Below are 226,303 nucleotides of genomic sequence, written 5' to 3' on the forward strand. Positions count from 1 at the left end.
GGATCCCGCGACCCGGCCGCGTGGCCGGCCCGCGCATCGTCCCGCCCTACGCTTGTCCCCATGGCGACTGTCGGTGAGATGGGGGAGGACGCGCTCATCGCGGCCTTCGCCCCCAGGCTGCCCGTGTCCGACTCCGAGATCCTCGGCCCCGGCGACGACGCGGCGGTCCTGTCCGTCGACGGCGACCTCGTGGTCTCCTCGGACGTGCTCATGGAGGGTCACCACTTCCGGCTCGACTGGTCGAGCCCGGAGGACATCGGCTGGCGCGCCGCCATGCAGAACCTCGCCGACATCGACGCGATGGGCGCCGTCCCCACCGCCCTCCAGATCACGCTCGCCGTGCCGCCGTCGCTCGACGCGGACTGGGTGATGCGCTTCGCAGACGGGCTGCGCGAGGCGTGCGAGCCGCACGGCGTGGGCGTGGTCGGCGGCGACCTGTCCGCCTCGCGCGACATCGCCATCTCCGTCACCGTCCTGGGCGAGACGCACGGCACCGAGCCGATCACCAGGGACGATGCCCTTCCTGGGCAGGTCGTGGCCGTGTCGGGGCCGCTCGGGGCGGCCGCCGCGGGCTACGTGCAGCTCACCGAGGGCCGCCGCATCGACGAGGAGACCATCGGGCTGTTCCTGCGGCCCCGGCCGCGCATCGGCGCCGGCCTCGAGGCGGCGCTCTACGGCGCCACCGCCCTCATGGACATCTCCGACGGCCTGGTGCGCGACGCCGGTCGCATCGCGCGTCGCTCCGAGGTGGGGATCGACCTGCGGTCCGAGGACGTGCCCGTGCACGAGGGCGCACGCTTCGCCGCGACCGAGCTGCTGGTGGACGCCCGCATCTGGGCGCTCACCGGGGGCGAGGACCATCACATGCTCGCGGTGTTCCCGCGCGCGGAGGCCGTGCCCGAGGGCTGGACCGTGGTGGGGGAGACCACCGACGCGTTCGCCGGCGTCCGCGTCGACGGCGAGGTGCCGGACGCGCTGGGCTGGGACCACTTCGGGGGCTGACACCGCCGGCTCGCGGCGCGCCCGGGCACGCGAAAACGGACGCCCTCCGGGGAGGACGTCCGTCTCTGGGTGGGTCGGCGGTCAGCCGCGCCGGTGCGCGCTTGCGCGCGCATCCATCAGATGGCGCGCTGGACCTTGCCGGCCTTGAGGCACGAGGTGCACACGTTGACACGCTTGGGGGTACCCGCGACCACGGCACGCACGCGCTGGATGTTCGGGTTCCAGCGACGCTTGGTGCGGCGGTGCGAGTGCGAGATGCTGTGACCGAAGGACGGTCCCTTGGCGCAGACGTCGCAGGTGGCAGCCACGATAGTTCTCCTAGTTTCTGGCGCGGATCGACGTTCAGATCCGCAAAGCTTGGGGGCCCGGGTGCTCGGGCAACCGCACTAGGGTAACCGAGATCCACCCCGTACGGCAAACCCGCGGCGCGGGCGACCCCGGGAGGGGATGCGCTCGCTGTCGGCGGGCCGTGCCACGATAGTACGCGAGCGGCGACCCCGCGCCGTGTCCAGTGCCGGAGGTGACCCGTGAGCGAAGCGCATGCCCTGCGCCGCTGGCTCGGGTCCGGGATGGACGCCGTGCGCCACTCGCGCGGCCGGCTCGACGCCATCAACGTGTTCCCCGTCGCGGACGCGGACACCGGCACCAACGTGTACCTCACCCTGCAGGAGGGAAACCGCGCCGTCGCGCGCCTTCCCGCCGACGCCTCGCACCGCGACGTCGCCGCGGCGTTCGCCCGCGGCGCGCTCATGGGCGCCCGCGGCAACTCGGGGGTGATCCTCAGCCAGTACCTCAGCGCGCTGCTCCGCGTGATCGACGCCAAGGGCGGCCTCGAGAGCGTGGACGCGCGCGGGCTGTCGCTGGCGCTCGGCCGTGCGGCGGAGGCCGCGTACGCCGCCGTGGGCGCGCCGGTCGAGGGCACCATCCTCACGGTCGCCCGTGCGGCCGCACGCGCCGCGCAGCCGGCGGCCGCCGGAGGGGGGTCGCGTGAGCAGGTCATCGTCGCCGCGGTCGACGGCGCCCGCGACGGGCTCGGCCGGACCACCGAGCAGCTGCCCAGCGCGCGCGCCGCCGGAGTGGTCGACGCCGGCGCCGCCGCGCTGGTGCTCCAGCTCGAGATGCTCGCCGAGGCCATCGCGGGGGAGGGCGCGCTCGCCGACCATCCCGCCGTCGCGTGGGAGCTGCCGGGTCGCCGGCATCGGGTGGTGCAGCCGGGCCACGCGAGCCACGGCGACGAGGACGGCGGCGAGTATGAGGTGATGTTCGTCGCCGAGCGCGAGGAGGACACCCGCGCGGGCCTGCTCGAGCGCCTCAAGGCCATCGGCGACTCGGTCACCGTGACCGCGGCGCACGGCCTGGTCCAGGCTCACGTCCACACCGACCACCCCACGCGCGCCGTCGCGATCGCGGAGGAGCTCGACGCCCACCAGATCGTCGCCCGCTCCATCACGATGAGCACGGTGCAGGACCGCGCCGCGACCGGTGTGGTCGCGCTCACCACGTGCCCTGGCCTCGCCGAGCCGCTCGCGGACGCGGGCGCGGTCGTCCTGGTGGTCCCCGATCCCGGCGCGCTGCGCAAGCGGGACCTCAACCGTGCCGTGCGCGACGCCTCGGGTGCGGAGGCGATCGTCGTGGCGGGAGACCCCTCGCTCCTCGCGACCGCGCGCGCCCTGGCGGACAAGCGAGGCAAGCCGCGCCTGGTGGTGATCGAGGCGTCCCACGAGGCGCACGTCATCGCCGCCGTGGCCGCCTCCGCCCTCGCGACGCCGGGGGAGGACGTCGCGGCGCTCATGCGCGACGCCGTGTCCGCCACCGCCGTGGGGCAGAGCACGGGAGACGCGCTCGACGAGGATCTCGACACGCTCGTGGGCCCCGGCACCGAGGTGGTGACCCTGGTGCTCGCGCGCGGCATCGACGAATCCGTGGGGGACGAGGCCCGCGCGTCCGTGGAGGCGCGCTCCCCGGGGGCTGAGCTCGCCGTGTACCCGGGCGGCCAGGAGTGGCCTCCCATCCTCATCGGCGTGGAGTCGGCGCCCGCATGACGGCACGTCTCGAGGAGCCTCTCGCCACCGTGTTGGGTGCCCGCACGGCCGGGTCCCTGGAGAAGCTCGGCCTCGCCACGGTCGGCGACCTGCTGCGCCACTACGCTCGCCGCTACGGCGCGCCCGGCGAGCTCACGCCCCTCGCGCAGCTGCGCGAGGGCGAGCACGTCACCGTGATGGCCCAGGTGCGCACCGCGACGGTGCGCCAGATGCGCTCCCGGGGCGGCGCCATGCTCGAGGCGGTCGTCACCGACGGGCGCGACAGCCTCCAGCTGACGTTCTTCGCCAAGCGGGCGGGGGTGCTGCGCATGCACGAGGACAAGCTCCGCCCGGGCCGGCGCGGGCTCTTCACCGGCACCGTGGGCGACTACCGCGGGCGCCGCCAGCTCACCCACCCGGACTACGTCATCGTGGGCGTCGACGCCGCCGACGAGGACCAGGCCCTCACCGAGGCGTCCCGGCCCATCCCGCTGTACCCGGCCGCCGCAGCGGTCCCCACCTGGCGCATCGGGCGGGCGGTGCGCGCCGTCCTGGACCCGCTCACCGAGGCCGACGTCCCGGACCCGCTTCCGGAGGAGCTGCGCGAGCGTCGCGGCCTGCCGACGCTGCTCGAGGCGCTGCGGCTGGTCCATGTGCCCGAGTCGGAGCAGGACCACCGCCGCGGACGCGAACGGCTGCGCTTCGAGGAGGCGCTGGTGCTCCAGACCGCTCTCGCGCGACGGCGCGCGGATCACGAGGCGCTCGCGGCCGCGCCGCGGCCGGCGCGCTCCGGCGGACTGGTCGAGGCGCTCGATGCGCGCCTGCCCTACCGGCTGACCGATGGTCAGCGCGAGGTGGGCGCGACCATCGCGGCGGACCTCGCGCGCGACACCCCCATGCTGCGCCTTCTCCAGGGCGACGTGGGCGCGGGCAAGACGGTGGTCGCGCTGCGCGCGATGCTGCAGGTGGTCGACGCCGGGGGACAGGCCGCGCTGCTCGCCCCCACCGAGGTGCTCGCCGCGCAGCACGCGCGCTCGCTGCGGGCGCTGCTCGGACCGCTGGCGGACGGCGGGATGCTCACCGCGGCGGATGCCGCCACCCGCGTCACTCTCCTCACGGGCTCGCAGGGCTCGCGGGAGCGCCGCACCGCGCTCGCCGAGGCCGCCTCGGGTGCCGCCGGGATCGTGGTCGGGACGCACGCGTTGCTGAGCGAGACCGTGCAGTTCGCGGACCTCGGCCTCGTGGTGGTCGACGAGCAGCACCGCTTCGGGGTCGAGCAGCGCGACGCCCTGCGGGAGCGCGGGCGCCAGGTGCCTCACACGCTGGTGATGACCGCGACCCCCATCCCGCGCACCGTCGCGATGACGGTCTTCGGCGACCTCGAGACGTCGGTGCTGAGTGACCGGCCCGCAGGGCGGCAGGAGACCGTGACGCACCTGGTGCCCGCCGGCAACGCCGCCTGGATCGACCGCGTGTGGGCGCGGGTGCGCGAGGAGGTCGATCGCGGCGGTCGCGCCTACGTGGTGTGCCCTCGCATCGACGGCGACACCGAGGAGGAGGCCGAGGAGGTCCCGGTCGACGCGGCCGCGGGGGACGATGCCGCGGCCGGCTCGGACGGCCCGGCTCGCCCGCCGCTCGCGGCGGTCCTCGAGGTCGCCGAGCTGCTCGCCGGGCACCCCGGTCTCGCGGGAGTCGGGATCGGGATCATGCACGGCCGCCTCGCGGCCGACGAGAAGGACGCGGCCATGGCGAGGTTCGCGTCGGGTGCCGCGCCCGTGCTGGTCGCGACCACGGTGATCGAGGTGGGCGTCGACGTCCCGGAGGCGACCGCGATGGTGATCCTCGACGCGCAGCACTTCGGCATCTCCCAGCTCCACCAGCTGCGGGGCCGCGTGGGACGCGGCGACCGCGCGAGCATCTGCCTGCTGGTGTCCCACGCGGAGCCGGGCAGCGTCGCGCACGAGCGGCTGTCGGCGTTGGCGGCCACCACCGACGGCTTCGCTCTCGCCGAGAAGGACCTCGAGCTGCGCCGCGAGGGGGACGTCCTGGGTGCGGCGCAGTCGGGCGGGCGCAACTCGCTGCGCCTGCTGCGGGTGGTGCGCGATGCGCGGGTGATCGAGGAGGCGCGCGAGGAGGCCGCCGCACTGGTGGCGGCGGACCCGACCCTCGCGACGTGGCCGGCGCTCGCGGACGCGCTCACCGACTCGCTGGACCAGGACCGCGAGGACTTCCTCAGCCGGTCGTGAACCGCCTCGGCGTCATCACCAGCAGCGCCTCGGGCATCACCTCGGCAGAGAACGCCCGCGTGGTGCCCTCGGTGTCGCCGTCGATCTGGAACGGCACGTCGCGGTCGAGCTCGACCTCCACGCGCCTGCCCGCGGTCCGCCGCATAGGGGAGCGGCCGCCGCGGCGCGCGATCGATCCCACCAGGCGCATCACCATGCCCTCGAGACCGTCGCCGCTGGCGACCAGCACGTGGAGCCTGCCGTCCCCGGCCTCGGCGTCGGGAAGGAGGTTGATGCCGCCCTGCAACCGCCCGACGTTGCCCACCAGGGCCATGACGGCGCGCCCGTCGTGCACCTGGCGGCCATCCACGGTCACCTTCGCATGGAACGCCTCCGAGCCGACCTGGCGGATGCCGGCGACCACGTACGCGCCCCCCTTGACCAGCTTCTTGAGGCGCGGATCGGTGTCGCGCATGATCTGTGCGTCGAGTCCCACGCCCGCCATGACCGCGAACTCCGCGGAGTCCTCGCCCATGCTCCAGCGGATCATGTCGATCGCGCGCGGCGTGCCGTGCAGGGCGACGTCGAGCGCGTCGTCCTCGTCGAGGGGGATGCCCAGGTTCCGGCCGAGGAGGTTCCCTGTGCCGGCGGGGATGACGGCGACGGGCACGCCGGTGCCCGCGAGGGCGGCGCACACGGCGCGCACCGTGCCGTCGCCGCCGGCGACCAGCACCAGGTCCGCCCCCTTCGCCAGCGCCTCGCGCGCCATCCCGTCGCCCGGGTCGTCCTGCTCGGTCTCCAGCCACAGAGGCGACTGCCAGCCGTCGCGCGTCATCGCGAACGTCACTCGGCGGCGGAAGGACTCGATCTCGAGGATCTTGGTCGGGTTGTAGATGACCGCGGCGCGGCGACCCGGCTGCGCGGCGCGGCCGCGGCCTAGCGAACCGGAGATGGCCTCGACGCCGCTCCACCACAGCGCCGCCGTCGCGACCACCACGCCGAACAGCCACCCACCCACGGAGTCCGAGAGGTGGACGGTGCCCATCGCCCACTGGCTGACGACCGTGAGCAGCACGATCGCGCCTCCCCAGAGGCGCACCCGCACGCGGGCGCCGGTGGAGCGTCGTTGCGCGTTCGCGATGGTCACCAGCAGCCAGACCAGGATGGTGACCGCGAGGATGTGCCCCGACGGGTACGAGTACCCGACCGCGGAGATCGAGTCGTCGAACGCCGACTCGGGCCGAGGACGGTGCACCAGGACGCGGTTGAGCTGCCAGAGGGGGAATCCGAGCGCCGCGATCGCGAGCGCCGCCGCGAGGTGCCGCTGTCGCCGCCGCAGCGCGCGTCCCGCGAACGCGAGGGCGAGGATGAGCACGAAGACGGGGTTGGTGAAAAGGGCGATGCCCTCGACCAGCTGACCCGCGTACGAGCGCGGGTCGAGCAAGGTCGCGGGTTCCGGCAGCCACGTGTCGACCGTGCGGTCGGCCCACCCTGACACCACGCCCCACGTCCACAGCAGGTAGGCGCCGAGCGCCACCGCGAATGCGGTCGGCTCGAACGCGCGGCGCGGCGCCCAGGGCTCCTCGCGGGTCGTCACGACGTCGCCAGGTCGCGGTGCCGGAAGCCGCGGAACCCCACCCCGCACAGCAGCGCGCCCACGAGCGCGACCACCGCGAGTCCGCCCCAGCTGTAGGCCGACGTGGCGAGGTGGGGCACGTGGTAGTACGGGCTGATCCCCAGGACCCAGTCGTCGAGGCCGAACGTGGGACCGAGCAGCGTGAGCGCGAACGAGATCACCACGCCCGCCCACGCCGCGATCGCGAGCCGAGGGCGCGCGCCGACCACGGCGATCGACACGGCGACGACCGTCCACACCGCGGGGACGGTGACGAGCGCCTGCCCGAGCGCCTCGCCGAACGTCACGCCGATGTCGGCGCCGGACGCGAACGACGCGATGACGAGGCCCGCGATGGTGAGGAACACGGGCGCGGCGAGCAGCGCGACACCCACGTGCGCGGCGTAGTAGCGCGGCCGGGACACGGGCGTCGCGATGAGCGGTTCCACGCGGTCCTCCATCTCCTCCTTGCGGACGCGCAGGACCATCTGCACGCACGCGATGGAGGAGATGATGCCAACCAGGCTGATGATCGTCGCGAGGAACGCGCCGAACAGGTCCTCGGGAGTGGTGGCACCCGCCGCGAGGATCTGCGCGATGCCCTCGTCCGCGGACAGCAGGTCCGTGATCGCGGTGGTGAAGTAGCCGAACACCGTGCCGAGCACCCCGAACCCGACCGCCCACGCGATCAACGAGCCGCGGTTGAGGCGCAGCGCGAGCGCGAACGGCGACCGGGTGCGGCCGCGCGCGGGCCCGGGTGCCGGCGCGATCGCGCCCTGCCCGAAGTCGCGCCGCGACTGCAGGACGAACGCGACCGCAAGCGTGACCGCGGTCAGCGCGACCGCGAGCCCGAGGGGCGCCCAGCTGTTGTCGACCGACGGCTTGGTCTCGGTCATCCATGCCAGCGGGTTGATCCAGATCGCCCAGTCGGCGGCCTCGACCGAGTACGCGAACCCGCGCAGGATGAACAGCGTGCCGAACGTGGCGACCGCGAGGGAGCTCGACGCCCGCGCCTCCGCTCCCAGCTGCGACGTGACCGCCGCGATGCCCGTGCCCATCCAGCCTGTCGCCGTGAAGGTGGCGCTGAGCAGCGCGGTCGACTCGACACCGCCGCCGCACGCCCATGCCACCAGGAACGAGACGACGCCCACCACCACGGACATCACGAGCCCCATCGCGACGGCCGTGAGCAGGCGCGAGGACCTCCCGAGGACGCCCGAGGCGAGCAGCTCGGCCTGCCCCGAGTCCTCCTGACCGCGGGTGGCCCTCGTCACCACGAAGATCGCGCCGAGCGCCGTGAACAGCCCGCCGAGCGCGAGTGCGCGCCACGCGTTGAAGCCGTCCGCGGTGCTGAGGTCGAAGGCGGGCCCGAAGATCAGCCCGAGCGCCGGGTTGGAGCCGACGAGCGTCGCGAGGCCCTCGCGGTCGGCCTGGGTGGGGAACACCCACGGGTAGACCAGCACGGAGGAGGCGGACAGTGCCGTGACGATCGCGATCCACGGCGCGAAGCTGCGTGCCTCGTGGTGGAGCGAGGCGCGCAGGAGGCGTGGTGCTCCCGTCACGGCGGCCGGTGCGCTCATCGGGCGCCTGCCGCGTCGCCCTCGTCCTCGTAGAGGCGCAGGAACAGGCTCTCGAGCGACGGGGGAGCCACGGTGAGCGACTCGAGCCCGTAGGGCGCGAGGGCGGACATCGCCGGGCCGATGCCGTCGGCGTCCACCGTCGCGGTGAGACGGGCGCCGTCGAGGTGGACGTCGTGCAGGGCCGCGAGGTCCGCGGCGGCAGGGGTGCGGGTGAGGGTGGCGTGCACGCTCGTGCGCGCGTTCCCGCGGATCTGTGCGAGGGTCCCGGTCTCGACGATCCTGCCCGCGCGGATGATGCTGAGGCGGTCCGCGAGGGTCTCGACCTCCGAGAGGATATGGCTGCTCAGCAGCACCGTGGTGCCGCGCTCCTTCGCCTCGCCCAGCACCTCCTGGAACACGTTCTCCATGAGGGGATCGAGCCCTGACGTGGGCTCGTCGAGGATCAGCAGCTCGGCGTTGGACGCCAGCGCGGCGACGATCGCGACCTTCTGGCGGTTGCCCTTGGAGTACTGGCGGCCGCGCTTGGTGGGGTCGAGCTCGAACCGCTCGACCAGCTCGTCGCGGCGTGCGTCGTCGAGGCCGCCGCGCAGCGACCCCAGCAGGTCGATCGCCTCGCCTCCGCTCATCGACGGCCACAGCGCGACGTCTCCCGGCACGTACGCGAGGCGCTGGTGCAGCTCCACGACGTCGGACCACGGGTCCCCGCCCAGCAGCCGGGCGGTGCCGCCGTTCGCTCGCAGGAGGCCCAGGAGCACGCGGATGGTGGTGGACTTGCCGGCGCCGTTGGGGCCGAGGAAGCCGTGCACCTCGCCTCGCGCCACGGACAGGTCGAGCCCGTCGAGCGCCGTGAACCTGCCGAACCTCTTGACGAGCCCCTGGGTCTCGATCACCTGTGCCGTGTCGGGCATGGCGCCTCCATGGTCGCGCGGTCCGCGATCTGCGGGCCTCCTGCCATTCAACTCCACCCGTCAAGAATTCCACAAGTGAGGAATGAGGGCGTAGCCTGGCGCGATGGAGGCACGCGACCGCGGCACGACCCGCCGCTCGCCGGGGCGCCGTCCCGGGCCGAGCGAGACGCGGCAGGCGATCCTCGACGCCGCGCTGCGCGCGTTCTCCACACGCGGGTTCCGCGGTGCCTCGCTGCGCGCGATCGCGGCGGACGCGGGCGTCGACCCCGCGCTGATCCGGCACTTCTTCGGCGACAAGGCGTCGCTCTTCGCCGCCGCGGTCGCGGACGGCTCCGACGTGGTCGCCCGCCTCGTTGGCGCGTTCGAGGGCGGTGGGCCGGACCTCGGCCGCCGCGTGGCCGACGCCTACCTGCGTCTGTGGGAGGACCCCGAGACGCTCGCGGTGCTCCGTGCGATCCTGGGAACCGTGCTGACGTCCCCCGAGGCCATGCCCCCGCTGCGCGACATGATGCTCGCGTCCGTGGCTGTTCACGCGCCCGGGGGAGCCGGGTCCGCGGGCGTGATGCTCGCCGCGTCGCAGCTGCTCGGCCTCGCCGTCATGCGGCACATCCTCCAGGTGCCCGCATTGGCCACCCTCGACCGCGAGCATGTGGTCGCGATGGTCGCGCCCACCATCGACCGTTACCTGGCGACGGAAGCGGCCGCCGGGTGAGGCACCTCGATGTGTCGCGCGGGCTCCGCATCGTCTGCGGAGGCCAGAGCGGCGTGGACCGGGCCGCGCTCGAGGCGGCCGCCGTGCTCGGCCTCGACTACGGAGGCTGGTGCCCTGCCGGCGGGTGGGCCGAGGACCTGCCCGAACCGCCGGGCGTCCGCCGCCTGTACCCCCTGCTCAGGGAGACGCCCTCCGCGGATCCGGCGGAGCGCACCGCGCTCAACGTGCGCGAGGCGGGAGCCGTGCTCGTGATCGTCGCCGAGGGGGCATCGTCCCCGGGTACCGGGGTGACGCTCCGGGAGGCCGAGCGGCTCGGCCGCCCGCTCGCGATCCTGCCGATGTCCCTGTCGCGGCCGCTCGAGGGCGAGAAGGCGGCGCGCGACACGCTCGCGCGGCTTCTCGGGGAGGTCACGGGCACGCCGCCCACGCTCGACGTCGCGGGGCCCCGCGAGTCCGAGGCGCCGGGGATCCGCGGCGCCGCGCGCGAGCTGCTGGTCGCGCTGCTGGGCCCCTTCGCCCGCTGACGGGGGGACGATGCGACGGCTGGCACACCGTGCCGAGGTCCCGCGTGAGAGCGTTTACAGTTTTCTGCATGACGGAAGCCATCAGCGCCGATCGTCAGCTGTCCGCCCTCCGCGATCTCGCGGGGCGCGAGCTGTCCCAAGGGATCCTGCCGTTCTGGGAGGCGCACGCCTTCGCGCCGGACGGCACCCTGCGGGGCGGCGTCAGCGACGATCTCGACTATCTCGACGACCTGCCGCGCCACGCCGTGCTCGCCGCGCGGATCCTGTGGACCTTCTCCGCGTCCGCGCAGGCCCTGCCCGAGCAGCGCGAGCGGCACCTCGCCACCGCGCGTCGCGCCCTCGACCTGCTCACCGGCCCGATGTGGGACACCCAGCACGGCGGCGTGTACTGGTCGCTCGCAGCCGACGGCGTCGTGCTCGACGACCGCAAGCAGGTCTACGCGCAGGCCTTCACCGTGTACGGGCTGTCCGCCTGGGCCCGCGCGACCGGGGACGAGGACGCGCTCGACCGTGCCCTCTGGCTCGCCGGGGTGCTCGACGCGACCGCGCGCGACCTCGAGTACGGAGGCTACGTCGAGGCGCTCGCGCGCGACTGGTCGCCCACGGCCCGGCTCGCGCTGTCGGAGCTCGACCCCGACGTGCCCAAGTCGATGAACACCAACCTCCACGTGCTCGAGGGCCTCACGGAGCTGCTGCGCGCCTCCGCCGACCTCACCGTGCGGGAGTCCCTCGAGACGCTGCTGCGCACCACGCTCGAGTGCATCGTCCGCGAGGCGCCGTTCGCGCATTGTGCGCTGTACTTCGACGAGACCTGGGAGCCCAGCTCCGACGGCGTGTCCTACGGCCACGACATCGAGACCTCGTGGCTGCTGTGGGACGCGTGGGAGGCGCTCGCGGCCCACGGCGTCGAGGATGCCGACCTCGAGTGGCGCGCCCGCGAGGCGTCGCTGGCGCTGGCCGAGGCGGTCAGGCACGAGGGTGTGGATCCCGACGGCGCGGTCCTGTACGCGGGCACGCACGCCGGGCCCACGGACCGCGACCGGCACTGGTGGCCCCAGGCCGAGGGCGTGGTCGGCTGGCTCAACGCCTTCCAGCTGGGAGGGCGCGCCGAGGACCGCCGCGCCGCGATCCGTGCGTGGGACTTCATCGAGACCCACGTCAAGGACCACCGCAACGGCGAGTGGTTCGCGCGGCTCGACGCGAGCAACCGTCCCCTCACCGGCGGGACGGGGGACCTCAAGATGGGGCCGTGGAAGTGCCCGTACCACAACGCCCGCGCATGCCTCGAGGTGCTGCGCCGGATCGAGTCCTGACGCGCGCCGCGGCCGCCCTCGCCGGGGCGGCCGCGGGGCCCGCGCATCGTCCCCCTAGGCTGGGGATGTGACCAGGATCATCGCGGGCCGCTGGGGCGGCCGTCGCCTCGCGGTGCCGCCGCGCGGCACCCGCCCCACCACCGATCGCGTGCGCGAGGCGGTGTTCAGCCGGCTCGACCACGGCGACCACCTGCGCGGCGCGCGAGTCCTGGACCTGTTCGCCGGCTCCGGGGCGCTGGGCTTCGAGGCCGTGAGCAGGGGAGCGGCTCACGCGACGCTCGTCGAGGCCGACGCGCGTGCCACGGCGGTCCTGCGCTCCAACGCGCGTGACCTGGCGGCAGGGTCCAGCGTCACCGTGGTGAAGGAGCGTGTGCGCCCGTTCCTCGCCCGCGAGGGCGAGGCGTGGGATGTGATCCTGCTGGACCCGCCGTACGACATCCCGCGCGCCGAGCTCGCGCAGGTCCTCATGGCGGCCGCCGCGCGGCTGGTACCGGCAGGCCTCGTCGTGCTCGAGTGGTCGACGCGCGCGGGCGACGCGCCCTGGCCCGAGAGCCTCGACGCGGTCGCTTCGAAGGCCTACGGCGAGACCGCCATCCACTACGCGCGCGCCGCCGCACCCGAATTGGACGGCGGTACGGACGGCGGTAGCGTCGACGCATGACCACCGCAGTCTTCCCCGGAACCTTCGACCCGGTGACGTGGGGCCACGTCGACATCGCCACGCGCGCGCGGTCGATGTTCTCGAGGGTCGTCCTCGCCGTCGCCCACAACTCCACCAAGACGCCGCTCCTGGACCTCGAGACCCGGGTCGCGCTCGCCCGCCGGGCGGTCGAGCCGCTCGAGGGCGTCGAGGTGGTGCCGGTCGAGGGCCTGCTGGTCGACTTCTGCAAGGGGATCGGCGCGGGGGTGATCGTCAAGGGCCTGCGTGGCGGCGCAGACTACGACTACGAGCGGCCGATGGCGCTGATGAACCGTTCGCTCACCGGCATCGAGACGGTGTTCATCACGGGCGACAACGCCCTCAGCCATGTCGCATCGTCCCTGGTGAGGGACGTGGCGCGGCACGGCGGCGCCATCGGGCGATACGTACCGGACGGCGTGGTCGACGCGGTGTCGGCCGCGCTCGCGGCCGAGCGCGGCTGACCGGGCGCCGGGCGGGCTCCGGGCCGCCCGTCCCGCGCGCGTGAGAGGATGACACCCCGGCCCTCCCGATGAGTTGGCCGAAACCGCCCGCATCGCGTACAGTTGTGGGCTGGCCCTGCCGACAGGCGAGGCCGAGGTCCCCGCGGACCGGAACGACCAGGAGGCGCGTGTGGCTCACACTTCACGCCCTGCACCCTCGCCGTACACCTTCTCTGTTCGAGACATCGTGCGGCGCCCAGGCGCGCAGCGACTCGTCTCCGAGGTCTTCCCGGCCCCCGCGGTCCTCGGCACCGATCTGATCGCAGTGCCCGAAGGCGCGGAGGTGCGGCTCGACCTGAGCCTCGAATCCGTGCAGGAGGGCATCTGGGTCTCCGGAACCGTCAACGGGACGGCGATCGGGGAGTGCGGACGGTGTCTGGACGAGGTGCGACGGGAGATCGCCGCGCCGGTCCATGGACTGTTCGAGTACCCCGACTCGCGTACCGCCGGCGAGGACGAGACCTCGGAGGACGTGTTCGAGTTCGACGGTGAGAACCTGGAGCTCGAAGAGGTGGTGAGGGACGCGGTGGTGACAGACCTCCCGTTCACGCCGCTGTGCAGCCCGGACTGCCCGGGGCTGTGCGACCAGTGTGGCGCGCGGCTCGCGGACGACCCGGACCATGCGCACGAGGTGCTGGACCCGAGGTGGGCCGCACTGCAAAGTTTGACCGACGAGAAAGAGAGTTAGCCGTGGCTGTTCCCAAGCGCAAGATGTCGCGCAGCAACACGCGTGCACGTCGCTCGCAGTGGAAGACGACCGCTGCCGACCTTTCGACGTGCCCCCAGTGCAAGGCCGACAAGCTGCAGCACACCGCATGCCCGTCGTGCGGCGCCTACAACGGGCGTCAGTACGTCGAGGCGCTGCGCACCGAGCACGCTGGTTGAGGCACCACGCCTCCCGGCGTGACCGACGAGCATGAGCATCCCAGGGCAGCAGGCAGCTGACGCCCTGACCAGCAGGTTGGGTGTCCACGTGGACCCCGACCTGCTGGTGCTCGCGCTCACCCACCGTTCGTTCGCGTACGAGGCCGGCGGCCTCCCCACGAACGAGCGCCTGGAGTTCCTGGGCGACTCCGTGCTCGGCATCGTCGTCACGGACCGCCTCTACCACGCGCACCCCGACCTGCCCGAGGGCGAGCTCGCGAAGATGCGGGCCGCCTGCGTGTCGCAGCGGGCGCTCGCCGTGGTGGCCCGCGAGATCGGCCTGGGCCCGTGCATCCTGCTCGGCAAGGGCGAGCGCGCCACCGGCGGCAACGACAAGGACTCGATCCTGTGCGACGCCTTCGAGGCGATCCTCGGCGCCGTCTACCTCACGCACGGCATCGACACCGCGCGTGACGTGATCCTGCGGCTCGTGGGGCCCAGCCTCGCCGCCGCCGCCACGTCCGGCGTCGCTCTCGACTGGAAGACCTCGCTGCAGGAGGCCTGTGCGGAGCGCGGCCTCGGCAGCCCCGTCTACGAGGTCACGGGCGAGGGCCCCGACCACGCCCGCCTCTTCACCGCGACCGTGCTCATCGCCGGTGAGCCCAAGGGCTCCGGCACCGGCACCGCGAAGAAGCACGCCGAGCAGGACGCCGCCGCGGAGGCCTACGCCGCCGTGACCGCGGCCTGACGCGCCGCTCGCGGCCGCGAGAGCATCCCGGTGCCCGAGCTCCCCGAGGTCGAGACGGTCCGTCGCGGCCTCGCGTCCCTGGTGACGGGCGGGCGCATCGATTCCGTCGACATTCGCCGCGACTCGTGCGTGCGCCTGCTGCCGGGCGGCCCCGCGGAGTTCGCCGCCGAGGTCACCGGCCTCTCGCTGTCGCGTCTCGTGAGGCGCGGCAAGTTCCTCTGGGCGGAGCTCGCCCCTGCGCCGGGGGACGATGCCCCCCTCCTCGCGCTCTCGGCTCACCTGGGCATGTCGGGCCAGTTCCGCGTCCACGTCGACGCGCCCGAGCCGCACCGGCACTGCCGCGCGCGCCTCACCCTGTCCGAGCCCGCGCTCACCCTCGACTTCCTCGACCAGCGCACGTTCGGGTACCTGCACGTCGAGCCGCTCGTGCCCACGCGCGACGGCGGTCCCGGCGGGGAGGGCACCCCGCTCGCGCTGCTGCCGGCCTCGGTCGCCCACATCGGCAGGGACGCCCTCGATCCCGCGTTGGACGAGGCCGCGGCGGTGAGGGCGCTCCGGCGCGGGACGCGCGGCATCAAGCAGGTGCTGCTCGACCAGACCGTGGTGAGCGGCATCGGCAACATCTATGCGGACGAGGCGCTCTGGCGCGCACGCGTCCACCCGGAGCGTCCCGCCCGGGCCCTCAGCGCATCGTCCGCGCGCGCGCTGCTGGACGCGACGCGCGACGTGATGGGCCGCGCGCTCGACCAGGGCGGCACGTCATTCGACGCGCTGTACGTCAACGTGAACGGCGAGTCCGGCTACTTCTCCCGCTCCCTCGAGGCGTACGGCCGCGCGGGGGAGCCGTGCGCGCGCTGCGGCGCGCCCCTCTCGCGGGCCAGCGTGGGAGGGCGATCCACACACTGGTGCGCGCGCTGTCAGCGACGCTGGGCGCCGCGCGCGTCCTCCCCGGCGCGCTGACGCGGTGCGGGTCGCGCCGCCCGCGCGTCCCGCGGGTCCCGGGTCCTGGGACCGCGGTAGCATCACCCTTATGTCTGACATCACCGTGCTGGTCCTCGACGACCACGAGGTCGTCCGCCGTGGCATCTGCGACATCCTCGAGCGCGCGGACGGCATCGCCGTCGTCGCGGAGGCCTCGACGGTCGCGCAGGCCGTGCGTCGCGCGGAGGCGGTGCGGCCCCAGGTGATCCTGTCGGACCTGCGCCTGCCGGACGGCACCGGCCTCGACGTGATCAACCACGTGCGCGGCAAGCTGCCCGACACGCGCGTGGTGGTGCTCACCAGCTACGACGACGACGAGGCCCGCGCGGCCGCCCGCAACGCCGGCGCGGACGTGTTCCTCGCCAAGACGGCCGGCTCGACCGAGGTGCTCCAGGCCGTGCGCGACGCCGCATCCGGCCGCGAGCACGGCCAGCACATCTCGGTCCACGAGGACGACGTCATCGCGCGCCTCACCCCCATGGAGCGCCGCGTGCTCGACCACGTGGGCGCCGGGCTCGCGAACCGCGAGATCGCGGAGAAGCTGGGCATCGCGGAGAAGACGGTGAAGAACCACGTCACCAGCGTGCTCGCGAAGATGGGTCTCCAGCGCCGCACCCAGGTGGTCGCGTGGGCGACCGCCAAGCGCGCCCACAGCTTCCGCGGCTGAGCGGCTGGCTCGCGCGCGACCAGGTTCCACACGGGATCTGCAAGTGCGGCACTTCTACCCGCGGTTTGCAGCGCGAGTGGCACGGCGGGAGCGGTCCCAGCGCGGTCGTCGTGTGGGGACTGGTCGGGGACGGAGCGAGCCGGAGGTTAGCCCGCCGCCTCGACGTTCCACTCGGCGACGGTCCCGGGCCGGCTCGATCCGGGCCGTGACGGCGCGAGCGTGAAGGTGCCGTTGCGGCGCAGCGCCCGGTTGGCCAGGTTCGAGGTACCCGAGTGGCGGTTGGTGGCGCCGCCGGGGCCGATCCCATCGTCGACGACGGTGACGGCAAGCCGCCCGCCGGCGCCGGAGATCTCCATGTACACGCTCGTCGCCTGCGCGTGACGGGCGACGTTGGACAGCATCTCGCGCACCACCGCCACGAGGTCGTCGGACAACGACGGCTCCCCGCCGATCGCGTGCGACACCTCGCCCCAGTCGACCTGCGCGCGCGGGGCGAAACCCATCGAGTCGGTGGCCATCACCATCTCGCGCCGGATCCGCTCGGAGATGGGCTCGGCCGTGCGCTGCCCGGCGAGCGAGCTCATCACGCCACGCACCTCGTGCTGCGCGCGCTTGACGTGATCGAGGGTGCGCGTGAGGCGCGCGGCGAGGCGCGGCTCCACGTCGTGGGTGATCGCCTCGATCTGCATCGCGGTGGCGAACAGCTCCTGGGACACGAAGTCGTGGAGGTCGTCGGCGAGGCGCTGCCGTTCCTCGAGCAGCGTGGTCTTGCTCTTCACATGCGACAGCTCCGCGACGGACAGCGCCATCGCCGCCTGCGTCGCGAACCGCTGCGCGATCTCCAGATCCTCGGCGGTGAAGGACGCCATCCCGCGGTCGCGCCACAGCATGAGCAGTCCCACGGGACGGTGCTCGGCGCTGAGCGGCGCGTAGAGGGTGGGCCCGAAGCTGCGCACCACGTCGAGCACCGTGTTGCCCGGCGGCTCCGAGGAGATGACGCCCATGCCGGACTCGATGACCTCGATGGCGCGGCCCTCGGGCGGAAGCTCGAGACCCAGGAGCTCGCCCGACTGCGGGCCAGCCGTGATCTCCATGGTCCACGTGCCGTCGACGCCGGGCAGGACCAGCGCGACGTTGACGGCGCCGGCCAGGTCCTTCGCGGACGCGACGATGGTCTCGAACACCTCCTCGTCGCCCGGGTCCGCCAGCAGCGCCGTGGTGATGTCCTGCGACGCGGTGAGCCAGCGCTCGCGCGCCAGCGCCTTCTCGTACAGCTGCGCGTTGTCGATCGCCACGGATGCCGCGGCGGCGAGCACCTCGACGGCCGCCTCGTCCTCCGCCGTGAACTCGCCCGGCTTGCTCGCGAGGTACAGGTAGCCGAACACGCTGCCACGCACCTTGAGCGCGGTGCCGAGGAACGATCCCATGGGCGGGTGGTGCTTGGGCATGCCCTGGAACGCGGGGTGCTTGGTGAGGTTTGCGAGCACCAGGGTGCCCTCGTCGGGGATCTGCCCGAGCACGCCCACGGCGTTGGGTGCGCGCTTGATGTGCGCCCACACGCCCTCGGCCATCCCCTTGTAGTGGAAGTCGACGCTGATGCCCTCGTCGTCGAGCACGTTGATCGCGGCGTATTTCGCGCCGGTCTGCTCGATGAGCGCCGTGAGGAAGCGGTCCAACGTGTGCGCGAGGTCCAGCTCGAGGTTGAGCGAGACGATCGCGTCCGTCATGGCGTCGGACAAGCGCGCCTCCTTCCGGGGTTCAGTCATCGAGGCTCACCACCGCATCCGCCAGGTCGAGGAGGGTCAGATCGTGGGTGACGAGGACAACCGTACGGCCCTCCGCCCGCATCCGTGACACCAGGGCGCGGAGCGCGTCCGCCCCCGCGTCGTCCAGGTGCTCCGCCGGCTCGTCGATCAGTATCACCGGGGCGGGAGCCAGGCCGGCGCGGGCGAGCAGCAGGCGGCGCCGCTCGCCGCCCGAGACGGAGCGCCCGCCGGTCCCCAGCTCGGTATGCAGGCCTGCGGGCAGCCCTCGCACCCAGGCGTCGAGGCCGACCACGCCGAGCGCGTCCCACGCCTGCTCCTCGGTGACGTCGCCGCGCGCGACGCGGAGGTTCTCGAGGACGGTGGTGCCGAACACGTGCGCGTCCTCAGCCGTCATCGCGACCGTGGTGCCCGTGTGGGCCGGCGAGGCGGGCACGCCGTCGACCGTCACCGCGCCCGACGCCGGCGGCAGGGCGCCCGCGACGGTGGTGAGCAGCGTGGTCTTGCCCACGCCGGACCGGCCGACCACGGCGAGCACGTGACCAGGTCCCACAGCGGCCGTGACGGGCCGCGTGGGCTCCATCCCGGGCCACGCGACGCTGAGCGCGTCGAGCGCAAGGGACGATGCGGCGGGCACCTTGCGCACGGCCGGCGCCGGGTCGGCGGCCTCCCGGTCCGCGAGCTCGGCGAGGCGGCGCGCCGCGGCGGCGGACCGGAAGTACTGCATCACGGCGGCCGGGACGGCGCCGACGGCCTCGAACGCGGCGAGCGGCAGCAGCGCCACCACGGCGGCGCCGGGGCCGTCGAGGTCCCCGTTCCGCACCGCGAGCACGCCCAGCGCCACCAGCGCCACCAGCGCCACGCCCGAGAAGAGCGCCTGGAAGCCGGCCGCCCACGCGGCAGGGCGGGCGGCGAGCTCGTGCGCCTGCTCGGCATCGCGATCCGCGGTCCGCAGGGCGGCCGCCGCCTCTGCGCCCGTGCCCCACACGCGATGCTCGGTCGCGCCGTCCATCGCGGACAGCGACGCCGCCGTCACCTCGACGTGGGCGCGCGAGCCGGCATCGGCCGCGATGCGCGCGGACCGTGCGGTGAGGAGCGCGGGCACGACACCGGCCAGGATGAGGCACGCCGCCAGCGCGATCCCGGCGATCGGCAGGAGGGCGGCGACGATCGCGATCGAGATCGCGGACACGGTCGCCGCGACGCCGAGCGGCACGATCGCGCGCACCACCGCGTCGCCGATCGCGTCGAGGTCTGCTCCCATGCGGGCGACGATGTCGCCGCGCCGCAGCCCGAGGACGGTGCGCGCGCCCGAGCTCGCCAGCCGGTCGTAGGCCCGCTCGCGCAGGGTCACCACGCCGCGCAGCGCCGCGTCGTGCGACGCGAGCCGTTCGAGGTAGCGGAACAGCCCGCGCGAGACGCCGAAGAACCGCACGATGGTCGCGGCGAGCGCGACGTCCGCGGGGGAGGGCATCTGCGCGGCCTTCGCGATGAGCCACGCGGCGACCGCGGACAGCCCCACGGCGGACCCGAGCGCCATCGTGCCGGCGAGCACGGCCCGCACGATCGCCCAGCGGCTCACGCCCGTGTCGCGGATCGCCTCGCGCAGCAGCGCCGGGTCGGACCGGCGGCGCCCGCTCACGAGGCCACCTCGAGGCGCGTCGCGGTGACCTCGACCACGGCGTCGGCTGCGGCGAGCACCTCGTCCTCGTGGGTGGCGACCACCACGGTGGCGCCGGCGTCGGCGAGCGCGCGCATCCCTGCGATCACCTCGGCGCGGGACGCGCGGTCGAGGTGCGAGGTCGGCTCGTCGAGCAGCACCACGGGGCGGCCGGACTCGAACGCGCGCGCCAGCGCGCGTCGCTGACGCTGCCCGAGAGACAGCGTGCGCCCCTCGGGCCCGAGGTCCGGACGCTGAGGCACCCACGCGACCTGGGCGAGCCAGGAGGACTCCTCCGCCGTGGCATCGTCCCGCTGCACGGTGACGTCGCCCACGGCGACGGTGCCCGCGTCGGGCGCGAGCAGCCCGGTGAGGGCGAGCAGCGCGGTGGACTTGCCCTCGCCGTTGGGGCCGCGCAGCGCCGTGATCGCGCCGGGCGCGGCGGTGAAGGTGAGCGCGCCGGGTGCGAGACGGGTGCCGTCGGGGGTCGCGACGGCGAGAGCCTCGACGGTGAGGACGCGGCCGCGCGCGTCCGGCGCGGGGCCCAGCGACGCGCGCGAACGGGCCCGGTCCTCCTCATCCAGCAGCGAGAACGCAGCGTCCGCCGCGGCGAGGCCGTCCGCCGAGGCGTGGAAGTGGGTGCCGACGTTGCGGATCGGCAGGTACACCTCGGGCGCGAGCACCAGCACCGCGAGCGCGGTCTCGATGCCGATGTTCCCGTCGATGAGGCGGAAGCCCATGGTGACGGCGACGATCGCGACCGCGAGCGTGGTGAGCAGCTCGAGCACCATGCCCGACAGGAACGCGACGCGCAGGGAGCCCATGGTGGCGCGACGCTGCGCGTCGCCGAGCTCGCGCACGCGCGCGGCGGGACCGCGCTCGCGGCCCAGCGCCTTGAGGGTCGGCAGTCCCTCGATGAGGTCCAGCGTGCGGGCTCCCAGCCGCTGTATCGCCGCGAGGTGCGCCGCGGAGCGCTCCTGCGTGACCAGCCCGACGAGGACCATGAACACCGGCACGAGCGGCAGCGTCGCGACCACGATCACCGCGGACAGCCAGTCCAGCCCGAGCACCACCACGATCATCACGGGCGTCACGGTGACCGCGAGGGCGAGCTGGGGCAGGTAGCGCACGAAGTAGGGGAGCAGGTCGTCGAGGCCGCGCGTCACGAGCGTCGCGACCTCTGCGGTGCGGCCGCCGGCGGACCAGCGCGGGCCGCGGGTGGCGACGTGCTCGACCACCATCTCGCGCAGCTGGGAGATCACCTGGACGCCCGCGCGGTGCGCGAGCCGCTCCTGGAGCCAGGCGACGCCGGCGCGGGCGGCGACCACGGCGCCCAGGATGGCGAGGCCGGTCGCGAGGGTGCGGGCGCCTTCCGGGACGATGAGGCCCCACCAGTGCAGGCCGTCGTCGGCGAGCGGGACGGGGGACAGGATCGGCGCGAGGAGCCGGGCGATGACGAGGGCCTGCACCAGGATGAGCAGGGCCGTGACAAAGCCCAGGCCCGCCGTCACGAGGATGTGGCGGCGGGCCGGGCCGATCCGGCGGACGAGCCGCGGATCGAGGGGCTTCATCTAGGCGTTCGTCTTCCTCTTGGGGAAGAAGGTCAGCTCGCTGTGCTCGGGGATGTGCTCCATCGACAGGCGCTTGCGGAACACCCAGTAGGTCCACGCCTGGTAGAGCAGCACGATCGGCGTCATCACGACCGCCACCCAGGTCATCACCGTGAGCGTGTAGTCCGTCGAGGAGGCGTTGTCGACCGTGAGGGAGTTGGCCGGGTCGATCGCGGGCATCACGTTCGGGTACATCGAGCCGAAGATCAGCACCACCGCGCCGACGATCGCGACGGCGTTGGCGACGAACGCGAACCCGAAGCGGCCCTTGACGGTCGCGAGCCACGCGCCCACGAGCGCGACGGCGGCGAGCACCACGGCGCCCCAGGTCCAGGTGTTGCGCGAGTAGGCGAGCTGCGCCCACACGGCCCACACGCCGGCGACCACGATCGCCGCGACGGACGCCTTGCGGGCGAACGCCTCGGCGCGCTCGCGGATCTCGCCGTCGGTCTTGAGCGACAGGAAGATCGCGCCGTGCGACAGGAAGATCGCGAGGGTCACCAGGCCGCCCAGCAGGGCGAACGGGCTGAGCAGGTCGAAGAAGTTCCCCACGTACTGGTGGTCGGCGTCGAGGTTGACGCCGCGCACCAGGTTCGCGAATGCGACGCCCCACAGGATCGACGGCACCCAGGCGGAGCCGATGATCACGTAGTCCCAGCGCGTGCGCCAGGTCTGGTCGTTGATCTTGCCGCGGTACTCGATCGCGACCGCGCGGACGATCAGCGCGACCAGGATGAGCAGCAGCGGCAGGTAGAAGCCGGAGAACATGGTGGCGTACCACTCGGGGAACGCCGCGAACGTGGCGCCGCCGGCGGTCAGCAGCCACACCTCGTTGCCGTCCCACACGGGGCCGATCGTGTTGAGCACCACGCGACGGCCCTTGTTGGAGCGGCCGATGATGGGCATGAGCATGCCGACGCCGAAGTCGAAGCCCTCGAGCACCAGGTAGCCGGTCCACAGGACCGCGATGAGGATGAACCAGAAATCTGCGAGTTCCATGAGCGGGGACTCCTTAGTACGCGAAGGACAGCGGGGACTGGTCGTCGTCCTTGCGGACCACGGGCTCCTCGACCACGGGCGCGCCCTCGACGGCGTAGCGCTGCATGAGGCGGAACCAGAAGACGGCGAGCGTCGCGTAGACGAGCGTGAACGTGATCATGGAGGTGAGCACCTCGCCCGCGCTCACCGAGGTCGAGTAACCGAACAGGGTCATGAGCATCACCTGGTCGGAGCCCGTCGGGTTGGGCGCCACCACGAACGGCTGACGGCCCATCTCGGTGAAGATCCACCCGAAGCTGGCGGCGAGGAACGGCATGGGCAGCGACACGAGCGCCAGGGTCTTCATCCAGCCCTGGGTCACCACGCCCTTCTTGCGCGTGAACCACAGGATGGCGAGCGCGAGGGCGGCGGAGAACGCGGCGAGCCCGATCATCAGGCGGAAGGTCCAGTACGTGACCGCGAGGTTGGGGCGGTACTCGATCTCCTCGCCGTCGGGCGTGGTCGCACCGTAGCGCTCGGCGTACTGCTCCTGGAGGTCGTCGAGGCCGGTGACCTCCGCGTTCCAGTCGCCGGTGGCGAGGTACGAGGTGAGGCCGGGGATCTCGAGGATGTGCTTGACCGAGGACGGGTCGTCGCCCGCGAGGTTGCCGATCGCGAGCAGCGAGAACGGAGCCGGCTGCTCGGTGTCGACCAGGCCCTCCGCCGCGGCCATCTTGATGGGCTGCTGCTTGAACATGAGCTTCGCCTGGATGTCGCCGGTGATGATCACCGCGACGCCCGCGAGCAGCATGACGACGGCCCCGAACCGTGCCGCGGTGCGGTACATCGAGAGGTCCTGGTGCGCGGCGTCCTCGCGGTGGCGGCGGACCATCCAGTACACGGCGATGCCCGCGACGAACGTGCCGGCCACCAGGAACGCTGTCGCGATGACGTGCGGGAACGCGACCAGCGTCGTGTTGTTGGTGAGGACGGCCCCGATGTCGTTCATCTCGGCGCGGCCGGTCTCCGGGTTGTACTCGGCACCCACGGGGTGCTGCATCCACGAGTTCGCGGCGATGATGAAGTAGGCGGACAGCAGCGAGCCGATCGAGAACGCCCACACGGTCGCCAGGTGGACCTTCTTGGGCAGGCGGTCCCACCCGAAGATCCACAGACCCAGGAACGTCGACTCGAGGAAGAAGGCGAGCAGCGCCTCCATCGCGAGCGGGGCGCCGAACACGTCGCCCACGAACCGCGAGTACTCGGACCAGTTCATGCCGAACTGGAACTCCTGCACGATGCCGGTGGCGACGCCGAGCGCGAAGTTGATGAGCAGCAGCTTCCCGTAGAACTTGGTGAGGCGCAGCCACTTCTCGTTGCCGGTGCGCACCCAGGCGGTCTGCATGATCGCGACCAGCATCGACAGGCCGATCGTGAGGGGGACGAGCACGAAGTGGTAGACGGTGGTGATACCGAACTGCCAGCGCGCAAGCTCAAGCGCTTCCATGGGACGGGGACCTCCTAGGTTGTTAGGTGAAAAACTAGTCGTGAGCGTCTTTCCGCGCATCAGGACCTTGGTCCCGCCGGGCGCTTCGATGGCCCGCGGACCAGCGACGTCGATCACGCGTAGGCGGGAACCCCCTCCGGCGACACGGACCGCGGTTTCCCGCTTTCCCTGGCGCCTGTGACACAATGGCCCGTAGGTCAGGCGCCCAGCCACACCGGGTGCCCACCGCGCGACAGACGCAGCGAGGACGTAGCTGCCAGTCCCGCCAGATCCCGCTGGTCTACAGGCCGCAGGCGGAGAAAACGGGGATGGGCGCTCGAGATCGCCGCTGTCCGCCGCGACCAGCAGACTTCCGTGGCCACGGATCGTGAGCCGCGAACGACGATGAGGTCGGGACCCCGTGTGGGGGGTCCCGATTCGAGGTACCCGCGTTGAGCGAGGAAAGCACCACCGCACCCGAGAGCACCGTCTCCGCCCCGATCTTCCAGGCGCCCGAGCCCACCCGCTCGCGCCGCGCCTCGGCTCCCGCCGGTCCGCCGGCGGCCGCGGCACCGCCCGCCGTGTCGGCGCCGCCCGCGTCGCCCTTCGCCGCGCCGGCCGCACCCGCCCCTGCGGAGGAGCGTCCCGCGGACGAGGCCCCCAAGCGCAAGCGCTCGAGCGGCAAGAGCGGCGGCGCCAAGAAGAAGGCGAAGCCCGCCGAGGAGGCGCCCGCCGAGGCCGCCGAGTCGACCGAAGGTTCCGGAGCCGAGGAGGCGCCCGCCAAGCCGCGGCGCCGCCGCGCGACCTCCGGCGGCGGGCCCGCGCAGGCCAGCGAGCCCGTGACCGACGAGCCGGCGGACGGCGCCGAGCCCGCCGACGAGGGCGACGCCGCGGACGGCGACTCCGACGACGCGGAGGGCACCGGCCCCCGTCGTCGCCGCCGCCGTGGCGGCCGTGGCCGCGGCAAGAAGAAGCCGTCCGATGGTGCCGACGGCGCCGAGGACCAGGACGAGGCGACGGATGCGTCCGAGGACGCCTCCTCGGATGACGCCGACGCGTCCGCCGAGGGCGACGACTCGTCCGAGGACGGCGAGGGCGAGGGCGGCACCCGTCGCCGACGCCGCCGTTCGCGCGGCTCGCGCTCGGGCGGTGGCTCGACCCCCGCATCGTCCCCCGGCGACGACCAGCTCCAGGGCTCCACGCGTCTCCAGGCGAAGCGCCAGCGTCGCCGCGACTCGCGCGACGGCCAGCGCCGTCGCCCCGTGATCTCCGAGGCGGAGTTCCTCGCGCGCCGCGAGTCCGTCAAGCGCTCCATGGTGGTGCGTGAGAAGGACCACCGCGTCCAGATCGCCGTGCTCGAGGACGACGTCCTGGTCGAGCACTACGTCTCCCACCAGGTGCAGCAGTCCATGGCCGGCAACGTGTACCTGGGCCGGATCCAGAACGTCCTGCCCGGCATGGAGGCCGCGTTCGTCGACATCGGCCGCGGCCGCAACGCCGTCCTGTACGCCGGCGAGGTCAACTGGGACGCCGCCGGCCTCGAGGGCAAGGCGAAGCGCATCGAGCTCGCGCTCAAGCCCGGCGACACGGTCATGGTGCAGGTCACCAAGGACCCGATCGGCCACAAGGGTGCGCGCGTCACGTCGCAGATCTCGCTCGCGGGCCGCTTCCTGGTCTACGTGCCCGGCGGCGGCGTCACCGGCATCAGCCGCAAGCTCCCCGACACCGAGCGCAACCGCCTCAAGAAGCTCCTGCGCGAGGTCATCCCGTCCGACGCCGGAGTGATCGTGCGCACGGCCGCGGAGGGCGCCTCGGAGGAGGAGCTGCGCGCCGACGTCGAGCGCCTCAAGCGCCAGTGGCAGACCATCCTCGACGAGTCGAAGCCCGGCACCAAGGCGCCGAAGCTGCTGCGCGGCGAGCCCGACATGGCCATCCGCGTGGTGCGCGACATCTTCAACGAGGACTTCGACTCGCTCACCATCCAGGGCGACGACACGTGGAACTCGCTGTCCATGTACGTGGGCCAGGTCGCTCCGGACCTCATGCCGCGCCTGCACAAGTTCACCGGCGACCGCGACGTGTTCGCGGAGTCGCGCATCGACGAGCAGCTCGCGAAGGGCATGGACCGCAAGGTCTGGCTGCCGTCGGGCGGCTCGCTGGTCATCGACCGCACCGAGGCGATGACGGTCATCGACGTCAACACGGGCAAGTTCGTCGGCAAGGGCGGCACGCTCGAGGAGACGATGACGCTCAACAACCTCGAGGCCGCGGAGGAGATCGTCCGTCAGCTGCGCCTGCGCGACATCGGCGGCATCATCGTCATCGACTTCGTCGACATGCTGCTCGAGGCCAACCGCGACCGCGTGCTGCGTCGCCTCATCGAGTGCCTGGGCCGTGACCGCACCAAGCACCAGGTGGCCGAGGTCACCTCGCTGGGCCTGGTGCAGATGACGCGCAAGCGCGTGGGCCAGGGCCTGGTCGAGGCGTTCTCCGAGACCTGCGAGCACTGCAAGGGCCGCGGCTTCCTGGTGCACGGCGAGCCCGTGGCGGAGGCGAGCGAGAAGCAGCCCGAGACGCGCCGTTCGCGCGGCTCGCGCGGTGGTCAGCAGAACCAGCAGCCGCAGCAGAAGCAGCAGGGCGGGCAGCAGTCCGGCCAGCCTCAGCAGAAGCCGCAGGCGCAGGACAAGCCCCAGCCGGAGAAGGACGCGCACGCGCACGCACCGTCGCAGGGCGAGACCCACGCCCTCGACGACCGCGAGGAGGCGCGCGCCGCCGTCAAGGCGACGCTCGCGTCGATCGCGGCGGCCGCCGAGAAGGCGCACCACCACGAGGACCACGACGACGTCGTGACCGACGCGGGCGACGCCGAGAAGCACATCGAGGTCCCGATCGTGCTGCCCGAGCCCGGGGACGATGCGCCGGCCGCCGAGACCGCCGACGTCACCGAGGCCACGGAGGAGTCCGAAGAGCGGTGACCGTTCCCGACGGCTGGATCGTGATCGAGGCGCGCCACACGGCGCGCCTCGACGCGTCTCGCGACCAGCTGCTCGCTGCGGAGCTCGACCTCGCGTTCCAGGGCGAGGCGACCGGGGTCGACTTCACCGACGTGATCGAGTCCGCGCCTGGGGTCCCGCACACGTGGTCGCAGGTCGCGCGGTCCGGCCCGTTCCGTCAGCGCTTCGCGAGCACGCTCGAGTCCGCGGACCCCGTGGTGACGCGATCGGTGAGCAGCGACTACCTCGTGCAGACCGTGACCACGGCGGTCGACGACGCGCCGGGCGCCGACGGCAGGATCGAGGTCGCATGGACGGTGCGCACCGAGCTCACCGCACAGGACGGGCTGAGCCGGTGGATCCAGCGTGTCTCGCGGGCGCGCACGCAGCGCGCGCTTCAGCGGGCCTTCGATCGCACCATGACCCGCTGGGCCGCCGCCGTCGAGGCGCGCGCGGCGGGCGAGCGCGCCTGACCCCGCCGCCGCATCGTCCCCCTGCCAGGGGACCCCGCACCTAGGACACCTGCGACGGGATCCGTCCCGACACGCGGGGTAGAATCGTCCAGGTACCCCGATCCCTCGGGGTGTCGAGGCGAGATCCGTCCGGAGTGTCGGACGGGCCATCCCGACAGCGGCCGCGGGCGACACGCCCGGTTTGACCCCGGGCGGGTCGAGCGGGTACATTTGTACGTCGGCGCGCCAAGCGCTGAGGCCCTGCCTGCGCCCTCATCGGGAGCGGCTGCGGCAGGAATCTGACCCCCTCGCGGGGTACAACAACGAGTTTCACGAGGAAAAATCATGGTGTACGCGATTGTGAAGGCCGGTGGCCGCCAGGAGAAGGTCTCCGTTGGCGACATCGTCGTGGTCGACCGTCTGAAGGCAGACGCCGGTTCGACCGTCGAGCTCGCCCCGGTGCTGCTCGTCGACGGTGACAAGGTCACCTCCGACGCGAAGGCGCTCTCCAAGGTGAAGGTGACCGCCGAGGTCGTGCGCGACGAGCGCGGCCCGAAGATCACCATCCTCAAGTACAAGAACAAGACTGGTTACAAGAAGCGCATCGGTCACCGTCAGGACCTGACGCGCCTCAAGGTCACCGGCATCAAGTAAGCGAGGAGACACTCATGGCACACAAGAAGGGCGCGAGCTCCTCGCGCAACGGTCGCGACTCGAACCCCCAGTACCTGGGCGTGAAGCGCTTCGGCGGCGAGGTCGTCAACGCGGGCGAGATCATCGTCCGCCAGCGTGGCACCCACTTCCACCCCGGCAACAACGTCGGCCGTGGCAAGGACGACACCCTGTTCGCGCTGGCCGCCGGTTCGGTCCAGTTCGGTCAGCGTCGTGGCCGTCGCGTGATCGACATCGTCGAGGCGTAAGCACTCGCACACAAGCTTTTCCAGTCAGGGGCGGCGCCGCAAGGCGACGCCCCTGACTCATCTCTAGGCTGGGGACGATGCGGGGGAGACTCCCGCGCGCATCGTCCGTCCCGGCCGCCACCAGGAGGCACCCATGGCATCGTTCGTCGACCGCGTGACCCTGCACGTCACGGCGGGCAACGGTGGCCACGGCGTCGCCTCCGTGCACCGCGAGAAGTTCAAGCCACTCGGCGGCCCCGACGGCGGCAACGGCGGCCGTGGCGGCTCCGTGATCCTCGTGGTCGACCCACAGGTCACCACGCTGCTCGACTACCACCACGCGCCGCACCGCACCGCGGAGAACGGCAAGCAGGGCGCGGGCGACATGCGCCACGGCGCGAACGCCGCCGACCTCCGCCTCGGCGTGCCGAACGGCACCATCGTGAAGACGCGCGAGGGCGAGTTCCTCGCCGACCTGGTGGGCGAGGGTGCCGAGTACGTGATCGCGCAGGGGGGCCGCGGCGGCCTGGGCAACGCGGCCCTCGCGACCCAGAAGCGCAAGGCCCCGGGCTTCGCGCTGCTCGGCGAGCCCGGCGGCGAGGCCTCCGTGATCCTCGAGCTCAAGTCCATCGCGGACGTCGCGCTTGTCGGCTTCCCGTCCGCGGGCAAGTCGTCGATCATCGCGGCGATGAGCCGCGTGCGCCCCAAGATCGCCGACTACCCCTTCACCACGCTCGTCCCGAACCTGGGCGTGGTCGAGGCGGGCGGCACCAAGTTCACCATCGCGGACGTCCCCGGGCTCATCGAGGGCGCCTCCGAGGGCAGGGGCCTGGGCCACGACTTCCTGCGCCACATCGAGCGCTGCTCGGTGATCGCGCACGTGCTCGATACGGCGACCCTCGAGACCGACCGCGACCCGCTGCGCGACCTCGACATCATCGCCAACGAGCTGCGCGCGTACTCGGGCGACGAGGCGATCAGCGGCGTGCCGCTCGCCGAGCGCCCCCAGATCGTCATCCTCAACAAGATCGACGTGCCGGACGGCCGCGACCTCGCCGAGATCGTGCGCCCCGAGCTCGAGGAGCGGGGCATGCCGATCTTCGAGGTGAGCGCCGTCAGCCACGAGGGCCTGCGCGAGCTCGGCTTCGCGCTCGCCGCCATGGTGGACGCGGAGCGGGCCAAGGTGCCGGAGCTCGAGAAGGCGCCCGTGGTCATCCGGCCCAAGGCCGTCGACGACTCGGGCTTCACCGTCACCCACGTGCGCGACGGCGCCGAGGACTACTACCAGGTGCGCGGAGCCAAGGTCGAGCGCTGGGTCAAGCAGACCAACTTCGCCAACGACGAGGCAGTCGGCTATCTCGCCGACCGGCTTGCGAAGGCCGGCGTCGAGGAGGCGCTGTTCAAGGCCGGTGCGACGCCCGGCTGCGAGGTCGTGATCGGCCCGCGTCAGGGCGGCATCATGTTCGACTGGGAGCCCACCATGATGGCCGGCGCCGAGCTCCTGGGCCAGCGCGGCTCGGACCTGCGCATCGAGCAGCACGAGCGTCATCACCGCGCCACGCGCGCCGAGAAGCGCGAGCAGTTCAAGGAGCGCATGGACGCCCGCGCGGAGGCTCGCAAGGAGCTGTGGACCGAGCGCGACGCCGGGCACTGGACCGATCCCTCCCAGGACGACGAGTAGCCTTCACCCAGGTATCCATCCCCGGGGAGGTCACACGTGAGCGAGGCGCGCACGGCGGTGTCGCAGGCACGGCGCATCGTCGTCAAGGTCGGGTCGTCGTCGCTCACCGGCCCCGGCGGCCAGCTCGACGAGGCGCGGCTGGGCGCGCTGGTCGACGTGCTCGGCTCCGCGCGCACCGACGGTCGCGAGGTGCTCCTCGTGACGTCGGGCTCGATCGCCGCGGGCATCGGGCCGCTCGGCCTGGAGTCCCGCCCCACCAACCTCGAGCTGCAGCAGGCCGCCGCCTCGGTGGGCCAGGGCAAGCTCATCCACGCCTACACGGTCGCGTTCGCGCGCTACGGGCTCACCGTGGGCCAGGTGCTGCTCACGGCCGACGACATGGTCCGCCGCGCCCACTACGGCAACGCGCGCCGGGCGCTCGAGTCGCTGCTGACGCTCGGCGTGGTGCCCATCATCAACGAGAACGACACCGTCGCGACCGACGAGATCCGGTTCGGCGACAACGACCGCCTCGCGGCGCTGGTGGCGACCGCGGTGCGCGCCGACGCGCTCGTGCTGCTCACCGACGTCGACGCGCTCTACACCGCCGCCCCCGACACCCCGGGAGCGCGGCGCATCTCGGAGGTGGCGTCGCCGGAGGACCTCCACGGCATCGACATCTCTCGCCGCGGCTCCGCCGTGGGCACGGGAGGCATGATCACCAAGATCGAGGCGGCGTCGCTCGCGACCAACAGCGGCGTGCGGGTGGTCCTGGCGGCGGCGGACGATGCGGCGCGCGCCGTGGCGGGGGAGGACGTGGGCACGCTGTTCGTCCCCACGGGCAAGCCCGAGACCACGCGCCTGCAGTGGCTGGCCGACGCGGCGAGGACCCGCGGCGGGATCGTCCTCGACGACGGCGCGGTGCGGGCGCTTCGCGGCCGTCAGGCGTCGCTGCTCGCGGCGGGTGTGGTCGAGATCCGCGGCGACTTCGAGGCGGGGGAGCCCGTCGACCTGGTGGGTCGTGACGGCGCGCTGGTCGCGCGCGGTTTCGCGGGCTTCTCCTCGGAGGAGGCCGACCGCATGAAGGGGCTGTCGACGGAGGCGCTCGGCGAGGTGCTGGGCGAGGCGTACGCGCGCGAGCTCATCCACATCGACCACCTCGTGGTGCTGTAGCCAGTTCGCCCCGCACGGTCCGGCGCGCGACACGCGGGGCCGAACCCGCGCATCGTCCCCGGGCGGCGGCGCGTCGCAGCCCGGACCGTGCGCAGCGAACCGGGACGCGGGGAAGGTGCCAGCTCGCCCTGGGCAGGCACCCGCGAGGCTCCTAGACTCGAGTGTCATGACCGAGACCGCGATCCCCACCGACATCGAGCAGGCCGTCCTCGAGGCGTGCCGCCGCGCCAAGCTCGCCTCGCGCGCGCTCGCGACCGCCACCGCCACCGTGAAGAACGACGCGCTCCACGCGATGGCCGACGCGCTGGTCGCGCAGGGCGCGCGCATCGTCGAGGCCAACGCGAAGGACCTCGAGCGCGGCCGCGCGAACGACATGAGCCCCGGGCTGCTCGACCGCCTCGCGCTCGACCAGGACCGGATCGAGAAGATCGCCGAGGCGCTGCGCTACGTCGCGACCCTCCCGGACCCCGTGGGCGAGGTCAAGCGCGGCTCCACGCTTCCCAACGGCATCCGTCTCATCCAGAAGGCGGTCCCGATGGGCGTCGTGGGCATGATCTACGAGGCACGTCCCAACGTCACCGTCGATGCCGCGGGCCTGTCGCTCAAGTCGGGCAACGCGGCGGTGCTGCGCGGCGGGTCCGCCGCGGCGAGCTCGAACGAGGTGATCGTCGCCGTGCTGCAGGACGCGCTCGAGTCCGTGGGCCTGCCCCGCGACGCGGTCCAGTCGATCGACGCGTACGGCCGCGAGGGCGCCCGTGTGCTCATGAACGCCCGTGGGCTGGTCGACGTGCTCGTGCCGCGCGGCGGCCGCGACCTCATCCAGACCGTGGTGCGCGAGTCCACCGTGCCCGCGATCGAGACCGGCGAGGGCAACTGCCACGTCTACCTCGACGCGTCGGCGCCGCTCGACCGCTCGGTGGACATCGTGCTCAACTCCAAGACGCACCGCGTGGGCGTGTGCAACGCCGCGGAGACCCTGCTGGTCCACAAGGACGCGGCCGACAACCTCCCGGTGATCCTCGAGCAGCTGCATCAGGCGGGCGTCACCCTCCACGCGGACGATGCGGCGGCCGACCTCGCGCCGAACGACGTCCCCACCGTCCCCGCCACCGAGGAGGACTGGGCGACCGAGTACCTGTCCCTCGACCTCGCGGTCAAGGTCGTGGACAGCATCGACGAGGCCATCCAGCACATCGCGCGCTACAGCACCGGCCACACCGAGGCGATCGTCACCAACGACATCGACGCCGCCCAGCACTTCGTGGCCCACATCGACTCGGCGGCGGTCATGGTCAACGCCTCGACGCGCTTCACCGACGGCGGCGAGTTCGGGCTCGGCGCGGAGATCGGCATCTCCACGCAGAAGCTGCACGCGCGCGGCCCCATGGGCCTCGGCGAGCTCACCACCACCACCTGGGTCGCGTACGGCGAGGGCCACATCCGCGGCTGACCCGGCCGGCGCATCGTCCCTCGCCGCGAAGGTGCCATAATCGCGGGAGACAACAGGAGGAGTCCCCCCATGATCACCGAGGCCGTCGAGACCACGTCGCACGTCGTCAACGAGCTCCCCATCCCCGCCGCCGCGTTCGGGCTGCTCGCCTTCACGGGCCTGATGGCGCTGCTGTTCGTCACGTACGCGTTCCGGAGCGTCGGCACGCGCCACTGACGTGGGCAGCCTGGCCCGCGTAGGGGTGCTGGGAGGCACCTTCGACCCGATCCACCTCGGTCACCTCGCGGCGGCCTCGGAGGTCTGCGCGCGGCTGGGGCTCGACCAGGTGCTGCTGACCCCGGCGCACTCGCAGCCGTTCAAGCAGGGCATCGATACGGCGTCCCCCGAGCACAGGCTCGCGATGTGCGAGCTCGCGGCCGCGGAGGACGAGCGCTTCGGTGTGTCGCCCGTCGACATCGAGCGCGGGGGAGTGACCTTCACGGTCGACACCCTCACCGATCTGCGCGCGCAGCGACCCGACGCGGAGCTCTTCTTCATCACCGGCGCGGACGCCCTCGCGCGGCTCGACGAGTGGAAGGATGCGCACCGGCTCGCAGAACTGGCGACGTTCGTGGGAGTGACACGCCCCGGTCATTCGTTGGAGGAGTCGGAATGGCCACATATCCTGGTGGAGGCCCCCGCCCTGGCGATATCGTCGACCGACGTGCGACGCCGGACGAGGGTAGGACTCCCGATCCGGTACCTTGTACCCCGGTCCGTGGCCGACTACATCGCCGCGAACGGGCTCTACTACGGAGGACTTGATGACTGACCAGGGCAGGCCTTTGTCGCGCCGAGCGCGCCGCGAGGCCGAGGTCAGGCAGGCCGCCCCGGATGAGCCCACCACCCCGCTCCCGTCGCTCGTCGCCGGCCCTCCCACGCACCCGGACGGCACGCCGCTCACGCGCAAGGAGCGCCGCGAGCTCGAGCGCCGCGACAACCCGGTGGAGACGTGGACGCAGGAGGAGGAGCTCATCGCGACGGGCCAGCTGCCCGCGATGACCCCCGAGCTCCTCGACGCGCAGGAGATGGTCGCGCGCGCACGCGCCGAGCGCGCGGAGGCCGCGCAGGCGGCCGTACCGGTGGACGATGCGGTGGTCGAGGATCCCGCCCACGAGGCGCCGGTGGAGGCACCCGAGACGCCGGAGACGGCGCTCGCGGACGATGCGGCGGTCGTGGCGGTCGACGAGGCCGAGCCCGCCGAGGCCGAGCCTGAGGCGGGCGCCGAGCCCGACGTGGCGGTGGACGCGGCGCCCGAGGCGTACGACGACGAGCCGACCGAGGTCATCGCCGACGAGGTCGTCGAGGAGGTCGTCGAGGAGGCGGAGCCGACCACGGGCGCGATCGACGCGATCCCCGAGGAGTACCGCCACCTGTTCCCGCCCGGCTCGCTGCAGGCGCGGCGTCTCGAGGAGCGCGCGGCTCGCGGCGAGGCCGGCACGCCCGCCCCCGACGCTCCCTCCGCCCCCGTGGACCAGCAGCCGCAGCAGGCGGGTGACACGGATCCGGCCGCCGAGATCCGCCGGCTCACCGCCGAGGCGATGGCCGGGATCACCCGTGCGCAGCAGGCGCAGCGCGCCACGGCGGCTGTCGACGAGCCCGAGATCGCAGACGCGGCCATCGGCGAGGCCGACGACGAGCAGCCCGGCGACCACGCGGACTCCTCCGCCGAGCCCGCGGCCGACCCCGCCGAGGCGTCGGGGCTCACGCCCGTCGACCCCGCCGAGGCGTACGCACGCGCGGAGTCGTTCGAGGCGCCCGACGTCGATGACGTCACGCTCGTCGACGAGGTCGCGCTCGAGGAGACGGAGTACGCGCCTGCCGTCGCGGCCGAGTCCGCCGCGCACGGCCTGCCCCAGCGCGCCGGGACCGTGACCGAGACGGCGCCCGCGCCGACCGAGACGTCGACGGACACCACCCGGTCCGGCGACGCGCCGATCGTCCCCGCCGGGATGCGGCAGGTGGCGCCGGCGACGGCGTCGGCCCCGTCCGTGTGGGAGGCCCACCCGCTGGCGAGCGCGCAGCCGCGCGAGGTCGCCGACTACGTGCCGTCGGAGGACATCCCGATCCCCGACTTCACCAAGATCATGCACGGGTACGCGTCGACGTCGTCGTCGGCAGGCACCGCGCCCGCGGGCGAGGTGGGCGACGCCCCGACCGGGACGGACCTGCCGGACGTGCCCGCGAGCGAGTACCCGCGCCGGCCCCAGCCCGACGAGGCCCAGGAGGGTGCGCACCACTTCGCGTGGGCGCATCTCGCGGTGATCGGCGCCGTGGCCTTCCTGCTCGGCGTGCTGGTGTGGCACCTCACGGGGAACGCCTGATGAGCGCGACCGAGCGGGCCCTCGAGCTGGTGCGCGCGGCCGCGCGCGCGGCGGACGACAAGAAGGCGACGGACATCGTCGCGCTCGACGTGTCCGCGCACCTGCCGCTCGCCGACGCGTTCGTCATCGCGTCCGCGTCGAACGAGCGCCAGGTGGTCGCGATCGCCGAGGGCATCGAGGAGGAGCTCGCCGCGCTCGGCGCCAAGGCCGCGCGCCGCGAGGGCGTCCGCGAGGGTCGCTGGGCGCTGCTCGACTTCAACGACGTGATCGTCCACGTGATGCACGACGAGGAGCGCGGCTACTACGAGCTCGAGCGCCTGTGGAAGGACTGCCCGGTCATCGACCCGCAGCTCGACGCGTGACCCGGCTGTTCCTGGTCCGTCACGGCCAGACCGATTGGAACCGGGAAGGCCGCCTCCAGGGCTCGACCGACATCCCGCTCAACGCGACGGGCCGCGCGCAGGCTCACGCCGCGGCATCGTCCCTCGGGCCCGTCCTCGACGGCGACCCCGTCGTGGTGTCCTCCCCGCTCGATCGCGCCGCCGAGACGGCACGGATCATCGTGGGCGACCGCGTCGCGGCGGTCCACCAGGACGCCCGCCTGGTCGAGCGCCGCTACGGGCCGTGGGAGGGTCTGCTGGCGCACGAGCGGGCCGAGCGCTTCCCGGATGCCGATGCGGCGTGGCGCGCGGGTGAGGAGCCCGATTTCGACGGCTACGAGACGCACGCCGAGGTCGCGACGCGCATGAGCGCCGCGGCGGAGGAGTGGGTGGCGCGCGTGCCGGGCGATCTGATCGTGGTGGCGCACGGATCCTCCGGCCGGATGCTGCTGCTCGCCCTGCTGCGCCTGCCGTTCGAGGGACGCGTGATCGGGCACCTCCACAACGCCGCCTGGTCGCGCGTGGTGCCAGCCGCGGGCGGCGGCTGGTCGCTCGACGCGCACAACGTCGGCGCGCCCGCCCCGGGGAGGCGGCTGTGACGGTCCTGGTCCTCATGCGCCACGCGCGCACCGCCTACAACGCCGAGGGGCGCCTGCAGGGCTCCCTGGACGTCCCGCTCGGCGAGGAGGGGCGCCGCCAGGCGCGCGAGGCCGCGCGGGCCCTCACGGCCGAGTACGGCATCCCCGACCGGATCGTCTGCTCGCCGCTGCTGCGCGCCGCGGACACCGCGGCGGAGCTGTCCGCCGTGACCGGCGTGCCGGCCCGGCCGGACGCGCGGCTGACGCAGCGCTCGTACGGCGCATGGGAGGGGCTCACCACCGCCGAGGTGCGGGAGCGCTGGCCGCACGAGCTCGACCGGCGCGATCGCGGCCTCGACCCGCGGATCGAGGGATGGGGAGCGGCCGCCGACGTCGCCGCGCGGGTCTCCGAGGGTCTCGCCGAGGCCTGCGAGGGCGCCCGGCTGGTGGTGGCCGTCAGCCACGGGTCGGCGATCATGCTGGGCTCGCTCGCCCTGCTCGGTCTGGACGTCCACTCGACCGTGCTGGGCAAGCTCCCGCACGCGCACTGGAACGCCCTCGAGTCGACGGGTCGGCGCTGGTCGGTCGCGCGCTACGGACACTCGGCGGCATCGTCCCTGGCAGACCTCTCGCGAGATGCCGATTAACACCTCGATCCGAATCTGGGCTAGTATCTATCTCGCTCTCAGGAGCACGGAATCCGCAAGGATGACGGGGCTGTGGCGCAGCTGGTAGCGCACCTGCATGGCATGCAGGGGGTCAGGGGTTCGAGTCCCCTCAGCTCCACGAAGTGTTGAGACAGCACTTGATCGAAAGGCCGCCCTTCGGGGCGGCCTTTCGTGTTTCCCGGGCCGGTGGGCCCCCGCGGGTGTTATAGTTCATCTATAACAACTGCCGAGGAGGCGTGATGTCGACCGAGGACCGCGCCGTGAGCCGCGCCGTCGTAGCCGGGGTGGTCGCCCCCGTGCTCGTCTGCGTGGCGGCGATCGCGATCGAGCTCGCGGTCCTGGGCGACGTGCCGGATCCCGTCGCCACCCACTGGCGCGCCGACGGCCCCGATGGATTCTCCTCGCCGACGTTCGTGCCCGCGATGACGGCGCTGGTCGGCGGCGTGCTGCCCGTGGTCCTCGGCGCGTCCGGGCTTCGGTCCCTGCGCCGTGGCGAGCGGGGGTTCGTGCTGCGGCTCATGCCCGCGGTCGCGCTCGGCTTGGCGACGCTCATGGGCGTGCTCATGGCAGGCTCGCTGCTCATCCAGCGCGGTCTCGCGGACGCCGCCGACGCGCCATCGATCCTCCCGACCCTGCTGGCCGGGCTGGTCGCCGCCGTCGGTGCGGGCGCGCTGGGCTGGATGGTTCAGCCGCACCACGAGGAGCGACGGCCCGCCGCCGTGCTCGCGCGGCCGCTCAGCCGGGTGCCGGGGGAGCGGGCCGTGTGGCTCGGCCGCGCGGAGATGCGTCCCGCCGCCCTGGCCGCGGTCGTAGGCGGTGTGGCCGTCGCGGCCGTCGCCGCCATCGCCATGTGGGTCGCGGGCGATGCCGCCGTCGCGATCGTCGTGACGGGCGTCGCCGTGCTGTTGGCCGTGGTCGCCGCGTCCTTCAGCGTGTTCCACGTCCGCGTCGACGCGACGGGGCTCACGGTGCGGTCGGCCGCGCGGCTGATCCGCCTGCGCGTGCCGGCCAGCGACGTCGCGGCGGCCGCGGCCACGGAGGTCTCCGGCCTGGCGCAGTACGGCGGCTACGGCATCCGGCAGGTCCCCGGAGCGACCGCCGTGGTGCTGCGGTCGGGACCCGCGCTCGAGGTCACCCGACGCTCGGGGCGCCGCTTCGTCGTCACCCTCGACGACCCGGCCACCGCGGCAGCCGTGCTCGCCGCAGTGGCGGAGGACGCCCGTGCTGCTCAGGATTGACCCCGACTCGAGCGCCCCGCTCTACGACCAGATCGCGGGGTCGGTGCGCCGCGAGACGGCCGCGGGTCGACTGGTCCCCGGCGATCGCCTGCCGTCCGCGCGCGAGGTCGCCGCGGCGCTCGACGTCAATCTCCACACCGTGCTCAAGGCCTATCAGCTGCTCCGCGACGAGGGGCTGGTGGAGATGCGCCGCGGCCGCGGCGCGATCGTCTCCGCGCGGGCCGATGCGCTGGCCGAGCTACGCGCGGAGGCGGCGGCCCTCGCCGGCCGGGCGCGCGCGCTCGGGGTGGGCCCCGATGCGCTGGCGGCGCTCCTCAAGGCGGCGGACGACTCCTGACGGGGCCGGCCGCGCGGCGGCGTGTCAGCCGTCGAGCAATCCCAGATCCGCGAACGCCGCGGCCAGACCCGACCGTTCTGGGGACGCCGCAACGTGGTCGGCGAGCGCGAGCAGTGCGGGCGCCGAGCCCTCGATCGCCACGCTCACGCCCGCGTACTCGAGCATCTCGAGGTCGTTGGGTCCGTCGCCGAACGCGACCACCTGCTCGCGCGCGAGGCCCAGGCGCTCGACCACCGCGGCGATCCCCACCGCCTTGTGCACGTCGGCGAGGAACATCTCGCCGGCCCCCGGCCCGAGGTCGGGGATCGAGCTGGGGATCACGGCCACCTCCGGGCCGATCGTGCGCGCGATCTCGACCAGCGGCGCCTCCGCGTGGAAGCTGGTGATCTTGCCGAACGCGACGCCGGAGAGGTCCTCGGAGGGCCGCAGCGCCGACGTCACGGCCCGCCGTCCGCGCTCCTCCCCGTCCGAGCGTGCGTCGCGCCGCGGGAGGTAGGCGCTCATCGCATCGATGGTCGCGGGCCTCGCGTGCGTGGCGTCGGGCGCCTCGAGGAAGTACAGCGCGCCGTGCGCGTCGAGCGCCTCGATCGCCCTGGCGGCGAGCGCGGCGGGGAAGCGGGTGTCGACCAGCACCTCGTCGCCGAGCACCACGTAGGCGCCGGCGCCCGCGACGTAGCCGTCGAAGCCCGCGGCCGTGAGGTGGTCGGGCAGCAGGGACAACGGGCGCCCGGTGCACAGCAGCACCAGGTGACCCGCGCGGCGCGCCCGGCGCACGGCGTCGACGTGGGCGTCGGGAACGGCTCCGTGGTGTGCGTAGGTGCCGTCGACGTCGAGGAAGACGGCGCGGCGGGACGATGCTACGGCGGGGATGGTCACGCCGTCCAGCCTAGGTGGGTGGACGAGGCCCTCACGCGCGAGAGCGGGGACGCCTTCCGGCGCCCCCGCTCCCGCACTCTCGTGACTACGACGCGGCGAGCGTCGCCACGTCCTCGGGGCTGAGGACCGACGTCCACATCGCGAGCTCGTCGATGTCGCCGCGGAACGGCTGGTCCCACCAGTTGACGCCGAGCGCGAAGGCGGCGGTGGGGCTGGTGAGCACATCGGTGAACGCGGCGTTGGCGCCGACATCGACGCCGTTCACGTACAGCGTCACCTGGCCGGCGTCGACCGTGAAGGCGACGTGGGTCCATTCGCCGATCGGGATCAGCCGGCCGGTGATGCCGTCGTACCAGGTGCCGTTGTCGTTCGACCACAGCATGGTCTGCCCGTTCCAGCCCTGCGGCACCACGCTGAGGAACTCCGTGCCCGAGCTGGCGGCGAAGAACGCGGTGGTGAACTGGGTGAAGGCGTCGGGCCGCAGCCACAGCGACACGGAGTAGGTGTCGCCCTGCAGCAGGCCGTCCGGAAGCCGCACGCCCGACGTCCCGTCGAGGTGCAGCGCCCGGCCTGCGACGCCGTCCTCGACGTAGGAGACCGATCCGCCCGTGTTGTCGATGCGGTCGCCCGTCACCGTCGGCACGGCCAGCGCCCCGGCGTTGTCGCCGAGCGCGCCCTCGAACGACCATGCGCCCACCTGCTGCGCCGCGGGGCGAGCCTTCACGACCACCGTGAACGTCACCTGCCGGCTCACCGCGCCGTTGGCGACCGTCGCGGTGAGGGTGACCGTCGCATCGGCCTCGCCCGCGACGGGCCGCGTCACCTCGCCGGTGGCGGACACGATCGAGGGGTGCGAGGACGCCCACGCGATGGTGGTGGCGCCCGTGCCGTCGGTGGGCAGGTCGAGGTCGGCGACCACCGCGGAGGTGTCGCCCAGGTCGAGGTCGGCGACCACGGCCCTGACCGCTGCGCGGCCCTCGAGCACGTCCACCTGGCGGCCCCAGATCGACCGTCCGGTCGAGGACTGCACGCTGAGGCCCACGGTCCACTTCTCGGTCGCGGGGTCCCATACCGGCGCGAAGACGCCGGTGAAGGTGCCCTTGCCCGTGCGCAGCGTCGCGCGGTTCCGGCCCGACTTCTCCCACGTGCCCGTGAGGCTGCCCGTGATGCGGCCGTTCTCCTTGAGCCGGAGGCTCCGCGGCGTGGTGGTGTCCGCGGTGATCGCGTCGGTGAACGTCACGACCTCCCATGTGCCGACCGCCTCGCGCGCCTTGACCTTGCGGTCGGTCTCACCCGCGTAGCGCTGCGGCGCGACCACGGGCCAGCCGTTCGCGTTCATGTACATGCGCTGGACGCGCACCTCGTGCATCTCGCCCGTCTCGGGGAAGCGGGAGTGGAACACGATGTAGCTCGCGCCGGTCTCCGGGTCGTCGTACCAGGAGGTGTGGCCGGGGGAGACGTAGCCGGTGCCCGCGCCCTCGCCCGGGTCGCCGACCTCGCGCGGGAACAGGTATCCATCCATGATCTTCACGCCCGCGGACTGGATCGAGGCATCGTCGAACAGGGTGCCCTCGGCGCCCATCACGGTCGACATGTCGGTGCCCTTGGCGTCCACGTAGGGGCCGTCGGGGCTGGTCGAGCGCGCGACGCGGACCTCGTAGCCGCCGGTGGCGTCGAGCCCGCCGTAGGACAGGAACAGGTAGTAGTAGCCGGTCTTCTTGTCGTAGCGGATGGTGGGCGCCTCGATGCGCGCGTGGTTGCCGCCGACCAGGTGCTTCCCGTAGCCCTGATCAGGCAGCGGCAGGCCCGTCGCGGGATCCATCTGGAGGATGAAGATGCCGCCCGAGTACGAGCCGTAGACCATCCACAGGTTGCCCTCGGCATCGTAGAACGCGTCGGGGTCGACCGTGTTGGGGTGCACCGTCGCGTCGTAGATCTCGCCGGGGTTCTCGGACTCCTCGTCCCACATGCCGGACTTGAGGATGATGCCGAGGTCCTCGTAGGGGCCGTCGACCGCGTCCGCGACGGCGACGCCCAGCGCGGATCGCGGGGAGTCGCCCTTGCAGGCGTTGTAGTACATGTAGTACTTCCCATCGGCGAGCTGGATCACGTCCGCGGCCCACAGGGTGCGGGTCTGGGCCCACTCGAAGGTGTCCGCGAGCTCGCTGTAGACGTCCTCGAACAGCGGGTTGTCCGCGTCCTGGCTGAGGTCGATCGAGTGCTGCGTCCAGTTCATGAGGTCCCGCGTGTGCGCCGAGGCGCCGTGCGAGCCGAAGACCCAGACGTCGTCGCCCGAGGTGACGATCGACGGGTCGTGGACCGTCACGTCCGAGTACGCCGGCGCGGGCGTCACGGCGGTCGTCGCCCGCGGCGACGAGGCCGGGGCGGCGGGTGGTGCGGCCGCCGCGGTGGCGGCGGTGAGGCCGGTGAGCGCCACGAGGGCTCCGGCTCCGAGGGCGAGTCGCGTCGAGCGGCGTCGTGCCACGGTATCTCCTGTTCATCGTTGGACAGATGGGGGACGGGGTCCGCATCGACCTCGTCCCGGCGCGAGGTTACAACGTTGTAGAACCGAGCGCAAGCGCTCCGGCGAGGCGCGTCGCGGGGTCGCTCGAGCATCGTCCCTCCTGGTGATCGGCCTCCCTGGGCGGGGTGCCGAGCGCGGTGCTTCACTGGTGACGGAGGTGCGCATGGACGCCTGGAAGGTGCGCGACGGGGCACTCCGCCGCGAGAGCGTCCCCGACCCGATGCCTGCGCGCGACGAGCTGCTGGTGCGCGTCTTGGCGTGCGGCGTCTGCCGCACCGACCTGCACGTGGTCGACGGGGATCTCCCCGTGCACCGCCCGGCCGTGATCCCCGGTCATCAGGTGGTGGGCACGGTGGTCGGCGCGGGGGAGGACGTGCGCTCGATCGACGCGGGCGAGCGCGTCGGGATCGCGTGGCTGCACCGCACGTGCGGCACCTGCCGCTGGTGCCGCTCCGGTCGCGAGAACCTGTGTCCCGAGGCCACGTTCACGGGATGGGACCACGACGGCGGCTACGCCGAGCTGGTGACGGTGCCCGAGGCCTACGCCTACCGGCTGCCGCACGACGACGAGGCGCTCGCGCTCGCGCCGCTCCTGTGCGCCGGCATCATCGGGTATCGAGCGCTGCGCCGTGCGAACCTCCCCCCGGGCGGCGTGCTCGGCATCTACGGCTTCGGGTCGAGCGCCTCGATCACGGCGCAGCTCGCGAAGGCGTCCGGGGCGACGGTGGTCGCGATCACCCGTGGCGAGCGCAACCGCGCCCTCGCGCGCGAGCTCGAGGTCGACTTCGTGGGTGCGGAGGGCGCCGCGCCGCCGGAGCCGCTCGACGCGGCGATCGTGTTCGCGCCGGTGGGCGCGATCCTCACGCAGGCGCTCGACGCCACGGCGCGCGGCGGCACCGTGGTGTCCGCGGGGATCCACATGTCGCCGATCCCGGAGATCGACTACGACCGGTCCCTGTTCTACGAGCGTGACCTCCGCTCCGTCACCGCCAACACCAGGGCGGACGGCGCGGAGTTCCTGCGTGTGGCGAGGAACCTCCTGCTCGCGCCCGCCGTCACCACGTACGGGTTCGACGGGGTGGACGATGCGCTGGCGGACCTTCGCGCGGGCCGCGCCGGTGGCTCGCTGGTGGTGCGCATGGGGTGACGCTCGTCGCGGCTTCGGCGACGGTCGTCGCCGCACCCCTACGACCGGACAATCATGTCCGGTAGAGTCGACGGGAGCAACCGGACATCGGTGTCCGGTGCTGACTCGAAGGGGAGCAGCATGACGCAGTGGGACGAGGAGGTCGACCTCCTGGTGGTCGGCACCGGTGCGGCGGCGTTGTCCGCCGCGATCGCGGCGGCGGACGAGGGCCTCGAGGTCCTGGTGGTCGAGGGGTCCGACAAGTGGGGCGGATCGACCGGCATGAGCGGCGGCGGCTGCTGGCTGCCCACCCACCCGGGGATGAAGGAGATCGGCGTCGACGACTCCGAGGACAAGGTCCTCACCTATCTCGACGCCTGCGTGGGCACGCCGGCGGAGGTGGGTCCCGCATCGTCCCTCGAACGCCGCCAGGCGTTCGTGCGCACCGCGCCCGTGGTGCACCGCTGGCTCGCGGACCACGGCATGGTGTGGCAGACCGCGAAGAAGTACCCCGATTACTACCCGGACCTGCCCGGCGGCATCGCCGGCGGTCGCACCGTCGAGCCCGCGCCCTTCAACGCGAAGAGGTTCGGCGACTTCTACCAGCAGGCGCGCTTCTCGATGCCGGCGGGCGTGCCCCTGTTCGCGGGCGACACGTACCTGCTCGCCCGCGCCTGGTCGACGCCGTCCGGCATGGTCGGCGGCGCGAGGTTCGTGTTCCGCGCGCTCGGTGGCGCCGTCACGGGCCGCCGCCTCACCGGACTGGGTGCGTCTCTCACCGCGCGGCTCATGTGGATCGCGAAGGAGGAGCAGGGCACCGAGGTGCGGCTGAGCACGCCGCTGGTCGACCTCGTGGTCGAGGGCGGCGCGGTGGTGGGCGCCGTCGTCGACGGCCCCGAGGGTCGACGCGCCATCCGCACGCGCAACGGCGTGCACCTGGGCGCCGGCGGCTTCGACCACAACGCCGCGTGGCGCGAGGAGTACCAGGGCCTCGGCGTCGAGCACTCGTCCGGCAACCCGTACAACACCGGCTCCGTCATCGAGATCGGCATGCGGCACGGCGCCGAGGTCGCGCTCATGGACGACGCCTGGTGGGGTCCCTCCGTCGCTCCGACCAGCCACGGCGGGCCGGTTTTCATCGTGTCGGAGCGGTCGATGCCGTTCTCGATCGTGGTGGACCAGGAGGGCAGCCGCTACGTCAACGAGTCGACCAGCTATGTCGACTTCGGTCACGCGATGCAGGAGCGCGGGCTCGAGCGCACCAACCACTCGTGGATGGTCCTCGACGTCCGCCACCGCCGGCGCTACCTCAACAACGCGTTCCTCGCGAGCAGGAAGGCGATGTTCGAGGAGGGCGTGGCCGTCGAGGCCGACACCCTCGAGGCGCTCGCTGAGAAGATGGGCGTGGACAAGGCCACCTTCAAGGCCACGATCCAGCGCTTCAACTCGTTCGCGCGCTCCGGCAAGGACCTCGACTTCGGTCGCGGCAAGGACGCATACGACCACTACTACGGCGATCCCACGCACGGCCCGAACCCCAACCTCGGCGAGATCGCGAAGGGCCCGTTCGTGGCGATCAAGATCGTGCTCGGCGACCTCGGCACCAAGGGAGGCCTCCTCACGGACGAGCACGCGCGCGTGCTCTCCACCTCGGGAGAGGTCATCGAGGGCCTGTACGCGGCGGGCAACTGCTCAGCCGCGGTCGTGGGACGGACCTACCCCGGCGCGGGTTCGACGCTGGGCCCCGCGCTCGTGTTCGGGTACCTCGCGGGCACGCACGCGGCGAGGCGCGGTGGCGCGGTCCCGATGGACGATGCGGCGGTCGAGCCCGCCGCCGACGTCGCCGTCGAGGCGGGCTGACGGCGCGGGCCGACCGGGCGCGTCGTGACGCGGCGGTCGCCGGCGCCTCGGGCGTCCGGTGACCGCCGCATCGTCCCGACAGGTCTACGGTGGTTCTCCGTGAGATACGTGGCGATCGGAGACAGCTTCACCGAGGGCGTCGGCGACCCGCAGCCGGGCGGCGGGGTGCGTGGGTGGGCGGACCTGGTCGCGATCGGGCTCGCGGCCGCGCACGGCTCCGTCGACTACGCGAACCTCGCGATCCGCGGGCGGCTCATCGAGCCCATCGCGACGGTGCAGTGCGACGCGGCGCTCGCGCTCGACCCGCGGCCCGACGTGATGACGTTCAACGGCTCGGGCAACGACATGATGCGCCCGGGCTGGGACGCGGCGCGCATCTCCGCGCTCATGCAGCGTGTGGTCGACCGCACCGGCGAGGCGGGCGTGTCGCTGGTGATCCTGTCGGGCCCCGACCCGACCGAGCGGCTGCCGCGCGGGCGCACGTTCTCCGACCGCGCCGACGAGCTCATGGCCATCGTCGAGACGCTCGAGGCGGCGCACGACCACGTGACGTTCGTCGACAACTATCGCGACTCCGAGATGCGTCGTGCGGCCTACTGGGACACCGACCGGCTTCACCTCAACCCGCTCGGGCACTCCCGCGTCGCGGCGCGCGTGCTGGGGGCGATGGGGGTCGAGACGGATCTCCCGGTCGCTCCGGCCGGCGACCCGGGGCGTCCCGGCGTGCTGGCCGAGGCCGCCTACGTCGGGCGGTACGTGCTCCCGTGGATCGGCAGGCGGCTGACCGGACGCTCCTCGGGCGACGGGCGCGTGCCCAAGCATCCGGCGTGGACCACGATCGAGGCGCCCGTCGGGTGACCCCCGCGGGCCTCGGGGCGGTGCGCGGCACACGGTAGCGTGGCCGCATGGCGATCCCGGAGTTCATCCTCGACCTGCGTTCCAAGATCGGCACCGACCTCCTGTGGCTGCCCGCCGCGACCGCCGTGGTGCTGCGCCGGTCGCCCGAGCGTGACGGCTCGCGCCAGGTGCTGCTGGTCAAGCGCGCCGACAACGGCTGGTGGACGCCCGTGACCGGGATCGTGGATCCGGGGGAGGAGCCCGCGACGGCCGCGGTGCGCGAATGCCTCGAGGAGGCAGACGTGGTCGCCGAGGTCGAGGCGCTCATGTGGGTCCACGCGCTGCCGGAGATGCGGTACGAGAACGGCGACCGCGCGCAGTACCTCGACCTCACCTTCCGCTGCCGCTACGTGAGCGGCGACCCGTTCCCGGCGGACGGCGAGAACACCGAGGCTGCGTGGTTCGAGCTCGACGAGCTGCCGGAGATGCCGGACGAGATGGCCGCCCGCATCGATGCCTGCCTGGTCGAGGGCGACGTGTGCCGCTGGACGGTGTGACCGCATGGCGACGCCCGGCTTCATCGCGGATCTTCGGGCGAAGGTGGGCCATGCGCCGCTCTGGCTCATGAGCGCGACGGCCGTGGTGGTGCGGCCCTCCGCGGCGCGCTCGGGCATCCGCGAGGTGATGCTCGCGCACCGCGCCGACTTCCTCGTGTGGGCGCCCGTCGGCGGGATCATCGATCCCGGTGAGGAGCCGGCGTTCGCCGCGCGCCGCGAGTTGCTCGAGGAGGCGGGCGTGGTCGCGGAGCCCGAGGTGCTCGCGTGGGTGCACGTGCAGGATCCCGCGACGTACCCCAACGGCGACCGGGTGCAGTTCCTCGACCTGACGTTCCGGTTCCGCTGGGTGAGCGGCGAGCCGTTCCCCGCGGACGGGGAGAACCTCGAGGCGCGCTGGTTCGACGAGGACGCGCTCCCGCCGCTCAGCGCCGAGATGACGGTCCGCGTGGGCCGCGCTCTCGCCGCGGGCGAGGTCACCTCCTTCGGGCGGTGAGCGCCATCGACGGCTCCCACGGGGAGCTCATCGACGGTTTCGGGAAGTCTCGAAGCGCTGGGGGGAACTGGTCGACGTCCACGCCGCTCGGATGCGCGTGGGGACTCCCGATCTGCCCGGCGACGGTGACTTCCCCGCAGGAGCGCGAGACCTCGCGGAACCGTCGCTGGTTTCCCCGTACGAGCCCGCAGGTGGCGACGGGGAGCATGCGGGTGGTGAGGGGAGCACGCGGGCGCCCCTCGCCACCCCACGCTCAGTGCATCGCGTGGCCGGTTTCGGGGGCGTCGATGGGCCGCTCGATGAAGAACGCGGCCGCGATCGAGGTGGTCGCCAACGCCGCCGCGATCAGGTAGGCGGTGCGGATCCCGGTCGCGACCGCGGACACCTCGTCCGCGCCGCCGGACATCTGGTCGGCCGCGATGGCCGCCATGGTCGACACGAACAGCGCGGTGCCCGCCGCCGCGGCGACCTGCTGGATGGTCGACACCGTGGCGGAGCCGTGCGAGTAGAGGTGGCGAGGGAGGGCGCCGAGGCTGGCCGTGAACAGCGGCGTGAACATCAGCGCCAGGCCCGCGCTCAGCGCGACGTGGCACGCCAGGAGCACCTGCCACGGCGTGTCCGGGCTGAGCACGGTGGCGAGGGTCCACAGCACCCCGGCGACGATCGCGGACCCGGGGATCAGCAGGGGGCGCGGGCCGAACCGGTCGACCGCGCGCCCGACAGGTCGGGCGCACAGGCCCATGAGAACGCCGCCCGGAAGGAGGAGCAGCCCGCTCTGCAGCACCGTGAGACCCAGGACCTCCTGCATGAAGATCGGCAGCAGGATGATCATCCCGAACAGCGACATCATCATGATGACGAACATCGCGATCGACACCGAGAACGTCCGGGAGCGGAAGGTCCGCAGGTCGAGGAGCGCGTCGTCGACGCGCTGCAGCACGAGCTGCCGCCACACGAACAGCGCGATCGCGATCGCGCCGACGGCCAGCGAGGCCACGGTCGACAGCGGCAGATCCCCGCCGCTGGCCTCGCCGATCCGGCTGAGCCCGAACACGATCCCGCCGAATCCGAGCGCGGACAGCACGATCGACAGCGCGTCGATGGGGGCGTCGCGCGTCTCGGTGACGTCCTTCATCAACGCCCAGCCGAGCGCGAGCACCGCCGCCGCGATGGGCAGCACGAACACGAACATGAAGCGCCACGAGAACGTGCTGAGGATCAGCCCGGAGATGGTGGGTCCGATCGCGGGAGCCACCGCGATCACCACCGAGATCGATCCCATGCGGCGCCCGCGCGTGGCGGGCGGCTCCAGCTGCATCACCGTGGTCATGAGCAGCGGCAGCATGATCGCGGTGCCGCCCGCCTGGACCACCCGGCCGACCAGCAGCACCTCGAAGCCCGGCGCGAGCGCTGCGATGAGCGTGCCGGCGGTGAAGAGCGTCATCGCCGCGATGAAGATGGGTCGCGTGCGGAACCGCTGCAGCATGAAGCCGGTGGTGGGGATCACCACGGACATGGTGAGCAGGAACGCAGTGGTGAGCCACTGCGCCGCGACCGCGCTGATGTCGAGGTCCTCCATGAGGTGCGGCAGCGCGACGCCCATGACCGTCTCGTTGAGGATCACCACGAAAGCGCCGACGATCAGCACCCAGATCACCACGGTGTTGCGGCGCGCGGTCTCGGGGTCGAGGGGGGTGCTGGGTGAGGGGTGGGGGACGGGCGTGGGCCGCGCGTCGCCCCGGGTCACGAGGTCGTCGGTCATGGGCTCCATTGTGCGCCGTGGGTCCGACATCGCGTCAGCCCCCAGTTCTGACGGGTTCCTCGCCCGCGCGATGGCGCACGAAAGTCGGCATTGCCAGGCATGCAACTCCATGCATAACATCGGTATGCCAAGTCGGCGGTGCACCCCGCCGACGAAGCGTCCTGGGGGGACCGCCGGCCGGCGGAGGATGCGGAGGTTCTGATGGTGCACACGGCTGAGGGGGCCGCACGGCGCTTCATCGCGCGCGACGTGCGGGTAGTGGGAGCCGCGCTCGATCCGTCGGGGCTGAGGGTTCTGCGGCTTGCTGTCGGGGACGAGTCCGACGACTCGTCGCCGCCGAGTCCTGCCGAGCATCCTTCGCCGGTCTCGTCACCCGCGTTCGCGGAGTGGCAGGCCCGGCTCGGGACGCCGGCGGCGCTTCCCAACATCTACGTTCCGGGCGAGCCGCGCCTGTCGAGCGCCGCGGAGTCCGACCTGTTCGCCGGCGCGACGCTCGACGCGCCCACGCGCCACTACCTCACGGTCGCGATCGACGCGCGTGCGCTCCGGGTGCGGGCCCGCGTGCTGCAGTGGCTGGCCGTCCGTGCGGCGGTCGACGTGGGTCGCACCGTCCGCTGGACGTCGCTCACGTGCGGACCCGCGTACCCGATGGCGGGCGCGATGGTCGCGGCCGGCGAGGCGAACGTCTCGCTCGCGACCACCTTCGTCGACACCTGCGCGGATTCGCTCGATGTGAGCCGCCGGGTGGCGCTCGCGCATGGGATCGACCCGGCGGCGCACGCGTTCGTCGCCGCGGACGCACCATCGAGCGGGCTCACGGGCCTCGTCGAGCCCGAGTCGCAGGACCTGGTCGAAGGGCTGGGCATGCTCGCAGGTCTCGAACTCGCCCACGCGCCCGACGCGATCTCCGATGCGTTCTCCCTGGTCCGGCCCGGTGGATCGCTGGTGTTCTCGGTGATGCTCGCGGACCGCCCGTCGTGCGAGTGCTGCGCGGAGATCGGCTGGCCCGTGGGTCCCACGCTCCGCGTCGACCAGATCGCTCCGCTCCTCGCGGCGGCGGGGTTGCCGGTCGAGGACGCATCCGTCTTCGTCTCCGAGGACGGCGTGTACGGGGTGATCGAGGTCTGCCGGCTCTGACGCGGTAGCGTCCGACCCATGGACGATGCACGCGCCGGGCAGCCGGGAACGCCGCCTCGGTCGGTGGGGATCCTGGGGACCGGCCGCATCGGCGCGGCCCTCGCGCGCCTGTGCCGCGACGCCGGGTTCGAGGTGACCGCCGCATCGTCCACCGACGACCCGGCGGCGGCGTGCGCCGCCGACGTGGTCCTGCTCGCGATCCCCCTGGGCCGCTACCGGAGCCTGCCGCGCGAGCGGCTGCGGGGGCGACTGGTGGTCGACGCGATGAACTACTGGTGGGAGCTCGACGGCGCACGTCCCGACCTCGACGACCCGACCACGTCCACCTCCGAGACGGTGGCGGCCTTCCTCGAGGGCGCGCGCGTGGTGAAGGCCTTCGGGCATGCCAGCGCGTGGGAGCTCGAGAACCTGGGGCGCCCGGCGGGCGACCCCGGCCGGCGTGGGATCGCGATCGCCGGCGACCATGCGGGGGACAGGGCCACCGTCGCCGTGCTGGTGGACGCGATCGGCTTCGACCCCGTCGACGCGGGCCCGCTCGCGGCGGGGGTGGCGTTCGAGCCGCCGACCGAGATCTTCGGATCGGACGCGACTGCCGCGGAGCTGCGGGAGATGCTCGGCCGGTTCCCGCGCTCGCAGCGCGGGCGGGTGGTCGCGCGGGCGCGCGGGGACGTCTGACGATGCGCGTCGTGGTCGCGCCCGACACGTTCAAGGGCACCTGGCCCGCCGAGCGAGCGGCGGCGGACATCGCGCGCGGCTGGCGGTCCGTGCGGCCGCACGATGCCGTGGCCGAGATCCCCCAGGCGGACGGCGGCGAGGGCACGCTCCCCGGGGTCCTCGCCGCCGTCGCCGGCGCGGAGCTGCGGAGCGCGGGCCCCGTGACCGGTCCCGCGGGCCACCCCGTGGCAGGCGTGTGGCTCGACCTGGGCGACGGGACCGCGCTGTGCGAGCTCGCGGTGGTCGCGGGGATGCACCTCATGCCCACGCCCGACGCGCTGCGCGCCACGTCGCGCGGCCTGGGCGAGGTGATGGCGCACGCGCTCGACGCGGGCGCGACGCGCCTGGTGGTGGCGCTGGGTGGGTCGGCATCGACGGACGGCGGGCTGCCGGTGCTGGAGGCGCTCGGCGACCGGCGCCCGCCCGCGCGCGGCGTCGCGGTGCTGTGCGACGTGCGCGCACCGCTGCTGGGCCCCGACGGTGCCGCGGCGGTGTTCGGACCGCAGAAGGGGGCGACGCCGCTCGAGGTGGTCGCGCTCGAGGCGCGGCTCGAGCAGGTCGCGGCGCGCCTCGGGGCGGATCCGACGGTCCCCGGCGCGGGCGCGGCGGGCGGCGTGGGCTATGCGCTGCTCGCGTGGGGCGCGACGCTGGTCGAGGGGGCGCCCGAGGTGGCGCGCCTCACCGGGCTCGCGGCCGCTGGTGGTGACGCCGACCTGGTGATCACCGGCGAGGGCCGCTTCGACGCGCAGTCGCGCCTGGGCAAGGTGGCCGGGCATGCGCTCGCGAGCTTCCCGCGCGTCGCGGTGATCGCGGGCGAGGTCGCGGAGGATCCGGGGGTGTGGTCGGTCTCGCTGACCTCGCTCGCGGGCTCGCGCGAGGCGGCGATGGGGCAGCCGTCGCGGTGGCTCGAGGAGGCCGGCGCGGCGGCGGCACGCGCGTGGGAGGAGCGGGGACCACGCGCCTTTGTCCCGGCGGGGTAAACGATGTAAATTGCGAGTCCACCCCTCGACTCGAAGGAGAGCGCACGTGACCGACCCGCTGGAGCGCCGTGTCCGCGCCTATCACCGCACGCCCACCACGGCCGCGGAGGCGAACAACGAGGACGTCGCGCTGAGCATGCACCTCGCGCTCGAGGGCCCGGACGGGTTCGTGCCGCTGTTCGACGACTACGGGGTCTTCTTCGCGCGCGTCGCCGAGACGCCCGCCGCGTCCGGAACCTCCGAGGAGATCCTGCGGTCGCTGGTCGACCCCCACCTGTTCCGCCTGGCAGACGGTGGGTTCGGGGTGGTGGCGACGCGCGTCGCGCGCGGCGGCGCGCCCGACGGCACCGAGCGCTCGAGCGTGCTCGTCGCGACGTCACCCGACATGCTCGCCTACACCGAGATCGGGCTCCTCGACCTCGGCGTGACGGACGGCGTGCATCGTCCCGCCGCCCGGTACGACGAGGCCGACGGCGCCTACCTGCTGTCCTGGGTGGACGATGCGGGGGTCGAGCGCCGCACGAGCGTCGCCGACCTCGCGGACGCGGCCACGGTGGGGCCCGTCGAGGAGGGCGCGGTCGCGGGTCTCGAGCACGGCGCCCCCCTGTCCGTCCCGGCGGAGGTGGCGCGGGGTCTCGAGGTGCGGTTCGGGCCCATCGTCAACACGGGCGCGCGCCCGCTGCCGGCGGTCGAGGTGGCGGTAGGCGGGGCCCTCGGCGCGGGAGACCTGCCCGCGCGCCTGACGCTCGACTACAGCGATGGCTCCGCCGGCTCGCTCGCGATCGCGTGGGACGCGGATGCGATCGCCGCCGTCGACACGTCGGTTCCCGGCACCCACGAGGTCGCCGGCCGCGTGCGCCAGACGGTCTACCCGACTCCGTTCGCCGACGAGCGCGCGGACCCGAGCGTCTACCGGTTCGACTTCAACGGCACCCAGACGTTCCTCATGATCGCCACCAAGGACCTCCACATGGATCCGGTGAGCAACTCCGGGGAGCCCGTCGGGATGCCGATCAGGATGGCCGACCGCATCGAGGACCTCTCCGACGAGGCTCTCGAGGCCGGCCGCGTCACCGAGGTCGACCTGCTGGTCCACGGCTCGCTCGACGCCGACGGCAACCCCATGACGGGCTGCTTCTGGGCGCCCGAGATCCACCTCATCGACGGCACGCTGTCGATCCTCTTCATGCCGTCCTACGGCGAGCCCACGGACATGTGGTCGGGCCGCGCGAGCATCGTCCAGCTCCGCAAGGACGAGCACGGGAACCACCTCGACCCGACCGTCCCGGAGCACTGGACCGCCGCGCGCCACGTGGTGCGCGCGGACGGCTCCGCGCTCAACGGCATTCAGGGCATCTCGCTCGACATGACGTACCTCGAGGACTCCGGCACGCATTACTACGCCTGGCAGATGCTCGGGTCCGTGTTCATCGCGACCATGGACCCCGCCGACCCCACGCGCCTGACCTCCGAGCCCGTGCGGATCATCGCGCCGGAGTTCGCGTGGGACAACCTCATCGCCGAGGGCCCGAATGTGCTCGCCCGCGACGGCCGCCTGTACCTCTTGTACTCCGGCTCGACGGTGGGTGACAGCTACACCACGGGCCTCGCGACCGCGGCCGCCGGCGAGGGCGTCGACCTCACCGACCCTGCGGCCTGGACCCGGCTGACCCACCCCATCCAGAAGTCGGGCCCGTTCAACGGCGAGATGCAGCTGGGCACCGGCCACGGCATGTGGTCGGAGGACGAGGACGGGAACCTCCTGTACGTGTTCCACGCGCGCACCGACCACAAGGGGCTCACCGGCCGCGACATGTTCGTGCGCCGGGTCCACTTCGCATCCGACGGCATGCCCGTGCTCGACATGGAGACCGAGGAGGAGCTGCTGCCCGCGCTGCGCGACGTGACGGTGAGGGTGGTCGTCGCATGACGGACCAGCCGTACGGCTACCTCATGGTCCACTTCCTCGAGGACCCGGACGGCTACGCCGAGAAGATCTACCTCGACCTGTCCGACGGCGACGACCCCGAGCGCTGGATCCCCCTCAACGGCGGCGAGCCCGTGCTGGCCTCCCACCTCGGGACCACCGGCGCGCGCGACCCGCACCTCACGGTGAACCCGCAGACCGGCACGTACTACATCCTCGCGACCGACCTGAGGGTGTTCGGCGGGGACCAGGCCGGTTGGGGCGCGTGGTCACGCGGCTACTCGACGCGCATGAACGTGTGGGAGTCGCGCGACCTCGTCGCGTGGTCGCCGCTGCGGCAGCTCGACGTCGCGCTTGGACCCGACGGCGAGCCGACGGCGGGCGCCCCCGAGATGGGCATGATGTGGGCCGCCGAGACCACCTTCGTCGAGGACCTCCACGGCGACGGGAGCGGCGCCTTCGTCGTGTACTGGACCTCCACCGTCGGCGACCACCAGGTGATCCTGTGGGGCACCACCACCGACTTCACGCAGGACACGTTCCGGTACGGCGGCGTGCTGCTCGACCAGGGCGAGGACACCATCGACACCACGATGATCCGTCACGCCGGCCGCACCTACCGCGTCACCAAATCCAACGGCCCGAGCGGGCGCGGTCTGTTCATGGAGGTCACGGACGCCGAGCGCTGGTGGGTGCCCGAGGCCTCCTGGCGCGAGGTCCAGACCCGGATCGGGCAGGGCTACGCCGCCGGCCACGGCGTCGAGGGGCCCACGATGTTCAAGGCCCATGGCGAGGACCGCTGGTATCTCTACGTCGACGTCATCCCGTCGGTGGGCTACCGCCCGATGGTCTCCACCAACCTCGACGCGGAGACCCCGTGGGCGCCGCTCGCGAGCGAGCGCTTCTCGCTGCGCGCGTCGACCAAGCACGGCGGCGTCCTGGGGCTCACGCGGTCGCGGCACGATGCGCTGGTCGCCGCGGACGCGCAGGCACCGGTGGTCGCAGACCTGGGCGAGGTCGCCGACCTGCCCCGCGCCGTGGAGGCGACGCTGCGCGGCGGGGGCACCGCATCGTTCCCCGTGACCTGGGAGGTCGCCGAGGACTGCACGGCCGTGGGCACGCTGCGCGGGACGCTCGGGGCGAACCTCAACGCATGGGAGGGCCAGGACGGCTCGACCGCGTGGGACGCGCCCGGCAAGGTGCCGTTCAGCGCGACGGCGCTGCGCGTGACCGCACGGGTCGCGCCGCGCTGATCAGCCGCGCCGTCGGGGCTTGAGGCGCACCTCGGGCATCGGCGGCGCGGGGATGCGCATGGCATCGTGGCCGGGGACCGTGCCGAACCGGCCGTCGTCGCCGTTCCAGGCGTGCCACGCGGCGACGATCTCGTCGTGGTCGCGCGCGATGAAGTTCCACCACATGACGAGGTCGTCGGGGAAGGGCTCGCCGCCCAGGAGCACCACGGTGGCGCCGGCGTCGGAGGTCAGCGTGACCGCGTCGCGGTCGGTGCCCAGGTAGAGGATGCCGCCCTCGGGCGGTGTGGGGAGGGTGCCCGCGCCATCCGCGACCCCGAGGTCGCCAGCCACGGGCACCAGGCCGTGCTCCCACGCCCGGTCGAGCGGCAGCGTCGCCCGCGCGCCCGGCTCGAGGGTGAGCTGGGCTCCCACGATGGGCGTGTACGCGGTCGCGGGCGAGACGACGCCCGCGAGCTCGCCGAGGATGACGGTCGCGGTCGCCCGGTCGCCGAGCGGCACCGTGGGCAGCGTGGCGTGCGACTCGAAGCCGGCCGCGCCGTGGCGTGCCTCCTCGGGCAGCGCGACCCACAGCTGGAGCGCGTCGAGCGGGATCGGGGAGTCGCCCACCGAGTACTCGGAGTGCGCGACGCCGTGCCCCGCGGTCATGAGATTGAGCGCGCCGGGTCGCAGCACCACGTCGGAACCGAGCGAGTCGCGATGGCGAATCTCGCCCGCGAGCGGCCACGTCACCGTCTGCAGACCCATGTGCGGGTGCGGCTCGACGCGCATCACCGCGTCCTGCGGGCCGAACCGGTCGAGGAAGCACCACGCCCCGATGGTGGTGAGCCTGCGCTGCGGAAGCGAGCGACGCACCGTCATGGCGCGCAGTCCACCCAGCGGCACGTCGCGCGCCTCGAGGACGGTCGCGACCGGACCCGGACGCGCACCCGCGCCGGGGCAGAGCGTCTCCGTGGCCGGGCCCGCGTCGTGCCGGGTCATGCGGCGGGCCACTCCACCCGGGAGCCCGGCACGTCCGTGCGGCGCAGATAGTCGGCGATGAACGGGCACAGCGGCACGATGGTCTCGCCGCGCGCGACCGCGTCGGCGAGGGCCTCGCGTGCGAGCACCGTGCCCAGCCCGCGGCCCTCGAAGGCCTCCGCGACCTCGGTGTGGGTGAACACGATCCGCCCCGACCGCAGCCGGAACTCCGAGATCCCCGCGAGGACCCCGTCGACGGCGAGCTCGTACCGTCCGGCCTCCTCGACGCGCGTGACCGCGATCGCCGGATCGGCGCTCACGCCTCCCCGCCGCTCACCCACGCGATCGCGGCGCCCTCGTCGCGGCCGCGGAAGATCCGCAGCTGCCCGGGGAACATGAAGGACAGGAGGTGGACCGCCTCGCCCAGCACCTCGTGATCGGTGACGAGCGCCAGGCGGCCCCACGCGCCATGGGGGATCGCCTCGAGCCGGACGTCCTCCCAGATCGCGCCCAGGGAGTAGCGGTCGAAGTCGTCGCCCAGCACGTAGACGAGATTGACGGGGCGCCCCGCGTCGACCGCGTGGGCGATCGCAGGGTCGAGCACGGCGCGGTAGTCCTCCGCGCTCACGAGCCCGGTGGCGCGAAACCCGAGGGTGTCGGCCGGAAGGTCGGAGATCGAGTGAAGCGGCATGCCCTCATCCTGTCCCGCGCGCCGCGGCCGCGCCAGCGATCAGCCGTTGCGAGGGTCGAACGGGTCCTCGTCGGCGCTCGGCCGCAGCGACCCGCCCGTGGCGAGACGCATCATGTCGGAGTCGAGCTCGATGTCGAGCTCGGTGCCCCCTGCGGAGCCGTACGTGTGCTGGTAGGCGCCCCAGGCATCGTCCCTCACGGCTCGTGCGAAGCCGGACTCCATGAGGAGGACCAGCTCGCGCGCGGCACGGTCGATGCGGGTGCCGAGCGACGTGTCCGTCCAGTCCTCGGTGGAGGCGAACAGGCTCGTGGGCACCGGGAGGGCGCGGAGGTAGGCGAACAGGGCGCGCATCTCCTCGTCGACCACGAGCGCGTGGCGCGCGGTGCCGGCCGTCGCCGCCAGGATGACGGGCTTGCCGATCAGCAGGTCGTTGTCGAGCACCTGGAAGAAGCTGGTGAACAGGCCCGACGCGCCGGCTTTGTAGACGGGGGCCGCGGCCACGATCGCGTCGGCGGCGACCAGCGCGTCGACGGCGCGCGTGACGCGCGGGCCGAGGAGCTGGCTCGACAGCGCCGCGGGCAGCTCCTGGAGGAGCTCGCGCAGGTCGACGGTGGTGACGGTGACGGCGTGCCCGCGCTCGCGGGCGAGGGCGGTGACGCGCTGGGTGGCGCGGTCGGCGAGCAGGCGGGTGGACGAGGGATCGGACACGCCGGCGCTGACGACGACGAGGCGGAAGTCGGTCATGGGTGCTCCTCGGGGAGGGAGTCGGGATCGGAGACGAGCTTGAGGGAGAGGGCTTCGAGGAGCGCGAGCTCCTCGTCGGTCAGGCGGGCCGTCATCGCGGCGGCGACGGACGCGCCATGCGCGCGGCCGATGCGGCGCTGGAGGGCGCGACCCTCGTCGGTGAGCGTGAGGTTGGCGGCGCGCGCGTCCGTGGGGTCGACGCATCGCGCGACCAGCCCGCGCTCGACCAGGCGGTCGACCAGCCGCGAGAGGCCGGGCTGGCTGAGCAGCACGTGGCCGCTCAGGTCGCCCAGCCGCTGCGGGACACCGCTCTTGGACAGGGTGTAGAGGACGTCGTACTCGCGCATCGACAGCCCGGCCCACACGTCGTCCGCCGCGAACTGCTTCATCAACGTCGAGTGGGCGGTGAAGGCCGCCTCCCACGCGTTGTTCGCGAGGCGCGTGCGGCCCCTCGCCGCACCCCGGGACGATGCCTGGGGTGCGGGCGGTACGGCAGGTGACGGGCGCATCGTCCCTCCTAAAGGGTCGGGTAGGACTCGACCGAGGTCTCGGAGTCCTGGTACGGCGAGCCGCCGGTGACGTTGTCGCCGCGGTTGGCGTTGGGGCGCGGCTGGCGCGGCGTCTGGTCGCCGTACTTGGCCTTGATGAGGTCCGCGTGCGACGGCGGGTTCGCCGGCGCCTCGGGGTCGCGCCTCGCCTCGAGCTCCGCGCGCAGGACGGGCACCACGTGCTCGCCCAGCAGGTCGAGCTGCTTGAGGACGGTGTCGACGGGCAGGCCCGCGTGGTCGACCAGGAACAGCTGGCGCTGGTAGTCGCCGAACGCCTCGCGGAACGTGAGGGTCTTGTCGATGACCTCCTGCGGGCTGCCGACCGACAGGGGCGTCATCTCCTCGAAGTCCTCCATGGTCGGGCCATGGCCGTAGACGGGGGCCTCGTTGAAGTACGGGCGGAACTGGTCGTGCGCGTCCTGGCTGTTCTTCGCGATGAAGGCCTGGCCGCCGAGTCCCACGATCGCCTGCTTGCGGGTGCCGTGGCCGTAGTGCTCGAAGCGCTGGCGGTAGAACGTGATGAGCCGCTTGTAGTGCTCCTTGGGCCAGAAGATGTTGTTCGCGAAGTAGCCGTTGCCGTAGAACGCGGCCTGCTCGGCGATCTCGGGGGTGCGGATCGAGCCGTGCCACACGAACGGCGGGACGTCGTCGAGGGGGCGGGGCGTCGAGGTGAAGCCCTGCAGCGGGGTGCGGAACTGGCCCTCCCAATCGACCACGTCCTCGCGCCACAGCCGGTGGAGCAGGTTGTAGTTCTCGAGCGCGAGCGGTAGGCCCTGGCGGATGTCCTGGCCGAACCACGGGTAGACGGGCGCGGTGTTGCCGCGACCGAGCATGAGGTCCATGCGACCCTGCGTGAGGTGCTGGAGCATCGCGTACTCCTCGGCGAGCCGCACCGGGTCGTTGGTGGTGATGAGCGTGGTGCTCGTGGTCACGGTGAGCTTCTCCGTGAGGGCGCCGATGTGGGACAGCAGCGTCGTGGGGGAGGAGCTGAAGAACGGCGGGTTGTGGTGCTCGCCGATCGCGAAGACGTCGAGGCCCACCTCCTCGGCGTGGACGGCGATCCTCACGATGTTCTTGATGCGCTCCGCCTCGGAGGGCGTGTGGCCGCTGACGGGGTCGCGGGTGATGTCCGAGACGGACATGATGCCGAACTGCATGGTGTGCCTCCCTGTGGGGCTCTGGCCGCCGGTGTCCCGGGACGAGTGTCCCGGGCCTTGCCGCCAATTATATGCGTACGCATGTAACTAACGCGAGGGCCCTCGATCTATTCCATCGCCAGGCTGGCGATCTCGACCGGGACCTTGGGCGGCTATCGCGGGCCCGGTGGTGCCCGTGGTGAACTGGGGGGATGCGTCTCACCCTGCACGGACACGCCTGCGTCTCGGTCGGATCAGACAGCGATGCGATCCTGATCGACCCGGGCGTGTACACGCCGGACCCCGCCACGCTGCTGGCGCGCGCGGACGCGGTGCTGATCACCCACGAGCACGCCGACCACGTCGACGCGGAGGCGCTCGGCGCGGCGCTGGAGGCGCGTCCCGCGCTGCGCCTGTACGGTCCCGCGGCCGTGGTCGAGCAGTGGTCCGCGCTGGGGGCGCGGGTGACACCGGTCGCGCCGGGCGACACGTTCGCCGTGGGCTCGATCACGGTCGCCGTCCACGGCGGGCTCCACGCCGTGATCCACCCCGACGTGCCCCGCGCAGTCAACGTCGGTTACCTGATCGACGGGCGCGTCTACCACCCGGGCGACTCGCTCGAGCCGCCCGCGGCTGACGTCGAGCTGCTCCTCACGCCCGTGAGCGGGCCGTGGTTCCACCTCGACGCAGCTGTCGAGCTGGTGCGCGCGCTGCGTCCCGCGCGAGCGATCGCCATCCACGAGGCACACGCATCCGAGGTCGGGCTGGCGCTCGCGGCCCGCCTCATGGGTCAGCTCGCGGGGGTGCCGCTCGAGGCGCTCGCCCCTGGGGAGGCGGTCGAGCTGTAGGCGTGCCGGCGCCTAGGCGCCTAGGTGTGGCGAGGCTCCTTGCGCGGCGCCATCGCGCCCGCGAGCAGCACCACGAGCACGCCGAACACGGGCACCAGGGCGAGGCCGACCCGCAGGCTCGACTGGTCGGCGATCCAGCCCACCAGCGGGGGTGACACCAGGAACGCGACGCGCAGCAGCCAGGACAGGATGGTGAGGCCGGTGCCCGCGCGGAGCCCGGGCAGCTCGTCGGCGGCGTGCATCGCGCCGGGGATCAAGGTCGCGATGCCGAAGCCCGCCGCGCCGAAGCCCGCGATGGTGCCCCATGGGGTCGGGAAGGCGAGCGCGAGCCCCATGCCGACCGCCACCAGGACGCCGCCCCACCGGGCGACGGAGCGCTGACCCCAGCGGTCGACCATGCCGTCGCCGACGATGCGTCCGACGAACTGGAGGCCTTGGAGCGACACGAACGCGAGGGCGGCGAGCGTCGCGCCGGCGGAGAGCTCGTCGCGCATGTAGCTCGCGGACCAGGTCGATGCGGCGTCCTCGGCCCAGCCGCCCGCCATCGCGATGAGGGTGAGCGCCCCGAGGAGGCCCCAGGTCCGCAGCGGCACGTGGCGCAGCGGGAGGTGCTGGAGGTGGGGGATCGTGGATTCGTCGGAGCCCTCCTCGCCCGCGTGCTGAGGCTCCGGTCCCTTGAGCAGCATGGGGTAGGCGATCGCGTTGGCGGCGATCACGATCGCGAGGGTGACGGCGAACTGCCACGGCACCCCGATCCCGAGACCGGCCGCGAGGCCGCCCAGGAGGCCGCCCGCGACGGCGCCGATGGACCACAGCGCGTGGAAGCTGTTGAGGATCGAGCGCTTGTACAGGCGCTGCACGCGGAGGCCGTGCGCGTTCTGCGCGACGTCGACCCACGCGTCCGTCACGCCGACTAGGAACAGCACGGCGCCGAACACCCACACGCTCTGAGCCATGCCCGCGACGAGCATCGCCGCGGCGGACGCGACCATCGTGACCGTCGCGACCCGTGAGGACCGGAAGCGGCGGATCGCGGCGGCGGCGAGCAGGCCGAGCGCGAGCGCGCCGACGGGCCACATCGCCATCGCCACGCCGAGCTGGCCGTACGACACGCCGAGCTGATCGCGGATCTCCGGCACGCGCGGCGCGAAGCCGCCCAGGACGATGCCGTTGGTGAAGAAGATCATGGCGACGCCCACGCGGGCACGCCGCAGGTGCGGGGCGACCCGCGCGCGGCCGGGGGCGGGGACTGTCACGGGATCACGCTACCGAGAGGTCGGCGACGAGAAGGTCCGCGAGGCGGGAGGTGGGACCCACGAGCACCTGGAAGTCGCCGGGCTCGACCACGCGCTCGCCGCGCGCGTTCACGATGCTGCACTCCGCGACCGGGATGGCGATGGTCACGGACGCCGAGGCGCCCGGCTCGAGCGCGACCTGAGCGAACCCCTTGAGCTCGCGGTCCGCCCACGTCGCCGAGGTGTTGACGTCGCGCACGTAGGCCTGGACCGTCTCGAGGACGGGCCGGTCGCCGGTGTTGGTGACGGTGACGGTGGCCTCGATGGCGTCGCCCAGCCCGAGGGAGGACGAGGCGAGGGTCAGGTCCGCGTACGACACGCTCGAGAACGACAGCCCGTCGCCGAACACCCAGCGCGGCTCCTGCGTGAGGTCCGCGTACCGGTAGCCGTGCTGCGCGTCGATCTGGTTGTAGAACGTGGGCTGCTGGCCCACGTGGCGCGGCCAGGAGATCGGCAGGCGGCCGGACGGCTCGATCGCGCCGAGGATCAGCTCGGCGACCGCGGTGCCGCCCGCCATGCCGGGGTTCGCGGCCCAGATCACCGCGGCGGCGCGGTCCGCGGACGCGGGGAGCACGTGCGGCTTCGACGCGAGCACCACCAGGACGACAGGGGTGCCGGTCTCGACGAGCGCGTCGAGGAGTGCGACCTGGCCGCCAAGCAGCTCGAGGGTGGCCGTCGACTTGCCCTCGCCCACGAGCTCGATGCGGTCGCCGAGCACGGCGACCACGGCATCGGCCCCCTGCGCGGCCGCGACGGCCTCCGCGATCATGCCTGCGTCGGGTCCCACGGGGAACGCGATGTGCGGGCGCGGCTGGCCGTCGGGGAAGAACTCGCCCTTGGGGTCGGGCCCGGTCGTGATGATCTCCGCGCCCGTGGCGTGGGTCACCTCCGAGCCCTCGGGTGCGAGCGCGCGCAGACCGTCGAGCACGGTGGTGATCATGTCGCGCGGGTGGCCGTCCATCAGCCAGTCCGCCTGTCCGGACGCGCCGGCCCAGTCGCCGAGCGTCCAGTCGGCGTCGTCGGCGTTGGGGCCCACCACCGCGAGGCGGAGCGGGCGGTCGGCCTGCAGCGGGAGGGTGCCGTCGTTCTCGAGCAGCACCAGCGAGCGGCGGGCCACCTCGAGGTTGAGGGCACGATGCGCGGGCTGGGCGATCACGGCGAGCTGGCGCTCGCGGTCGGCGGGGCGGCGGTCCTCGAACAGGCCCAGGTCGAACTTCAGGGTGAGGATGCGCGCCACGGCCTCATCGATGCGGGACTCCTCGAGGAGTCCCTGCGCGACCGCGTCCTGCGCGCCCTGGAAGAACGCGGGGGTGGTCATGATCATGTCGTTGCCCGCGTTCACGGCGGCGGCCGATGCCTGCGCGTAGTCGGGGTACAGGCGCTGCTCGCGGACCAGGTTGCCCACGTTGTCCCAGTCCGTGATGAGCGTGCCGGTGTAGCCCCACTCTCCGCGCAGCACGTCGTTCAGCAGCCACTCGTTCACCGTGATCGGGACGCCGTCCGTGGACTGGTACCCGAGCATGAACGTCGCGCAGCCCGCGCGCGCCATCCGCTCGAAGGGCGGCAGGTACCAGGAACGGAGCTTGCGACGGGAGATGTCGGCCTCCGACGCGTCGCGCCCGCCCTGGGTCTCCGAGTAGCCGGCGAAGTGCTTGGCGGTGGCGAGGATCGCCGTGCGGTCCGCCAGCCCGTCGCCCTGGTAGCCGCGAACCATCGCGGCGCCGAACTCGCCCAGCAGGTACGGGTCCTCGCCGAACGTCTCGGACACGCGCCCCCAGCGCAGGTCGCGCGCGATGCACAGCACGGGGGAGAAGGTCCAGTGGATGCCGGTGGCGCTCACCTCGACGGCGGTCGCGCGGGCGACGCGCTCGAGCAGCTCGGGGCTGAACGTCGCGGCCATGCCCAGCTGGGTGGGGAAGATCTCCGCGCCCTCGAAGAACGAGTGGCCGTGGATGCAGTCCTCGCCGATGAGCAGCGGGATCCGCAGTCGGGTCTCCTCGACCAGCGCGTGCGCCTGCTCGAGCCGCTCGGGCGAGGCGTGGAGGATCGAGCCGACGTGCATCTCCTCGATCAGGTGAGGCACGCCCGCGTACGTGTGCATCTGCAACATCTGACCCACCTTCTCCGGCAGCGTCATGCGCGAGATGAGGTCCGCGACACGGGCGGGGGTGGGGAGGGAGGAGTCGAGGTAGGCGGCGGTCACGGCGGTTCCTTTCGCGCGGCGGTGGGCGAACCCTGAGATGAGATTTCTACCACATGGTAAGATCGAGGTCGAAACGTTGCAAGCGGGAGGGTTCATGCGCGATCGCGAGCTGTCGGAGCGGGGCGCGGAGACGCGCACGCTCATCCTTGACACGGCGCTCGCGGCGTTCGCGGAGTCCGGCTTCCGCGGCACCTCGGTGCGTGACATCGCGACGCGGTGCGGCCTGACCCATCCTGCGCTGCTCTACCACTTCCCCACCAAGGCCGACCTGCTCATGGCGGTGCTGACGCGCCGCGACGACTCCGAGGGCACCGCCGCCGGCTACGACGAGCTCCGCGGCCGTGCGCTTCTCGACCACCTCGTGGAGACGGCGCGACGCAACGCCGGTAGGCGCGGCGTGGTCGAGCTCTACGCCACCCTGTCGGGCGAGGCGACGGCCCCCGACCATCCCGCGCACGCGTACTTCGCCGCCCGATACGCGTCGCTGCGACACGACGTCACCCGCGCCTACCGCGAGGCGGCGGAGGCGGGAGAGCTGGCCCCGCGCATCGTCCCCTCGCTCGCCGCCGCCCAGCTGGTCGCGCTGATGGACGGCCTCCAGATCCAGTGGCTCCTGGATCCCGCCGTCGACATGGCCGAGACCCTCGAGGCTCACCTCGCGGCGCAATTTGCATGACTTCTCATGAAATCGGGACCCAGGTCCCTGAGAACGGCTCCGCGTCGCCCCTAGCGTTCTGAGCAGGCGCTATCCCCGGCGCAAGGGCTCACGAGGCCCGCGACAAAGGAGAATGACAATGGCAGTCAACTCGCAGGTCGCCGAGAGCGCGACCGCCACCCGCAGCAAGCTCGGCTGGAGCATGCTGAGCGTCACGCGCATCGCGCTGGGCTTCTACTTCCTGTGGGCGTTCATCGACAAGCTGCTCGGCCTGGGTGTCCAGACCTGCCGCAGCGTCCTCGAGGACGGCACCGTCTCCATCGACCGGTTCTGCGACAGCGCCTGGATCAACGGCGGCCACGTCACCGAGGGCTACCTGGTCTACGGCGGCAACGCCTCCAGCCCGTTCCACGACTTCTTCGTGAACCTCGGCTCGCAGCGCTGGACCGACGTGATCTTCATGCTCGGCCTCCTCGGCGTGGGCCTCGCCCTCATGCTGGGCATCGGCACCAAGGTGGGCGCCTGGTCCGCCACCGCCATGCTGGTCTTCATGTACATGACGCAGATGTGGCCGACCACCAACCCCATCCTGGACGAGCACCTCATCTACGCGTTCGCCGCCATCGGCATCGTGTACGTCGAGCTCTCGCACCAGTCGTTCGGTCTCGGCAAGTGGTGGAGGAGCCTCGAGCTCGTCAAGAAGAACACCTGGCTGGTCTAGCCGGCAGTTCTCACGGGGCCCCGCGCGTCGCGCGGGGCCCCGTTCCCGTGCGCGCGCGACACGGGTCTTTTGCTCCGCTTCCAGCGGTGATGGCCGAATCGGCGTAGCGTGGGTGACGCGGACAACGGCGTCCGTGGGGGCACCGTGCCTCGGACCGCAACGCATCGCATCCTCGGGAGGCAATGATGAGCAGCACCGAACCGACCACCGCAAGCCAGTCGAGTCGCAGCACGTTCGGCTGGGTCATGCTGAGCGTGACCCGCATCGCGCTCGGCTTCTACTTCCTCTGGGCCTTCCTCGACAAGCTTGTCGGGTTCGGCTACTCGACGTGTCGCACCACGGCGGAGGACGGGTCCTTCACCATCGACACGATGTGCGACAACGCCTGGGTCAGCGGGGGCCACGTGACCGAGGGCTACCTGGTCTACGGCGGCAACGTCAACAGCCCGTTCCACGACTTCTTCGTGGACCTGGGCGGTCAGCGATGGACCGACTGGCCGTTCATGCTGGGCCTCCTGGGCGTGGGTCTCGCGCTGATGCTCGGAATCGGCACCAAGGTGGGCGCCTGGGCGGCCACCGCGATGCTGCTCATGATGTACATGACGCAGATGTGGCCGTCCACCAACCCGTTCCTGGACGAGCACATCATCTACGCGCTCGCCGCGCTCGGCATCGTGTGGGTCGAGCTCGAGCACCAGTCGATCGGCCTGGGCCGATGGTGGCGAGGGCTCGTGGGCGAGAAGAGCTGGCTGGTCTGACGAGACGCTCCGCGCGGGTCAGGCCCGCGCGGAGCGACGCTCGTCCCGCAGCTCCCGCGCGACCACCATGGTCACCTGAGGGATGAGGTCGCGGCTGCGCTTGAGCGCCCACGGCACCCCGTTGACCGCGAGCCACGCGGCGACCGCCGCCGCGCTGGGAGGCGGGGGAGGGGCGGGGATCGCGGAACGACGCGGCCAGCGAGCCCCGAGCACCTCGACGGCCGCGCCCGCGAGGGCGCGATGGCCCTGCGGCGACGGATGGATGCGATCGATGTGCCAGGCACGACGCCCGAGGGAGCTCAGCAGCGTCGCCCCGTCGATCACGATCACGTCGGTGTCGGCGACGGCCCGCGCGATCGCGGCGTTCGCCTCGCCGATCCGCCGAGCCATCGCCTCCGCGACGCGCCGTGGTGCGAGGTCGAACAGCCCGATGCGGTCGAGCGACACCGTGACGATCGCACGGCCGGGGCGCGTGAGCCGGCCCACGGCAGACCCGAGCGCGTCCTCCACATCCGCGGGCGAGAAGTCGCCGCGGAGCACGTCGTTCCCGCCGACGGTGAGGAGCACCACGTCGGGCCGCGCCGCCACCGCCGCGCCCACCTGGCGTTGCAGCATCTCGCGTGCCCGCACGCCGTTCGCGGCGAGGTTGAGGAAGGACGATGCGCCGAGCCCCGCCGCCGCGTGCGCCGCCCAGCCCACGTGACCCCACGCGCGCTGCACGCCGTCGCCCACCCCGAGCGTGATCGAGTCGCCGAGCGCGACCACGCGGGGCCCGGTCATCGCGCGCCGGTCAGCGAGCGCTCGTGGACGGCCCTCATGCCCGCGACCGACGCGGACCAGGGGAACTGCACCGCCCGCCCCCGGGCCTCGAGACGCCGCGCCCGCCCGTCGCGGGCGAGCACCGCCTCGATCGCGTCGGCGAAGGCGCCTGGATCGCCCGCCGCCGCGACACCCGCGCCTCCCAGGACCTCCGGCAGCGCGGATGCGGCGTTCACCACCACGGGCGTGCCCGAGGCGAGGGCCTCGAGCGCCGCCAGCCCGAACGTCTCGATGGGACCCGGCGCGATCGCGACGTCCGCGGACGCGAGCAGCGAGGCGAACGCGTCGCGATCCGACACGAAGCCGAGAAGCTCGACCGGGAGCCCGGCGGCGGCGCGGCGCAGCGGACGCGAGAGCGGTCCCGACCCGGCGACCACCAGGCGCACGTCGCGGCCGCGCGTCGCCAGCTCTCTCACCGCCTCGATCGCGAGGCCGGGGCGCTTCTCCCGCGACAGGCGCGAGGCCATCACCACCAGCGGGACGTCGTCGGGGGCGTGGCGGCGACGTACGGCCGCGTCCGCGTGTCGCGGGTGGAACCGGTGCAGGTCGACCCCCAGCGGCACCGTGGTCACTGAAGCACCGACGGCGGCGAGCTCCGCGCCCGCGTACTCGGTGGTCGCGACGATCGTGTCGAAGCGACGGGCGATCCACGTGGCGTGGGCGCGCGCGAGCCCCTCGACCATGCGGGCGGCGGCCGGGGGCAACGTCGAGGCGAGGACGCCGTCGACGCGCTCGTGCGCGATGAAGGCGGCCGGGATGCCGCGCTCGCGAGACCAGGGTCCCAGGCCCGCGAGGGTGGTGCGGTCGGACACCTCGATGACGTCGGGCGCGAACCGCTCCAGCGCGTCGGTGACCGCGGCGAACCGGGTGATGACGCGGTAGCCGCCCGACCCCGGCACGGGCGGGCTGTGCAGCGTCAGCACGCGGCCGTGCGGGGCGAGCCTCTCGCCGTCGCCGTCGCCGGGCACCACCAGCAGCACGTCGTCACCGTGCTCGACGTAGCCGCGCCCGAGCGCATGCAGCGCGGTGCGCAGGCCGCCGGAGCGCGGCCCGTAGAAGTTCGCGACCTGGGCGATCCTCATGACGCCACCGCCCGTGCGGCGATCGCACGCTCGTAGTGATCGATCAGGGCGCCGCAGACGTGGGGCCAGGTGCGACCCTCGACCGAGACGCGCGCGTGCGCGCCCTGCAGCCAGCGCATGTCCTCGTGCGCGACCAGCGCGGCGACGGCGTCCTCGAGGTGGTCGAGGCGCCCGGGCTCGTACAGGAAGCCGTGGGAGCCGTGGTCGATGAGGTCGATGGGCCCGCCGCGCCGCGGCGCCACGACCGGAACCCCCGATGCGAGCGCCTCCTGGATGGACTGCCCGAACGTCTCGAGCTCGCCGGGGTGCACCATCACGTCGAGGCTCGCGACCGCCCGCGCGAGCTCGCCGCCGCCCAGGAAGCCCGCGAACTCCGCGTCGGGCAGCAACCGCCGCAGCCGGGACCCCTCGGGCCCCTCGCCGATCACCACGAGCCGCAGCCCGGGGATCCGCGCCAGCCGCTCGAGATCGCCCACCCGCTTCTCCGGCGCCAGCCGGCCCACGTACCCGACCACCACCTCACCGCGCGGCGCCCACCTGGCCCGCAGCGCATCGTCCCGATGCGCGGGGTTGAACCTGACCGTGTCGACGCCGCGCGGCCACAGCCTGAGCCGGTCGACGCCCAGCTCCTCGAGCTGGCGCATCGCCGCGGTCGAGGGTGCGAGCGTGAGGTCGGCGGCGCGGTGGATCTGGCGCACGCGAGCCCACAGCAGCGGCTCGCCCCACGGCGCCCGGTACGAGGCGGCGTAGGACGGCACGTCGGTCTGGTAGATCGCGACCGTCGGCAGGCCCAGGTCCTGCGCGGCACGGACCGCCGCCCAGCCGAGCATGAACGGCGAGGCGAGGTGGACCACGTCCGGCCGCACCTCCTCGAGGATGCGGGCGATGCCGCGCACGGTCGACAGCGCGACCCGCACGTCCTTGTAGCCGGGCCAGCCGACGGCGGGCACGTGGATGACGGGGGCCCCCGCGACGGAATCGGGGGCGCCGGGCGCCTCGGGGGCGATGACGACCGCCTCGTCGCCGCGGGCGGCGAGGTGGTCGAGCACCCGCAGCAGCGAGTGCGTGACGCCGTTCGTGTGCGGCAGGAACGATTCTGCGACCAGCGCGACCTTCACGCCCCCGAGTCTGGGAGGCCCGGGCGACGGACGGGTGTCCGCACGCTTGATGGCGCGTGACGGTCGCATGACTTCTGGGTGAACCCGCGCGTGCGACCATGAACGCATGCCCCGCATCCTCACCAGGTCCCTTGCCGCCCTCGCGGCGCTCGCCGCCGTCGCGTTCGCCGCGACCCCCGCGGCCGCCCACACGGCGCTCGTGGCCTCGACCCCCGAGGATGGTGCCACCGTGACGGAGCTTCCCGAGGTGTCGCTGGAGTTCACGGAGCAGCTGCTCGACATCGGCAACGAGCTCGCGATCGTGGCGGCCGACGGCACGCGCACGGAGCTCGAGATCGAGGAGCCGGTCACGGAGACGATCACCGCCGTGGTGCCGGACGATGCGCTGGTCCCGGGGGACACGACCCTCGCCTTCCGCGTGGTGTCGGCGGACGGGCACCCCATCGAGGGGACGGTCGCGTTCACCTACGCGCCGGTGGAGGGGATCCCGAGCGCGTCCCCGTCGGCATCGCCGAGCGCGAGCGCCTCGCCCAGCGTGTCGGCGAGCGACGCGGCCGCGGCGCTGCCCACCGGCTCTCCGACGCCGCACGTGACCGTGTACGAGGAGGTCGGGCCCAACCCCGCGGTGTACGCGATCATCGGCGCGCTCGCGGCCGGCGCGCTCGCGCTCACCATCGCGCTGCGCATGCGCCGCCGCGAGGACTGACGCCCGCTCGCTACCGTGTGTCCGGGGACACGGTCGCGCGATCGCGCGCCAGGGGAGGAATCGATGACCGAGCCGCAGCTCACCGCGACCGCGCAGGACTACGTGAAGATCGTGTGGAGCGCGACCGAGTGGTCGGACGCCCCCGTCACCACCAAGCGTCTCGCGGAGCGCCTCGGCGTGTCGGCGCCCACGGTCTCGGAGAACGTCCGCAAGCTCGTGGCGGCCGGGCTGCTGGACCACCGGCCCTACGGCGCGATCACGCTCACCGCGGAGGGGGAACGGCGCGCGCTCGAGATGGTGCGTCGCCACCGGCTGATCGAGACGTTCCTCGTCACGCATCTCGGATACGGCTGGGACGAGGTCCACGACGAGGCGGAGGTGCTCGAGCACGCCTGCTCGCCGCGCATGATCGACGCGATCGACACGCTGCTGGGCCACCCCACCCGCGACCCCCACGGCGACCCGATCCCGACCGCGGCGGGACGCATCGTCACCCTCGACGGCACCAACCTCGCCGAGGCCGCGACGGGACGCTGGACCGTCGCACGGCTGTCGGACTCCGACCCTGCAGTTCTGCGGGACCTCGCGGACCTAGGATTGACCGTGGACGCCTCGATCCGGGTGCTAGGCCCCGATCCGTCCGGCGGAATCCGTGTGGAGACCGATGAGGCGGCCGACATCGTCGTCCCGCCCGCCACCGCCTCCGCGGTGTGGCTCGTCACGCAAGGCCCCTGATGACCGCTCTGCCTCCGACCTCCGAAGCCGGAACCCCGCGCTGGCTGCTGCCGCGCACCGCCCACGCGCCCCATCCCGCGCTCGTGCTCGCCGGCTTCGTGGTCGCCGGCTTCGGCATCAGCCTGTCGCAGGGCGGCGCCTCCGGCGTGATCCAGGACCAGGTGAGCGACCTGGGCGCCTCGGTCGACATGATCGGCTGGACCATCGTCGCCTACGCGCTCGGCGTGGTGGTGGGGGCGCCGCTCATCATGGTCGGCCTCGCGGCGTGGAACCGCCGGCGCCTGCTGCTCGCCATGTCCGCGGTGTTCGTCGTGACGTCCGCCCTCACCGCGCTCGCGCCCACGGTGGAGACCTTGTTCGTCGCGCGGCTGCTCGCGGGCCTGCCTCATGGCGCGCTGCTGGGCAGCGCCGCGTACGTCGGGGTCCTCGCGCTCGGTGCGGAGAGGCGCGGCCAGGTGCTCGCCACCATCATGTACGGGCTCACCGCCGCGATCGTGGTCGGGGTGCCCGCGATGCAGTGGATCTCGATCCAGTCCGGCTGGCGGGTCGCGTACTGGGTGGTGGCAGGCGTGGGCCTCGCGGGATTCGCGCTCATGTGGGCGTTCGTGCCCTCGGTGCCCGGCACCCACGGCGCCGGCTTCCGTACCGAGCTCGCGGCCCTCCGGGGAAGGGTGCTGTGGACCGCGATCCTCACGGTCACGGTCGGCTTCGCGGGCCTGGGCGCCGTCCAGTCGTACATGGTGCCGCTGCTGGAGGACACCAACGGCTTCGCGCCATCCACCGTGACCCTGGTGCTCGCGCTGTTCGGGCTCGGCATGACCGCCGGTGCGTACGTGGGCGGACGCCTCACGGACCGCTCGGTGCTGCTCACGTCACGCGTGGGGATCATCGGGGTGGCGGCGACCCTGCTGCTCCTCGGTCTGGTGGGCGGGTCGGGCTGGCCCGTGGTGGTCGCGCTGGTGCTGCTCGGTGTCTTCATCCAGACGTTCTCACAGGCCGCACAGGCGCACCTCATGGACGCGACGCATACGTCGCCCTCGCTGGGTGCGGCGCTGTCGCACTCCGCCCTCAACGCCGCGACCGTGGTCGGCACGGGTCTGGGTGCCGTCGTCATCGCGGCCGGGCTCGGGTACGTCGCGCCCGCGTGGGTCGCGCTCGCGCTCGCGCTGGTCGCGATCGTGCTCGTCTTCGTGGGGCCCGGCTACCGCCGGTGATCGGTCCCAGGCTCCGACGACTACCCTGGACCGCATGAATCTTCGCCTCGGCACCCGTGGATCCGCGCTCGCGACGGCGCAGTCCGGGCAGTTCGCGGACGCCGTGGTCGCCGCGGCGGCGGACGGGGGCGTCGAGGCCGCCGTGGAGCTCGTGAAGGTCACCACGAAGGGCGACGTGGACCGCGGCTCCCTGGTGGGGCTGTCGCAGACCGGCGTGTTCGTCACGGCGCTGCGCGAGGCTCTGCTCGCGGATGAGTGCGACTTCATCGTCCACTCGCTCAAGGACGTCCCCACACAGCCGTACCCGGGCCTCGACGTGGTCGCGATCCCCGAGCGCGAGGACCCGCGCGACGTGCTGTGCACGGACGGCCGCGCCCTCGAGGACCTGCCGGCCGGCGCCCGCATCGGCACCGGCTCGCCGCGCCGGGGCTCGCAGCTGCTGGCGATGCGCCCCGACCTCGACGTCCGGCCGTTGCGCGGCAACGTCGACACCCGTCTGGGCCACATCGGACAGGACCTCGACGGCGTGCTGCTGGCCGCGGCCGGGCTCAACCGCCTGGGCCGCTCCCACGACGCGACGCAGCCGCTCGACGTCGCGGCCATGCTGCCCGCACCCGGCCAGGGCGCCCTCGCGATCGAGATCCGCGCGGACGCGCCCCTCGAGCTCCGCGACCTGTTGGCCCGTCTCGACCACGCGGAGACCCGCGCGTGCGTCACCGCCGAGCGGGAGGCGCTGCGCGTGCTCGACGCCGGCTGCGCCGCCCCGGTGGCCGCGCACGCGACGGTGACGCGCGGCCGCCTCACCCTGCACACGCGGGTGATCTCGACCGACGGCACGCTCGCGCTCAACGAGCGCAACTCCGGGGTGATCGCGGAGGCCGCGGCGATCGGGCGCTCGAGCGGCTTCTCGCTGCTGGGCCGCGGCGCCGAACGCCTCATGGGTCGCGCATGAGCCTCGCGGGCCGCCGCCTCCTGGTGCCCGTCACCGCGGAGCGCACCGCCTTCGCCGAGCAGCTCGCCGCCGAGGGTGCGGACGTGACCGCGGTCGCGTTCATCGCGATCGTGCCGCCCGCGGACCCGGCCGCGCTCGAGGCCGCGACGCTCGCGTGGCTCGACGGCGCCTACGACTGGATGGCGGTCACGAGCCGCAACGCGGTGCTCGCGATGGACCGCATCGCCCGCGCGCACGGGCGCACGCTCGCCGAGCCGCAGCCCGGCGCACGCGTCGCCACGGTGGGCGAGGCGACGCGCGCGGTCTGCGCGGAGGTGGGCCTCACCGTCGACCTGGTGCCCGCCTCCCGCGCCGACGCTCGCGGCATCGTCGCCGAGCTGCCCGTGGGAACCGGGCGCGTGCTCGCGCCGCTCGGCAACCTCGCGTCACCCGCGCTCGTTCGGGGCCTCGCGCGCCAGGGCTGGCGGGTCGACGGCGTCGAGGCGTATCGCACCGTCGACGGCCCGGGGATGGACGATGCCACGGTCGCCGCGGCAGCGGACGGTCGCCTGGACGCGGTCCTCCTGACGTCCGGCTCGGTCGCCGAGCGCTTCGCCGCCGCGTGCCCGTCGGTCGCCCCCGGAACGCGCATCGTCGCCATCGGGCGTACCACGGAGGCGGGGGCCCGCGCCGCGGGCCTCGCCGTGGACGCCGTCGCCACCGCGCCCACCTACGCTGGGATCCGGGCCGCGCTCGACGCGGCGCTCGCCACCCCCACCCAGGGAGACCCGTCATGACCTCGTACCGTCCGCGGCGCCTGCGCGCCACGCCCGCGATGCGCCGCCTCGTGCGCGAGGTGCGACCGCACGCGTCCGAGCTGGTGCTGCCGGTCTTCATCCACGAGGACCTCACCGAGCCGCGACCCATCGCGTCGTTGCCGGGTGTGTCCCAGCACCCGCTGAGCGCGGTGGCGGGTCTGGTCGAGGAGGCGATCGCGGCGGGCCTGGGCGGCCTCATGATCTTCGCGATCCCCTCCGTGCGCGACGCCGTCGGCTCCGGGGCCATCGACCCCGAGGGCATCCTCAACCGCGCGATCGCCGCGGCCGCGGGGGCCGCGGGGGACCGGCTGGTCGTCATGGCGGACCTCTGCCTCGACGAGTTCACCGACCACGGCCACTGCGGCGTGCTGTCCTCCGACGGCCGCGTCGACAACGACGCCACGCTCGAGGTCTATGCCGCGATGGGCCTCGCGCAGGCCCGCGCCGGCGCCCACGTGCTCGGCCTCAGCGGCATGATGGACCACCAGGTCGCCGTGGTGCGCGAGGCGCTCGAGGCGGAGGGCTTCACCGACGCCGCGATCCTCGCGTACGCCGCCAAGTACGCCTCTGCGTTCTACGGTCCCTTCCGCGAGGCCGTCGACAGCCAGCTCCAGGGCGACCGGCGCACCTACCAGATCGACCCCGCGAACGGCCGCCAGGGCCTGCACGAGGCCGAGCTCGACGAGCTCGAGGGCGCGGACATGGTGATGGTGAAGCCGGCGCTGCCGTACCTCGACGTGGTCGCCGAGGTCGCCGCGCAATCGCGCGTGCCCGTCGCGGCCTATCACGTGTCGGGCGAGTACGCCCAGATCGAGGCGGCCGCCGCGAACGGCTGGCTGGACCGCCGCGCCTCTCACCTCGAGGCCCTCACGTCGATGCGCCGGGCCGGCGCCGACATCGTCGTCACCTACGCGGCGCTCGAGCTCGCCGCCTGGCTCAAGGAGAACTAAGTGTCCTCGTACTCGGAGCGCGCCCGCGCGATCCTGCCCGGCGGCGTGAACTCGCCCGTGCGCGCCTGGAACGGCGTCGGGGGAGAGCCGGTGCCCATCGCCTCGGCGAGCGGGTCGCGGATCACCGACGCGGACGGCCGCGAGATGATCGACCTGGTCGCCTCGTGGGGCCCCGCGATCCTGGGGCACGCGAAGCCCGAGGTGGTCGCAGCGGTGCAGGCCGCCGCGGCTCGCGGGCTGTCGTTCGGGGCGACCACCGAGGCCGAGGTGGAGCTCGCGGAGATCATCCGCGACCGCTACGCGCCCGCCGAGCGGGTGCGCCTGGTCTCCACCGGCACCGAGGCCACCATGACCGCGATCCGCCTCGCGCGCGCCGCGACCGGACGCGACGTGATCGTGAAGTTCGCCGGCTGCTACCACGGCCACTCGGACGCGCTGCTGGTCGCCGCGGGCTCGGGCCTCGCGACCGCGGGAGTGCCCGACTCCGCGGGCGTCACGCCGGGCGCCGCGCGCGACACCCTGGTGCTGCCGTACGGCGACGAGGCCGCCCTCACCGACGCGTTCGCGGAGCGCGGCGCGGAGATCGCCGGCGTGATCGTCGAGGCCGCGCCCGCCAACATGGGCGTGATCCGCCCGCCCGAGGGCTTCAACCGCCTCATCTCGACGCTGTGCCGCCACGAGGGCGCCGTGATGATCCTCGACGAGGTCCTCACGGGCTTCCGCGCGGGCCCCGCCGGCTACTGGGGCGTCGAGCGCGACCACGACCTCGCCGCGGGTCTCGACCCGTGGACACCCGACCTCGTGACCTTCGGCAAGGTCATCGGCGGCGGCCTGCCCGTCGCCGCGCTGGGCGGCCGCCAGGACCTCATGGAGCAGCTTGCGCCGCTCGGCCCGGTCTATCAGGCAGGCACGCTGTCGGGGAACCCCGTCGCGGTCGCGGCGGGCCTCGCCACCATGCGCCTGCTCACCGACGACGTGCACGCGCGCGTCGCCGCGACCGCGCAGTCGCTGGTGGACGGCGTGTCCGCCGCGCTCACCGCGCACGGCATCGCGCACGCCGTGGGCCGCGCCGGCACGCTGTTCTCGTTCTTCCTGGGGCTGGACGAGGCTCCGGTCACCTTCGACGACGTGTCTCGCCAGGACACGGCCGCCTTCGGGCGCCTGTTCCACGCGCTGCGGCGCGAGGGGGTCGCGCTGCCGCCGAGCGCCTATGAGGCGTGGTTCGTCACCGCCGCCCACTCCGTCAACGACGTCCGGCACATCGTGTCGACGGTCGAGCAGTGGGCGTCCACCGAGAACGCCTGAAACGTCGTCGAAGCGGCGACTGCCGCATCGTCCCTGGTACATCACCTTCCTCACGGGCGCGTGAGGGTACGGTGAGCGCCCTCACAGCGGCACCGCGTGCCAGGTGAGGAAGAGTTCTCCCACGTTTCACACGACGTGACCTCGGGTGAAACCTCCCTTCCCTACCTTCGGGAGAGTCCGATTCCCCGCGGGGCGACCGCCCCGGTCGGACCTCAGTCCCCAGGGAGGGGCCATGACCGTTTCCGACAAGGCCGCCGTCGCGGCAGTCGAGCCAGGCATCATCGGCAAGGGCCGGTGGATCGAGCGCTGGGAGCCCGAGAACGAGCTGTTCTGGGAGGCCCGAGGCAAGTCCATCGCGTTCCGCAACCTCGTCTTCTCGATCGTCGCCGAGCACATCGGCTTCTCCGTGTGGCTGCTGTGGTCGATCGTGGTGGTCCGCATGTACGGCACGTTCGACGCCGCCACGGGCGAGCTCGTCGCCACCGGCGCGAACGGCTGGGCCCTCACCGCGAGCCAGGGCTTCACGCTCCTCGCGGTCGCGTCCGGCGTGGGCGCGTTCCTGCGCGTCCCCTACACGTTCGCGGTGCCGGTGTTCGGCGGCCGCAACTGGACCGTCATCTCCGCGGTCCTGCTGCTCATCCCGACGCTCGGGCTCGCGTGGGCGGTGCAGGACCCGTCGACGCCGTTCGGCGTGCTGGTCGCGATCGCCTCGACGGCCGGCTTCGGCGGCGGCAACTTCGCCTCGTCGATGTCGAACATCTCGTTCTTCTACCCGGACAAGGAGAAGGGCTGGGCGCTCGGGCTCAACGCCGCGGGCGGCAACATCGGCGTCGCGGTCGCGCAGAAGCTGGTGCCGCTCGTCATCGGCATCGGCGCGCTCGGCCTCTCGGCCGCCGGCCTGGTCTACGTCCCGCTCGCCCTGGCGGCCGCGGTTCTCGCGTTCCTCTTCATGGACAACCTGCGCGAGGCCAAGGCCGACCCCAAGCCCACGGCCGCCTCGCTGCGCCACGGCCACACCTGGCTCATGGCGTTCCTCTACATCGGCACCTTCGGTTCCTTCATCGGCTACTCGGCGGCGTTCCCCACGCTGCTCACCGTGGTGTTCGAGCGCGCGGACATCGCGCTCAGCTGGGGCTTCCTGGGGGCGCTGATCGGCTCGCTGTCGCGCCCGTACGGCGGCAAGCTCGCGGACCGCGTCGGAGGCGCGATCATCACCGTCGGCGCGTTCGTGGTGATGGCGATCGCGGGCATCACCGCGGTGGTGGGCGTGCAGCAGCACTCGCTCGGGCTGTTCTTCGTCAGCTTCATGGTGCTGTTCGCCGCCACCGGGATCGGGAACGGGTCGACGTATCGCATGATCCCGTCGATCTTCGGACGCATCCAGGCCCGCAAGGGATCCGACACCGAGGAGAGCCGCCTGGACTTCAAGCGTCAGGCCGCGGGCGCGGTGGGCATCATCTCCGCGGTGGGCGCCTTCGGCGGCTTCGCGATCCCGTTCATCTACAAGATCGCGAAGGAGCAGACGGGCACCATCGTCCCCGCGCTCCAGATCTACGTGGTCGTGTTCCTCGCGATGGCGGTCATCACGTGGGTGTTCTACCTGCGCAAGGGCGCCGAGATGCGGAACGTCTGACATGACGCGCCCCGTCCCCACCCACTGCCCCTACTGCGCGCTGCAGTGCGCGCAGACCCTCACCCCGGCCGCCGGACGCATCCCGGTGACGGTCGAGGGGCGCGAGTTCCCCACCAACCGCGGGGGACTGTGCCAGAAGGGCTGGACCTCCCCGGAGGTGCTTCGCGCCGCCGACCGTCTCACGGTGCCGCTGCTGCGGACCGCGGACGGCGGCTTCCGCGAGGCGGGTTGGGACGAGGCGCTCGACCTGGTGGCGTCGCGGGTCGCGACGCTCCAGGCCGAGTCGGGGGACGATGCGGTGGCCGTGTTCGGCGGCGGCGGCCTCACCAACGAGAAGGCGTACGCCCTGGGCAAGTTCGCCCGGCTCGCGCTGCACACCCGGCTCATCGACTACAACGGCCGGTTCTGCATGTCGTCCGCGGCCGCCGCGTCGAACCGCTCGCTCGGCATGGACCGCGGTCTCGCGTTCCCGCTCTCCGACCTCGGCGGCGCGGACGCCGTGCTGATCCTCGGCTCGAACATGGGCGTCACCATGCCGCCGTTCGTGCAGCACCTGGCAGGGGTGCGCTCGCGGGGAGGCCTGGTGGTGGTGGACCCGCGCCAGACCGTCACCGCGAAGCTCGCACGGGACGGCGCGGGGATCCACCTCGCCCCCGTCCCCGGCTCCGACATGGTGGTGCTCCTCGCGCTGCTCCACATCGTGCTCGCCGAGGGCCTGCACGACGTGGCCTACCTCGCGGACCGGGCGGAGGGCCTCGACGAGGTGCGCCGCTCGGTCGCCCAGTGGTGGCCCGAGCGCGCCGAGGCCGCCACCGGGATCCCCGCGGACACGCTCCGCGAGGTCGCACGCCTCCTGGCCGCCGCATCCCCCTCGCGCGGCGGCCGGGGGGCGTACATCCTCACCGGACGGGGCATCGAGCAGATGGCGCAGGGCACGGACTGCGTGAGCGCGGCGATCAACCTCGCGCTCGCGCTGGGGCTCATCGGGCGCCACGGCTCGGGCTTCGGCCCCGTCACGGGTCAGGGCAACGGCCAGGGCGGCCGCGAGCACGGCCAGAAGTCGGACCAGCTGCCCGGCTACCGGATGATCACGGACCCCGCTGCGCGGGCTCACGTGGCAGGCGTGTGGGGCGTCGACCCCGACACGATCCCCGGACCCGGCGTCCCGGCCGTGCAGCTGCTGACCTCGCTCGGCACCTCCGGCGGCCCGCGCGCGCTCCTGGTCCACGGCTCCAACGTCGTGGTGAGCGCCCCCAACGCGACGCGCGTCGAGGAGCGCCTGCGCGCGCTCGACCTGCTGGTGGTGTGCGACATCGTGCCGTCGGAGACCGCGATGCTCGCCGACGTCATCCTCCCGGTCACCCAGTGGGCCGAGGAGGAGGGCACCATGACCAACCTCGAGGGGCGGATCATCCGTCGCCGTCGCGCGGTGGACGCCCCCGGCGAGGCGCGTTCCGAGCTGTGGATCCTGCGCGAGCTCGCGGCCCGCCTGGGCTGCACGGCGCTGTTCAGCGAGGACCCCGAGGTGATGTTCGACGAGATGGCCCGCGCCTCCGCCGGCGGCAAGGCCGACTACAGCGGCGTCACGTACGCCCGCCTCGACGCGGGGGAGGAGCTGTTCTGGCCCGTCCCCGTCGCGACGCCGGGCACCGCCGCCCACCCCGGCACCCCGCGCCCCTTCCTCGAGACCTTCCCCACCCCGAGCGGGCGCGCCCGCATGATCGCCGTGTCGCACCGCGGTCCGGCCGACGACGTCCGTCCCGGCGCGACCACCTACCTCGTGACCGGTCGGGTGCTGCAGCACTACCAGTCGGGCGCCCAGACCCGTCGCGTCGAGGAGCTCGCGCAGGCGCAGCCCGAGGCCTTCGTCGAGATGCACCCGCTGCTCGCCGAGCGGCTGGGGATCGCCGCCGGCGAGGTCGCGATCCTCACCAGCGCGCGCGGCGAGGCGATGGCGCCCGTCCGCCTCACCGCGGACATCCGCCCCGACACGGTCTTCATGCCGTTCCACTGGGCGGGCGCCGGCAGCGCGAACCGCCTCACCAACGACGCCACCGACCCGACGTCGGCGATGCCCGAGTTCAAGGTCACGGCGGTCGAGATCCGCGCCACGCGTCTCGACGAGGCCGCCGTGAGGGAAGGAGCGCTCCGATGAGGATCGTCGTGATCGGCCACGGGATGGTGGGCTCGCGCTTCGCGCAGGACGCCGCCGCCCGCGTGCCCGGCGCGCACGTCACCGTGCTGGGCCGCGAGGACACCGCGCCCTACAACCGCGTGCTCCTGTCGAGCGTGGTCGCCGGCAAGCAGGACGCCGACGGCATCGCGCTCGTCGGCCCCGACGTCGAGGGCGTCGACGTGCACCAGGGCGTGTCCGCCGTCGAGATCGACCGTTCGCGCCGGCTCGTGACCGCCTCGGACGGCTCGGTCCACCGCTACGACCGCCTGGTCCTCGCCACCGGCTCCGCCGCGCGCATCCCCCAGATCCAGCACGTCGCCAACCCCGACGGGCTGGTGCACGGCGTGAGCGTCCTCAAGGACCTCGCCGACGCGCGCGGCATCCTCGAGGCGCTGCCCAAGGCACGCCGCGCGGTGGTGCTGGGCGCGGGCGTGCTGGGCCTCGAGGTCGCGACCGGCCTCGCGGCGCGCGGCCTCGCCGTCACCCTGGTCCACCACGCCGACCGCCTCATGGAGCGCCAGCTGGGCTCCTCCGCCTCGCAGGTCGCGGTCGACTCCCTCGCGCGGCTCGGCATGACGGTGGTGACGCAGTCCTCGGTGGTGCGGGTCATGGAGCGTCGCGGTCACGTGTCCGGCGTCGAGCTGGCGAACGGCTCCGAGATCCTCACGGACCTGCTGGTGATGTGCGCCGGCACCATCCCCGAGACGGCCCTCGCACGCCGTGCCGGCCTGCCGTGCGAGCGCGGCGTGGTGGTGGGGGAGGACCTCGCCTCGCCCGCCGACCCCGCGGTCTTCGCGATCGGCGACTGCGCGCAGCCGCCCGAGGGCGGCACCGGCCTGGTCGCCCAGGGCTGGGACCAGGCACGACGCCTGGTGGACGCGTGGGCGGGTGCGGGCGCCGCGCCGCGGGACGATGCGGCGGGCACCGACCGCACCAACGTGGTCCGGGTCAAGGCGTCCGGTCTCGAGGTGGTCACCATGGGCCTGTCCGGCAAGTTCGAGCACGGCGACCGCCTGCTGCGTGCCGTGCGCATCTCCGACCCCGCCGTGGGCCGGTTCGTGGAGGTGGTGGTGCACGAGGGCCGCCTGGTCGGCGCGACCGTGGTGGGCGACAAGATCACCGCGACCGAGCTCCAGGCGCTCTACACGCGGGGGCTGCCGGTCCCGACGGACCCGGCCCACCTGATCGTCCGGCCCATCGCGGGCGCCGCGCCGGCCGTCCGGTCGGCGAAGGACATGCAGGACGACGACACGGTCTGCCAGTGCAACACCGTGTCGAAGGGACGGATCAACGACGCCATCGCGGACGGCTGCGGATCCGTCGAGGACGTGTCGCGCGCCACCCGGGCGTGCACGGGTTGCGGCGACTGCAGGTCGCTGGTGAAGGAGATGCTCGCGACCGCCGCGAGCGGCACCAAGGTTCCCGCGCTCGCGGGCACAGGGGAGGCATGATGACCACCGAGCACATCGTCGTCGTGGGCGGCGGCATGGTCGCCCACCGGTTCACCGAGGCGCTGCGCGCCCGCGACACCGCGGGGCGCTACAGCGTCGAGGTCCTCGCGGAGGAGCCGCGTGCGCCGTACGACCGCGTGGCCCTCACCAGCTACTTCCAGCTCAAGAGCCCCGACGAGCTCCAGCTGGGTGACCCCGCCCTGTGGCACGACCCCCTGGTCACCCTCCACCGCGACACCCGTGCGACGGGTGTGGACCGGGACCGGCGCATCGTGCGCGTCGACGGCGGCCGGGAGGTCGCCTACGACCACCTGGTCCTCGCGACCGGGTCCTACGCGTGGGCGCCGCCTACGCCGGGCGCGGACCTGCCCGGCGTCTTCATGTACCGCACGGTCGACGACGTCGCGGCCCTGCGCGGCTGGGTCGAGGAGCGGCGTGCCGCGCTGGGCCGCCCGGTGCGCGGCGCGGTCATCGGCGGCGGCCTGCTGGGCCTCGAGGCCGCGGGAGCCCTGCAGAGCCTCGGCGCCGTCAGCACCGTGATCCAGTTCGCTGACCGCCTCATGAACCTCCAGGTCGACGAGGGCGGCGGCGAGGCGCTCAAGCGCCTCATCGAGCGGATGGGCGTGACGGTGCGCTGCAACACCGCGACCCAGGAGATCCGCGCGGGCAAGGACGGCCACGTGGGCAGCCTGCTGTTCGCGGACGGCGGCGAGCAGCTCGTCGACGTCGTGGTGTTCGCCACCGGCGTGCGGCCCCGCGACGAGCTGGGCGCGACGGCGGGCCTCGAGATCGGCGCCCGCGGCGGCGTGGTGGTGGACGACACGTGCCTCACCGCGGACCCCGCGGTGAGCGCGATCGGCGAGGTGGCGTGCATCCAGGGCGCCTGCCTGGGCCTCATCGCCCCCGGCAACACCATGGCGGAGATCGCGGTGGACCGGCTGCTGGGCGGGAGCTCGACCTTCCCGGGCGCGGACATGGCGACCAAGCTCAAGCTGCTCGGCGTGGACGTCGCGTCCTTCGGGGACGCGTTCGCCACCACCCCGGGCGCGCTCGAGATGGTCTACGCGGACCCGGTCAACGGCGTCTACAAGAAGCTGGTCCTCACCGACGACGCGACCACCCTCCTCGGCGGCGTCCTGGTCGGCGACGCGAGCGCCTATGCGTCGCTGCGGCCCATGGTGGGCGCCGCGCTTCCGGGCGACCCGGCCGCGTGGATCCTTCCCGAGGGCTCGGTCGAGAAGGGCGAGATCGAGCTGCCGGACTCGGCGGGCGTGTGCTCGTGCAACAACGTCTCCGCCGGCGCGATCCGCGATGCCGTCAACCACGACGGCTGCCACGACCTGGGCGCGGTCAAGGCGTGCACCAAGGCCGGCACCTCGTGCGGCTCCTGCCTGCCGCTGGTGAAGAAGATCATGGGCACCGAGCTCGAGAAGTCGGGCATCGAGGTGTCGAACGCGCTGTGCGAGCACTTCGCGCTGTCCCGGACGCAGCTGTTCAACGCGATCAAGGTCGCGGAGGTCACCACGTTCAGCGAGGTCATCGAGCGGTTCGGCACCGGACGCGGCTGCGACATCTGCAAGCCCACGGTCGGGTCGATCCTCGCGAGCCTCTACAACGCGCACGTCCTCGGCGACGACCGCGCCGCCCTCCAGGACACCAACGACCGCGTCATGGCGAACATGCAGAAGGACGGCACCTACTCGGTGGTGCCGCGCGTGCCGGGCGGCGAGATCCTCCCCGAGCACCTCATCCTGATCGGCCAGATCGCGCAGGACTACGGCCTCTACACCAAGATCACGGGCGGTCAGCGGATCGACCTGTTCGGCGCCCGGCTCGAGCAGCTGCCGTCGATCTGGAAGCGGCTGGTCGACGCCGGCATGGAGTCGGGCCACGCGTACGGCAAGTCGCTGCGCACCGTGAAGTCCTGCGTCGGGTCCACCTGGTGCCGGTACGGCGTCCAGGACTCGGTGGGCATGGCGATCGCGCTCGAGCTGCGCTACCGCGGCCTGCGCAGCCCCCACAAGCTCAAGCTGGGCGTGTCCGGGTGCGCGCGCGAGTGCGCCGAGGCGCGCGGCAAGGACGTGGGCGTCATCGCCACCGACAAGGGCTGGAACGTGTACGTGGGCGGCAACGGCGGCTTCACGCCGGTCCACGCGCAGCTGCTGGTCGAGGACGTCCCCGACGACCAGGTGTTCCAGGTGATCGACCGCTACCTCATGTACTACATCCGCACCGCGGACCGCCTGCAGCGCACGGCGCCCTGGCAACAGGAGCACGAGGGCGGCCTCGACCGCATCCGCGAGATCGTGGTGGAGGACTCGCTGGGCCTGGGAGCGGAGCTCGACGCGCACATGGCCCGCCACATCGACTCCTACGAGGATGAGTGGAAGGCGGTCCTCAACGACCCGGTGCGGCTCCAGCAGTTCACCAGCTTCGTCAACGCGCCCGACCAGGCCGACCCCACCCTCGCCTACGTCGAGCAGCGCGGACAGCGCCGCCCCGCCACCCCCGAGGAGCGCGCCGGCGGCGCGGTCCTCATCGCCCCCTCGACCCTGGAGGTCCGGTCATGACCGCCGTCCCCGCCACCGCATCGTCCACCGCCACCGTGGTGTGCGCCTACGACCGCCTCACCCCTGAGCTCGGCGTCGCCGCGCTGGTGGGCGGCGAGCAGGTCGCGATCTTCCGGCTCGCTGACGGCAGCGTCCACGCCGTGCAGAACCTGGACCCGTTCTCCGGCGCGTCCGTGATGTCGCGCGGCATCACGGGCTCGCGCGGCGACGTGCCGACCATCGCGTCGCCCATCTACAAGCAGGTGTTCTCGCTGCTCGACGGGACATGCCTGGTCACCATGGACAAGTCGCCGAAGGACGGTCAGGCGCCGGACTTGGTCGTGTACCCCGTGACCCTCGACAATGGCCAGGTGATCATCGACCTGGCAGGCAGCGAGTGACGGCGCTCTTCGGAATCGACCTCAAGGGACGGCGCGTGCTCGTCGCCGGCGCGGGCAACGTCGCGTCGCGGAGGGTGAAGCGGTTCCTCGCCGAGGGGGCGCGGGTGGCCGTGGTGGCGCCTGTCGCCTCGGACGACATCGTGCGGCTCGCGCAGCACGGCGACCTCACGTGGGAGGCGCGGGCGGTCACGCCCGCGGACCTCGACGACGCCTGGTTCGTGCTCGCCGCCACGTCCGACCCCGCGGTGAACGATGCGGTGGCCGGGTGGGCGGAGGAGCGCCGGGTGTTCTGCATCGATGCGTCCGACGCGTCGCGCGGCACCGCGCGGCAGGCGGCGGTCTCGCGGCACGGCGAGCTCGCGGTGGGTGTGATCTCCACGGACCGGCCCGACCCCAAGCGCATCCGCGCGGTGCGCGACGCGATCGCGGCGCACCTCGACACGGGCGGCGCGGACCTGCGCCGCCGCCGCACGGGCGCGGGCCGCGTCATCCTCGTGGGCGCGGGACCGGGAGACCCCGGGCTCATCACGGTGCGGGGGCGCCAGGCGCTCGCGGAGGCCGACGTGGTGGTGACGGACCGCCTGGGCACCACGGAGCTGCTGGTGACGGTGCCCTACGACGTCGAGGTGATCAACGTCGGCAAGTCCCCCGACCGCCACCCGGTGCCGCAGGACGAGATCAACCGGATCCTGGTGTCGCATGCTCGCGAGGGACGGACGGTGGTGCGGCTCAAGGGCGGCGACCCGTTCGTGCTCGGGCGCGGCGGCGAGGAGGTGCACGCGTGCCTCGAGGCCGGCGTGCCTGTCGAGGTGGTGCCCGGCGTGACCTCGGCGCTGTCGGTGCCGGCGCGCGCGGGCATCCCCGTGACGCAGCGCGGGCTGTCGACGGCGGTGCTCGTGACGTCGGGTCACGCGGGCGCGGACGCGACCTCGGTGGCGGCCATGGCGCACGGCACCACGGTGGTGGTCCTCATGGGAGTGGCGGCGTTGCCGGACATCGTGGAGGCGGGCCTCGCGGGTGGTGCGGCTCCGGACACACCGGTCGCGATCGTCGAGTCGGGGACCACCGCCGACGAGCGTGTGACGCACGGCACCCTCGCGGACATCGTTCTTATCGCGGGAGAAACAGGGGTGAAACCTCCCGCCGTTATCGTCATCGGAAACGTGGCGAGGCCGGACCTTCTGGCCTCGCAGATCGCGGCGACGCCGCGTCGAGAGTGACAGGGAGGTCCGCGTGTCGGTGGTCGGAGAGCCGCTGTCGGGTTGCGTGATGGTCATCACCGCGGACCGCCGGAAGCGCGAGCTGGCGTCTGCCCTGGAGCGGCGCGGGGCGATCGTCAAGCACGCTCCCGCGCTCAGCACCATCCCGCACCTCGACGACGCCCAGCTGATCGCGGACACCCGGGCGCTCATCGCGACGCCGCCGGACATCGTGGTCGCGACGACGGGCATCGGCTTCCGCGGCTGGATCGAGGCCGCCGACGCGGCCGGTCTCGCCGAGGACCTGCTCGACGCCCTGCGCGGCGCGCGGATCATCGCCCGCGGTCCCAAGGCGCGGGGCGCGATCCAGCAGGCCGGCCTCGAGGCCGACTGGGTCGCCGAGTCCGAGACCGCCGCGGAGCTGCGCGACTATCTCCTCGCGGAAGGCGTGGACGGGCTGCGCGTCGCGGTCCAGCACCACGGCAACGGCTCGGACGGGCTCGACGAGGCGTTCACCGCGGCGGGCGCCACCGTCCAGAGCCTGCTCGTGTACGGCTGGGGCGCGCCGCTCGCGCCCGAGATGCACGCGGAGTGGATCGACCAGGCCGCGTCCGGCGGCGTCGATGCGGTGCTGTTCACCTCCGCGCCGGGCGCCGAGTCGTGGCTCGCGACGGCGCGCTCACGGGACGTCCTCGACGCGATCCGGGCGCGGGCGGCATCCGGGGACCTCGTGATCGCGGCCGTCGGTCCGGTCACCGCGGCGCCGCTCGAGGCGGCGGACCTGGTGGTGCGCCACCCGGACCGCTGGCGCCTCGGGGCGCTGGTGCGGCTGCTGGTGCAGGACTTCACCGAGTCGGCGGTGGGCATCACCACGCCCGACGGCCCGCTGGTGATGCGGGCCACCACCGCCGTGCTGGGCGGGCGGGTGCTGCCGCTCACGCCCACCGGCCTCGAGATCCTGCGCGCGCTCGCGCACGCCAAGGGCAACGTCCTCACCCGCGAGCAGCTCGCGGAGGTGCTGCCGGGCGAGAAGGCGGGGCCTCACGCGGTGGAGGCGGCGATCAACAGGCTGAGGGAGAACTCGGGGGCACCCATGCTGGTTCGTACGGTGGTGAAGCGCGGGTACGCGCTGGCGGTGAGCGCGGCATGACCGCCCTGATCGCATGCGCGCACGGCACGCGCGACGAGGGCGGGCAGGCGACCATCCTGCGCGTGGTCGAGGACATCCGGGCAGCGCTGTCCGGCATCGAGGTCCGCGACGCCTACGTCGACGTCCACGGACCGTACTGCAAGGAGGTGGTTGCCGAGGTCCCGCCCTCCTCGGGCACGTCCGCCGTGGTAGTGCCACTGCTGCTCGCGGGCGGCTACCACGTCTATCACGACATCGCGGAGGCCGTTCACGGCCGCGACGACGTGACCGCCGCGAAGGCCCTCGGGCCGGACCCGCGCCTCATCGACATCGTGATGGACCGCATCCGCGAGGCGCATGTCCCGCCCACCACCACGCTCATCCTCGCGGCCGCCGGATCCTCGGACCCGCGCAGCGAGGCGGACACGTTGGCCGCCGCGGAGATGCTCCGTGCGCGGTGGGACGGCCCGGTGCGCGTGGGCTACGCGGCCGGTATCCACCCCACGGTGGCCGACGCGGTGGCCGACGCCCGCAACAACGGCGAGGACGGCGAGGTGGCGGTCGCGTCCTTCCTGCTCGCGCCAGGCTTCTTCCAGAAGCGCCTCGCGGAGGCGGGCGCCGATTATGTGACCGCGCCCCTCGCCCCGCACCCGCGCCTCGTGGAGATCGTGCTCGACCGGTACCGTGACGCGGGTGGAAGCTGACGCGTTCGTCCGCCAGCGCGCGTTGCCCGGTTTCGGGGCCGCGGGCCAGGCGGCTCTGGGCTCGGCGCGCGTGGCGGTGGTCGGGGTCGGCGGGCTCGGCTGTCCGGCGGCGCTCTACCTCGCTGCTGCGGGCGTCGGATCGCTCACGCTGATCGACTCGGACAGGGTCTCGGTCACCAACCTGCACCGCCAGGTCCTGTTCGGGCCGTCCGACGTGGGCGACGCGAAGGTGACGGCCGCCGCGCGAGCGCTGGGGCACGTCGCCCCCTCGACCGTGGTCTCGATCGTCGATGCCCGGCTGACCGACGCCACCGCATCGTCCCTCCTCGCGGGGCATGATCTCATCCTCGACTGCACCGACACGTGGCCCTCGCGGCTCACGGTGGACGATGCCGCGGCCGGCTTGGGCGTCCCGCTCGTGTGGGGCGCGGTGCAGGGGTGGTACGGCCAGGTGACGGTCTTCGCCGGCGGCGGCCGGCTGCGGGACGTGTTCCCCGAGGAGCCGGCGCCGGACTTCGGGGTGTGCGACGCGGGCGGCGTGCTGGGGCCGCTGTGCGGGCAGGTGGGCGCGGCGATGGCCTCGCAGGCCGTGGTGCTGCTCACGGGCGCCGGCCCGGGGCTCGCGGGGACGCTGCAGGTGCTGGACGCGCGCGACGGGGCGTGGCGATCGCTGCCGCTCGCGGGCGGTGTGCGTGCGTAGCGCCGCCGAGCATCTGGCCCAGGTGCTCGCGCTCGTGACGCCGCCGGAGCCGCGGCTGGTGGGTCTCGCCGACGGGCTCGACGCCGTGCTCGCCGTCGACGTGCTCGCCGCGGGCGACCTGCCGCCGTTCGACAACTCGGCGATGGACGGGTACGCCATGCGCGCGTCCGATGTGGACGCTGCCTCGGACGATGCGCCGGTGCGGCTGTCGGTGGCGGGGGAGTCCGCGGCGGGTCACCCGTTCTCCGACGCAGTGGGCTCCGGTCAGGCCGTGCGGATCATGACGGGTGCGCCGGTGCCGCCGGGGGTCGATGCGGTGGTGCCGCAGGAACGGGTCGCGGTGGTCGACGGCGGGGTGGTGGTCCCGGCACCCGTGGTGCTCGGGGCCCACATCCGGCGGCGCGGCGAGGACGCGGCGGCGGGTGCGGTGGTGGTCGCGGCCGGGGTGCGGCTGCGGCCGCGGCACCTCGCGGCGATCGCGGCGGCGGGGGTCGCTTCGGTGGTGGTGGTCCCGGCGCCGCGGGTCGCGTTCTTGGCAACGGGCGACGAGCTCACGGCGCCGGGCGCGTCCTTGGGGCCGGGGCAGATCTGGGAGTCCAACGCCGTCTACCTCGCGGGGGCGCTGCGCGCGCTGGGGGCATCGCCGGTCGACCTGGGGACCGTGGGCGACTCGCCCACGGCAGTGCTGGAGGCGGTTGCCGCGGCGGCCGCCGCGGGTGCCGACCTCGTGGTGACGACGGGCGGCGCGAGCGTGGGCGACCACGACCCGGTCAAGGCCGGGCTCTCGGAAGCGGGGGTGGCCTTCCTCACGGTGGCGATCCAGCCGGGCAAGCCGCAGGGTCTGGGGCGCGTGGGCGGGGTGCCGGTGGTGTGCCTGCCTGGCAACCCTGTCGCGGTCGCGGTGTGTACGGAGGTGTTCGTCGCGCCGGCGGTACGGGCGATGCGGGGCGTCCCCGAGCCCGCGTGGGAACCGATGCGTGCGCTCGAGTCCTGGCGTTGCCCGCCCGGGCGGGAGCAGGTGATGCCGGTAGTGCTGTCCGCGGAGGGGGTGCGGCCGGCGACCTCCGGCGGGTCCGGCTCGCACTTGGCGGCGCGGCTGGCGGCGGCGGACGGGCTCGCGCGGGTGCGTGCCGATGTCGATGCGATCGCCGCGGGCGATATCGTCGCCGTCAGGAGGTTCACCGCATGAGCGACCCGCAGTCCACGCCGCCCACGTTCACCCACCTCGATTCGCGCGGCCAGGTCCGCATGGTCGATGTCACCCGCAAGGAGCCGACGGTCCGCTCGGCGACCGCGACGGGATTCGTCGCGTGCGCGCCGCACGTGGTCGCGGCGCTGAGGGACGGCACGGTCCCTAAGGGCGATGCGCTTGCGCTCGCGCGGATCGCGGGCATCGCGGCCGCCAAGCGGACCCCTGAGCTGCTGCCGCTCGCGCACGTGATCGGCGTTCATGGTGCGGTGGTCGAGGTCGAGATCGAGGACGAGGGTGTCGCCATCACCGCCACGGTGTCCACCGCCGACCGCACCGGAGTCGAGATGGAGGCCTTCACCGCGGTGTCGGTGGCGGCGCTCAACGTGGTCGACATGGTCAAGGCGCTCGACAAGGGCACCACCATCCGCGACATCCGGCTGATCGCCAAGGAGGGCGGCAAGTCGGGATCCTGGCGCCGCGAGTGACGGACCCCGCGGTGCCGCCCCGGTTCGACGCGATGATCATCGCCGGCGGGCGTGGCATGCGCCTGGGCGGGGTCTCGAAGCCCGACCTGGTGGTAGGCGGGCGGCCGCTGCTGGACCTCGCGCTCGAGGCGGTGGCGGGTGCGGCGTGCGTGGCGGTGGTGGGCGGTCCGCAGCGGGATCGGGTGCGGTGGACGGTCGAGGACCCGCCGGGGTCGGGTCCGGCGGCGGCGCTGGCCGCGGGGATGGCGGAGCTGGCGCGGGACCGCGAGCCGAGCCCGCTCACCGTGGTGCTCGGCGTCGATACCCCGCTCGCGGGCGAGGCGGTGCCTCCGTTGGTGGCGGCGGCCTCCGCCACGCGTGGGGCGTGGGTGGTGGACGAGGAGGGATGCCCCCAGTTCCTTCTGGCGGCGTACCCCACGGCGTCTTTGGCGCCGCGCTGCGCGGCGAACCTCGCCGATGCGTCGCTGCGTAGGCTGGTCGGAGACCTGCCGATGACGGCGGTAGGGGACTCGCGCGGGTTGTCGCGAGACCTCGACACCCCCGACGACCAGCGCTATTGGAAGGAGCGGATGGGATGACCGCAACGATGGAGGACTGGGTGGCCGCGCTCGCGAAGGAGCTCGACCTCGACCTGGGTGAGGTGGACGTGCAGGCCCTGCTCGACGTCGCGCGCGATGCGGCGCACTCGGTGGTGCGGCCGGCGGCACCGCTCACCACGTTCCTGGTCGGCTATGCCGCGGGGCGCCGGGCGGCTGCGGGAGACGACATCGCGCCCGAATGCGCGAAGGCCTCAGCCCTCGCGTCGAGCTGGGCGCCCGAGTGATCACGGTGCGGCTGTTCGCTGCAGCCGCCGAGGCCGCAGGCGCGCCGGAGCTCACGCTCGACGCGGGTGCCGTCTCGGGATCGGTGGCGGGGCTGCGCGAGGCACTCGCGGCTCGGGGTGCCGAGGCGCCGCGGGTGATCCGCCAGTGCGCGATCCTTCGGTCGGGGGAGCGGCTCGACGACTCTGCGTCCCTGGCTGCCGGCGACCTCGTGGACGTGCTGCCGCCCTTCGCTGGCGGATAGGCGCTCTCACGTACGGGGGCCGGGCGGGGTAGCTGGCGTCGGATCTTGGACCACGTCGCACCCGTGATCGGCGGTGTCTGGACTGCCTGGACGTGCCTGAGCGGCGCCGCCCGGGTGGGTAGCGCCGCGGGGCGGGGTAGCTATGTGGGCGGGCGGCCGGAATCGTCGCCGTCGGTGGTGGCCTTCTTGTTCCAGGGTCGGGGGGTGCCGAAGCGTGCTCGGCCGCCTTGCCAGGGGGTGCGTGTCGGGTCGACTGATGCTGGGGGTATGAACCAGATCTCGGTGTCGGTGGCCCTGACCTGCCAGCCTTGATCATGGATGACGTGGTGACAGTGGGAGCAAAGAAGGGCCCCGTTGGACAGGCTCGTGGGGCCGCCTCTGGACCAGAAGATGATGTGGTGAGCCTCTACCCACGCGGGAGGGGCTCCGCACTTCGCACAGCCGCCGTCACGCTCGCCCAGGGCGATGCGTTGAGCCTTGGAGAACGGGTAGATGCGGTGTCCGAGCTTGAGCAGCTCGCCCTTGTCGCCGATGAGGGCCGGCTGGATGATCGCGGTGGCGGCCATGCGCAACGCGATGCTCATCCCGATCGGGGTGGCACAGCCGTCGACCTCAGCTAGGCCTGTGCCGGATTCGAGGTCGGCTGCGGTGGCGCGCACGACGACGGTGGTGGTGGCGAACAAGGCGGTGGTGGTCTCACAGCCCAGGGCGTGACGGGCGAGGTCCGCTAGCGCGTCGGCTCGCATCTGCTCGGTGGTGCGGACGTCCTCGCCGGGGGTGTTGCGGCTGGCGTGGATCGCGTCACCGACGCGCTTGCTCAACGCTGCTTGTAGGGGTGCGGCGGTCTCGGGATCGAGCACGCCGTGGAGCTCGACCATGCCCTCACGGTTGTTCCAGATCTTCAGATACCGTTCCCGACGCTTCTGGGCCAGGGTGCGCTCATGCTGCTCCACGTCGAGCGCGGCCTTGAAACCGCGCACGATCGAGGCGAACTTGCCCGAATCCAACCCTTGGGCGCGCTTGACGAGGTCGGCTGCGGCCTCCTCCTTCGCGTCATCCGTCACGTCCTCCGACAGCGAGTCGAGCATGATGAGGATCTGCGACCCGCAATCCGCGGAGATCAGCCCATCGTGGAGAGCCTCGGTCACGATCGCGCGATACCGCACCTGAGGGGTGGGCTGCGGGTCGTCCTTGCCGCGGTCCTCGTCCTCGTCCTCGGGGTCATCAGGATTCGACTCGTCGGGGTCACCGGGATCCGGCTCATCGGGATCGGGACCCGGATCAGGCTTGGGCTTGCCGCCCTTCTCCCTCTCCTCCAGCGCCCGACCCACCTCGATCAGCCGGACCGCCTCAGCCTTGTGAGTCCCCATCCGCGACGCCACCAGATCAGCCGCGCAGCGGAAGCCATGACGCTTCGCGAGCCCACCCCCGGGCACATCCGACTGGACCTCGATGTCGCGCGCGGTACGGGCGAGGACCAGATCCATCTCGTGCGCGACCTGCGCCGCCGCACCCAACCGCTCCACCGCATCCGGACAGCCGGCCACCGAAGCCAGCGACCGCATCGTCCCCACCGCCACCCGAGCATCCACACACGCCGACGCGAACCCGGCGCCAGAGCCGCCAGGCAAGTCATCGAACAGGTGCGGTGCATCCATACGACCATCACACCACCGGGGTCTGACAATCAGGATAAAAGGGATGTGGAGAACGGCGACGGGCCTGGTAACGGCGGCATTGGCCGCACGAGTCGCGTGGGACGCGCCAGACTGGGACGGTGCGCACCACGCGGTCCCGCCGCCGCGCCGTCGGGTTCACCGCGATGGCGCTGGGCGTCGCTGGGCTCGCCGGCCTGGCCCTGGTCGCGGGCTACTACGCCGCGCCCGACACGGCGCTCGGCACGGCGGCAGACATCTCCAACGCGGTGCAGGCGTGGGTCGCGGGCGTGCTGGTCTGGGTCGCCATCGCCGCGACACCGCGCGGTCGCACGCCTGCGCGGCTGGTCTGGGCCGGGCTCGCGACCGCGGGGGTCGCGATCGCGGTGCTGGGATCGCTCCTCATCATCACGGACTCGTCTGGTTGGGTGAGGGCGGCGCTGGTGCACATTCTCGGGTGGTCGCTCGTCGCGCCGTGGCTCGCCGCATGGTGCCGCCGCACCCCTGACCCCATGCCCATGACGCCCTGGCAGCGCGACGCCGGGACCGTGGTCGCGGTGCTTCTCGGTGCGGGTGTGCTGGGGATCAGGGACGTCCTTGCGGGCACGGACCCGGATGCGCTCGGCGGGCTCCCCGGCGCGGGGCTGGGGTGGCCGGCCCTCCTCTCGATCACCGTGGGTGGGCTTGCCTTCCAGATCGCCCTGCCCGCGTGGGCGACGTGGTGGGGCGTGACGTTGCTGCGCGCACGCGGTCGCGCCGGTGACCCCGAGGTGCACCACCACCGGCTGCGCGCGTCCCGCAACGGGGCCACCCGCGCCGCACGCGTCGACAGGCGAGAGCGCGCGCCTACCCGCCGATGGCGCTCATGGGACGGGCGGGCTGGATGAAGGAGGGATCGTCGATCCCATGCCCCGGCCGCTTGCCCGCGACGCACGCCTGCATGGCCGAGGCGAGCGCCGCATCGTCCGCCCCCTCCCGCATGCGCGTCCGCAGGTCGGATTCCTCGCGCGCGAACAGGCAGTTGCGGAACTGGCCATCGGCGGTCAGCCGCACCCGGTCGCAGCGGTCGCAGAAGGCCCGCGTCACCGACGCGATCACCCCGACCGTCGAGGACGTTCCCGCGATCCGGAACGTCTCCGCCGGGGCGGAGCCGTCGTGCCCGAGCGACTCGAGCTCGAATCTCGATGCGAGCACGGCGAGGAGCTCCTCCGCGGTCACCATCTCCTCGCGCCGCCACGTGTGGCCGCCGTCGAGCGGCATGTGCTCGATGAACCGCATCTCGAGCCCGCGCTCCACGGCGAAGGACACGAGGTCGCAGATCTCGTCGTCGTTGACCCCGCGCATGATGAGCGCGTTGAGCTTGATCGGCGAGAAACCCACGGCGCGCGCGGCCTCGATCCCGGCAAGCGTGTCCGCGAGCCGGTCGCGGCGCGTGAGCTCGACGAAGCGCCCGCGCCGCAGCGTGTCGATCGAGATGTTGACCCGGTCGAGCCCGGCGTCGCGCAGCGGCGCGGCGAGCGCCGGCAACCGCAGCGCGTTCGTGGTGAGCGAGAGGTCCAGCGGCCCGTCCGGCGTGGGCAGGGCGGCCAGCGCGGCGACCACGTCCACCACGTCGGGACGCAGCAGCGGCTCGCCGCCGGTGAGCCGCACCTCCCGCACCCCGAGCGACACGGCCACACGGGTCAGCCGCACGAGCTCGTCGGTGCTCAACAAGGTGGACGACCTCAGCCACGGCACCCCGTCCGCGGGCATGCAGTACGTGCACCGCAGCGAGCAGCGGTCCGTCAGCGAGATCCGCAGGTCGCGGTGGACGCGCCCATACCGGTCGACCAGCCCGCTCATGCGACACCCACCCACGTGTGCGACCCGTCGGCGAGCAGCTCTCGCTTCCACACGGGAAGGTTCGCCTTCACGTCCTCGACCAGCGAGGACACGGCGTCGAGCGCCTCGCGACGATGCGGTGCGGACACCGCGACGACGATCGCCGCGTCTCCCACGGCCAGGTGGCCGATGCGGTGGGTGAGGGCGACCGTCAGGTCCGGGGCGTCGTGGCGCGCGGCGATCGCCTCGATCACGTCGGCGGCCGAGGGGTGCGCGGAGTAGTCGAGCCCCACCACCTCACCCGTGACCGAGGGGTCGTGGTCGCGGACCGTCCCGATGAACGTGGCGATCGCACCGGCGCGCGGTCCGGACACGGCGTCCACGTGCGCGGCCAGCGACGGCGGTTCCTCGGACACCGCGGCGAGCACGATCAATGGTCTCCTCCGTCCAGCTGTGCGACCGCGTGCGCGATCAGCCCGGGCAGCACCCCGAGCGCCGACTCGACCGCGCGCACGGACCCCGGCAGGTTGATGATCAGCGCTCCAGGCGACCCGCCCGTCACCCCGGCCAACCCTCGGGACAGCGCGACCGCCGGTGTGAGGTGCGCGTCCCGCTGGCGTAGCAGCTCGGGGATCCCTGGCAGCGTCCGCGCGAGCAGCGGGGCGGTCGCCTCGGGCGTGACGTCGCGCGGTGCGACGCCCGTGCCGCCGGTGGTCACCACGGCGCGTGCGCCCGCGGCGACGGCACCCTCGAGCGCGTGGCGGATCTCCGCGACGTCATCGGGCACGAGCGACCGCGTCACCTCGGCCCCCGCGGCCGCGAGGCGGTCCACCAGAAGGGGACCGGTGACATCGTCCCGCGTGCCCGCGGCGGAGCGGTCGGACACGGTGACCACGGCGATCGTCACGCCGGCGAGGACGGGGGACATGCTCGCCAGTCTACGAAGGGTCGGATTGCGGCCGTGTTGCGCCGCCGTCACCGCGCCGGAGCGCCCGCGGTGAGCGCGTACGCCTCGAGGCCGCGGGGCACCCCGAACCACGCGGGTGTCCCCGCGGCGATCCCGCCCACCACCTCGACGGGCACGTCCGCCGCCAGCAGCGCGCCGTGCACCCGCACCACGTCGCCCCGCGGCTCGAGCCCGCGCACGGCGTCCGCGACCCACGCGGATCCCGACGCGCGCGACTCGGGTGGCTCGGACCATGCCAGCGCCACCGCGCCCGGATGCGCCGCGACCGCCGCAGGGACGCCCGCACCGGGCCCCCCGCTCACCGGCACCCGCACCCCGGCGGCGATCTCGAGGGCGCCGCCGCGCATCGTCCCCTCGACCAGCACGCGCCCGCCCATGCGGGCGGCGAACCTGGTCCGCGGCCGGGTCAGCACCTCGACGGCCTCGCCCGCTTCGACCACCGCCCCGGAGTCCATCACGGCGACGGTGTCCGCGAGGGCGTACGCGTCGAGCGCGTCGTGGGTGGTGACCACCGCGGTGACCCCCGCGAGCAGCCCCGCGACCAGCCCGCGCACCTCGCTGGCGACCACCACGTCGAGCCCCGCGAACGGCTCGTCGAGGAGCAGCACCCGCGGCGCCGCGGCCAGCGCGCGCGCGATCGCCACCCGTCGCGCCTGCCCGCCCGACAGCGCGCCGGGACGGCGGTCGCCGAGCCCGTCGAGGCCCACCCGCGCGAGCCACGCGTCCGCCTCCGCGCGCGCAGCGGCACGCGACGCCCCGGCCGAGCGCGGGCCGAACGCCACGTTGTCGCGCACGGACATGGTGGGGAAGAGCGCGTCGTCCTGTGACAGCAGGCCGATGCGCCGGTCCCGCGGCGCGCGCGGCGCGTCGACGCCGTCGAGGGTCACCCGGACGTCCGCGCCGGGCACCATCCCGGCGACCGCCTCGAGCACCGTCGACTTGCCCGAGCCATTGGGACCCAGCAGGACCAGCGTGCCGCCCGCCGCCACCTCGACGGTCGCGTCGACCCCGCGCGCCGGCACGCGCACGCGCGCCTCCAGCGCCGTCATGCGGCGCCCCGCAACGGCCGGTAGGCGAGCGCCACCACGCCGATCGCGACCGCGACGAGCACCAGCGAGAGCGCCGCGGCGGCCGCCGGGTCGGTCTCCCGTACCAGGTAGATCTCCAACGGCGCGGTGCGGGTCACGCCCTCGAGCGAGCCCGCGAACGTGAGCGTCGCCCCGAACTCCCCGAGCGCGCGGGCGAACGCGAGCACGGCCCCGGTGGCGAGCGCCGGGCCCAGCGCCGGCAGCGTGACCCGCGTGAGCACGCGGGTCCGCGACGCGCCGAGCGTGCCCGCGATCGCCTCGTGACGTCCGCTGCGCGCGGCCAGCGCGGACTCGACGGACACCACCATGAACGGCATGGCCACGAAGGTCTGCGCGATCACCACCGCGAGCGTGGTGAACGCCACCGACCCGCCCAGCTCCTCGCCGAGCAGGCCCCGGCGTCCGAACGCGTACAGCAGCGCGAGGCCGCCCACCACGGGCGGCAGCACCAGCGGCGCGAGCACCACGGCGCGCAGCAGCCCCCGGAGAGGTCCGCGCATGCCGTGCAGCACGAAGCCCAGCGGGACGCCCAGCACCAGCGTCGCGACGGTCGCCACGACGGACGTGCGCAGCGACAGGCCGAGCGCGGTGAGCGACGCCTCCGACGTCACGAGCGACCAGAGGTCCGTCCATTCGACGCGCGCGATCAGCCCCGCCAGCGGCAGCAGCACCAGCAGCCCGCCGAGCGCCGCGAGCGGCGCCAGCCACCGCGGCCCCGTCACGGCACGAGCCCGGTCACGGCGCCCCGAATCCGGCGGCAGCGAGCAACGCCTGCGCCTCGGGCCCGCCCAGGTAGTCGACGAACTCCTCCGCGAGAGCGGGCTGCGCCGCCCCCGACAGGACGGCGGCGGGGTAGCGGTTGACCGCCTCGTCGGCGCCGGCGATCGGCACGGCCTCCACGCCGGTCGCGCGCGCCACGTCGGTGACGTAGACGATTCCGGCGTCCGCCTGCCCGGCGGACACCTTCCCGAGCACGTCGGTCACGTTCTGCTCCTCGGACGCGGGGGACAGGGCCACGCCCGCATCCTCGGCGACCGCAGCCGTCGCCGCCCCGCACGGCACCTGCGGCGCGCAGACCACGGTGACCAGCGCATCGTCCGCCAGGTCCGCGAGGCCCGTCACGCCCGCCGGGTTGCCCTCGGGCACCACGATCGTGAGCGTGTTGGTGGCCACCACGGTCGGAGCCCCCTCGATCAGCGACGCCACCTTGTCCATGGTGGCCTCGTCGGCGGAGACGAAGACGTCCGCCGGCGCTCCCTCGAGCAGCTGCGCGGCGAGGTCCGTGGAACCCGCGTAGTTCCCGACCACGTCCACGCCGGGGTGCTCCGCCTCGAAGCCTGTGGCGACCTCGTCGAGGACGTCCGTGAGCGAGGCGGCGGCGAGCACCCACAGCGTCGTGTCCTCGGACCCGGGTGCGAGGGAGGCTGCGGGTTCGCCGCCGGATCCGCCCGAGCAGGCGGTCACGGACACCGCGGCCACGGCGGCCGCTACGGCGAGGGACCCGGCCGCGACACGCCTCATCGGACTCCCGCGGGCGTCTCGACGATCACGGTGGTCGCCTTCACCACCGCCGTCGCCACCGCGCCGGGCTCGAGCGCGAGCTCGCGCGCCGCCTCCGCGCTCATGAGCGACACCACGCGATGCGGCCCGCACTGCAGGTCCACCTGCGCCATCACGCCGTCCGCGACCACGCGCGTGACGATCCCGGTGAATCGGTTCCGCGCGGACCGTCGCACGTCGGTGGGGTCCTCGGGCGCCGTCCCGCGCGCGGCGTACGCGGCCACGTCGACGCCGTCGACCAGGATCCTCCCCGCTCCGTCCCGCACGGTCGCGACGCCCTCGGCGTCGATCCAGCGGCGGATCGTGTCGTCGCTCACGCCCACGAGCGCGGCGGCCTCAGATATACGCAGATGCGGCATGAAGGTGACGCTAGCGCCGCAGATGCGGCGGAACAAGCCCGCGGGACGATGCGCGGGTCGGGCGCGCGTGGGACGCCGGCTCGGCGCGGGTGGAGCCGGGCGCTACACCGTCGGCGTGCCGCGCGGCGGGGTGTCGTCGTCGCCGTCGAGCGCGTCGAACACCTCGTCGTAGAGCAGCGCGTGCACCTTCTCGACGTTCGGGATGTCGTCGAACTCGAGCGGGTCGTCGGACGCGGACTCGATGATGAGCGTGCCCGTGCGGAACATGCGGTCCACCAGGCCGTGCTTGAACTGCACGGTGTTGACGCGCGCGAGCGGGATGTCGATGCCGGACTTGGTGAACACGCCGGTCCGGTAGATCACGCGCCGATCGGTGATGACGAAGTGCGTGGTGGACCAGCGGATGAACGGTGACACCGTCAGCCACACCACGAGCACCGCGACGATCACGCCCACCGCGATCCCCACGCCGGTCTCGACGCCGTCGCTCCATTCCACGGAGTCCATCCACCACCACGCGAGCACGATGAGCGCGATCGCGATCAGCGACACGAGCACCGGGCCCACGAGCGCCTTCCAATGCGGGTGGGCGTCGACCACGACGTCCTCGTCGGGGGCGAGCAGATTGCGCGGGTAGGCCATGGGGGGAACGTAGCAGGGAGGACCCGCGCCGGGAAGGGCGTGGCGCCGCGCGGACGCGACGCGCCCGTGACGCGCCGGTGACCGCTCGGAAACATGACCTGGATATCGTGGGCCCATGACCGCCGACCAGCAGACGCCATGGACCGGATACCAGCCGGTTCAGGCCTGGGACGAGGCAGTGGATCTCGAGGGCCGCGTCAGGGATCCGTATCGCCGGGTGTACGCGGAGATCGACCGGATGTCCGGCGAGGATCTGTACTCGCGCGCCGAGGCGCTCGCGTCCACCTATCTCGCCCAGGGCGTCACGTTCGACCACGCGGGCGAGGAGCGGCCCTTCCCGCTCGACATCGTGCCGCGCGTGGTGGGCGCCCATGAGTGGGAGATCATCTCGCCGGGCGTCGCGCAGCGCGTGCGTACCCTCGAGGCGTTCCTCGCGGACGTCTACGGCTCGCAGCACTGCGTCAACGACGGCGTGGTGCCGCGACGCCTCATCGCGACGTCGCAGTACTTCTACCGCGAGGCCGCGGCCGTCGACCCGGCGAACGGCGTCCGCGTCCACGTGTCCGGCATCGACCTGGTCCGCGACCAGCACGGCATCTGGCGCGTGCTCGAGGACAACGTCCGCGTCCCGTCGGGCGTGAGCTACGTGCTGTCCAACCGTCGCGCCATGTCGCAGATGTTCCCGGACATGTTCGGCGCGATGGGCGTGCGACCGGTGCTCGAGTACTCGCAGCGCCTGCGCGCCGCCCTGGCGCGCTGCGCCCCCAACGACATCGACGACCCCACGATCGTGGTGCTCACCCCGGGCGTGTTCAACAGCGCCTACTACGAGCACTCGCTGCTGGCCCGGACCATGGGAGTCGAGCTGGTCGAGGGCCGCGACCTGGAGACGCACAACGGCCGCGTCTACATGCGCACCACCGCCGGTCGGCGGCGTGTCGACGTCATCTACCGCCGCGTCGACGACGACTACCTGGACCCGGTCGCGTTCCGGCCGGACTCCGCGCTCGGCGCGCCCGGCATCGTCCACGCGGCCCGCCTGGGCAACGTGACCATCGCGAACGCCGTGGGCAACGGCGTCGCCGACGACAAGCTCATCTACACGTACATGCCCGAGCTCACGCGCTACTACCTGGGGGAGGAGCCGATCCTGCCCAACGTCGACACGTGGCGGCTCGAGGAGCCGGACGCCCGCGAGGAGGTCATGGACCGCCTCGACGAGCTCGTGGTGAAGCCCGTCGACGGTGCCGGCGGCAAGGGCGTGATCATCGGCCCGAAGGCGTCGCGCGAGGAGCTCGACACCGCGCGCGCCCAGATCCTCGAGGACCCGCGCGGCTGGATCGCGCAGCCCGTGATCCAGCTGAGCACGGTGCCGACGCTGACCGACGACGGCCTCGAGCCGCGCCACGTGGACCTGCGTCCCTTCGCGATCAACGACGGCGACGACGTCTGGGTCCTCCCCGGCGGCCTCACCCGCGTGGCCCTCGCGCGCGGCCAGCTGATCGTCAACTCGTCGCAGGGCGGCGGCTCCAAGGACACCTGGGTGCTGGGCGGCGAGCGCCAGCGCGGCGTCAAGACGCCGCCGCCGGAGTCGCGCGTCGAGCTCGGCGGGATCGGCGCCGTGCCGCAGGCGGCGCACCCCGACGACATCGAGCACGGCCAGCAGCAGCAACAGCAGCAACAGCAGGGGGAGCCGACATGCTGAGCCGCATCGCGGAGTCCCTGTTCTGGATCGGCCGCTACGTGGAGCGCGCGGACAACACCGCGCGCCTGCTTGACGTCCACCTCAACGTGCTCCTCGAGGACCCGTGGGTCGACGAGCCGAGCGCCAACGCGTCGCTGCTGTCGGTCATGAACTGCGAGTACGAGGCGCCCGTGAGCCGCCGCGACGTCCTGGCGACGCTGGCGTTCGACCCGGAGCGCTCCTCGTCCATCGCGTGGACCCTGGGTGCCGCACGCGAGAACGCGCGCCGCGCCCGTGAGGTCATCTCGACCGAGGTGTGGGAGTCGCTCAACACCACCCGCAACCAGCTGCCCCGCTGGACGGCCTCGGCACGGCCGCACGAGTACTTCGTGTGGGTGCGTGAGCGTGCCGCCGTGGTGTGGGGCCTGCACTCCGCGACCACGTCGCGCGACGACGCGTGGCACTTCATGGAGCTGGGCCGGTCCCTCGAGCGGGCCGACATGATCGCGCGCCTCCTCATGACCCGGCATTTCGAGGGCACCACCGGGCCCAACTGGACCACCCTGCTGCGCTCGTGCAGCGCGCACGAGGCGTATCTCCGCACCGTCCGCGCGCTCGTCACGGAGGAGCGCGCCGCCGAGTTCCTCCTGGTGGATCGCATGTTCCCGCGCTCGATCGCGTACAACCTGCAGAAGGCGGAGGACACGCTCGGGCTCATCGAGGGCGCCTCCAACTCGCGCGCGCTCTCGGACAGGGCGCGGCTCGCGCTCGGCCGCGCGCGCACCAACCTCGAGTACCGCGACGTGCGCGACGTCCTCGACGACCTGCCTGGACAGATGCGCGAGGTGCAGTCCGCGTGCGCCGTCGCATCCGACCTCATCCGTGACCGCTACTTCCTGCCGGCGTCGACCGTGCTGTGGAGCCAGGAGGCGCTATGACCACCCTGCGCATCGAGCACCGGACCTCGTTCACCTACGCGAGCCCGATCGTGTCCTCGTACAACGAGGCCCGCCTCACCCCCGCGTGGCTGCCGCGTCAGCGCGTCCTCGAGTCGCGCGTCGACATCGCGCCCGTGACGTGGCGCTCCCAGTACCGCGACTACTGGGAGGCGGACGTCGCGGTCTTCGAGGTGCTGCAGCCGCACGAGAGCCTCACCGTGGTGGGTTCGAGCCTCGTCGAGGTCTCGAGCGTGCCCGCGCGCGAGGAGCGCGTCGCGTGGGAGACCCTCACGGGCCCGCGCTTCCAGGACCTGCTGAGCGAGTACCTGGGCCTGAGCGACGTCACCGAGCCCACCGAGGAGCTCGCCGCCTTCGCGCGCGACGCGGCCGGCCGGCTCGAGCCCGACGCCGCCGCCCGCGCGATCTGCGACCACCTCCACGACGAGATGGCGTACGTCCCCGGCGCCACCACCGTCCACACTCCTGCGCGCGACGCGTGGGAGGCGCGGTCGGGCGTGTGCCAGGACTTCGCCCACCTCGCGATCGGCGCGCTGCGCACCGTGGGCATCCCCGCCCGCTACGTGTCGGGCTACCTGCATCCCAAGCGCGACGCGGAGATCGGGGAGACCGTGTCCGGCGAGTCGCACGCCTGGGTCGAGTGGTGGACCGGCGACTGGTACGGCTTCGACCCGACCAACGACCGTGAGGTGGGCGACCACCACGTGATCGTGGCGCGCGCCCGCGAGTACACCGATGTGCCGCCGCTCACCGGCGTGGTCGCCGGCAGCACCACGGACCTCGAGGTGCAGGTCCGCGTCACGCAGACCGAGTAGCCGCCCCCGGCCGGGCGGCCGCCCCGCGCGTCAGCCGACGTGCTCGAGGTGCCACGGCTCGGGCTTCGACCCGTCCGGCCGCGCCCACCCGGGCAGCGTCCACCCGAACGCGGGCGCGGTCGCGACGAGCCATGCGTAGGCGTCGCCGTCCCATCCGCCCGGCATGCCCGGCTCCGACAGGTCGATCGCCTCGCCCCAACCGTGGTTCGAGGTGCCCGGCACCGCCGCCATCCCGCCGTACCGTGCGGTCGCCGCGAGCTGTCCCGCGTAGTCGCGGTACGCGCTGCCCACCGGCAGGTGCACGCCGAACGTCGCCTCGAACGCCGCGTCGAGCCGCTCCAGGTCCGCGGCCGCGCCGCACGCGAGCAGCAGCCCGGCGTCCCAGCTGAGCCCGCACAGCGCCGACGCGGGGATGCGGCCGTTCTCGTACGACGATGCGAGGGCCGGGCGGGTGGTCCCGGTCGCGGCTCCGCCCGTGGTCGCCGTGGCCGCGGCGTCGACCTCGAGGTAGTCGGGCGACACCCACAGGCGCCTCCCGTCCACCAGCACCTCGACCCAGCCGGCGCGCGTCACCGCGCCCGTGGTGGCGAGCGTCTCGCCGTCCCCGCGCTGTCCGGCGACCTCCGCGTCGAGGGAGGGGCCCGTGCGGAGGTTGAGCGCGGTGTCGACGGACACGGCGACCACCGTGGGGTCCACCAGCCGCAGCGGCGCGTCCCAGGGAGAGAACCTCATGCCTGCCCGGTGAGCGAGGAACAGGACGGCCGCCGCCGCGCCGCGCGTGAGGGTCGCGCCAGGACGGTACTCGAGCCCGTCGGGCCCCTTCCACCCGAACTCGGCGACCTCGGCGGCCAGCCATGCGACAGCATCGTCCAGCGGCGAGCCGGCCGCGACGTCCGCGTACGGCGCCGCGTCCGCGGCCTTGACCGCGGGGGCGCCCGCGAAGCGGTAGAGCATGCGCGCCATGTCGCCGCGGGTGAGGGGCTCGTCGGGGTGGAACAGGCGGCGCACGCCGTCGCGCTCGCCCACCGCCACGCCCTGGGCGGCGAGCCACGCGATCTCCGCCGCGTGCGCGGTGTCGCGCCGCCCCGCGTCGGCGAACGGCGACCCGCGCGGCACCACGCGTGCGGGAGACCCCGCGAGGCGGTAGAGGAAGCCGGCGAACTCGCCGCGCGTCACCTCCAGGTCGGGGGCGAACGCGCGCCCCGCCTCCGTGAGCGTGCCGCCGTCCACTCCGGCGCGCCCCATCCACGCGATCGCCTGGGCGAACTCCGAGTACGTGACGTCGCCCAGGACCCCGGAGACGTCGTCGAACGTCACGCTCCCGATGGGCTCGGGGGCGGAGACGCCGGACGATGCCGGGGCATCCGGATCGTAGGGCGTCGCCTCGGGCGGGGGGAGGGGGGCGGGGTCGCCGGGCTGCGCGGGGGCGGCGGTGATCTCGGGGGCCGGCTCAGCCGACGGTTCCGAGGTGGACCGCGCGTCCGGCTGCGGATCGCGGTCCGGCGCGCCGGTGGCTGTCGGTCGCGGCTCGGGTCGCGGCGCCGTGGTCGGTGAGGGCGCCGGCTCAGGTACGGGCGCCGGCGTGGGCGAGGCGACCGACGCCTCGGGCGACGGGTCGACGGAGGCGACCGCGGCATCGTCCACTGCCTCCGTGGAGGCGGTGGGAGAGGGATCGACCGTGGCGGCGTGCGCGGGCACGGCGACGAAGGCGAGCGTGGCCGCCGTCAGCGTCGTGATCCCCGTGCGCAGGACCCGGCTCCAGCCGGTCCCGCCGCCATCCGCCATGGGCTCCCTCCCTCCGCCTGCGGAGCCGCGCCGCGAGGGGAGGGCCGACAACCGCGGGTCGAGGGCCGTCCGGACGCACGCGTCCCTTCATGGTGCCACGGCAGGCGACGATCGGCCCAGGGGCGGATCGGGGACGGGAGGGAGGGGTCAGGAGATCTGGTAGCCCGAGCTCCAGCGCTTGGTGGTCTTGTAGCCGCTCTTCTTCGCGACCACCTTGACCCGGATGCTGTGGCCCTTGTCCGACTTGCGCACGGTGTACGTCTGGTGGGTCGCGTTCGGGATGGGATCGCCGTCGCGGTACCAGCGGTAGCTGAAGGACGGCGTGGGGCTCCACGTCTTGTGCCACGCCTTCACGGTGCTGCCCACCTTCAGGGTGCCGCCGATGGTCGGCTTGGGCGCCTTGGAGAACGCCAGGGGGTACTTGCCGAAGTTCTGGGTGGCCCACGCGCAGTCGGTCGACGAGTTGTACGCGATGCCGATGCCGATCTCGGTGAAGTTGCCCGTGATGTTGGCCTCGTGGCCCGAGGACTTCAGCCAGGCCTTCATGATCTCGGAGGTGTTCGCCGCCTTGCCGCCGAACCCGCATGCGTAGCCGACGTTCTCCGCGGCGCTCGATGCGCCGTTGGGCATCTGCGCGTAGAAGTTCGGGTTGTGCGCGAGGGTGCGGGTCGACTTCATGTGCCCGCTCCAGGTCTGCGACACGTCTGCGATCCCGGCACGCAGCGTGAGGGGCCTGAGGCCCTCGTCCTGCCGGTGCGCGTTGGTGCTCTGCAGCACCTTGGTGACGGGGTCGGTTGCGGCGTCCGCCGGGCCCGAGCTCATGACGAATGCGGCGGCGAACGCCGCGGCGACGATGAGCGCGACACGGCGCGCCAGGGTGTGCGGGACCGCGGTGGCGGACGGGCGCATGCTGGCCTCCTCGAAGGTGAGCGGGACCGATTGCGCCCGCTTCCAGGTTGGATATCGGCATGTTGTCCGAAAAGTTGGGGAATTTGAGGGCCGTGTGCGGTATGCCACACGCTCCAGGGGGTCCGCCAGGCGTGAGATGTGAGGTATTGCACTCCGCCGGGACGGGGCGGCGTCAGGGGACGCGGACGCTCTCGCTGGCGCGCGTGCGGGTGACATAGCCGCGCTTGGAGGCCGTCACCGTGACGTGGACGGCACGCCCGCGGTCGGCGCGGACCGGGACATACGTGGCACGCGTGGCTCCCTTGATGGGCGTGGTGCCGCGCCACCACCGGTACGTGAAGGTCGGCGTGGGGTTCCACGTGCCGGTGCGCGCGGTGAGGCGCGTGCCGACTCGGGGCGTGCCCGCGAGAGACGGCCGCGGCGCGCGCGCGAACACCCGGGGTACGGCGATGCCCGAGCTGATCCGGGTCGTCGTGGTGTACCCGGGCCGCGTGCCCGTGACCGCGACCGTGAGGGTGGCGCCCCGGTCCGCCGTGGTGACCGCGTAGGTCCTGTCCGTCGCGCCGCGGATGGCCGTGCCGTCGCGGTACCACCGGAAACGGAGGGCGGGGGACGGCTCCCACGTGCCGACGCGGGCGGTGAGCGTGCGGCCCGCGCGCGGGGTCCCGGCGATCCGTGGGGCCGGGGCGGCGGCGAATGTCGCGGCCACGACGGTGGACGATGCGCTGGTCCGGGTGGCAGCCGCGAAGCCGGGTCGGGTGGCGGTGACGGTCACGTCGATGGCCGCGCCCGCGTCGGCGGCGGTGAGCAGGTAGGACGGCGCGGTGGCGCCGGCGATGCCCGCGCCGTCGCGTCGCCACTGGTAGGTGAGCATGGGCGCCGGGCTCCACGTGCCCGGCGCGACGGTGAGGGTGCGGTCGACGATCGGCGTGCCCGAGACGGTGGGCACGGGGGCCGTGGTGAAGGTCGCCGGCGCGACGGTCACCTTGGCGCTGGTGCGTGTGGTGACGATGCGCCCGGGCGCGAAGGCGGCGACGTCGACCGTGAGGGCCGCGTGTGCGTCCGCGGCCGTCGGAGTGTACGAGCGACCCGTCGCGCCGGCGATCTCGACACCGTCGCGACGCCACCGGAACGTCAGGCGCGGGTTCGCCGGGCTCCACGTGCCCGGTTCCGCGGTGACGGTCGCGCCCACGCGGGCGTCACCGCCGAGCGTGGGCGCCGGGGCCGTGTCGAACGGCACGAAGGCGGGCGCCTCGAGGACGGCGTCGATGCCGTCCGCGGTGGTCCCCTCGGCCGCGGTGATGCGGGTGGCGTCCCCCAGGGCCGCGGCGTCCGCGTGGTACTCGGGGCGCAGCGTGGTGCCGGTCACGGTCTGGGTGGGGGTGTAGACGTACGAGCCGGGCACGAACCGCACCGCGTACTCGCCCGTCGTGAGGCCCCTGATGTCGTAGCGTCCGTCCGGTCCGACGGGGCTCGAGCCGCGCAGCTTCGCGGTGTCGGGTTCGACCGCGTAGACGGTCACGCCGTGCGTCCACCACGGGTCGTTGTACTCGGGTGCCGAGACGGTGCCGGCGATGTGGGCGCTGGCGCGCAGCGTGATGTCCGCGCCCCCGCGCGCGGTCCCATGGGCGAGCGTGAGGGCGGCCGCGACGTCGCCGCCGTGGCACGACGCGAGCAGATCGAGGTCCTCATCCACCAGGGCGCACACCGTGTGGACGCCGGGGGCGAGGCGGGTGAACTCGTAGCGGCCCTCCGCGTCGATCGGCTCCAGGTCCCATCCTCCGGGCCGGATCAGCTGCACGTCGACGTTCCTCCACCAGTCCGCGGGGGCGCCCGCCGGCGCGGACACGGTGCCCGTGACGGACGCGGTGCGGTCGAGCGCGATGTCGACCCCCGTCACCGCCTCGGACACGCCCACCGGCACCGGCACGGCGTCCGCGGGCACGTACGCGCCGGGGTGCCACTCCGTCACGAGGTCGGGGTAGGGTGCGTCATCCGACCATGCGTGGCCGTACGGGCTGAACTCCACCGCGTAGGCGCCGGGTGCGAGCCCCTGGATCAGGTACGTGCCGTCGGTGGCGATCGGTACCCCACCCCAGTCGCCGACGACCTCGATCCGCTCCTGCCAGCGCTCCGACGTGCCCTCCGGGACGCTGACGGCGCCGGCGATGCTGCCTGTCGCCTCGAGTCTCGCGTCGATGCCCGTGACGCCGCCGCCGTCCTCGACCGTCAGCTCCGCGGCGAGGTCGTAGGTGCGTGCGTCGGGGAAGAACTCCGTGAGGAGGTCCGTGCGGCTGGCGGGCCAGCCGACGGTGTGCTCATACGGCTGAGGCGCGAACCGCACGCGGTACTCGCCCGGCTCGAGGTCCTCGATCGCGTAGGTGCCGTCCGCGTCCACGAACGCGACCCGGGAGCCGTGCACGCTGCTCGTCGCCCACACCCGGACGTGCTCGTGCCAGCCCGGATCGGCGCCCGCGGGGGCGCGCACGGTGCCGCTGATGGTGGCGCCCGTCGCGGCGACCGCGGGTGCCGCGGGAGCCAGCAGCGCCGCCACCAGGGCCGCCGCGGCGCACCACGCCGCGGCCACGGAACGGGCGCGTGCCGCGGGTGCGGGCGACCGGCGCATCGTTCCTCCTGGTAGGGGTGTTCCGTGCACCCTAGCGGCCCACCGGACCCGCCACCAGGTGCCGCCCCGTCGCCGCGGCCAGCCGCCGCATCGTCCCTCGGTAGAATCTCTCGGGTGACCGAGACGCCTCAGACCGACGAGCACCGCTACAACTTCCGCAGCATCGAGGACCGCTGGCTTCCCGTGTGGGAGGAGCGACAGCCCTTCCGCTCGGGCCGCGAGGACGATGCACGCCCCACCAAGTACGTGCTCGACATGTTCCCGTACCCCTCCGGCGACCTGCACATGGGTCACGCCGAGGCGTACGCGCTGGGCGACGTCATCTCTCGTCACTGGGTGCAGAAGGGCTTCAACGTCCTCCACCCGATCGGTTGGGACTCGTTCGGCCTGCCCGCGGAGAACGCCGCCATCAAGCGCGGCGTGGACCCGGCCGGCTGGACCGAGGACAACATCGCGCAGCAGCTCACCTCGATGAAGCGCTACGCGTGCTCGTTCGACTGGGACCGCGTGCTCATGACGCACCGCCCGGACTACTACCACTGGAACCAGTGGATCTTCACCCGCATGTTCGAGCGGGGCCTCGCGTACCGCAAGCACTCCAACGTCAACTGGTGCCCCAAGGACCAGACCGTGCTCGCCAACGAGCAGGTGGTCGGCGGCCTGTGCGAGCGCTGCGACACCCCGGTCACCAAGAAGAAGCTCAACCAGTGGTACTTCAAGGTCACCGAGTACGCCGACGAGCTGCTCGACGGCCTCGAGACCCTGCGCGACACGTGGCCGTCGAAGGTCATCGCGATGCAGCGCAACTGGATCGGCCGTTCGCGCGGCGCGGATGTCACGTTCGAGATCGAAGGCCGCGAGCAGCCCATCACCATCTACACGACCCGCCCCGACACCCTGCACGGCGCGACCTTCATGGTGGTCGCGGCGGACTCCGACCTCGCGGCCGAGCTGGCCGAGGGCGCGGACGCTTCGACTCAGGAGGCCTTCGCGACCTACGTCGAGAAGGTCAAGGGCGAGAACGAGATCGACCGCCTCGCCACCGACCGCCCCAAGACGGGCGTGTTCCTGCAGCGCTACGGCGTCAACCCCGTCAACGGCGAGCGCCTGCCCATCTGGGCCTCCGACTACGTGCTCGCGGACTACGGCCACGGCGCGATCATGGCCGTGCCCGCGCACGACCAGCGCGACCTCGACTTCGCCCGCGCGATGTCGCTTCCGGTGCGCGTCGTGCTCGACTGCCGCGACGAGGCGGGGGAGCCCTTCGGGGACCCCGCCGAGACCGGCATCGCGGCGACCGGCGACGGCGTCCTGGTGAACTCGGGTTCGCTCGACGGACTCGAGAAGGCGGCAGCCATCGACGCGATCGTCGCGGAGCTGTCCGCGGCCGGCACGGGCGACGCGGCCACCAACTACCGCCTGCGCGACTGGCTGATCTCGCGCCAGCGCTACTGGGGCACGCCCATCCCGATCATTCACTGCGAGGCGTGCGGCGAGGTCCCGGTCCCCGACGACCAGCTGCCGGTGCAGCTGCCCGCCGCGGAGGGGCTCGACCTCAAGCCCAAGGGCCAGTCGCCGCTCGCCGCGGCCTCCGACTGGGTCAACACCACGTGCCCCACGTGCGGCGGCGCTGCCCTGCGGGACACCGACACCATGGACACGTTCGTGGATTCGTCCTGGTACTTCCTGCGCTACCTGTCGCCCGGCAAGACGGATGGACCGTTCGACGTCGAGGAGGCGAAGCGCTGGGCGCCCATCGACCAGTACGTCGGCGGCGTCACCCACGCGATCCTCCACCTCCTGTACGCGCGGTTCTTCACCAAGGCGCTGCGCGACATGGGCATGATCGAGTTCGGCGAGCCGTTCACCGCGCTGCTCAACCAGGGCATGGTGCTGATGGACGGCTCCGCGATGTCGAAGTCGCGCGGCAACCTGGTACGCCTGTCCGAGCAGCTCGACGAGTTCGGCGTCGACTCCGTCCGCCTCACCATGGCGTTCGCGGGCCCGCCCGAGGACGACATCGACTGGGCGGACGTGTCACCGGCCGGCTCGCAGAAGTTCCTCGCCCGCGCGTGGCGCCTCGCGCGCGACGTCGAGTCCGAGCCCGGGGTCTCTCCCGCGGACGGCGATGCCGCGCTGCGCGCCGTCACCCACCGCACGCTCCACGAGGCGCAGGAGCTGGTCGAGTCCTTCCGCTTCAACGTGGTGGTGGCGCGCACCATGGAGCTGGTCAACGCGACGCGCAAGGCGATCGACTCCGGTGCCGGCGCCTCGGACCCCGCCGTCCGCGAGGCCGCCGAGGTGGTCTCGATCCTGCTGAGCCTGTTCGCGCCGTACACGGCGGAGGACATGTGGTCGATGCTCGGCCACACCGACGTCGCGCTCGCGACCTACCCGGAGGTGGACGAGTCGCTGCTGGTCGAGGAGACCGTCACGTGCATCGTCCAGGTGATGGGCAAGGTGCGCGACCGCCTCGAGGTGCCCCCGGGCATCGGTCAGGACGAGCTGCGTGCGCTCGCCCTCGAGGCCGACGGCGCGAAGCGTGCCATCGGGGACGCGTCGATCCGGACCGTGATCGTCAAGGCGCCCCGCCTGGTCAACATCGTGACGGCGTGATCGCGCGGCGTCGCCGCACCCGCGGCGACGCCGTCGCTAGGGTGACGCCATGACCGTCGCCGTCATCGCCGACTCCGCCGCCTCGCTGCCGCCGCACGTCGCGGAGCGGTGGGGCATCGGGGTGGTGCCGCTGCAAGTCGTGGTCGACGGCGCCGCGCGCGCCGAGGGCGTCGAGATCGGTGCCGCGGAGGTGGTCGGCCACCTCCGGGACGGCGTCGACGTGTCGACGTCGCAGCCCACCCCGGCCGCCTTCGACGAGGCCATCGCGACGGCCGTCGCGGCCGGTGCGTCGAGCATCGTCCTCCTCGCCATGTCGGGAGCCCTGTCCGGCACGTGCGACGCCGCGTGCGCCGCCGGCCGGCGCGCCGCCGTGCCCGTCGAGGTCGTCGATACCAGGACCGTCGCCATGGCGTCCGGGTTCGCGGCGATCGCCGCGGCGCGGGCGGCGGCCGGTGGGGCGGGGACCGCGGAGGTCGCGTCCGTGGCCCGGGCGGTCGCGGCCGGCACCCGCTGCGTCTTCACGGTCGAGTCGGTGGACCACCTGCGCCGCGGGGGCCGCGTGGGCCCCGCGGTCGCCGCGGTCGGGCGCGTGCTCGGGATCCGGCCCGTCCTCGAGGTGCGGGACGGCGAGGTGGTCCTCGCATCACGGGTTCGCGGCCTTGCGCGCGCCCGTGCGGCGCTTCACGCCGCGGTGGACGATGCGGTGGCCGGGTGCGCCGAGCCCGCAGTGGCGGTCATGGGTGTGGGTGCGCGGGACCAGGCCGCGTCGGTCGCGGCGGAGGTCGAGGCCCGCCTGCCCGCGGTCGCGCCGGTGACGGTCGCGGAGGTCAGCGCGGTCCTCGCGGTCCACGTGGGACCCGGCACGCTGGCCGCGGTGGTCGCCGACCTGTCCGCCCGGTAGGCGGGCGTCAGGCGCAGGAGTCGAGCGGGGTCATCTCGAGCCGGTAGCCGTCGATGGTCTCGGTGTAGTCGCGCCACCCGCTCGCGTAGCGGATCTCGATGCGGTCCACCACTGCAGGCGCCTCGGTGTCCTGCGGCGTCAGCGCGACGAGCAGCTGACCCATGCCGCCCGGCTCGATGGTCGCGTCGCCAGGGGCGACCGCGCGGGCCATCACGTCCTGCGCAGCGTCGTCGGGGTTGTCGGCGGGCCAGTCGAACGCGCCCATCGCCTGACCGACGTCGGGCCCCATCGGGTCGATCAGAAGCTCGACGGAGGCGAGGTTGGTCCCGGTGGCCTCGACGGACCAGACGTCGATCTCGCTCGCGCCGGCGTTCGGGAGCAGCACGCCGTAGTAGAGCGTGACCCCTCCGGGGCGTGCGGGCGAGCACATCTCGAGGCCGCCGTCGGTGACGAGCGGGCCGTCAGCGAGCGCGTACGCGGCACCGCCGGCCAGGGTCACAAGCGCCGCCGCGCACGCGATCACCAGGGTGCGCCGGTGCGGGGGCGCGACGGTCTGAGCCATACGGCCATGATGGCGACGTCCCTGCTACGGGCCAAGACCCCACTTGTGGGGGCATCCCGCGCGGCGATGTCCACCGGGCTCCCGCGCGCGGGTGCGATCCACCGATCGCGGGAGACGACTGTCGACCACGTCCGGGCGTTCCTAGCGTGGCGCGCATGGACTCCTCCGAGGATGTGCGCGCCCGGTGGGCGGCCGGGCTGCGCGATGCCGCCGCGCGCGCCTACGCGGCCGGCCATGGCGCCGAGCCGCCCGCGCCTCACCCGACGCGGTGGCGGCTCGACCTGCGCACCGCCGCGACCGCGATCGTGGTGCTCGTGATCATCGCCGCGGTGGCGTGGTGGGGGTTGCGAGGGGAGTCGCCGGCGGCGGTGGTCTCCAGCGCCTCGCCGGGCGCGTCGAGCGGCGCCGCGGCGGACGCGTCGCCGGGAGCCTCGCCTGGGCTCGGGGCCGCATCCGGCGCGCCGCTGATCGTGCACGTGAGCGGCGCGGTCGGCAGCCCAGGTCTGGTCGAGGTGACCGCGGGCGCGCGCGTCGCGGACGCGATCGAGCGCGCGGGCGGCCTCGCGCGGCGCGCCGACGAGTCCTCCGTCAACCTCGCCCGGCCCGTCGCGGACGGCGAGCACATCGTGGTCGCGCGGCTGCCCGGCTCGCGCGGAGGTGGGACGTCGGTGGGCGGGGCGTCGGTCGGCGGGACGGGCGCGGCGTCCGACGGCTCGGCGCTGATCAACCTCAACTCCGCGGATGCGACGGCGCTCGAGGCCATCCCGGGGGTGGGTCCGGTCCTGGCCGCCCGCATCGTGGAGGACCGCGAGGCGAACGGACCCTTCCTCACGCTCGAGGACCTCGAGCGGGTGTCGGGGGTCGGACCGTCGATCGTCGGCGCGCTTGCAGGCGTCGCGACCACGTGACCCCGTGGGCGGGTGGGGTGACCTGCGGCTCGTCCCCGCGGCCGCCGCCGTGTGGACCGTGTCGCTCGCGACGTGGTCCGCTGGACCGCGTGGCGGGGCGCTCGGGGCCGCGGCGTGGGGAGCGCTCGCAGTGCTCGCGTGCGCCGGGGTCCTGCTGGGGATGCGAGGCGCGGCGACGCGCGCGTCGCAGGGGCTGGCGCCGCTGCTCGTGCTCGCCGCGGTGGCCGGCGCCGCCGCCGCGCTCACCTCGGGCGCGGCGGTGTCGTCGCGCGCGTGGATCTCCGCGCACGAGCACGCGTGGGTCGAGGCCCGCGGGCTCGTGACCGAGGTGCGGCCCGTCCATTCCGCCGCCGCGGAGCCGCGTGTCGCGGTGCGCGTGGACGTCGAGGCGTGGCGTGAGCCCGGATCATCGGTGTGGCGACGCGGTGCCGGCCTGGTGGTGCTCCTGACGGACGCCGCGGACGCGCCCGAGCGCGGTGGCGAGGTCACCTGGCGCGGCACCACGTCGCCGTCGACGCACGGGACCGTCGACGCGCTCATCGCTGGGCGCATCGGTGAGGCGGCCCCGCCGGCGGGGTGGCGGGCCGTCGCTGCCGGCGCGCGCGAACACCTGCGTGACGCGCTGATCGGCGCGGACCCCGTCACCGCGCCCGTGGTCGCGGGCATGGTGGTCGGGGACACGTCCGCGATGGATCCCGCGCTGGTGGCCCAGATGCGTGTCTCCGGGCTCGCGCACCTCACGGCCGTGTCGGGCGCGCACTTCGCGATCCTCGCGGCGGCGGTCGGCGCGGGGCTCCGGCGCACGCGCGCGTCACCGGTCCTGGTCGCGCTCGGCACCCTGCTGGCGTGCGTCGCGTTCGCCGCGACCGTGTCGGGTGGCGGATCGGTGCTGCGGGCGCTCGCGATGGCCGCCATCGCCGCCGGGGCGCTCATCGCGGGGCGGCGGGGGCAGACCGTGCCCGGGCTCGCCGCGACGGTGATCGTGCTCATCGTGGTGAGGCCCGAGCTCGCGCGCGACGCGGGGCTCGCGCTGTCCGTCGCCGCGGTGGCGGCCATCGGGCTGCTCGCCCCTGGCCTGGCGGCGCGCCTGCGCCGCCGGCTCGCGGCCCCGCTGGCCGACGCGGCCGCCCTCACCCTCGCGGCGCAGGCGGCCTGCCTGCCCATCCTCGCCGCCATCGAGGCGGGCGTGGGCCCGTGGGCGGTGGCCGCCAACGCGGTGGCCACGCCCGCGGCGATCCCCGTCACCCTGCTCGGGGTCGCGGCGCTCGTGCTCGGCGGCCCCCTGCCGGCGGTGGCGCACGCGCTCGCGCAGGCAGCGGCGGCCTGCGCCTGGCCCGTGGTGCTCGCGGCGCGTGCCTTCACCTCCGCGCCGGGGGGCGAGCTCACGTCCGCGATCGGCGCGCGGGGCGTGATGCTCGGCATCGTGTCCGTGGTCGCGCTGGCGTTGGCCGCTCGCGCGCCGCGTCCGTGGTGGGCCTGGGGTGTCGCGATCGCGTGCGTGGCCGCGGCGCTTCTCCACGCCCCGCCGAGGTGGCTGCCCGCCGCGCTGGGCGGGGCGATCGACGGGTGGACGGTGGTCGCGTGCGACGTGGGGCAGGGTGACGCGCTCGTGGTGCGTGCGGGTGGCGCGGTGGTGATGGTGGATGTGGGCCCGTCGGGGGAGGCGGCCGCCGCCTGCCTCGCGCGGCTCGGCGTCGACCGGGTCGACCTGCTCGTACTGACGCACGAGCATGCGGACCACACGGGCGGGCTCGACGCCGTGCTCTCCGCCGCGGAGGTGAGCCGCGCCTGGCTGCCACCGGGAGCGTCGGCCGCCACCGCATCGTCCCTCGCGGGCGTCGACGCTCGCACGCCCGCCCCCGGGGACGCGGTCCGTGTGGGCGGGGTGGAGATCGCGGTGCTCCAGACGGGACCGCCGCCCGCGTCGCGCGAAGGTACCGAGGTGAACGACTCGTCGACCGTGCTCCGGCTCGAGGCCGACGGGCTGGTGACGGCGGCGCTGGGCGATCTCGAGGTCGGAGGGCAGCGGCGGCTGGAACGGGTGGCGGGTGCGCTCGGCGCGGTCGACGTGGTCAAGGCCGCGCATCACGGCTCGGCCTCGCAGGATGAGGCGCTGATCCGGGCGATCGGCGCGCCCGTCGCGCTCGTGTCCGTGGGGGAGGGGAACGACTACGGACACCCCGCGCCCGAGGCCCTTGCCCTCTACGGCGCGGGCGGCGCGACGGTGCTGCGGACGGACCTGTGCGGGGACGTGGTGCTGGGTGTGCGCGAGGGCGAGACGGTGCTGGTCAGGGAGTGTCGGACGGCCGTGGGAGGCTAGTGCCCATGGCGGGACGGCAGGCACCTCAGGCGACCTGGTATCGCGCCGCGCCCGCGCCGGTGGTGCTGATCTCGGGTCCCGAGAAGCTGCTGGCGTCGCGCGCCGTCGAGCGCGTCACGGCGACCATGCGCAAGGCCGGTGACATCGAGGTGAGCCGCCTCGACGCGAGCGCCTACGCCCGCGGCGGCCTCGCGGGCGCGACCAGCCCGTCGCTGTTCGCGGACCCGGGGCTGGTGGTGGTCGAGTCGCTCGAGGCGATGAACGACGACTTCCTCCAGGACGCGCTCGCGTACGTGGCGAATCCCGACCCCGAGTGCGTGGTGGTGATGCTGCACGGCGGCGGCGTGCGCGGCAAGAAGCTGCTCGACACGCTGCGCAAGGGCGGTGCCCCCGAGTACGCGTGCCCCGCGATCAAGAAGGACGCGGAGCTGGTCGACTTCGTCACCGGGGAGTTCGAGCGCGCCAAGCGGCCTGCGCCGGCGCGCGCCATCCGGGCGCTCGTGGACGCGATCGGCGAGGACGTGCCCGAGCTCGCGGCGGCCTGCGCCCAGCTGATGAGCGACGTCGACGGCTCGATCGACGAGGCCGCGGTGGCCCGCTACTACGGCACCCGCGTCAACGCCACGGGTTTCGCCGTCGCGGACGCGGCCATCGCGGGTCGCACGGCGGACGCGATCGCGCTGGTGCGCCACGCGCTGTCGACCGGGACGGACCCCGTGCCCCTGATCGCCGCCCTCGCCTCGAAGCTGCGCACGCTCATCAAGGTGGGCGCCGCGCGCGGCAGGGGGGTGAGCCTCAAGGAGCTCGGCATCCAGCCGTGGCAGGAGGACCGCGCACGCCGCGACCTGCGTCGCTGGGACGCGGACACACTCGCGCTCGCGGTCCAGGCGGTCGCACGCGCGGACGCGGAGATCAAGGGCGCCTCGCGCGCGCCCGGCTTCGCTCTCGAGCGCTGCGTGCGCACGGTCGCCGAGCTCGCCGCCTGACGCTGGGCGCGGCTCAGCTCAGCGCGCCCGCCGCCTGACGCGCGGCCCCCACCCGCCCGCCGCGCGCGCCAGGGGGAAGTCAGAGACGGTTCGGCGGCATCGTCGATTCCTGCGGGGAAGTCAGCGACGCGAGGCCCGCGCGACCGCGCGCTCGACGTACTGCGGGTCGCCCGAATCGCCTGTCGAGGCGCCGCGTCAACCGTTTCCCCGCAGGAGCATGTGAACCCTCGAAACCGTCGCTGGTTTCCCCATAGGAGCCGGCATGCCAGGGAGGGCTGCCCGGAACGCACGAACGCCCCGATCGCCGAAGCGATGCGGGGCGTAGGTGCGTGGAGGTCGCTTAGAGAGCGGCGACCTGCTTGGCCAGCGCCGACTTGCGGTTCGCGGCCTGGTTCTTGTGGATGACACCCTTGGACACGGCCTTGTCGAGCTTGACGGAGGCGGTCTTGAGGGCGGTCTCGGCGGTGGCCTTGTCGCCGGCGGCGATGGCCTCGCGCACCTTGCGGACGTTGGTCTTGAGCTCCGACTTGACGGCGACGTTGCGCAGGCGAGCCTTCTCGTTGGTGCCGATGCGCTTGATCTTCGACTTGATGTTTGCCACAGCGTTCCTTCTGCGTCTTGGTGAAAATTCTGGGGGTGGAGCGCGAGCAGGCGCTCACACACGAACGGAAATTGTATCAGCGATGGTGCTCTTTGAGCGAACCGGCGACGCGATCGAACGTCGCGCGGTCGAGGATCGCGCCCTCGCGGCGCACGCTGGAGGGGTCGACCCGCAGGATCCTGTCGAGCCGAACCTCGCTCGGCCGCCCCTGAGAATCCCACGGACCGGCGCCGATGTCCATCCAATACCGCCCCCAGCGAGCCTCCTGCGCCGCGTCGAGGTCGTGGTCCTGGCTGGTGAGCATGAGCGCCAGCAGCCACCGTCCGTCGCGCCCGATGAGCAGCACCGGGCGGTCCTTGCCCTGAGAGTGGTCCTCCTCGAACGGCACCCAGGTCCACACGACCTCGCCGGGGTCGGGGCTGCCGTCCAGGGTGGGCGAGTAGGAGACGCGCGGGACACCTGTGAAGTCGCCCGGGTAGGACGGGACCGTGGGGGCGGCGGTGGACGATGCGCCCGGCCGGGGGGTGGTGCGGACGGCCCGGACGATGCGCCGGAACAGGTCGAACAGGGAGCTCACCCCGCCGACGGTACCGGCCCCTCGTGCGGCTCCGCCACGGGGGAGGGGCCGCGGAGGTCGAGCTCCTCGACGGGCTTGGCGTGGCCGAAGAGGAAGCCCTGGCCGAGCGTCCAGCCGTGCTCCTGCGCGATCGCGCGCTGCGCCTCGGACTCGACGCCCTCGATCACGCCGGACATTGCAAGGCTCCGGGTGAGCGCCGCGACGGTCGTGGAGATGCGGTCGCCGGTGCCGCGGTCGCCCAGGCGAAGCGTGAACTCGCGGGCGAGCTTGAGACCCGAGACCGGGTTGAGGAGCACCGAGCTGAGCGCGGAGTAGCCGGTGCCGAAGTCGTCGATGATGAGGTCGACGCCCAGCGCGGTGAGCCCCTCGAGGTCGGAGCGGGCGGCCTGGGTGGCGATCAGCATGCCCGACTCGGTGATCTCGAGCCCGAGCCGGCGCGGGTCGATGCGCGTCGCCTCGAGCGCCTGGGTGACCACGCGGGTGAGGTCGGCGGAGCCGATCTGCCGTGTCGACACGTTGACGAACACGCGGCCGGTGAACTCGGGGTGCGCCGCGATGAACTCGCACGCCTGCGAGATCACGAACGCGCCGAGGGGCACCACGAGGTTCGCCTCCTCGCACACCTCGATGAACTCCTCGGGGAGCAGCAGCCCGCGGTTCGGGTGGTTCCAGCGCACCAGCGCCTCGTAGGCGACCACCTCGGCGGTGTCGAGGCGCACGATCGGCTGGTAGTGGACCACCAGCTCTCCCTCGCGGATCGCGGCACGCAGCTCCGACTCGATGGACAGCTTGTTCAGCGCGTGCGAGCGGAGCTCGCTGGTGAAGACCTCGACGCGTGCGCGGCCGCGCTGCTTGGCCGCGTACATCGCGGTGTCGGCGTTGCGCAGCAGGCTCTCCGCCGTGATGTCGGGCTCGGCGAGCGCGAGCCCGGCGCTCACGGTCGGCACCACCTCGTGGCCGCCGACCGTGAAGGGGATCTGCACGTCGGAGGCGATCACGGTGAGCAGCGCCTCCGCGGCCGCCTGCGTCGCGACGGACTCGAGGACCACCACGAACTCGTCGCCGCCGAGCCGTGCGACGGTGTCGCCGGGGCGGACGGCTCCCTTGATGCGGCGCGCGATCGCCTGGAGGAGCGCGTCGCCCGCCTCGTGGCCGAGCGAGTCGTTGACCACCTTGAAGTGGTCGACGTCGAGGAAGATGCACGCGATCGTGTGGGCGTCGGTGCGGCGCGACTCGAGCGCGCCCTCGAGCCGCTCGAGCAGGTTGGTGCGGTTCGCGAGGCCGGTGAGGTGGTCGTACATCGCGCGCCGCTCGAGCAGGTCCTTGGCGCGGCGGATCTCGGTGATGTCCTCGACGTGGACGAAGTAGCGTGCGCCGCCGCCGGGCGCGGCGCCGTCCTCCGCGTCCGCCTCGGGGGCGAGGGTCACCGTCATGCGCGTCCACACGGCGTCGCCGTTGCGGTGCAGCAGGCGGGTCTGCGCCTGGAAGTAGGGCAGCTCGTCCTGGTCCAGCTGCGACCTGAGCTCCTCGTGGTGCGAGACGTCGTCGGGGTGGGTGAGCTCGCGCAGCCGGTAGGTGCGGAGCCCTGCCACGGTCCTGCCGGCGATGCGCGCGAACGCGTCGTTGGCGTCGAGCACCACGCCGTCCGCGCCGAGCACCACCATGCCGATCGGCGAGCCGTCGAACGCCGGACGGAACAGGCTGGACTCCGTCATGCTCGCCTCCTCGGTCGTGGCCGCGCACGGGATGCACACGGTTCCGTCCCTTGTATCGGCACGTCGGCGGCGGCCATGAGGGTTTCGGGCCGCCGCGGTGCCGCCCGACTTCATGGGAGAATAGCCCGCACCTTTCCGTCCGAGCCGAGGAACCGTCATCACCGTGTCCGCAGATCCCCGCATCGAGCCCGCCTCGACCCAGCCGGCGCTCATCCGCAACTTCTGCATCATCGCGCACATCGACCACGGCAAGTCGACCCTCGCGGACCGCATGCTCCAGCTCACCGGCGTGGTGGAGCCGCGTCAGATGAAGGCGCAGTACCTCGACCGCATGGACATCGAGCGCGAGCGCGGCATCACCATCAAGTCGCAGGCCGTGCGCATGCCGTGGTCGGTGGACGGCGAGCCGCACGCGCTCAACATGATCGACACCCCCGGCCACGTGGACTTCACCTACGAGGTGTCCCGCTCGCTGGCCGCCTGCGAGGGCGCGATCCTGCTGGTCGACGCCGCGCAGGGCATCGAGGCCCAGACCCTCGCGAACCTGTACCTGGCGATGGAGAACGACCTCACCATCATCCCGGTGCTCAACAAGATCGACCTGCCCTCGGCGGACCCGGACCGCTACGCGGCGGAGCTCGCGCAGCTCATCGGCTGCGAGGTCGAGGACGTGCTGCGGGTCTCGGGCAAGACGGGCGCCGGCGTGCCGGAGCTGCTCGACCGCGTGGTGCGCGACATCCCCGCGCCCGTCGGCGACGCGACGGCACCTACCCGCGCGATGATCTTCGACTCGGTCTACGACACCTACCGCGGTGTGGTCACCTACGTCCGCGTGGTGGACGGCTCGCTCAAGCCGCGCGAGAAGATCGCGATGATGTCGACGCTTGCGACGCACGACCTGCTCGAGATCGGCGTCATCAGCCCCGAGCCCGTGCCCACCAAGGGCCTGGGCGTCGGCGAGGTCGGCTACCTCATCACCGGCGTGAAGGACGTGCGCCAGTCGAAGGTCGGCGACACCGTCACCGCGGCCGCGCGCCGCGCAGAGGAGTCGCTCGGCGGCTACCGCGACCCCAAGCCGATGGTCTACTCGGGCCTGTTCCCGCTCGACGGCTCGGACTTCCCGATCCTGCGTGACGCGCTCGACAAGCTGCAGCTCAACGACGCGTCGCTCGTCTACGAGCCCGAGAGCTCGGTCGCGCTCGGCTTCGGCTTCCGCTGCGGCTACCTGGGCCTGCTCCACCTCGAGATCGTGCGCGACCGTCTCGAGCGCGAGTTCGGCCTCGACCTCATCTCGACCGCCCCGAACGTGGTCTACGAGGTCCAGATGGAGGACGGCAAGGTCCACACCGTCACCAACCCGTCGGAGTTCCCCGGCGGCAAGATCCACGAGGTGCGTGAGCCCGTGGTCAAGGCCTCGATCCTGGTGCCGAGCGAGTTCATCGGCACCGTCATGGAGCTGTGCCAGGAGCGTCGCGGCGTCATGGGCACCATGAACTACCTCAGTGAGACGCGCGTCGAGATGCACTACACGCTGCCGCTCGCCGAGGTGGTCTTCGACTTCTTCGACCAGCTCAAGTCCCGCACGCGCGGCTACGGCTCGCTCGACTACGAGCCCGACGGCGACCAGGCCGCGGACCTTGTCAAGGTCGACATCCTGCTCCAGGGCGAGCAGGTCGACGCGTTCAGCGCGGTGGTCCACAAGGACAAGGCGTACTCGTACGGCCTGTCCATGGTGGGCAAGCTCAAGGACCTCATCGACCGCCAGCAGTTCGAGGTGCCCATCCAGGCGGCCATCGGCTCCCGCATCATCGCCCGCGAGACCATCCGCGCGATCCGCAAGGACGTGCTCGCCAAGTGCTACGGCGGCGACATCTCGCGCAAGCGCAAGCTGCTTGAGAAGCAGAAGGCCGGCAAGAAGCGCATGAAGAACATCGGCTCCGTCGAGGTGCCGCCGGAGGCGTTCATCGCGGCGCTGTCCACGTCCGACGACGGCTCCGACAAGGGCAAGAAGAAGTAGGTGCTCCCGTCCGACGCGACGGATCATGCCCTCACCAGGCATGATGAGCACATGAATACCGCTGTGGGGGCGCGGGACTTCGGCGTCTACGTGCATGTGCCGTTCTGCTCGGTGCGCTGCGGCTACTGCGACTTCAACACGTACGCCCCCGGCGAGGTCGAGGGCGCGACCCGCGAGGGCTACGTCGAGGCCGCGCTCAGGGAGATGGATCTGGCCCGTACCGCGATGCCGGGCGACACGCGTGCCGCCCGCACCGTGTTCTTCGGTGGCGGCACCCCGACCATGCTCGACTCGTCCGCCCTCATCGCGCTGCTCGACGGGATCCGCGGCACCTGGGGTCTCAGCGCCGACGCCGAGGTGACCACCGAGGCCAACCCGGACTCGGTCACCAAGGAATCGCTGCACGCGCTCGCGCGCGCCGGGTTCACGCGCGTGAGCCTCGGCATGCAGTCCGCCGTGCCGCACGTGCTGCGCACCCTCGACAGGACGCATAACCCCGCGAACGTCGCGCGCGCCGTCGCGGCGGCCCGCGACGCCGGTCTCAAGGTCAGCCTCGACCTCATCTACGGCACGCCGGGGGAGTCCCTGAGCGACTGGCGCGCGAGCCTCGAGGCCGTGATCGCGCTGGAGCCCGATCACGTGAGCGCGTACGCGCTGGTGATCGAGCCGGGCACGCGCATGGGCGCCCAGCTGCGCCGTGGTGAGGTCGAGCCTACGGACCCCGACATCCAGGCGGACATGTACGAGCTCGCGGACACGCTGCTGTCGGCGGCCGGCTACTCCTGGTACGAGGTCTCCAACTGGGCGCGCGAGCCCGCCGACCGCTGCCGGCACAACATGGCGTACTGGCGCAGCCAGGACTGGTGGGGCGTGGGACCGGGCGCGCACTCGTACCTCGGGCCGCGCACCCTCCCCGACGGCGACGCCGTCTCCGCGCGCCGCTGGTGGAACGTCAAGCACCCGCGCGCGTACGCCGCGCGGCTGGCCGAGGGGGCAAGCCCCGAGGCCGAGGGCGAGGAGCTCGCCGGCGAGGACCTGCGGCTCGAGCAGGTCATGCTGCGCCTGCGCCTGTCCGAGGGCATCCCCGCCCAGCTCGTCGAGGGCCGGGCGGAGGCGGTGTCGCGCCTCATCGCGGACGGGCTGCTCGACGGCGCCGCCGCGCTGCGCGGGACGCTCAAGCTCACCCGTCGTGGCCGCCTGCTCGCGGACCTCGCGGTGCGCGCGCTCGCCTTCTGACGGGCGGGCCGCGGCGGCGTCAGCACCACCGTCAGCGCCACCGCCCGCGCCGCCTCCCGCGACTCGCCGCCGCCACCTGGGCGCTTCGCGCGCGGTATCGGATGTCCGCCGCGGCGCCTACCCTTGACGGCTGGACGCATCCCGGAAGGAGGGGCGGCCGGGCAGGCCGCCGCACACGCTCATCGCCACGCAGACCATCGCACGGGACACCGCTCCCGACACCGCCGACCGCGGCGTCCCTCACGGGCGCATCGCGGGGCTGGACGGCCTGCGCGCCCTCGCGGTGATCATGGTGGTGGCGTTCCACCTCGCGCCGTCGGCGCTCCCCGGAGGCTTCGTGGGCGTCGACATGTTCTTCGTGCTGTCGGGCTTCCTCATCACCACGATCCTGCTGCGCGAGCACGCCCGCGGCGGACGCCCGTCGCTGCGACGCTTCTGGGTGCACCGCGCGCGTCGCCTGCTTCCGGCGCTGGGCATCACGGTGGTGGCCGCCGTCGCCGCCGTGTCCGCCGCCGCCTGGATCGGGAGCCTCGCGGGCACGCCGGTGGAGGCGAGCCCGTGGGGTGACCTGCTGGTCGGGAGCGGCGCCCAGGTGGTCGCCGCGGCGACGTTCACGAGCAACTGGGCGGCGATCGCCACCGGGCAGAGCTACGCCGCCGCCGCGTCCCCCCACCTGCTCGAGAACCTGTGGTCTCTCGCGGTCGAGGAGCAGTTCTACCTGCTGTGGCCCCTGGCGGTCGTGGCCGTGGTCGCGGTGGGGTGGACGATGCGCGGTGCGGCCCGGGCGGCCGCCCTCCTGGCGCTCGGGTCGGCGTGGGCGATGGCGGCGCTGCTGCCCGCCGACGGCGATCCGACGCGCGTCTACATGGGCACCGACACGCACGCGTTCGGGCTCATGATCGGCGCGGCCCTCGCGTTCTGGTGGGCGCGGCCCGCGACGCGCGCCTCTCTCGCGGCGCGGCGGCCGCGCGCGATCAGCGTGGGCTTCGTGAGCGCCGCGGCCCTCGTCGCGATCGCGGCCTTCCTGCCGTGGGACTCGGCCTGGACGTACCGCGGCGGCCTGCTGCTCGCCTCCGTCGCCGCCGCCGGGGTGATCCACATGCTCGTCGCCGTCCCCGCCCTCGGCGAGGTGCTCGACGCGCGTCCCCTGCGCTGGCTGGGCGACCGTTCCTACGGGATCTACCTGTGGCATTGGCCGCTGCTCGTGATCGTCGTCACGGCGCTCGACGGGGGACGGGTGCGTGACGCCTCGGGGCTCGCCGTCGCGATCACCGCGGCCGCCACGCTCGCCGCCGCGGCAGCGTCCTACCGGTGGGTCGAGGCGCCCGTGCGTCGGCTCGGCTTCCGCAGGGCCGCACGCATGAGCGTCCGCCTGCTCGCCCCGCGCCCCACGCAGTCGCCGGGCTCGCGCGTCCGTCGCCGCCCCGTCGTCCTCGTGACGGCCGTCGCGGCGGCGCTGACCGCGACCGCGATCGCCGGCATCGTCCACGCCCCCGCGCAGACGGCGCTCGAGGCGCGGCTCGCGGAGGGTGCGCGCGTCGCCGCGCAGGCCGCGAGCACGCCGCCCGCGCCTGCCGCGACGCCCTCGACCGTACCGACGCCCGGAGCCCGCGCATCGTCCGTCCTCGGGACCGTCGCGCCGGCGCTGCCGGCCCGCGTGCCGCCGCCGGGCGCGCTGCCGAAGCCCATCCCTGAGACGCCCGACGGCCGCGACGTCACGGTGGTCGGCGACTCCGTGGCGCTGGGTTCCGCGCCCGCGCTCGCGAAGGCGTTGCCGGGCATCGCGATCGACGCGGAGGTGGGCCGCCAGTTCCAGGACGGCGTGGACCGTGTCGAGTCCCTCGCACGCCAGGGGAGGCTCCGGGACTACGTGGTGGTCGCGCTCGGCACCAACGGCGCGGTGCCGGGCGACGAGGTCGACCGCCTGCTCGCCGCGGTCGACGGCCGCCCCGTGGTGATGGTGACACCGTTCGGCGACCGCTCGTGGATGGAGGGGTCGCAGCGCGCCGTCCGCGATGCCGCCCACGGCAACGACGCGGTCCTGCTCGCGGACTGGCAGCGCGCCGTCGAGCGGGATCCGTCCGTCCTGGGCCCCGACGGCATCCACCCCGACGAGCAGGGCATGACCGTGTTCGCGCGGGTGGTGACGGACGCGCTCACCCGCGCCAGCATCGTGCGCTGACCCCGAGCACGCGAAGGGCCGGGCCCCGGGTCGCCCCGAGGTCCGGCCGTGGCGTCGTGCCCGCTACTTGATGAACGGGATGACGAGCGGGATCTTGTAGTACTCGCCGCTGTTGGCCTTCACGCCCGCCACGATCGAGATCACGAGCGCGTAGATCAGGTAGGCGATCATCAGCGGGATGGTGACGAAGAACCCGAGGAAGAACGTGAGGAACCCGAGCGCGACGCCACCCACCACCACCACGAGCGAGGTGAGCTGCAGGTTGAGGTTGGTCTTGCCGTGCCAGTCGACCAGCGCGGAGCGCTCGCGGTAGATGAGCCACATGATCAGCGGCACCAGGAACGCGAGCGTGCCTCCGGTCACCACGAGGGCGACGGCGGCGAGGATGTGCACCAGCATCGCGATGGTGCGGGCGTCGCTCTCGAGCATGGGCGCGGGGGCGACGTGGGTGGGCGGCGCGGGCGCCGCCTGGGGCTGCTGCGGCGAGTCGGCCTCGGGGGGCACGGTCCCGTCCGCAGGGATCTGAGGCTGGGTGGTGTCGTTCATGGCTTCAGGCTCGCAGGAAAGGCAGGGCCCCGCATCCACCACGAGGGGGAGCGGGGCCCTGATTCGGATCGGGGTGCGACCCTTACTTCACGATCCGCCAGTTGAGCGGGTAGCGGTAGCTCTCGCCGCGGTTCGCGGCCAGGCCGGCCATGATGCAGAGGATGAGGGTGGCGATGCCGACCACCGGCAGGATCACGAAGCCGATGAGGATGACCGTGGTGATCGCGCCGATGATCTGCGCGATCGTCACCAGGATCGAGAAGTTCAGCGCCTCCTTGCCCTGATCGTCCACGAACGCGCTGCGCTCTCGGAAGATGAGCCAGATGATGAGCGGCGGCAGGAAGCCGAACAGGATGATGCCCAGGTGGGCGAGCATCGCCCAGAGACGCTCGTCGCTCTGCGTCATGGGCTGGGGGCCGTACGGCTGCTGCGGCGGGGGCGGGGACTGCGGCGGGGGCGGCGGATAGTCGGTCATGGCTCTCTCCCTCGGGTGCGGACCTGGGCGGGGGCGCGCGGCGCCCCCGCACGTCCAATCTATCCAGAATCACCCGGTACGGACGGGATTGGAGGCCGCGTCGCGGTGATCGCGCCGCCGCGCCGCGACCGCCCCGGGGGACGTCCGAGGGCCGCGATAGGATTAGCACTCGTCGAGTCCGAGTGCCAGGAGGTCACGTGAGCGAGGAACGCCGGCGCGCCGTGCTCCGCGCGATCGTGGAGGGATACGTGTCCACCCACGAGCCCGTGGGATCCAAGGCGCTGGCGGACGCGCACTCGTTGGGCGTCTCCTCCGCCACCATCCGCAACGACATGGCGATCCTCGAGGAGGAGGGGCTCATCGCGCAGCCCCACACCTCGGCGGGCCGCATCCCCACGGATCTGGGCTACCGGTCGTTCGTGGACCAGCTCGCGGCGGCCGCGCTGCCGGACGCGCACAAGCGCGCGATCGGCACGTTCCTGTCGGACGCCGTCGACCTCAACGACGTCGTCGAGAGGTCGGTGCGGCTGCTCAGCCAGCTCACGCGACAGGTCGCGGTGGTGCAGTACCCGTCGCTGCGGGAGTCCGCGATCCGACGCATCGAGCTGGTGCGCATGGGCGCCGAGCATGCGCTGGTGGTCGTGGTGTCCGCGGACGCCCGCGTCGACCAGCGCACCATCGCGCTGGGCGAGGCGACGTCCGATGAGACGTTCGAGAGGGCCGTGCGCGAGGTCAACCTCACGGCGGAGGGCCTCACGGGCGCCCGCCTCGAGGCTGCGCTCACCGTGTGGGCGGCCGCGGCGGACCAGGTGCCGTGGGCGGGAGCCGTCGCGGACTTCGTGGTGACCGCCGCACGCGGGGGCACCGTCGAGCGTGTGGTGTTCGCCGGCGCATCCAACCTGGCACGTCAGGGCAGCGGGCTCGAGGCCGGCACCATCGCGCCCGTGCTCGAGGCGCTCGAGGAGCAGGTGGTGCTGCTGCGGCTGTTGCACGAGATGGCGGCCGAGGGGGACGATGTCTCGGTTCGCATCGGCGCGGAGACGCACCTCGAGGCGCTGTCGCGCACGTCGATCGTCGCCGCGGCCTACGGCCGCGACGCCTCGTCGCTCGTGGGTGCGCTCGGACCGACACGCATGGACTATCCGGGGACGATGGCAGCCGTGCGCGCCGTCGCCCGCTATCTGTCGAAAGTGGTGGAGCACTAGGTGAAGGACTACTACGCCGTCCTGGGCGTCTCTCGAGACGCCTCCGAGGCGGAGATCAAGAAGGCGTACCGCAAGCTCGCGCGCGAGCTGCACCCCGACGTCGCCGGCGCCGAGGGCGAGGAGCGCTTCAAGGAGGTCGCGGCCGCGTACGACGTGCTCGGCCACGCCGAGAAGCGCGCGCAGTACGACCGCGGCGTGGACCCCCGCGCCGCTTCGGGCGGGGCGGGCGGCCCGCAGGGCTTCGGCTTCGAGGACATCTTCGAGACGTTTTTCGGTGGCGGCGCGGGCCCGTTCGGCGGGCAGCAGCGCGGCCCCGCGTCGCGCACGCAGCGCGGCGGCGACACCCTGGTCCACACCGAGGTCACGCTCGAGGAGGCCGTGTTCGGCGTCGCGCGCGAGATCCAGGTGGACCTCGCGGACGTCTGCACCACGTGCCACGGCACATGCTGCGCGCCGGGCACGCAGCCGCAGGGTTGCCGCCAGTGCAACGGCACCGGCTCGGTCCAGCGCGTCGCTCGCTCCCTCCTGGGCAACGTCATGACCACCGCCCCGTGCCCCACGTGCGGCGGCTACGGCTCGACCATCGAGACGCCGTGTCACGACTGCTCGGGGCAGGGCCGCACCCACTCGCGTCACACGGTCAACGTCGACATCCCGGCGGGCGTCGAGACCGGCACCCGCATCCGCATGACGGCGCAGGGCGACGCCGGCATCGCGGGCGGCCAAAAGGGCGACCTCTACATCGAGATCCGTGAGCGCCAGCATCCGGTGTTCGAGCGCCGCGGCGACGACCTGCATTGCACCCTCCAGGTGCCCATGACGGCGGCCGCTCTCGGCACCGTGCTGTCCGTCGACACGTTCGACGGTGCGCAGGACGTGGACGTGCGCCCCGGCACCCAGTCGGGCTCGACCATCAAGCTCAAGGGTCTCGGCGTCGGCAGGCTGCAGCGTGCGGGCCGGGGCGACCTCCTGGTCCACCTCGACATCGTCACGCCCGCGGAGCTCACCGACGAGCAGGCGGACCTGCTTCGCCAGCTTGCGCAGCTGCGCGGCGAGGAGGCCCCCGAGGCGCGCCTCGCCCCGCTCGGCGGCGGCGTGTTCTCGCGCCTCAAGGACGCCTTCAAGGGCCACTGACCCGTGACCGCACCCGTGTTCGTCGACCCCGCGGCGGCCACCGTCGCCGCGGGCGACGTCCTGCGCGTCGAGGGGGACGAGGCTCGCCACGCGGTGACCGTCCAGCGCCGCCAGGTGGGCGAGCGCATCGACGTCGTCGACGGCGCGGGCACCCGGGCCGCCGGCGTGCTGGTCGCCACCGGCGACCGGTGGATGGAGGTCCACGTCGAGGCCGTGAGCCGGGACCGCGACCCCGAGGTGACGCTCGTGCAGGCCCTCGCCAAGGGCGGCCGCGACGAGCAGGCGGTCGAGGCGGCCGTCGAGCTCGGCGCCACGCGCATCGTCCCGTGGTCGTCGGATCGCGCGATCGTGCAGTGGCGCGGCCCCAAGGCCGCGAAGGGCCGGGAGAAGTGGGCCTCGCTCGCGCTCGCGGCGGCCAAGCAGTCGCGCCGGGCGCGGGTCCCGGCGGTGGACGATGCCCTGACCAGCAGGCAGCTCGCGGCACGGGTGGCGGAGGCGGTCGCCTCGGGCACCCGGGTGCTCGTGCTCCACGAGGTGGCCGCGACGCCCCTCGCGTCGCTGACCTGGGCGGATCCGGACACGCCCGTGTGGCTGGTGGTGGGTCCCGAGGGTGGGATCTCCGATGCGGAGATCGACGCGCTCACCGAGGCCGGCGCCGAGCCGGTGGTGCTCGGTCCGCACGTGCTGCGCGCCTCCTCGGCCGGCCCCGCGGCGATCGCCGCGCTCGGCGCCCTGCGGGGCCACTGGGCCGCGCCGGTCACTACGCTGGGGGGATGAGCACCACGGATTGCATCTTCTGCAAGATCGTCGCGGGGGAGATCCCCGCGACGAAGGTCGTCGAGACGGACAGCGTGATCGCGTTCCGCGACATCGCCCCCAAGGCGCCGGTGCACGTGCTCGTCGCCCCCAAGCACCACGTGCCGAACGTCGCCGCCGCGGCCGCCGAGATCCCCGAGGTCCTCGCCGAGATGGCGCAGGTCGCGCAGCGGATCGCCGATGCGGAGTGCGACGGCGAGTTCCGCCTCATCTTCAACACGGGCGCGACGGCGGGCCAGTCCGTGTTCCACGTCCACGGGCATGTGCTCGGCGGCGCGGCGCTCGGTTGGGAGCCTGCGTGAGCGTCACTCGCGTGGTGGTGGTCGAGGACGCGTCGCGGATGCCCGACCTGCTCGGATCCGGCGATGGCGTGCTGCGTGAGGTCGAGCGCGCCTTCCCGGCCGTCGACATCCTGGTGCGCGGCAACCGCATCACCCTGACGGGCGACGAGGACGACGTCGCGGCCGCCGCCTCCGCCGTCGAGGAGCTCCGCGACGTGCTCGGCGCGGGCGTGCCCCTCACGCCCGATGTCGCCCGCGAGTCCGTGCGCATGCTGCGGGCCGCCGGCGCGACGGCGACGTCGGCCGCCGGGGCGACCGCCGCATCGTCCACCGCGACCGCGGAGCGTCCCGCGGGCGTCCTCAGCCGTTCGATCCTGTCCACGCGCGGCCGGACCATCCGACCCAAGACGCAGGGCCAGGCCTCGTACGTCCACGCGATCGAGACCCATACGATCACGTTCGGGATCGGGCCCGCCGGCACCGGCAAGACGTACCTCGCGATGGCGCAGGCCGTGGCGGCGCTGCAGGCGAAGCGCGTCAACAGGATCGTCCTCACCCGGCCCGCGGTGGAGGCGGGGGAGCGGCTCGGCTTCCTGCCCGGCTCGCTGGGCGAGAAGATCGACCCGTACCTGCGGCCGCTCTACGACGCGCTGCACGACATGGTGGACCCCGAGTCCGTCCCCAAGCTCATGGAGGCCGGCACCATCGAGGTCGCGCCGCTCGCGTACATGCGCGGCCGCACCCTCAACGACGCGTTCGTGATCCTCGACGAGGCGCAGAACACCACGCGCGAGCAGATGAAGATGTTCCTCACGCGCCTGGGGTTCGGCACCACGATGGTGGTGACCGGCGACGTCACGCAGGTGGACCTGCCCGGCGGCACCACGTCCGGGCTGCGCGCGGCGTCCGAGATCCTGTCGGGGGTGGAGGACATCGCGTTCTGCCACCTGGGCGCGCAGGACGTGGTCCGGCATCGCCTGGTGAGCGACATCATCACCGCGTATGCGAAGAACGACGAGCAGGAGCAGGGCCGCGGCCCTCGCCCCACCGGCCAGCGTCGCCGGTTCGACCGGGAGGAGCGCCAGTGATCGAGGTCAACAACGAGACCGACGCGAGCGTCGACGAGGTCGAGTTCGCGGAGCTCGCGCGGTACGTGCTCGCGCAGATGCACGTCGCGGACGGCGCGGAGCTCGCGATCATGTTCGTCGACGAGGAGGCGATGGAGCAGCTCCACGTCCAGTGGATGGACGAGCCCGGCCCGACCGACGTGCTCAGCTTCCCCATGGACGAACTGCGTCCCGGCACCCCCGACGAGCCCACGCCCGCGGGCCTCCTGGGCGACATCGTGGTGTGCCCGTCCGTCGCGCAGCGCCAGGCCGCCGCGGCCGGCCACAGCGCGGAGGAGGAGATGCTGCTCCTCACCACGCACGGCATCCTGCACCTGCTCGGCTACGACCATGTGGAGCCCGAGGAGGAGAAGGAGATGTTCGCGCTGCAGCGCAACCTGCTGCTCACCTTCCTCGCGAGCCGATGAGCTCCTCGGCCGTCTCGCTCCTCGTGGCGGTCGTGGTCGCGGGCCTCGCGGGTGCGGCGGCGCTGCATGCCGTGGTCGCCGCGTTCGAGCAGATCCCCTACGCCGACGAGCGGCGCATGGCGGGGCAGCTGCGCCCCGACGGGCGTCCCACCCGGGCGGCCCGTCTCGCGGCGCTGCCCGACCACGCCGACAACGCGTCCTCGGTGGCGTACGCGGTGCTCGAGACCGTCGCCGTGGTCGCGTGGACGGCGCTCGCGCTCGCGCTGGGCGACACGCTCGGTTGGAGCGCGGGCCCCACGCTGATCCTGGCATGGGCCGTCGCCGCGTTCTTGTCGCTGGTGATCGTGCGCGCCTGGCCGCGCGCCGCCGCACGCCGTTCGCCCGAGGTCGCGATCCGGGCGCTCGCTCCGCTCGCGTGGACGCTCATCCGCGTCACCACCCCCATCCGTGCCGTGGTGCCCGCGCTGCGGATCCGCGAGCTGTCCGAGCCCGAGGACCTGGTCGAGCAGGCCGGTGAGGCGCTCGAGGAGGAGGACGCGGAGCTCCTGCGCTCCGTGGTGTCGCTGGGCGAGACGCTCACCCGCGAGGTGATGGTGCCGCGCACCGACATGATCACCATCCAGGCCGGCACGGCGGCGCGCAAGGCGATGCTGCTGTTCATGCGCTCGGGCTTCTCGCGGGTGCCGGTGATCCGCGGCGAGGTCGACGACACCGTCGGGATCCTCTACCTCAAGGACGTGGTGCGGGCCACGTGGGACCACCCCGAGCGTCTCGAGGAGGCCATCGACGCGCTCATGCGCGAGCCGGTGTTCGTCCCCGAGTCCGTGCCCGCCGACGACCTGCTGCGCCGCATGCAGGACGAGGTGTTCCACATGGCGCTGGTGGTCGACGAGTTCGGCGGCGTCGCCGGCGTGGTCACCATCGAGGACGCGCTCGAGGAGATCGTCGGCGAGGTGGTCGACGAGCACGACCGCAGCGCGCCCGAGGTCGAGGACCTGGGCGACGGCCGGTACCGCGTGCCCGCCCGCTGCGGCCTCGACGAGCTCGCGGAGCTGTTCGACGTCGAGATCGACGACGAGGACGTCGAGACCGTCGCGGGCCTGCTCGCGAAGGCCCTGGGCAAGGTGCCCATCCCCGGATCCCGCGCGACCGCGCACGGGATCGAGCTGCTCGCCGAGCGCGCCGAGGGGCGCAGGCGCACGCTGGTGTCCGTGATCGCGTCGCGCGTCGTGGAGGACGATGCGCCGGTGCAGACGGGCGAGAACGAGACGGTTCCGCGCAGGCGGGCACGGAAGGACGAGGACGATGACCGATAACCACCGCTCCGGCTTCGCGGCGTTCGTGGGACGCCCCAACGCGGGCAAGTCGACGCTGATGAACGCCCTGGTAGGAGACAAGGTTGCGATCATGTCCTCGCGGCCGCAGACCACGCGGCGCGCGATCCGCGGGATCGTCAACCGGCCCGAGGCCCAGCTGGTGATCGTCGACACGCCCGGCCTCCACCGCCCCCGCACGCTGCTGGGCGAGAGGCTCAACGACCTGGTCCGCGAGACGCTGTCGGAGGTCGACGTCATCGGGTTCTGCCTGCCCGCCGACGAGAAGGTGGGCCCCGGCGACAAGTGGATCGCCCGCGAGCTCGCGGACTCGCGCCGGCCCGTGGTGGCGATCGTGACCAAGGTGGACAAGGTGTCGCGCGAGCGCGTCGCCGAGCACCTGCTCGACGTGTCGCAGCTGGGGGAGTGGGCCGAGATCATCCCGGTGAGCTCGGTCAAGGACATCCAGATGGGAACCCTGGTGGACGTGCTCGCGAAGTACCTTCCCGAGGGCCCCGCGCTGTATCCCGACGGCGAGCTCACCGATGAGCCCGAGGACATCCGCATCGCGGAGCTCATCCGCGAGGCGGCGCTCGAGGGCGTGCGCGACGAGCTCCCGCACTCGATCGCGGTGGTGATCGAGGAGATGGTCGAGCCCGATTCCGAGGACGCCCACCGCCCGGTGCTGGAGATCCGCGCGCACGTGTTCGTGGAGCGCGACTCGCAGAAGGGCATCATCATCGGCAAGGCGGGCTCGCGGCTCAAGGAGGTCGGCGCGACCGCCCGGGCCGGGATCGAGCACTTGCTGGGCCGGAAGGTGTACCTCGACCTGCATGTGAAGGTCGCGAAGGACTGGCAGCGGGACCCCAAGCAGCTGGGGCGGCTCGGGTTCTAGGGGTGGGTATCGGGCTCCGCCCGGATCCCGGCCGCCGGTCCTGCATGCAGGACCCGAGTGCGATCGGTCCCGCATACGGGTCGCCCCTGCTCGCATTCAGGGTCCGTGCCGGAAGAGTCCTGCATGCAGGATCCACGCGCCGGACCCGAAGCATCCGACATCGGCAGTAGCCGCGCCGTCCCGCGAACCCGCTATGGTGGCTACATGCGTGCACGCTCGCTGCTTATGTGCCGCGACGAGGCCTAGACCAGGTCGGACCCTCGTCGCGGCCACAGTCCTGCCGACCGAGGACCCCAGCGACAACCGCAAGCAGCGAGGAATCATGAGCCACTACACCGGCGGCGCGCAGACCGCGTCCCCCATGCCCGTCAAGAAGTACATCCCGTTCGATCAGCAGATCCAGGTGGACCTGCCGGACCGGACATGGCCGAATGCGAAGATCACCCAGGCCCCGCGCTGGTGCGCGGTCGACCTGCGCGACGGCAACCAGGCCCTCATCGAGCCCATGAACGCCGAGCGCAAGATGCGCATGTTCGAGCTCCTGGTGCGCATGGGCTACAAGGAGATCGAGGTCGGCTTCCCGAGCGCGAGCCAGACCGACTTCGACTTCGTCCGTGCCCTCATCGAGGAGGACCGGATCCCCGAGGACGTCACCATCCAGGTGCTGACCCAGGCGCGCGAGCACCTGATCGAGCGCACCTATGAGTCGCTCAAGGGCGCGAAGCAGGCGATCGTCCACCTGTACAACTCGACGTCCATCCTGCAGCGCGAGGTGGTCTTCCGTGCGAACGAGGACGAGGTCCTCGACATCGCCACGCACGGCGCGATGCTGTGCCAGAAGTACGAGGAGACCATCCCGGACACCCGGATCTTCTACGAGTACAGCCCCGAGTCGTACACGGGCACCGAGCTCGCCTACGCGGTCCGCGTGTGCAACGCCGTGCTGGACGTGTGGAAGCCCACGCCCGACCGCAAGGTGATCATCAACCTGCCGGCGACCGTCGAGATGGCCACGCCCAACGTGTACGCCGACTCGATCGAGTGGATGAACAGGAACCTCGACTACCGCGACTCCGTGGTGCTGTCCCTGCACCCGCACAACGACCGCGGCACCGCGATCGCGGCCGCCGAGCTGGGCTACATGGCCGGCGCCGACCGCATCGAGGGCTGCCTGTTCGGCAACGGCGAGCGCACCGGCAACGTCGACCTGGTGACCCTGGGCATGAACCTGTTCAGCCAGGGCATCGACCCGGAGATCGACTTCTCCGACATCGACGAGGTCCGCCGCACCGTCGAGTACTGCAACCAGATCGACGTGCACCCGCGTCACCCGTGGGGCGGCGACCTGGTCTTCACCGCGTTCTCCGGCTCGCACCAGGACGCGATCAAGAAGGGCCTCGAGGCGATGGCGGCCAAGGCGCAGAAGCAGGGCGTCGAGGTCGACGACCTGCTGTGGGCGGTGCCGTACCTGCCGATCGACCCCAAGGACGTGGGCCGCTCGTACGAGGCGGTCATCCGCGTCAACTCGCAGTCCGGCAAGGGCGGCGTCGCGTACCTGCTCAAGACGGAGCGCAATCTCGACCTGCCCCGCCGCCTCCAGATCGAGTTCTCCCGCGTGGTCCAGCGCGAGGCCGACGCGTCCGGCGCGGAGATGACCGCCGACAACCTGTGGCACATCTTCCAGGACGAATACCTGCCGGCGACCGACCCCGAGCTCAAGTGGGGCCGCTTCTCGCTCGTCGGCACCCGTGCCACCTCGAGCGACGTGGGCCCCGACACCCTCGCGGCGGACATCACCGACGCCGGCGTGCCCGTCACCGTCGAGGGCTCCGGCAACGGCCCCGTCGCCGCGTTCGTCGCGGCGCTCGGCACGCGCGGCGCCAAGGTCGAGGTGCTCGACTATCACGAGCACGCGATGAGCGGTGGCGGCGACGCGGTCGCGGCCGCGTACGTCGAGTGCGCGATCGGCGACCAGATCCTGTGGGGCGTGGGCATCGACCCGTCCATCACCACCGCCACGCTCAAGGCCATCATCTCCGCGGTCAACCGCGAGGGTCGATGACTCGTCGCCTCGCCCGCGTCATCGGCGTCGCCGCGGCCGTCCTGGCCGCGGCGACGCTGACCGCGTGCGGCTCCAGCACCCCCGACACCGAGCTCTCGGATCTCTCGGGCCTGGGCCTGACCGCCGCCGACTGCAGCGACACCGTCCAGATGGCCGGCATCGAGTCCGACGACCCCGGCGCGGTGGTGGAGTGCTGGACCGGTAGCCCGGAGGACGGACTCATCGCCACCGCCGACGCGACGCTCGCGCAGCTGCTCGCCGACAACCCCGACGGCGACGACGTCACCGAGGCCCTGTGCTGGGACGACACCCTCACGGACGCGGAGGCGAGCGCCTGCCGCGCGATCCTGGTGGGGAGCACCAGCGACGGCGCGGTGGTCTCCGCGGTGCTCGCGCTCAAGGACCCCGCCGCGGTCATCGGTGCCATCTCCGACGACCCGACCGAGGCCGAGATCGAGGAGGCGCTCACCGGCGCCGAGATCGAGGTGCTCGTCTTCAGCGAGCCCGCCGCGTCGGAGACCGGCGACCTCTGAGCCCGTCCTCTCGACCGCGGGACGATGCGCGGGCCTGGTCGCGTACGTGACGGCGCCCCGGCGCTCCTCGCGGGGAGGGCCGGGGCGCCGCGTGCGTCGGGTCAGGCCGGGACCGCCTCCGGCAGCACCTGACGCGGCTCGGCCACGGCGCGCGGCGCCCGGGCGAGCAGCCACGCGGTCAGCCCCATCTCCGCGAGCATCGACGGCACCGCGACCACGGCGAGCATGACGTCCGCGATGGCCGCGTAGTCCGCGACCAGCACGTGGGCGAACGTGTCCACGATGTAGGCCCCGCCCGCGACGGCGAGGCCCACGCCCAGGATGCGAGGCGCGAGGCTCGACGTCACCAGGATCCGCCCCACCACCATGAGGTGGAGCCCGAACGCGACCAGCCCGATCAGCCAGGCCACGTCGAAGGCCTGCATGGCGGTCCCGACCCCCGCGGACCGCGCATCGTCCCCCAGGCCCGCGACGGCGGCGCCGCCGGTGGCGAGGTGCAGCGCGACCGCCATGAAGGTGACGGCGACGGCGAAGACGATGCTGTAGCCCAGCCGCAGCCAAGCGGCGAGCAGCGAGCGGTGCTCTCCGGTGTGCCGGAGCAGCACGTGGAGCGCCCATGCGATGCCGATGTCGATGATCGCGATGGTGACGAAGGCGGCGATCCCGACGCGGAACAGCGCGGCGTCGGCGGCGATCGCGGCCATGGTGGCGGCGGGGTCGTCGGGGATGACCAGACGGTTGCGGACGGCGAAGTTCGCGAAGATCGCGAGCACGAAGATCGCGACGTAGCCGGCGCCGGCCCAGCGGGCGACGGCGGGCAGGGCGGGCGTGGACTGCGGGGTGGACGATGCGCGGGTGGCGGTCATGATGGCTCCTCGGGTACGGCGGGGGGACGGGTGGGTCGGGCGGTCAGTCCTGGACGACCACGGCCGCCTTGCCCGCGATGCGGCCGGCGGCGAGGTCCGCGACGGCCGTGCCGGCCTGGGCGAGCGGGTACGTGCGGGTGAGCGCGGGAGCGAGGGACCCGGCGACGATGCGCGTGGTCAGGGCCTCGAGCGGCTCCGCCGCGGTGACCGCGAGGATGCCGGTGAGCGTCTGGCGCGTGAACAGCGACACCAGCGACGCGCGCAGCTGGCGACCGGCGCCGCCGGTGAGCGAGCCTCCGCCCTCGCCACCGACGATCACGAGCGTGCCCTCGGTGCCGAGGATGCGGCGCAGTCGGCGCAGCGGCGTGAGGCCGCCGATGTCGATGATCGCGTCGTAGATGGTGGCGAGCGCGGTGACGTCGGTGGTGCGGTAGTCGATCACGTCCGTCGCGCCGAGCGAGCGGACCAGGTCCGCCTTCGCGCCGCTGGCGACGCCGGTGACCCGGGCGCCCGCCGCGACGGCGAGCTGCACCGCGTACGATCCGACGCCGCCCGAGGCGCCGAGCACCAGCACGCGGTCGCCGGGCTCGATCGCGGCGCGCTCGACGGCCTTGAGAGCCGTGACGCCGGAGACGGGCACCACGGCCGCGGCGGCGAAGCTCATCGCGTCCGGCTTGCGCACCAGCTGGCCCTCCTTGGCGATCGCGTGCTCGGCGAAGGACCCGGTCGCGGTGCCGAGCACCTCGTCACCCGCGGCGAACCGGGTGACGCCCTCGCCGATCCCGACGACCACGCCGGCGACGTCCGAGCCGGCGACGGGCTGGCGCGGGTGCGTGAGCCCGAAGCCCATGAGGCGCATCACCAGCGGTCGACCGGTGGCCAGGTGCCAGACGCCGCGATCGACGCCCGCGGCGCGCACCTCGACGAGGACCTCGCCGGGACCGGGAGTCGGACGCTCGACGGTCTCGACGCGGATGGCCTCGGGGCCGGTGTACTCGCGCTGGACGGCGGCCCGAGTGGTGGCGGTGGAGGTGGGGACGGTGGCGGTCATGTCGGGGCTCCTTCTCGTGTCGATGCGATTCGTACTTAGTACGACTTGCTATGCTCGACCGTAGGCGTACTTAGTACGAATCGCAAGGGCTGGAGCGAGAATGACCACAGAAGACGTGGTGACCAGGGACGATGCCTCGGCCCGCAAGCCGCGGCTGTCGCGCGAGCGGGTGATCACCGCCGCGATGGAGCTGGCGGACCGCGACGGGATCGAGTCCCTCACCATTCGCGCGCTCGCGGAGGACCTGGGGACCAAGCCCATGACGATCTACCACCACGTCGCGGGAAAGGAGGTGCTGCTCGACGGCATGGTCGACATCGTCTTCTCGGAGATCGAGAACCCGCCGACGGACCTCGAGTGGCGTGAGGCTCTGCGCGTCCGCTGTCGGTCGGCGCGCGTGGTGCTCGCGCGTCACCCGTGGTCGGTGCCGTTGCTCGAGTCGCGGACCTCGCCCGGGCCCGAGCTGCTCCGCCACCACGAGGCGGTGCTCGCGACCCTCGCGCGGGGCGGCCTGCCGCTGCCGCAGATGGCGCACGCCTACGCGGTCCTCGACAGCTTCGTGTACGGCTTCGCGCTCCAGGAAGCCAACCTGCCGGTGCAGGGCGGCGAGGGGATGGCGGAGGTCGCGCAGGAGATCGCGGCGGCGTTCGACCCCGGCGCGTACCCGAACCTCGTGAGGCTCACGGTCGACCACGTGATGAAGCCGGGGTACTCCTTCGGCTCGTCGTTCGACGTGGGGCTCGAGATGCTGCTCGACGGGATCGCGCGCGCGGCAGAATAGGCGGGTGCCCCTCTACCGTGACGACGCGATCGTCCTCCGCACCCACAAGCTGGGCGAGGCCGACCGGATCGTCACCATGCTCACGCGTCGCCACGGCAAGGTGCGCGCCGTCGCGAAGGGTGTGCGCCGCACCTCGAGCCGCCTCGGCGCGCGCATGGAGCCGTTCATGCTGGTCGACGTCCAGCTCTACGAAGGCCGCAACCTCGACATCGTGAGCCAGGTCGAGACCAAGGAGCCGTACGCGCGCCGCATCGCGGAGGACTACGGGATGTTCACCGCCGCCACCGCGATGGTGGAGACGGCGGACAAGCTGGTCGACCACGAACGCGAGCCCGCGTGGGAGCAGTACCGCCTGCTCCACGGCGCGCTGGGCGCGCTGAGCCGCCGCGAGCATGAGCCGGGCCTGGTGCTCGACAGCTTCCTGCTCCGCTCGCTGTCCCTCGCGGGCTACGAGCCCAGCTTCTCCGACTGCGCGAGCTGCGGGCGTCCGGGTCCCCACCGCGCCTTCGTGGTGGGCGGGGGAGGGGCGGTGTGCGAGAGCTGCCGCCCGCCCGGCGCCGCCGCCCCCGCGCCGGAGACGTTCTCCCTGCTCGAGGCGCTGCTGTCCGGGGACTGGCCCACCGCGGACGCGTCCGAGGCCCGCAACCGGCGCGACGCCGCCGGCCTCATCGCGGCGTACACGCAGTTCCACCTCGAGCGGAAGGTCCGCAGCCTGGGCCACGTGGACCGGACCTGACCGGCGCCCCGTGCGCGGGGCGAGGATGCCCGCCCGCCGGGCCGGAGCGTCGTCCGCCGATAGGCTTTCCACCGTGACCGTCCTGCCCCCGTTCCCGCACGCGTCCGGCGCGACCCCGCCCGCCCTGCCCCAGGCCGCGGTCCCGAAGCACGTAGCGGTCGTGATGGACGGCAACGGCCGCTGGGCGAAGGAGCGCGGGCTGCCGCGCACCGCCGGGCACGAGCGCGGCGAGGCGTCCCTGCTCGACGTGGTCGCGGGCGCGATCGAGATCGGCGTCACGCACATCAGCGCGTACGCGTTCAGCACCGAGAACTGGAAGCGCAGTCCCGATGAGGTCCGCTTCCTCATGGGCTTCAACCGCGACGTGATCCGCCGTCGCCGCGACGAGATGCACAGCTGGGGCGTGCGCGTGCGCTGGGCCGGCCGCCGCCCCAAGCTGTGGCGCTCCGTCATCACCGAGCTCGAGAAGGCCGAGGAGCTCACGCGCGAGAACACGACGCTCACGCTCACGATGTGCGTGAACTACGGCGGCCGCGCCGAGATCGCGGACGCCGCGAAGGCGATCGCGATGAAGGTCGCGGCGGGGGAGCTGGACCCGTCCAAGATCACCGAGAAGACGCTCGCGGCACACCTCGACGAGCCCGACATGCCCGACGTCGACCTGTTCTGGCGCTCCAGCGGCGAGCAGCGGTCATCGAACTTCCTGCCGTGGCAGGCGGCCTACGCGGAGTACGTGTTCAGCGACACGCTGTGGCCCGATGTCGACCGCACGCACCTGTGGGCCGCGATCGAGGAGTACGCGCGGCGCAACCGCCGCTTCGGCGCCGCGTAGCGGCGGTCGCGGCTACGCGACGGGGGACGATGCGGCGGTCGCCTGGTCCTCGCCCGTCGCCTCCCGACGGCGACGGCGCGCCACGAGCACGGCGACCACGGCGGCGACCAGCAGCACGCTGCCCGCGAGCATCCACGGGGACGTCGTGAACGCCTGCCACGCGGAGAAGCCGACCAGCTCGTAGGCGCCGGCCCAGAGGAGGCATCCGGGGATCATCGCGAGCGTGTAGCGGCCCCAGTGCATGCGCGCGTATCCGGCGCCGCCGTTGACCAGCGACTGGATCCCGATGGTGAGGAAGGAAAGCGGGATCGCGATCCAGCCCCACCGTTCGGTGAACGCCTGCGCCTTCGCCATGCCCGGTCCGGAGAAGCGGCGCGCGATGCGGGCGCGCTTGCTGTGCTGCTTCTCGGCGCGATCGGCGACCGCATCCGCGCCGGCGCGCGCCCAGCGCGCCAGCCAGTAGGTCGCCTGCGTGCGCACGAACACGATGAGCACGAGTGCCGCGAACAGCCACCACCAGGGGCCGTCCATGACGAAGTCGGGGATGCCGGGCATCACGCGTCGCCGGCCGCGGCGCACTCGGGGCACACCCCGGTGAGCTCGATGGTGTGGCGGATGTCGCCGTAGCCGTGCTCGCGGCCGATCGCCGCCGCGTACGCCTCGAAGTCCGGCACGTCGATCTCGACGGCCTTGCCGCAGACGCGGCACCGCAGGTGGTGGTGATGCTCCTCGCCCGCCTCGCAGCGGCGGTAGAGGGTCTCGCCGGATTCCGCGACCACGGCATCCACCTCGCCGGTCTCGGCGAGCGACTGCAGGGCGCGGTAGACGGTCGCGAGGCCCGTGGTCGAGCCCTCGGAGCGGAGGCGCTCGTGCCACGCCTGTGCCGAGCGGAACTCGCCCAGGTCCAGCGCGTCGAGGATCTCGCGTCGCTGGCGCGTCATGCGGGGGCGTGGGGCGGCGGAGGTCACGTGCCCCTCCTCGTGAGCGAGGTGATGGAGGCGACCGCGACGTACACGAGCACGCCGAGCGTGACGATCAGCGCGCCCGGCTGGACGTCGTAGAACACGGTGATCCAGATGCCGGTGAGGGTGAGCGCCGCGCCGATCCCCATCGCGAGGTGCATGGTCCGTGCGAAGGAGCGCGTGATGAGCTGCGCGATCGCGACGGGCACGATCATCAGCGCGCTCACCAGCAGCACGCCGACCACGCGCATCGCGACGGTGATGGTGACGGCCGCGAGCACCGCGACCACCATGTTGAGCGCCTCGACGGGGAGGCCGGTGGAGCGTGCGAACTCCTGGTCGTGGGTGACGGCGAACAGCGCAGTCCTGAGGCCGAGCCCCACCAGCAGGATGACCGCCGCGAGCCCCACGCTCATCCACACGTCGCCCCACGTCACGGTGGAGATGGAACCGAAGAGGTAGCCCAGCAGGTTGGCGTTCGAGCCGCCCGCGAGCCCGATGAGCAGCACGCCGCCGGCGATGCCGCCGTAGAACAGGATCGCCATCACCACGTCCGCGGCGGCGCCGCGCGAGCGCATGCGCTCGATCACCACGGCGCCGATGATCGCGAACAGCACGGCGCCGGGGATGGCGAGCGCGTCCTGTTGAGCGAGATCGAACAGGCTGCCGGCCAGCCAGCCGGCCGCGACGCCAGCGAGGGCCACGTGGCCGATGCCGTCGCCGAGCAGCGCCATCTTGCGTTGCACCAGGTAGGTGCCCATCACGGGCGCGGCGAGGCCCACCAGGAGGCCCACCAGCAGCATGCGCTGGATCAGTGGTTCGGCGAGGAGGTTCACGGCCCCTCCAATCCCAGGCCGCCGTCGCGCGTCGGCGGGTCCGTGTGGGGGTGCTCGTGGTCGTGCCCGGGCAGCGCGTGGACGCCCAGGTCCTTGGGCGGCGGGCCGTCGTAGGTGACGCAGCCGCGCTCGAGGACCACCGCGCGGTCGATGTGGTGGGCCATGGCGCCCAGCTCGTGGAGCACGATCACCACGCCCACGCGGTCGTGCTTGAGGTGGCCCACGGTGTGGGAGAACGCGACCTGCGACTCGAGGTCCACGCCCGCCATGGGCTCGTCGAGGATGAGCAGGCGCGGCTTGCGCACCAGGGCGCGCGCGATCAGGACGCGCTGCTGCTGACCGCCGGACAGGCGCGAGACGTCGCGCTTGGCGAGGTCCTCGATGCCCACGGAGCGCAGCGCGGCACGGGCACGGGCGTGTGCGTCGCGGGGCGGCACGAGGCCGCGCAGGCGGGCGCCCACGCGGTCCGCGCCGTCGCGGCTGCCCAGCAGGCCCGAGGTCACCACCTCGAGCGAGGTGGCGGACACGCCGCCCGCCGCGCTGATGCGCTGGGGCACGTAGCCCAGGTGGGCGCGGGACGATGCGGTGGCCGGGCGGGCGAACAGCCGGATGGTGCCGGACTGGTGGGGCACGGCTCCCACGATCGAGCGCACGAAGGTCGACTTGCCGGAGCCGTTGCCGCCCATGAGCGCGACCACCTCTCCGGGCTGCGCGGTGAGCGAGACGCCGTGGAGGATCTCGGTGCCCTGGAGGGAGACGCGGACGTCCCGCGCCTCGACGAGCGAGGGCGGGACGTCACGGATCTCGGCGGGTTCACTCACAGCCGAGCGCAGCCTCCAGCGCTGCGAGGTTCCTGGTCATGACAGCAATGTAGTCGTCGCCGTCCGCGACGGTCTCCACCGGGCTCAGCACCGTCGTCTCGACGCCCGCGTCCGCGGCGAGGGCCTGGGCGACCGACGCGCTCACGGCGTCCTCCGTGAACACCGTGGTCGCGCCGGTCTCCGCGATGAGGTCCTTGATCTCGAGGATGCGCGCAGGGGAGGGCTCGCTCTCGGGGTCGATGCCGGCCACGCCCTCCTGGTGCAGGCCGTACGCCTCCGCGAGGTAGGAGAACGCCTCGTGGCTCGTCACGAAGGTGTCACGCTCGCACTGCGCGAGCCCGTCGCGGTAGTCCGTGTCGAGGCCGTCGAGCGTGGCGTGGAGCGCCTCCGCGTTGGCGGTGTAGGTGGCGGCGTTGTCGGGGTCCGCCGTCGCGAACGCCTCGCCCACGGCGTCGCCGAAGTGCGCGAGCAGCTCGGGGTCGAGCCAGAAGTGCGGGTCCATGGAGCCGTGCTCGTGGTCGTCCGCCTCCTCGTCCGCGTGCTCGTCGGCGGCGTGCAGCTCGACCACCGTGCCGGCGTCGAGCGCCTCCACGCCGGTGGTGGAGATCGCGTCGTCGACGGCGGGCTGGAAGTCCGCCAGGTACAGCGCGAGGTCCGCGGTGCCGAGCTGGCGGACCGTGTTCGGCGAGAGCTCGACGTCGTGCGGCTCGACGCCCGCGGGGGTCATGGAGACGGTCGACACGAGGTCGCCGCCCACCTGTTCGGCGACGAACTGCAGCGGGTAGAAGGCGGTGGCGACGGTGAGCGCCGCGTCCGGATCGGCGGACCCGCCGCCGACGATGGGCTCGGCGGAGCAGCCGGCGAGCGCGAGGGTGGACACGGTGGCGGCCGCGACGAGCGTGCCGGTGCGACGGGAGGGGGTGAGCATGGTCACCACCGTACTGCAATTGATAATCATTGTCGATAAGACGTTGGTCCCGGGGTGGCGCGCTGCTGTGGGCGGAGCCGTCGCGAACCCGACCCGAGCATCGTCCCCCGCCCGGCCGTCGCATCGTCCCCGGCACGTTCGCCGCTAGACTTGCGCGAGCGATTCCGACCCCCTGCCAAGGAGCATCACGTGGCCGCACCCAGCCGTCTCGACAACGTCATCTCGCTCGCGAAGCGCCGCGGCTTCGTGTTCCCCTGCGGCGAGATCTACGGAGGCACGCGCTCCGCGTGGGACTACGGGCCGCTCGGCGTGGAGCTCAAGGAGAACATCAAGCGCCAGTGGTGGCGCGCGATGGTCACCTCGCGTGACGACATCGTGGGCCTCGACTCGTCCGTGATCCTGCCCCCGCAGGTGTGGGAGGCCTCGGGCCACATCGCCGCGTTCGTCGACCCTCTGATCGAGTGCCTGTCCTGCCACAAGCGCTACCGCGAGGACCACCTGCTCGAGGAGTTCGAGGAGAAGAAGGGCCGCCCGGCGGAGAACGGCCTCGCCGACATCGCGTGCGCCGCGTGCGGCACCCGCGGCCAGTGGACCGAGCCCAAGATGTTCAACGGCCTGCTGCGCACCTACCTGGGCGCCGCCTCTGACGAGTCCGGCCTGCACTACCTGCGCCCGGAGACCGCGCAGGGCATCTTCGTGAACTTCGAGAACGTCATGCGCACCGCGCGCCAGAAGCCCCCGTTCGGCATCGCGCAGGTCGGCAAGTCGTTCCGCAACGAGATCACTCCCGGCAACTTCATCTTCCGCACGCGCGAGTTCGAGCAGATGGAGATGGAGTTCTTCGTGGTGCCCGGCACCGACGAGGAGTGGCACCAGCACTGGATCGACACCCGTAAGGCCTGGTACACCGACCTCGGCATCTCCGAGGACAACCTGCGCCTCTACGCGCACCCGCAGGAGAAGCTCTCGCACTACTCCAAGGGCACCACGGACATCGAGTACCGCTTCGGCTTCCAGGGCTCGGAGTGGGGCGAGCTCGAGGGCATCGCGAACCGCACCGACTTCGACCTGTCGACGCACGCGAAGCACTCCGGCAAGGACCTGTCCTACCTCGACCCGACCACCAACGAGCGTTTCGTGCCGTACGTGATCGAGCCCGCCGCCGGCCTGTCGCGCTCCCTCATGGCGTTCCTCGTCGAGGCGTACCAGGAGGAGGAGGTCGCGACCGCGAAGGGCGGCACCGAGACCCGCACCGTCCTGCGCCTCGACCACCGCCTCGCGCCCATCAAGGCCGCGGTGCTGCCGCTGTCGAAGTCCGCGGACCTGGTCCCCACCGCCGAGGCGCTCGCCAAGGAGCTGCGCGGCGCGTGGAACATCGACGTCGACGTCACGCAGTCGATCGGCAAGCGCTACCGCCGTCAGGACGAGGTCGGCACGCCGTACTGCATCACCATCGACTTCGACACGCTCGACGACCAGGCCGTCACCATCCGTGACCGCGACACCATGCAGCAGGAGCGCGTCGCGCTCTCGCAGGTGAGCGGCTACCTCGCGCAGCGCCTCATCGGCGCCTGAGGTCCGGACCCGACCCGGTCACCGGAGCGCACGCCATGGGCGCCGGCCACTCGCATCTGACGGAGCACCGTCCCGCGGCCACGCCCGCCACCACGCGCCTGCTGTGGGCGCTCGTGGCCGGGGTGGTCGCGGCGGTGGCCGTCGGGGCGGCGCTCACGTGGCCGTCCTCGTGGGACGTGATCGGCTCGGAGAGCTTCCTCTACGAGGACGCGACCCGCGTCGAGGGCACCGTGGTGTCGTTCGACGAGGAGACGGGCGCATCCGTGGTCGACGTCACCACCCCCGGTTTCGAGGGCGAGCGCGACATGTCGCCCACCGGCAACCGGGCTCTCGAGCTGCAGGCGGGCGACACCGTGGTCGCGGTGGAGGTCGCGCCCGACCAGCCGCTGGTGTTCTCCGACTTCCAGCGCGACCCGCCCATCCTCGCGCTGCTGATCGTGTACGTGGTGCTGGTGCTCGCCGTCGCGTGGTGGCGAGGGCTGGGCGCGCTGGTGGGCCTGGTGCTCGCGTTCGGGATCATCGCCTTCTACACGGTGCCGGCGCTGTTCGACGGAGCCAACCCCGCGATCGTGGGGCTCGTGACGTCCGCCGGAGCGCTCTTCGTGCTGCTCTACGTCGCGCACGGTCCCAACGCCCGCACCACGACCGCGTACCTGGGCACCATCGCGGGCCTGCTCATGACGGCGCTGCTGGGCACGTGGGCGGTGTCCGCGGCGCGGATCCCCGGCGTCCCCTCCGAGGCCGAGGTCAACCTCGACTTCCTCGAGGGCCGCCTGTCGCTCTCCGGCCTCGCGCTGTGCGGTCTCATGATCGCCGGCCTCGGCGTGCTCAACGACGTCACCATCACCCAGGCCTCCGCGGTGTGGGAGCTGGGCGCCGCGCGCTCGGACCTCGGGCCGTGGCAGCTGTTCCGTCGCGGCATGCGGATCGGTCGCGATCACATCGCCTCGACCGTCTACACGATCGCGTTCGCGTACGTGGGCGCCTCGCTGCCGCTCATCATGCTCATCGCGGTCTACGACAACCCGCTGTCCACCGCCATCACGTCCTCCGAGCTCGCCGGCGAGGTGGTGCGGACCCTCGTCGGGTCGATCGGTCTGGTGCTCGCGGTGCCGCTCACCACAGCGATCGGCGCCCTGATCGTGGGGATCGGGGGAGAGGCGGGGGACGATGCCGGGGTCGGCTCTCCCCACGAGAGCGCCCCGGTCGCGGGTGCCGTCGAGGCACCTGAGGGGAACACCGGCGTCTGAACCGGGGCCGAAGCCGTGGGAAATGAAGGAATCGTGCTGATTTCTCCCCTTTTGTCGCATTCCTCTTGACTCGCCACGCGTGCGGGCCGCACGCTTGTCCTGGCGGGCATTCGGGGCGCGGAAGCGTCCCTGGGGGAAGAGGGCCGAGTGCTCCCGTCCCTCCTTGCACGTCGTGGCTGCGCGCCTGGTCGCTGCGCCGCGGCGCCTCGCGCCCGGGCTTTCCCTCAGCGGCCCGGGCGCGAGAGCGTCCGTCATCCGATCTGCATCTCAGGCCGGCATTCGCGCGCGCCCGTGACCAGTCTCCACACGGATTCTGCAATTGCACCCATGCTGGTCGGGCGACGCGACGCGAGTTGCAGGCGAATCGGCCCGGATCGGGAGATCCGTGTGGAGCCTGGTCGCGTGGCAACGGGGCAGAAGGGCCGAGCCGAGCCACCTGAGACAATGGACCCCATGTCTTCGACCACCCGCCTCCTCCCGCCGCTGCGCATCGGCCCCCTCGAGGTCGACACCCCCGTGGTCCTCGCGCCCATGGCGGGCGTGACCAACGCCGCGTTCCGCCGCCTGTGCCGCGAGCACGGCGGCGGCCTCTACGTCGCCGAGATGGTGACGTCCCGCGCGCTGGTCGAGCGCACCCCCGAGTCCCTCCGGATCATCGCCCACGACCCCGACGAGACCCCGCGCTCGGTGCAGGTCTACGGCGTCGACCCCGCGACCATCGGCGCCGCGGTCAGGATGATCGCCGAGGAGGACCGCGCGGACCACATCGACATGAACTTCGGCTGCCCGGTCCCCAAGGTCACCCGCAAGGGCGGGGGAGCGGTGCTGCCCTGGAAGCGCGACCTGTTCAAGGACATCGTCCGGGCGGCGGTCCGCGAGGCCTCGAAGTTCGACATCCCCGTCACCGTGAAGATGCGCAAGGGCGTCGACGAGGACCACCTCACCTACCTCGACGCGGCACGTACCGCGGAGAAGGAGGGTGTCGCGGCGGTCGCGCTGCACGCACGCACCGCCGCCGACTACTACTCCGGAACCGCCGACTGGGAGGCGATCGCGCGCCTCAAGGACGCCATCACCACCATCCCTGTCCTGGGCAACGGCGACATCTGGCAGGCCGAGGACGCGCTGCGCATGGTCGAGCAGACCGGCTGCGACGGCGTGGTGGTGGGCCGCGGCTGCATGGGCCGCCCGTGGCTGTTCGCCGACCTGCAGGCCGCGTTCGAGGGCCGCGAGGAGCGTGTGCGCCCCGGCCTGCGCATCGTCGCCGACGCGATCTACCGCCACGGTGAGCTGATGATCCGCCACTTCGACGACGACGAGGACAAGGGCATGCGCGAGCTGCGCAAGCACATGTCCTGGTACCTCAAGGGTTACCCGGTCGGCGGGGAGACCCGCCGCTCGCTCGGGCTCATCTCGACGCTCGCGGAGCTGCGCGAGATCCTCGACACGCTCGACCTCGCCGCCGACTATCCGGGAACCGAGGCGGAGGGGCCTCGCGGCCGCCAGGGCTCGCCGCGCGTGCCCAGCTGCCCCGACGGCTGGCTCGACACCCAGGACATCACCCCGGATCTCGAGGCGCGCCTGCGCGAGGCGGAGCTGAGCGTCTCCGGCGGCTGATCGCACGGTGTGACAAATCGCACCGGACAAACCTCGCATTCCTGTTCTAGCGTGTGAGCATGACCCGGGTGCGTGCCTATCTTGCGATGTCGCTGGACGGGATGGTCGCCGCTCCGGGCGACGGCCTCGACTGGCTCGAGCCGCGGGCGGAGGGCGCCCCGCCCGTCGCCGACCAGCCGTGGAGCGTGTCCGACGACGACGCCCTGCACTTCGGCGACTTCCTCGACCGCGTGGGCTGCATCGTCATGGGTAGGCGGACGTTCGACATCGTGACGGCCTTCCCGGACTGGCCCTACCGCGACCTGCCGATGCTGGTCGCGACCCACCGCCCCCTCGAGCACGACCGCCCGACGGTGCGGCCGGCCCGGGGCACCATCGCAGAGCTGATCGAGCAGGCGCGCGCGCAGGCGGGCCGCAAGGACATCTACGTCGACGGCGCGACCATGGTGTGTGACGCGCTCGCCGCGCGCGTGCTCGACGAGCTCGTGGTCACGGTGGTCCCGACCGTGCTGGGGCAGGGCATCTCGCTGTTCGGCGGGCTCACCCATCCGGCGGAGCTCACCGCGGAGCATGTGGTGAGGTTCGGGGAAGGGTTCGTGCAGATCCACCTGTCCTGCCCGACCACGGACCGCTGACGCCGCCCGGGGTCACCGGACCACCGCATCGTCCCCGGTAGAGTCGACGCGTGAGCGCCTTTCCCGACGGCTACGCCGCAGCGGACGTGCAGCGCTACGTCTCGGAGCCGCCCAAGCAGGCCCAGCGGACGCCGTTCGAGCGCGATCGCGCCCGGATAGTCCACTCCAGCGCCCTGCGCCGCCTGGGCGCGAAGACGCAGATCCTGGGGGCCGGCACCGGGGACTTCGTGCGGACGCGCCTCACGCACACGCTCGAGGTGGCGCAGGTGGGCCGCAGCCTGGGCAAGATGCTGGGCTGCGACCCCGACGTGGTCGACGCGGCGTGCCTCGCGCACGACCTGGGTCACCCGCCGTTCGGGCACAATGGCGAGCGCGCGCTCGACGAGGTCTCGCGGGACATCGGCGGCTTCGAGGGCAACGCGCAGACGCTGCGCATCCTGGCCCGCCTCGAGACCAAGACCTACGATCCGGCGACCGGTCAGAGCGTGGGCCTCAACCTCACGCGCGCGGTGCTCGACGCGGCGGTGAAGTACCCGTGGACCGAGGACGCGACGCCCACCCGCGCCGACGGCAGCCCCACCAGGAAGTTCGGCGTCTACGACGACGACATCCCGGTGTTCAGGTGGCTGCGCGAGGGCGCGCCCGAGCGGGCACAGAGCTTCGAGGCGCAGGTGATGGACCTCGCGGACGACATCGCCTACTCCGTGCACGACGTCGAGGACTCCGTGGTCCACCACACCGTCTCGCTGGGCGTGCTGCGCGACCCCGCGCGCGCACGCGAGATCGCCGACCACGCCCGCGAGTGGTACGGCCGCGGCGAGCCGGACGCGTTGCTCGCCGCGCTCGACCGGCTGCGCGCGGAGCCGTGGTGGATGGACGACTACGACGGCTCGCACCGCGCCCTCGCGACGCTCAAGGACATGACCAGCCAGCTGATCGGCCGCGTGGTCGGGACAGTGGGGGAGGCGACGCGTGCGGAGTACGGCGACGGCCCGCTGACGCGCCACCACGCGCGCCTGGTGATCCCCGAGCACCTAGCGGACGAGATCCTCATGCTCAAGGGCATCGCCGTCCACTTCCTCATGGCGCCGCGCGAGCGCAAGCCCGCGTACCGCCAGCAGCGCCAGCGCCTCGCGGACCTGGTGGGCGCGCTGGTCGAGCTGGGGGACGAGGCGCTCGAACCGCACTTCGCGGCGATGCACCGGGAGGCGGCGGACGATGCGGCGCGCAAGCGGGTGGTGATCGACCAGATCGCGTCGCTCACCGACAAGTCGGCGTACGACTGGCACCACCGCTACGTCGCGCGGCGGAAGGCGTAGCCTCTCAGGCCTCGGTGGCCTCGGCACGGGACTGGCGGCGCTCGAGCATCCGGTGCTCCGCGACCAGCACCACCGCGACCAGGGCCGCGCCGGCGAGCATCGCGAGCACGGGCGCGAGGATCGGATCGGTCGGGGCGACGCGGACACCGTCCGCGTCCTGCCACGGCCACAGCGCGAGCAGCGAGCCGGCCATCACGCCGGTGAGGATCACCAGGGTGAGGCGGCGGTGGTGCTCGAGCAGCCACTGCAGCAGCTTGACGATGGTGACGAGCCCGATCGCCAGGCCGATCGCGAACCACGCGAGGTAGCCGAGGTCGCGGTCGTTGAGCGCCGCGATGGTGGGCTCGTACAGGCCGAGCGTGAGCAGCAGGAAGGATCCCGACAGCCCGGGAAGCACCAGGGCGGACACCGCCAGCGCTCCCGCGGGGACCAGCACGTACGGCTCGGGGGAGAGATGGCCGGCGGGCAAGGACACGATGATCCCGACGGCGATGGCCGCCACGGCGCCGATGACCCATTCGCGCCCGGTCCACGCGCCGGTGTGGCCGGCCCGGGTGGAGGAGGCGCGCGAGTGTCGGAACGGCACCGCGAGCGAGGCGATCACCAGGCCCAGGAACAGGCCGCGCATGGTCTCGGGGTGGTCCTCGAGCAGGCCCTCCATCACGTGCGCCATGCCGAGCAGCGCGACCACCATGCCGACGCCGATGGGCAGGACCACGCCCCAGCGCACGCGCGCGAACTGCTGGCGGGCGTGGGACAGGCCCCGCCCCCGCAGGCCGTCCGTGACGGTCGCGCGGATGCCGCCGATGAGGTGGCCGGCGGAGGTGAGCAAGGTCTCGTAGACGCCGGTCATGAGCGCGACGGTGCCGCCGCTCACGCCAGGCACGGTCTCGGCGGTGCCGATGGCGGCGCCGCGGACCACGTCGAGCGCGACCAGCAGCGGGGTGCGGCGCGCCTGCGGCTCGCCCGCCTCGACGGGGGACGATGCGTGGGTCACGCCGCGCTCTCCGGCGACGGGGCCGCGGGGGCGACCGCGGCATCGTGCCTCCGCACGCGACGCTCGCGCAGCAGCAGGGCGAGCGCGATCGCGGGCAGCGCGAGCGGCACCCAGCCGTACGCGGAGCCGTATCCGGTCCACACCGTCTCGTCCGGCCACCACGAGGACTCGACGTAGCCGAGCGTGCCGACGATCAGAACGCCAGCGAGCTCGAGCGCCGTGCCCACGAGCGCCACGCCCGCCCACCGCCTCCACAGCGCGACCGCGATCACGGCATAGAGCAGGGCGGACACGCCGGACACCAGGTACGGCACCGGCGCCTCGGACAGCTTGGTGGAGATCTGGTAGCTCGAGCGGCCGAGCGCGGCGAGCGCCAGCACGGCGTACGCGACGATCAGCGAGATGCGGGCGATGGGGTTCACGCCGCGGCCTCCATGATGACGAGGATGCGCCACGCGACCACGGCGAGCGCGATCGCGACGATCACGGCGGCCGCCGCGTCGACGCGCGCGATCTGGGTGGGGGACAGGACGGGACGGTTCGGGTCGGGGTCCGCGGCGGCGGCCTCGGGCGTGCCGAGCCGACCGATCCCCAGCAGCGCCAGGAGCGCGAGCGAGGCGATGAGGTAGCCGCCCGCGAGCAGCAGGTCCGCGTCGGTGCCCGTGACGAGCAGCACCACCACGGTCGCCGCGTGCGCGAGCACCGCGGCGAAGGTCACCGGGACCATCCATCGCAGCACGCGGTGGGCGGGAGGCCACGCGAGCGTGGCCAGGCCGGTGAGCGCGAGGAGCGCGGACACGACAAGAACCAGGGGGTAGACGACCCCGGTGTACAGCTCCACTACGCCTGCTGAGCCGCCTGCTGGACGCGCATGGGAAGGCGGGTCATCTCCTCGCCGTCCACGCTGATCACCCAGGAGAACAGGCGCGGCTTGTCGAACCGGAGGCCGTCGATGGTGAAGGCGAAGCTCGCGACCTGCTCGTCGCCGTCGACCAGGTGGGCGGGGCGGCCCACGGTGAACTCGCCGCCCATCGCGCGCACGGGCGCGGGCTTGCCCTCGGCGTCGGGACGGACGCCGATCGGGTACTCGACGCCGTCCTCGGTGAGGAGCTTGAGCTCGAACTGGTGGGTCCGGTTGGTCTCCGTGAAGGGGACGTGGACCACGGCGCCGACCGAGAGGCGGCGGTGCACGGCCGGGAAGCCGCGCACGAAGATGATGTTCCACCCCGCGCCGAGCGCGTAGATCTTGTTCTGCACGACCTCGGCCGAATCGGCGAGGAATGCGTCCACTCTCACAACAGCGTCCTTTCGTGGGGTGCTGCTCAAGCGTAGCGCGACCGGGTGACAGGCTCTCACCTGGCATGTGGACGATGCGCGGGCCGGGCCGGGTGCGCCGGTAGTCTGTGCGCGTGGCGGGCACGATCAACAGGGACGACATCGCGGCGGTCCGCGAGCGCGCGCCCATCGAGGAGATCGTCGGCCAGCACGTCGCGCTGAAGTCCGCCGGCGTCGGTTCGCTCAAGGGCCTGTGCCCGTTCCACGACGAGCGCTCGCCCTCCTTCCACGTGCGCCCGGCCGCCGGCCGTTGGCACTGCTTCGGGTGTGGCGAGGGCGGCGACGTCATCGAGTTCGTCATGCGGATGGACGGGCTGCCGTTCGCCGAGGCGGTCGAGTACCTCGCCGACCGTGCGGGCGTGACGCTCCGCTACGAGGCCGGCGGGCGTCGCGGCTCCGAGTCGGGGGCGAGCATGCGCCGCCGTCTGCTCGAGGCGCACCGCGTGGCAGCCGAGTACTTCGTCGCGCAGCTCGAGTCGCCCGAGGCGCGGATCGCGCGCGACTTCCTGCGCGAGCGTGGCTTCGACAGCGCGGCGGCCACGACCTTCGGGTGCGGCTACGCGCCCCAGGGCTGGTCGCACCTCACCGACCACCTGCGCGCGAAGGGCTTCACCGAGCCCGAGCTCAAGGCGTCCGGGCTGGTGTCCGAGGGGCAGCGTGGGGTGTACGACCGCTTCCGTGGCCGCCTGGTGTGGCCCATCCGCGAGGTGACGGGGGATGTCATCGGCTTCGGGGCCCGGCGCCTCCACGAGGACGACCAGGGGCCGAAGTACCTCAACACACCCGAGACGCAGATCTACAAGAAGAGCCACGTGCTCTACGGGCTCGACCTCGCCAAGGGCGCCATCCGTTCGGAGCGCACCACGGTGGTGGTGGAGGGCTACACGGATGTGATGGCGTGCCACCTCGCGGGCGTCACCAATGCGGTCGCGACCTGCGGCACGGCGTTCGGCGAGGACCACGTCAAGGTGGTGCGCCGCCTCATGGGCGACACGGGCGCGACCCAGCTCAAGGTCGGCTCGACCGGGGCGAAGGTGGTCTTCACGTTCGACGGCGACGAGGCCGGCCAGAACGCGGCGCTCAAGTCCTTCGCGCTCGACCAGCAGTTCCTCGCGCAGACGTTCGTCGCGGTGGACCCCGAGGGCATGGACCCGTGCGACATCCGTCAGCGCGACGGCGACGACGCGGTGCGCCGGCTGATGGAGCGGCGCACGCCGCTGTTCGAGTTCGTCATCAAGGCGTCGCTCGCGGCGCACGACCTCGAGACCCCCGAGGGACGCGTGGCGGCGCTGCGGACCGCGGCGCCGATCGTGGCGCAGATCCGTGACCGTGCGATCCGGCCCGAGTATGCGCGCCGCCTCGCCGGCTGGCTGGGCATGGAGCCGGCCGACGTGCTGCGCGCCGTGTCGCGGGCGGGGGAGCGGGGCGGTGCGGGGTCGGGCGGTGGCCGTGGCACCGCGCCCGGTGGTGCACCCGCGGGACGTCCGGGACAGGGCCAGCCCGCGCATCGTCCCGACGACGGCCCGCCGCCTATGGACCCCGAGACCGGGCAGATCGCGACCGTGGTCGCGTCCCGGCCCAACCCGCGCGACCCGGTGGTGCGCGCGGAGGCGCTGTCGTTGGGGGTGCTGCTGCAGGCGCCGACGGCGATCGCGGCGGACGCGATGACCATGGGGATCGTGGCGGAGCTCTCGCGTGTGTCCTTCACGGCGCCGCAGTACGGGCAGATCTTCGACGCGGTGCTCGCCGCGGGAGGGCCCGCTGCTGCCGGACCCGACTGGGTGGGTGCGGTCGAGGAGCAGGCGGGGCCCGAGCTCGGGACGCTGGTCTCGCAGCTCGCCGTGACGCCGCTGCCGCACGACAAGCCGGCGGAGATCGGGGTGTACGCGCGCTCGGTGCTCGCGCGGATGCTCGACCTCGCGATCACGCGCACCACCGCGGACCTGCGCGGGCGGATGCAGCGCGCCGGCGCCGGGACCGATGCGGCGAACGCGGCGTTCGCGGAGATCATCCGGCTCGAGGGGCGGCGCCGGCAGCTGCGCGAGGTGGAGTGACCCTGCACGGTGTCGGAGGCCGCTGTCGGAGGCCGCGCGTAGCCTGCTGAGAGGTCGATCTCGGGAGGCTGGCATGGCATCACCACGGGTGTCGTTCGTGACGTTGGGCGTCGCGGACCTGGCGCGTGCGCGCGCGTTCTACGAGGCATGGGGGTGGAAGGTCGCGTCTGCCGAGGGGGACATCGTGTTCTTCCAGGCCAACGGGACCGTCATCGGGCTGTTCGGGCTCGCCGACCTCGCTGAGGACCAGGGGAGACCCGGCGCGGCTCTTGGGGTGGGCGCGATGACGCTCGCGCAGAACTACCCGACCGAGGCCGAGGTCGACGCGGTGTTCGAGGAGGCGCTCGCGGCCGGCGCGACGCTGCTCAAGCGGCCGGAGAAGGTGTTCTGGGGCGGGTACAGCGGCTACGTCGCGGACCCGGACGGCCACGTCTGGGAGCTCGCGATGAACCCGTTCTCGCCGCCGGAGGCGGACGGGTCGGTGGTGCTGGGGTCCGGGGCGTCCTAAGTCTGGTGCGGCGCGCGCGGGCGGGGTAGCGTCCGAAGGGTGGACGCGGAGCGCGCGGTTCAGGCGCGGGCGCGGCACGATGTCGCCGCGCTCACGGGCGCCTTCGTGCCCACCACCAGGATGATGCGCGATCTGCAGCTCGCGTCGCTCATGCGCCACGGGCGCCGTGCGGTGACACGGATCATGCGCGAGGCCGGCCTGGTGCGCGCATGGTGGGCGCGGTCGCCCCTCCTCATCCTCGTTGCGCCGCTCACGCTGACGTACGCCGCGGTGTTCGGGCATGCGCTCATGTTCATCGCCGGCGGCGCGCTCCTGATCTGGGGCGGGATGAGCGAGCCGCGGCTCAACCGGGCCGAGCGGCACGAGCGGTGGCTCCTCATGATGGCCTATCGCAACGCGGCCGCGGACGCGTTGGATGCGCGCGTCGACCGCTTCGCCTACGGGTGGGGAGAGGAGCCGGGGACCGCGCTCAGGTGACCCGCGCATCGTCCCCGGGGACCCCGGGAAAGCAGAAGGCCCGGTCCTCGAAGAGGACCGGGCCGGTGGCTCCCCCGACTGGACTCGAACCAGTAACCTGCCGATTAACAGTCGGCTGCTCTGCCAATTGAGCTACGGAGGAATGCGAGGAATACTGTACCGGATCCCGGAGGGGTCCGGTGACCACCTCGCATCCGCTCCGCGCTCGTCGGGGTGCTGACGGGGCCCGTCAGTGCTTGTCGGTAGCCTCGTTGAACTTGGCGGCGACGGCGTCCTTCGCGTCCTCCACCTTGTCCTTCGCCCCGGCCTTGAGCTGGTCGATCTTGCCCTCGGCCTCGAGCTGCTCATCGCCGGTCGCCTTGCCGGCGCCCTCCTTGGCCTTGCCCTTGAGGTCCTCGGCGGCGTTGCTCGCACGGTCGTTCATGCTCATGACTCCTCCACATCGACTCGTCACGGACCGCGGTCGCGGTCACCCTTGGTACAAGGCGAATAGTTGGCGAGGCATTCCCCAGGTGTGTGGGGCGGTGGGTGCGCGGGGTGGCTCGCGGTGTCGCCGGTGCGCGCGCCGGTAGACTGTCCGGCGGCCTCCTCCGAGGCTGCGGGCCAGTAGCTCAGCAGGTCAGAGCAGTGGACTCATAATCCATCGGTCGCGGGTTCGAGCCCCGCCTGGCCCACCGATGGCAGCGCGGGGAAGCGCTCGCGCAGGTCCACCTTGCGCACCTTGCCGCTCGCGGTCCGCGGGAGCTCGTCGACCACGATCGCCGCGCGCGGGAGCTTGTACTTCGCGACCCGGCCCCGCAGGTGGGCGAGCACGTCCGCGGGGGTGACCGCCGCATCGTCGTGCAACGCGACGATCGCCAGAGGCACCTCGCCCCAGCGCTCGTCGGGGACGCCGATGACCGCGACCGCGCGTACGTCGGGCAGCTCCATGACCAGCTGCTCGATCTCGGCGGGGTACACGTTCTCGCCGCCGGAGATGATCATGTCCTTGAGGCGGTCGGTCACGGTCAGGTAGCCGTCCTCGTCGAGGAACCCGACGTCGCCGGTGCGCAGCCAGTCGCCGTCGCGAGCCTCCGCGCTGGCCTCCGGCCGGCGCCAGTACTCGCGGATGACGTTGGGGCCGCTGATCTGGATCTCGCCCGCCTGGCCCGGAGGCAGCTCGCCGCCGTCGGCATCCACGATCCGCACGTCGGTGAAGAAGTGGGCCAGGCCGGAGGTGCCCGCGTGGTCGCGCGCCTTGCTCACCGGCAGCGAGGTCGCGCCGGGGGAGGCCTCGGTCATGCCGTAGCCGCTCGAGAACGCGAGCCCGCGCGCCTCGTACGCGTCGATGACCCGCAGCGGCATCGCGGAGCCGCCGCACGTGAGCTTGCGGATGCTGGACAGGTCCGTCGACTCCCATGCCGGGTCCTCCGCGAGGAACTGGAAGGTGGTCGGCACCCCTGACAGGCTTGTCACTCCGTGCCGCTCGACGGCCGCGAGCACCTCGGCGGCCTCGAATCGCTCGTGCAGCACCACCGCGCCGCCCTTGAGGAGCGTGGGAAGGGCACCCATGCTGAGCGCGGCGACGTGGAACATCGGCGACATCATCATCGCGACCTCGTCGCGCGTGACGTCGTAGTCGACGATCGCGTTGAGGACATTCCAGGTGAGGTTGCCGTGGGTGAGCACGGCGCCCTTCGGGCGGCCCGTCGTGCCGGAGGTGTAGAGGATCATCGCCGGGTCCTCGAGCGAGACCTGCTGTGCGAACCGGGAGGGGGCGCTAGCGGTGATCGCATCGTCCAGGCTCTCGACCGCGGGCAGGTCCGCCGGACCGTCCACGACAAGCCGCTTGCGGATCCCGCTCGACCAGGCTGCCGCCCGCGCGAGGTCGCGCACCGACTCGTGCGTGATCAGGAACGTCGCGCCCGAGTCCTCGATCATGTACTCGAGCTCGCGGGGGGCGAGGCGCGTGTTGAGCGGCACGAAGATGGCCCCGAGCGCGCCGCACGCGAAGAACGTGGTGAGGAAGTCGGGGTGGTTGTTGCCCAGGTAGACCAGGCGGTCGCGCTTGGCCAGCCCTCGCTCCGCCAGCGTGGCGGTGAGGCGGGCGACGCGGTCGGCGAGCTCGTCGTACGTGTACGTCCCGCCCTCCCAGATGAGCGCGACGTCCCCGGCCGACTTGATGCGGCGGCGTTCGATCCAGTCGCCGAGTCCCTGATTCTTCATGCTTTCCTCGCTGTGGTCCGGACGGCGGTGTCAGGCGTAGAAGCGGTACAGGCCGCGCGCGACCACGGCCGGCTTGGTGCCGCCCTCGATCTCGATGGTCTGGTCGACGGTGAGCTGGAACCCGCCGGCGATCTCGGTGACCTCGGCGATCACCGCGTTCATGCGCACCCGCGCGCCCACCTTCACCGGCGAGATGAACCGCACCTTGTCGAGCCCGTAGTTGACCTTGGTGGTGACGCCGTCGACGTCGAGCAGCTCTGTCCAGAAGCGCGTGGCGAGCGACAGCGACAGGAAGCCGTGCGCGATAGGCCCGCCGAAGGGGCTCTCCGCGGTCGCCCGCTCGGGGTCGGTGTGGATCCACTGGTGGTCGTCGACGGCGTCGGCGAACAGGTTCACGCGGTCCTGGGTGATCTCGAGCCAATCGGTCCAGCCGAGGTCGCGGCCCTGGAGGTCCGGCAGCGAGGCGTAGGGGACGGTGGCGGTCATGGGGATGCCTTTCGGTTCGGAGGTCGGGGGAGGGGACGATGCGATGGTCGGGGGCCGCGGTCAGGTCGACGCGGTCAGGTGGCGAGGCCGAGGAGTCGGACGGCGTTGTCCTTGAGGATCGCGCCGAGCCGTTCGGGCCTGAGGGCGGTCTGCTGGACGTCGTCGAGCCATCGGTCGGGGGTGAGGAGCGGGAAGTCGGTGCCGAACAGCACGCGGTCCTTGAGGTAGGAGTTCGCGGCGCGGACGAGCGACTCGGGGAAGTACCGCGGGCTCCATCCGGACAGGTCGATCCAGGTATTGTGTTTGTGGGTCGCCACGGCGAGCGCCTCGTCCTGCCACGGCACGCTCGGGTGGGCCATGATGATCTGCAGGTCGGGGAAGTCGGCTGCGACGCCGTCGAGCAGCATCGGGTTCGACAGCGCGAGGCGCAGCCCGCGTCCGCCGGGCAGCCCGGCCCCGATCCCGGTCTGGCCGGTGTGGAACAGCGCGGGGACGCCGGCGTCCTGAATTGCGGCGTACATCGGGTACCAGCGTTCGTCCGAGGGATCGAAGCCCTGCACCGTCGGGTGGAGCTTGAACCCGCGCACGCCGTGGTCCTCGACCAGCCGGTGGATCCGGTCGACCGCATCGTCCCGATGCGGGTCGACCGAGCCGAAGGGGATGAGCACATCGGCGTGCGCCGCCGCGCCTGCCGCGATCTCAGCGCTGTCCAGTGGAGGGTGGCCCAGGTGGGTCTCCGCGTCGACGGTGAAGACCACCGCCGCCATGCGGCGCTCGCGGTAGTACCCGGCGATCGCGTCGAGCTCCGGACGCGGGCCGTCCGCCTTGAAGTAGCGCGAGGCCGCCTCGGCGAGGTCGCTGGGCAAGGAGGCGTGGCCGTGGCCGTCAACCTCGACATGCACGTGCATGTCGATCGCGGCGAGCGAGTCCAGGTCCAGCGCGGGCTCGTATCGCGTCATCGCATTCTCCGGCGGGTCCGGACCCGGCTCACGCCTGGGGCTTCGGACGGACCAGGTCCTCCGGCAGCGCGGGGAAGCGCTCGCCGACGGTCTGCTCGTGGTCCACCAGGAGCGTGGGGAGCTCGGTGGCGAGCGACTCGGCCGTCCACCCGCCCTCGCTGTAGGCGGTGGCGACGGCCTCCGGGTGCGACCACAGCTGGACGCGATCACCGCCGATGCCGATCACCTGGCCCGTGACCTCGGCGGCGTCGGACGCCAGGTACGCGATCAGCCCCGCCACGTCGTCGGACGTGCCGAATCCGAGGTCGTGGCGGAAGAAGGCGGGCATGGGCTCGCCTGCGGCGTCGGCCTCGACGGCGGCCGCGAAGTACGGCACGGTCGCGGTCATCGCGGTGGCGGCGACGGGGATCACGGCGTTGACCGCGATGCCGGCGCGCTTGAGCTCCAGGGCCCATGTGCGCACCATGCCGACGACCCCGGCCTTCGCCGCCGCATAGTTGGTCTGCCCGAAGTTGCCCCGCTGGCCCGTGGGGGACCCGATGCAGATGATCCGGCCCTTCACCTCGTGCTCGCGGAAGTATGCCGCGGCGGCGCGCACGCACGTGAAGGTGCCGCGGAGGTGGACGCCGATCACGGTGTCGAAGTCGTCGTCCGACATCTTCCACAGCACCGTGTCCCGCAGGACCCCGGCGTTGGTGACCAGGATGTCCAGCCTCCCGAAGGTGTCGAGCGCGGCGGCCACGAGCGCATCGGCCGTCGCGGTGGGGCCCACCGGAGCGACGACCGCGATCGCGGTGCCGCCCGCACGTTCGATCTGGGCTACGGCATCGGCGGCTATGGCCGTGTCGACGTCGTTGACGACGATCGAGGCGCCGTGGCGGGCGAGCTCGAGTGCGTAGGCGAGGCCGAGGCCGCGGCCAGATCCCGTGACGATCGCGACCTTGCCGGAGAGTGAGGTGTGGTCCGTTGGCATGCGAGAACTCCCTTGTTCTTGAGCCTCAGCACACCAGAAGTCATTGAGAATGTCAATGATTGACTTCATCACGAAGCGTGGCAGGATGGGCGCATGGACACCGACGAGGGCGCGCGCGCGTACAGCTCGCCCACCCTCGACGCAGACACGAGCTTCCTGCTCGCGCGGGCGAGCGCGATGGCGTCTGCGGTGGGCAACCGCGCGATCGCGGACCTCGGGCTCAAGGTGCGCACCTACTCCGTGCTGGCGGTCGCGGTCGAGGTCGCGCCGTCGCAGCGCGAGCTGGCGGAGCGGCTCCGGCTCGACCCGAGCCAGATCGTCGCGCTGGTCGACGAGCTCGAGACGCGCGGCCTTCTCGAGCGCCGCCAGGACCCGACCGACCGCCGGGCGCGCATAGTCGCCGCGACCCCGGCCGGGGTCACGCTGTTCGAGCAGGCGCGGGCGCGGATCGAGGACGCGCAGCGCGACCTTTGGGCGCCGCATTCGGCGGCCGAGGTCGAGGCGCTCCGGGCGCTGCTGCGACGCGTCGCTTACGCCGACCTGCCCTAGCGCGGCCCCGGGCATGTAGCCCCTGCGGTTGAGCCTGGGCTGGTCACTGGTTGCTGCCCATGCGATCTCCCGTGCCCGTGCCTGGCAGAGCCCACTCCCGCGGGCCACCGACGTGGCCCATGGACTGCGATGCAGTGCCAATCGCGCTACGTCCGCAGTGCAGGCTGTCGGCGCCGGGCGCGTCATCGTTGCAGCGTAGGTGCCCCGAGAAAAACGTCAGGCTCCAGAGCGGCACCCCACGCCGCCGCGGATCCGGTTCGCTCTCAACGCGCTGGACTAAGTCGGGTGCGCCCGCGGATTGACACGTGATAACGTCCGATTGACACGAGTTAACGGAGACAACATGTCACGAGTCGCACTTGACCACGCTTGGACCTTCAGGCACCACGACGCCGACCCCGCTGCAGCGGAGCAGGTCACGCTCCCTCACGACGCGATGGTCCACGAGACCCGCCGCCCTGACGGTGAGACAGATCGGCACGGCGGCTACTTCCCGGGTGGCCGCTACATCTACGAGCGCGAGATCGAGCTACCGGAGCTCGACGACAACTCGGTCGTCACCCTCGTCTTCGAGGGCGTGGCCGGCGGGGCGCGGGTCTTGATCGACGGTGCCGAGGTCGGGGCGTGGAACAGCACCTACCGCGAGGTCGAGCTCGACATCTCCAGTGTCGTGGCGGGCGGCACCGCGCACCGGATCCAGGTCGAGGTCGACAACTCACATGTGCCCCACAGCCGCTGGTACACGGGCGCCGGACTGTACCGCTCTGCATGGATGGAAGTATCCGGCCCCCACCGCTTCGCGCCTGATGGCGTCCGCTTCCACACCGTCCGCCTCGACCAGCGCACGGCGGTCGTGGAGGTCGACTTCGACGCCGTGGCGCCCGCCACAGGCGCGCAGGTCTCCGTGGAGCTCGCAGCGCCGGACGGGTCGGTCGTGCGCGCCGTGTCCGATCTCGAGGGCTCCGCGGCACGAGTCGTCCTGACCGTGCCCGACCCGCTCCCGTGGTCGGACATTGACCCCTTCCTGTACGCGGCGACCGCGCAACTCTCCGTCGGTGGAGCGGTAGTGGACCGACGCGACTTGCGCATCGGCCTGAGGACGGTGACCGTCGACGCCCATGACGGCCTGCGCGTGAACGGCGAGACCGTGCTACTGCGCGGCGCGTGCGTGCACCACGACAGCGGCGTCCTCGGCGCGGCGACGCTGGCTGCGGCGGAGAAGCGCCGCGTCCGGATCCTCAAGGAGAACGGTTTCAACGCGATCCGAAGCTCGCACAACCCTGCGTCCCGCGCGATGATCGAGGCCTGCGACGAGCTCGGCATGTACGTCATGGATGAGCTCACCGACGTCTGGTACGACCACAAAACGCCGCACGACAGCGCGGACGATTTCGAGGCGACGTGGCGTCCCGACGTCGCGTCGATGGTCGCGAAGGACCGCAATCACGCGTCGGTGATCATGTACTCGATCGGCAACGAGGTCGCCGAGACGGCCACGCCCAAGGGCGTCGGGGTGTCCGGCGAGATCGCGACCTACCTCCGCGCACTCGACCCGCACCGGCCGACGACCGTCGCGGTCAACCTCATGCTCAACGTGCTGGCCGGGTTCGGCGTGAACGTGCACGCGCAGGGTGCCAGCGCAGATGCGAAGCGCAAGCGCACCAGCGGTGCGACGAGCGAGTCCGCCAACCAGCTGACGTCCAATCTTGGCGCGATCATCCGCCTCGTCTCCCGCCTGCCACAGGCCGACCGCAACTCCAAGGGAGCCTTCGCGACCGTGGACGTCGCCGGCTACAACTACGCCTGGAACCGGTACCGAGGCGACCTGCGCAAGCATTCCGAGCGGGTCATCGTCGGCAGCGAGTCCATGCCTGGCGAGATCGCCCGGATCTGGCCGCTCGTCGAGAAGCACCCCGCCGTCATCGGCGACTTCATGTGGACCGGCTGGGACTACCTGGGTGAGACCGGCATCGGCTCGTGGACGTATGGCGAGGACCCGATTCGCGGCATGGCGAAGCCCTACCCGCACGTGCTCTCGGGATGCGGTGCGATCGACATCACCGGACTCGCGGGCGCCCACGTCATGCAGGCGCGCGCCGCATGGGGACAGCTCGTTGCGCCTGCGGTTGCGGTGCGTCCGGTGACGCACGCGGACGAGCGCGCACACCGGTCAGCGTGGCGCACGACCGATGCGGTGGCCAGCTGGTCGTGGACGGGCTACGAGGGCCGTCGTGCCGAGGTCGACGTGTATTCGAACGGCGACGCGATCGAGCTCCTCATCAACGGCAGGAGGGTCGGCAGGCGAGCGGTAGGCAAGGTGCGTGGACGCGCGCTGCGCTTCAAGCTTCCATATGAGAAAGGTGAGCTCACCGCGGTCGAGTACCGGGGTGGCGAGGAGTTTGCGCGCACGGTCCTAAGGTCTGCGGACGGCCCCCTGACGCTGCGCCTCACCGCGGACCGGACCGAGTTGAGTGCCGACGGTCACGACCTCGCGCACGTCGCGATCGAGCTGGCCGATGCAGATGGCACTGTCGACTGGGCATCCGAGGATCGGATCAGCGTGGAGGTCTCGGGAGCGGGCGTGCTCGCGGGCCTGGGGAGCGGCGACCCCGCGCCTCTCGATGAGTACCCGTCCCCGACGTGCACTACCTGGTTCGGTCGCGCTCTGGCGGTCGTGCGCGCCACCGATGTCCCCGGACCAATCCGTATGCGCGTGACGGGCGAGCGTTTCGGTACGGCCGACATCGAACTCGTCGGCCGTCTCCACCCGGCCGAGATCTCAGTGCAGGTCTAGCCAGCGTCACAGTCCCACCTCCGTCTTCACCCACACCGCACTGCTCAAAGGAGAGTCATGTCGCACCAGCCCGCTGAACCCCAGGAACGCGCGCCCATCCACGCGGCCGTCGACACTGCCGAACCGCTGGCGCTCGATGACGGTGAGCCCACATCCATGAGCCGCTGGCTCTGGGTCGCGTACCCGCTCGCCCTGCTCGGCGTCACCGGGGTGTGGGGCGCCGTGCTCCAGGTCCTCCTCAGCACCCAGATCGCCACCATCGTGAGCGAGATCGGCTCCGCGGCGGGAACCCTTGGCTGGGTCGTGAGCATCGGAGCCGTCTCCTCGGTGCTGGCGCAGCCCATCCTGGGGCGCCTCTCGGACCGCACGCGCACGAAGATCCTGGGCCCCCGCAATGTGTGGGTGCTCGGAGGCGCGGCGGCGGGCGCCGTCGCGCTCGTCGCGACGGGCCTCATGACTACCCCGATCTCGATCGCGATCGCGTGGGCCGTCGCGATGTGGCCGCTCAGCGGTGTTCAGGCCGCACTGACCGCCGTCATGCCCGAGCGCATCCCGCTGAACCGTCGCGGCAGCATGTCGGGCATCGTCGGGACTATCCAGATCGTCGGAGGATTCATCGGTGTCACGCTCGCGGGCGTTGCCGACACCACGCAGTTGGGCTACGTGTTCGCCGGCGTGCTGCTGATCACCACGTCGTTCGTCTTCGCCTTGACCACCAAGGACCCGCTCCGCGGCCGCCCGCGCCTGGTCGCAGGTGAGGCGCCGCGCGTCCCGTTGCCGACGTTCACGACGGCACCGGACTTCTGGTGGACGTTCACGTCCCGATTCCTGGTGCTGTTCGGGTTCTTCCTGACGACCACGATGCAGCTGTACATCATCCGTGACTGGATCGGCGCCGGAGCGGGCACGATCGAGGCCGCGCAGGACGCCCTGATCCCCATCGTGGGTGTCAACAGCCTCGCGACCATGCTGTGCGCCGTGCTGGCCGGCGTGCTCGCCGACCGGTTCGGCAGGCTCAAGCCGTTCGTGGCTACATCGGCCCTGCTCGGCGTGCCCGCGGGACTGGTGGTCGTCTTCAACCCGACGATGACGGGGCTGTTCATCACCTCGGTGCTTTCCGGCGTGGCGCTCGGCGCGTACATGGCGGTGGACCAGGCGCTGATCTCCAGGGTGATTCCGTCGAAGGAGACGGCCGCTCGGGACCTCGGGCTGATCAACATCGCGAACGCGGGACCACAGATCATCGCGCCCGTCATCGCTGGCGCGGTCGTGGCAGCGACCGGCAACTACGCGCTGCTCTACATCGCGCTGGGCATCTTCGCGATCCCTGGTGCGCTCGCGGTGCTCAAGGTGCGCTCGGTGCGATAGGTCCGGGGCGCCGGGGCTGGTTCCCCGTGCCCCGGCGCTCGCCTTCCTACAATGAACACCCAGGACAGTGACCAGGTGAGGAGCCCACGTGCCCGCTGAAGGTGCAGGTATTCCTGTTCGTGCCACCAGCGCCGCGGTCGCTGTGCGTGCGGGCGTCTCTCGCGCGACCGTGAGCCAGATCCTCAACGGCCGCGCGCACCTGTTCGCCCCGAGCACCGTCGACAAGGTGACGGCGGCCGCCGAGGAGCTTGACTACCGCCCGTCGGTCGCGGCGCGCGCGCTCGTGACCGGGCACAGCGACATCGCTGTCCTGGTGGTCCCGTACGTGACGTTCGGCCCCCACCTGCAGGCCATCATCGACGACCTGGCTGACCGGCTCTCCACGATCGGACTTCTGCTGGTCGTCGAATTCGTGCGTCACGATGTGACACCGCTGCTGCGCCTCGTCGATCAGCTGCGCCCCGCGCTCGTCATCGATCTTGCGGCGCTGAGTCCGCGACAACGCGACGCTCTCCGACACTCGGGCGCAGTTGTGCCGGGCGGCGAGTACGCCCGCGATGAGGTGGGTGCGCTGCAGGTGCGGCATCTCGTCGAGCGCGGCGCGGTGCGGGTCGACTACGCGCTTCTGGCGGACTCGCGCGACGACGCCTATGGGCCGGCGCGCGTGCGCGCCGCCCAAGACGAGTGCGCACGGCTCGGGCTGCCCGCCCCGCGCGTCCTCAGGATTCGTGCGGATGTCGAGGCCGCCGAGGATGCTCTCCGAAGCCTCGCTGTCGACTCCGGTCCCACGGCGATCGCCTGCTACAACGACGACATCGGTTCGGTGCTGGTCACCGCTGCCGGGCGGCTCGGGCTTCGTGTCCCCGGCGATCTCTCCGTCATCGGCATGGACGACAGCCTTACTTCTCGGGTCTGCGTGCCCGCCCTCACGACCATCACGATGGACCTTGCGGGCGCGGTCGACGTCACATTCGAGCTGGTCCGCGCCGCGCTAGACAACAAGCCCCACGGGACCGGCGAGGTCGAGGCGATCGATTTCGCACCGCTCCTGACGCTGATCCAGCGAGCCTCTACCTAGCCGCTCGGGAGCATCAGGGCCCGCCGGGTCGCCGGGTGGACACCTCGCGCGCGAACGCTCGCGGTGGCCCCGTGAGCCGGCTGGATCGTCGCCTTAGCGAGCCTGGACGAGATGCCGCCGCAGCACCTCGGCGCTCACCTCGGCACTGCGAACGGGTGAACCGTCGATCCAATTCTTGTGCGTCTCGAGCACCACCGCCGCCGCGCCCGCCTCCGACGCTTGCGCGATGAGCGCGGGGATGTCCATGTTGCCAAGCCCGAGCTCCACGCTGTCGAGCTTGTCGATCGGCGTCATGCTCGACCCGGTTCGTCGGCTGCCACGGTCGGTGAGGTGGCAGAGCTCCACGCGCCCACCGAGCCGGCGCATCAACGCGAGCGGGTCCACGCCCGCCGTGGCCGCCCAGAAGCAGTCGACCTCGAAGTTGACGGACGCGGGATCGGTCCCTTCGATCAGGACGTCGAAGGCGTTGATGCCGGGCGCCACCTTTCTGAATTCCACGTTGTGGTTGTGGTAGAGCAGGCGCAACCCCGCGTTCCCCAGACGTCGGCCCGCGGCGTTCAGCCTCTGGGCAAGCGACTCCACCTCACGCAGATCGGAGTAGTCGAACCGGTACATGCCTGTGACGACGACATGCATGGTGCCGAAACGGCGCGCACGCGAGATCACCGCATCCGTGTCCGCCTCGATGGTGCCGAGAGCCTCGTGGATCGCGACCACGCGAAGCGGGAAGTCGGCGAGTATCGCGTGCCAGTCCAGCCTTCCGCCGCGGCCCGCCGGCATGCCCGCCGCCTTGGTGAGCGCGCGGACCACCCACGGCGTCGGCTGCGTCTGGAACGAGTTCAGCTCGATGCCGGCGAAACCTGCCGCCACGAGCGCGCCAAGGGTCTCTCTGGCCTGCGCCTCCGTCGAGGTGACCGTGCCGATCTGGATCTGCTGGATCGCGACGAGCGGGCGGGTCATGCGGGAAGCCCCGCGCCCCGTCGCGTCAGCACGCCGTCGGTGACCGTCGCGGTGACGAGCTCGGCGAACTCGACGTCGGCCGCCAACGCCTCGGACACGAGCGCCAGCAGAGCGTGCGTCGGCTCTGCCGAACCGGAGGCGGCGACGATGTCGCCGTGGAGACTGTCGCGGCGGCCTCCGTCCGCGAGAATGTTCGAGATCCACGCCGCGATCGCCCGCGCGCACCCGCTGGCGGGACGCCCGGCCATGAGCTCCGCCAGTGCGACCGGCACGATGCGCACGCGAAGCTTGGTCAGCGAGTCCTCCGCGATCTGGTCGAGCCGGTGCGCGATGCGCGGGTTCTCGAATCGCATCCAGAGGTCGGCGCAGTAGCGTTCGGCCTCCACCTCGGCCGGGAGGTGCCGGGACGCCTCGCGCCAGAAATCGGTGACGAGCGCTCGGCACGCCGCATCGCCCGAGGCCGCCGCGACGGTCTCCAGCCCGAGACCTCGGCCCAGGTTCGCCATGGCGGTGTGCGCCCCGTTGAGCAGCCAGAGCTTCCGGTTCTCGAACGGGTCGATTTCGGTGACGAATCGGGCGCCTGCGGATTCCCACAGGGGTCGCCCCGCCACAAAGTCGCCCTCCAGGACCCAGTCGGCGAACTCCTCCGCGACCACCGGCGCGCGATCGATCAGCCCGGCGGCGCGGGCGAAATCGTCGTCACCTCCTGAGAAGCGAGGGGTGATCCTGTCGACCGAGGTGGACACGAAGGTGACATTGCTCTCGATCCAGGCCACCAGGGCGGGGCCGATCGCGTTCGCGAAGGCGCGAAGGCCGGTCCTGACCATCCGCCCGTTTGCCGGCATATTGTCGCAGGGCATCACCGTGATCGGGCCTGCCCCTGCGCGCCGACGGCCGTCGAGAGCGCGCGCGATCAGCGCGAGCGGCGACCGCACCGCACCTACGCCCGCGGCGAGGGCGTCCAGGTCTGCCGCGACCACGGGATCCGACTGCTCCGGGCTCCCGGACGCGTCGAGCCGGTAGCCCGCCTCGGTGACTGTGGTCGAGATGATCGCGACCGCCGGGTCGGCGATGTAGCGCTCGAACGCCGCCGCGTCATCGGCGGAGTGGACCGCCACGATGCTGTCGATCACCTCGACGTGGTCCCCGGCACGGCCTCGCAGGGTCAGCGTGTACAGCTGATCCTGTGCCCTCAGCGTCGCGATCATCGCATCGCCCTGCTCGCCCGCGCGCCCGGTGAACGCGGCGATGCCCCAGTCGGCCGCATCGTCCGCATGCGCGGTGTACCAGGCCTGGTGCGCCCGGTGGAATGCGCCGAGGCCGAGATGCACGATGCGCACGGGCGCGGCCGGCCGTGCGTGCGCAGTGCGGGAGAGCGGAGCGACGGGTGTCACAGCTTGAAGACCTTTCTGGGGATGGCATCGACGGAGTCGTCGATCATGCGTTCCGCCGCGGGCGTGCCGATGCGGCCCTCCGCGACCAGGCGCGCAAGGAACGATGCGTCGGCTCGCCGGGAGACGCCGTGGCGTGCGGGGATGGACAGGTAGGCGCGTGTGTCATCGATGAAGCCCGAGGTCCGATAGAACCCCGCGGTCTCGGTCACCGCTGCTCGATAGCGCGCCATCGCGTCCGGGGCGTCGAGGAACCACCACGGGGCGCCGACGAAGACGCTCGGATAGAAGCCGGCGAGTGGGGCGAGCTCGCGCGAGTAGACGGTCTCGTCGATGGCGAACAGCACCAGGTGGAATCCAGGCGCGGTGCCGAAGCTCTGGAGCAACGGTCGCAGGTTGTCGGTGAACTCGGTGCGCACCGGGATGTCGTGCCCCGTGTCGGGCCCGAACCTCTCGAAGGTGGTGCTGTGGTGGTTCCTGCGCACGCCCGCATGGATCGTCATGACGAGGCCGTCGTCGACGCTCATGGCCGCCATCTGCCACAGCATGTGGCCGCGGAACCTGCGGAGGTCCGTCTCGCTGAGGTGTCCCCGCAGCGCCGCCTGGAAGAGATGCTCGCCCTCGATCGGGTCGAGCTCGCATGTGAACGGCTCGAAGACGCCGTGATCGGCGGAGACCGCGCCGTGGTCGATGAAGTGTCGGCGCCGCACGCGGAGCGCGTCCAGGTATCCGGCGAAGGTCAGGGGAGTCGCCGTGGCAGCCGCGAGACGCTCGATTCGTTCCGCGAAGCCGGCGGACGCCGGATCGAGGTAGGCGTCGGGGCGGAAGGTGGGCAGCACGCGCCCGCCGAAGGACCTGTCTGCCGCGAGGAGTGCGTGGTCGGAGAGATCGTCGAGCGGATCGTCGGTGGTGGCGAGGACCTCGATGCGGAACCGGTCGAACAGCGCTCGCGGACGTAGCTCGGGGGTCCGCAGGGCTGCGTCGATGCGGTCGTAGAGGGCGTCCGCGGTGTCGGGACCCGGTGCCCACCCGATGTCGAAGACCTCGGCGAGCTCCTCCTCGAGCCAGTATGCGGACGCCGTCCCGGCGAAAAGGTGCCAGCGGTCGCAGAGTTCGCGCCAGATCGCACGCGGAGCGGCGCCATCGCGCGGCCGGAGCCGCTCGAGGGGCACGCCGTCGGCGTGGAGCAGACGCGTGATGTAGTGGTCGTGGACCACCAGCAGATCGGCAGGGTTGCTGAACTCCACGTCGTGAGCCAGCCACGAGGCCGGCACATGCCCGTGGGGCGAGATGATCGGGGCATCCGAGACGCGGGCGAGCAGGTCCCGCGCGATCGCGCGAGTCTCCGGATCCGCGGGCAGGAGGCGGTCGGGGGCCCGCAAGGACGTCGTTGGCATGCGTCGATTGTGCGGCAGGATTGCGTGATTTGTCAATCGGTTGCCAAACGAGCGGACGGGCAACGCGCCTTGGACGCGGCGGCGTCAGCGCGGGCTGGGGCCGGTCGACTCGCGGATCACCAGCTCGGTGGTGATCGGGCCGTCGCCCTCGTGCGATCCGTCAGCGCCGAGCTGCGCGAGCAGCCGTGCCACGGAGCGCGTGCCCATGCCGGTCAGGTCGGCGTGAACGCTCGTGAGCGAGGGCGAGAGGAGGTCGCCTAGGACGTCGTCGAAGCCAACGACCGACAAGTCCTCAGGAACACTCACGCCTGCCGCCTTCGCGGCTCGCATGAGGCCGATCGCCATGAGGTCGTTGTATGCGACGACGGCGGTGGCCCCCGAGGCGTGTGCGCGCTCGAACGCAGACTCGCCCCCGGTGAGCGTGGGGCTGTTGGGGCCGATCTCGAAGACTGCGACGCCTCGCTCGCGCGCTGCGTGCATCAGCGCCTCCCAGCGGCGTCCGCTGATCCAGGAGCGGCTGGGGCCGCCCAGGTACGCGATCGCACGGTGGCCCAGGTCCGCGAGGTGCGCGACCAGGGCGGACACTCCAGGTGCCGGGTCGCTGATGACGGAGGGGATGCCGTCGACCTCACGGTTGAGCGTGACGATGGTCTTCCGCTGCGCGAGGCGCAGGATCTCCTCGTCGGGCAGGCGTGAGGTGGCCAGCACGATGCCGTCCACGGACGGCGCGATGTTGTCGATGGTCCCGGCCTCGAGCGACCCTGACTCCTGCGACTCGGCGATCACGAGCGTGAATCCCGCCTGGCTCGCCGCGCGCTCGGCGCCGCGGATCACGCCGAACACCATCGGGTTGGTGATGTCGGCGACCACCACCGCGAGCGTGTGGGTGCGCCCGGTGGGCAGGGCACGCGCCATCGGGTTCGCGTGGAAGTTCAGGTCCGCCGCGGCCTTGCGGATCTTCTCCTCCGTCTTGGCGCTGACGCGGCCGGGCTGGTTGAGAGCGCGCGAGACCGTCGACGGGTTCACCCCGGCGAGCTCCGCGATGTCGTAGATGGTCGCGGCGCCTGAACGGCGGCGGCGTCCTGTGATCTCCCCGGTCGGAGCGGCATCGGTCATCGGGTCCTCCTTGCTACGTGCATCGTAGCGGACGGCCACGACGGTGGCAGGCGGTTGCCCCGCTGATGATTTGTGCGCGCTTGCGCACGGGCACTCAGGCGCGGTGGTCGCTGCTTTCGCCAGGATCGCCTAGCATGGGCGCTATCTTGGCATTCGGTTGCCAACTCAACGAGGAGTCACCGGGACGGTCCGGGGCCCGCGAGTGGAGGAACGATGGAGACTGCGACGAATGTGCATGCGGCTCTCGGCGCGCATCGGTTGGTACCGGTGGTGGTGGTGGACGATGCGGGGAACGCCCCGGGCCTGGCCGGCGCCTTGGTCTCCGGCGGGCTTCCCGTGGCCGAGGTGACGTTCCGGACCGCCGCGGCCGAGGAGTCGATCAGGATCATGGCGGCGCGCGGCGACGTGCTGGTGGGGGCTGGCACCGTGCTTACGGTCGATCAGGTCGATCGTGCCGTCGCTGCTGGTGCGTCGTACGTGGTGTCGCCGGGGCTGTCGCGCGCCGTGGTCGAGCGGTGTCAGGACCACGGTGTCGCCGTGCTGCCCGGTGCGGTGACTGCCACCGAGGTGCAGGCCGCGCTCGAGCTGGGCGTGTCGACCGTGAAGTTCTTCCCGGCGGGCACCTCGGGCGGCGCGAAGGCGATCGCCGCTCTCGCGGCCCCGTTCGGCGGCGTGTCGTTCGTGCCGACGGGCGGGATCGGGCCGGCGAACCTGCACGAGTACCTCGCGTTGCCGTGCGTGCACGCGGTGGGCGGTTCGTGGATGGTGCCTCGCGACCTGGTGTCGGCGGGGGAGTTCGACAAGGTGGCCGCGCTGGTGGCCGAGGCCGTCGCGCTGACGGCGGGTCAGGAGGTCCCGGCATGAGTGTTCTGCAGGTGCGGCCCGCGGCGGAGTGCCGCTTCGATGCCGTCTCGCTGGGCGAGGTGATGCTGCGCCTGGATCCGGGCGAGGGGCGCATCCGCACGGCGCGGTCGTTCACGGCCTGGGAGGGCGGCGGCGAGTACAACGTCTCGCGCGGCCTCTCGCGCGCGTTCGGCCACCGCACAGGGATCGTCTCTGCGCTTGCGGACAACGAGGTGGGGCGGCTCATCGAGGGCCTCATCCTTGCCGGCGGCGTCGACACGTCGCACCTGGTGTGGAAGGCGTACGACGGTATCGGCCGTGGCGTGCGCAACGGGCTCAACTTCACCGAGCGCGGCTTCGGCGTGCGCGGCGCGGTCGGGGTGTCCGACCGCGGCCACACCGCCGCCTCGCAACTCGCACCCGGGGACGTCGACTGGGATCACCTCTTCGGCACCCTCGGCGTGCGCTGGCTCCACACCGGCGGCATCTACGCCGCGCTGTCGGAGACGGCGGCCGAGAGCGTCATCGCGGCCGTCGACGCCGCGCATCGTCACGGCACCGTCGTCTCGTACGACCTCAACTATCGGCCCAGCCTGTGGAAGGCGATCGGCGGGATCGCGAAGGCGCAGGAGGTCAACCGTGCCATCGCCCCGCATGTGGATGTGATGATCGGCAACGAGGAGGACTTCACGGCGTCGCTGGGCTTCGAGGTTCCCGGTGTAGACGAGTCGCTCGCGGAACTTGATGTCGCGGGTTTCGCCGCGATGATCGACGAGGTGTCGAAGGCGTATCCGAACTTCCAGGTCATCGCCACGACGATGCGCACGGTGCGCTCCGCGACCGTCAACGACTGGGGCGCGCTGGCCTGGTCGAAGGGCTCGGGGCTGGTGCGTGCGACCCAGCGTGACGGACTCGAGATCCTCGACCGCGTGGGCGGCGGCGACTCGTTCGCGTCCGGTCTGATCCATGGTCTTATCGAGGGCGCCGACCTTCAGACCGCGGTGAACTACGGCGCCGCCCATGGCGCCCTCGCCATGACCACCCCCGGCGACACGACCATGGCCACCCAGGCCGAGGTCTACAAGCTCGCCGGCGGCGGTGGCGCCCGGGTCGACCGCTGACACCCCGCATCGTCCCCTGATACGACAAACGATCCCGCCGCATCGTCGCGGCCGCTGGAAGGAAGCCTCATGGAGAAGACCTGGCGCTGGTACGGACCCGCCGACATCGTGACCCTGCCCGAGGTACGGCAGACCGACGCCACCGGCGTGGTCACCGCACTTCACCACGTGCCCAACGGCGAGGTGTGGTCGGTGGGGGAGATCCAGAGGCGCCAGGCCGAGTGCGAGGCGGCGGGACTCTACTGGTCGATCGTCGAGTCCGTGCCCGTGCACGAGGACATCCGGCGCGGCCTCGACACGCGCGACGAGTGGATCGACAAGTACTGCGCGACCGTGCGCAACCTCGCCGCGTGCGGCGTCGACATGATCTGCTACAACTTCATGCCCGCGCTCGACTGGACGCGCACCGACCTCGACTGGCCTCTGCCCAACGGCGGCACGGCGCTCCGCTACGACGCCGACGCGGTCGCGGCGTTCGACATGTGGGTGCTCGAGCGCGCTGGCGCCGAGGCGGATCACGGCCCCGAGCGCGTGGCGAGCGCGCGCGCGTGGTTCGACGCCGCGGCACCGGAGGAGATCGACCGCGTCACCAGGACCCTGCTCGCCGGCCTGCCCGGGTCGGAGGAGTCCTACACGGTGGAGGAGTTCCGCGAGGCGCTCGCCGCGTACGACGGCCAGACGCACGAGTCGATGCGAGGCAACCTGAAGTACTTCCTCGAGCGCGTCATCCCGGTCGCGGAGGAGGTGGGCATCCGGATGGCCATCCACCCGGACGACCCGCCGTTCGACCTGTTCGGCATCCCGCGCGTGGTCTCGACCATGGCCGATGCGCAGTGGCTGCTCGAGGCCGTGCCGAGCCCTGCGAACGGGCTCACGCTGTGCGTCGGCTCGTACGGTGTGCGCGCCGACAACGACGTGGTCGAGATGGCGCGTCGCTTCGCGGACCGCATCTACTTCTCGCACCTCCGATCCACCCGTCGCGAAGAGGATCCGGCCAGCTTCCACGAGGCCGTTCACATCGACGGTGACATCGACATCGTCGGGGTGGTGCGCGAGCTCGTGCGCGAGGAGCGACGTCGCGGCGAGGAGGGGCCCCGGATCTCCATCCGCTCGGACCACGGTCACCGGATCCTCGACGACCTCACGCGCGACAGCGCGCCCGGCTACCCGCTCATCGGCCGCATGAAGGGCCTCGCCGAGGTCCGTGGGGTCGAGCTCGCGGTCAATCGCGGGCTCGACGGCGACCTCGCGTAAGGAGAGACCATGCTGCCGATCATCGCGGGGTTCCACCCCGACCCGTCGATCTGTCGAGCGGGGGACTGGTACTACCTGGCGAACTCGTCATTCGAGTACGTACCCGGCGTCCCGATCCACCGTTCGCGCGACATGCTCACCTGGGAGCTCGTGGGCCACGCCTTGCCGGACGCCGACGCGGTCCACGCCGCGACCGGACGTGCGGGCGCGAGCCAGGGCATCTACGCCCCGACGCTGCGCCACCACGGTGGCCGCTTCTGGATGGTGACGACCAGCATCGCCGACGTCATGCGCGGCCAGCTGATCACCCACGCGGACGACCCCGCGGGACCCTGGTCCGCACCCGTGCGCGTCGACCAGACGTTCGGCATCGATCCCGATCTCGCATGGGACGACGAGGGTGCCTGCTACCTCACTTACCGCGGCTTCATGCCGCCGGGGATCCACCAGGTGAAGATCGATCCCGCCACGGGAGAGCGGCTCGGTGAGGACCGCGTGATCTGGCATGGGAGCGGCCTGGGCGAGAGCGAGGGCCCGCACCTGTTCCGTCGCGGAGACTGGTGGTACCTCGTGGTCGCAGAGGGCGGCACCCACACGGGTCACGCCGTCTCGGTCGCGCGGTCGCGCGCCCCTGAGGGGCCCTTCGAAAACAACCCGGAGAACCCGATCCTCTCCCACCGTTCCACGGCCCATCCGGTTCAGGCCACGGGCCACGCGGACCTTGTCGAGACCGCGGACGGGTCCTGGGCGCTGGTCCACCTGGGCATCCGGCAGCGAGGCGCGTTCCCCCGATTCCACGTGCTGGGCCGCGAGACCTTCCTCGCGGGCGTCGACTGGGTGGAGGGGTGGCCCGTGGTGGTCGAGGGTCGGTATGACGCGCCAGGCGCGGACCCGTCGTTCGACGATGCGTTCGAGGGCACCGCGCTCGACGCCCGGTGGGTGGCCCCCGGGGTTGCACCGAGCGATTTCGCGGTCCCGTCGGCAGGTCTCCGACTTGAACCGAGCCGCGACGCCGAGTCGTCCGAGCAGCACCTTCCGCTGTGCACCCGCCTGCGTTCGTTCGCGTGGAAGGCGGTCGTGGCACCGGGCGACGGAGACATGTGCGTCTCGGTGCGGCTCGCCGCGGACCACTGGCTCGGGCTCGAGAGGGTAGGGGACGCGATCCGCGCGAGGCAGGTCAGCGCGCACCTTGACGCGACGCTCGGCGCCGTGCGTGCAGAGCCAGGCGACACGCTGGTGATCGAGGCGACCCCGACCGTCGGGCGCCAGGGTGGGCCCGGCCCCGACACGATCGAGCTTGCCGTCGAGCGTGCGGGCGAGCGGGTCTCGCTCGCCCGGGTCGACGGGCGCCACCTCTCCACGGAGGTGGTCGGAGGCTTCACCGGACGGATGTTGGCGCTTGAGGCGCTTGGAGGTCCGGCAACGGTGCGGAGCGTCGCCCTCACGGAGCTCGAGGAGCCGGCGCCGCCGGCGATGCCCTGGGGCTGAAGGCCCCGCACGTCCGCGCCCTTGCAACGATTCAGTAACACGATTCGGCAATCGGTTGCGCAACCGATTGCCTTGATGCTTCACTAGGCACGCCAGGCCATTCCGGACTGCGAGCCGGCTCATATCCCCGGAAACGCTGCATTCACAACAAAGGAGTTCTTATGCAGGTCAACACGCCCTTGCGGCGCCACTTCCGCCGTTCGGCGGCCGCCGCCATCGCCGCAGGCGCGGTGTTCACCCTCGGCGCCTGTTCCGGCGCGGGTGACCCCGCGGCGTCGCCGACGGCAGGCACGAGCGAGAGCGGCGCGCCTGCCGCCGACGCTCCGACCACCCTGGCGATCGCGACGAACCGCGCGCCGTCGACTTTCGACCCCGTGGGCCTTGCTACGGGCAACGACGCCCTCATCTGGGGCTCGATCTACGACACGCTCTTCGTGATCGGCCCCGACGGCGAGCTCGTCCCGCACCTGGCCACCGGGTACAGCTACAGCGACGACGGTCTCGAGCTCACGGTCACCTTGCGCGATGACCTCACCTTCTCCGACGGAGCGCCCGCGACCGCCGCCGAGTACAAGGCGACCCTCGAGCACATCCGGGACACCGCCGGTGCGGGCCAGGCGATGGCGGACACCGTGGCGTCCGTCGAGGCGCCGGACGCGACGACGGTGGTCATCACGTTCTCCGCGAACGACCCGGGCTTCCTGTTCGACCTCACCAGCCGCGTCGGGATCATCGCGCAGCCGGACAAGATGGCGGATGAGTCCTATGGGCTCGACCCCATCGGGGCGGGACCGTACGTGCTCGATGCCGATAAGACGCAGTCGGGCACGCAATACGTCCTGATCAAGCGTGACGACTACTGGAACGCGGACGCCTACCCCTTCGAGGAGGTCACCGTCCGGGTGATCGCGGATGCCACGGCGATCGAGAACTCCCTGCGTGCTGGCGAGCTCGACATCGCGGGCGTGCAGGCGCAGACCGCACCGCAGTTCGAGTCCTCGGGTGACTTCACCACCACTCAGCTCGAGGCTCAGTCGTCCCTGTTCCTCGACATCGCCGATCGCGACGGCGCCATCGAGCCGGCGTTCGCGGACCTCCGGGTGCGCCAGGCGATCAACTTCGCGCTGAACCGCGACGGCTTCGTCCAGGCGGGCGGCGGCGTGGGCCAGCCTGCGTACCAGATGGACTTCCCGAGCACCTCCGGATACGACCCGGCGCTCGATTCGGTCTACCCCTACGACGTCGAGAAGGCGAAGTCGCTCCTCGCCGAGGCGGGCTACGCGGACGGCTTCAGCATCGACATGCCGAGCCTGGTCTACACGACCAGCATGGAGCCGGCGATCACGCAGGCGTTGGCGGACATCGGCATCACGGTGAACTGGGACTCGATCCCGCCGCAGGACACCGTCCAGGCACTCCTGTCGGGGAAGTACCCGGTGATCCTCTGGTTCGCCTCCACGCTTCCGGACGCGAACCAGGTGCAGGACTTCTACGCACCCGCCGCGCTCCTCAACCCGATGCGCACCACGGATCCCGAACTGGACGCACTGCTCGAGCAGGCGTCGAAGATCACGGACCCGGCCGCTGGCGCGGACATCTACAAGCAGATCAACGCGTTCGGTGTGAACAACGCTTGGTACGCGCCGCTGATGTTCACCGGCCAGACGTTCGCCGAGGCGGAGGGCTACAAGTACGTGGGCACATCGGCGCAGCAGTCGGTCCGCATCGAGAGCTACGGCGTCGCCGGCTGACGCACTCCTCCCGCGCACTCCTGTGGGGCCCCGTCTTCGGACGGGGCCCCACAGGCGTTCCGGGGCGGCGGCACAGGACTCTCAAGGGCCGCGAAGATCCGATTTGGCAAGCGGTTGTCAAATGTGATTCAATGCATGCCAGGCCCGCGACGCAGCACCTGCCAGCGGGCGGTTCCCGCGGCCACCCCGGGGTCAACGAACGACCACACAAAGGCAGAGCAATGTTGCTTTTCGCGCTACGCAGAGTCGCCTTCGGACTCGTGCTGTTCGTCATCGTGTCCTTCACGACGATGTTCCTCCTCAGCTTCTCCTTCGACAGCATCATCGGCAGCAAGCTCGGGTCGGCCGCCAACGTCGATTCCATCGCCGCGATGAAGGCAGATCTGGGTCTCGATCGATCCGTGCCGGTGCTGTACGCCGAATGGTTCCGTGGTGTCCTCCACGGCGATCTCGGAGCCTCGTTCTTCACCGGCGAGCCCGTGACGGAGGCGCTGCCGAGCCGACTCGCCGTGACGCTCTCCGTCGTGGGACCGGCGATGATCATCTCCGCGCTCATCGCGCTCTTCCTGGGTGTACTCGCCGCGACGCGCGGCGGATGGGTGGACAAGACGGCTCAGGGGATGATGCTGACGGGCTACCTGGTGCCCAACCTGCTCATCGCGATCGTGCTGGTGGTGGTGTTCGCAGTCAACCTCGGATGGTTTCCCGCCACGGGGTTCACCACCTTCGGCGACGACCCGGCCGAGTGGGCGAGGTCGATCACACTCCCGGTGATCACGATGGCGTTCGGCGGTGCCGCGAGCATGGCCAACCAGGTCCGCGGCACGATGATCGACGAGCTGCGCAAGGACTACGTCCGCACCCTCCGCACGCGCGGTGTCTCCGCGCGGGCGATCGTCGTCCGGCACGCGCTGCGCAACTCCGCCGGCCCCGCCCTCACCGTGTTCGGTCTCACCTTCATCACGTTGTTCGGGTCCGCGCTGTTCATCGAGCAGGTGTTCGCGCTTCCGGGATTCGGCACCTACAGCTTCAACGTCGCGCTCCAAGGCGACTTCCCCGTGCTCATGGGCCTGACCGCGTTCGGCGTCGGTCTGACCATCGGCGTCAACCTCCTGATCGACCTGGCCAACGGCTGGCTCAACCCGAAGGCGAGGCAGTACTGATGTCGACCCCCACCGCTCCCGTCGCTGTGCCTACGCTCGCACTCGAGGACGAGCCCGCTGAGGTCCGGCGCGGCGCCTTCCAGCGACTCGTTCGCGACCCGCAGGCCGTGATCACGGGCCTCATCATCCTGACGTTCGTGGTCCTCGGGCTCCTCGCGAACGTGATTCCCCAGCACGGTCCCAATGAGGCGCGGTTCGAGGCCATCAACCTTCCCGTCGGATCGCCCGACTATCCGCTCGGAGGCGACTACGCCGGACGCGACATCCTTGCGCGGCTGCTGCACTCGATCAACACCGCGATGGTGTCCGGCCTGATCGGTGCCTCGATCGCGCTGGTCGTCGGCACCACGCTCGGCCTCGTCGGAGGATATTTCAACAGGTTCCGGACCCCGGTGGAGTGGGGCGCTACCATCCTCCAGACCTTCCCGGGCATGCTGCTGCTGATCGTGCTCATGCCTCTCACGGGCGGCGACTTCCGCTGGACCATGGCCATCTTCGGCTTCCTCCTCACGCCGGGCATTTACCGCATCGTCCGCAATCAGACGGTGGGCGTCAGCCGTGAGCTCTACGTCGACGCGGCCCGCGTGTCGGGCGTGACCGACATGCGCATCCTCGGTCGGCACATCCTGTCGGTGGTCCGCGGTCCTGTCATCGTCGCCACGACGTTCCTGTTCGGTTCCGCGATCGGTGTGCAGTCCGGGCTCGCCTATCTGGGCGTCGGATCGAAGGAGATCCCGTCCTTCGGCGCGATGATCAGCGATGGCTTCAGGAACATCTACATCGCACCGGGGCAGTACATCTGGCCGGCCGTCGCCCTCGGCGTGTTGAACGGCGCCTTCGTGCTGTTCGGCAACGCTCTTCGCGACACCTTCGAGGGGTCTCAGCCCAAGGCGGAGAAGATCACCGCCACTGCCGTCGCCGACGACTTCGAGGCCGAGAAAGCCGACGGGACCGGCGCGCTGCTCGAGGTACGCGACCTCGGGATCGCCTACCGCTCTCCCTCCGGCGAGCTCAACGAGGTGGTCCGGGGCGTGAGCCTGACCGTGAGGATGGGCGAGACGTTGGGCCTCGTCGGCGAGTCGGGCTCAGGGAAGACCCAGACTGCATTCGGAGTGCTCGGTGTGCTCCCGACCGAGGCGGTCGTGACCCGCGGCTCGGTGGTCCTCGCCGGCCGCCAGATTCTCGGGGCGCCCCAGGCCGAGCTCAACAGGTTGCGGGGAAGCGAAATCGCCTACATCCCCCAGGAGCCGATGTCGAACCTCGACCCCGTGTACACGATCGGGAGCCAGCTCGTCGAGGGTATCCGGGTGTCGACCGGCCTGTCGAAGGCGAAGGCCAAGGAACGTGCGCTTGAGCTCCTCGAGCGTGTCGGCATCCCTGACCCGCAGCGCACCTTCCGGTCCTACCCGCACGAGATCTCGGGTGGCATGGCGCAGCGCGTGCTCATCGCCGGTGCCGTCGCCCCCAAGCCCAAGCTGCTCATCGCCGATGAGCCGACCACCGCGCTCGACGTCACGGTGCAGGCGGACATCCTCGACCTCCTCCGAGACCTGCAGGCGGAGATGGGGATGGGCATCGTGCTCGTCACTCACAACTTCGGCGTGGTGGCGGACAGCTGCACGTCTCTCGCGGTGATGCAGGGCGGCGAGGTCGTCGAGACCGGCGCCACCGTCGATGTGTTCGCCCAACCTCAGCACCCCTACACATCCATGCTGCTCGGATCGATCCTCGACGAGGACACGATCCGCGACGACTCCGCGATGGTGCTCGTCGCGGATGGGAAGGACCCGCGATGACCGCACCGCTGCTCAGGGCCCAGGGCCTGAAGGTCGCCTATCCGGTCAAGGGCTTCCGCAAGCCGCCCGTCGAGATCGTTCACGGCGTCGACTTCGAGATCGGCGCCGGCGAGACACTCGGCATCGTGGGGGAGTCCGGTTCGGGCAAGACCACGATCGGTCGAGCCATCCTGGGCCTCGCCCCGATCTCGGGAGGCGCCGTCGAGTACGACGGTCGCGACATCACCGCGTTCTCGGCGCGCGAGCGCCGCGCGCTCTCGCGCGAGATCCAGGTGGTGTTCCAGGACCCGTACAGCTCTCTCAACCCGTCCCTGACGATTGGAGCGACGCTGGCCGAGCCGCTCATCGTCCAGGGGTGGGACAAGGCCAAGGCGACGCGACGCGTGCTGGACCTGCTCGACCAGGTGGGCCTGCCGAAGAACGCCGCGGCGCGGCTGCCCCGCGAGTTCTCCGGCGGCCAGCGCCAGCGCGTGGCGATCGCCCGCGCGCTCGCGCCCGGACCTCGCCTCATCGTCTGCGACGAGCCCGTCTCCGCGCTTGACCTGTCGACGCAGGCAACCGTGATGGACCTCTTCATCGACATCCAGCGCGAGACCGGCGTCGCCTACCTGTTCGTCTCGCACGACCTTGCCGTGGTGCGCCACATCAGCCACAGGGTCGGCGTGGTCTATCGCGGCGAGATCGTCGAACAGGGCCCGACCCGCCAGGTCACCAAGGACCCCGAGCACCCGTACACGCAGCGACTGCTGCTCGCCGCGCCCATCGCGGATCCGACGGCCCAGCAGCAGCGGCGCGCGGACCGCGTGCGGCTGCGCGCCCTTCAGGCCGAGCAGGACCTGCAGGCGATGGGTGCTCACGCCTGACGTCCCCACCGCGTCGCGACCTCGTCGGTCCGTCGCCCCACCCCGACCCACGCCGCATCGCGCGGCACCGACAGAGAAGGACCTCCGAATGATCCAGTTCCCCGACGGCTTCCTTTGGGGCGCCGCCACCGCCGGTCACCAGATCGAGGGCAACAACGTCAACAGCGATTGGTGGGCCCGCGAGCAGATGATGCCCGGCATGGAGCTGTCGGGTGACGCCGTCGACAGCTACCACCGCTATCGCGAGGACATCCAGCTGCTCGCCGATGCCGGACTCACCTCGTACCGGTTCAGCCTCGAGTGGTCCCGAATCGAACCCGTGCGCGGACACTTCTCGAAGGCCGAGCTCGCTCACTACCGCCGTATGATCGACTTCTGCCTGGAGCTCGGTGTGACCCCGGTGGTCACCCTTCAGCACTTCACCACGCCCCAGTGGTTCGCCGCTCTCGGCGGCTGGGACGGCCCCGAGGCGCAGGACCTGTTCTGCGCGTACGTCGAGCAGGCGTGCACCATCTTGGACGGCGTCCAGTGGGTCGTGACCATGAACGAGCCGAACATGCAGGCAGCCATCATGACGATGATGCGTCACCTCGGTGCGGCGGGTGGGGAGTGGACCAGCCCCACTGTCGAGGCCGATGGCGACCAGGAGAAGAAGCAGTCCCACAGCGACTTCCTCACGTACGCCGACCCCGAGATCGGCCGCCTGTTCACGCGCATCCACCACGCGGCCCGTGACATCGTGCGCGACCGCACGAACGCCAAGGTCGGGTGGACCATTGCGGCCGGCGCGCTCACGGCGGCGCCAGGAGGCGAGGAGAAGCTCCTGCAGATCCGCTATGGCAAGGAGGACGTGTACTGGGAGGGCAGCCGCGGCGACGACTTCGTGGGCGTTCAGGCGTATTCCAGCCAGGAGGTCGACGCCAACGGTCTCGTCCCGCACCCGCCGCACCCGGACAACACCCTCGTCGGCACCTCCTACCGTCCCGACTCGCTCGCGATGGCCGTCCGTCATGCGTGGGAGGTCAGCGAGCACACGCCGATCGTGATCACGGAGAACGGCATCGCGACCGCGCGGGACGAGCAGCGGATCCAGTACACGCGCGAGGCGCTCGAGGGCCTCCACGGCGCTATGCAGGACGGCATCGACGTGCGCGGCTACCTGCACTGGAGCCTGCTCGACAACTTCGAGTGGGGTCACTGGGAGCCGACCTTCGGCCTCATCTCGGTGGACCGCGAGACGTTCGCACGGACGGCCAAGCCGAGCCTCGGCTGGCTCGGTTCGGTCGCGAAGGCGAACGCCCTCGGCTGACCGCGCCTTTCCAGCACCACCACGCGGCGGGGCGGACCCACGTCCCCGCCCCGCCGCGCGCCCGCCGTCCCACCCGCAGCAAGGAGCCCCTGCCATGACCGCATCGTTCCCGGACGTGTCCGCCCGCCCTCTCGCCGAGCTGATCTCCTTGACAGGGCGCGTCGCCGTGGTCACCGGCGGCGTCCAGGGCCTCGGGCGCGCGATAGTCGAGCGGCTCGCGGAGGCGGGCGCGACCGTCGTCATCGCCGACCTCGATGCGGCACGCGCCGAGGCGGCCGCCGAGCAGGTCGCGGAGCGGCACCGGGTGCGCGCGCTCGGCGTCGCCATGGACGTCGCGAGCGCCGCGGACGTCGACCGCGTGGCTGGGGAGCTCGCGAGCGAGCTTGAGCGGGTGGACATCTGGGTCAACAACGCAGGAGTGTTCCCCTCCGCCCTGCTCGCGACCATGACGGACGAGGCTTGGGACCAGGTGTTCGCGGTCAACGTGCGCGGTGTCCGCAACGGGTCTCGCGCCGCCGCCCGCCTCATGGGCACGGGCGGCGGAGCCATCGTCAACATCGCCTCGCTCGCCGCGTTCGAGGGCACCGCGCCCGGGCTGGGCGCGTACGTCGCCTCCAAGCACGCGGTGCGCGGCCTCACCCGGCAGCTCGCCCTGGAGCTCGCGCCGCAGGGCATCCGCGTGCTCGGCGTCGCCCCCACCTTCGTCCCCACCGAGGGCAACATCGCGGCCGCGATGGCCGCGTCCGGAGGCGCCGCGCCCGGCGTGAACATGCCCCAGCCCAAGTCCCTCGCCGGACGGATGGGAACGCCCGACGACGTCGCGCGCATCGTCTTGTTCTGCACCAGCGACCTGGCCACCTTCATGACGGGCAGCACGCTGCTCGCCGACGCTGGAGCCCACGCCTAGGCGCCCACGCCGCCATCCCACCTGGAGAACTCGCATGCTGCACCCCGCTATCGCCCGGATGACCCTTGAACAGAAGGCCGCGCTGCTGTCCGGCGCGGACCTGTGGCACACGCGTGCGATCGACGACGCGGGCGTCGTGTCGAGGACGCTGTCCGATGGTCCGCATGGCGTCCGACTCCAGGATGCATCGCAGGACCATCTCGGGATCTACGGGAGCGCGCCCGCGACGGCCTTCCCGACGGGCGCGGCTCTCGGGTCGACGTGGGACCCGGACCTGATCGAGGAGGTGGGCGCCGCGCTCGGCCGCGAGGCTCGCGACCTGGGCGTCGACGTGCTGCTGGGCCCAGGCATCAACATCAAGCGATCGCCGCTCTGCGGACGCAACTTCGAGTACCTAGGGGAGGATCCCTTCCACGCGGGGGTCCTCGGTGCCGCGTGGGTCCGAGGCGTCCAGTCCCGGGGCGTCGGCGCGTCGCTCAAGCACTTCGCGGCCAACAACCAGGAGACCGAGCGGCTGCGCGTGAGCGCCGAGGTGGACGAGCGCACCCTCCGCGAGATCTACCTGCCCGCGTTCGAGCGCACCGTCGCCGAGGCCGCGCCCGCGACCGTCATGTGCTCCTACAACAAGGTGAACGGAACCTTCGCCTCCGAACACCGGTGGCTGCTCAGCGAGGTGCTTCGCGACGAGTGGGGTTTCGAGGGTTACGTGGTGTCCGACTGGGGCGCCGTGCACGACCCGGTCGCGTCGCTGCGCGCAGGGCTCGACCTTGAGATGCCGTCGACAGGGGAGGCCAGCCCCGCGGCGATCGTCGCCGCGGTCGAATCGGGCGAGCTCGACGAGGCCGTGGTGGACCGCGCTGTCGCACGCATCCTCGGCACGCATGATCGGTTCGACGCGCTGCGCGGCGCGACGGACGCGCTCGATATCGACGCGCACCACGCGCTCGCGCGCCGCGCCGCCGCCGAGGCCGCCGTGCTGCTGTCGAACCGCGACGGCGCGCTGCCGCTCCACCCGACCGACGGCGGGATGATCGCCGTGATCGGCGCGTTCGCCACCGAGCCCCGGTTCCAGGGCGGCGGCAGCTCCCATGTCAACCCGACCCGCGTCGACGTCGCCCTGGACGAGATCCGCCGCCTCACTCCCCGGCCAGTCGAGCACGCCCCGGGCTTCACCCACGACGGTACCGGTGGCGACGAACTTGCGACCCACGCGGTCGCGCTCGCGGCGCGGGCGGATGCTGCTGTGCTGTTCCTCGGCCTGCCGGAGGAGGACGAGTCCGAGGGCTTCGACCGCGCCCATTTGAACCTGCCTGCGGCGCAGCTGGACCTGCTCGAGCGAGTCGCCGCGGTGTGCGAACGCGTGGTCGTGGTCTTGAGCAACGGCGGTGCGCTCGCGCTTGGCGGCGTCGTGGAGCACGCCGAGGCCGTGCTCGAGATGTGGCTTGGCGGGCAGGCCGCGGGCGGTGCCGCGGCCGACGTGCTGCTCGGCGTGGCGGAGCCCGGTGGGCGTCTCGCCGAGACGCTACCGCTGCGGCTCGAGGACACCCCCGCGTTCCTCAACTTCCCCGGAGATCGCGACAGGGTCCTCTACGGCGAGCGCATCTACGTGGGCTACCGCTGGTACGACGCCGTGGACCGCGACGTGCTCGCGCCCTTCGGACACGGGCTGTCCTATACGGACTTCGAGTTGGACGAGCTTGATGTCGAGATCCCCGACCCGACCGGACCATGCGCGACGGTGCACGTGCGGGTGACCAACACGGGCGAGCGCGCGGGTGCCACGGTAGTCCAGCTCTACGTCTCGGACCCCGTGGCGACGCTCGACCGGCCCGCATCGGAGCTCAAGGGCTTCGCGAAGGTCAAACTCGCCGCAGGTGAATCGGAACGTCTCACCTTCGAGCTCGACGAGCGTGCCTTCCAGTTCTGGTCCCGCCATGGCTGGCTCGCCGAGGCTGGCGAGTTCGTGGTCCGGATCGGGATGTCCAGCAGGGACATCCGGGCCGAACGCTCGATCGCGCTCGACCTGCCCGCCTCGCTCGCTTCGCTCACCGTCGACTCGACCATCACCGAGTGGCTCGCCCACCCGCAGGGCGGCGTCGTGGTCCAAGGGATCCTGGGCGCGATGGCTGCGAACTCGGGCGGCGCGGGGCTGTCGGAGGGGCCCGGTCTGCGCATGGTCGAGCAGCTCTCGCTGTCCCGCCTGTTCCAGCTCGCCGGCCGTGACGGCAAGGCCGAGGTCGAGCGCATCCTCGCCGGTCTCACGGTCGGGGCGCGGTAGCCGCCGTTCCGCGCCAAGAGGCGTCAACCGCATCGTCCCCGATAGGTGACCCGACAGGGGAGCCGCACCACCGATCGATCAACGCCGGCGCACCGCGGCCGACGAGTTCAGGAAGGCTTGACATGCTGAAGCCCAAGATGACCCCCACCCGCGAGCTGGTCAACCTCGATGGCACCTGGCTCTTCGGTATCGACTCGCGCCTGGGCGAGGAGCCGTGGCGCGGCGCGCTGCGGACCCCGCTGGAGGCGGCGGTCCCGGCGAGCTACAACGACCTTTTCGTCGACGACGAGATACGTAGCCACGTGGACTGGGTCTACTACCAGCGGCGGGTTCAGGTGCCGCGTGGTTGGTCGGAGGAACGGATCCTGCTGCGGTTCGACGCCGCGACCCACGCGGCACGCGTCTACGTGGACGATGCGCTGGTGGGGGAGCACGTGGGCGGCTACACGCCGTTCGCGGTCGACATCACCGAGCACGTCTCGGCGGGCACTGCGTTCCGGCTCACGGTCGGCGTGTCGGGTGACCTCACCAACGAGACCATCCCGCCCGGCAAGATCGAGGTGGGCATGACGGGGAAGCGTGTGCAGACCTACTTCCACGACTTCTACAACTACGCCGGGCTAGCGCGCTCGGTGTGGATGTGCACCACGCCGCGGTCGCGCATCGAGGACGTGGCGGTCAGCACGGACTTCGACGGCACCGTGGGCAGCGTGACCTATGCCGTCGACGTGGAGGGCGAGGGCGCGGTCGCCGTGCGCGTGGTCCTGCGCGACGAGGAGGGCGCGGTCGTGGCGTCGTCCTCGGGTGCGTCGGGCGTGCTCACCGTTCCTGACGTCACGCTCTGGAAGCCGGGCGCCGCGTACCTGTACGACCTCGACGTCGAGCTCCACGACGCGGACAGGGTGGTGGACGCGTACTCGCTGCCGGTGGGCGTCCGCACCGTCGAGGTGCGGGGCACGCAGTTCCTCATCAACGGAGAGCCCTTCTACCTCACCGGCTTCGGCAAGCACGAGGACACGCCCGTGCGGGGCAAGGGGCACGACGACGCCTACCTGGTCCACGACTTCCAACTCATGGAGTGGATCGGCGCGAACTCGTTCCGCACCTCGCACTACCCCTACGCGGAGGAGGTGCTCGAGTTCGCCGATCGCCACGGCGTGGTCGTCATCGACGAGACCGCGGCGGTGGGGCTGAACATGGGGGTCGTGGGCGGCATGTCGGGCACGCCGCCGTTCCCGACATTCTCCGAGCAGTACGCCAACGCCGCCACCCAGGCCGCGCACGCGCAGCACCTGCGGGAGCTCATCACGCGCGACCGCAACCACCCGTCCGTGGTGATGTGGTGCATCGCGAACGAGCCCGCCTCCAACGAGGACGGCGCTCGCGAGTACTTCGAGCCGCTGGTGAAGTTGGCGCGCGAACTGGACCCGACCCGCCCGCTGTCCTACGCGCTCGTCATGTTCGCCACGTTCCAGAACGACCAGATCATCGACCTCTTCGACGTGGTCTGCATGAACCGCTACTACGGCTGGTACGTCGCGTCGGGCGACCTGGCGACAGCCGAGGCGTACCTCGCCGGCGACATCAAGGGATGGATCGAGCGCACCGGCAAGCCGATCATGATGACGGAGTACGGGGCGGACACGATGGAGGGACTCCACTCTGTCCACACCCAGGTGTGGACCGAGGAGTATCAGCGCGACTATCTCGCGATGAACCATCGCGTGTTCGACCGCTTCCCTGAGTTCGTGGGCGAGCAGATCTGGAACTTCGCGGACTTCGCCACCACCAACGCGATCCACCGCGTCGGGGGCAACAAGAAGGGTGTCTTCACACGTGACCGGCGGCCCAAGTCGGTCGCCTTCGACCTGCGCGCGCGGTGGACGGGGCTCCAGGGCCGCAAGCCCGGCACCGGCACGACCGGGCAAGGCGGACGTTGATGGCACGCTGGGGCATCGTTGGCACGGGCGGCATCTCCGCGCGCCTTCTCGCCGACCTGCGCGCGACACCCGGCTCAGCGGTCACCGCGGTCTGGGGCCGCGACGAGCTGCGTACCAGGGAGTTCGCTGCCGCACACGGCATCGAGACGAGCACGATCGATCGAGCGGCGCTGCTCGCGCGCGAGGACGTGGACATCGTCTACATCGCGACGCCAGCGCACACGCACCGCGCGATCGCCATCGAGGCGCTGGAGGCCGGCAAGCACGTGCTGGTCGAGAAGCCGATGGCTACCTCGGCGCGTGACGTGGAGGACATCTTCGACGCTGCGGCACGCGCGGACCGCTTCGCGATGGAGGCCATGTGGATGCGCTTCAACCCGCTCCACGTCGACATCCGTGGGCGGATCGAGTCGGGTGAGATCGGCGCCCCGACCGGCGTGCGCGCGAGCTTCGGCACGCCGTTCTTCCCTCGGCCTCGCGTGCAGCGACCCGAGCAGGGAGGAAGCTCGTTGCTGGACCGTGGCATCTATGCGGTGACGCTTGGGCACTGGTTCCTTGGAGAGCCGTCGTCGGTTCATGCGCAGGCCACATTCGTCGACGGGGTCGATGTCCGCGGCCACGCGACGCTCGAGCACGAACGAGGCTTCACACAGATCGCCTGGTCCAGCATGGAGTTCCTCGACCTCTCCGCGGCCGTCGCAGGCGAGCACGGCTGGATCTCGATCGACCCGATGTTCTGGGCAGGCTCCTCCGCCAAGGTGCACGCGGGCTCGATGGAGCGCATCTTCCAGGCCCCGGGCGCCGTGGGCCACCCGCGCGTGGGCAACGGCTACGGCCCCATGCTCCGCTCCGTGGAGGATGCGCTCTCCGCCGGGATGCGCCAACACCCGGCCCACGACGCCCCCGCGACCATCGCGGTCGCACGGACCCTCGACCTCATTCTCGGCGCGGCAGCGCGCCCCACACCGTGACTGGAGCCCTACTGATGACCTACTACTGCAACCCGCTCGACCTCGCGTACCGGTATCAGGAGACGCGCTTCTCCGGCATGGTCCAAGGCATGCAGCTCGGCCCGGCCCGGCGGAGCGTGCACAGGGAGGCAGCGGATCCCTCGGTGGTGCGGTATCGCGGCCGCTACTTCATGTTCGTGTCGATGTCCCGCGGGTTCTGGCACTCCGACGATCTGGTCGAGTGGACATACCAGGCGACCGACAAGCTGCCTGCCTACGACTATGCGCCCGACGTGCGGGTGGTCAACGGGGCCCTGCTGATCAGCGCCTCGCGCAAGGACCGGGCATGCCCCTTCTTCCGCAGCGAGGACCCCCTTGCGGACGACTTCACCGAGGTCAGCCCCGGGACCTTCGCCTTCTGGGACCCCGCGGTGTTCCAGGATGACGACGGGCGCGTGTTTCTCTACTGGGGCTGCGACGCCGTGCTCCCGATCTACGGGGTGGAGCTCGACTCGGAGCTCGAGCCTATGGGTGAGCCCGTCGAGCTGATCCACGCCGATGTGCCGCGCCGCGGGTGGGAACGCCCGGGAGAGAACCATGTGGTGCCCGAGCCGACCACCGAGCTCGAACGCAAGATCGCGGCATTCTCCGCGTCAGGTCCGTACCTCGAGGGTGCGTGGATAACTAAGCATGATGGCCGGTACTACCTGCAGTACGCCGGACCCGGCACCCAATGGAACACCTACGCGGACGGCTACTTCGTGGGTGAGTCCCCGCTGGGGCCCTTCACCTACTCGGAGCACAGCCCGTTCTCGTACAAGCCGGGCGGGTTCATGACCGGAGCGGGCCACGGCAGCACCTTCCAGGACGAGCACGGCAACTGGTGGCATGCCGCGACCATGCGGATCAGCGTCAACGACGTCTTCGAGCGCCGTGTCGGGGTCTTCCCTGCGGGATTCGACGAGGACGGCGTCCTGTTCTGCCGCCAGGAGTTCGCCGATTACCCGACCGCGGTGCCGCAAGGCGCGGTCGACCCCCGTGCCGTGACCGAGCCGCCGTGGATGCTCCTTTCGTACGGCGCGCCCGCCACCGCATCGTCCACCCTGAGCGCGCACGATGCGGCGCTCGCGACCGACGAGGACGCGCGCACCTGGTGGGTCGCCGATTCGTCCGAGCCGGGCGAGTGGCTCCAGGTCGACCTTCGTGCTGCCACGACCGTCGCTGCACTCCAGGTCAATCTCGCCGATCATGACCTCGCGTCCGCGGCACCGGAACTGGCCGAGGGCGCGGACATGGGGCACACCTGGCGCAGCATTCACGCCGATCACGACGCGGCGCTCGTGCGTGTGGAGGGTTCCGTCGACGGCGTGACATGGATCGAGCTTCATGACGGCGCGGCTGAGGGAGCCGACCGCCCGCACGCCTTCATCGGGCTCGAGGAGCCGCTCTTGCTGCGGTACGTCCGGGTGACGTCGGTGCAGGTGCCTTTCGGCGGTCGGTTCGCGGTGAGCGGCCTGCGGGTGTTCGGGCGCGGGAACGGAGAGCGTCCCGCTGCCGTCTCTGCGGCGGCAACGATGGTCGAGCCGCGCACGGCAGCGGTCTCGTGGGAGGGCGTCGACGGTGCGCAGGGCTACAACGTCCGCTTCGGCAACAGTGCCGACAAGCTTTACCGCAGCTGGATGGCCTACGGATCGACGAGCCTAGAGATTCCCGCGCTCAACGCGGGCGTGGAGACCTGGGTCGCGGTCGATGCGTTCAACGAGAACGGAGTGACGCGGGGCGCCGCCTTCCTGGTAGACGGGTCAGTCGTCGCTGAGCTCAACTCCTGAGGCGGCGGCGAGTGGGTGCTGCGGGAGCCGGTCGAGGGCGCGCGCCAGCTTGATAATCAGGCGTTCGAGCTCGACCGCGTCCGCATCGGTCCAGTCGGGACCTGCCGGGGGTTGAAGCGCCGCGGTCGCCTGGACGATGCGCTCGCCGGCTTCCCGTCCCGCCGCGGTGAGTGCGATGGCCACACTGCGGCGGTCGTGGGGGTCGGCGATGCGCTGGACGAGGCCGGTGCTTGCCAGCCGGTTGAGAATCTTGCTGAGGTTCGAGCGGCTGGTGTCAATCGCATCGGCCAGCGCCGTCGGGTTCGCAACCCCGCGGTAGATGAGCTGGTTGACCACGAGGAACGCGGGCACGTCCCCGTCGAGCGGGAACCGAGCGGAGGCGAGGACCTGCTCGCGGAAGGCGGCCGACGCGCCCCACGTGCCGATCGCGAACATCGCCGAGGCGAACGTCGGTCCTGCTGTGCCCACCAGTGGGCGGAGCTCGGGCGGCGCGAGCGTCGCCGCCGCCCTGAGGTGAGGTGGCCTGGGCACGAGGTCTCCGATCATCGGCGTCGATTGCACTCTAGGGCGCTTCCCACGGGCTCGCGTGGCCGGCAGGCGGCGAGGAGCCCGGCGAGGCGTTCGCATCGCGCGTCATGGTCACGTATTGTCGTCAGTGCAATATATTGGATCGCTCGACGGGGAGTGGGGCAGACATGACGGTGAGGCCGACCCGACTGCGCGTCGACGGACGAGTCCAACCTCTCGGGATCGGTTCTGCCGCGCCCGAGTTCAGCTGGGAGCCGGGCGTGGGTACCGGGATTCAAGACGCGTGGGAGGTGCAGGTCGCCGCCGGCCCCGACGTCGACGACGCCGCGCTCGTCTGGGGCAGCGGCAAGGTGGCGGGCTCCCAGCCCTACGGCCACGTCTATGCCGGCCCTGCGCTGCGGTCGACCTCGGCGTATATCTGGCGGGTGCGGACCTGGTCGGATGGACGCGACTCGCCGACCCCGTGGGAGGCGTCGACGTTCACCACCGGCGTGCTCGACGCGAGCCTATGGTGCGCCGCGTGGGTGGCGGGGCCGCCGCGAGGCCCCAAGGACCACCCGACGCCGGTGTACCTGCGCGGTGCCGCCGACATCGGTGAAGGCGTCGTTCGAGCGACCGCTCACGTGTCATCGCTCGGCTGGCACCGATTCATGGTGAACGGCGCCGACCTGACCGGACCCGCGCTGGTGCCGCGGTGGACCCCGCTTGACCACGAGGTCGAGTACATCACCTATGACGTCACCGCTCAGCTCCAGACCGGGGCCAATGTCTTCGACATCGTCGTCGGCGACGGCCGGTTCCGTGGCTCGAACGGCTTCGAGAACCACGCGCTGATCTACGGAGATCGCCTTGCCGGGTTCATGCAGATGGTGGTCGAGTTCGCGGACGGCACCGAGCGGTTGATCGTCACCGACGCCACCTGGACCCGAGCGGTCGGTCCCATCGTCGAGTCGGATCCGAAGACGGGCGAGCGGGTCGACCTTCGAATCGTCGCCGGGGGCCAGGCGCCCGACTCGGCCACCGGACCCGTGGAGGTCATCTCGCATCCGCGCACCCTGGTCGCCGAGAGCGTCGAGCGAGTGACGCAGGTCGATTCGCTGAGGCCTGTGTCCATCACCCGCACCCGTCGCGGCGGTCAGGTGGTCGATTTCGGCCAGAACTTTGCGGGCGTGGTCCGGTTGCGGCTCAAGGGACCTGCCGGCAGCGAGGTCACGCTCACGCATTCCGAGGTTCTCAAGCGCGACGGCACCCTCGATGTCGACTACATCCACATGAGCAAGTTCTCCCGTTGGTACCAGCGCGATCACGTGGTGCTCGACGGTCGGGAGGTCGAGTGGCAGCCGTGGTTCACCATTCACGGATTCCGCTATGTCTCGGTGGAGGGACTGCCCTACGACCTGGAGCCAGACGACGTGTCTGGCATCGTGATGTCGACGGACTTGGACCGCACCGGCGAGTTCGAGTGCTCCGACGCGCGACTCAATCAGCTCTGGCGCAACGTCTCATGGTCGCTCACGTCGAACTTCACGGATACGTCGACCGACTGCCCGACGCGTGAGCGCGCGGGTTGGACCGGCGACATCCAGGTGTTCAGCCCGACGGCGACCATGCAGGTCGACGCGCAGTCCTTCCTTCGGCGGTATCTGCACAATCTGGCGGTGGAGCAGAACCGGGACGGCAGCGTCCCTGTGGTGATCCCGTCGGGCTTCTCCGAGTTCTCGGGCGGTCCGCGCGGCCATCTCGCGTCCGCAGGTACCGCCGCGGGGTGGGGCGACGCGGCGGTGCTGGTGCCATGGAGCCTCTATCGGTACTACGGGGACAGGCGCGTCCTCGAGGACCAATATGCCTCGATGGCAGCATGGGTGGACTCCTGCGCGCGTCGCGCTCGAGAGAGGGCTGGCCGTTCGCGCCGCACAGGTTCGGCACGTGTCGCGGACATCGACCGCTACATCGTCGACTCGGGCTTCCAGTTCGGTGAGTGGCTCCGCCCCGGAGAGGGACCCATCCGCTCGGCGATGGACGCGCGTCGCAACGGTGCGGTGGTCGCGACGGCCTACCTCGAGCACTCTGCGCGGATCCTCTCGCAGGTCAGCGGCATCGTGGGAAAGGATGCCGAACAGCAGCGCTATCGCGAACTTGCGGACCACGTGCGCGAAGCGTGGCGCGCGAGGTTCGTGCGGGACGGCGGAATCATCGGCGCCAATCGCCAGGACGATTACGTACGCGCGCTCGCATTCGACCTCCTCGACGCCGACGAGCGCGAGTCCGCGGCGGCGCGACTGGTCGCGCTGATCGAGAAGGCGGGCGGTCACCTCGGCACGGGGTTCCTCTCGACTGCGCTGCTTCTGCCCACACTCGTCGACGCAGGTCGGGCGGACACGGCCTGGTCGCTGTTGATGGAGACAACCAGCCCCTCGTGGCTCTACCAGGTCGAGCACGGCGCGACCACCGTGTGGGAGACGTGGGAAGGCTATGGGCGTTCCGGGAAGGCGAGGATGAGCCACAACCACTACGCCCTGGGTGCCGCCAGCCGGTTCCTGGTCGAGAGGATCGCGGGCCTCACCCCACTCGAGCCCGGCTATCGCGTCATCGGGGTGCAGCCGCTGGTCGGCGGTGGCCTGATCGCTGCGAGCGCAGCGGTCGGTACCCCGTACGGCCGCGCGGAGAGCTCGTGGCGGATCGACGGACGCGAGGTCGAGCATGTCGTCTCGATTCCCTCTGGCGCGACCGGGGTGTTCCGTGGCGGGCTCGATGCCGAGCCCGTGACCCTCGCGCCGGGACGGCACGTGCTCAGGCGCCCTCGCGTTCGCGGCTAGGAGGGGGGCACCGTGGGCGTACTCGGACATCGCCAGGTCCAGCACCAGGGGCACCCTCGCGTCGTGGAACCGCCATGACCAGCGGGTTGTTGCCGATGCGGCGGGCGGTGGCCCCACGCGGGCGTGTTGCCGTCGGTGTTAGTCCAGGCGATCAGGACGTATCCGCGTTCGGCGGCGTGCAGTCCGTCGGTTCGGCCGCGCATCCAGGAGTTCGTGTTCCCATGCTTACCAGGCCGATCCTGTGCGTGGCGGCGGGTCTGCCGTCCGGTCCGTGGCGTGCAGCGCGTTGACGACGCCTGCGCCGAGCCGGCCGTCGCACACCTCGAGGCCGCCGGAGGCGCGCACCCGCCGGGGTGCGGCGTCGGACCGGATGGTGCCCGCGCGTTGCATCGACACGAACGCGGCGACGCGGCCGAGGTCGTGAGAAGCCACTCCATCAGCGGAGGATTCGACGTGGACCCGTGCCGCAGCGGCAGCCGCCGGGGTCGGCATGTCGGCGCGCTCGAAGGCGCGTGCGATGGTGTCGTCGAGCTCAGTCGAGGGGATGCGCATCATTGTGACTCCGGTGTCGGGAATGAGGCACGTACGGTGCCGAGGCATTGAAAATGACAGATGACCCAGAATTAGACGCTCGGGTGTGGTGCGCAGAGGTCAACCCTGTCGCCGCCGGCGCCTCACGCCGAGCGTCGTGCCCGGTACTCGGTTGGGGTCATCCCGTGGGTCGCTCGGAAGACCTTGACGAAGTAGTTGGCGTCCTCGTATCCCACGAACGCGGCGATTTCCCGCACGTTGCGTGAGGTGGTCGCGAGCAAGCGTGCGGCGCGCTCGACACGGCGCCGCGTCGCGTACTGGGCCACGGTCGTCCCGGTCGACTCCTTGAACCTCCGCGAGAGCGTCGACGTGGACACGTCGAGCGCGGCGGCGAGCTCGGAGGCGGAGACGGGACTGCTCAGGTGCAGGTCGATCTGGTCGAGCGCCTGACGGACGATGGGCGGGTGGCCACGGCGCCGGTGGCGCCGCACCGCCCGGCAGAATGCGGCGACCATCCGCTTGTTGAATGATGCGGCACGGCGCGCATCGGCGGTGTGCCCCATCCGGTGGAGCCGTTGCGCGTACTCCTGGGAGATCGCGTCGATGGTGACGCCCGGCACGCCGCCACGCTGAGCCGCGATGCGCGCCATGATGCGCAGGATCGTGGTGCCCAGGAACGGCGTGGTGAGGTAGGTGATGGTGCTCGGGATGCTGGACAGTCGTTGGAGCGCGTCCAGCGCGTCCGCGGTGGATCCCTCGGCGACCGCGTCCATGAAGCCCTGCTCAAGGCGATAGCGGTCCTCGATCGCCGCGAACGGCGCGGAACGGGGTGCCTCATCGACGCCGGGGGCGATGCTGCCCCCGGCCGCGACGATCCGTTGCAGGGCGCCCAGGTCGTCACGAGTGCCTGCCGCAGTGAGCACCGCCGCCGCGGCACGATGCACGTACTCGGCATCGACGATGGCGTAGCGCGTGCGATACAGGCGGTACACCTGCGCGTGCGAGGCGGGCAGGACGTGCGTGTTGACCAGCTCGGGCACCGTCTCGGGGTAGAGCGCCTCGTGCGTGTACGGGCCAATGACCAGGACGCGATCGCTCCATCGCGCGATCGCAACTGCCATTCCAAGCGGCTCTGCGATCTCGTGAACCACGTGAGGTGCCATGGAGCGGACCGTGGCGAGGAGTGCCGTCTGTGTGAATGCCGGCTGGAGGTCCGGATCGAGGCAGTGCGCCTCTTCGAACTCGGCGAGGGCGGAGTCGATGGTCGACGAGACCGTCACGCTGCACCCAAGCACGGCGCCCAGGGCTACGACCGTCGCCTGGAGTGCGTCGTCAGGTGTTCGCATAGGCGCTTCGGCCATAGCCCGCTTCCGCTCACGTGTGTGCCGGTGATTGATCAGTGCTAATTCTGCCTTGATTCTTCTATCTGGGAACGCGTGCCCTTGCCTACTGTGAATGAATGCCGACACCTGTCGGCTCCGTGTGCCGAAGGAGTCCACCGTGACCACAGAATCTGTCCGCTCTCTCCGCCGAGAGACCGTCATCCTCGATGGCTGGGCCTTCGCCCCCACCGAGCTCCCGCTCGACTCGACCTGGGAGCAAGTCGCCGAGGCCGGCGCCGAGGTGGCGCTCCCGCACACATGGAACGCCGTCGACGGCCAGGCGGGTGGTGAGTACCGTCGCGGCCGCTCGACCTACGCTCGCCGCATCGTTGCCGACGCCGAGTCCGCCGAGACCTGGGTCGAGTTCGAGGGCGTGAACTCGACCGCCCTCGTCTCCATGGGTGGGCAACTGCTCCGCCAGCACGACGGCGGGTACTCGACCTTCCGGGTGTGCCTCACCGACGCTCTCGTGGACGGCGAGGGGACGCTGGTCGTGGTGGTCGACAACGCCGCCAACGAGACCGTCTATCCGCAGCAGGCGGACTTCACGTTCTATGGCGGGATCTACCGCGACGTGCGCCTCATCGGCGTCCCCGCGACTCACTTCGACCTCGCCGACGGCGGGCCCGGTCTCACCGTCACTCCTGCGCTCGCGGGCGAGCGCGCCGACGTCGCGCTGACCGCCGGCGTGGTTGGCGCGACCGAGGGCGCCGTGGTCAGGTTCGCCATCGACGGCGAGTCGGACGTCACGGTGCCGGTGGTCGACGGCGTGGCGCTGGCCGCGCTCACGATCGACCAGGTGCGGCGCTGGCACGGCGTGCGCGACCCGCACCGGTACACCGCTCGGGCCGAGGTGCTCGTCGGCGACCAGTTGGTCGACGCGGTCGAGCTGCGGTTCGGCTGCCGCGAGTTCAGCATCGACGCTCAGCGCGGCTTCCTTCTCAACGGCGAGGAGTACCCCCTGCGAGGCGTGTCCCGCCACCAGGACTTCGAAGGCGTCGGCAACGCCATCACCGAGGGCATGAAGCAGACCGACCTCGCGCTCATCAAGGAGATCGGCGCCACCACGGTGCGCCTCGCGCACTACCAGCACGATCAGCGCTTCTACGACCTCTGCGACGAGGCGGGCCTGGTGGTGTGGGCCGAGATCCCGCAGATCACAGTCTTCCTGCCGGGCGCGGTCGCTAACGCCCGCGACCAGCTCACCGAGCTCATCGTCCAGAACCGCCACCACGCGAGCATCGTCTGCTGGGGGCTGTCGAACGAGATCACCCTGGCCGGCGCCGGCGAGGACGTCCAGGAGGCACACCGGGACCTCAACGACCTTGCGCACGAGCTCGATGCCACCCGACCCACCGTCATGGCCAACCTGTTCCTGCTCGAGACCGACCACCCTCTGGTCACGCTGCCCGACGTCATGTCGTACAACCTCTACTTCGGCTGGTACGTGGGTGAGGCCCCGGACAACGACACCTGGCTCGACGACTTCCACGCGGCCCACCCCACGACCCCGATCGGCCTGTCCGAGTATGGTGCCGACGCGAACCCTCGCTACCAGTCCGCCACTCCCGCCAAGGGCGACTACACGGAGACCTACCAGGCGCTCTACCACGAGCACATGGTCGAGATGATCGAGCAGCGACCGTGGCTCTGGGCGACCCACGTGTGGAACCTCGCCGACTTCGGCTCCGCCGGACGCGACGAGGGCGGCGTGACCGGGCGCAACCAGAAGGGCCTGGTCTCCTTCGACCGGTCGCTGAAGAAGGACGCCTTCTACGTCTACAAGGCGGCCTGGTCCACGGAGCCATTCGTCCACGTCGCCGGACGCCGCCGCCCCGATCGCGCCGAGCCCATGACCGAGGTGGTCGTGTACTCGAACCAGCCTGCCGTGACCCTGGTCGTGGACGGCGTCGAGCACGCCACCGTGACGGGCGAGCGCGTATTCCGCTTCCAGGTGCCGCTCACCGCGGAGCACCAGATCACCGCCCGCACGGGCGAGCTGGAGGACAGCATCACGATCCGGAAGGTCGAACACGCCCCCGACGCCGAGGTGATGCCGACCACCACCATCTCCAACTGGTTCGACAAGGCCGAGCTCCCGACCCCCGAGGGCTTCTTCTCCATCCATGACACGCTCGCGGACATCAAGAAGTCCGAGGCCGGGGCGCAGCTTCTCGCGTCTGTCATGGAGGCGGTGGCCACCAGCCGCGGCGAGGTGGGGCGCGGGGTCGAGATCCCGCCGGCCATGCAGGCGATCGTCGACCGCATGAGCGTCGAGAAGCTCCTCCAGCAGGCGGGAGGGGTGCCGATCGAGCAGGTCGCGGCCCTCAACGCGCAGCTCAACCTCGTCGCCAAGTAGCACGAGGATCGGCGCCCCGCGGTGCGGGGCGCCGATCCGTTCGTGCGAGCTGCCACCGCGAAGCTGTCACGGAGGTGTAGGCGTGCGGCGAGAAGCCGCGGGCTCAGCGTGCCCGCATCGCCAGTTCGATGAGCCGTAGCACGGGCCGGCGCGGAAGCTTCGGGAGCAGCGCCGCCATGGCGGCGTCCGCGCGACCATGCGTGGCGACGAGCGGCGCGCGTTCCCGGTCGACCGCCGCGAGGAAGCTGGCGGCGACATCCGCGGCGCGGGCGTGCATCGATGCGGGGCCGGGGATGCGGCCGCCGGCCTCGGCGAACTCGGTGGCGGTGGTGCCCGGCAGTGCGGTCACCACACGGACGCCGGTGCCTTCCAGCTCGACGGCGAGCGCCTGGCTGAAGCTCGCCACGTACGCCTTGCTCGCGGAGTAGACCGCCATGTGCGGCGCGGGGATCGCTGCCGCGACGCTCGCGATGTTGAGGATGGCACCCGCACCCGCGGCAGCCATGTCTGCCGCGAAGAGTCGTGACAGGCCGGTCAGCGCCGCGATGTTCACCTGCAGCAGGTCGTCGATGCGCGCCGGATCGGTATCGATCACGTCGCCGGAGGTGCCCAGCCCCGCGTTGTTGACAAGGACGTCCACCGCGATTCCGGCGCCGGTCATCGCCGTGTGGACAGCGATGGCTGCGCCCCGTCGGCTCAGGTCCTCGGCCAGCACGAACGCGTCGACACCGTGATCGGCGCGCAACCGCGCGGCCAGCTCCTCGAGGCGGTCCGCGCGGCGTGCGACGAGGGCCACATGGAGTCCTCGGGACGCAAGCTGTGCGGCGAGCTCTGCGCCCAGGCCGGAGCTTGCGCCGGTGATCAGCGCCCATCGACCCGGAGCGAGGATCGGGCTTGCGGCGGGGTGCGCGGTGGTGGACATGGATGCTCCTTCGTCGCGTCGGGACGTGCGCGGTCAGACGGCGGGTGCGGGTGCGGCGACGGCTCCCCTCACGACCGTGGTGCCGGGGTCCAGGGGGGTGACGCCGCCATCGGGCATGACCACGGTGCCGTGACCCGCCGCAGGGGCGTCGACGGTCACCTCGAGCGCGCCGTCGACGATGCGCCATTCGACCGAGATGCGACCGCGCGGGGTGTCGTGATGACCGCGCGCCCACTCGAGTCCGTCGAGCGGCACGGGCGCGACCACGTAGCGTTCCCAGCCCGCCGAACCCGGCTCCTGTCGCAGCCCGAGCACGTGCGTGTGGAAGAAGCGCACGACCGCGCCCTTGCTGTAGTGGTTGAGCGACTCGTGGGGCACGCCGTCGCGGTCGATGCCGTCCCAGTCCTCCCAGATCGTGGTGGCGCCGCGGTCGACCATGTTGAGCCATGACGGCTCGGTGCGCTGGTAGAGCAGCGTGCGGGCAACGTCCGCGTGCCCGGCGTCGGCGAGGACGGGCAGCAGGCGCCCCGTCGCGAGAAAGCCCGTGGTGAGGTGATCGTCGGCGGCGTGGATCAGCTCGACGAGACGGTCGGCGGCCGCGTCCATGTGCTCGTCGGGGATCAGCCCGAAAGAGAGGGCGCGGACGTAGCCGGCTTGCGTGTCCCCGACGGTGCGCCCATCCGCGGCGAGGAACTCGGTGCGCCAGGCCGTGAGGACCTTGCCGGCAAGGTCCTCGTAGCGCCGCGCATCGTCGCCATGCCCCAGCACCGCGGCGATCCGCGCGAGCGTCGAAGTCGACAGGTAGAGGTAGGCGGTGCCCACCTCCCCCTTGTCTGCCATGAACCACTGCATCGGGTTGTCCTGGATCGGGTTCGCACGGCTGCCGTCGTCGTTGCGGGGCATGGGCTCGGTCCACTCGCCCCAGTGGAACGAGCCGTCCCACAGGTACTGCTCGTGAGGCGCGGCCTCGGGGGAGCGCTGCATGCGCGAATGGTGGCGTGCGGTGCTGGCGTTGCCGAGCGCCCACTCCACCCAGCCGACCATCGCGTCCCAGTTCTCTGCCAGCACGGTCGCGTCGCCGTAGGCCTCGTACATCTCCCAAGGCACCAGCACGACGGCGTCGCCCCAACCCGCGGAGCCGGTCATCATCGCGAACTGGTCGTCGAGCTTGGCCTTGATGCGACGCCCGTCGGGGGAGAAGTTCGCGATCCGCCCGTCCGGAAGCTGGTCGTCGCGCACGGCGCGCAGCCATTTGCGCGTGAAGCCTGCGACGTCGTAGAGGCGCGTTGCGGTGGGAGCGAACACCTGGTAGTCGCCGGTCCACGCGAGACGCTCGCGCGTCGGGCAGTCGGTCGGCACGTCCACGGCGTTGCCGCGGAAACTCCAGTCGGCGATCTCGTGGAGGCGGTTGAGGTCCGCGTCGCTGCATTCGAACGCGCCGGTGCGCGAGAGGTCGGTCTGGACCACGCGCATCGTCACCGTCGACGGGTCGAGCGGTCCACCGGTGCGGTGGACGCGCGCGTACTGGAAGCCGTGCACGGTGTGCCGAGGCTCGAAACGGCCACCCGAGCCGTCGGACACCGCCGTGTCCCGCTGCATGAAGCTTCGCGTCGGTTCGCCGGGGCGGTGCGAGTCGAGGTGCGACATCAGCAGGTCGCCGCCCGGTGCCGCGAACTCGCCGTAGTCGATCCGGGTGACCGCGCCCGCGGGGCCGAGGTCGGCGAGCGCCACCCAACCCGAGGCGTTCTGCCCGAAGTCGAGGACCCAGGTCTCGTCGTCGATCCGCGTGGCGTGCTCGGCCGCGCGCGTCTCCACCACTCGCACCGGCGGCGCGGGCGACCAGGCGATCGGCGGCGCCGCGACGGCACCGACGCGCACGGGCGCGGCGACCTCGGCGGTGCGCGTCAGGTCCGTGCGCTGGCCGTCCATGAGATCGGCGGCGATGATCGGGGACGATGCGCAGGTCCAGTCCGCGCCGGTCGCCACCACCTGCGTGGAGCCGTCTGCGAGCTCGAGGTGGAGCTCTGCGCGCACGCCGGGGGTATCGCCCCACTCCGCGGGGATCCGGAAGGCGCCGACCTGGCCGAGATACCAGCCGGCCGACAGCGTGATCGTGATGGTGTTGCCGCCCTGGACCACGGCATCGGTGACGTCATAGGCCTGGGCGTAGAGCGTGAGGTCGTAGGACGAGGTTCCCGGCGCGAGCTCCGTGGTGCCCACGCGTGCGCCGTTGATCGACGCCTCGTACACGCCGAGCGCGGTCGCGTAGAGGCGTGCTCGGGTCACGGGCGTCGCGACGTCCAACGTCGCGCGGAAGACGTGGGCCGGCAGAGCCCCGCGAGGCGAGTCCGCGGTCAACGGCGAGGCGATCCAGTCGGCGCTCCAGTCGTGGTCGAGCAGGCCTGACTCGAAGGTGTGCCACTCGCTCCAGTCCTCGGTTCCGGCGGGGCGCACGCGCCACTCGACCGCACGTCGGCTCGCGAGCGGCGGCCACGGCCACGCGACGGCGAGGACTTCGCCGGCGACGTCCTGAGGGGCGAGCGCGATGCCGTCGATGCGCGCCTCGAGCACGTAGCCCTCGGTCGCGGGCTCGAGCGACGCGGGGCGCCACGACAGGCGTGGTGCGGCGGAGGTCACCGGGAACGCGTCGCCTCCCGCGTCGACCTGCAGGTGCGTCGGTGCGAGGGTCATCGTGCTGCCTTTCGTCGTGGGGACGAGGATGCGGGGGCGGTGGGGGCGGTGGGGGCGCCGGGGGCGGTGGGGTGCACGCGTCGCGTGCTGGGGATCACGCCAGCGTAGTCGCCGGCAGGAGCCATCGGCAATCGGTTGTCGCCGGGCGTGCTGTCGGATGTGACGACGCGGACCCGGCCGGGTAGGAGGGGCCCGCGTCGGGTGCGAGGAGGGTCAGCGGACGCTGCGGATCGGCAGGACCAGGAGGCCGCCGATCAGCGCCATGGCGCCGGCCGCGAAGTACACGGCCTGGTAGTTGTCTCCGCCTCCCGCGAGCAGGACGATTCCGGCCGCGGCGGCCGGTGCGATGGCCTTGGGGATCTCGTTCGCGAGCTGCATGATCGCGACCCAGCGGCCCGCCGCGGAGCGGTCCGGCAGCACGTCGAGCATGAGCGCCTGGTCGATCGCGCCGAACACGCCGCTCGCGAAGCCGAAGGCGACCGAGCCGACGATGTACATGAGGTTCGACGTCATGAGCCCGATGACGAGCAGTGCGACCGCCATGATCACGCCGCTGGCGATGACGAGCGGCTTGCGGCGGCCGATCTTGTCCGAGATCACGCCGGACCCGATCGCGCCGAGCATCGCGAACATCATGCTCGCACCGCCCGCGGTAGCGGTCAGCGCGGCCACCGCTGCGGAGTCGAGACCGAGGCGCGACCCCAGGAAGTACACCGAGTAGATGGACATCATGTAGAGCGCCACGAACACGAGCAGCTTGCTGATCCACGCCCACGCGAAGTCGCGGTGCTGGCGCGGGTCGAACACCATGTGCGCGAACACGCCCTTGATGCTCACCTTGACGCGAGGCTCGTCGACGCTCGACGGGTCGTCCATTCGGGCCATGAAGATGAGCGAGCCCACGCACGCGAGCACGGCAGGCACGACGAACATGAGGACCGGTGCCGACACCAGGGCGCCCGCGAGCACGATGCCCGCGATCGATGCGACCTGGCCGACTGCGCCGTTGATGCCCGCAACCTTGCCGCGCTGCGACTCGGGCAACTTGTCGCCCATGTGGGTGAGGATCATCGAGCCGGTGGTCACGAGGCCGAGGTAGCCGATCAGCCACCCGAGGAGGACCACGGGGAAGCTCGAGCTGACGCCGATCATCGTGTAGCCGATGAGTCCGGCGACGAGCCCGCCGAGCATCCACGGACGGCGACGGCCCATGCGCGAGCGGGTGGTGTCGCTGAGGATGCCGATGACGGGATTGACGAAGACGAGCGCAACGGCCGCGGTGGTCATCACGATCGCAAGCAGCGAGTTCTTCGCTGCGGGGTTGATCTCCTCGACCTTGATCGCGAGCGAGAACGTGCCCGGCGCGATGGTCGCGATCGGGATCGCGAACTGCGCGACGAACATCAGCGCCATATAGGACTTCGACCACCGTGCCTCGGCAGGCTCGACGGTGTCGGCTGCTGCGGGGGTGGTAGCAGATGCCTGTGCCGCCAGCGGGTCGGTGGCGGACTGGGACTCGATCTGAGTCATGGGAACCTCGTCGTTCAAGTGCGTCGTTGCGGTGGTCAGGGTACTGCCACTGAGAGGCATGGGACCACAAAGCGAGGGCACTTGTCAATCGGTTGCCAGACCCGGCCGACGGCGCGCTCGCTGGCGATCGCGCGCGGCAACGCCCCGCGGCCGCGCCGAGCCGACCGGCGTCAGGCGATGAGCATCGCGGTGGCGAGCACGGCGAGGGGCGCGATGGTCGATGTCGTCCACCTGCCTGCGCGCCCGGCGATGCGCCATGCGCGCAACTGGGCCTGGGAGACGTGCCAGGTGCCGGGGGTGATCGGGGTGTCCGCCAGTGCGAGCGCGATGTAGGGGAATGCCTCGACGTCCTCGACGTATCGGGGGGTCGTCCCGTCCGGCAGGCTCGGGGCTGTGCAATCTGCGCGCCATGCCCGGAGGAGCGCCGAGCGACGGGCCTCGGCTGCACGTGCATGCCGAGAAAGCGCGGCCGTGGGCACGAGGTGACCGTTCTCGAACCTGACGACCCCCGATGCCAACGCTGCGCCAACAAGTTCACGCACGGCGTCGGGGTCTCGGGCAAGCTGCGGTTCGATGAAGTCCGTGACCAGCGATCGGGGCCGAACTCGATGCAGCGCGGCGTCGGCGATCCCTCCGAGGGGTCCGGTCCACACGAGCGGAGTCTGCATGCGCGCGATCCTACCGCGCAATCGGTTGCCACCGGCGCTAGCATTCTTCGAGACGTGCGGGTGCCCGAGTTGAGTGGTGGCTCGATGCCGTGCGGTCGTTGGGCCCGGGGCCCGCTGTCTTCGCGAACCTCGAGCGTCTTCGGCGCGATTCGTAGCCACCGCTCGCGTTGCCGCGCCTCGGCGCCAGCCGTAGCCTCGTCGAAGGGGACGGCGCCGTCCCTGATCGGGATGACGATCCGGGGGGGGCTCGGATGTCGGATTTCTTCACCATGGAACCGGGCGAGGTCGCGGCGCCCGTGCCTGGCGGCCCGGTGCTGTGCACCGGCACCGCGGCGATGCGGCGCATCCACCGCGTCTTCCTCTGGTCGTACGACGAGGCGCCTGGGCTCGCGCGCTCCGCGGCCGCCGGCGACACGGAACGGTCCGGCTACGTCGGTGAGGTGCTCGCCAACATCGACAAGGTCCTTCACGTGCACCACGAGGGCGAGGACCTGCTCATGTACCCGCAGCTGCGCGAGCGCGCGCCGGCCTGCGCGCTGCATGTCGACGAGATGCTCGCGCAGCACGCCGAGGTGAAGGCGATGCTCGACGAGATCGCCCCGATCCGCGACCGCTGGACGGCGACCGCCGACCCCGCTGCGGGGGGAGGAGCTCGCCCAGCACTATGAGCGGCTGCCCGCAAGGCTCAAGGTCCACCTGCGGCGCGAGGTCACCGAGGTGATGCCGGCCGTCGACCGCGTGCTGACCCTCGAGGAGTTCGACGCGCTCGCGCAGCACGGCTTCGACGAGTTCGAGAAGAAGGTGGTGATCGCCTACCTGGGCATGATCCTCGCGACCAACCCGATCGAGGACCAGCGGGAGTTCTTCAAGGAGGTCCCCGCCGTCGCGCGGCTGGCCTATCGGTTGGTGGGCAAGCGCATGTACCGCAAGCAGTACGCGACCCTGTTCCCGGGGCGCCCGATACCCGAGACCATCTGAACGCGGCGCACAGGGGAGCACCTCATGGGCAAGGTCGTCATGTACGCCTCGGTCTCCGTCGACGGCTTCATCGCCGACGACGCCGACGACACAGGTCCGCTGTTCGACTGGCTCCTCAGCGGCGACGTCCCGCTGGACGATGGCGGCATCCTCAAGGTCTCGCAGGCGTCCTACGACTACACGCGCGCGTACTGGGACGCGATCGGGGTCACCGTGGTCGGCCGCCACGTCTTCGACATGACGGGCGGCTGGGACGGGGTCCCCCCGAGCGGTGTCGCGCACGTCGTGGTCGTCACCCACCGGCCGCCGCCGGACGGGTGGAGGGACGATGCGCCGTTCACCTTCGTCGACGACGTTGCGCCAGCGGTGGCGACGGCTCAGCAGCTGGCCGGCGACCGCATCGTCGAGGTCTCGGCCGGCGACGTCGGCGGACAGGTGTTCGCCGCCGGACTGGTCGACGAGGTCCGGATGGACGTGGTGCCCGTGGTGTTCGGCTCCGGAAAGCGGGTCTTCGGCGCGGTCGACGCGCAACAGCTGCTCGAGGGCCCCGTCGACGTGATCCGGGGCGACCGGGTTGTGCACATGAGGTACGTGGTGCGAAGGCAGGATCCGAAGCGCCAGGCGGCGGCCGTTGCCGCGGAAGACAAGGTCTCCGACGACCAGGAGTTCATCGAGTCGATCGCGGTGCCGTGGGAGAATGCCTGACACGTCGACATCGTCACTGAACCCGCGCATCGTCCCGGCCCTGGGCGTCCCAGCGCCGATGCCGTACACTCGTGGGAGCGAGCAGCCGCTCGCGTGCTCGTCGAGCCCGGCGGACCCGGGTTCCGAGCCTCGTCAGCGCCCAGGCGTGTATATCTCCGCCAGGACCGCGCATCGGCCCCGCCGCCCGACCAGGGCGCGAACCGCATCGTGGCCCACCACAATCGTCCGTCGGCATCCGCCGCCGGTCACCCACGCACGTCGGCGCCGCCGGCGCAGCAACACCGACCGCCTCGCGGTCAGCAATACGAAGGACAGCAATATGGCTACCGGTACCGTCAAGTGGTTCAACCCGGACAAGGGCTTCGGCTTCATCGCCCCGGACGACGGCTCGGCCGACGTCTTCGCGCACTTCAGCGCGATCAACACCCAGGGCTTCCGCACCCTCGAGGAGAACCAGCGCGTCGAGTTCGACGCCGAGCGTGGCCCCAAGGGCATGCAGGCCGCGAACATCCGCCCGCTCTAAGCTTCAGCGGACTCGCGAGGCCCGTCCTGGCGTCCCTTCGGGGATGGCCGGGGCGGGCCTTCGCCGTTACCGGGAGGCGCTACCTGACCTCCGGCACCATGTCGATCGCCCCGCACGGGCACTCCGCGGCGCAGATGCCGCACCCCTTGCAGTAGTCGTAGTCGATCTCGTACCGCATCCCGGGACCCAGCTTCCGGATCGCGTCGTCCGGGCACATCCCGTAGCAGTTGTCGCATTCGAAGCAGCTTCCGCAGGACATGCAGCGCCGCGCCTCGAACACCGCGTGCTCCGCGTCGAGGCCGGTGAGCACCTCCTCGAAGCCCGTGACCCGGCGCGCCGCCTCCAGCTCCGAGCGGTGCTGCTTCGGTGCATCGGAGTAGTACCAGGCGTTCAACCGATCGGCCGAGGCCTCGCGCGCCACCGGCTCCGCGGGCAGCACCCGCGACGCGAGCCACGCGTCGACCGCCTTCGCCGCCCGCGCCCCGCGGCCGATCGCGTAGGTCGCGGTCCTCGACCCCGGGGACACGTCCCCGGCCGCGAACACCCCGTCCCGCCCGGTCATCAGCGAGACAGGGTCCACGCGCACCACCCCGTCGACGACGGTCACGTCCGGCGCGTCGGACAGCAGCGACAGGTCCGCGTCCTGCCCGACCGCGAGCAGCACCGTGTCCGCGTCGAGCTCCTCATACTCGCCTGTTCCGTGCGGCCGCCCGTCGGCGTCCAGCTCCATCCGCTCGATCGTGACGCGCGGCCCGTCGACCGCGGAGATGGTCGACAGCCACTGCACCCGCACGCCCTCGCCCACGGCGTCCGCCAGCTCGGTGGGATGTGCGGGCATCTGCTCGCGGGTACGCCGATAGACCACCACCGCGTCGGACGCGCCGAGCCGCCGCGCGGTCCGCGCCGCGTCGATCGCCGTGTTGCCGCCGCCGTACACGGCGACCCGACGTCCGAGCAGCGGCGGGTGGCCGCTCGCCACGTCGCGCAGCACGTCGATCGCGTCGACGATGTGGGACGCCGCCCCCGCGGGGATGTCGACGTGGTGGGCCACCCCGGCACCGACGGTCAGGACCACGGCGTCGAACTCCGCCTGCGCGTGGTCGAGCGACGTGACGGCCGTCGAGCACTCGATGCGCACCCCGGTCGCCTCGATGCGGCGGATCTCGGCCGCGAGCACGTCGCGCGGCAGCCGGTAGGCGGGGATGCCGTAGCGCATCATGCCGCCGGGCTCCGCGGCGGCCTCGCGCACGGTGACCGCGTGGCCCAGCTGGCGCAGGTGGTAGGCGGCGGACAGGCCCGCGGGTCCCGACCCCACCACCAGGACGCGGCGGCCGGACTGTGCTGCGGGCGCCGGGAGCGCCCAGCCCCGGGCGAGCGCGGTGTCGCCCAGGAACCGCTCGACCGCGTTGATCCCCACCTCCTCATCCACGTCGCCGCGGTTGCACGCCGTCTGGCAGGGGTGATAGCAGATGCGCCCCATCACCGCGGGCAGCGGATTGGCCGCGACCAGGCGCCGCCACGCCTTCTCGAAGCCCACCTCGCCCTCCTGCGTGGACCCCAGCCAGCCGCGGATGTCCTCGCCGGACGGGCACGCGAGCGAGCACGGGGGAGCGAGGTCGACGTACACGGGCCGCTCCGTCCGCCACGTGCCCGTGTGATAGGCCAGCGAGGTGGCGGGGCCGGTCGAGACGCCCACGGTCGGGGGAGAGTCATGGCCGCTCATGAGGCGCCTCCCAGCAGGTCGTATCGGCGGATGTTCGCCTCGGCGAGCGCGCGCCACCGGTCGAGGGCGTCCTCGCCGCCGGGCGTGAACAGGTGGGCGAACCGGGCCTGCGGCTCGAGATACGCGGAGACGTCGACACGCTCGCGGATGCGCTGCACGTCGGTGAGCTCGCCGGCCCGCGCCTCGATCACCGGGAAGATCCCCGACTGCACCGCCGCGCGTGCGAGCGCGATCGACGCCGAGGACGCGGACCCCCAGCCGAGCGGGCACGGCACCAGCACGTGGAGGTAGCGGGCGCCGCGGATCGACATCGCGGTGCGCACCTTGGCCTCGAGGTCGCGCAGGTCGGCGGGGGTCGCGGAGGCGACGTAGGGGATCTCGTGCGCCATCGCGATCTTCACCATGGACTTGCCCTGGCCGAACGCCTGCCCCGGGTGCCGCCCGACTGCGGGCGTGGTCGCGGTGCGCGCGGTCGCCGGCGTCGCCGAGGACCGCTGGACACCCGTGTTCATGTAGCCCTGGTTGTCGTAGCAGACGTACAGGACGTCGTCGTTGCGCTCGAACATGCCCGACACCGCCGCGAGCCCGATATCGACGGTCCCGCCGTCGCCGCCCTGCGCGAGCACGCGGACGTCGTCGCGACCCTGCGCGTGCAACGACGCCGCGATGCCGGTCGCGACCGCGGCAGCGTTGGCGAACAGCGAGTGGATCCACGGCGGCTTCCACGCGCTCTCCGGGTACAACGTCGAGAACACCTCGAGGCAGCCGGTCGCGTTCGCCACGATCAGTTTGCCGCCCGCGGCCTCGACCGCGGTGTCCATCACCCAGCGCGCGGCGAGCGCCTCCGCGCAGCCCTGGCACGCCCGGTGGCCCTTGGTGAGCGACGAGGGCCGGTCGGCGTGCGACTGCACGGAGCGCTCCTCCTCCGTGAGCAGCCGCCCGCCCACCGCGAGCGTGCCGGTCTGCAGGAACGGGATGTGCACGGTGGTCATCGCGTCACCTCCGACGCGCCCTCGACCGGCACCGGCACGCCGCCCGTCTTGAGGTCGAGGAACTCGAGCGCGCCCAGCTCCCCCGCGAGCGCGCGCCGCACCGCACCTTCCAGTGACGACTCGAGGATGGGCCGCCCGCCCAGCCCCGCGACCACCGAGTGGATCCGCGACCGCGTGCCGGCGAGCGCACGTCCCACCGAGCCGGTGAGCGCGCCGCCCGCGCCGAGCTCGAGCGCGCGGTCCACCACGATCACGTGCCGCGACCCGCCAAGAGCCTCGCGCAACGCCGCCTCGGGGAACGGCCGGAACGAGGTCACCCCCACCAGCCGCACCGGCACGCCCTCCGCGCGCAGCGGCGCGAGCGCCGCCTGCAACGTCCCGAGCACGGACCCCATCGCGACCACGGTGAGGTCGGTGGACGATGCGGGGGGCGCCTGGGCGTCCCGGTCCAGCGTGTCGGGGGAGTAGCGGGCGATCAGCCCTCCCGCTTCGCGCCCGAACGCCGCTCGGAAGCGGTCCGACCACGCCGCGATGACGTCGGCGGCATCGAGGAACCGCAGGTGCTGGAGGTACCGGGTCTCCGTGAAGGACTCGGGGCCGGCCATGGTGCCGATGGTGGTGGGGCGGTCGATGTCGAGCACCTGCTGCGGGTGGTACGGCGGCAGGAACGCGTCGATCTGGTCGGCGGTCGCGAGCTCGACCACGTCGGAGGCGTGGGTGAGCACGAACCCGTCCATGCAGACCATGGCGGGGATCCCCAGCTCCTCGGCGGCGGCGAACGCGATGACGTGGAGGTCGGCGGCCTCCTGGTTGTCGGCGGCGAAGAGCTGGAGCCAGCCGGCGTCGCGCATCGCCATGGCGTCGGAGTGGTCGTTCCAGATGTTGATGGGGGCGCCCACGGCGCGGTTGGCGACGGTCATGACGATCGGCAGCCCCATGCCGGCCGCGTTGTAGACGGCCTCGGCCATGTAGAGCAGCCCCTGGGAGGCGGTCGCCGTGTAGGCGCGGGACCCCGCGGCGCACGCGCCGATCGCGACCGACATCGCGGAGAACTCCGACTCGACGTTGACGTACTCGCAGTCCGCGAGCTCGCCGGTGCGCGCCATCCCCGCCAGCGCCTCGACGATGTGGGTCTGCGGGGAGATGGGGTACGCGCACACCACCCCGGGGCGGCAGCGCGCCACCGTCCGTGCCACGGCCTGCGAGCCCTCGAGCACCTCACGCATGGTCCGCCCCCTCCCGGGCGACCGTGGTACGGATGTGGGTGAACGCATCGTCCGCCGCGTGCGCGTTCGCCTCACCCACCGGCCCCGGGAAGCGGTCCCGGAACACGGCCTTCACCGCCTCTAGCGTGATGTCGTCCGAGGCCGCCGCGTACGCCGCGAGCATCGCGGCGGCGGGCTTGGGGCGCCCCAGCCGCGCGAGCGCGATCCGCAGCGCCGGGACGGTGAGGACCGTCGCGTCGACGTCCTCGGCGCCGGCGGCCGCGCGCACGTCGACCGCGTCGGCCTCGGTGTTGACCACCACCAGCCCGCCCGGCACGAGGCCCGCGAACGGGTGCTCCGAGGCGAGCAGCGTGGGGTCCTGGACCAGCACCACGTCGGGGGCGAGCACGGGCTCACGGGTGCGCAGCGGCACGTCCGCGAAGCGGCAGTACGCCACCACGGGCGCACCCGTGCGCTCGGACCCGAATGACGGGATGGCCTGCGCCTCGTGGCCGGCGAGGAACCCCGCGCGGGCGAGCATCTCCGCGGCCGTGACGACCCCTTGGCCGCCACGCCCATGGATCCTCACCTGCCTCATGGGACAGCCTCCACCCGGCGTCGCGCGCGGCCCGACACCGAAGGCGGGCCACCCCTTCACGGTATGCCGGTGGGGGTGTCGCGGGCGGGACCGAGGTCCCGGCCCGCGCACGTCTCAGACGCCCGCGGTCTCCCGGTCCGGCTCCGGTTCCGCGGGTGGGCCGGCCTGCTGCGCCTCCGCGCGGCGCGCAGCCTCGGGGATGAAGCGGAACACGGCCCACGCGGTCAGCGCGATCACGCCGAACCCGCCGACGATCAGCAGCCATGTGAGGAGCGGGGTCTGCGACTCCTGCCAGTCGTCCCCGGTGGGCACCGCGATGATGACGAACGCGGCGGCCGCCACGAAGTAGGCCGCACCCCAGACGCGGCGGTTCCAGTCGTGGATCGCCTTGCCGTCCAGGTAGGTGAACGGCAGCAGGCCCACCACGAGCGCCGCCAGGGTCTCGAGCACGACTCCGGCGAGGGTCTCCTCGAGGAGGATCACCGCGGTGCCGGGCTCGCCGGTGAAGAAGGCCTCGAGCACGCTGAGGAGGAGCCACGAGACCAGGCCCAGCGTGAACGCCGAGGCCACGCCAACCAGCGCCAGCCTGCCCTCGTTGCGTGAGGAGAGGGAGCGGCCGTACTGCACGGTGACGACGGCGCCGAAGAGCAGCGCCGGCTCGATGTGGAGCACCTCGGAGATCACCACGGACACCGCGACCACGACCAGCGCGCCCGGCATGGGCATGATCCGCCCGGGGGTGCGCAGCCTGCGGCGGGCGGCGATGAGGCGTCCGGCGTTGAGGCCCAGGTTGAGCGCCGTGAGCGACAGGAACAGGCTGACGAAGGTGATCGCGGCCTCGGCGCCCAGGTGCCACCCGGTCTGGCCGAAGCCGAGGATGAGCGTCGCGACCGCCACGGTGATCCCGCTGAGGAGCCACGGCTTGCGGAGCGCACGCGGCAGGAGATGCCAGCGGGTGCGGCGCCTCCGGCGTGCCGTCCAGCCGAACGCACGCCCGTAGTTCTCGGTGAGGGTGGACTGCAGGAGCTCCGCGGGGATCGCGGCGAGCAGCAGGAACGCCGAGGCGAGGGTCGCCGTGGCCGCGACCTTGAGCGGCGTGAAGTGCAGGTCCGCGAGGGTCGGCACGGTGGGCGAGAGCCACTGGTACCCCGCCTCGAGGGTGACGCCGGCGGAGGCCGTCGACGGGGCGTAGCCGTCGACGGTGAGGGTCGCGACCACCTCGTGGTCGCCGGGCTCGGTGGCGTCCGGGATGGTGACGGTCATCGCGAGGCTGCCATCGTCGGCGACCGTGCCCGCGCCCATCTCCCGCGGGGTCGAGTGGAGCTCGACGTCGATCCGGGCGCCGGGCGGCAGTCCGTCCGCGGCGATGCGGATCCGGTCGCCGGGCCTGAGGGTGCGGCCGTCCAGCCCGAGCCCGTCCTCGCCGGCGAGGTCGAAGTGCCACACGAGCGTGGCGTCCGCGGGCGTCGAGACTGCCACGGGCGCCGCCGCGACCGGAGCGTCGGGCGTGGGCTTGCGCTTCCTGTGCTTCTCAGGGGCGTCGACCGCCGCCGCGGGCGTCCACCACGTGGTCGGTGCCCACGCGTCGGTTTCCGGCGCATCGGGATCCGGCTGGGGCGGCGTCGGTTCCGGTGCGGGCGGTCGGGGCGACGGGGCAGGGTAGCCGTGCCGGGCATCGTCCCGGCCCGTGTCCGCGCTCGCCGCGCCGGCGCCCACGGCCACGGCCCCGACCGCGCACAGCGCGGCGACGACGAGCGCGGCGGCGCGCCGCATCACGGTGCGTCGAGACCGCGCCCCCGCAGGACCGTTCATGGCTCCCCTCGACCGGCGACCCGCATGACGATGCGAGGGCAGCGCCGGCCCCCGAGGGGCAGGCTAAGCCCTTTCGCGTGTCCGATATGTGGGAAATGCGCAGATTTAACGCGCGCGAAACACGGCGGCGAGGCCTCTAGTGTCGTGGCATGGACCTCGCACGTCATGCCGATGCACCGCTGATCGTGGTGATGGGGCCGTCCGCCACCGGGAAATCCACGGTCGGCGCGGCCCTCGCCGCCGCGTTTGGCGTGCCTTTCATCGACGGCGACGACCTCCACCCCGCGGCGAATGTCGCCAAGATGGCGGCCGGCATCCCGCTCGAGGACGAGGACCGCTGGCCGTGGCTCGATCGCGTGGGCCGCACGTTGGACGATGCCGCGGCCGGAGGAGGAGTCGTGGTCGCCTGCAGTGCCCTCAAGAGGGCCTACAGGGACCGCATCCGCGCGGTCGCTCCCGGTGCTCGTTGCGTCGAGCTCGCCATCAGCGAGGATGAGGCGGTGCGGCGCTCGTCCGCACGCGCGGCGCACTTCATGCCGCCCGCGCTCGTCGCGTCGCAGTTCGCGACCCTCGAGCCGCTCGGCTCCGACGAGCCGGGGGTTCGGGTGGACGCCACGCAGCCCGTGGCGCGGATCATCGAGAGCGCGCTAGCGTCGCTCGTGTGACCTCCTACGAGTTCGACGCGACCCTCTACGCGTGGGACGCCCGCACGGATACCTGGATCTTCGTCGACCTGCCGTTCGACATCGCCGACGAGATCGAGGACGCCCAGACCGGTCCGCGCCGCGGCTTCGGCGCCGTCAAGGTGGAGGTCGCCATCGGCGCGACCACGTGGCGCACCAGCATCTTCCCGTCCAAGGAGCGGCGCACGTTCGTGCTGCCCGTCAAGCGCGCCGTCCTCAAGGCCGAGTCGCTCGAGGCGGGCGCGACCGCGTCGCTTACGCTCACGCCGCTGTGATGGCGGCGACCCCCGCACCGCAGGCACCCGCGAGCCCGTTCGTGGCGTCCTGGGTCGCCATCGTGGTCGACGTGCCCCTCTACACGGTGCTCGGCACGGCCTTCGCGTACGCGGGCGCGCAGGTGTGGGAGGCGCTCTCAGGGGCCGACGCGGCGACCCGCGCGACCGTCGACTCGACGGAGGCCGCGGTGCTCGCGACCACCGCCCTCATCGTGACGGTCGGCATCGCCGTGGTCGCCCACACCGTAGGGAGGTGGGTGCATACGCGCACCGACGCGCTCCCGACCCGCCGCGCGTCCTCGCGATTCGCGCTCATGGGTGCGCTCCTCGGGCTGATCCCCGCGACGGTCGTGGCCGTCGCGAGCGGGGAGCCGGCCGCGATCGCCTTCGTCGCCATCGCGATCGTGGCGCCCTGCGCCCTCGTGGCGGGCCTCACCCGCGCGCTGCTGCCTCACGTGTGGCCGTCCCAGGCCCGGGTGGTCGGCTTCGCCGTCGCCGCGGTCGTCTGCGTCCTCCTCGCCGCAGCGGTGCTGGCGGGCCTCGCGTTCGGCGAGCCGTCGCTGACGTTCGCCGATTGACGGCTCCCCGCTGTCACACTGGAGGCGTGGGCGCCACCGACGCCGCCCGATCGGAGGGATCTGATGTCCAGCACCGATGCTCCCGTCGCCGCTCCCTCGCGTCCCCTGGTGGGCGCGACGGCATCGTGGCTCGCCACCGCGATCGGGATCCCGCTCTACGGCCTCATCGCGCTCGGGTGCGCGCTCGCCGCGGCGCCGCTGGCGAACGCGCTCGCGCCCGACACCGCCGGCATGGAGGGTCTCGCGATGTTCGTGGCGGTCGCGATCGTCAACGTCCTCATCGCGGTGATCGGCGTGCCGGTGATCGCGCACACGCTCGGCCGGTGGGTGTTCGCGCGTACCTCGCACGCGTCCACCCGGGCGGCCTCGCGCGGATTCGCGGTGATGGGTGCGCTGCTTGCCGTGCCGCTCGTGGTGTTCATCGCGCTGGGCCAGTCGCTGCACGCGGTCGGCGGGCTCTACGCGGCGCTCGCGATCGGGGTGCCGTGCGGCGTGACCGCGGGCCTCACCCGCGCGATCCTGCCCTGGGTGGCGGCCACCCCGGCGCGGCGCGGCTGGGTGGGAGCGATCGGCGCCGCGGGCCTGTTCGCGGTGGTGTGGTGGGCGATCGTCGTCCTCTTCGGCCCCGGCTTCTGAGCCCCCGCGCTCAGGGCCGCAGCAGCTCCGCCACCACCGCGGGCACCGCGCCCGCGACGTCCAACGCCGCGACGGGCCCGCCGCCGGACGCGTGCTCGGCGGCCCGCGCATGCACCCAGGACGCGCTCGCGCCCGCGACGTCCGCCACCAGCCCCGCCGCCAGCAGCGCCCCAGCGATCCCGGCCAGCACGTCGCCCGCGCCCGCGGTGGCGAGCCACGCGGGGGCCTCGGGCAGCTCGATCGCGGCGCCGCCGGGGGAGACGATCAGCGTCACCGCCCCCTTGAGCAGCACGGTCGCGCGCGCGGTCTCCGCGAGCAGGCGTGCGTGGCCCACGCGGTCGCGCTCGACGTCCGCGGCGGTGACGTCGTGCCGCAGCGCGCCCAGCGTGCGCACCAGCTCACCCGCATGCGGGGTGAGCAGCACGCGCTCCGCGCCGACCGCCCGCACGCCGGCGGCGCGCGCCCGTGCGACGGTCTCGAGCGCACCCGCGTCGACCACCATCGGCGCGGACTCCGCGATCACCGCGCCGATCGCGGCGTCCTGCTCCGGGTAGTCGGACACTCCGGGCCCGAGCACCCATGCCTGCGCGCGGGGGACCCGCTCGGCCACGTCGACGGGGTGGTGGACCACCGCCTCGGGACGATGCGCGAGCACCAGGTCCTGCGCACGCGCCGGCCCCACATAGCGCACCATCCCTGCGCCGGTCCGGACCGCGCTGGAGACCACGAGCGCCGCGGCGCCCGGGTACGCCTCCGAGCCCGCGATCACCCCCACCACGCCGCGCGAGTACTTGTCGTCCGCGGCGCCGGGCACGGGAAAGGCCGCCGCGACGTCCGCGCGCTCCCAGCGGCGCATCGGGGTCAACGCGCGAGGGAGAGCGCGTAGAGGTCGGAGTGCATCCACTGACCGTCGCGCTCGACGTCGTTCTCGATGCGCCTCACCAGCGACAGGCCCAGGTGCGCCATCACCTTGGCGGACGCCTTGTGCTCGGGGCGGCAGCGCGCGTGCACCTGCTCGAGCTCGTCCTGCTCGATCAGCGCCTCGATGACGGCGCGGACCGCCTCGGTCGCGATGCCGCGTCCCCACAGGTCGCGTCGCACCACCCAGCCGAGCTCGCGGATGCTCGGGCTCGCGTCCAGCGGGCCGCGGTTCTCGCCGTAGACGCCCACCCCGCCCACCACCGTGCCGGCGGGGATCCTGCCAGCCGCGCCCACCGCATCGTCCCTCAACGTGATCGCCCAATGCGCCGGGATACCGGCGGCTTCGGCGTCCTCGAGCCACTCCCGGGTGTCCTCCTCGGAGTTGGGGCCCCACTCCGTGAAGCGGCAGACAGCGGGGTCCGAGGCGTAGACGTGGACGTCCGCGGCATCCTCGGTGGTGAACGGCCGTAGCAGGAGTCTCGCGGTCTCGAGCGTCATATCCCGACGATACGCCCACGTCCAGGGCGTGGGAGGATACCGCCATGGCAATGCGTGACATCCGAGTCGTGGGCGACCCCGTCCTCCGCACCCCCTGCGAGCCGATCACCGTGATCGACGACCGCGTGAGGCAGCTGGTCGAGGACCTGGTCGAGACCGTCGATCACGACGGCCGCGCGGGGCTCGCCGCCAACCAGATCGGCGTGTCGCTGCGGGCGTTCTCCTGGAACATCGACGGCGAGATCGGGTACATCCTCAACCCTGAGATCGTCGAGGTGAGCGACGAGCTCCAGGAGCTCGGCGAGGAGGGCTGCCTCTCGGTCCCCGGTCTCTGGTACGAGTGCGAGCGCCCCGCGTACGCGCGCGCCGTGGGCACCGACCTCGACGGCAACGAGGTGGTCATCGAGGGCGAGGAGATCTGGGCCCGCCTCATCAAGCATGAGGTGGACCACCTGGACGGTCACCTCTACCTGGACCGCCTGCGCAAGGACGTGCGCAAGCGCGCGATGCGCGAGCTGCGCGAGTCCCTCGAGAAGGCCTGACTCAGCCCTCGAGGTCGATCCCGACATCCGCGACGATCACCCGTCCGGCCGCGGCGGACGCCGGCGCCTCCACGAGGCACCGCTTGGGCGCCGTGAACGTGACGGTCACGTCCGCGACCACGTGCCGTGGTGGCGCGTCGGGGGAGTCGCGCGCGGGCAGCGCGGCGGAGTCCGCCGCGAGGCCCGACGGCACGTCGACCGCGACGATGAGCCGGCCCGCGTCCACGGCGCGCCCGAGGATCCCGTAGGCCGCGTCCGGCAGTCCGAGCCGGCCGCCGATCCCCGAGAATCCGTCGATCACCAGCTGCGCGTCGAGCACCCGCTCGCGCCCCACCGGGAAGTCGACGCCCGACAGTGCGCCCGGACCGGCGGCCTCGGCGAGCACGCGCGCCCCGCGCGCGTGGACCCGGTCGCCCACCGCGACCGCCACCACGCGCGCGCCGTGACGGGCGAGCATCGCCCCCGCGAGCAGCGCGTCCCCGCCGTTGTTGCCCGGCCCCGCCACCACGCACACCTCGAGCCCCGCGAGCGGCAGCCCGCGCTCCGCGGCAAGCCGGGCCGCGGCATCGGCCACCGCGACCGCCGCCCGGTCCATGAGGACGTCCTCGGGGACGGTGCGCATGGTGTGCGCCTCCGCCGCCCGCAGCTCCGCGACGGTGACGATGTTCTCGCTGGTGCCCATGCCCTCCACCCTCGCACGGCCCTCCGACACTCACGGCGCGGCGCTGGCGCATCCGGCTCGGGTGAGGCAGAATCGTGACCGCACACCCGGTGCAACCGGCAGTTTCTTTTCGAGGTCGTAGGGGAAGACGCACCTCAGAGGAAGGAAAAGGTCATGGCTGCAATCACCCGTGGTGTCCTTTTCGTGCACTCCGCCACCCGCGCGATGACTCCGCACATCGAGTGGGCCGCGCAGGGAGTGCTGGGCTCGCGCGCCCAGTTCGACTGGACCGACCAGCCCGCCGGCTCCGGGCTGCTGCGCGCCGAGGTGGCCTGGCAGGGGCAGCAGGGCACGGGCGCGCAGCTCGCGTCCGCGCTGCGCGGCTGGGAGCATGTGCGCTACGAGGTCACCGAGGAGCCGTCCTTCGGCGCCGACGGTGGCCGTTGGTCCCACACCCCGTCGCTCGGCATCTTCCACGCCGTCATCGACGTGCACGGCAACACCGTGGTGCCCGAGGACCGCATCCGCGCGGCGCTCGACAACGGCGCGACCATGGGCGACTTCGCGCGCGCCATGGACCTCGCGCTCGGGACCGCATGGGACCAGGAGCTCGAGCCGTTCCGCTACGCCGGCCACGGCGCCCCGGTGCGCTGGCTGCACCGGGTCGGTTGAGACCCGGAGTGTCGGCGCTCGTGTGGGGAGCCACCAGGAGCGTTAGGGTGAAGGCGTGACAGAGCACCGCCGCCCCGGGCGGCCGCAGATCGCGGATCCCGACCAGATCGCGCGCATCGCCGCGACGCTGTTCGCCGAGCGCGGCTACGCGGCGGTCTCCATGGATGACATCGCCGAGCGCTCGGGCGTGTCGCGCCGCACCCTGTTCCGCCACTTCACCAACAAGGCCGACCTGGTGTGGCGCGACTTCTTCGCCACGTACCGACGCCTCGCCGAGGTGCTCGAGGAGCCCTCCACCGCGCCCGGCATGCCGGGGCTGCGCGCCGCGATGCGCCAGACGCTCGGGGTGCCCTCCGAGGAGGAGGAGATCTCCCGGGTGCGGCTCACCATCATCGGCGCGTCCGCGGAGGTGTTCGCCGCCGGGGTGCGCGGGCTCGCCGACATGACCGAGGAGCTCACCCGCCATCTCGCCAAGGGCGGCGCCTACGCGGAGGACAGCCTCGAGGCGCGCACCGCCGGCCAAGCCGTCACCGGCGCGATCCTCGCCTCGGCGGTGTGGTGGGCCGGCCACTCCGAGGACCCGATCGAGGACGCCATCGACGCGGCGCTCGAGCAGCTCGAGGCCGGCCTGCGCTGACACGAGCCTTCGCGACGGCTCGCGCCGGGACGATGCCTCAGTCCAGCAGCCCTGGACGTGCCACCACCGCCTGGTAGGAGACCGTGTGCCCCAGGTCGGGCTGCTCCGTCGCCACGTCGACCAGAAGGTCGGCCTCCAGCGCGGCGTCGAGGTCGATCGCGAGGCGGGCGACCTCGCGACCGTCGTCGGTCATGACCGACACCCCCGTCTCGCTGCAGCCCCAGGAGACGGCCCAGAAGCGCTCGTCCGCGTCGAGCGGCCGGGCGGATCCGGTACAGCGCGACTCGCGTCCGTCGGGGTCCTCGACCACGGTCTCGACGGTGGCGGTGCCGCCCGCGACCGAGAACACGATGAACCGAGCGGGGCCGGCGCCGCCGGAGCCGTTGTCGAACACGGAGAAGCGATCGCCCCCCAGCCAACGGAAGTCGTGCTGGCCGCTCAGCACCGGCCGCCCGTCCAACAGGCCCTCCGGGTCCTCGACCTCCAGCGCGGCCTCGGTCGCGTCGATGCCGAGGGTCCACAGGATCTCGCCCGAGCCGACGTCGATCGCCATCACGGTGCTCGGGTGGCGCATCGACACGTAGGCGACCTCGCCTGCGTCGTCGGGCTGAACGGAGTTGCAGTGGAAGGGATCGGCGGGCTCGTAGATCGGCGTGGTCGCCGCGGCATCGAGCGTGCTGTCGGCGACGTGCTCGAGCGCCGACCACTCCCACACCGCCTTGCCGTCGCGCACGTGCACCACCTCGCAGTCGAGCACGCGATCGAGAGGCTCGTCCTCGGTCGGGAAGTCGCATGGATGGACGTCGCCGTCGCACGGTGTGGGGACGTAGCGCAGCGCCCAGAAGCCCTCACCGTCCGGGTCGGGCGCGATCGCGTGGTGGTCGAGGTCGAGCGCCTCGGCGTCCTCGTCGATCGCGGCGCCGTCCGCGCCGAGCCGGGTGGGGCGTGCGCAGAACGCGTACCCGCCGTTGTCGGACACGCAGGCGCGGCTGAGCCCCACCAGCGCGTCGTCCGTCGCGCCGAGCGCCGCAAGGCTCGCGCCGGTCACATCGACCGCGGTCAGGGGCGCGAGGTCTCCGCGCAGCTCGATCACCGCCTGCGTCCCCTTCGTCAACAGGGGAGCGGCGACGTAGATCGACGCGTCGAGGGCCTCGGCCTCCTCCGCCAAGCCCTCGTCGACCACGGTGAGCGTGAGCGCGTACCCGGCCAGGGCATCGTCCTCGGGGACGGCGGGCGCGTGCGTCGGCGAGGGCCCCGCGTCGCCGACCGTGCACGCGGCCAGCGTGAGGGCGCACGCCAGCATCAGCCCTGCGTGGATGGGGCGCGTCACGCCCCGAACGTAACCCCGATCAGGCGCCGAAGACCAGGGCGACGTTGTGGCCGCCGAAGCCGAACGAGTTGTTGATCGCGGCGATCTGGCCCGCGGGCAGCGCGCGCGGCGTGTCGCGGACCAGGTCCACCTGGAGCTCCGGGTCGGGCTCGGTGACGTTGATGGTCGGGGGAGCCTGACGCGTCTCGAGCGCCTTCACGGTGAAGACGGACTCGAGCGCGCCCGCGCCTCCCAACAGGTGGCCGGTCATCGACTTGGTGGCAGACAGCAGCACCTGGTCCGCGTGCGAGCCGAGCAGCGCTCGGATGCCGCGCGCCTCGATCATGTCGCCCACGGGGGTGGAGGTCGCGTGCGCGTTGACGTGCGCGACGTCGGCCGTGGTGAGGCCCGCGCGCTCGAGCGAGAGCTCCATGGCCTTGGTCTGGCCCGCGCCGTTGGGCTCGGGCGCGGCGATGTGGTGCGCGTCGGCGGTCATGCCGACGCCGAGGACGTGCGCGTAGACGCGCGCACCGCGGGCCTTCGCGTGCTCCTCGGACTCGAGGATGAGGACGCCGGCGCCCTCGCCCATGACGAAGCCGTCGCGGCTCACGTCGTACGGGCGGGAGGCTCCCTGGGGGTCGTCGTTGCGCTTGGACAGCGCCTGCATCGCCGCGAACGCGGACAGCGGCAGCGGGTGGATCGCGGCCTCGGTGCCGCCGCAGATCACCACGTCGGCGCGGCCCGACTGGATCATCTCGAAGCCCATGCCGATCGCCTCGGCGCCCGACGCGCACGCGGACACGGGCGAGTGCGAGCCTGCGCGGGCCTTGAACTCGAGCGACACGTACGCCGTGGGGGAGTTGGGCATCAGCATGGGCACGGTGAGGGGCAGGACGCGCGCGGCGCCGCGGTCCCTCACCGTGTCCCATGCCGTCAGCATCGTCCACACGCCACCGATGCCCGAGGAGACGATGCTCCCCAGACGGTCGGGGTCCACCCCGTCCTCACCGAAGCCCGCGTCCGCCCAGGCCTCGCGCGCGGCCACGATCGCCATCTGGGCGGACGGGTCCATGCGCTTGGTCTCGGGACGCGAGAGCACCTCGGACGGCTGCACCACCAGCTGACCCGCGAAGGTCACGGGGACGCCGTACTTCTCCGCCCAGTCGTTCTCCAGCGTGCGCACGCCGGAGCGGCCGGCGAGCGCGGCCTCCCAGGTGCTCGCGACATCCCCGCCGAGCGGCGAGGTGGTGCCGAGTCCGGTGACGACGACGTTCATGGGCGGTCCTCCGAGGGGGTGAGGGGGAAGGGGACGATGGTGCGTGCGGTCTTAGGCCGCGGCGATGAAGTCGACGGCGTCGCCGACGGTGACGAGGTCCTTGACCTTCTCGTCGGGGATGCGGACGTCGAACTTCTCCTCCGCGAGGGTCACGATGGTCATCATCGACAGCGAGTCGATGTCGAGGTCATCGGTGAACGACTTCTCGAGGGTCACCTCGGCGGTGTCGATGTCGGTCTCCTCCGAGACGATCTCGGCCAGACCGGCGAGGACCTCGTCCTTGGACAGTGCCATTGCTGCTCCTTTGTTGGGGATGGGTGGCGCCTGCGGCGCCGTGTTCGTTGCGAACGCTTGTGAACTCTACGCGGGGCCCTGCGTCAGGGCAGGACCACCACCTGGGCGGCGTAGACCAGGCCGGCGCCGAACCCGATCTGCAGCGCGATGTCGCCGCTCTTCGCGTCGCCGTCGCGCAGCACGCGCTCCGTCGCGAGCGGGATCGACGCGGCGGAGGTGTTGCCGGAGTCGACGATGTCCTTCGCGACCACCACGTGCGACGGCAGGCCGATCTGCTTGACCATCTGGTCGATGATGCGCAGGTTCGCCTGGTGCGGGATGAACACGTCGATGTCGTCGGGCGTGAGGCCCGCGGCCTCGATGGCCTGGAGCGCGACCGGCGCCATCTTGAAGGACGCCCACTTGAAGACGCTCGGGCCCTCCTGGCGCAGCGTCGGGAATGGCAGGTCGCGGTCCTCGCGGATCTCGAGCCACGTGTGGTTCTGCTTGATGAGCTCCGACGCGGAGCCGTCGGAGCCCCAGATGGTCGGGCCGATCGCGGCGGTGTCGGACGGGCCGATGACCACGGCGCCGGCGGCGTCGCCGAGGAGGTACGAGATGGAGCGGTCCGCCGGGTCGACGAAGTCGCTGAGCTTCTCCGCGCCGACGACGAGGACGTTGCGGGCCGCGCCGGACCGGACCAGGGCGTCGGCCTGGCCGATGCCGTAGCAGTAGCCGGCGCACGCCGCGGAGATGTCGAACGCCGCCGCCGGGGTGGCGCCGATGCGATCGGCGAGCACCGGCGCGCCGCCCGGCGTGATGCGCGGGTACGAGATGGTCGAGAGGATGACCGCGTCGAGCTCGGACGCGTCGATGCCGGCCTGCGCGAGAGCATCGTGCGCGGCGCGCTCCGATAGGTCGATCACGGACGTGTCCTCGTGCGCCCGGACGCGGGTGGCGATGCCGGTCATCTTGCGGATCCACTCGTCCGACGAGTTGATCGGCTCGACGAGGTCGTCGTTGGGGACGGCGTTCTCGCCGCGCGCGACGCCGAGGCCGAGGATGCGGGTGAACTCGGGGCCGCGGCGGACGTTGAGGGTGGTCATGCGGCGGTCTCCAGAAGCTCGCGGGCGGCGGTGAGGTCGTCGGGGGTCTTGAGGGCGACGGCCGGGACGCCCTTCATGGCGCGCTTGGCCAGCCCGGTGAGGACGCCGCCGGGGGAGACCTCGATGATGCCGGTGACGCCGAGCTCCAGCATGCTCTCCATGCAGAGGTCCCAACGGACGGGGTTGGCGACCTGGCGGACGATGCGCGCGAGGGCGTCCGCGCCGTCCGTCACCTGGGCGCCGTCGGCGTTGGACAGCAGGATCCCGCCGGGCTCGCGGGGCGTGAGGGACGATGCCGCGGCGTCCAGGTCCGCGACGGCCGGGACCATGTATGTGGTGTGGAACGCGCCGGCGACCTGCAGCTCGATCACGCGGGCGCGGGCCGGGGGAGCGGCGACGAGCGCCTCGATCGCGGACTTCGCGCCCGCGGCCACCACCTGGCCGCCTCCGTTGACGTTCGCGGGGGTGAGGCCGTGGGACTCGAGCGCGGCGGCCACCTCGGCGGCGTCGCCGCCGAGCACCGCGGCCATCGAGGTCGCCTCGGAGGCGGCGGCGGCGCGGGCCATCGCAGTGCCGCGCACCGCGACCAGGCGCATCGCGTCGGCGTCGGTCAGGACGCCCGCGAGCGCCGCCGCGCCGAGCTCGCCCACGGAGTGCCCCGCGGCGAGGGCGGGGGCGGCGCCACCCAGCAGCGCCCGACCCGTCGCGATCGCTGTCGCGACCAGCAGCGGCTGGGCGATCGCGGTGTCACGGATGGTGTCCGCGTCGGAGGTGGTGCCGTGCGCGACCACGTCGACGCCGGCGGCCTCGGAGAGGGCGGCGAGGGAGGCGGCGACCTCGGGGAGCTCGAGCCACGGGGCGAGCATCCCGGGCGCCTGCGCACCCTGGCCGGGACAGAGAAGGGCAATCACGGGTTATAGCCTGCCTCACATCGAAGGGCCCTCCGCGGCATCAGGGTACCGATTCGGGCGCGAGTTGTTGTCGAAAACCTACAAAGTGGTGGGAGATGCGTCCCGGAGGCGCCCCAGCGCGAACGCGATCTGGAGCACGTGCGCGTCGCGCGTGGACAGCACGTCCCAGCCGGTGAGCTCCGCGACCTTGCGAAGCCGGTAGCGCACCGTGTTGGCGTGAACGAACATGGTGCGGCTCGCCAGCTCGAGCGACCGCCCGCAGTCGAGGAACGTCGCCACCGTCTCCTTGAGCGAGCCTCCCGCGGCGGAGATCGGGTCGTAGGCGACGGCGATGAGCCGCTCCGCCGCCGCAGAGTCGCCGACGAGCACGCGCTCCGGGAGCAGGTCGTCCGCGTTGACGGGGCGCGGCGCGAGCGACCACGCTGGCGCGGCGGTCGCGCCGTGCATCGCGGCGCGGGTGGCGCGCGCGACCTCGATCAGCGTGACGGCGGGCGGGCCCACCACCACGGGTCCCGGGCCGAAGCACGGCAGCAGCGACCGGGACAGGTCGCCCAGATCGGCGTCCGCCCGGGCGATCACCACGAGGTCCTCGCCGTGGATGCCCACCAGCGCGCCGTGCGAGGCGCGACGGATGGTGCGACGCAGCTCCGCGGACTGCACCTCGCCCAGCGGGCCGTCGGTGCGACCCACCATGACGAGGGTGGGTCCCGGCTTCCAGCCCATGGCCGCGGCGCGCGAGGGGAGGTCGTCGTCCACCTCGCCGCGGACCAGGGCGTCGACCACCAGCGCCTCGAGCCGGGCGTCCCACGCGCCGCGCGACTCCGCGGCTCGGGCATAGACCTCCGCGGCGGAGAACGCGATCTCCCGTGAGTAGCGCAGGATCGACTCGCGCAGCACGGCCTCGGAGCCCGGCGCCGCGAAGTCGTCGGAGTGGTCCTCGACGATCGCGACGAACGTCCTCACGATGGTGAGCGTGTGCTGCAGCGAGATCGACCGCGTGAGCTCCGGGGGTGCGGAGGCGAACATCTCGAGCGCGCCGCGGTGCCCGGCGTTCGCGTCCGCGAAGTAGGCGACGAAGGACGCGATGCCCGCCTGCGCCACCGAGCCGACGTATGAGCGCTCCTGCGCCGACAGCTCCCGGAACCACGGGTAGTCGGAGTCCAGCTTCTTGAGCGCGATGGTCGCGAGGCGACCGGTGCCGGCACGGAGTCGGCGCAGGGTCTCGGCACGCGCGTCGGGGCTGGGCATGCGGGCCAGCGTACCGGCGGTTTGTGGAAGCCGCACAACAACGCGCGCCGTGCGAAGGCGACGGCGTGCGCGACGGTGCGTCCCGCATCGTCTCTCCGCTGTGACTCCCCACAACCCGCGTCCCCGCTGGTGCCGCGCTGGCCGCTCTCCACACGCCAGTGGCGATGTGAACGTTCGCGCGACGCAAATCGGGTCGCGAATCGCGACGAAATGGCGTGGAACTGCATTTCCCGTGTGGGGCGCGGTCGGCGGCAGCGCTCTGTCGCGTTTGGGGGGTTTGCCGAGTGTCGTCACGATTGTCGCGTGCCGCGCACGTAGCGTCGCGAGCAGGCACGACGCTTGGAGGAGACATGACGCCACGCCCGCGACCCCTGCTGGGGATGCTGCTGGGACTGCTCCTGGGTCTCGCGGTGGTCGGGCTGCTGTGGCAGCTCGGCGTGATACCTCCCGAGCGGACCGTGCTGTTCGGCATCACGGCGCTGACGGTGGCGCTGGTCGCGGGGCTGCTCACGCGCGAGCCCGCCCGTGCGCGCGGCCGGTACACGGCGGCGCTGGTGCTCGCCAGCATGCTCGGCGGTGTCGCGCTGGTGGGCATCCCCGAGCTGGTGGCGCGCGGGTCGATCTCCGACGGCTGCACGCTGGAGGCGACGGTCGGCGACACGACGGCCACCCCCACCGGGACCACGGCGTTCGCGCCGCTCGACGTGCCCGCGGACGGCGTGGTGACGTGGACCGCTGCCTCCGACAGCCCGATCGCGGTCACCGACCGCGTCGCGGGCGTGATCATCGGCGGCTTCGAGATCCCCGTCCGCACGCTCACCGGCGAGGCCGCGCCCGAGACGCAGGAGATCTCCGGCGAGGTCGCGGTCGCGGACGCGATCACATGGATCCAGGACCGCGCGTGGCTCGAGCCGTCCGGCGTCTATCACGCGTACGGCTCCGTGGCCGGGGGCGCCGCCGCCTGCGCCCTCGACGGCTACGTGAGCGTCGCGCCCGCGGGCGTGTTCGCGACGAACACCCTGGTGATCCTGTGGATCGCGGTGGGCGTGCTGCTGCTCCTCATCGCGTGGGGCGCGCTCGCGGTGCGTCGCAGCTTCGCGGGCGCCACGCGGGACGATGCGGCGGTCACCGGAGCACCCGCCACCGGCTTCGCGACGGGCGGGCCGGGTGAGGAGGCCGACGCGGCACCCGCCGACCACATCGATCCGGTGCCCGCGTGGACGCCGGGCCGCCGGTCCGCTGCGTCGGACGACACTGAGATCATCGCGGCTCCCGCGGAGGACCGGGTGCACCGCGCGTCGGCCTTCGCACCCCGCGGAGCCGGGGCCGACGGGGGCGATGGCGGCGATGCCGCGGCCCCGGCCACCGAGGTGATGTTCCGCGAGCCGCCGGTGGTCGAGGACGAGCCCATCGTCGAGGACGAGCCGCTGCCCGAGGACGCGCCGCTCGACGAGGACCCGGCCGCCGACGACGGCGAGCCGGAGGACGATGCCAAGGAGCGCATCGTCCCCTCTGAGAACGACGCAGGGCCGGAGGCCCCGTCCGAGGACGAGGGCTCCGGCCCCAGGCCGTGAACCGCTAGGTCAGGCGTCGCCGCCCGAGTTGCCTGACGTGCCCTTGCGGGGGTCGAGCAGCTCGTAGCGCTGGACCGCCTGCGCGTACGTGCCGGCGGGCACCTCGCCGCGCTTCTCGAGCATCTGCAGCACACGCACCGCGGTGGACGCGCCGTCGATGTTGAAGAAGCGGCGGGCGGCGGCGCGGGTGTCGGAGAAGCCGAAGCCGTCCGCACCCAGCGTCGCGTAGTCGCCGGGGACCCACGCGCGGATCTGGTCGGGGACCAGGTGGTCGTAGTCCGAGGTCGCGACGAACGGACCGGCCGCGCCCTGGAGCTTCTGCGTGACGTAGGGCACGCGGACGCCCTGCTCGGGGTGGAGGAACGCCTGACGCTCGGCCTCGAGGCCGTCGCGGCGGAGCTCGTTCCACGAGGTCACGGACCAGATCGCGGCGCGCACGCCGTAGTCCTGGAGCAGCAGGTGCTGCGCCTCGTAGGCCCACGGCACGCCCACACCGGAGGCGAGGATCTGCGCCTCGGGACCGTGGCCCTCGGGTGCGTCGGACACCTTGTGGATGCCCTTGAGGATGCCCTCGACGTCGACGTTCTCCGGCTCGACCGGCTGGAGGATCGGCTCGTTGTAGACCGTGAGGTAGTACATGACGTTGCGGTCGCGGCCCGTGTCGGGGCCGTACCAGCGCTCGATACCGTCCTTGACGATGTGGCGGAGCTCGTAGCCGTACGCCGCGTCGTACTGGACGATCGCGGTGTTGGTGCCGGCGATGAGCGGCGAGTGGCCGTCGCCGTGCTGCAGGCCCTCGCCCGCGAGCGTGGTGCGACCCGCCGTGGCGCCGACGATGAATCCGCGCGTGAGCTGGTCGCCCGCGGCCCAGAACTGGTCGCCCGTGCGCTGGAAGCCGAACATCGAGTAGAAGATGTAGAACGGGATCAGCGGCTCGCCGTGCGTGGCGTAGGACGTGCCCACGGCCTGGAACGCGGCGGCGGAGCCAGCCTCGTTGATGCCCGTGTGCATGATCTGGCCGGACTCGGACTCCTTGTAGGAGAGCATGAGTTCGCGGTCCACCGGCAGGTAGTTCTGGCCCTGCGTGTTGAAGATCTTCGCCGACGGGAAGATCGAGTCGAGACCGAACGTGCGGGCCTCGTCGGGGATGATCGGCACCAGGCGGTGGCCGAACTCCTTGTCGCGCACCAGGTCCTTGAACAGGCGCACGAGCGCCATGGTGGTGGCGACCTCCTGCTTGCCTGAGCCCTTCGCGAGCAGGTCGTAGGCCTTGGGTTCCGGCAGGGTGATCTGCTTGCCGGAGTCGCGGCGCTCGGGCACGAAGCCGCCGAGCTCCTGACGGCGGGCCAGCATGTACTGGATCGCCGGGTCCTCGAAACCGGGGTGGTAGTACGGCGGGTTGTAGGGGTCCGCCTCGAGCTGCTCGTCCGTGAACGGGATGTCGAACGTGTCACGCAGGACCTTGAGGTCCGCCGCGGCCAGCTTCTTCATCTGGTGCGTCGAGTTGCGGGCCGCGAAGTTGGAGCCCAGGCCGTAGCCCTTGATGGTCTTCGCGAGGATGACGGTCGGCTTGCCGTTCTTCTCCGTGGTGGCCTTGGCGTACGCCGCGTAGAGCTTGCGGTAGTCGTGGCCGCCGCGCTTGAGCGCCCAGATCTCGTCGTCGGTCATGTCCTTGACGAGCTCCTTGGCGCGCGGGTCGCCGCCGAAGAACTGGTCGCGGATGAACGCGCCGGACTCGGCACGGAACGTCTGGAAGTCGCCGTCCGGGACGGTGTTCATGAGGTTGACCAGGGCGCCATCCTCGTCACGCTCGAGCAGCGGGTCCCAGTTGCGGCCCCACACCACCTTGATGACGTTCCAGCCCGCGCCGCGGAAGAACGCCTCGAGCTCCTGGATGATCTTGCCGTTGCCGCGCACCGGGCCGTCGAGGCGCTGCAGGTTGCAGTTGACCACGAACGTGAGGTTGTCGAGCTGCTGGTTGGCGGCGAGCTGCAGCATGCCGCGGCTCTCCGGCTCGTCCATCTCGCCGTCGCCGAGGAACGCCCACACGTGCTGCTGCGACGTGTCCTTGATGCCGCGCATCTGCAGGTAGCGGTTGGTCCACGCCTGGTAGATGGCGGAGGCGGGGCCCAGGCCCATCGACACGGTGGGGAACTCCCACACGTCGTCCATGAGGCGCGGGTGGGGGTAGGAGGACAGGCCGCGGCCGAGGCCGGACTTCTCCTGGCGGAACGAGTCGAGGTCCTCCGCCTGGAAGCGGCCCTCGACGAATCCGCGGGCGTACACGCCGGGTGCCGCGTGGCCCTGGAAGTAGACCTGGTCGCCGCCGCCGGCGTGGTCCTTGCCGCGGAAGAAGTGGTTGAGGCCCACCTCGTACAGCGTCGCGACGGACGCGTACGACGAGATGTGGCCGCCGACGCCCTTGCCGCCGGCCTGCGCGCGGGTCACCATGACGGCCGCGTTCCAGCGGATCCAGCCGCGGTAGCGACGCTCCATCTCCTCGTCACCGGGGAACTCGGGCTCGTCGTCCTTGTGGATGGTGTTGACGTACGGCGTGTTGAGGCTGAGCGGCACGCTCAGCTGCTTCTTGGCCGCGTGGTCGACCAGCTGGTCCACGATGTACTCGGCGCGGCTCTCGCCGCCGGACTCGATCAGCCCGTCGAGGGACTCGAGCCACTCCTGCGTCTCGCTCGGGTCCTTGTCGACCTCGCCGTGATGTGCCACAGGTGACCTTCCTGTCGGGCGCGCGGTGGCGCGCCTAATGAATGGGGTGCTCGCGCAGCATGTAGGCCGGCGTTCCCCACATTGTTTGCCACAGACCAGGTTACTGTCACGCCGGGAGTGCTACGCACGGGGGCGGGTGCGCGACTTGCGCCGCGGGGTTGCGCTCGCCGCGACGCATAGGCGCCGGACCAG

209 protein-coding genes, 3 tRNA genes and 2 pseudogenes are annotated in these 226,303 nt (G+C 72.3%); 130 read left to right on the forward strand and 84 right to left on the reverse strand.

Features of this window, described 5'->3' with window-relative positions:
* Positions 1-60: 60 nt before the first annotated feature.
* On the forward strand, positions 61-1,002 hold the full coding sequence (locus AOM01_RS02980) for a thiamine-phosphate kinase (protein WP_062288788.1): 942 nt from the start codon (positions 61-63) through the stop codon (positions 1,000-1,002).
* Between the two features lie 116 nt (positions 1,003-1,118).
* Here AOM01_RS02980 and rpmB read toward each other — a convergent pair whose 3' ends face one another.
* Positions 1,119-1,310, reverse strand: a complete 192-nt coding sequence (rpmB, locus tag AOM01_RS02985) for a 50S ribosomal protein L28 (RefSeq protein WP_062288790.1) — start codon at positions 1,308-1,310, stop codon at positions 1,119-1,121.
* A 219-nt stretch (positions 1,311-1,529) separates the two neighbouring features.
* Here rpmB and AOM01_RS02990 point away from each other — a divergent pair, with 219 nt between their 5' ends.
* Positions 1,530-3,044, forward strand: coding sequence for a DAK2 domain-containing protein (locus tag AOM01_RS02990; RefSeq protein ID WP_156155804.1), 1,515 nt, complete (start codon positions 1,530-1,532; stop codon positions 3,042-3,044).
* Positions 3,041-5,269 carry an ATP-dependent DNA helicase RecG gene (locus AOM01_RS02995; protein ID WP_062288795.1) on the forward strand — a complete coding sequence of 743 codons (2,229 nt, stop codon included), beginning with the start codon at positions 3,041-3,043 and terminating at the stop codon, positions 5,267-5,269. The genes AOM01_RS02990 and AOM01_RS02995 overlap by 4 nt, the downstream gene beginning before the upstream one ends.
* Here the strand turns inward: AOM01_RS02995 and AOM01_RS03000 are convergent.
* The 3 genes from AOM01_RS03000 to AOM01_RS03010 are packed head-to-tail and all read right to left on the reverse strand — an operon-like array spanning position 5,256 to position 9,351.
* Positions 5,256-6,845 carry a bifunctional phosphatase PAP2/diacylglycerol kinase family protein gene (locus tag AOM01_RS03000; RefSeq protein ID WP_062288797.1) on the reverse strand — a complete coding sequence of 530 codons (1,590 nt, stop codon included), beginning with the start codon at positions 6,843-6,845 and terminating at the stop codon, positions 5,256-5,258. The genes AOM01_RS02995 and AOM01_RS03000 overlap by 14 nt on opposite strands.
* A complete protein-coding gene (locus AOM01_RS03005) occupies positions 6,842-8,443 on the reverse strand; it encodes an ABC transporter permease (protein WP_062288800.1) in 1,602 nt (533 codons plus the stop codon). The genes AOM01_RS03000 and AOM01_RS03005 overlap by 4 nt, the downstream gene beginning before the upstream one ends.
* A complete protein-coding gene (locus tag AOM01_RS03010; protein ID WP_062288803.1) occupies positions 8,440-9,351 on the reverse strand; it encodes an ABC transporter ATP-binding protein in 912 nt (303 codons plus the stop codon). The genes AOM01_RS03005 and AOM01_RS03010 overlap by 4 nt, the downstream gene beginning before the upstream one ends.
* Positions 9,352-9,454: 103 nt before the next feature.
* Between AOM01_RS03010 and AOM01_RS03015 the strand changes: the two genes are divergently transcribed.
* The 10 genes from AOM01_RS03015 (at position 9,455) to AOM01_RS03060 (ending at position 16,342) form a co-directional block, all read left to right on the forward strand.
* Positions 9,455-10,063: a TetR/AcrR family transcriptional regulator gene (locus AOM01_RS03015; RefSeq protein WP_062288806.1), complete on the forward strand. Its 609-nt coding sequence runs from the start codon at positions 9,455-9,457 to the stop codon at positions 10,061-10,063.
* Entirely contained in the window at positions 10,060-10,587 is a 528-nt protein-coding gene (locus AOM01_RS14325) for a YpsA SLOG family protein (protein ID WP_062288808.1), read from the forward strand. The genes AOM01_RS03015 and AOM01_RS14325 overlap by 4 nt, the downstream gene beginning before the upstream one ends.
* Before the next feature lie 68 nt (positions 10,588-10,655).
* Complete coding sequence (locus tag AOM01_RS03025) at positions 10,656-11,900, forward strand: AGE family epimerase/isomerase (protein ID WP_062288811.1); 1,245 nt, start codon at positions 10,656-10,658, stop codon at positions 11,898-11,900.
* 67 nt (positions 11,901-11,967) lie between these two features.
* Positions 11,968-12,561 carry a 16S rRNA (guanine(966)-N(2))-methyltransferase RsmD gene (rsmD, locus tag AOM01_RS03030; protein WP_062288813.1) on the forward strand — a complete coding sequence of 198 codons (594 nt, stop codon included), beginning with the start codon at positions 11,968-11,970 and terminating at the stop codon, positions 12,559-12,561.
* A complete protein-coding gene (gene coaD / locus AOM01_RS03035) occupies positions 12,558-13,043 on the forward strand; it encodes a pantetheine-phosphate adenylyltransferase (protein WP_062288816.1) in 486 nt (161 codons plus the stop codon). Before rsmD ends, coaD begins: the two co-directional genes overlap by 4 nt.
* A 226-nt stretch (positions 13,044-13,269) precedes the next feature.
* A complete protein-coding gene (locus AOM01_RS03040; RefSeq protein WP_228374197.1) occupies positions 13,270-13,770 on the forward strand; it encodes a YceD family protein in 501 nt (166 codons plus the stop codon).
* Positions 13,771-13,772: 2 nt separating this feature from the next.
* The gene (gene rpmF / locus AOM01_RS03045) at positions 13,773-13,967 is read left to right on the forward strand and encodes a 50S ribosomal protein L32 (protein ID WP_062288819.1); all 195 of its coding nucleotides are present in this window, start codon (positions 13,773-13,775) and stop codon (positions 13,965-13,967) included.
* 31 nt (positions 13,968-13,998) lie between these two features.
* The gene (rnc, locus tag AOM01_RS03050) at positions 13,999-14,694 is read left to right on the forward strand and encodes a ribonuclease III (RefSeq protein WP_062288822.1); all 696 of its coding nucleotides are present in this window, start codon (positions 13,999-14,001) and stop codon (positions 14,692-14,694) included.
* A 30-nt stretch (positions 14,695-14,724) separates the two neighbouring features.
* Complete coding sequence (gene mutM / locus AOM01_RS03055) at positions 14,725-15,654, forward strand: bifunctional DNA-formamidopyrimidine glycosylase/DNA-(apurinic or apyrimidinic site) lyase (protein ID WP_062288825.1); 930 nt, start codon at positions 14,725-14,727, stop codon at positions 15,652-15,654.
* 70 nt (positions 15,655-15,724) lie between these two features.
* The gene (locus tag AOM01_RS03060; protein ID WP_062288828.1) at positions 15,725-16,342 is read left to right on the forward strand and encodes a response regulator; all 618 of its coding nucleotides are present in this window, start codon (positions 15,725-15,727) and stop codon (positions 16,340-16,342) included.
* A 146-nt stretch (positions 16,343-16,488) separates the two neighbouring features.
* Here AOM01_RS03060 and AOM01_RS03065 read toward each other — a convergent pair whose 3' ends face one another.
* From AOM01_RS03065 to AOM01_RS03085, 5 genes are read right to left on the reverse strand one after another with little or no spacing between them, the layout of a single operon-like run.
* Positions 16,489-18,081, reverse strand: coding sequence for a sensor histidine kinase (locus tag AOM01_RS03065; RefSeq protein WP_062288831.1), 1,593 nt, complete (start codon positions 18,079-18,081; stop codon positions 16,489-16,491).
* A 19-nt stretch (positions 18,082-18,100) separates the two neighbouring features.
* Positions 18,101-19,747 carry a thiol reductant ABC exporter subunit CydC gene (gene cydC, locus AOM01_RS03070; RefSeq protein WP_228374198.1) on the reverse strand — a complete coding sequence of 549 codons (1,647 nt, stop codon included), beginning with the start codon at positions 19,745-19,747 and terminating at the stop codon, positions 18,101-18,103.
* A complete protein-coding gene (locus AOM01_RS03075) occupies positions 19,744-21,336 on the reverse strand; it encodes an ABC transporter ATP-binding protein/permease (RefSeq protein WP_062288834.1) in 1,593 nt (530 codons plus the stop codon). The genes cydC and AOM01_RS03075 overlap by 4 nt, the downstream gene beginning before the upstream one ends.
* Positions 21,337-22,374 carry a cytochrome d ubiquinol oxidase subunit II gene (cydB, locus tag AOM01_RS03080; protein ID WP_062288836.1) on the reverse strand — a complete coding sequence of 346 codons (1,038 nt, stop codon included), beginning with the start codon at positions 22,372-22,374 and terminating at the stop codon, positions 21,337-21,339.
* Positions 22,375-22,387: 13 nt separating this feature from the next.
* A complete protein-coding gene (locus tag AOM01_RS03085; protein WP_062288839.1) occupies positions 22,388-23,860 on the reverse strand; it encodes a cytochrome ubiquinol oxidase subunit I in 1,473 nt (490 codons plus the stop codon).
* 431 nt (positions 23,861-24,291) lie between these two features.
* On the opposite strand from AOM01_RS03085, the pseudogene AOM01_RS03090 reads away from it, so the two are divergent.
* From AOM01_RS03090 to AOM01_RS03160, 16 genes and pseudogenes are all read left to right on the forward strand, one after another.
* Positions 24,292-26,814: pseudogene (locus AOM01_RS03090) on the forward strand (Rne/Rng family ribonuclease); the annotation flags it as partial.
* On the forward strand, positions 26,811-27,305 hold the full coding sequence (locus AOM01_RS03095; RefSeq protein ID WP_062288845.1) for a hypothetical protein: 495 nt from the start codon (positions 26,811-26,813) through the stop codon (positions 27,303-27,305). The pseudogene AOM01_RS03090 and the gene AOM01_RS03095, both read left to right, overlap by 4 nt.
* A gap of 324 nt (positions 27,306-27,629) precedes the next feature.
* Positions 27,630-27,938, forward strand: coding sequence for a 50S ribosomal protein L21 (rplU, locus tag AOM01_RS03100; RefSeq protein WP_062288849.1), 309 nt, complete (start codon positions 27,630-27,632; stop codon positions 27,936-27,938).
* 14 nt (positions 27,939-27,952) lie between these two features.
* Positions 27,953-28,204, forward strand: coding sequence for a 50S ribosomal protein L27 (rpmA, locus tag AOM01_RS03105; RefSeq protein WP_062288851.1), 252 nt, complete (start codon positions 27,953-27,955; stop codon positions 28,202-28,204).
* Between the two features lie 133 nt (positions 28,205-28,337).
* The gene (gene obgE, locus AOM01_RS03110) at positions 28,338-29,864 is read left to right on the forward strand and encodes a GTPase ObgE (protein ID WP_062288853.1); all 1,527 of its coding nucleotides are present in this window, start codon (positions 28,338-28,340) and stop codon (positions 29,862-29,864) included.
* Between the two features lie 36 nt (positions 29,865-29,900).
* Positions 29,901-31,016: a glutamate 5-kinase gene (proB, locus tag AOM01_RS03115; RefSeq protein ID WP_062288856.1), complete on the forward strand. Its 1,116-nt coding sequence runs from the start codon at positions 29,901-29,903 to the stop codon at positions 31,014-31,016.
* Between the two features lie 166 nt (positions 31,017-31,182).
* Positions 31,183-32,466, forward strand: coding sequence for a glutamate-5-semialdehyde dehydrogenase (locus AOM01_RS03120; protein ID WP_062288857.1), 1,284 nt, complete (start codon positions 31,183-31,185; stop codon positions 32,464-32,466).
* Between the two features lie 69 nt (positions 32,467-32,535).
* A complete protein-coding gene (locus AOM01_RS14580; RefSeq protein WP_169746501.1) occupies positions 32,536-32,682 on the forward strand; it encodes a hypothetical protein in 147 nt (48 codons plus the stop codon).
* A 1-nt stretch (position 32,683) separates the two neighbouring features.
* Positions 32,684-33,277: a nicotinate-nucleotide adenylyltransferase gene (nadD, locus tag AOM01_RS03125; protein WP_062288861.1), complete on the forward strand. Its 594-nt coding sequence runs from the start codon at positions 32,684-32,686 to the stop codon at positions 33,275-33,277.
* Positions 33,270-34,829, forward strand: coding sequence for a hypothetical protein (locus AOM01_RS03130; protein ID WP_156155806.1), 1,560 nt, complete (start codon positions 33,270-33,272; stop codon positions 34,827-34,829). The genes nadD and AOM01_RS03130 overlap by 8 nt, the downstream gene beginning before the upstream one ends.
* Positions 34,829-35,191 (forward strand): ribosome silencing factor, encoded by a 363-nt coding sequence (rsfS, locus tag AOM01_RS03135; protein ID WP_062288866.1) that lies wholly within the window; start codon positions 34,829-34,831, stop codon positions 35,189-35,191. The genes AOM01_RS03130 and rsfS overlap by 1 nt, the downstream gene beginning before the upstream one ends.
* Positions 35,188-35,808 (forward strand): histidine phosphatase family protein, encoded by a 621-nt coding sequence (locus AOM01_RS03140; RefSeq protein ID WP_062288869.1) that lies wholly within the window; start codon positions 35,188-35,190, stop codon positions 35,806-35,808. The genes rsfS and AOM01_RS03140 overlap by 4 nt, the downstream gene beginning before the upstream one ends.
* On the forward strand, positions 35,805-36,434 hold the full coding sequence (locus AOM01_RS03145) for a histidine phosphatase family protein (protein ID WP_082109940.1): 630 nt from the start codon (positions 35,805-35,807) through the stop codon (positions 36,432-36,434). The genes AOM01_RS03140 and AOM01_RS03145 overlap by 4 nt, the downstream gene beginning before the upstream one ends.
* A 66-nt stretch (positions 36,435-36,500) precedes the next feature.
* Positions 36,501-36,573 (forward strand) — tRNA-Ala (locus AOM01_RS03150).
* Positions 36,574-36,694: 121 nt separating this feature from the next.
* Positions 36,695-37,693: a DUF1648 domain-containing protein gene (locus AOM01_RS03155; protein ID WP_062288872.1), complete on the forward strand. Its 999-nt coding sequence runs from the start codon at positions 36,695-36,697 to the stop codon at positions 37,691-37,693.
* Positions 37,677-38,030, forward strand: coding sequence for a GntR family transcriptional regulator (locus AOM01_RS03160; protein WP_062288876.1), 354 nt, complete (start codon positions 37,677-37,679; stop codon positions 38,028-38,030). The genes AOM01_RS03155 and AOM01_RS03160 overlap by 17 nt, the downstream gene beginning before the upstream one ends.
* 24 nt (positions 38,031-38,054) lie before the next feature.
* Here AOM01_RS03160 and AOM01_RS03165 read toward each other — a convergent pair whose 3' ends face one another.
* Positions 38,055-38,906, reverse strand: a complete 852-nt coding sequence (locus AOM01_RS03165) for an HAD hydrolase family protein (protein WP_228374199.1) — start codon at positions 38,904-38,906, stop codon at positions 38,055-38,057.
* A gap of 85 nt (positions 38,907-38,991) precedes the next feature.
* Positions 38,992-41,391, reverse strand: a complete 2,400-nt coding sequence (locus AOM01_RS03170) for a LamG-like jellyroll fold domain-containing protein (RefSeq protein ID WP_062288879.1) — start codon at positions 41,389-41,391, stop codon at positions 38,992-38,994.
* 202 nt (positions 41,392-41,593) lie between these two features.
* Between AOM01_RS03170 and AOM01_RS03175 the strand changes: the two genes are divergently transcribed.
* The 5 genes from AOM01_RS03175 (at position 41,594) to AOM01_RS03195 (ending at position 46,303) form a co-directional block, all read left to right on the forward strand.
* Positions 41,594-42,577: a zinc-binding alcohol dehydrogenase family protein gene (locus AOM01_RS03175; protein WP_062288882.1), complete on the forward strand. Its 984-nt coding sequence runs from the start codon at positions 41,594-41,596 to the stop codon at positions 42,575-42,577.
* A 120-nt stretch (positions 42,578-42,697) separates the two neighbouring features.
* A complete protein-coding gene (locus AOM01_RS03180) occupies positions 42,698-44,416 on the forward strand; it encodes an FAD-binding protein (protein WP_082109941.1) in 1,719 nt (572 codons plus the stop codon).
* A gap of 99 nt (positions 44,417-44,515) precedes the next feature.
* Positions 44,516-45,274, forward strand: coding sequence for an SGNH/GDSL hydrolase family protein (locus AOM01_RS03185; RefSeq protein WP_062288885.1), 759 nt, complete (start codon positions 44,516-44,518; stop codon positions 45,272-45,274).
* Positions 45,275-45,321: 47 nt separating this feature from the next.
* Complete coding sequence (locus tag AOM01_RS03190) at positions 45,322-45,810, forward strand: NUDIX hydrolase (protein WP_062288888.1); 489 nt, start codon at positions 45,322-45,324, stop codon at positions 45,808-45,810.
* A gap of 4 nt (positions 45,811-45,814) precedes the next feature.
* On the forward strand, positions 45,815-46,303 hold the full coding sequence (locus AOM01_RS03195; protein ID WP_062288891.1) for an NUDIX hydrolase: 489 nt from the start codon (positions 45,815-45,817) through the stop codon (positions 46,301-46,303).
* A gap of 253 nt (positions 46,304-46,556) precedes the next feature.
* Here the strand turns inward: AOM01_RS03195 and AOM01_RS03200 are convergent, their stop codons facing one another.
* Positions 46,557-48,065 (reverse strand): DHA2 family efflux MFS transporter permease subunit, encoded by a 1,509-nt coding sequence (locus AOM01_RS03200; RefSeq protein WP_062288894.1) that lies wholly within the window; start codon positions 48,063-48,065, stop codon positions 46,557-46,559.
* A gap of 201 nt (positions 48,066-48,266) precedes the next feature.
* Here AOM01_RS03200 and AOM01_RS03205 point away from each other — a divergent pair, with 201 nt between their 5' ends.
* From AOM01_RS03205 to AOM01_RS03225, 5 genes are read left to right on the forward strand one after another with little or no spacing between them, the layout of a single operon-like run.
* The gene (locus AOM01_RS03205) at positions 48,267-49,202 is read left to right on the forward strand and encodes a hypothetical protein (RefSeq protein ID WP_062288897.1); all 936 of its coding nucleotides are present in this window, start codon (positions 48,267-48,269) and stop codon (positions 49,200-49,202) included.
* 18 nt (positions 49,203-49,220) lie between these two features.
* Positions 49,221-49,877 carry an NADPH-dependent F420 reductase gene (locus AOM01_RS03210; protein WP_062288900.1) on the forward strand — a complete coding sequence of 219 codons (657 nt, stop codon included), beginning with the start codon at positions 49,221-49,223 and terminating at the stop codon, positions 49,875-49,877.
* A 2-nt stretch (positions 49,878-49,879) separates the two neighbouring features.
* Positions 49,880-50,896 (forward strand): glycerate kinase family protein, encoded by a 1,017-nt coding sequence (locus AOM01_RS03215; protein WP_062288903.1) that lies wholly within the window; start codon positions 49,880-49,882, stop codon positions 50,894-50,896.
* Positions 50,897-50,942: 46 nt separating this feature from the next.
* Entirely contained in the window at positions 50,943-52,826 is a 1,884-nt protein-coding gene (locus AOM01_RS03220; RefSeq protein ID WP_062288906.1) for a family 43 glycosylhydrolase, read from the forward strand.
* Positions 52,823-54,076 (forward strand): glycoside hydrolase family 43 protein, encoded by a 1,254-nt coding sequence (locus AOM01_RS03225; RefSeq protein ID WP_228374200.1) that lies wholly within the window; start codon positions 52,823-52,825, stop codon positions 54,074-54,076. The genes AOM01_RS03220 and AOM01_RS03225 overlap by 4 nt, the downstream gene beginning before the upstream one ends.
* Here AOM01_RS03225 and AOM01_RS03230 read toward each other — a convergent pair whose 3' ends face one another.
* Genes AOM01_RS03230 through AOM01_RS03255 form a run of 6 tightly spaced genes read right to left on the reverse strand, consistent with a single transcriptional unit; the run spans position 54,077 to position 58,173 of the window.
* A complete protein-coding gene (locus AOM01_RS03230) occupies positions 54,077-55,054 on the reverse strand; it encodes a pirin family protein (RefSeq protein ID WP_062288909.1) in 978 nt (325 codons plus the stop codon). It lies immediately after the preceding gene.
* Positions 55,051-55,353: a GNAT family N-acetyltransferase gene (locus AOM01_RS03235; protein ID WP_082109942.1), complete on the reverse strand. Its 303-nt coding sequence runs from the start codon at positions 55,351-55,353 to the stop codon at positions 55,051-55,053. The genes AOM01_RS03230 and AOM01_RS03235 overlap by 4 nt, the downstream gene beginning before the upstream one ends.
* On the reverse strand, positions 55,350-55,724 hold the full coding sequence (locus AOM01_RS03240) for a SpoIIAA family protein (protein ID WP_062288914.1): 375 nt from the start codon (positions 55,722-55,724) through the stop codon (positions 55,350-55,352). The genes AOM01_RS03235 and AOM01_RS03240 overlap by 4 nt, the downstream gene beginning before the upstream one ends.
* 39 nt (positions 55,725-55,763) lie before the next feature.
* Positions 55,764-56,468 (reverse strand): CE1759 family FMN reductase, encoded by a 705-nt coding sequence (locus AOM01_RS03245; RefSeq protein ID WP_062288917.1) that lies wholly within the window; start codon positions 56,466-56,468, stop codon positions 55,764-55,766.
* Positions 56,465-56,977: a MarR family winged helix-turn-helix transcriptional regulator gene (locus tag AOM01_RS03250; RefSeq protein WP_082109943.1), complete on the reverse strand. Its 513-nt coding sequence runs from the start codon at positions 56,975-56,977 to the stop codon at positions 56,465-56,467. The genes AOM01_RS03245 and AOM01_RS03250 overlap by 4 nt, the downstream gene beginning before the upstream one ends.
* Before the next feature lie 8 nt (positions 56,978-56,985).
* The gene (locus tag AOM01_RS03255; protein WP_062288923.1) at positions 56,986-58,173 is read right to left on the reverse strand and encodes an LLM class flavin-dependent oxidoreductase; all 1,188 of its coding nucleotides are present in this window, start codon (positions 58,171-58,173) and stop codon (positions 56,986-56,988) included.
* A 191-nt stretch (positions 58,174-58,364) separates the two neighbouring features.
* Between AOM01_RS03255 and AOM01_RS03260 the strand changes: the two genes are divergently transcribed.
* Positions 58,365-59,000 carry an MBL fold metallo-hydrolase gene (locus AOM01_RS03260; RefSeq protein ID WP_062288926.1) on the forward strand — a complete coding sequence of 212 codons (636 nt, stop codon included), beginning with the start codon at positions 58,365-58,367 and terminating at the stop codon, positions 58,998-59,000.
* 20 nt (positions 59,001-59,020) lie between these two features.
* Here AOM01_RS03260 and AOM01_RS03265 read toward each other — a convergent pair whose 3' ends face one another.
* Together AOM01_RS03265 and AOM01_RS03270 are read right to left on the reverse strand one after the other, a co-directional pair.
* Positions 59,021-60,256, reverse strand: coding sequence for an MFS transporter (locus AOM01_RS03265; protein ID WP_062288928.1), 1,236 nt, complete (start codon positions 60,254-60,256; stop codon positions 59,021-59,023).
* A 4-nt stretch (positions 60,257-60,260) separates the two neighbouring features.
* Positions 60,261-62,498, reverse strand: a complete 2,238-nt coding sequence (locus AOM01_RS03270) for a glycoside hydrolase family 3 N-terminal domain-containing protein (RefSeq protein WP_062288932.1) — start codon at positions 62,496-62,498, stop codon at positions 60,261-60,263.
* Between the two features lie 94 nt (positions 62,499-62,592).
* Between AOM01_RS03270 and AOM01_RS03275 the strand changes: the two genes are divergently transcribed.
* The 3 genes from AOM01_RS03275 to AOM01_RS03285 all read left to right on the forward strand — a co-directional run bounded on the left by AOM01_RS03275 (position 62,593) and on the right by AOM01_RS03285 (position 64,632).
* Positions 62,593-63,174 carry a TetR family transcriptional regulator gene (locus AOM01_RS03275; RefSeq protein WP_062288934.1) on the forward strand — a complete coding sequence of 194 codons (582 nt, stop codon included), beginning with the start codon at positions 62,593-62,595 and terminating at the stop codon, positions 63,172-63,174.
* 118 nt (positions 63,175-63,292) lie between these two features.
* Positions 63,293-63,874 (forward strand): hypothetical protein, encoded by a 582-nt coding sequence (locus AOM01_RS03280; protein WP_062288937.1) that lies wholly within the window; start codon positions 63,293-63,295, stop codon positions 63,872-63,874.
* Between the two features lie 185 nt (positions 63,875-64,059).
* On the forward strand, positions 64,060-64,632 hold the full coding sequence (locus AOM01_RS03285) for a hypothetical protein (RefSeq protein WP_156155808.1): 573 nt from the start codon (positions 64,060-64,062) through the stop codon (positions 64,630-64,632).
* 18 nt (positions 64,633-64,650) lie between these two features.
* On the opposite strand, the gene AOM01_RS03290 is transcribed toward AOM01_RS03285, so the two are convergent.
* The 3 genes from AOM01_RS03290 to AOM01_RS03300 are packed head-to-tail and all read right to left on the reverse strand — an operon-like array spanning position 64,651 to position 67,651.
* Complete coding sequence (locus AOM01_RS03290) at positions 64,651-65,412, reverse strand: SGNH/GDSL hydrolase family protein (protein WP_062288943.1); 762 nt, start codon at positions 65,410-65,412, stop codon at positions 64,651-64,653.
* Positions 65,409-66,533 carry a glycosyltransferase gene (locus tag AOM01_RS03295; protein WP_062288945.1) on the reverse strand — a complete coding sequence of 375 codons (1,125 nt, stop codon included), beginning with the start codon at positions 66,531-66,533 and terminating at the stop codon, positions 65,409-65,411. The genes AOM01_RS03290 and AOM01_RS03295 overlap by 4 nt, the downstream gene beginning before the upstream one ends.
* Positions 66,530-67,651, reverse strand: coding sequence for a glycosyltransferase family 4 protein (locus tag AOM01_RS03300; protein WP_062288948.1), 1,122 nt, complete (start codon positions 67,649-67,651; stop codon positions 66,530-66,532). Before AOM01_RS03300 ends, AOM01_RS03295 begins: the two co-directional genes overlap by 4 nt.
* Before the next feature lie 106 nt (positions 67,652-67,757).
* On the opposite strand from AOM01_RS03300, the gene AOM01_RS03305 reads away from it, so the two are divergent.
* From AOM01_RS03305 to AOM01_RS03405, 21 genes are all read left to right on the forward strand, one after another.
* A complete protein-coding gene (locus AOM01_RS03305; RefSeq protein ID WP_062288951.1) occupies positions 67,758-68,357 on the forward strand; it encodes a copper resistance CopC family protein in 600 nt (199 codons plus the stop codon).
* 63 nt (positions 68,358-68,420) lie between these two features.
* Positions 68,421-69,092 (forward strand): metal-dependent transcriptional regulator, encoded by a 672-nt coding sequence (locus AOM01_RS03310; RefSeq protein WP_062288954.1) that lies wholly within the window; start codon positions 68,421-68,423, stop codon positions 69,090-69,092.
* Positions 69,092-70,306: an MFS transporter gene (locus AOM01_RS03315; protein ID WP_062288957.1), complete on the forward strand. Its 1,215-nt coding sequence runs from the start codon at positions 69,092-69,094 to the stop codon at positions 70,304-70,306. Before AOM01_RS03310 ends, AOM01_RS03315 begins: the two co-directional genes overlap by 1 nt.
* A gap of 34 nt (positions 70,307-70,340) precedes the next feature.
* Positions 70,341-71,258 (forward strand): hydroxymethylbilane synthase, encoded by a 918-nt coding sequence (gene hemC, locus AOM01_RS03320; RefSeq protein ID WP_062288960.1) that lies wholly within the window; start codon positions 70,341-70,343, stop codon positions 71,256-71,258.
* Positions 71,255-72,034, forward strand: a complete 780-nt coding sequence (locus AOM01_RS03325) for a uroporphyrinogen-III synthase (RefSeq protein ID WP_062288962.1) — start codon at positions 71,255-71,257, stop codon at positions 72,032-72,034. The genes hemC and AOM01_RS03325 overlap by 4 nt, the downstream gene beginning before the upstream one ends.
* The gene (hemB, locus tag AOM01_RS03330; RefSeq protein WP_062288965.1) at positions 72,031-73,005 is read left to right on the forward strand and encodes a porphobilinogen synthase; all 975 of its coding nucleotides are present in this window, start codon (positions 72,031-72,033) and stop codon (positions 73,003-73,005) included. The genes AOM01_RS03325 and hemB overlap by 4 nt, the downstream gene beginning before the upstream one ends.
* Positions 73,006-74,310 (forward strand): glutamate-1-semialdehyde 2,1-aminomutase, encoded by a 1,305-nt coding sequence (gene hemL / locus AOM01_RS03335; protein WP_062288968.1) that lies wholly within the window; start codon positions 73,006-73,008, stop codon positions 74,308-74,310. It abuts the gene before it with no gap.
* Positions 74,311-74,542: 232 nt separating this feature from the next.
* Entirely contained in the window at positions 74,543-75,943 is a 1,401-nt protein-coding gene (locus AOM01_RS03340; protein WP_062288971.1) for an MFS transporter, read from the forward strand.
* Position 75,944: 1 nt separating this feature from the next.
* Complete coding sequence (locus AOM01_RS03345; protein WP_062288975.1) at positions 75,945-78,098, forward strand: molybdopterin oxidoreductase family protein; 2,154 nt, start codon at positions 75,945-75,947, stop codon at positions 78,096-78,098.
* Positions 78,095-79,570, forward strand: coding sequence for an FAD-dependent oxidoreductase (locus AOM01_RS03350; RefSeq protein ID WP_062288977.1), 1,476 nt, complete (start codon positions 78,095-78,097; stop codon positions 79,568-79,570). Before AOM01_RS03345 ends, AOM01_RS03350 begins: the two co-directional genes overlap by 4 nt.
* A complete protein-coding gene (nirB, locus tag AOM01_RS03355) occupies positions 79,570-82,140 on the forward strand; it encodes a nitrite reductase large subunit NirB (RefSeq protein ID WP_062288980.1) in 2,571 nt (856 codons plus the stop codon). Before AOM01_RS03350 ends, nirB begins: the two co-directional genes overlap by 1 nt.
* Entirely contained in the window at positions 82,137-82,520 is a 384-nt protein-coding gene (gene nirD, locus AOM01_RS03360; protein ID WP_062288983.1) for a nitrite reductase small subunit NirD, read from the forward strand. The genes nirB and nirD overlap by 4 nt, the downstream gene beginning before the upstream one ends.
* On the forward strand, positions 82,517-83,740 hold the full coding sequence (gene cobA, locus AOM01_RS03365; protein WP_062288985.1) for a uroporphyrinogen-III C-methyltransferase: 1,224 nt from the start codon (positions 82,517-82,519) through the stop codon (positions 83,738-83,740). Before nirD ends, cobA begins: the two co-directional genes overlap by 4 nt.
* Before the next feature lie 13 nt (positions 83,741-83,753).
* Positions 83,754-84,869, forward strand: coding sequence for a uroporphyrinogen-III synthase (locus AOM01_RS03370; RefSeq protein WP_369401515.1), 1,116 nt, complete (start codon positions 83,754-83,756; stop codon positions 84,867-84,869).
* Positions 84,866-85,552 carry a sirohydrochlorin chelatase gene (locus tag AOM01_RS03375; RefSeq protein WP_062288988.1) on the forward strand — a complete coding sequence of 229 codons (687 nt, stop codon included), beginning with the start codon at positions 84,866-84,868 and terminating at the stop codon, positions 85,550-85,552. Before AOM01_RS03370 ends, AOM01_RS03375 begins: the two co-directional genes overlap by 4 nt.
* On the forward strand, positions 85,542-86,252 hold the full coding sequence (locus AOM01_RS03380) for a HesA/MoeB/ThiF family protein (RefSeq protein ID WP_169746503.1): 711 nt from the start codon (positions 85,542-85,544) through the stop codon (positions 86,250-86,252). The genes AOM01_RS03375 and AOM01_RS03380 overlap by 11 nt, the downstream gene beginning before the upstream one ends.
* On the forward strand, positions 86,245-87,441 hold the full coding sequence (locus AOM01_RS03385) for a molybdopterin molybdotransferase MoeA (RefSeq protein WP_062288995.1): 1,197 nt from the start codon (positions 86,245-86,247) through the stop codon (positions 87,439-87,441). The genes AOM01_RS03380 and AOM01_RS03385 overlap by 8 nt, the downstream gene beginning before the upstream one ends.
* The gene (gene moaC / locus AOM01_RS03390) at positions 87,438-87,929 is read left to right on the forward strand and encodes a cyclic pyranopterin monophosphate synthase MoaC (protein WP_062288998.1); all 492 of its coding nucleotides are present in this window, start codon (positions 87,438-87,440) and stop codon (positions 87,927-87,929) included. Before AOM01_RS03385 ends, moaC begins: the two co-directional genes overlap by 4 nt.
* An 11-nt stretch (positions 87,930-87,940) precedes the next feature.
* Complete coding sequence (gene mobA / locus AOM01_RS03395) at positions 87,941-88,507, forward strand: molybdenum cofactor guanylyltransferase (protein WP_169746504.1); 567 nt, start codon at positions 87,941-87,943, stop codon at positions 88,505-88,507.
* Positions 88,504-88,752: a DUF6457 domain-containing protein gene (locus AOM01_RS03400; protein WP_082109944.1), complete on the forward strand. Its 249-nt coding sequence runs from the start codon at positions 88,504-88,506 to the stop codon at positions 88,750-88,752. Before mobA ends, AOM01_RS03400 begins: the two co-directional genes overlap by 4 nt.
* Positions 88,707-88,994: a MoaD/ThiS family protein gene (locus tag AOM01_RS03405; protein ID WP_062289005.1), complete on the forward strand. Its 288-nt coding sequence runs from the start codon at positions 88,707-88,709 to the stop codon at positions 88,992-88,994. Before AOM01_RS03400 ends, AOM01_RS03405 begins: the two co-directional genes overlap by 46 nt.
* 140 nt (positions 88,995-89,134) lie before the next feature.
* Here AOM01_RS03405 and AOM01_RS03410 read toward each other — a convergent pair whose 3' ends face one another.
* Entirely contained in the window at positions 89,135-90,559 is a 1,425-nt protein-coding gene (locus AOM01_RS03410) for an HNH endonuclease (RefSeq protein ID WP_156155810.1), read from the reverse strand.
* A gap of 212 nt (positions 90,560-90,771) precedes the next feature.
* Between AOM01_RS03410 and AOM01_RS03415 the strand changes: the two genes are divergently transcribed.
* The gene (locus AOM01_RS03415; protein ID WP_062289011.1) at positions 90,772-91,536 is read left to right on the forward strand and encodes a hypothetical protein; all 765 of its coding nucleotides are present in this window, start codon (positions 90,772-90,774) and stop codon (positions 91,534-91,536) included.
* Here the strand turns inward: AOM01_RS03415 and moaA are convergent.
* The 8 genes from moaA to AOM01_RS03455 all read right to left on the reverse strand — a co-directional run bounded on the left by moaA (position 91,496) and on the right by AOM01_RS03455 (position 97,086).
* The gene (moaA, locus tag AOM01_RS03420; protein ID WP_062289014.1) at positions 91,496-92,491 is read right to left on the reverse strand and encodes a GTP 3',8-cyclase MoaA; all 996 of its coding nucleotides are present in this window, start codon (positions 92,489-92,491) and stop codon (positions 91,496-91,498) included. The genes AOM01_RS03415 and moaA overlap by 41 nt on opposite strands.
* On the reverse strand, positions 92,488-92,898 hold the full coding sequence (locus tag AOM01_RS03425; RefSeq protein ID WP_156155838.1) for a molybdenum cofactor biosynthesis protein MoaE: 411 nt from the start codon (positions 92,896-92,898) through the stop codon (positions 92,488-92,490). Before AOM01_RS03425 ends, moaA begins: the two co-directional genes overlap by 4 nt.
* Positions 92,899-92,900: 2 nt before the next feature.
* The gene (locus AOM01_RS03430) at positions 92,901-93,398 is read right to left on the reverse strand and encodes a MogA/MoaB family molybdenum cofactor biosynthesis protein (RefSeq protein WP_062289019.1); all 498 of its coding nucleotides are present in this window, start codon (positions 93,396-93,398) and stop codon (positions 92,901-92,903) included.
* 47 nt (positions 93,399-93,445) lie between these two features.
* A complete protein-coding gene (locus AOM01_RS03435; RefSeq protein ID WP_062289022.1) occupies positions 93,446-94,486 on the reverse strand; it encodes an ABC transporter ATP-binding protein in 1,041 nt (346 codons plus the stop codon).
* Positions 94,483-95,247: an ABC transporter permease gene (locus AOM01_RS03440; RefSeq protein ID WP_062289027.1), complete on the reverse strand. Its 765-nt coding sequence runs from the start codon at positions 95,245-95,247 to the stop codon at positions 94,483-94,485. Before AOM01_RS03440 ends, AOM01_RS03435 begins: the two co-directional genes overlap by 4 nt.
* Before the next feature lie 13 nt (positions 95,248-95,260).
* The gene (modA, locus tag AOM01_RS03445; RefSeq protein WP_062289030.1) at positions 95,261-96,046 is read right to left on the reverse strand and encodes a molybdate ABC transporter substrate-binding protein; all 786 of its coding nucleotides are present in this window, start codon (positions 96,044-96,046) and stop codon (positions 95,261-95,263) included.
* Positions 96,043-96,444 carry a TOBE domain-containing protein gene (locus tag AOM01_RS03450; RefSeq protein WP_062289033.1) on the reverse strand — a complete coding sequence of 134 codons (402 nt, stop codon included), beginning with the start codon at positions 96,442-96,444 and terminating at the stop codon, positions 96,043-96,045. The genes modA and AOM01_RS03450 overlap by 4 nt, the downstream gene beginning before the upstream one ends.
* Before the next feature lie 102 nt (positions 96,445-96,546).
* On the reverse strand, positions 96,547-97,086 hold the full coding sequence (locus AOM01_RS03455) for a PH domain-containing protein (protein ID WP_062289037.1): 540 nt from the start codon (positions 97,084-97,086) through the stop codon (positions 96,547-96,549).
* Between the two features lie 115 nt (positions 97,087-97,201).
* Here AOM01_RS03455 and AOM01_RS03460 point away from each other — a divergent pair, with 115 nt between their 5' ends.
* The 3 genes from AOM01_RS03460 to AOM01_RS03470 are packed head-to-tail and all read left to right on the forward strand — an operon-like array spanning position 97,202 to position 100,541.
* Positions 97,202-98,791 (forward strand): circularly permuted type 2 ATP-grasp protein, encoded by a 1,590-nt coding sequence (locus AOM01_RS03460; RefSeq protein ID WP_082109945.1) that lies wholly within the window; start codon positions 97,202-97,204, stop codon positions 98,789-98,791.
* Positions 98,785-99,708: an alpha-E domain-containing protein gene (locus tag AOM01_RS03465; protein WP_062289040.1), complete on the forward strand. Its 924-nt coding sequence runs from the start codon at positions 98,785-98,787 to the stop codon at positions 99,706-99,708. The genes AOM01_RS03460 and AOM01_RS03465 overlap by 7 nt, the downstream gene beginning before the upstream one ends.
* Entirely contained in the window at positions 99,705-100,541 is an 837-nt protein-coding gene (locus AOM01_RS03470) for a transglutaminase family protein (protein ID WP_062289043.1), read from the forward strand. Before AOM01_RS03465 ends, AOM01_RS03470 begins: the two co-directional genes overlap by 4 nt.
* A gap of 30 nt (positions 100,542-100,571) precedes the next feature.
* On the opposite strand, the gene AOM01_RS03475 is transcribed toward AOM01_RS03470, so the two are convergent.
* The 3 genes from AOM01_RS03475 to AOM01_RS03485 form a co-directional block, all read right to left on the reverse strand.
* The gene (locus tag AOM01_RS03475; protein WP_062289046.1) at positions 100,572-102,326 is read right to left on the reverse strand and encodes a D-alanyl-D-alanine carboxypeptidase family protein; all 1,755 of its coding nucleotides are present in this window, start codon (positions 102,324-102,326) and stop codon (positions 100,572-100,574) included.
* Positions 102,327-102,473: 147 nt separating this feature from the next.
* Positions 102,474-103,235 carry a CAP domain-containing protein gene (locus AOM01_RS03480; protein ID WP_062289047.1) on the reverse strand — a complete coding sequence of 254 codons (762 nt, stop codon included), beginning with the start codon at positions 103,233-103,235 and terminating at the stop codon, positions 102,474-102,476.
* Between the two features lie 172 nt (positions 103,236-103,407).
* On the reverse strand, positions 103,408-105,861 hold the full coding sequence (locus AOM01_RS03485) for a carboxypeptidase-like regulatory domain-containing protein (RefSeq protein WP_062289049.1): 2,454 nt from the start codon (positions 105,859-105,861) through the stop codon (positions 103,408-103,410).
* Positions 105,862-105,966: 105 nt separating this feature from the next.
* Between AOM01_RS03485 and leuS the strand changes: the two genes are divergently transcribed.
* Together leuS and AOM01_RS03495 are read left to right on the forward strand one after the other, a co-directional pair.
* Positions 105,967-108,477 (forward strand): leucine--tRNA ligase, encoded by a 2,511-nt coding sequence (gene leuS, locus AOM01_RS03490; RefSeq protein ID WP_439645097.1) that lies wholly within the window; start codon positions 105,967-105,969, stop codon positions 108,475-108,477.
* A gap of 49 nt (positions 108,478-108,526) precedes the next feature.
* Positions 108,527-109,378, forward strand: a complete 852-nt coding sequence (locus tag AOM01_RS03495) for a DegV family protein (protein ID WP_062289052.1) — start codon at positions 108,527-108,529, stop codon at positions 109,376-109,378.
* 7 nt (positions 109,379-109,385) lie between these two features.
* Here the strand turns inward: AOM01_RS03495 and AOM01_RS03500 are convergent, their stop codons facing one another.
* Positions 109,386-109,940, reverse strand: coding sequence for a hypothetical protein (locus AOM01_RS03500; protein WP_062289054.1), 555 nt, complete (start codon positions 109,938-109,940; stop codon positions 109,386-109,388).
* A 155-nt stretch (positions 109,941-110,095) separates the two neighbouring features.
* Between AOM01_RS03500 and AOM01_RS03505 the strand changes: the two genes are divergently transcribed.
* The 3 genes from AOM01_RS03505 to holA are packed head-to-tail and all read left to right on the forward strand — an operon-like array spanning position 110,096 to position 114,154.
* Positions 110,096-110,848 (forward strand): ComEA family DNA-binding protein, encoded by a 753-nt coding sequence (locus AOM01_RS03505; RefSeq protein ID WP_062289056.1) that lies wholly within the window; start codon positions 110,096-110,098, stop codon positions 110,846-110,848.
* A gap of 4 nt (positions 110,849-110,852) precedes the next feature.
* Positions 110,853-113,168: a ComEC/Rec2 family competence protein gene (locus AOM01_RS03510; RefSeq protein ID WP_062289058.1), complete on the forward strand. Its 2,316-nt coding sequence runs from the start codon at positions 110,853-110,855 to the stop codon at positions 113,166-113,168.
* A gap of 5 nt (positions 113,169-113,173) precedes the next feature.
* On the forward strand, positions 113,174-114,154 hold the full coding sequence (holA, locus tag AOM01_RS03515) for a DNA polymerase III subunit delta (RefSeq protein ID WP_062289061.1): 981 nt from the start codon (positions 113,174-113,176) through the stop codon (positions 114,152-114,154).
* A gap of 340 nt (positions 114,155-114,494) precedes the next feature.
* On the opposite strand, the gene rpsT is transcribed toward holA, so the two are convergent.
* The 3 genes from rpsT to AOM01_RS14330 all read right to left on the reverse strand — a co-directional run bounded on the left by rpsT (position 114,495) and on the right by AOM01_RS14330 (position 117,047).
* Positions 114,495-114,755: a 30S ribosomal protein S20 gene (gene rpsT / locus AOM01_RS03520; RefSeq protein ID WP_062289062.1), complete on the reverse strand. Its 261-nt coding sequence runs from the start codon at positions 114,753-114,755 to the stop codon at positions 114,495-114,497.
* Between the two features lie 76 nt (positions 114,756-114,831).
* Positions 114,832-115,332 (reverse strand): type II toxin-antitoxin system PemK/MazF family toxin, encoded by a 501-nt coding sequence (locus tag AOM01_RS03525; protein WP_082109947.1) that lies wholly within the window; start codon positions 115,330-115,332, stop codon positions 114,832-114,834.
* Positions 115,329-117,047, reverse strand: a complete 1,719-nt coding sequence (locus AOM01_RS14330; RefSeq protein ID WP_169746505.1) for a putative bifunctional diguanylate cyclase/phosphodiesterase — start codon at positions 117,045-117,047, stop codon at positions 115,329-115,331. The genes AOM01_RS03525 and AOM01_RS14330 overlap by 4 nt, the downstream gene beginning before the upstream one ends.
* 163 nt (positions 117,048-117,210) lie before the next feature.
* On the opposite strand from AOM01_RS14330, the gene lepA reads away from it, so the two are divergent.
* The 3 genes from lepA (at position 117,211) to AOM01_RS03545 (ending at position 122,482) form a co-directional block, all read left to right on the forward strand.
* Positions 117,211-119,064, forward strand: a complete 1,854-nt coding sequence (gene lepA / locus AOM01_RS03535; protein WP_439645094.1) for a translation elongation factor 4 — start codon at positions 117,211-117,213, stop codon at positions 119,062-119,064.
* A 51-nt stretch (positions 119,065-119,115) separates the two neighbouring features.
* On the forward strand, positions 119,116-120,300 hold the full coding sequence (hemW, locus tag AOM01_RS03540) for a radical SAM family heme chaperone HemW (protein ID WP_082109949.1): 1,185 nt from the start codon (positions 119,116-119,118) through the stop codon (positions 120,298-120,300).
* 259 nt (positions 120,301-120,559) lie between these two features.
* Complete coding sequence (locus AOM01_RS03545) at positions 120,560-122,482, forward strand: acyltransferase family protein (RefSeq protein ID WP_267127724.1); 1,923 nt, start codon at positions 120,560-120,562, stop codon at positions 122,480-122,482.
* 63 nt (positions 122,483-122,545) lie between these two features.
* On the opposite strand, the gene AOM01_RS03550 is transcribed toward AOM01_RS03545, so the two are convergent.
* The gene (locus AOM01_RS03550) at positions 122,546-123,028 is read right to left on the reverse strand and encodes a DUF4870 domain-containing protein (RefSeq protein ID WP_062289077.1); all 483 of its coding nucleotides are present in this window, start codon (positions 123,026-123,028) and stop codon (positions 122,546-122,548) included.
* 82 nt (positions 123,029-123,110) lie between these two features.
* Positions 123,111-123,503 (reverse strand): DUF4870 domain-containing protein, encoded by a 393-nt coding sequence (locus AOM01_RS03555; RefSeq protein ID WP_062289079.1) that lies wholly within the window; start codon positions 123,501-123,503, stop codon positions 123,111-123,113.
* A 197-nt stretch (positions 123,504-123,700) separates the two neighbouring features.
* Here AOM01_RS03555 and hrcA point away from each other — a divergent pair, with 197 nt between their 5' ends.
* From hrcA to AOM01_RS03605, 10 genes are all read left to right on the forward strand, one after another.
* Complete coding sequence (hrcA, locus tag AOM01_RS03560; RefSeq protein WP_062289081.1) at positions 123,701-124,708, forward strand: heat-inducible transcriptional repressor HrcA; 1,008 nt, start codon at positions 123,701-123,703, stop codon at positions 124,706-124,708.
* Positions 124,709-125,842, forward strand: a complete 1,134-nt coding sequence (gene dnaJ / locus AOM01_RS03565) for a molecular chaperone DnaJ (RefSeq protein ID WP_062289083.1) — start codon at positions 124,709-124,711, stop codon at positions 125,840-125,842.
* Between the two features lie 3 nt (positions 125,843-125,845).
* Positions 125,846-126,619 carry a 16S rRNA (uracil(1498)-N(3))-methyltransferase gene (locus AOM01_RS03570; protein WP_062289086.1) on the forward strand — a complete coding sequence of 258 codons (774 nt, stop codon included), beginning with the start codon at positions 125,846-125,848 and terminating at the stop codon, positions 126,617-126,619.
* A complete protein-coding gene (locus AOM01_RS03575) occupies positions 126,616-126,960 on the forward strand; it encodes a histidine triad nucleotide-binding protein (protein ID WP_062289089.1) in 345 nt (114 codons plus the stop codon). Before AOM01_RS03570 ends, AOM01_RS03575 begins: the two co-directional genes overlap by 4 nt.
* Positions 126,961-126,998: 38 nt before the next feature.
* Positions 126,999-128,027 (forward strand): PhoH family protein, encoded by a 1,029-nt coding sequence (locus AOM01_RS03580; protein WP_082109999.1) that lies wholly within the window; start codon positions 126,999-127,001, stop codon positions 128,025-128,027.
* The gene (ybeY, locus tag AOM01_RS03585) at positions 128,024-128,473 is read left to right on the forward strand and encodes an rRNA maturation RNase YbeY (RefSeq protein WP_062289096.1); all 450 of its coding nucleotides are present in this window, start codon (positions 128,024-128,026) and stop codon (positions 128,471-128,473) included. The genes AOM01_RS03580 and ybeY overlap by 4 nt, the downstream gene beginning before the upstream one ends.
* A complete protein-coding gene (locus AOM01_RS03590; protein WP_062289099.1) occupies positions 128,470-129,789 on the forward strand; it encodes a hemolysin family protein in 1,320 nt (439 codons plus the stop codon). Before ybeY ends, AOM01_RS03590 begins: the two co-directional genes overlap by 4 nt.
* Positions 129,779-130,681 (forward strand): GTPase Era, encoded by a 903-nt coding sequence (era, locus tag AOM01_RS03595; RefSeq protein ID WP_062289101.1) that lies wholly within the window; start codon positions 129,779-129,781, stop codon positions 130,679-130,681. Before AOM01_RS03590 ends, era begins: the two co-directional genes overlap by 11 nt.
* A gap of 322 nt (positions 130,682-131,003) precedes the next feature.
* Positions 131,004-132,743, forward strand: coding sequence for a 2-isopropylmalate synthase (gene leuA, locus AOM01_RS03600; RefSeq protein WP_062289104.1), 1,740 nt, complete (start codon positions 131,004-131,006; stop codon positions 132,741-132,743).
* A complete protein-coding gene (locus AOM01_RS03605; RefSeq protein WP_062289107.1) occupies positions 132,740-133,276 on the forward strand; it encodes a hypothetical protein in 537 nt (178 codons plus the stop codon). Before leuA ends, AOM01_RS03605 begins: the two co-directional genes overlap by 4 nt.
* 101 nt (positions 133,277-133,377) lie before the next feature.
* Here the strand turns inward: AOM01_RS03605 and AOM01_RS03610 are convergent, their stop codons facing one another.
* Both AOM01_RS03610 and AOM01_RS03615 read right to left on the reverse strand, forming a co-directional pair.
* Complete coding sequence (locus AOM01_RS03610) at positions 133,378-134,142, reverse strand: DUF4386 domain-containing protein (protein ID WP_062289110.1); 765 nt, start codon at positions 134,140-134,142, stop codon at positions 133,378-133,380.
* A gap of 43 nt (positions 134,143-134,185) precedes the next feature.
* Positions 134,186-135,193 carry an NAD(P)-dependent alcohol dehydrogenase gene (locus AOM01_RS03615; RefSeq protein WP_062289113.1) on the reverse strand — a complete coding sequence of 336 codons (1,008 nt, stop codon included), beginning with the start codon at positions 135,191-135,193 and terminating at the stop codon, positions 134,186-134,188.
* Between the two features lie 100 nt (positions 135,194-135,293).
* On the opposite strand from AOM01_RS03615, the gene AOM01_RS03620 reads away from it, so the two are divergent.
* The 3 genes from AOM01_RS03620 to AOM01_RS03630 all read left to right on the forward strand — a co-directional run bounded on the left by AOM01_RS03620 (position 135,294) and on the right by AOM01_RS03630 (position 137,542).
* A complete protein-coding gene (locus AOM01_RS03620; RefSeq protein ID WP_062289116.1) occupies positions 135,294-135,974 on the forward strand; it encodes a TetR/AcrR family transcriptional regulator in 681 nt (226 codons plus the stop codon).
* A 4-nt stretch (positions 135,975-135,978) separates the two neighbouring features.
* Positions 135,979-136,710: a DNA repair protein RecO gene (recO, locus tag AOM01_RS03625; RefSeq protein ID WP_062289119.1), complete on the forward strand. Its 732-nt coding sequence runs from the start codon at positions 135,979-135,981 to the stop codon at positions 136,708-136,710.
* Between the two features lie 73 nt (positions 136,711-136,783).
* Positions 136,784-137,542: an isoprenyl transferase gene (locus AOM01_RS03630; protein ID WP_228374201.1), complete on the forward strand. Its 759-nt coding sequence runs from the start codon at positions 136,784-136,786 to the stop codon at positions 137,540-137,542.
* Positions 137,543-137,554: 12 nt separating this feature from the next.
* Here AOM01_RS03630 and AOM01_RS03635 read toward each other — a convergent pair whose 3' ends face one another.
* From AOM01_RS03635 to AOM01_RS03655, 5 genes are read right to left on the reverse strand one after another with little or no spacing between them, the layout of a single operon-like run.
* Entirely contained in the window at positions 137,555-138,097 is a 543-nt protein-coding gene (locus AOM01_RS03635) for a DedA family protein (protein ID WP_082110000.1), read from the reverse strand.
* Positions 138,097-138,510 (reverse strand): Fur family transcriptional regulator, encoded by a 414-nt coding sequence (locus tag AOM01_RS03640; RefSeq protein WP_082109951.1) that lies wholly within the window; start codon positions 138,508-138,510, stop codon positions 138,097-138,099. The genes AOM01_RS03635 and AOM01_RS03640 overlap by 1 nt, the downstream gene beginning before the upstream one ends.
* The gene (locus tag AOM01_RS03645) at positions 138,507-139,340 is read right to left on the reverse strand and encodes a metal ABC transporter permease (RefSeq protein WP_439645095.1); all 834 of its coding nucleotides are present in this window, start codon (positions 139,338-139,340) and stop codon (positions 138,507-138,509) included. The genes AOM01_RS03640 and AOM01_RS03645 overlap by 4 nt, the downstream gene beginning before the upstream one ends.
* Complete coding sequence (locus AOM01_RS03650; protein WP_062289130.1) at positions 139,337-140,161, reverse strand: metal ABC transporter ATP-binding protein; 825 nt, start codon at positions 140,159-140,161, stop codon at positions 139,337-139,339. The genes AOM01_RS03645 and AOM01_RS03650 overlap by 4 nt, the downstream gene beginning before the upstream one ends.
* Positions 140,154-141,089: a metal ABC transporter substrate-binding protein gene (locus AOM01_RS03655; protein ID WP_062289886.1), complete on the reverse strand. Its 936-nt coding sequence runs from the start codon at positions 141,087-141,089 to the stop codon at positions 140,154-140,156. The genes AOM01_RS03650 and AOM01_RS03655 overlap by 8 nt, the downstream gene beginning before the upstream one ends.
* A gap of 189 nt (positions 141,090-141,278) precedes the next feature.
* Between AOM01_RS03655 and AOM01_RS03660 the strand changes: the two genes are divergently transcribed.
* The 5 genes from AOM01_RS03660 (at position 141,279) to AOM01_RS03680 (ending at position 147,485) form a co-directional block, all read left to right on the forward strand.
* Positions 141,279-142,664: a glycine--tRNA ligase gene (locus AOM01_RS03660; protein WP_062289133.1), complete on the forward strand. Its 1,386-nt coding sequence runs from the start codon at positions 141,279-141,281 to the stop codon at positions 142,662-142,664.
* A 35-nt stretch (positions 142,665-142,699) separates the two neighbouring features.
* Entirely contained in the window at positions 142,700-143,914 is a 1,215-nt protein-coding gene (locus AOM01_RS03665; protein WP_062289137.1) for a YibE/F family protein, read from the forward strand.
* Between the two features lie 453 nt (positions 143,915-144,367).
* Complete coding sequence (gene dusB, locus AOM01_RS03670) at positions 144,368-145,531, forward strand: tRNA dihydrouridine synthase DusB (protein ID WP_369401521.1); 1,164 nt, start codon at positions 144,368-144,370, stop codon at positions 145,529-145,531.
* Positions 145,532-145,590: 59 nt separating this feature from the next.
* Positions 145,591-146,166: a dihydrofolate reductase family protein gene (locus AOM01_RS03675; RefSeq protein WP_082109952.1), complete on the forward strand. Its 576-nt coding sequence runs from the start codon at positions 145,591-145,593 to the stop codon at positions 146,164-146,166.
* A 50-nt stretch (positions 146,167-146,216) separates the two neighbouring features.
* A complete protein-coding gene (locus tag AOM01_RS03680) occupies positions 146,217-147,485 on the forward strand; it encodes a deoxyguanosinetriphosphate triphosphohydrolase (RefSeq protein ID WP_062289146.1) in 1,269 nt (422 codons plus the stop codon).
* Positions 147,486-147,489: 4 nt separating this feature from the next.
* Here the strand turns inward: AOM01_RS03680 and AOM01_RS03685 are convergent, their stop codons facing one another.
* Genes AOM01_RS03685 through AOM01_RS03700 form a run of 4 tightly spaced genes read right to left on the reverse strand, consistent with a single transcriptional unit; the run spans position 147,490 to position 149,778 of the window.
* Complete coding sequence (locus AOM01_RS03685) at positions 147,490-148,482, reverse strand: DUF368 domain-containing protein (protein WP_082109953.1); 993 nt, start codon at positions 148,480-148,482, stop codon at positions 147,490-147,492.
* Positions 148,479-148,904 (reverse strand): hypothetical protein, encoded by a 426-nt coding sequence (locus AOM01_RS03690; protein ID WP_062289149.1) that lies wholly within the window; start codon positions 148,902-148,904, stop codon positions 148,479-148,481. The genes AOM01_RS03685 and AOM01_RS03690 overlap by 4 nt, the downstream gene beginning before the upstream one ends.
* Entirely contained in the window at positions 148,901-149,323 is a 423-nt protein-coding gene (locus tag AOM01_RS03695) for a hypothetical protein (protein WP_062289152.1), read from the reverse strand. The genes AOM01_RS03690 and AOM01_RS03695 overlap by 4 nt, the downstream gene beginning before the upstream one ends.
* Positions 149,323-149,778 carry a DUF6941 family protein gene (locus AOM01_RS03700; RefSeq protein ID WP_156155814.1) on the reverse strand — a complete coding sequence of 152 codons (456 nt, stop codon included), beginning with the start codon at positions 149,776-149,778 and terminating at the stop codon, positions 149,323-149,325. The genes AOM01_RS03695 and AOM01_RS03700 overlap by 1 nt, the downstream gene beginning before the upstream one ends.
* Before the next feature lie 113 nt (positions 149,779-149,891).
* On the opposite strand from AOM01_RS03700, the gene dnaG reads away from it, so the two are divergent.
* The 3 genes from dnaG (at position 149,892) to AOM01_RS03715 (ending at position 152,856) form a co-directional block, all read left to right on the forward strand.
* On the forward strand, positions 149,892-151,871 hold the full coding sequence (gene dnaG, locus AOM01_RS03705) for a DNA primase (RefSeq protein WP_062289890.1): 1,980 nt from the start codon (positions 149,892-149,894) through the stop codon (positions 151,869-151,871).
* Positions 151,872-151,944: 73 nt separating this feature from the next.
* Positions 151,945-152,379, forward strand: coding sequence for a VOC family protein (locus AOM01_RS03710; RefSeq protein ID WP_062289157.1), 435 nt, complete (start codon positions 151,945-151,947; stop codon positions 152,377-152,379).
* A gap of 39 nt (positions 152,380-152,418) precedes the next feature.
* Entirely contained in the window at positions 152,419-152,856 is a 438-nt protein-coding gene (locus AOM01_RS03715; protein WP_062289159.1) for a hypothetical protein, read from the forward strand.
* A 66-nt stretch (positions 152,857-152,922) separates the two neighbouring features.
* On the opposite strand, the gene AOM01_RS03720 is transcribed toward AOM01_RS03715, so the two are convergent.
* Both AOM01_RS03720 and AOM01_RS03725 read right to left on the reverse strand, forming a co-directional pair.
* A tRNA-Asn gene (locus AOM01_RS03720) sits at positions 152,923-152,998 on the reverse strand.
* Between the two features lie 87 nt (positions 152,999-153,085).
* Positions 153,086-153,286 carry a CsbD family protein gene (locus AOM01_RS03725; protein ID WP_062289161.1) on the reverse strand — a complete coding sequence of 67 codons (201 nt, stop codon included), beginning with the start codon at positions 153,284-153,286 and terminating at the stop codon, positions 153,086-153,088.
* A 170-nt stretch (positions 153,287-153,456) separates the two neighbouring features.
* On the opposite strand from AOM01_RS03725, the gene AOM01_RS03730 reads away from it, so the two are divergent.
* A tRNA-Ile gene (locus AOM01_RS03730) sits at positions 153,457-153,530 on the forward strand.
* Here the strand turns inward: AOM01_RS03730 and AOM01_RS03735 are convergent.
* The 4 genes from AOM01_RS03735 to AOM01_RS03750 all read right to left on the reverse strand — a co-directional run bounded on the left by AOM01_RS03735 (position 153,490) and on the right by AOM01_RS03750 (position 157,479).
* On the reverse strand, positions 153,490-155,061 hold the full coding sequence (locus AOM01_RS03735; protein WP_082110001.1) for an acyl-CoA synthetase: 1,572 nt from the start codon (positions 155,059-155,061) through the stop codon (positions 153,490-153,492). The two genes, AOM01_RS03730 and AOM01_RS03735, sit on opposite strands and share 41 nt — an antisense overlap.
* Positions 155,062-155,091: 30 nt before the next feature.
* The gene (locus AOM01_RS03740; RefSeq protein WP_062289164.1) at positions 155,092-155,547 is read right to left on the reverse strand and encodes a MaoC family dehydratase; all 456 of its coding nucleotides are present in this window, start codon (positions 155,545-155,547) and stop codon (positions 155,092-155,094) included.
* Positions 155,548-155,621: 74 nt separating this feature from the next.
* Complete coding sequence (locus tag AOM01_RS03745; RefSeq protein ID WP_062289166.1) at positions 155,622-156,506, reverse strand: amidohydrolase family protein; 885 nt, start codon at positions 156,504-156,506, stop codon at positions 155,622-155,624.
* Positions 156,507-156,534: 28 nt separating this feature from the next.
* Positions 156,535-157,479 carry an SDR family NAD(P)-dependent oxidoreductase gene (locus tag AOM01_RS03750; RefSeq protein ID WP_062289169.1) on the reverse strand — a complete coding sequence of 315 codons (945 nt, stop codon included), beginning with the start codon at positions 157,477-157,479 and terminating at the stop codon, positions 156,535-156,537.
* Between the two features lie 93 nt (positions 157,480-157,572).
* Between AOM01_RS03750 and AOM01_RS03755 the strand changes: the two genes are divergently transcribed.
* The 4 genes from AOM01_RS03755 to AOM01_RS03770 all read left to right on the forward strand — a co-directional run bounded on the left by AOM01_RS03755 (position 157,573) and on the right by AOM01_RS03770 (position 163,268).
* Entirely contained in the window at positions 157,573-158,028 is a 456-nt protein-coding gene (locus AOM01_RS03755) for a MarR family winged helix-turn-helix transcriptional regulator (protein ID WP_062289172.1), read from the forward strand.
* 343 nt (positions 158,029-158,371) lie between these two features.
* Complete coding sequence (locus tag AOM01_RS03760; RefSeq protein ID WP_082109955.1) at positions 158,372-160,822, forward strand: glycoside hydrolase family 2 TIM barrel-domain containing protein; 2,451 nt, start codon at positions 158,372-158,374, stop codon at positions 160,820-160,822.
* A gap of 156 nt (positions 160,823-160,978) precedes the next feature.
* Positions 160,979-162,190 carry an MFS transporter gene (locus AOM01_RS03765; RefSeq protein WP_169746508.1) on the forward strand — a complete coding sequence of 404 codons (1,212 nt, stop codon included), beginning with the start codon at positions 160,979-160,981 and terminating at the stop codon, positions 162,188-162,190.
* Between the two features lie 142 nt (positions 162,191-162,332).
* Positions 162,333-163,268: a LacI family DNA-binding transcriptional regulator gene (locus AOM01_RS03770; RefSeq protein WP_062289180.1), complete on the forward strand. Its 936-nt coding sequence runs from the start codon at positions 162,333-162,335 to the stop codon at positions 163,266-163,268.
* Between the two features lie 93 nt (positions 163,269-163,361).
* Here AOM01_RS03770 and AOM01_RS03775 read toward each other — a convergent pair whose 3' ends face one another.
* From AOM01_RS03775 to AOM01_RS03790, 4 genes are all read right to left on the reverse strand, one after another.
* Positions 163,362-164,228: a sugar phosphate isomerase/epimerase family protein gene (locus AOM01_RS03775; RefSeq protein ID WP_062289182.1), complete on the reverse strand. Its 867-nt coding sequence runs from the start codon at positions 164,226-164,228 to the stop codon at positions 163,362-163,364.
* Positions 164,225-165,622 carry a mannitol dehydrogenase family protein gene (locus AOM01_RS03780; protein ID WP_062289185.1) on the reverse strand — a complete coding sequence of 466 codons (1,398 nt, stop codon included), beginning with the start codon at positions 165,620-165,622 and terminating at the stop codon, positions 164,225-164,227. Before AOM01_RS03780 ends, AOM01_RS03775 begins: the two co-directional genes overlap by 4 nt.
* The gene (gene uxaC / locus AOM01_RS03785; protein WP_062289188.1) at positions 165,619-167,016 is read right to left on the reverse strand and encodes a glucuronate isomerase; all 1,398 of its coding nucleotides are present in this window, start codon (positions 167,014-167,016) and stop codon (positions 165,619-165,621) included. The genes AOM01_RS03780 and uxaC overlap by 4 nt, the downstream gene beginning before the upstream one ends.
* Positions 167,017-167,100: 84 nt before the next feature.
* Positions 167,101-168,132, reverse strand: coding sequence for a LacI family DNA-binding transcriptional regulator (locus AOM01_RS03790; RefSeq protein ID WP_062289191.1), 1,032 nt, complete (start codon positions 168,130-168,132; stop codon positions 167,101-167,103).
* A 213-nt stretch (positions 168,133-168,345) separates the two neighbouring features.
* Here AOM01_RS03790 and eda point away from each other — a divergent pair, with 213 nt between their 5' ends.
* The 14 genes from eda to AOM01_RS03860 all read left to right on the forward strand — a co-directional run bounded on the left by eda (position 168,346) and on the right by AOM01_RS03860 (position 187,624).
* The gene (eda, locus tag AOM01_RS03795) at positions 168,346-168,996 is read left to right on the forward strand and encodes a bifunctional 4-hydroxy-2-oxoglutarate aldolase/2-dehydro-3-deoxy-phosphogluconate aldolase (protein WP_062289193.1); all 651 of its coding nucleotides are present in this window, start codon (positions 168,346-168,348) and stop codon (positions 168,994-168,996) included.
* The gene (locus AOM01_RS03800; RefSeq protein WP_062289196.1) at positions 168,993-170,096 is read left to right on the forward strand and encodes a sugar kinase; all 1,104 of its coding nucleotides are present in this window, start codon (positions 168,993-168,995) and stop codon (positions 170,094-170,096) included. The genes eda and AOM01_RS03800 overlap by 4 nt, the downstream gene beginning before the upstream one ends.
* Positions 170,097-170,165: 69 nt before the next feature.
* Positions 170,166-171,350: a mannonate dehydratase gene (gene uxuA / locus AOM01_RS03805; protein WP_062289199.1), complete on the forward strand. Its 1,185-nt coding sequence runs from the start codon at positions 170,166-170,168 to the stop codon at positions 171,348-171,350.
* Between the two features lie 9 nt (positions 171,351-171,359).
* Complete coding sequence (locus AOM01_RS03810) at positions 171,360-172,838, forward strand: glycoside hydrolase family 43 protein (RefSeq protein ID WP_062289202.1); 1,479 nt, start codon at positions 171,360-171,362, stop codon at positions 172,836-172,838.
* Between the two features lie 161 nt (positions 172,839-172,999).
* On the forward strand, positions 173,000-174,589 hold the full coding sequence (locus tag AOM01_RS03815) for an ABC transporter substrate-binding protein (protein ID WP_062289205.1): 1,590 nt from the start codon (positions 173,000-173,002) through the stop codon (positions 174,587-174,589).
* Between the two features lie 221 nt (positions 174,590-174,810).
* Positions 174,811-175,752, forward strand: a complete 942-nt coding sequence (locus AOM01_RS03820) for an ABC transporter permease (RefSeq protein WP_062289208.1) — start codon at positions 174,811-174,813, stop codon at positions 175,750-175,752.
* Positions 175,752-177,548 (forward strand): dipeptide/oligopeptide/nickel ABC transporter permease/ATP-binding protein, encoded by a 1,797-nt coding sequence (locus tag AOM01_RS03825; RefSeq protein ID WP_082109957.1) that lies wholly within the window; start codon positions 175,752-175,754, stop codon positions 177,546-177,548. The genes AOM01_RS03820 and AOM01_RS03825 overlap by 1 nt, the downstream gene beginning before the upstream one ends.
* Positions 177,545-178,411: an ATP-binding cassette domain-containing protein gene (locus AOM01_RS03830; RefSeq protein WP_062289211.1), complete on the forward strand. Its 867-nt coding sequence runs from the start codon at positions 177,545-177,547 to the stop codon at positions 178,409-178,411. The genes AOM01_RS03825 and AOM01_RS03830 overlap by 4 nt, the downstream gene beginning before the upstream one ends.
* An 88-nt stretch (positions 178,412-178,499) precedes the next feature.
* Entirely contained in the window at positions 178,500-179,720 is a 1,221-nt protein-coding gene (locus tag AOM01_RS03835; RefSeq protein ID WP_062289214.1) for a glycoside hydrolase family 1 protein, read from the forward strand.
* A gap of 94 nt (positions 179,721-179,814) precedes the next feature.
* A complete protein-coding gene (locus AOM01_RS03840) occupies positions 179,815-180,627 on the forward strand; it encodes an SDR family NAD(P)-dependent oxidoreductase (protein WP_062289218.1) in 813 nt (270 codons plus the stop codon).
* Between the two features lie 34 nt (positions 180,628-180,661).
* Entirely contained in the window at positions 180,662-182,905 is a 2,244-nt protein-coding gene (locus tag AOM01_RS03845; protein WP_062289221.1) for a glycoside hydrolase family 3 C-terminal domain-containing protein, read from the forward strand.
* Positions 182,906-183,027: 122 nt separating this feature from the next.
* Positions 183,028-184,845: a beta-glucuronidase gene (gene uidA / locus AOM01_RS03850; protein WP_062289224.1), complete on the forward strand. Its 1,818-nt coding sequence runs from the start codon at positions 183,028-183,030 to the stop codon at positions 184,843-184,845.
* Positions 184,845-185,816 (forward strand): Gfo/Idh/MocA family protein, encoded by a 972-nt coding sequence (locus tag AOM01_RS03855; RefSeq protein ID WP_062289227.1) that lies wholly within the window; start codon positions 184,845-184,847, stop codon positions 185,814-185,816. The genes uidA and AOM01_RS03855 overlap by 1 nt, the downstream gene beginning before the upstream one ends.
* A 14-nt stretch (positions 185,817-185,830) precedes the next feature.
* The gene (locus tag AOM01_RS03860) at positions 185,831-187,624 is read left to right on the forward strand and encodes a family 43 glycosylhydrolase (RefSeq protein ID WP_062289229.1); all 1,794 of its coding nucleotides are present in this window, start codon (positions 185,831-185,833) and stop codon (positions 187,622-187,624) included.
* Here the strand turns inward: AOM01_RS03860 and AOM01_RS03865 are convergent.
* Complete coding sequence (locus AOM01_RS03865; RefSeq protein ID WP_169746509.1) at positions 187,598-188,170, reverse strand: MarR family winged helix-turn-helix transcriptional regulator; 573 nt, start codon at positions 188,168-188,170, stop codon at positions 187,598-187,600. The genes AOM01_RS03860 and AOM01_RS03865 overlap by 27 nt on opposite strands.
* Positions 188,171-188,319: 149 nt before the next feature.
* On the opposite strand from AOM01_RS03865, the gene AOM01_RS03870 reads away from it, so the two are divergent.
* Positions 188,320-190,968, forward strand: coding sequence for an alpha-L-rhamnosidase (locus tag AOM01_RS03870; protein WP_169746510.1), 2,649 nt, complete (start codon positions 188,320-188,322; stop codon positions 190,966-190,968).
* A 225-nt stretch (positions 190,969-191,193) separates the two neighbouring features.
* Here the strand turns inward: AOM01_RS03870 and AOM01_RS03875 are convergent, their stop codons facing one another.
* Both AOM01_RS03875 and AOM01_RS03880 read right to left on the reverse strand, forming a co-directional pair.
* Complete coding sequence (locus AOM01_RS03875) at positions 191,194-191,523, reverse strand: Ldh family oxidoreductase (RefSeq protein ID WP_062289237.1); 330 nt, start codon at positions 191,521-191,523, stop codon at positions 191,194-191,196.
* A gap of 119 nt (positions 191,524-191,642) precedes the next feature.
* Positions 191,643-192,779, reverse strand: a complete 1,137-nt coding sequence (locus AOM01_RS03880; RefSeq protein ID WP_062289240.1) for a helix-turn-helix domain-containing protein — start codon at positions 192,777-192,779, stop codon at positions 191,643-191,645.
* 220 nt (positions 192,780-192,999) lie between these two features.
* On the opposite strand from AOM01_RS03880, the gene AOM01_RS03885 reads away from it, so the two are divergent.
* The gene (locus AOM01_RS03885) at positions 193,000-195,240 is read left to right on the forward strand and encodes a glycoside hydrolase family 2 protein (protein ID WP_228374202.1); all 2,241 of its coding nucleotides are present in this window, start codon (positions 193,000-193,002) and stop codon (positions 195,238-195,240) included.
* A 103-nt stretch (positions 195,241-195,343) separates the two neighbouring features.
* Here the strand turns inward: AOM01_RS03885 and AOM01_RS03890 are convergent, their stop codons facing one another.
* From AOM01_RS03890 to AOM01_RS03905, 4 genes are all read right to left on the reverse strand, one after another.
* Positions 195,344-196,162 carry an SDR family NAD(P)-dependent oxidoreductase gene (locus AOM01_RS03890; protein WP_062289243.1) on the reverse strand — a complete coding sequence of 273 codons (819 nt, stop codon included), beginning with the start codon at positions 196,160-196,162 and terminating at the stop codon, positions 195,344-195,346.
* A 33-nt stretch (positions 196,163-196,195) separates the two neighbouring features.
* Entirely contained in the window at positions 196,196-198,853 is a 2,658-nt protein-coding gene (locus AOM01_RS03895) for a family 78 glycoside hydrolase catalytic domain (RefSeq protein ID WP_062289246.1), read from the reverse strand.
* Between the two features lie 213 nt (positions 198,854-199,066).
* Positions 199,067-200,383, reverse strand: a complete 1,317-nt coding sequence (locus tag AOM01_RS03900) for an MFS transporter (protein WP_169746511.1) — start codon at positions 200,381-200,383, stop codon at positions 199,067-199,069.
* Positions 200,384-200,553: 170 nt separating this feature from the next.
* The gene (locus AOM01_RS03905) at positions 200,554-201,051 is read right to left on the reverse strand and encodes a hypothetical protein (RefSeq protein ID WP_062289251.1); all 498 of its coding nucleotides are present in this window, start codon (positions 201,049-201,051) and stop codon (positions 200,554-200,556) included.
* 251 nt (positions 201,052-201,302) lie between these two features.
* Here AOM01_RS03905 and AOM01_RS14715 point away from each other — a divergent pair, with 251 nt between their 5' ends.
* The 4 genes and pseudogenes from AOM01_RS14715 to AOM01_RS03920 all read left to right on the forward strand — a co-directional run bounded on the left by AOM01_RS14715 (position 201,303) and on the right by AOM01_RS03920 (position 203,257).
* Positions 201,303-201,719, forward strand: a complete 417-nt coding sequence (locus tag AOM01_RS14715) for a hemerythrin domain-containing protein (protein ID WP_228374203.1) — start codon at positions 201,303-201,305, stop codon at positions 201,717-201,719.
* Positions 201,720-201,771: 52 nt separating this feature from the next.
* Positions 201,772-202,029, forward strand: coding sequence for a hypothetical protein (locus AOM01_RS14720; protein ID WP_228374204.1), 258 nt, complete (start codon positions 201,772-201,774; stop codon positions 202,027-202,029).
* Positions 202,030-202,053: 24 nt separating this feature from the next.
* A pseudogene (locus AOM01_RS03915) lies at positions 202,054-202,632 on the forward strand (dihydrofolate reductase family protein); the annotation flags it as partial.
* Positions 202,633-203,053: 421 nt separating this feature from the next.
* Positions 203,054-203,257 (forward strand): cold-shock protein, encoded by a 204-nt coding sequence (locus AOM01_RS03920; protein ID WP_062289254.1) that lies wholly within the window; start codon positions 203,054-203,056, stop codon positions 203,255-203,257.
* A gap of 79 nt (positions 203,258-203,336) precedes the next feature.
* Here AOM01_RS03920 and AOM01_RS03925 read toward each other — a convergent pair whose 3' ends face one another.
* From AOM01_RS03925 to AOM01_RS03945, 5 genes are all read right to left on the reverse strand, one after another.
* The gene (locus AOM01_RS03925) at positions 203,337-204,980 is read right to left on the reverse strand and encodes an NAD(P)-binding protein (RefSeq protein WP_062289257.1); all 1,644 of its coding nucleotides are present in this window, start codon (positions 204,978-204,980) and stop codon (positions 203,337-203,339) included.
* The gene (locus AOM01_RS03930; RefSeq protein ID WP_062289260.1) at positions 204,977-205,972 is read right to left on the reverse strand and encodes a thiamine pyrophosphate-dependent enzyme; all 996 of its coding nucleotides are present in this window, start codon (positions 205,970-205,972) and stop codon (positions 204,977-204,979) included. Before AOM01_RS03930 ends, AOM01_RS03925 begins: the two co-directional genes overlap by 4 nt.
* Positions 205,969-207,198, reverse strand: coding sequence for a transketolase C-terminal domain-containing protein (locus AOM01_RS03935; RefSeq protein ID WP_062289263.1), 1,230 nt, complete (start codon positions 207,196-207,198; stop codon positions 205,969-205,971). Before AOM01_RS03935 ends, AOM01_RS03930 begins: the two co-directional genes overlap by 4 nt.
* The gene (locus tag AOM01_RS03940) at positions 207,191-207,775 is read right to left on the reverse strand and encodes a 2-oxoacid:acceptor oxidoreductase family protein (RefSeq protein ID WP_062289265.1); all 585 of its coding nucleotides are present in this window, start codon (positions 207,773-207,775) and stop codon (positions 207,191-207,193) included. The genes AOM01_RS03935 and AOM01_RS03940 overlap by 8 nt, the downstream gene beginning before the upstream one ends.
* 114 nt (positions 207,776-207,889) lie before the next feature.
* Positions 207,890-209,587: a hypothetical protein gene (locus AOM01_RS03945; protein ID WP_156155815.1), complete on the reverse strand. Its 1,698-nt coding sequence runs from the start codon at positions 209,585-209,587 to the stop codon at positions 207,890-207,892.
* A gap of 149 nt (positions 209,588-209,736) precedes the next feature.
* On the opposite strand from AOM01_RS03945, the gene AOM01_RS03950 reads away from it, so the two are divergent.
* The 4 genes from AOM01_RS03950 (at position 209,737) to AOM01_RS03965 (ending at position 211,759) form a co-directional block, all read left to right on the forward strand.
* A complete protein-coding gene (locus tag AOM01_RS03950) occupies positions 209,737-210,252 on the forward strand; it encodes a gluconokinase (RefSeq protein ID WP_062289268.1) in 516 nt (171 codons plus the stop codon).
* The gene (locus AOM01_RS03955) at positions 210,249-210,545 is read left to right on the forward strand and encodes a DUF1905 domain-containing protein (protein WP_062289271.1); all 297 of its coding nucleotides are present in this window, start codon (positions 210,249-210,251) and stop codon (positions 210,543-210,545) included. Before AOM01_RS03950 ends, AOM01_RS03955 begins: the two co-directional genes overlap by 4 nt.
* Positions 210,545-211,123, forward strand: a complete 579-nt coding sequence (locus AOM01_RS03960) for a hypothetical protein (protein ID WP_062289273.1) — start codon at positions 210,545-210,547, stop codon at positions 211,121-211,123. The genes AOM01_RS03955 and AOM01_RS03960 overlap by 1 nt, the downstream gene beginning before the upstream one ends.
* 63 nt (positions 211,124-211,186) lie before the next feature.
* Positions 211,187-211,759, forward strand: a complete 573-nt coding sequence (locus AOM01_RS03965) for a hypothetical protein (RefSeq protein ID WP_062289275.1) — start codon at positions 211,187-211,189, stop codon at positions 211,757-211,759.
* A 10-nt stretch (positions 211,760-211,769) separates the two neighbouring features.
* On the opposite strand, the gene AOM01_RS03970 is transcribed toward AOM01_RS03965, so the two are convergent.
* Positions 211,770-212,615 (reverse strand): NAD(P)H-hydrate dehydratase, encoded by an 846-nt coding sequence (locus AOM01_RS03970; RefSeq protein ID WP_062289277.1) that lies wholly within the window; start codon positions 212,613-212,615, stop codon positions 211,770-211,772.
* Between the two features lie 5 nt (positions 212,616-212,620).
* Positions 212,621-213,178: a GNAT family N-acetyltransferase gene (locus tag AOM01_RS03975; protein WP_062289279.1), complete on the reverse strand. Its 558-nt coding sequence runs from the start codon at positions 213,176-213,178 to the stop codon at positions 212,621-212,623.
* A gap of 44 nt (positions 213,179-213,222) precedes the next feature.
* Here AOM01_RS03975 and def point away from each other — a divergent pair, with 44 nt between their 5' ends.
* Entirely contained in the window at positions 213,223-213,720 is a 498-nt protein-coding gene (gene def / locus AOM01_RS03980; protein ID WP_062289281.1) for a peptide deformylase, read from the forward strand.
* A gap of 1 nt (position 213,721) precedes the next feature.
* Here the strand turns inward: def and AOM01_RS03985 are convergent, their stop codons facing one another.
* Positions 213,722-214,402 (reverse strand): NAD(P)H-hydrate epimerase, encoded by a 681-nt coding sequence (locus AOM01_RS03985; RefSeq protein ID WP_062289283.1) that lies wholly within the window; start codon positions 214,400-214,402, stop codon positions 213,722-213,724.
* A gap of 153 nt (positions 214,403-214,555) precedes the next feature.
* On the opposite strand from AOM01_RS03985, the gene AOM01_RS03990 reads away from it, so the two are divergent.
* Complete coding sequence (locus tag AOM01_RS03990) at positions 214,556-215,053, forward strand: DUF3145 domain-containing protein (RefSeq protein ID WP_062289286.1); 498 nt, start codon at positions 214,556-214,558, stop codon at positions 215,051-215,053.
* A gap of 55 nt (positions 215,054-215,108) precedes the next feature.
* Positions 215,109-215,690: a TetR/AcrR family transcriptional regulator gene (locus AOM01_RS03995; RefSeq protein WP_062289289.1), complete on the forward strand. Its 582-nt coding sequence runs from the start codon at positions 215,109-215,111 to the stop codon at positions 215,688-215,690.
* A 37-nt stretch (positions 215,691-215,727) separates the two neighbouring features.
* Here the strand turns inward: AOM01_RS03995 and AOM01_RS04000 are convergent, their stop codons facing one another.
* The 6 genes from AOM01_RS04000 to AOM01_RS04025 all read right to left on the reverse strand — a co-directional run bounded on the left by AOM01_RS04000 (position 215,728) and on the right by AOM01_RS04025 (position 221,813).
* The gene (locus AOM01_RS04000; RefSeq protein WP_156155817.1) at positions 215,728-217,020 is read right to left on the reverse strand and encodes an arylsulfotransferase family protein; all 1,293 of its coding nucleotides are present in this window, start codon (positions 217,018-217,020) and stop codon (positions 215,728-215,730) included.
* Positions 217,021-217,039: 19 nt separating this feature from the next.
* On the reverse strand, positions 217,040-218,275 hold the full coding sequence (gene fabF / locus AOM01_RS04005) for a beta-ketoacyl-ACP synthase II (RefSeq protein WP_062289295.1): 1,236 nt from the start codon (positions 218,273-218,275) through the stop codon (positions 217,040-217,042).
* 51 nt (positions 218,276-218,326) lie between these two features.
* On the reverse strand, positions 218,327-218,569 hold the full coding sequence (locus tag AOM01_RS04010; protein ID WP_062289298.1) for an acyl carrier protein: 243 nt from the start codon (positions 218,567-218,569) through the stop codon (positions 218,327-218,329).
* Positions 218,570-218,652: 83 nt separating this feature from the next.
* Complete coding sequence (locus AOM01_RS04015) at positions 218,653-219,654, reverse strand: beta-ketoacyl-ACP synthase III (protein WP_062289302.1); 1,002 nt, start codon at positions 219,652-219,654, stop codon at positions 218,653-218,655.
* On the reverse strand, positions 219,651-220,565 hold the full coding sequence (locus AOM01_RS04020) for an ACP S-malonyltransferase (protein WP_062289306.1): 915 nt from the start codon (positions 220,563-220,565) through the stop codon (positions 219,651-219,653). Before AOM01_RS04020 ends, AOM01_RS04015 begins: the two co-directional genes overlap by 4 nt.
* Positions 220,566-220,643: 78 nt before the next feature.
* Positions 220,644-221,813 carry a PucR family transcriptional regulator gene (locus AOM01_RS04025; protein WP_062289309.1) on the reverse strand — a complete coding sequence of 390 codons (1,170 nt, stop codon included), beginning with the start codon at positions 221,811-221,813 and terminating at the stop codon, positions 220,644-220,646.
* Between the two features lie 350 nt (positions 221,814-222,163).
* Between AOM01_RS04025 and AOM01_RS04030 the strand changes: the two genes are divergently transcribed.
* Positions 222,164-223,387, forward strand: coding sequence for a hypothetical protein (locus tag AOM01_RS04030; RefSeq protein WP_156155818.1), 1,224 nt, complete (start codon positions 222,164-222,166; stop codon positions 223,385-223,387).
* Between the two features lie 9 nt (positions 223,388-223,396).
* Here AOM01_RS04030 and aceE read toward each other — a convergent pair whose 3' ends face one another.
* Positions 223,397-226,111, reverse strand: coding sequence for a pyruvate dehydrogenase (acetyl-transferring), homodimeric type (aceE, locus tag AOM01_RS04035; RefSeq protein WP_062289315.1), 2,715 nt, complete (start codon positions 226,109-226,111; stop codon positions 223,397-223,399).
* Positions 226,112-226,303 lie beyond the last annotated feature (192 nt).

Source organism: Demequina phytophila (assembly GCF_000971135.1).
Classification (GTDB): domain Bacteria; phylum Actinomycetota; class Actinomycetes; order Actinomycetales; family Demequinaceae; genus Demequina; species Demequina phytophila.

What these genes read in the sequence shown, in the direction of transcription:
- AOM01_RS03480 (WP_062289047.1), bottom strand. Translation starts at nt 103,235, where the DNA reads ATGCGCCCGTCCGCCACCGCGGTCCCGCACACCCTGGCGCGCCGTGTC.
- AOM01_RS03455 (WP_062289037.1), bottom strand. Translation starts at nt 97,086, where the DNA reads ATGGCCTACCCGCGCAATCTGCTCGCCCCCGACGAGGACGTCGTGGTC.
- rplU (WP_062288849.1), top strand. Translation starts at nt 27,630, where the DNA reads ATGGTGTACGCGATTGTGAAGGCCGGTGGCCGCCAGGAGAAGGTCTCC.
- AOM01_RS03285 (WP_156155808.1), top strand. Translation starts at nt 64,060, where the DNA reads ATGAGCAGCACCGAACCGACCACCGCAAGCCAGTCGAGTCGCAGCACG.
- AOM01_RS03800 (WP_062289196.1), top strand. Translation starts at nt 168,993, where the DNA reads ATGAGTGTTCTGCAGGTGCGGCCCGCGGCGGAGTGCCGCTTCGATGCC.
- AOM01_RS03200 (WP_062288894.1), bottom strand. Translation starts at nt 48,065, where the DNA reads ATGACCGACGACCTCGTGACCCGGGGCGACGCGCGGCCCACGCCCGTC.
- AOM01_RS03975 (WP_062289279.1), bottom strand. Translation starts at nt 213,178, where the DNA reads ATGACGCTCGAGACCGCGAGACTCCTGCTACGGCCGTTCACCACCGAG.
- AOM01_RS03250 (WP_082109943.1), bottom strand. Translation starts at nt 56,977, where the DNA reads ATGCGCCCGTCACCTGCCGTACCGCCCGCACCCCAGGCATCGTCCCGG.
- AOM01_RS03175 (WP_062288882.1), top strand. Translation starts at nt 41,594, where the DNA reads ATGGACGCCTGGAAGGTGCGCGACGGGGCACTCCGCCGCGAGAGCGTC.
- AOM01_RS03460 (WP_082109945.1), top strand. Translation starts at nt 97,202, where the DNA reads ATGACCGCCGACCAGCAGACGCCATGGACCGGATACCAGCCGGTTCAG.
- AOM01_RS03215 (WP_062288903.1), top strand. Translation starts at nt 49,880, where the DNA reads ATGCGCGTCGTGGTCGCGCCCGACACGTTCAAGGGCACCTGGCCCGCC.
- uxaC (WP_062289188.1), bottom strand. Translation starts at nt 167,016, where the DNA reads ATGCCAACGACGTCCTTGCGGGCCCCCGACCGCCTCCTGCCCGCGGAT.
- hemC (WP_062288960.1), top strand. Translation starts at nt 70,341, where the DNA reads ATGAATCTTCGCCTCGGCACCCGTGGATCCGCGCTCGCGACGGCGCAG.
- AOM01_RS03985 (WP_062289283.1), bottom strand. Translation starts at nt 214,402, where the DNA reads ATGGGCACCAGCGAGAACATCGTCACCGTCGCGGAGCTGCGGGCGGCG.
- AOM01_RS03025 (WP_062288811.1), top strand. Translation starts at nt 10,656, where the DNA reads ATGACGGAAGCCATCAGCGCCGATCGTCAGCTGTCCGCCCTCCGCGAT.
- AOM01_RS03920 (WP_062289254.1), top strand. Translation starts at nt 203,054, where the DNA reads ATGGCTACCGGTACCGTCAAGTGGTTCAACCCGGACAAGGGCTTCGGC.
- rpmA (WP_062288851.1), top strand. Translation starts at nt 27,953, where the DNA reads ATGGCACACAAGAAGGGCGCGAGCTCCTCGCGCAACGGTCGCGACTCG.
- AOM01_RS03960 (WP_062289273.1), top strand. Translation starts at nt 210,545, where the DNA reads ATGGCGGCGACCCCCGCACCGCAGGCACCCGCGAGCCCGTTCGTGGCG.
- AOM01_RS14720 (WP_228374204.1), top strand. Translation starts at nt 201,772, where the DNA reads ATGCCGGCCGTCGACCGCGTGCTGACCCTCGAGGAGTTCGACGCGCTC.
- AOM01_RS03240 (WP_062288914.1), bottom strand. Translation starts at nt 55,724, where the DNA reads ATGCCGCTTCACTCGATCTCCGACCTTCCGGCCGACACCCTCGGGTTT.
- def (WP_062289281.1), top strand. Translation starts at nt 213,223, where the DNA reads ATGGCAATGCGTGACATCCGAGTCGTGGGCGACCCCGTCCTCCGCACC.
- eda (WP_062289193.1), top strand. Translation starts at nt 168,346, where the DNA reads ATGGAGACTGCGACGAATGTGCATGCGGCTCTCGGCGCGCATCGGTTG.
- AOM01_RS03895 (WP_062289246.1), bottom strand. Translation starts at nt 198,853, where the DNA reads ATGACCCTCGCACCGACGCACCTGCAGGTCGACGCGGGAGGCGACGCG.
- AOM01_RS03325 (WP_062288962.1), top strand. Translation starts at nt 71,255, where the DNA reads ATGAGCCTCGCGGGCCGCCGCCTCCTGGTGCCCGTCACCGCGGAGCGC.
- fabF (WP_062289295.1), bottom strand. Translation starts at nt 218,275, where the DNA reads ATGAACGTCGTCGTCACCGGACTCGGCACCACCTCGCCGCTCGGCGGG.
- AOM01_RS03120 (WP_062288857.1), top strand. Translation starts at nt 31,183, where the DNA reads ATGACCGAGACCGCGATCCCCACCGACATCGAGCAGGCCGTCCTCGAG.
- uxuA (WP_062289199.1), top strand. Translation starts at nt 170,166, where the DNA reads ATGGAGAAGACCTGGCGCTGGTACGGACCCGCCGACATCGTGACCCTG.
- AOM01_RS03575 (WP_062289089.1), top strand. Translation starts at nt 126,616, where the DNA reads ATGAGCACCACGGATTGCATCTTCTGCAAGATCGTCGCGGGGGAGATC.
- AOM01_RS03750 (WP_062289169.1), bottom strand. Translation starts at nt 157,479, where the DNA reads ATGCCAACGGACCACACCTCACTCTCCGGCAAGGTCGCGATCGTCACG.
- moaA (WP_062289014.1), bottom strand. Translation starts at nt 92,491, where the DNA reads ATGAGCGGGCTGGTCGACCGGTATGGGCGCGTCCACCGCGACCTGCGG.
- AOM01_RS03945 (WP_156155815.1), bottom strand. Translation starts at nt 209,587, where the DNA reads ATGAACGGTCCTGCGGGGGCGCGGTCTCGACGCACCGTGATGCGGCGC.
- AOM01_RS03410 (WP_156155810.1), bottom strand. Translation starts at nt 90,559, where the DNA reads ATGCGGTCGCTGGCTTCGGTGGCCGGCTGTCCGGATGCGGTGGAGCGG.
- AOM01_RS03740 (WP_062289164.1), bottom strand. Translation starts at nt 155,547, where the DNA reads ATGACCGCCACCGTCCCCTACGCCTCGCTGCCGGACCTCCAGGGCCGC.
- AOM01_RS14580 (WP_169746501.1), top strand. Translation starts at nt 32,536, where the DNA reads ATGATCACCGAGGCCGTCGAGACCACGTCGCACGTCGTCAACGAGCTC.
- coaD (WP_062288816.1), top strand. Translation starts at nt 12,558, where the DNA reads ATGACCACCGCAGTCTTCCCCGGAACCTTCGACCCGGTGACGTGGGGC.
- AOM01_RS03435 (WP_062289022.1), bottom strand. Translation starts at nt 94,486, where the DNA reads ATGACGGCGCTGGAGGCGCGCGTGCGCGTGCCGGCGCGCGGGGTCGAC.
- AOM01_RS04015 (WP_062289302.1), bottom strand. Translation starts at nt 219,654, where the DNA reads ATGACCACCCTCAACGTCCGCCGCGGCCCCGAGTTCACCCGCATCCTC.
- AOM01_RS02995 (WP_062288795.1), top strand. Translation starts at nt 3,041, where the DNA reads ATGACGGCACGTCTCGAGGAGCCTCTCGCCACCGTGTTGGGTGCCCGC.
- AOM01_RS03405 (WP_062289005.1), top strand. Translation starts at nt 88,707, where the DNA reads ATGCGCGAAGGCCTCAGCCCTCGCGTCGAGCTGGGCGCCCGAGTGATC.
- AOM01_RS03280 (WP_062288937.1), top strand. Translation starts at nt 63,293, where the DNA reads ATGGCAGTCAACTCGCAGGTCGCCGAGAGCGCGACCGCCACCCGCAGC.
- AOM01_RS03310 (WP_062288954.1), top strand. Translation starts at nt 68,421, where the DNA reads ATGACCGAGCCGCAGCTCACCGCGACCGCGCAGGACTACGTGAAGATC.
- AOM01_RS03500 (WP_062289054.1), bottom strand. Translation starts at nt 109,940, where the DNA reads ATGGCTCAGACCGTCGCGCCCCCGCACCGGCGCACCCTGGTGATCGCG.
- AOM01_RS03860 (WP_062289229.1), top strand. Translation starts at nt 185,831, where the DNA reads ATGACCTACTACTGCAACCCGCTCGACCTCGCGTACCGGTATCAGGAG.
- hemB (WP_062288965.1), top strand. Translation starts at nt 72,031, where the DNA reads ATGACCTCGTACCGTCCGCGGCGCCTGCGCGCCACGCCCGCGATGCGC.
- AOM01_RS03255 (WP_062288923.1), bottom strand. Translation starts at nt 58,173, where the DNA reads ATGCAGTTCGGCATCATGTCCGTCTCGGACATCACCCGCGACCCCGTC.
- AOM01_RS14330 (WP_169746505.1), bottom strand. Translation starts at nt 117,047, where the DNA reads ATGACGGAGTCCAGCCTGTTCCGTCCGGCGTTCGACGGCTCGCCGATC.
- AOM01_RS03450 (WP_062289033.1), bottom strand. Translation starts at nt 96,444, where the DNA reads ATGCCGCATCTGCGTATATCTGAGGCCGCCGCGCTCGTGGGCGTGAGC.
- hemW (WP_082109949.1), top strand. Translation starts at nt 119,116, where the DNA reads ATGAATACCGCTGTGGGGGCGCGGGACTTCGGCGTCTACGTGCATGTG.
- AOM01_RS03245 (WP_062288917.1), bottom strand. Translation starts at nt 56,468, where the DNA reads ATGACCGACTTCCGCCTCGTCGTCGTCAGCGCCGGCGTGTCCGATCCC.
- obgE (WP_062288853.1), top strand. Translation starts at nt 28,338, where the DNA reads ATGGCATCGTTCGTCGACCGCGTGACCCTGCACGTCACGGCGGGCAAC.
- AOM01_RS03225 (WP_228374200.1), top strand. Translation starts at nt 52,823, where the DNA reads ATGACGGACCAGCCGTACGGCTACCTCATGGTCCACTTCCTCGAGGAC.
- AOM01_RS03485 (WP_062289049.1), bottom strand. Translation starts at nt 105,861, where the DNA reads ATGCGCCGGTCGCCCGCACCCGCGGCACGCGCCCGTTCCGTGGCCGCG.
- uidA (WP_062289224.1), top strand. Translation starts at nt 183,028, where the DNA reads ATGCTGAAGCCCAAGATGACCCCCACCCGCGAGCTGGTCAACCTCGAT.
- AOM01_RS03430 (WP_062289019.1), bottom strand. Translation starts at nt 93,398, where the DNA reads ATGTCCCCCGTCCTCGCCGGCGTGACGATCGCCGTGGTCACCGTGTCC.
- AOM01_RS03930 (WP_062289260.1), bottom strand. Translation starts at nt 205,972, where the DNA reads ATGACCACCGTGCACATCCCGTTCCTGCAGACCGGCACGCTCGCGGTG.
- AOM01_RS03590 (WP_062289099.1), top strand. Translation starts at nt 128,470, where the DNA reads ATGAGCTCCTCGGCCGTCTCGCTCCTCGTGGCGGTCGTGGTCGCGGGC.
- AOM01_RS03950 (WP_062289268.1), top strand. Translation starts at nt 209,737, where the DNA reads ATGGACCTCGCACGTCATGCCGATGCACCGCTGATCGTGGTGATGGGG.
- AOM01_RS03665 (WP_062289137.1), top strand. Translation starts at nt 142,700, where the DNA reads ATGGGCGCCGGCCACTCGCATCTGACGGAGCACCGTCCCGCGGCCACG.
- rnc (WP_062288822.1), top strand. Translation starts at nt 13,999, where the DNA reads ATGAGCATCCCAGGGCAGCAGGCAGCTGACGCCCTGACCAGCAGGTTG.
- AOM01_RS03195 (WP_062288891.1), top strand. Translation starts at nt 45,815, where the DNA reads ATGGCGACGCCCGGCTTCATCGCGGATCTTCGGGCGAAGGTGGGCCAT.
- AOM01_RS03275 (WP_062288934.1), top strand. Translation starts at nt 62,593, where the DNA reads ATGCGCGATCGCGAGCTGTCGGAGCGGGGCGCGGAGACGCGCACGCTC.
- AOM01_RS03060 (WP_062288828.1), top strand. Translation starts at nt 15,725, where the DNA reads ATGTCTGACATCACCGTGCTGGTCCTCGACGACCACGAGGTCGTCCGC.
- AOM01_RS03735 (WP_082110001.1), bottom strand. Translation starts at nt 155,061, where the DNA reads ATGAAGAATCAGGGACTCGGCGACTGGATCGAACGCCGCCGCATCAAG.
- AOM01_RS03130 (WP_156155806.1), top strand. Translation starts at nt 33,270, where the DNA reads ATGACTGACCAGGGCAGGCCTTTGTCGCGCCGAGCGCGCCGCGAGGCC.
- AOM01_RS03605 (WP_062289107.1), top strand. Translation starts at nt 132,740, where the DNA reads ATGACTCGTCGCCTCGCCCGCGTCATCGGCGTCGCCGCGGCCGTCCTG.
- AOM01_RS03230 (WP_062288909.1), bottom strand. Translation starts at nt 55,054, where the DNA reads ATGACCCGGCACGACGCGGGCCCGGCCACGGAGACGCTCTGCCCCGGC.
- AOM01_RS03010 (WP_062288803.1), bottom strand. Translation starts at nt 9,351, where the DNA reads ATGCCCGACACGGCACAGGTGATCGAGACCCAGGGGCTCGTCAAGAGG.
- AOM01_RS03905 (WP_062289251.1), bottom strand. Translation starts at nt 201,051, where the DNA reads ATGCAGACTCCGCTCGTGTGGACCGGACCCCTCGGAGGGATCGCCGAC.
- AOM01_RS03675 (WP_082109952.1), top strand. Translation starts at nt 145,591, where the DNA reads ATGACCCGGGTGCGTGCCTATCTTGCGATGTCGCTGGACGGGATGGTC.
- AOM01_RS03375 (WP_062288988.1), top strand. Translation starts at nt 84,866, where the DNA reads ATGACCGCCCTGATCGCATGCGCGCACGGCACGCGCGACGAGGGCGGG.
- AOM01_RS03290 (WP_062288943.1), bottom strand. Translation starts at nt 65,412, where the DNA reads ATGACCGGGCCCCGCGTGGTCGCGCTCGGCGACTCGATCACGCTCGGG.
- AOM01_RS03205 (WP_062288897.1), top strand. Translation starts at nt 48,267, where the DNA reads ATGGTGCACACGGCTGAGGGGGCCGCACGGCGCTTCATCGCGCGCGAC.
- AOM01_RS03760 (WP_082109955.1), top strand. Translation starts at nt 158,372, where the DNA reads ATGTCACGAGTCGCACTTGACCACGCTTGGACCTTCAGGCACCACGAC.
- AOM01_RS03835 (WP_062289214.1), top strand. Translation starts at nt 178,500, where the DNA reads ATGATCCAGTTCCCCGACGGCTTCCTTTGGGGCGCCGCCACCGCCGGT.
- AOM01_RS03965 (WP_062289275.1), top strand. Translation starts at nt 211,187, where the DNA reads ATGTCCAGCACCGATGCTCCCGTCGCCGCTCCCTCGCGTCCCCTGGTG.
- leuA (WP_062289104.1), top strand. Translation starts at nt 131,004, where the DNA reads ATGAGCCACTACACCGGCGGCGCGCAGACCGCGTCCCCCATGCCCGTC.
- nirB (WP_062288980.1), top strand. Translation starts at nt 79,570, where the DNA reads ATGACCACCGAGCACATCGTCGTCGTGGGCGGCGGCATGGTCGCCCAC.
- AOM01_RS03470 (WP_062289043.1), top strand. Translation starts at nt 99,705, where the DNA reads ATGACCACCCTGCGCATCGAGCACCGGACCTCGTTCACCTACGCGAGC.
- AOM01_RS03790 (WP_062289191.1), bottom strand. Translation starts at nt 168,132, where the DNA reads ATGACCGATGCCGCTCCGACCGGGGAGATCACAGGACGCCGCCGCCGT.
- AOM01_RS03295 (WP_062288945.1), bottom strand. Translation starts at nt 66,533, where the DNA reads ATGAGGATCGCCCAGGTCGCGAACTTCTACGGGCCGCGCTCCGGCGGC.
- AOM01_RS02980 (WP_062288788.1), top strand. Translation starts at nt 61, where the DNA reads ATGGCGACTGTCGGTGAGATGGGGGAGGACGCGCTCATCGCGGCCTTC.
- AOM01_RS03075 (WP_062288834.1), bottom strand. Translation starts at nt 21,336, where the DNA reads ATGAAGCCCCTCGATCCGCGGCTCGTCCGCCGGATCGGCCCGGCCCGC.
- AOM01_RS03655 (WP_062289886.1), bottom strand. Translation starts at nt 141,089, where the DNA reads ATGCTCACCCCCTCCCGTCGCACCGGCACGCTCGTCGCGGCCGCCACC.
- AOM01_RS03550 (WP_062289077.1), bottom strand. Translation starts at nt 123,028, where the DNA reads ATGAACGACACCACCCAGCCTCAGATCCCTGCGGACGGGACCGTGCCC.
- AOM01_RS03970 (WP_062289277.1), bottom strand. Translation starts at nt 212,615, where the DNA reads ATGCGCCGCTGGGAGCGCGCGGACGTCGCGGCGGCCTTTCCCGTGCCC.
- modA (WP_062289030.1), bottom strand. Translation starts at nt 96,046, where the DNA reads ATGAGGCGTGTCGCGGCCGGGTCCCTCGCCGTAGCGGCCGCCGTGGCC.
- AOM01_RS03610 (WP_062289110.1), bottom strand. Translation starts at nt 134,142, where the DNA reads ATGACCGCCACCCGCGCATCGTCCACCCCGCAGTCCACGCCCGCCCTG.
- AOM01_RS03005 (WP_062288800.1), bottom strand. Translation starts at nt 8,443, where the DNA reads ATGAGCGCACCGGCCGCCGTGACGGGAGCACCACGCCTCCTGCGCGCC.
- AOM01_RS03865 (WP_169746509.1), bottom strand. Translation starts at nt 188,170, where the DNA reads ATGATCGGAGACCTCGTGCCCAGGCCACCTCACCTCAGGGCGGCGGCG.
- cydB (WP_062288836.1), bottom strand. Translation starts at nt 22,374, where the DNA reads ATGGAACTCGCAGATTTCTGGTTCATCCTCATCGCGGTCCTGTGGACC.
- AOM01_RS03180 (WP_082109941.1), top strand. Translation starts at nt 42,698, where the DNA reads ATGACGCAGTGGGACGAGGAGGTCGACCTCCTGGTGGTCGGCACCGGT.
- AOM01_RS03465 (WP_062289040.1), top strand. Translation starts at nt 98,785, where the DNA reads ATGCTGAGCCGCATCGCGGAGTCCCTGTTCTGGATCGGCCGCTACGTG.
- AOM01_RS03725 (WP_062289161.1), bottom strand. Translation starts at nt 153,286, where the DNA reads ATGAGCATGAACGACCGTGCGAGCAACGCCGCCGAGGACCTCAAGGGC.
- rsfS (WP_062288866.1), top strand. Translation starts at nt 34,829, where the DNA reads ATGAGCGCGACCGAGCGGGCCCTCGAGCTGGTGCGCGCGGCCGCGCGC.
- AOM01_RS03815 (WP_062289205.1), top strand. Translation starts at nt 173,000, where the DNA reads ATGCAGGTCAACACGCCCTTGCGGCGCCACTTCCGCCGTTCGGCGGCC.
- AOM01_RS03400 (WP_082109944.1), top strand. Translation starts at nt 88,504, where the DNA reads ATGACCGCAACGATGGAGGACTGGGTGGCCGCGCTCGCGAAGGAGCTC.
- AOM01_RS03615 (WP_062289113.1), bottom strand. Translation starts at nt 135,193, where the DNA reads ATGACCGCCACCGTCCCCACCTCCACCGCCACCACTCGGGCCGCCGTC.
- AOM01_RS03635 (WP_082110000.1), bottom strand. Translation starts at nt 138,097, where the DNA reads ATGCCCGGCATCCCCGACTTCGTCATGGACGGCCCCTGGTGGTGGCTG.
- AOM01_RS03190 (WP_062288888.1), top strand. Translation starts at nt 45,322, where the DNA reads ATGGCGATCCCGGAGTTCATCCTCGACCTGCGTTCCAAGATCGGCACC.
- AOM01_RS03870 (WP_169746510.1), top strand. Translation starts at nt 188,320, where the DNA reads ATGACGGTGAGGCCGACCCGACTGCGCGTCGACGGACGAGTCCAACCT.
- AOM01_RS03810 (WP_062289202.1), top strand. Translation starts at nt 171,360, where the DNA reads ATGCTGCCGATCATCGCGGGGTTCCACCCCGACCCGTCGATCTGTCGA.
- AOM01_RS04010 (WP_062289298.1), bottom strand. Translation starts at nt 218,569, where the DNA reads ATGGCACTGTCCAAGGACGAGGTCCTCGCCGGTCTGGCCGAGATCGTC.
- AOM01_RS03210 (WP_062288900.1), top strand. Translation starts at nt 49,221, where the DNA reads ATGGACGATGCACGCGCCGGGCAGCCGGGAACGCCGCCTCGGTCGGTG.
- AOM01_RS03015 (WP_062288806.1), top strand. Translation starts at nt 9,455, where the DNA reads ATGGAGGCACGCGACCGCGGCACGACCCGCCGCTCGCCGGGGCGCCGT.
- era (WP_062289101.1), top strand. Translation starts at nt 129,779, where the DNA reads ATGACCGATAACCACCGCTCCGGCTTCGCGGCGTTCGTGGGACGCCCC.
- AOM01_RS03935 (WP_062289263.1), bottom strand. Translation starts at nt 207,198, where the DNA reads ATGCGTGAGGTGCTCGAGGGCTCGCAGGCCGTGGCACGGACGGTGGCG.
- AOM01_RS03830 (WP_062289211.1), top strand. Translation starts at nt 177,545, where the DNA reads ATGACCGCACCGCTGCTCAGGGCCCAGGGCCTGAAGGTCGCCTATCCG.
- AOM01_RS03315 (WP_062288957.1), top strand. Translation starts at nt 69,092, where the DNA reads ATGACCGCTCTGCCTCCGACCTCCGAAGCCGGAACCCCGCGCTGGCTG.
- AOM01_RS03340 (WP_062288971.1), top strand. Translation starts at nt 74,543, where the DNA reads ATGACCGTTTCCGACAAGGCCGCCGTCGCGGCAGTCGAGCCAGGCATC.
- AOM01_RS14715 (WP_228374203.1), top strand. Translation starts at nt 201,303, where the DNA reads ATGTCGGATTTCTTCACCATGGAACCGGGCGAGGTCGCGGCGCCCGTG.
- AOM01_RS03820 (WP_062289208.1), top strand. Translation starts at nt 174,811, where the DNA reads ATGTTGCTTTTCGCGCTACGCAGAGTCGCCTTCGGACTCGTGCTGTTC.
- AOM01_RS03840 (WP_062289218.1), top strand. Translation starts at nt 179,815, where the DNA reads ATGACCGCATCGTTCCCGGACGTGTCCGCCCGCCCTCTCGCCGAGCTG.
- AOM01_RS03925 (WP_062289257.1), bottom strand. Translation starts at nt 204,980, where the DNA reads ATGAGCGGCCATGACTCTCCCCCGACCGTGGGCGTCTCGACCGGCCCC.
- AOM01_RS03495 (WP_062289052.1), top strand. Translation starts at nt 108,527, where the DNA reads ATGACCGTCGCCGTCATCGCCGACTCCGCCGCCTCGCTGCCGCCGCAC.
- AOM01_RS03580 (WP_082109999.1), top strand. Translation starts at nt 126,999, where the DNA reads ATGCCCGACCTGCTCGGATCCGGCGATGGCGTGCTGCGTGAGGTCGAG.
- AOM01_RS03990 (WP_062289286.1), top strand. Translation starts at nt 214,556, where the DNA reads ATGGCTGCAATCACCCGTGGTGTCCTTTTCGTGCACTCCGCCACCCGC.
- AOM01_RS03875 (WP_062289237.1), bottom strand. Translation starts at nt 191,523, where the DNA reads ATGATGCGCATCCCCTCGACTGAGCTCGACGACACCATCGCACGCGCC.
- AOM01_RS03855 (WP_062289227.1), top strand. Translation starts at nt 184,845, where the DNA reads ATGGCACGCTGGGGCATCGTTGGCACGGGCGGCATCTCCGCGCGCCTT.
- AOM01_RS03305 (WP_062288951.1), top strand. Translation starts at nt 67,758, where the DNA reads ATGCCCCGCATCCTCACCAGGTCCCTTGCCGCCCTCGCGGCGCTCGCC.
- dusB (WP_369401521.1), top strand. Translation starts at nt 144,368, where the DNA reads ATGTCTTCGACCACCCGCCTCCTCCCGCCGCTGCGCATCGGCCCCCTC.
- AOM01_RS03825 (WP_082109957.1), top strand. Translation starts at nt 175,752, where the DNA reads ATGTCGACCCCCACCGCTCCCGTCGCTGTGCCTACGCTCGCACTCGAG.
- AOM01_RS03555 (WP_062289079.1), bottom strand. Translation starts at nt 123,503, where the DNA reads ATGACCGACTATCCGCCGCCCCCGCCGCAGTCCCCGCCCCCGCCGCAG.
- AOM01_RS03775 (WP_062289182.1), bottom strand. Translation starts at nt 164,228, where the DNA reads ATGACCCGCCCGCTCGTCGCGATCCAGCAGATCCAGATCGGCACGGTC.
- AOM01_RS03900 (WP_169746511.1), bottom strand. Translation starts at nt 200,383, where the DNA reads ATGACTCAGATCGAGTCCCAGTCCGCCACCGACCCGCTGGCGGCACAG.
- AOM01_RS03765 (WP_169746508.1), top strand. Translation starts at nt 160,979, where the DNA reads ATGAGCCGCTGGCTCTGGGTCGCGTACCCGCTCGCCCTGCTCGGCGTC.
- AOM01_RS03505 (WP_062289056.1), top strand. Translation starts at nt 110,096, where the DNA reads ATGGACTCCTCCGAGGATGTGCGCGCCCGGTGGGCGGCCGGGCTGCGC.
- AOM01_RS03260 (WP_062288926.1), top strand. Translation starts at nt 58,365, where the DNA reads ATGCGTCTCACCCTGCACGGACACGCCTGCGTCTCGGTCGGATCAGAC.
- AOM01_RS03350 (WP_062288977.1), top strand. Translation starts at nt 78,095, where the DNA reads ATGAGGATCGTCGTGATCGGCCACGGGATGGTGGGCTCGCGCTTCGCG.
- holA (WP_062289061.1), top strand. Translation starts at nt 113,174, where the DNA reads ATGGCGGGACGGCAGGCACCTCAGGCGACCTGGTATCGCGCCGCGCCC.
- AOM01_RS03475 (WP_062289046.1), bottom strand. Translation starts at nt 102,326, where the DNA reads ATGGCGGATGGCGGCGGGACCGGCTGGAGCCGGGTCCTGCGCACGGGG.
- AOM01_RS04030 (WP_156155818.1), top strand. Translation starts at nt 222,164, where the DNA reads ATGACGCCACGCCCGCGACCCCTGCTGGGGATGCTGCTGGGACTGCTC.
- AOM01_RS03155 (WP_062288872.1), top strand. Translation starts at nt 36,695, where the DNA reads ATGTCGACCGAGGACCGCGCCGTGAGCCGCGCCGTCGTAGCCGGGGTG.
- AOM01_RS03710 (WP_062289157.1), top strand. Translation starts at nt 151,945, where the DNA reads ATGGCATCACCACGGGTGTCGTTCGTGACGTTGGGCGTCGCGGACCTG.
- AOM01_RS03940 (WP_062289265.1), bottom strand. Translation starts at nt 207,775, where the DNA reads ATGAGGCAGGTGAGGATCCATGGGCGTGGCGGCCAAGGGGTCGTCACG.
- AOM01_RS03745 (WP_062289166.1), bottom strand. Translation starts at nt 156,506, where the DNA reads ATGACGCGATACGAGCCCGCGCTGGACCTGGACTCGCTCGCCGCGATC.
- AOM01_RS04025 (WP_062289309.1), bottom strand. Translation starts at nt 221,813, where the DNA reads ATGCCCAGCCCCGACGCGCGTGCCGAGACCCTGCGCCGACTCCGTGCC.
- AOM01_RS03845 (WP_062289221.1), top strand. Translation starts at nt 180,662, where the DNA reads ATGCTGCACCCCGCTATCGCCCGGATGACCCTTGAACAGAAGGCCGCG.
- nirD (WP_062288983.1), top strand. Translation starts at nt 82,137, where the DNA reads ATGACCGCCGTCCCCGCCACCGCATCGTCCACCGCCACCGTGGTGTGC.
- AOM01_RS03890 (WP_062289243.1), bottom strand. Translation starts at nt 196,162, where the DNA reads ATGTCCACCACCGCGCACCCCGCCGCAAGCCCGATCCTCGCTCCGGGT.
- AOM01_RS03755 (WP_062289172.1), top strand. Translation starts at nt 157,573, where the DNA reads ATGGACACCGACGAGGGCGCGCGCGCGTACAGCTCGCCCACCCTCGAC.
- AOM01_RS03345 (WP_062288975.1), top strand. Translation starts at nt 75,945, where the DNA reads ATGACGCGCCCCGTCCCCACCCACTGCCCCTACTGCGCGCTGCAGTGC.
- AOM01_RS03620 (WP_062289116.1), top strand. Translation starts at nt 135,294, where the DNA reads ATGACCACAGAAGACGTGGTGACCAGGGACGATGCCTCGGCCCGCAAG.
- AOM01_RS03085 (WP_062288839.1), bottom strand. Translation starts at nt 23,860, where the DNA reads ATGGAAGCGCTTGAGCTTGCGCGCTGGCAGTTCGGTATCACCACCGTC.
- moaC (WP_062288998.1), top strand. Translation starts at nt 87,438, where the DNA reads ATGAGCGACCCGCAGTCCACGCCGCCCACGTTCACCCACCTCGATTCG.